The sequence below is a fragment of the Microbacterium commune genome (genome assembly GCF_014836945.1).
GTDB classification, from domain to species: Bacteria; Actinomycetota; Actinomycetes; order Actinomycetales; family Microbacteriaceae; genus Microbacterium; species Microbacterium commune.
Genome location: NZ_JACSPX010000001.1, coordinates 1,197,181 through 1,422,332, shown reverse-complemented (window position 1 = coordinate 1,422,332; position 225,152 = coordinate 1,197,181). Strand labels below are relative to the sequence as shown.

Genomic DNA, 225,152 nt, shown 5'->3' with positions numbered 1-225,152 from the left:
AAGCTCGTGATCCGGCACGCGTCGGTTCCGATCGACGAGATCTACGCGACGCTGAACGCTCTCGGGCTGTCGGGCTTCGCGTCGACACTGTCGGGTGCGCCGTTCGTCGAGGTGATGGCGCAGGGCGTGACCAAGGCGACCGGACTCGCGCAGGTGTGTCGGCGCCTCGACGTCGAGGCGCACGAGGTGCTGGCCTTCGGCGACGCCCTCAACGACCTCGAGATGCTGCAGTGGGCCGGGCACGGCGTCGCGATGGGCAACGCGATCGACGTCGTGCGGGATGCCGCCGACGAGGTCGCCGGCTCGAATGCCGACGACGGCGTCGCCGCCGTGATCGAGCGGATGCTGGGCGTCTGACCGCCTCAGGAATTCCTGCGGAGGCACAGCCGATAGCCTGATGCCATGGCTGACCGCTCTGAGATCGAATGCTGGCTGACCGACATGGACGGCGTTCTCGTGCACGAGAACGACGCGATCCCCGGCGCATCCGAGCTGCTCGCCGGGTGGGAGCGCGACGGCGTCCCCTACCTCGTGCTCACCAACAACTCCATCTTCACCGCGCGCGACCTCTCGGCCCGGCTGCGCGCCAGCGGCCTGCACGTGCCCGAGGAGCGGATCTGGACCTCCGCGCTCGCGACCGCCGACTTCCTCGCCCAGCAGCTGCCTGGCGGCTCGGCCTTCGTCATCGGCGAGGCGGGCCTGCTCACCGCGTTGCACGAGGCGGGCTTCATCATGACCGAGACCCGGCCCGACTTCGTCGTCGTCGGCGAGACCCGCAACTACTCGTTCGAGGCGATCACCAAGGCGATCCGGCTCATCGGCGCCGGAGCGCGATTCATCGTCACCAACCCCGATGCCACCGGACCCAGTGCCGAGGGCCCGCTGCCCGCCACCGGCGCGATCGCCGCGCTGATCACGAAGGCCACCGGTCGCGAGCCGTACGTGGTGGGCAAGCCGAACCCGATGATGTTCCGCTCGGCGCTGAACAAGATCGGGGCGCACTCCGAGAAGACCGGAATGATCGGCGACCGCATGGACACCGACATCGTCGCCGGCATCGAGGCCGGTCTGCACACGGTGCTGGTCATGACCGGCATCAGCGACCGGGCGGAGATCGAGCGGTACCCGTTCCGCCCCGACGAGATCGTGCAGTCGGTCGCCGACCTGCTTCCCGCCGATCAGAGCGACTGACGGGTTCCGCCTCCGCCTGCGCCATCCGTCGTGGGAGGGATGCCCCGGCATCCCCTCATCCGTAAGTTGGAGAGATGCCCGAGTCCGCCGTCTTCAGCCGCACCCCGACCGACCGCGAGCGGCGCCAGGACCTGCTGCTCGCCGTGATCATGCTGGTCGGCGCGGTCATCAGCGCGGCGCTGTCGAGCATCTCGGGCCTCTACAGCGATGAGCAGGCGCCCCTCTGGGGGGCGCTGCTGGTGGCGGTGGGGCTCTCCGCTCCGCTCATCGTGCGCCGGCGGTATCCGGCTCTGGCAGCTGTCGTCATCGCCCTGGTCATGTTCACCAGCGTCACGCTGCGCGTCCCGGAGGTGTACGCCACCAACATCGCCATGTTCATCGCGCTGTACACCGTGGGTGCATGGATGAACGACCGCCGTCGCGCGTTCTTCGTGCGGGCCGGGATCATCCTCGGCATGTTCGTGTGGCTGATCATCGTGATGTATCGCGATGCGATCGATGAGGCGGACAAGGCCGACGTCGCCGCGGGGCTGTTCTCGCCGTTCGTGGCGTTCATGATGCTGAACCTGCTGATCAACGTGCTCTACTTCGGCGGTGCGTACTACTTCGGCGAGCGCTCGTGGCACGCCGCCGCGCAGCGCTTCGTGCTCGAACAGCGCACCGCCGAGCTCGAGGCCGAGCGCGAGCTCACCGCCGCACAGGCGGTGGCTCTGGATCGGGTGCGCATCGCCCGCGAGCTGCACGACGTCGTCGCGCACCACGTGTCGGTGATGGGCGTACAGGCCGGTGCGGCGCGGCTCATGATCGACCGCGACCCCGACGAGGCGAAGAGGATGCTGTCGAGCGTGGAAGACGCGTCCCGCGAGGCGATCGGCGACTTCCGGCAGCTGCTCGAGACCCTCCGCGACCCCGGCGACGGCGGGTCGGATGAGCCGTCTGCCGTCGGTCTCGCCGACCTCGAGCGGCTTGCGCAGGCATCGACGGATGCCGGTCTGCCGACCGCTTTCACCGAGATCGGCGACCCTGCTGCTGTGCCGACGACGGTCGGCGTGAACCTGTACCGGATCGCCCAGGAGGCGCTGACCAACGCCCGACGGCACGCGGGATCGGGCGCCACGGCGGATGTGCGGCTGCGCTGGAACCACGGTGCCGTGGAGCTGGAGATCGTGAACAGCGGCCGCACGGTCGGCGTGCTGCGCCCGGGGCTCGGCCAGTTGGGCATGCGCGAGCGCGCCCTGGCATCCGGCGGCGAGATCGACCTGCAGCCGCGCCCGCAGGGGGGCTTCCGCGTGCGGGTCACCGTGCCGATCGCGGCGCCCCCTGCTTTCGAATCGCTCACTTGGCGGCATCCGGGCCCGGGGAGCGACAAGGTGAGCGATTCGAAAGCAGGAAGAGGGGGTGTCGGATGATCCGGGTGCTGCTCGTCGACGACCACGCCATGCTGCGCGCCGGGTTCCGCGCGATTCTCTGCACCCAGCCCGATATCGAGGTCGTCGGCGAGGCCGCGACCGGGGCCGAGGGTGTCGAGCTGGCCGCCCGGCTGCAGCCCGACGTCATCACGATGGACGTGCAGATGCCCGACATGGACGGCATCGAGGCGACCCGGCGCATCGTCGCCGACCCTGCTGTCACCGCCGCGGTCGCCATCGTCACGACGTTCGATCGCGACGAGTACCTCTTCCACGCGCTGGATGCCGGCGCCGGGGGCTTCCTGCTGAAGAACGCCGGCCCGGAGGAGCTGATCACAGCGGTCCGAGCGCTCGCTGCGGGCGATGGGATCCTCGCCCCCGAGGTGACCCGCCGCGTGCTGTCGCGGTTCTGCGCGACGCCCGTCGCCGAAGCGCAGGAACGCACCACCCCGGCCCGGGCGCATGTCCTCGCCGAACCGCTCACGGACCGCGAGTCGGAGGTGCTCGCGCTGATGGCCGACGCCCGCAGCAACGCGGAGATCGCCCGCGGGCTGTTCATCGGCGAGGCGACCGTGAAGACCCACGTGTCCCGCGTGCTGCAGAAGCTCGGCGCCCGCGACCGCGTGCAGGCGATCGTGCTGGCCCACCGCCACGGACTCACCCGATGAGCACCGCATCGACGTCCGTGGAGAGGCCCTGGCGGATCCGTCCGATCACTGCGGGGATCGTCACCGCCCTGGTCGGCTTCACCAGCTCCTTCGCCGTCGTGCTCACCGGGCTCGACGCCGTCGGCGCGACCCCTGCTCAAGCCGCCAGCGGTCTGCTGGCGCTCAGTCTCACGATGGGCGCCGCGTGCATCATCCTCGCCTGGCGCTGCCGCATGCCGATCACGTCGGCCTGGTCGACTCCCGGCGCTGCTCTGCTCGCCGCGGTCAGCGTCGTCGACGGCGGCTGGCCCGCGGCCGTGGGGGCGTTCCTCGTCGTCGCCGCGCTCATCCTGCTCACCGCCCTCGTGCCGCGCCTCGGCGCTCTGGTCGCGGCGATCCCGCCGTCGATCGCACAGGCGATGCTCGCCGGTGTCCTGCTGCCGCTCTGTCTCGCCCCGATCAGCGGGATGGTCACGAACCCGTGGGGCGTCGTGCCGGTCGTGCTCACATGGCTGGTCGTCACGCGGCTGGCTCCGCGCTGGGCGGTGCCGGCGGCCTTCATGACCGCGACGGTCGTCGTGGTGGCCGGCATCGCGGCATCCGGAACCGATGTCGACCCGGGGGCGCTGCTGCCCGCCCTCGTCTTCACGGCTCCCACCTTCACCCTCGGATCGATCGTCGGCATCGCCTTGCCGCTGTTCATCGTGACGATGGCGTCGCAGAACGTACCGGGCATCGCTGTGATGCGCAGCTTCGGGTACGAGGTGCCGTGGCGACCGGCGATGCTCGTCACCGGCATCGGCACCGCGCTCGGGGCGCCGGCCGGGGGTCACGCGATCAACCTGGCGGCGATCAGCGCCGCCCTCGCCGCAGCCCCCGAGGCGGAGCCGGATCCCGCGCGCCGGTGGATCGCGGGGGTCTCGACGGGGGTGTCGTACATCGTGCTCGGTGGGCTGTCGGCCGTCTTCGCCGCGCTCGTGCTGCTGGCCCCCGCCGCCGTCATCCCCGCCGTGGCGGGCCTGGCGCTGTTCGGGGCGTTCGGCTCGGCGGTGCAGCAGGCGATCGACGACCCCGGCGAGCGGATGCCCGCTGTCGTGACCTTCCTCGTCGCGGCGTCGGGTGTCGCGCTGCTCGGCATCAGCGCCGCGTTCTGGGCGCTCGTCGCCGGCCTCGTCGTGCGTGCCGCCCTGCACCTCGGCCGGTAGGCGGATACCCCGAATCCGTCGCAGGGGGGATGCCGGGCGCCACCGGCCTTCCCTAGCGTGAAGTCATGAGCTTCCTCAGACTCGACGGCATCACCAAGAGCTACGGCTCGCGCAGGGTGCTCGACGGCATCCGGTTCGACGTCGCCCCCGGGCGACTGACCGGATTCGTCGGCGGCAACGGCGCGGGCAAGACGACCACCATGCGGATCATCCTCGGCGTGCTCGCCGCCGACGGCGGCACCGTGACGCTGGACGGGCACCCGGCGACGGCCGACGACCGGCAGAGCTTCGGGTACATGCCGGAGGAGCGCGGCCTGTACCCGAAGATGAAGGTGCTCGAGCAGGTCGTCTACCTCGCTCGCCTGCACGGCTTCAGCAAGGCCGACGCCACCGCGCGCGGCACCGCGCTGCTCGAGGAGCTCGGGCTCGGCGAACGCCTCGACGAGAAGATCGAGGCCCTCTCCCTGGGCAACCAGCAGCGAGCACAGATCGCTGCGGCTCTCGTGCACGATCCGCAGGTGCTCATCCTCGACGAGCCGTTCTCGGGCCTCGACCCGCTCGCGGTCGACGTGGTCGCCGAGGTGCTGCAGCGCCGCGCCGCGGCGGGAGCCGCCATCCTGTTCTCGTCGCACCAGCTCGATGTCGTCGAGCGGCTGTGCGACGACCTCATCATCATCGCCGGAGGCACGATCCGCGCCGCCGGCTCGCGAGACGAGCTGCGCTCGGCCCACTCGACGCTGCGCTACCAGCTGCACTCCGGCGGAGATGCCGGCTGGCTGCGCGGCGAGCCGGGCGTCTCCGTGATCGACTTCGAGGGCGGATCCGCGCTGTTCGACGTCGACACCCCCGACACCGCACAGCGCGTGCTGCGCGAGGCCATGGACCGCGCGGCCGTGTCGAGCTTCGCCCCGCAGCATCCCTCCCTCGCCCAGATCTTCAAGGAGGTCATCGCATGAACAGTGCTGTCTGGCTCGTCGCCGAGCGCGAGATCACCGCGAAGCTGCGCAGTCGCGCGTTCGTCATCGCCACGGGCATCCTGCTGCTGATCGCCCTCGCCGGGGTGCTCCTCGGCGGGTTCATGAGCAAGAGCCCGACCGCGGATGCCGTCGCCGTCACGTCCGAGACCGCGCCGGTGCTCGACGGGATGCCCGGGCTGGAGCCGCGCGAGGTGGCCGATCGTGCGGCCGCCGAAGACCTCGTCACGAGCGGCGAGGTGGAGGCCGCCCTCGTACCGGGCGATCCGACCGGCTTCGGGTACGTGGTGCTCACGAAGGAGGGCGCGCCGACCGGGCTCATGATGATGCTGTCGCAGTCGCCCACCGTCGAGGTGCTGCAGCCGGCCGACACCGACCCGCTGCTGCGCTACCTGGTGGCGCTCGGGTTCGGCCTCGTGTTCCTGATCGCCGCGTCGACCTTCGGCGGCACGATCGCGCAGAGCGTGGTCGAGGAGAAGCAGACCCGGGTGGTCGAGCTGCTGATCTCGGCGATCCCGACGCGCACGCTGCTCGCCGGCAAGGTGCTCGGCAACACCGTGCTCGCGATGGGCCAGATCATCGCGCTGGCCGTGATCGCGATCGTCGGGCTGATCGTGACCGGCCAGGAGGACGTGCTCAGCGGCGTCGGCGCCCCGATCCTGTGGTTCGCGGTGTTCTTCCTGTTCGGGTTCGTGCTGCTCGCGTCGCTGTACGCGGCCGCGGCGGCGATGGTGTCACGGCAGGAGGACATCGGCTCGACGACCATGCCGCTGATGATGCTGGTGATGGCGCCGTACTTCCTGGTGATCTTCTTCAACGACAACCCGCTGGTGCTGACGATCATGTCGTACGTGCCGTTCTCGGCCCCGGTGGCGATGCCGGTGCGGATGTTCGTCGGCGAGGCGCAGTGGTGGGAGGGCGCTCTGTCGCTGGTGATCCTGCTCGCGACGTGCGCCGCAGCGATCGTCGTCGCGGCGAAGATCTACGAGAACTCGCTGCTTCGGATGGGCGCCCGGGTGCGGCTCGCCGAGGCCCTGCGCGGCTGACCCGCGGACCCACTCGCGAAACGGCCCCGGATGCCGAGGAATATGCGAGTGCATGAAAGGGTTGTGTCGGATGGACGATGAGGTCCGCCCGAACCAGCCGCATAACGAAAGGCCTCATCTGATGAGCACCCCCGTGATCGATCGCACCGCACCCACGGAGCATCCCGTCCTCGATGTGCTCGCCGACCGGTGGAGCCCGCGCGCCTACGACTCCGAGACGCCGATCGACGAGGCCAAGCTCTCCTCCGCCCTCGAGGCCGCCCGCTGGAGCCCGAGCGCCAACAACTCGCAGCCGTGGCGCTTCATCGTCGCCCGCCGCGGCACCGAGCTGCACCGGGGCATCCACTCCGCGCTGATGGGCTTCAACCAGGCGTGGGCCGGCAACGCCGCGGCACTCATCGTCGCCGTCGCGGAGACCACGAACGAAGAGGGCGCTCCCATCTCGCACGCCGTCTACGACCTCGGTCAGTCGGTCGCGCACCTGTCGGTGCAGGCCCACCACGACGGCCTCGTCGTGCACCAGATGAGCGGGTTCGACCCCGCCGCCATCAGCGAGCTGACCGACCTCGGCGAGCGCTTCACCCCGATCACCGTCATCGCCCTGGGCGAGCTCGGCGATGCCGGGGAGCTGCCCGAGGCACTGCAGGAGCGCGAGTCGGCGCCGCGCGTGCGTCGGCCGATCGACGAGACGCTGCTCGCCAACGCCTGACCCGAGCACTTTCGACGAGAGCGCCGTCCCCGATCCGGGGACGGCGCTCTCCGCGTCAGCGGGGCATGCTCTCGCTGACGGTCAGCGCGTCGGCGGCGCGAACCAGAGCGAGGTGCGAGAACGCCTGCGGCGTGTTGCCCAGCTGCCGCCCGGCGATCGGGTCGTACTCCTCGGCGAGCATCCCGACGTCGTTGGTCAGCGAGCAGAGCCGGTCCATCAGCTGCGCGGCCTCGTCGCGTCGTCCCGTGCTCGCGTACTGCTCGACGAGCCAGAACGAGCACGCGAGGAACGGGCTCTCCTCCCCCGCCAGCCCGTCCACGCCACTCGACGTGCGGTACCGGTACAGCAGGCCGTCGTGCATGAGCGTCTTCTCGATGCGGTCGACCGTCGCCAGCATCCGCTCGTCATCGGGTCGACAATAGCCGACCTCCGGAAGCAGCAGCAGCGACGCGTCCACCTCGTCCGTGCCGTAATGCTGGGTGAAATGTCCGTTTCGCACTCCCCGGGAATCGATCTCTTCTCGCAGCCGGTCGCGCAGCGTGCGCCAGGTCTTGACCGCGCCGGGCAGACCGTAGTCCTCCACCGCACGCACACCGCGGTCGAACGCCGCCCACATCATCACCCGCGAATGGGTGAACATGCGCGCCGGCCCACGGATCTCCCAGAGACCGTGATCCGGCTGATCGATCTGATCCGCGGCGAACCGCAGCAGGCTGCGCTCGAGCGGCCACGAGAACGCGCTCTCGGCAAGACCGGCCTTGCGGGCGGCCGAGAGGGTCACGAGCACCTCGCCGACGACATCCGCCTGATACTGCCCCCACGCCCCGTTCCCCACCCGCACCGGCGACGATCCGGCGTAGCCGGGCAGCGCGGTCAACTCGCGCTCGGTCAGATCGCGCTCGCCTGCCAGGCCGTACATGATCTGCAGATCGGCTGGATCACCCGCCACTGCGCGCAGCAGCCACTCGCGCCAGCTGTCGGCGAGGCCGAGGAAGCCGTGGTCGAGCAGTGCCTCGAGTGTGAGCGCGGCGTCACGCAGCCATACGTAGCGGTAGTCCCAGTTGCGCTCGCCGCCGATCTCCTCGGGCAGCGCCATGGTGGCCGCCGCGGCGATCCCCCCGGTCTCGTGATTCGTCAGAGCACGCAGAATGAGCAGCGACCGCACGACCTTCTCGTGGTGCGGTCCGGAGTGCTCGATCCTGTCGGCCCAGCTCTGCCACCACGTCTTCGTCGCCTCGAGAACGTCATCGACATCGAGCGGGTCGGGTGCGGGGCGGTGCGACGGGAACCACGCCAGCTGCAGATCGCGCGCCTCGCCGGCGGCGACGCGCACCTCGCCGCGGTGCTCGTGGTCGATCGCCGTGAGACGTGCCCCGCGCACGACCACCGCATCGGGCCCGGCCATGGCGACCAGCTGAGGCTCGTCGTCGGTGCCCGTCTGCCGCACCCACGGCATCGCTCGGGAGTAATCGAACCGGATGCGCAGGCTCTGCGTGAACGTCATCTCGCCGCTCAGCCCGACGACGCGGCGCACGACATCCGTCCGCCGGATCTGCACACCCGGGTCCGGGTCGATGGGCATGAAGTCGTGCACCTCGGCGACGGCATCGCCGCTCTGCCATCGGGTGATGAGCACGAACGTGTCACGGTCGTAGTGACGGGTCGCCACGGCATCCGGATCGTCGGGACGCACCATCCACCGTCCGTGCGATTCGTCGCCCAGCAGCGCGGCGAAGGTGCTGGGCGAGTCCAGTCGCGGCAGACACAGCCAGTCGATGCTCCCCTCCATCGACACGAGCGCCGCCGTACGGCAGTTGCTGAGCAGGGCGTAGTCCTCGATTCGCGTCACCACGAGCGCAGTCTGTCACCGCCGTCGAACCCGCTCCACCCCCCTTGCGCTCGATCCGGCGGCGACTACCCTCGGTGCCATGTCGACGACCACAACGCTTTTCATCCTCGGTGCGACCGGCGATCTCACCTCTCGCCTACTGCTGCCCTCGCTCGCGACGCTGCTCGGCAAGGAGCGCAAGCACCGCGTCGCCCTGCGGGGGTCGGGGACCGAGGACTGGGATGCCGAGACGTGGCACGCCACGGTCGAGAAGGCGTTCTCCGACTCCCCGGGGGCGCTGGACCGGGTCGGCGTCGCCGACTACGTGCAGGCCGATGTGACGGATGCCTCGGCCGTGGCATCCCTCGTCGACACGCTCGACCCGAACACCGTGCTCTACTTCGCGCTGCCGCCGGCAGTCACCGCCGCCGCGATCGATGCGATGACCGGGCTGACGCTGCCCGAGGGCACCGTGCTGGCGATGGAGAAGCCGTTCGGGCAGGACGAGGCGAGCGCCCGCGCGCTCAACGACAAGCTGCTGGCGCTGGTGCCCGAGAACCAGATCTTCCGCGTCGACCACTTCCTCGGTCGGTCGACCCTGCTCAACCTGCTCGGCGTGCGCCTGGCCAACCGCATCTGGGAGCCGGTGTGGTCGGCTGAGCACATCCAGGAGGTGCTGATCCGCTTCGACGAGTCCGTCGCCCTCGAAGGTCGAGCCCGCTACTACGACAGGGCCGGAGCCATGATCGACATGATCCAGAGCCACCTGCTGCAGGTGCTCGCCCTGCTCGCCATGGATCCCCCGGCGACGCTGGGCGAACGCGATCTGCGCGACGCGAAAGCGGAGGTGCTGCGTGCCACGCACGTGATGGGCGACGACCCCGCGCGCTTCTCGCGCCGGGCGCAGTACACCGCGGGCACGCAGCATCTCGCCGACGGCGGCACCCGTGAGCTTCCCTCGTACCGCGACGAGGACGGCGTCGACGTCTCACGGCAGACCGAGACGCTCGCCGAGGTCGTCTTCGAGGTGTCCAGCGACCGCTGGGCCGGCGTGCCGTTCACCCTGCGCTCCGGCAAGGGGCTCGATCGCAAGCGCTCCGAGATCGTGGTGACCTTCAAGCCCGTGCGGCACGTGCCGCCGGGGCTGAACGGCACCCCCGCCGACGGCGGCCGCCTCACCTTCTCGCTCGGCCCCGACGAGATGCACCTGCGGCTGCACGTGACGGGAGGCGATGACCCGTTCGCGCTGCGCGACGAGGAGCTCGTCGCGCAGCTCGGCGTCGGGCAGCAGCGGTCGTACGAGGAGGTGCTCGACGAGCTGCTCGACGGCGATGTCGCGCTGTCGGTGCGCGCGGATGAGGCCGAGCAGTGCTGGCGGATCATCCAGCCGGTTCGGGATGCCTGGGCTCGCGGCGAGACGCCGCTCGACGAGTACCCCGCCGGTTCCACCGGCCCGGCATCGTGGCAGACCTCGCACAGCGACTGACCCCCGCCACACGACTGCAGCGGGGGTCAGAGCGGTGTGAGGTCAGTGCTCGCTGACGCGCACCGGCACTTCCTGACCCTCACGGTCGACGATCTTGCCGTCGACGACCGAGTCGCCGTCCTCGAGTGCGTCGAGGAACTGCACCGGGATGCTGCGCGTGGGCGCCGCGACGAAGCTGTTCGCGTTCTTCGAGCGGCGGGCGCCGACGTGGTTGAACAGCAGGTTGAGGAAGATGGCCGCGACGGCGGCCGAGCTGATGCCGGAGTGGAAGATCGTGTTGAACCAGTCGGGCATCTGGTCGTAGATCGTGGGAGCTGCGATCGGGAGCATGCCGATGCCGATCGACGCCGCCACGATGATGAGGTTCATGTTGCCGCGGTAGTCGACCTTGGCCAGGGTGCGGACGCCGGATGCCGCGACCGAGCCGAACAGCACGATGCCCGCACCGCCCAGGACCGGCGAGGGGATCTCGCCGACGACGCGGCCGAGCACGGGCAGCAGGCCCAGGATGACGAGCACCACACCACCGGCGGTGACCACGAAGCGGCTCTTCACACCCGTGATGGCGACAAGACCCACGTTCTGCGCGAACGCCGACTGGGTGAAGGTGCCGAACACGGGCGAGACGGCGCTGGAGAGCATGTCGGCGCGCAGGCCGTCGGCGATGCGCTTCTTGTCGACCTTGGTGCCCACGATCTCACCGACGGCGAGGATGTCGGCGGTGGTCTCGGTGAGCGTCACCAGGATCACGATGAACATCGAGATGATCGCGGCGATCTCGAACGTCGGCCAGCCGAACGCGAACGGCGTCGGGAAGGCGAAGATGGCGCCCTCGCCGACCTGCGAGAAGTCGACGCGGCCGAGGAACGCGGCGAAGATCGTGCCCGCGACGATGGCGAGCAGGATCGACAGGCGCGAGACCGCTCCGATCGGCACCTTGCTGAGGATCAGCACGAACAGCAGGGTGACGAAGGCGAGCAGCAGATTCTGCGGAGAGCCGAAGTCGTCTGCGGCGGCGTTGCCGCCCATCGCCCAACGTGCCGCGACGGGCAGCAGGGTCAGACCGATCGTCGTGATGACGACACCGGTGACGACGGGCGGGAAGAACCGGATCACCATGGCGAAGATCGGTGCGATCAGCAGACCGATGACGGATGCCGCTATCACCGATCCGAACACGGCCGGCAGTCCCCCGCCGTTCGTCACGATCGCTCCCATGGTGGCGACGCCGGCGAACGACACGCCCTGCACGAGCGGCAGCTGCGAGCCGAAGAACGGCACACCCACGGTCTGCAGGATGGTCGCGAGGCCGCCCATGAAGAGGCACGACGCGATGAGCACGCCGATCTCCGCGGGGCTCAGGCCGGCGAGCTGACCGACGATCAGCGGCGGGGCGATGATGCCGCCGTACATCGTCAGCACGTGCTGGAGTCCGTACCCGAAGGTCGCGCCGATGGACAGGCGTTCGTCTTCGGGGCGGGCAGTGCTCTGCGTCTTCTGTTTCGTCATGTCGACCTCTTCGTCGTGTCGGGTGATCGGTTATCAGGTGAATGTCGGGTCAGCGCCGGCGCGAGCAGGGCGCGAGCGGCTTCGCCGTGGTGTCGATCGTCTCGTGGGCCGGACCCGGTCGGTCCGGTCGGTGTGTCGCCGAGCAGGATGTCTGCCATCACGCGGTCGTCCTCGATGACGAGGCCGCCCCGGATGTCGACGCCGTCCCCGGCGTGGCTGCTGAAGTAGTCCAGAGTCAACCACGCGTCCGCGCCGAGGTCAATGGTTTTTTCCAAAAGCCGAACTAACTATTCCGCATCTTGAAACTGAGCAGAACGGCAGGAAGCCCCGCGAGTCTCACTCGCGGGGCTCCCGCAGCACGTCACACGCTGTCAGCCGTGAGCGCCAGCCCGCTGCCGTCGGCCGCGACATCGACGCGCACCGTGTCGCCGTCGCGCGCGCCGCCCGACAGCAGCGCCGTCGCGAGGCGGTTCTGCACCTCGGTCTGGATGAGCCGGCGCAGCGGCCGGGCACCGAACACGGGGTCGTATCCGCGCTCGGCCAGCCAGGCCCTGGCATCCGGTGTCACCGCCAGGGTCAGCCGACGATCGGCGAGCCGACGCTGCAGGCCGTCGACCGCCAGCTCGACGATCTGGGCGAGGTCGTCGTGCGAGAGCGACGAGAACATCACGATGTCGTCGAGGCGGTTCAGGAACTCGGGCCGGAACGACTGCCGCACCAGCGTCATCACCGCCTCGCGCTTCTCGTGGGGCGACATGACCGGGTCGATGAGGATGGGCGAGCCGATGTTGGAGGTGAGGATCAGGATCACGTTCGAGAAGTCGACCGTGCGGCCCTGCCCGTCGGTCAGGCGACCGTCGTCGAGCACCTGCAGCAGCACGTCGAACACCTCGGGATGCGCCTTCTCGACCTCGTCGAGCAGCACCACCGAGTACGGGCGGCGCCGCACGGCCTCGGTCAGCTGACCGCCCTGCTCGTACCCGACGTATCCCGGAGGGGCTCCGACGAGACGCGACACGGAGTGCTTCTCGCCGTATTCGCTCATGTCGATGCGCACCATCGCGTGCTCGTCATCGAAGAGGAATGCGGCGAGGGCCTTGGCCAGCTCCGTCTTGCCGACGCCGGTCGGGCCGAGGAAGAGGAACGATCCGGTCGGGCGGCCGGGGTCGCTGATGCCGGCACGTGAGCGCCGCACCGCATCCGACACGGCCTTCACCGCCTCCTTCTGACCGATCAGGCGACGACCGAGCTCGCTCTCGAGATGCAGCAGCTTCTCGCTCTCGCCCTGCAGCAGTCGACCGACCGGGATGCCGGTCCACGCGGCGATCACGGCGGCGATGTCCTCTTCGGTGACCTGCTCGTTGACCATGCGCCCCTCGTCCGAGACCGCGGCCTCGGCCTGCTCGGCCTCGGCGATCTCGGCGTTCAGGCGCCGGATGGTCTCGTACTCGAGCCGCGACGCCTTCGTGTAGTCGCCCTCGCGCATCGCGAGGTCGCGCTGCGTGGTGGCCTCGTCGAGCTGCTTCTTCAGCTCGCCGACCCGGTTCAGCCCCTGGCGCTCGCGAGCCCAGCGCTCTTCGAGCCCGCGCAGCTCGCTCTCGAGTCCCGCCATCTGCTCGCGCAGCGCCGCGAGGCGCTCCTTCGAGGCGGCATCCTTCTCCTTCTTCAGCGCGAGCTCTTCGAGCTTCATCCGGTCGACCTGGCGCTTGAGCTCGTCGATCTCGACGGGCGACGAGTCGATCTCCATCTTCAGCCGCGACATGGCCTCGTCGATCAGGTCGATCGCCTTGTCGGGCAGCTGCCGGCTGGGCAGGTAGCGGTTCGACAGGGCGGCGGATGCCACGAGCGCGGTGTCGGAGATGGTCACCCCGTGGTGCGCCTCGTACCGACCCTTGAGGCCGCGCAGGATCGCGACCGTGTCCTCCACGCTCGGCTCGCCGACGTACACCTGCTGGAAGCGCCTCTCGAGCGCGGCGTCCTTCTCGATGAACTCGCGGTACTCGTTGAGCGTGGTGGCGCCGATCATGCGCAGCTCGCCGCGGGCGAGCATGGGCTTGAGCATGTTGGATGCCGCGACCGACCCCTCGCCGCCGCCTGCGCCCATGAGCACGTGCAGCTCGTCGATGAACGTGATGACCTTGCCGTCGGACTCGGTGATCTCCTTGAGCACGCTCTTCAGGCGCTCCTCGAACTGACCGCGGTACATCGCACCGGCCACGAGCGCCGAGATGTCGAGCGAGACGAGCTCTTTGTCCTTGAGGGACTCCGCGACGTCTCCCGCGACGATGCGCTGGGCGAGCCCTTCGACGACGGCGGTCTTGCCGACGCCGGGCTCGCCGATGAGCACGGGGTTGTTCTTCGTGCGCCGGGTGAGCACCTGGCTCACGCGGCGGATCTCGCTGTCGCGTCCGATCACCGGATCGAGCTTGCCCTGGCGGGCGCGATCGGTGAGATTGATGCCGAACTGCTCGAGCGCGCTCTGCTGCTCTTCAGACTGTGGCGGGTTGGTCATTCGTTCCTCCTGGAGGGAGACTCCTTCAAACTTGAGTTGCCTTGACTCAAGTTTAGATGTCGAACGGGCGAAGGGCAACCCGCTCGCCTTGACCGAACCCGAGCGGGCCGATTACACTGACCGACACCATGAGGATTCTCCTCAGCTCAGCGCAGAGAGGGGCCGCGATGCTGCAGCACGTTCACGTTCACGCCACCGCCCCCGTCGAGAGCTCCACCGCCTGGGGAAACTGGTACGCCCACGGCGCCTGAGCAGCCGCCCCCGGAATCGCCCTTCCCGACGATTCCGAGGCCTCGCCGTCGGTTCGCCTGAGATCAGCGCGTCCGCGCGCGACGTCGACGTGATCGCCCCGCGATCGCCGCGGCGCTCACCCTCGGAATCCCCGCCGGCACGCGAGAAGCGTGCACCAGACGCCGCCGCGTCGTACCCGAGGAGAGACAATGACTGACACCACGGTCACCGTGAACGGGCGGAGCCGCCCACTCGACGGTGTGGCCACCCACACGACCGCTCTGGACTGGCTGCGCGACGGCGGACTGCCCGGCAGCAAGGAGGGCTGCGCCGAGGGCGAGTGCGGCGCGTGCGCCATGATGATCGCCACCCCCGACGACGACGGCACCACCCGCTGGACGCCCGTCAACGCGTGCCTCGTGCCCGTCTACGCGCTCGACGGACAGGAGATCGTGACGGCCGAGGGGCTCGGTGGGGTCGAGGACCTGCATCCGGTGCAGCAGAAGCTGGCCGAGGCCGGCGGCTCGCAGTGCGGGTACTGCACCCCTGGTTTCGCGTGCAGCATGGCTGCCGAGTACTACCGGCCCGAGCGCGGCACCGGCTGCCCGGCGCACGACGGCGAGCAGCAGCACGGCGAGGGACCCGACGACGACGGCATGGAGGCCGGACCGAACGGATTCGACCTGCACGCGCTCAGCGGCAACCTGTGCCGCTGCACCGGCTACCGCCCCATCCGCGACGCCGCCTACTCGCTCGGCTCGCCCGAGCAGGACGACCCGCTGCAGCAGCGCCTGTCGCAGCCCGCGCCGACGGCCGTCGCGACGGATGCCCAGGTCGCGGGATCGCGCTTCGTCCGCCCCGCCGCTCTCACAGACGCCCTGCGTCTGCTTCGCGATGAGCCGGATGCGCTGATCGTCGCCGGCTCGACGGACTGGGGCGTGGAGGTCAACCTCCGCGGCCGTCGCGCGCCCTTCGTCGTCGCGATCGACCAGCTCGAAGAGCTGCGTGCACTCACCGTCACCGACGAGATGATCGAGATCGGCGCGGCGCTGCCGATCTCCGACGTCGAGCGCCGCCTCGCCGGCCGCGTGCCGCTGCTCGCCAAGCTGTTCCCGCAGTTCGCCTCCCGCCTCATCCGCAACCGCGGGACCATCGGCGGCAACCTCGGCACCGGCTCGCCGATCGGCGACACCCCGCCCGCGCTGCTGGCGCTGGACGCGAGGCTGGTGCTGGCATCCGTCGACGGCGAGCGGGAGGTGCCGCTGGCCGAGTACTTCACCGGCTACCGGCAGACCGTGCGCGCGAAGGACGAGCTGATCACCGCCGTGCGCATCCCGCTGCCCCTGGCCGAGTACACCGCGTTCCACAAGATCTCGAAGCGCCGCTTCGACGACATCTCCTCCGTCGCGCTCGGCTTCGCCTTCGACATCACCGGGGGCACCGTCGCCTCCGCCCGCATCGGCCTGGGCGGTGTCGCGGCCACTCCGCTGCGCGCCCTCGCCACCGAGGAGGCGCTCATCGGCAAGCCGTGGAGCATCGCCACGGTGAAGGCGGCATCCGCCGTGCTGCAGTCCGAGGGCACCCCGATGTCAGACCACCGCGCCAGCGGCGACTACCGCGCGCACATGCTGGGCTCCGCCCTGCTGAAGTTCTACAGCCAGACCGTCATCCAGTCGAAGGAGGTGTCGAAGTGAGCTCTCTCGCCGACCGACCCGAGAACGCCGTCGTCGGACACCGCGCCGTGCACGAGAGTGCAGCGCTGCACGTGACCGGCGCGGCGATGTACACCGACGACATCGCCGCGCAGACCGCCGGCGTGCTGACCGCCTGGCCGGTGCAGTCCACCAGCGCCCACGCCCGCGTCAGCATCGACGTCTCTGGCGCCTACGAGGTGCCTGGCGTCGTGCGCGTGCTCACCGCCGACGACGTGCCCGGCCTGAATGACGCCGGGATCCGCAACGACGAGCCGCTGTTCCCGCGCGAGGCCATGTTCTACGGACATGCACTCGTGTGGGTGCTCGCCGAGACGACCGAGGCCGCGCGTCTCGGGGCCGAGCGGGTGAAGGTCGAGTACGACGAGCTCCCGTCGCTGATCACCGTGCACGACGCCATCGAGGCAGGATCGTTCATGGGAACGCCGCGCACGGTCGCCCGCGGCGACGCGGCCGCCGGCCTCGCGTCCTCGGCGCACGTCTTCGAGGGCGTCACCGAGTTCGCAGGTCAAGAGCACTTCTACCTCGAGACGCACGCGTCGTTCGCGGTGCGCGACTCGGAGGGGCAGTACTTCATCCAGTGCTCCACCCAGCACCCGACCGAGACGCAGGACCTGGTCTCGCACGTGCTGGGCATCCCCGCCAACGAGGTCACCGTGCAGTGCCTGCGCATGGGCGGCGGGTTCGGCGGCAAGGAGATGCAGCCGCACGGCTTCGCCGCCATCGCGGCTCTCGGCGCCAAGCTCACCGGCCGCCCGGTGCGGGTGCGCCTGAACCGCACGCAGGATCTCACGATGACCGGCAAGCGGCATCCCTTCCACATCAGCTGGAAGGTCGGCCTGGACGAGAGCGGGATGCTGCAGGCGCTCGACGCCGTGCTCACGGCCGACGGCGGCTGGTCGATCGACCTGTCCGAGCCCGTGCTCGGCCGCGCGCTCTGCCACATCGACAACGCCTACTGGATCCCGAACGTGCACGCGTACGGACGGATCGCGAAGACCAACAAGCAGTCGAACACCGCGTACCGCGGCTTCGGCGGTCCGCAGGGCGTGTTCCTCATCGAGGACATCCTCGGCCGGATCGCCCCGACGCTCGGCATCGATCCCCTCGAGCTGCGTCGCCGCAACTTCTACCAGCCCGGTCAGCACACCCCGTACGGTCAGCTGGTGAAGGATGCCGAGCGGATGCCGACCATCTGGGATCAGCTCGCCGACGAGGCGTCGATCGCGCAGCGCCGAGCCGAGATCGACGCATTCAACGCCGCGAGCCCCGACGTGAAGCGCGCGATCTCGATGACGCCGATCAAGTTCGGCATCTCGTTCAACTTCGCCGCCTTCAACCAGGCCGGAGCCCTCGTGCACGTCTACAAGGACGGCTCGGTGCTGGTCAACCACGGCGGCACAGAGATGGGCCAGGGCCTGCACACGAAGATGCTGCAGATCGCGGCCACCGCGCTGGGGCTCGAGCTGCACCAGGTGCGCCTCGCCCCCACCCGCACCGACAAGGTGCCCAACACGTCGGCCACGGCCGCGTCGTCGGGAGCCGACCTCAACGGCGGCGCGGTGAAGAACGCGTGCGATCAGATCCGCGACCGGATGGCCGCCGTCGCCGGCCGCCTGCTGGGCGTCGACGAGCGCGACGTGCGCTTCGGCGGCGGCTACGTCACGGCACTGGGCACACCGGGGCGTCTGACCTTCGCCGAGGTCACGAAGGCGGCGTATTTCCAGCGCGTGCAGCTGTTCGCCGCCGGGTACTACCGCACCTCGGGTCTGCACTGGAACCCCGAGACCATGCAGGGCTCGCCGTTCAAGTACTTCGCCTACGGCGCGGCGGCCACCGAGGTCGAGATCGACCGCTTCACCGGGGCGTATCGCATCCTCCGCGTCGACATCGTGCACGACGTGGGCGACTCGCTCTCGCCGATGCTCGACATCGGCCAGATCGAGGGCGCCTACGTGCAGGGCATGGGCTGGCTCACGCTCGAGGACCTGCGGTGGGATGACACCGACGGACCGCACCGCGGACGCCTGCAGACCCAGTCGGCGTCGACCTACAAGCTGCCGAGCTTCTCTGAGATGCCCGAGGAGTTCACCGTGCGCCTGTTCCAGAACGCTCGCGAGGACGGCGCGGTGTACGGCTCGAAGGCCGTCGGCGAGCCGCCGTTCATGCTCGCGTTCAGTGCCCGCGAGGCGCTGCGCCAGGCCGTCGCCGCCTTCGGCCCGGCCGGCCATTCGGTCGATCTCGCGTCGCCGGCGACACCGGAGTCGGTGTACTGGGCGGTCGAGACAGCGCGCGCGGCGCAGGACGCGGCTGAGCCCGCACCCGCCCTCAGCACGGTCTGACATGGTCGACTGGCTGGATGCCCTGCGCGCGCTGCGCGAGAGCCGCACCCCCGCGGTGATCGTGACGCTGGCGATGGTGCGCGGTCACGCGCCCCGCAACGGCGGCGCGAAGATGGTCATCTCGCCAGGCGGTCAGTTCGGCACGATCGGTGGCGGCAACCTCGAGGCGACCGCCACCGATCGCGCCCGCGAGATGCTGGCCTCGGGCACCGCCGAGCCCCAGCTGCTGACCCTGACCCTCAGCGACAAGGCGACGACCGAGTACGGGGTGCAGTGCTGCGGAGGAGAGGTCACGATCATGCTCGAGCCCGTTCGGGTGGTGCCGTCGGTGGCCGTGTTCGGGATGGGCCACGTCGGCCTCGAACTGGCGCGCATCCTGTCGCGCCACGAGCTGTCGCTGCATCTCGTCGACTCCCGCGCCGAGATGCTCGATCCCGCGCGCCTCGCGCCGGTCACGACAGACGCTGTGGCGCGCATCCATCCGCATCACGCGCCGGTGCCGGAGGCGGCCCTGCTGAGCATTCCCGCCGGCGCCCACGTGCTGGTGATGACCCACGACCACGTCGAGGACCTTGCGGTCGTCGACCAGTCGCTGCGCACACCCGCGCTCGGGTCGATCGGTCTGATCGGCTCGGCCTCGAAATGGGCGCGGTTCCGCAGGAAGCTGCAGGAGCTCGGCCACACCGACGCGGAGCTCGCCCGCGTGACGACGCCGATCGGCGTCCCGGAGGTGTCGGGCAAGCAGCCGGCGGTCATCGCGGTGAGCGTCGCCGCGCGCATCCTGCAGCTCATCGAGGAGGCCGCGCCACTGGCATCCGAATGACATTCTTCGACATCATCGGAATGCATCGAATGCATTCCGATGATGTCGCAATTGCATGAATGCGCGCATTCTGTCACCCGCGAGAATACGTCGCGGCATGTCCGCATTCCACGGCAAACGAATTCTCGCGTAGAACGCGAAAAGCCCCGTTTCCGCAGCGCGGGAACCGGGGCTTTCTGCGTGCGGTGCTCAGCCGGCGAGCATCGCCTCGATCGGCCCGCGCACGAAATACAGCGCGAAACCGGCGGCGACGATCCACATCAGCCAGTGCACCTTGCGCGCCCGACCGGAGAACGCGTTCACGAGCGCCCACGAGATGAAGCCCACCCCGATGCCGTTCGCGATCGAGTAGGTCAGCGGCATGGTGACGATGGTGAGGAACGCGGGCAGGGCCACGGCGAACTTCGTGAACTTGATCTCGCGGATCTGCGACATCATCATCGCGCCGACGACCACCAGCGCCGCGGAGCCGACCTCGATCGGCACGACGAGGGTGAGCGGGGTGACGAACATCGACAGCAGGAACAGCACGCCGACGACGAGCGAGGCAAGACCCGTTCGGGCGCCCTCGCCGATGCCGGAGGCGCTGTCGACGTACACGGTGTTCGACGACGTGGAGGTCACGCCGCCCGCCACGGCGCCGAAGCCCTCGACCACGAACGCCGAGCGCAGCCGCGGGAAGGTGCCGTCCTTGTAGGCGAGGCCGGCGTTCTTGGCGAGACCGGTCATCGTTCCCATCGCGTCGAAGAAGTTCGAGAAGACGAGCGTGAACACGAGCATGGTGGCCGAGAGGATGCCCACGCGCTCGAAGGCGCCGAACAGGTCGAACTGGCCGATCAGACCGAAGTCGGGGACCGTGATCCACGCTGCGGGCAGTTCGGGGATGGTCATGTGCCAGCCGTTCGGATCCTCGAACGACGGTCCGAGCTTCAGCACCGACTGCGCGATCAGCGCCACGACCGTGCTGACCACGATGCCGATCAGGATGCCGCCGGGCACCTTGCGCGCCACGAGGATGCCGATCAGCACCAGCCCGAGCAGGAAGATCAGCGTGGGCACCGAGGTGATCGACCCGTTGTCGCCGAGCTGCACGGGCGGGCCGCCGGCGGTGCGGGTGACGAAGCCCGAGTCGACGAAGCCGATGAAGGCGATGAACAGGCCGATGCCCACGGTGATCGCGGCCTTGAGAGCCTGCGGCACCGCCTTGAAGATAGCGGTGCGGATGCCGGTGGCACCGAAGAGCACGATCAGCAGACCGTTGATCACGACGAGCCCCATCGCCTCCGGCCAGGTGACCTGCCCGACGACGGAGACGGCGAGGAAGGAGTTGATGCCGAGCCCCGCCGCGAGCGCGAACGGCAGCCGGGCCACCACGCCGAACAGGATCGTCATCACGCCCGCCGTGAGGCCCGTCGCGGCGCCGATCTGCGCGGCATCCAGCGCCCCGTCGGCCACGTCGGTGACGCCGCCGAGGATCAATGGATTCAAGATGACGATGTACGCCATCGTCACGAACGTGACCACCCCGCCGCGGATCTCGCGGGCGATCGTCGACCCTCGTCGGGTGATCTCGAAGAACCGGTCGAAGCCGTTCTTGGGTGTGGCGTCGACCGTGGTCGTCGCGCCCGTCGCCAGGGGCGGCAGGTTCTCGTCGCCGCGGGCGAAGTGCCCGGCGGCGTCGTTGCCGACCACCTCGGTGGTGGATGTGTCGGCCTCGGATGGGCGTGCGGAAGGAGGGACAGGTGAAGACATCATCGGCTCCGGAGAAGGGTGTAGGGGGTCAGTAATCGATGCGGGTGGGGGTGCTGGCCCACTCCGCGAACGGCGCGACGCGCTGCTCGGGCGGCAGGGCGATGTCGCTCACGGGCATGACGGCCCGATCGGCGTCGCTGCCCTCGAAGTAGCGGTAGAACGCCGCATCGTCGAAGCCGGCGTCGGCGGCGTCGTTGCGGTCGGCGGCGAAGTAGACCCGATCGATCCGCGCCCACAGCGACGTCGCCAGGCACATCGGGCAGGGCTCGCAGCTCGTGTAGAGCGTCGCTCCCGACAGATCGAAGGTGCCCAGTGCGCGGCAGGCGTTGCGGATCGCGGTGACCTCGGCGTGCGCCGAGGGATCGAGATCTGCGGTGACCCGGTTGACGCCCTCGAAGACCCGCCCGTCTGCCGTGACGACCAGGGCGCCGAAGGGTCCGCCCTCGTTGCGGACGTTCTCGACGGCGATCCGCACCGCCTCGGCCAGGTACTCGGCTGGGTCGCGGGAGGTCATCGGCTCGGTCGGCGATTCGGGTCGGGGCATAGCGCTGCTGTTCATACGAGAGCTTCCTTGCTGTCGTAGCAGTGATACGGCTTATCGAGTCGGATCCGGATGGGATCGTTCTGCGAGATATACGTCGAACCGCTGACTGTTCAATTGAGCCGCATCTCGGATATGCGGCTGTCCAAGAATAGCAACATCATTTCCCGGCGTCCAGAGAATTCCGGCGCGCATTTCCGCACTCGACCGGAAAGACGCGCGAGAGGGAATTGTCACGGGCATCCGCGGGTCCGCACCCGGCAATCCGGTGCTAGCGTTTCAACGCGGGAGGACGTGATCATGGCGAGCAGGCGCATAGACGGCGACGGCCGGCCGGCGACTGCGACGACCGCGCTCACCGACCGGCTCGATCGTCCGCTGCGCGATCTTCGGATCTCGGTGACCGACCGCTGCAACTTCCGCTGCGTCTACTGCATGCCCAAGGAGATCTTCGGGCGGGACTACGCGTTCCTCGACCGCGACGAGCTGCTGAGCTTCGAGGAGATCACGCGCATCGCCACCGTCGCCGCCGCGCACGGGGTGCACAAGCTGCGCCTCACCGGCGGCGAACCCCTGCTGCGCCGCGGCATCGAGCAGCTCATCGAGCAGCTCGCGGCGATCCGCACGCCGGAGGGCCGGCCGCTCGACCTGGCCCTGACCACCAACGGCTCGGCCCTCGCGATGAAGGCCGGGGCGCTCAAGGCTGCCGGGCTGAATCGGGTGACCGTGTCGGTCGACTCGCTCGATGACGAGCTCTTCCAGCGGATGAACGACGTGCGCTTCCCGGTGAGCCGGGTGCTCGACGGCATCGACGCCGCGCAGGCGGCGGGGCTCGGGCCGATCCGGCTCAACATGGTCGTGAAGCGCGGGGTCAACGACGGCGAGATCCTCAGCATGGCCCGTCACTTCAAGGGCACCCCCTACACGCTGCGCTTCATCGAGTACATGGACGTGGGCAACACCAACGGCTGGTCGCTCGATGAGGTCGTGCCCTCTGCCGAGATCATCGAGCGCATCGGCGCGGTGTTCCCGCTCGAGCCGGTCGCCCCGACCGTGCACGGCGAGACCGCGAAGCGCTGGCGCTACACCGACGGCAGCGGCGAGATCGGCGTGATCTCCAGCGTCACCAACGCGTTCTGCGGCACCTGCACGCGCGCCCGCATCTCAACCGAGGGCAGGCTGTTCACGTGCTTGTTCGCCTCCCAGGGTCACGATCTGCGGGCGCTCATGCGCGGCGGCGCAGACGACATCGAGCTGGCGGCGGCCATGGCATCCATCTGGGGCGGACGCGACGACCGCTACTCCGAGATCCGCGCCGGCCTCACCCCCGCCCTGCGCACGCAGCGCAAGCGCATCGAGATGTCGTACATCGGCGGCTGAGCCGCCGCGGCTCACCCCAGGACGTCGGCGACGACATCCCACACGTCGTCGGCGACCGCGCGCTTGGTTCCGGATGCCAGGGCGAGCACCGCGCCGCCGTCGCCGATCACGTGCACGGTGTTCTCGCCCGCCTCGAATCCGCGGTCCCAGCCGACCTCGTTCACCACGAGCAGGTCGACGCCCTTGCGCTCGCGCTTGCGTCGCGCGCGCTCGAGCAGCTCGCCGTCGTGATCCGGGGTCTCGGCCGCGAATGCGATGATCACCTGACCCGGATGCCGTCGCGCAGCCAGATGCGCCACGATGTCCTCGTTCTGCACCAGCTCGATGCTCTCGAGCGGACCCGCCTCCTTCGTGAGCTTGCGGTCGGACACGTCGGCCGGCCGGTAGTCGGCGACGGCCGCGGCCATCACGATCACCGCGGCCTCCTCCGCGGCGCGGCGCATCGCGTCGCCGAGTTCGGCCGCGGTGCCGACGTGCTCGATCCGGATGAGCGGATGCCGTTCGGCATCCGCCAGCACCGCACCGTCGACGTGCGCGGCCACGAGCACGACGTCCGCGCCCCGGTCGGCCGCGGCGAGCGCGAGGGCGACCCCCTGCCGCCCGCTGGAGCGGTTGCCCAGGAAGCGCACCGGGTCGAGGGGCTCGCGGGTGCCGCCGGCCGAGACCGCGACGCGCAGGCCGTCGAGGTCGTGCGGCTCGTGCGCTCCCCGGTGCCCCGCGTCGATCAGGGTGAGCGCCTCGGCCATGATCTGCTCGGGCTCGAGCATCCGTCCGGCTCCCGAGTCTCCCCCGGTCAGCTCGCCCTCGCCGGGACCGAGGACGGCGACGCCGCGGTCGCGCAGCGTCGCGATGTTCGCCTGCGTCGCCTGGTGGCGCCACATCTCGGTGTGCATCGCAGGAGCGATCGCGACCGGGGCGGTGGTGGCGAGCAGAGTGGTGCCGAGCAGATCGTCGGCGAGGCCGGCGGCCATCTTCGCGATGGTGTTCGCGGTCGCGGGCGCGACGATCACGAGCTCGGCCGCCTGACCGAGGGCGACGTGGCGCACCTGGGCGACGTCCTCGTGCACGCTTGTGGTCACGGGACGGCGGCTGATCGCCTCCCACGTGGGCAGGCCGACGAAGCGCAGCGCGTCTTCGGTGGGCACGACGGTGACCTCGTGTCCGGCCTTGATCAGCAGGCGCACCAGGTGCACGCTCTTGTAGGCGGCGATCCCGCCGGTGACGGCGACGACGATGTTCACGCGTCCGATTCTGCCCCAGGCTGCCGGCGCAGACAGCTCCGGCGCGCCCCGGTCCCCCGCCTAGACTCGTGCTCGTGTGCACCGTCGTGATCGATGTCGCCCCCTCTCCCGGCGAAGGCGCCCGGCTGCTGGCCGTGCGGGACGAGGATCCCGATCGCCCCTGGGACGACCTCGGACAGTGGTGGCCCGACACCCATCCCGGGGTGGTCGGCATCCGCGATCGTCGGGCCGGCGGGGCGTGGCTCGCCGCCGATGCCGCCGTCGGACGCCTCGCCGTGCTGCTGAATCGCGCGGACGTGCTCGGCCTCCCGGAGAGCGACGTGCGCTCGCGCGGCTCGCTGGCCCTGGAGTCGGTCGCGGGCCGCTCACCGGAGGGTCCGCTGCCGATGCACGGCTTCAACCTGCTCGAGGTGACTGCGCAGGCATCCCGCGTGCTGTCGTGGGACGGCGTCGAGCTGCGCGAGACGGCGGTGCCCGCGGGAGTGCACATGATCGCCCACGACGACCTGGACGATCCGGGCACGGCGCGCATCGATGCGTGGCTGCCGCGATTCGCCGCGTCTGCAGGCGACGGGACGCCCGCCGGCGGGTGGGACGAGCGCTGGGTCGCGGTGCTCGCGGAGAGCGCGAGCCTCTCGCCCGAGGACGACCGGGCGATCGTGCGCGACAACCGCGTGCACGGATATCCGACGATGTCGCTGCTGTTCTGCACGGCAGAGGTGGCGCCGGGATCGCTGCAGGTGAGCTCTCGGGTGCTCGCCGATCCGGGGCACTGGGGCTGACGACTCGCCGGCACCGCAGCGCAATCCGGCGTCACAGCTGCCGAGAGGGTATTGACTCTCCGGCGCACCTGTGCGTACTCTTTTCATACAGCAAGATGATTATTTCGCTTTATGGAAATAGAAACGGAGAGGGACATGAGCGCACATCCGACCGAGGCGAGCGGGCACGTCCCGTCCGCTGAGAACCCGTCGGTCAACATCGACCCGGACTTCCACCTGCCCGCAGGCCAGGGCAACGGCTTCATCCGCGCGTTCCGCGTCCTCTTCCCGAAGGCGGCCTGAGGACCCACGCGCGACAGAGGGGATCGGCTCCGCCCACCGGCGGTCCGGTCCCCTTCGGCATGCGTGCGAAGCCGAGCCCTTCGCGCATCTCCCCCGCGTCGAGTGGGCCCGAATGGCCGCATCACGCGCGGCGAGGCGACCACATGGGACCACCCGGCACGCCGCCGGGATCCACGCTGGGATCGACGCCCGAGTGCCCGCCGTACGCAGTGGGCCCGAACGGCCGCATCCCCCGCCGCGAGGCGACAACATGGGACCACCCAACTCGACGCGGGAACCCACCCCCGGCGCACCCACGCCTCGAGTGGGCCCGAACGGTCGCATCCCCCGCCGCGAGGCGACCACACGGGCCCACCCCGCACGCCGATGCAGCGCAGCCCCGACTCAGCGGGCGGTCAGGGCACCCACGTCGGCGGCGATCGTGCGGCCCACCTCGCGCAGCAGGGGCACCGCGTTCGCCATGCTCTTCGCGGGCTCGGGCTCGATGTCGCTCAGCGCGTAGACCTGGGCGAAGCCCGCGGACGCCGCCTGCGCGGCATCCAGAGTCGTGCGACCGCACACCGCGACGACGGGCTTGCCCGCCCTGGCCGCGGCGGCCGAGACGCCCAGGGGCGTCTTGCCACCCAGACTCTGATCGTCGAGGCTGCCCTCGCCGGTGATGACGAGGTCGGCGTCGGCGATGCGCGCCTCGAGACCGATGAGGCGCTGGATGACGTCGATGCCGGGCTCGCGCACGGCGCCGAGCACCGCGAGGGCGGCGTAGCCGACGCCACCGGCCGCGCCTGCTCCGGGCGCGGATGCCGAGGCGCGCACCCCGGGCAGCGCGTCGACGAGCTCTGCCAGACGCGAGAGGCCCGCCTCGAGGACGGCGACATCGTCGGCGCTCGCCCCCTTCTGCGGCGCGAAGACCGCGGCGGCCCCCCGCTCTCCGAGGAGGGGATTGTCGACGTCGGCGGCCAGCACGACGCTGACCGCGGCGAGTCGAGGGTCGAGGCCCGTGATGTCGGCCGAGACGAGATCGACCAAGCCCCCGCCACCGGGGCGGACGGGCCGATCCTCGGTCCGCAGCGCGACACCCAGGGCCTGCAGCATGCCCGCGCCGCCGTCGGTGCAGGCGCTGCCGCCCACGCCGAGCACGATCGAGGTCGCTCGTCGGTCCAGTGCCGCGGCGATCAGCTCGCCCGTACCGCGGCTGGTCGCACCGAGGGCATCCTTCTCGCCGTCCGGCAGCACGTCCAGACCGCTGGCCGCCGCCATCTCGATGATGGCCTGACCATCGCGCAGGGCGAAGGTGGCATCCACAGGTCGCCCGGTGGGACCGGTCACCGAGACCGTCACCGGCGTGAATCCGCTCGCGACGGCCGCGTCGACCGTGCCCTCGCCGCCGTCGGCGACCGGAGCCGCGTCGACGACGGCATCCGGGATGATCTCCCGGATGCCGTCGGCGAGCGCCGCCGCCACCTCGGAGCCCGTCGCCGAGCCCTTGAACTTGTCAGAGGCGATGAGGATGCGCATGTCGTACTCGGAACCGATCAGTCGAGCAGGGCGTAGATCGCCTCAGGAGCGTCGGCCGGCGATGCCGCGAGGTCCTCGAACTCATTCATGGTGTCGAGGTCGGCACCCATCGCGATGTTCGTCACGCGCTCGAGGATGACCTCGACCACCACGGGCACCTGGAACTCGTCGCGCAGGCGCGCGGCCTCGGCGAACCCGGCGGCGAGCTCTTCGGGGCGCTCCACGCGGATCGCCTTGCAGCCCAGGCCCTCGGCGACCTTGACGTGGTCGACGCCGTACCCGGTGGCGACGCTGTCGGGGTCGTACGGGGTGTTGACGTTGTCGAACGCGAGCGAGACCTCGTAGTCCATCTCGAAGCCGCGCTGGGACTGACGGATCAGACCGAGGTAGCTGTTGTTGACCACGACGTGGATGTACGGCAGCTTGTGCTGCGCGCCCACGGCGAGCTCTTCGATCATGAACTGGAAGTCGTAGTCGCCCGACAGGGCGACGACCTGCTCACCCGGCTTGCCGCGCACGACGCCGAGAGCGGCGGGACCGGTCCAGCCGAGGGGGCCGGCCTGGCCCGCGTTGATCCACTTGCGGGGACCGTAGACGTGCAGCAGCTGGGCTCCGGCGATCTGCGACAGGCCGATCGTGGTGACGAAGGTGGTGTCGCGGTCGAACGCCGTGAGCATCTCCTGGTAGACGCGGTGCGGCTTCATGGGCACGTTGTCGAAGTTGGTCTTGCGCTGCAGACGCGCCTTGCGGTCGCGGCACTCCTCGGCCCAGCCGTTGTAGTCGGGCAGCTCGGCCACCCGGTCGCGTGCGGCCTCGAGCAGCACGTCGATGAACGCGCCGGCGTCGGAGACCACGCCGTAGTCGGGTGCGAACACCCGGCCGATCTGGGTCGGCTCGATGTCGACGTGCACGAAGGTGCGGCCCTTGCGGTACGTGTCGAGCCCACCGGTGTGGCGGTTGGCCCATCGGTTGCCGATGCCGAGCACGAAGTCGCTCTCGAGGAAGCTCGCGTTGCCGTAGCGCTGCGAGGTCTGGATGCCGACGAGGCCGGCTGCCAGCGGGTGGTCGTCGGCGATCGCGCCCCAGCCCATCAGGGTCGGCACGACCGGCACGCCGAGGGTCTCGGCCAGCTCGACGAGCTTGTCGGACGCGCCGGAGTTGACGATGCCGCCGCCCGCGACGATGACGGGGTGCTTCGACGCGGTGAGCATGTCGAGCACCTTCTCGGCCTGCGCACGGGTGGCGACGGGCTTGGCGACCGGCAGCGGCTCGTACGTGTCGATGTCGAACTCGATCTCGGTCATCTGCACGTCGAACGGCAGATCGATCAGCACGGGACCGGGGCGGCCCGAGCGCATGATCTGGAAGGCGCTCTGGAACACGCCGGGAACCTGCGCACCCTCGAGCACCGTCTTGGCGAACTTGGTCACCGGCTTCGCGATGGACGCGATGTCGACGGCCTGGAAGTCCTCCTTGTCGAGCTTCGCCACCGGCGCCTGTCCGGTGATGCACAGCATCGGGATGCTGTCGGCGATCGCCGCGTACAGGCCGGTGATCATGTCGGTGCCGGCGGGGCCCGACGTGCCGAGGCAGACGCCGATGCGTCCGTCGCCCGTGCGGCTGTAGCCGTCGGCCATGTGCGAGGCGCCCTCGACGTGGCGCGCGAGGGTGTGCCGGATGCCGCCGCCGGCGCGCATCGCGGAGTACAGGGGGTTGATGGCGGCTCCGGGCAGGCCGAACGCCTCGTCGGCGCCCTCCTTGATCAGGATCTGGACGATGGCGTCCACTGCGCGCATGCGGGTCATGATGTTCTGTCCTTAATTCTTATTCGCGGCCGGAGAGCTCTGCGGTGAGCTTGAGGAGGCCGGAGTGGTCGAGGCCGCCGTCGCCGCGGGCGACGAGCGAGGTGACGAGCTGGGCGACAGCCGAGCCGAGGGGCACGCTCACGCCGGCGCCGCGGGCCGCGGCGGTGACGATGCCGAGGTCCTTGTTGTGCAGGGCCAGGCGGAAGCCGGGGGCGAAGTCGCGGTCGAGCATCTTCTGCCCCTTCTGGTCGAGGACCTTCGAGCCGGCGAGACCGCCGCCGAGGACCTTGAGGGCGGCGTCGGTGTCGACGCCGTAGGCCTCGAGGAAGACGATCGCCTCACTGAGAGCCTGGATGTTGACGGCGACGATGAGCTGGTTGGCCGCTTTCACGGTCTGACCGGCACCCGCGGGGCCGACGTGCACGATGGTCTTGCCGATGGCCTGCAGGATGGGCTCCGCTTTGGCGAAGTCCTCCGGCGAGCCGCCGGTCATGATCGAGAGGACGCCGTCGATGGCACCCTGCTCGCCACCCGAGACGGGCGCGTCGACGACGCCGAGACCGGCGGCGACGGCCTCCTCGGCCAGCTCCTTGGCGACGTCGGGGCGGATCGAGGAGTTGTCGATCCAGAGAGCGCCCTTCTTCGCGTTGGCGAAGACGCCCTCGGGGCCCTGCACGACGTCGGCGACATCAGGGGAGTCGGGGACCATCGTGATGATCACGTCGGCGTCCTTGACACCCTCGGCGACGCTGGCGGCGCCGTTGCCACCCGCATCGACGAGTTTCTGGACGGCCTCGGGGCTGCGGTTCACGCCGGTGACCGTGTAGCCCGCCTTGACGAGGTTCTTCGCCATGGGCAGGCCCATGATGCCGAGACCGATGATGGTGATGTTGGTCATGTCGTCGCTCCTTCGCGGAAGTGGGATGTCAGTTCCTGGTCCAGGCGAACGGGTCGTCCTGGGTGGCCTTGTACTCGAGACCGATGACGCCGTCGTATCCGCCGGCGCGCGCTGCCTCGATCCATTCGGTCAGCGGCAGCTCTCCCGTGCCGGGCTCGCCGCGACCGGGGGCGTCGGCGATCTGGATGTGACCGAACTCGCCGGCGTGCTCGGCGATGACGGCGGCCACGTCGTCGCCGTTGACGGCGAGGTGGTAGAAGTCGGCGAGCAGGCGGATGTTGTCGACGCCGTGCTCGTCCTTGACGCGGGCGATGATCGCGAGCGCGTCGGCGGCGGTCTTCAGCGGATACGCGTCTGCGCCGGAGACCGGCTCCAGCAGCACGATGCCCCCGATGCGGGAGACGGCCTTGCCGGCGATCGCGAGGTTCTCGACAGCGAGGTCGTCCTGCGTCTTCTCGTCGACGCCGTCCTGGCGCAGGCCGTAGAGGGCGTTGAACGCCGTGGTGCCGGTGCGCTCGCCGATGCCGACGACGACGTCGACGTTGGCGCGGAACTCGCCCTCGCGGCCCACCCACGAGACGAGCCCGCGGTCGCCCGCCGGCATGTCGCCGGCGAAGAAGTTGAGTCCGGTGAGCCGCACCCCTGCGTCGTCGATGGCGGCGACGAACGCGTCGACCTCCTGCTGCTCGGGAACGGCCGACGAGAACGGCCACCAGAACTCGACGGCGTCGAACCCGGCGGCCTTGGCCGCGGCGGGACGCTCGTTCACGGGGAGGTCGGTCAGCAGGATCGACGCGTTGACGGTGTAGCTCATGATCGTCCTTGATTTCGTATTGCGGAAGAAAAGTTCCTAGTAATGAAAGGTTAGGCGGGGGCCGAGGTGGTGTCAACGAAGACGGCGCGACATTCCAGCATCCGGAACCGGCAGGAAGAGCGAACCCACCCCCCGGGGCCCGACGGGTGCGTTCGCTCGGCACCGGCGCTGCCGGCGTGACCGGCTCAGGTCAGCTTGATCTGGCGATTCATGTCTTTGTACAGCAGGTAGCGGAAGTCGCCAGGGCCCCCGGCGTAGCAGGCCTGCGGGCAGAACGCGCGCAGCAGCATGTAGTCACCGGCCTCGACCTCGACCCAGTCGCCGTTGAGGTGGTAGACGGCCTTGCCCTCGAGCACGAACAGACCGTGCTCCATGACGTGCGTCTCGGCGAACGGGATCGAGCCACCCGGCTTGAAGGTGACGATGTTCACCTGCATGTCGTGCGCCATGTCGCTCGAATCGGCGAAGCGGGTGGTGAGCCACGCGTCGGTGCCCACCATCGGGGTGGGCTCGATGTCCTGGTCGCGGGTGACGAAGGATGCCGGTGCGTCGACGCCCTCGAGCCACTCGTACGCCTTGCGGATCCAGTGGAAGCTGGTGATCTCGTCGCCCTCGTTCTTCAGCGACCAGTCCGCACCGGGCGCGAGGAAGGCGTAGCCGCCCTCTTCCAGGATGTGCGTCTCGCCGTCGAGGGTGAGGGTGAGCTTTCCGGTGGTGACGAAGATGACGCCCTCGACACCGGCCTCGGGCTCGGGCTTCGCGGCCTCCCCACCGGGGGAGATCTCGACGATCAGCTGCGAGAAGGTCTGCGCCGAGCTCGGGGTGGGCTTGGCGATGATCCAGGCGCGGGTGTTGCTGAACCCGGGCAGGCTGCTGGTGACGATGTCGCGCAGCACGCCCTTCGGGATCACCGTGTACGCGAGCTTGACGATCGCGCGGTCGGTGAGCAGGTCGGTCTGCGGCGGCAGACCGCCGGTCGGGGTGTAGTAGGACATCAGGCCTCCTTGGTGACGAGTTTCGGGTGTGCGAGCCTGGTCAGCTCTGCGGGCGAGGCGCCGGTCGACGAGCGCACCTCGTCTTCGGTGAGCGCGCCGCACTCCAGGCCGCGAACGACGAAGCGGGCGAGAGCGCGCGCGGTGGCGGGCTCGTCCATGATCGTCGCATCGCTGCCGTGCAGGTAGTTGTCGAGCCGGCGCGCGGCCGCCTCGAATCCCTCGCGGTAGAACGCGTAGGTCGCGAGGTACCGGGTGGGCAGCTGGTTGGCGTGCAGATCCCAGCCCTGGTAGTAGCCGCGCTCGAGCGAGCGCCGCACCAGGCGTGCGTGCAGCCGCCAGGCATCCGCCGCCTTCTCGCCGACCGGGATGACGTTGGTCGACCCGTCCGAGAGCCGCACGCCGGTCTCGGCGACCGCGACCTGCATGACCTGCTTGGCGTAGTCGGCGGCCGGATGCTCCATCGACTGGTACGCGGCGGCGATCTGCAGCGAGGCGCTGTAGTCGTAGGTGCCGTAGTGCAGCGCCGAGATGCGTCCCGCACCGTGATGCAGCAGCGTGGCGACGGGGATCGTCCCGTCGGCGGCGACGATGAGCTGCGGCGTCTCCATCTGCACCTCGAAGCGCAGGCGACCGGATGCCAGGCCCAGGCGCTCCTCGAAGCGCTCGCAGAGCGCGACCGTCGCCTCGACCTGCGCGACGGTGGTCACCTTCGGCAGGGTGAGGATCAGTCCGTCCGGCAGGGGGCCGGCGGCGGCGAGGGTGGTGACGAAGCGGTCGAGCGTGCGGATGCCGCGGCGCCTGGTCGGCGCCTCGAAGCACTTGAACCGGATGCCGATGAACGGCGTCGCGGTGCCTGCGGCGACGGCCTCGGCCACGCGCTCGGCGGCGAGGATGGCGTCTGCGTCCTCCTCGTCGTCGTCGCGGGTGCCGTAGCCGTCCTCGAAGTCGAGACGGAGGTCTTCGACGGGCTCGCGGCGCAGCTTGGCATCCACCAGCGGAGCCAGCTGGTCGGCGAGGTGACCCAGCCCGACCGACGCGGCGAGCGCGGCCGTGCCGCCGGCCGCCTCGACGGCCGCGATCGCGTCCGCTCCGAGGCGGGCCGGCAGGTCCCGGTCGAAGCGGTCGGCCGGCACGTACAGCGTGTGCACGGGCTGACGGCTGCCGTCATCGCCGGGGTAGGAGCCCGAGAGGAGTGCGTCGGTCTGCGCGAGGCGCGCGTCGATGTCTGCGAAGTCGTCTTCGCGCAGCGATGTGTTGGCTGACACCCGGCTCACTCCTTGTCTGCGGCGGCCGACTCGACGACCCGGACGATGGCGTCGGCGACGGCGCCGGCGACCAGCGGGTCGAACACGCTCGGGATGATGAAGCTCGCGTTGAGCTCATCCTCTTCGACGCGCGACGCGATGGCGTATGCCGATGCGACCAGCATAGGTGCGGTGATGTCGGACACGCCCGCGTCGAGCAGCCCGCGGAAGACGCCGGGGAAGGCGAGCACGTTGTTGATCTGGTTGGGGAAGTCGCTGCGACCGGTGGCCACGATGGCGGCGTGCTTGGACGCCACGACGGGGTCGACCTCGGGGGTCGGGTTGGCCATCGCGAACACGATCGCGTCATCCGCCATCGCGGCGATGTCGGCCTCGTCGAGCACGTTCGGAGCACTCACGCCGATGAACACGTCTGCGCCGACCATGGCCTCCTTCAGGGTGCCCTGGAAGCCGCGCGGGTTGGTGGTCGCGGCGATCTCGCGGCGGTGCGCGTCGGCGTACTCGACACCGGCGACGATCGCGCCGTCGCGCCCGCAGGCCACGATGTCCTTCGCGCCCTCGGCGAGCAGCAGCTGGATGATCGCGTTGCCCGCGGCTCCGACGCCGGAGACGACGATGCGGATGTCCTCGATCGTCTTGTTCACGACCTTGAGGGCGTTGACGAGGGCGGCGAGGGTGACGATCGCGGTGCCGTGCTGGTCGTCGTGGAAGACGGGGATGTCGAGCTCTTCGCGCAGCCTTGCCTCGATCTCGAAGCAGCGGGGAGCGGCGATGTCCTCGAGGTTCACGCCGCCGTAGACGGGGGCGATCGCCTTGACGATGCTGATGATCTCCTCGGTGTCCTTGGTGTCGAGGCAGACCGGCCACGCGTCGACGTTCGCGAACTGCTTGAACAGGGCGGCCTTGCCCTCCATGACGGGCAGTGCGGCCTCGGGACCGATGTCGCCCAGGCCGAGTACGGCGGTGCCGTCGGTGACCACGGCGATCGTGTTGCGCTTGATGGTGAGGTTGCGGGCCTTGCTCTTGTCCTCGGCGATGGCCATGCAGACCCGGGCGACGCCGGGGGTGTAGGCGCGCGAGAGGTCGTCGCGGTTGCGCAGCGGCACGCTGGGCACGACCTCGAGCTTGCCGCCGAGGTGCATGAGGAAGGTGCGGTCGCTGACCTGGCGCACGTGCACGCCGTCGAGCGCCTCCACGGCGTCGCGGATGCGGGTGGCGTGCTCGTCGTCGATCGTGTTGCAGGTGAGGTCGACGACGATGGAGGTCGGGTGCGACTCGACGACGTCGAGAGCGGTGATGGCGGCACCGGCGGATGCCGCGGCGGCGGCGAGCTCGCTGGTGACGCTGAAGTTCGAGGGAGCGTCGATACGCAGTGTGATCGAGTTACCGGGACCGGGGTTGGCCATGTTTCCTCTTCCCTGAGGTGCGCCGCGCGCATCCGCGCCGACTCACATTTGCTTGTGGACTTCTTCGTGCTTTCGCATCGTGGATACTATTATCTATCTTACGAAAGTACGATGCAATCAACGATGAGGGATCACGCAGGATTTTCGCTCGCTCTTCTCGCATGATGGAATCGTCGGGTACCTAGGAGGACCTCATGGCCGAAAGCAAGACGCCGCGCAGCAGCGGATCCGGAGTCCAGTCCGTCGAGCGGGTGTTCGAGCTGCTCGAGCTGGTCACCGACGCCGGCGGCGACGTCACCCTCAGCGAGCTGGCATCGTCGACCGATCTGCCGCTGCCCACCATCCACCGCCTGCTGCGCACCCTGGTCTCGCTGGGGTACGCGCGTCAGCTGCCCAACCGCCGCTACGCGCTCGGGCCCCGGCTGATCCGCATCGGCGAGGGCGCGTCGCGCCAGTTCGGCGCCCTGGCGCGCCCGCAGCTGAAGACCCTCGTCGACGAGCTGGGCGAGAGCGCGAACATGGCGGTGCTCGACGGCAACATGATCGTGTACGTCGCCCAGGTGCCCTCGTTGCACTCGATGCGCATGTTCACGGAGGTCGGCCGGCGCGCCCACATGCACGACACCGGTGTCGGCAAGGCGATCCTCGCCCAGCTGCCCGACGACACCGTGCGCGGCATCGTCGCCCGCGCGGGCATGCCGACCCCGACGGAGTTCAGCATCGGCGACGTCGACGAGCTCATCGCCGAGCTCGACCGCATCCGCGAGCGCGGGTACGCGATCGACGACCAGGAGCAGGAGATCGGCGTGCGCTGCTTCTCGATGGCCGTCCCCGACGCACCGACCCCCACGGCCGTGTCGGTCTCCGGTCCGATCTCGCGCGTCGACGAGGCGTTCGGCGAGCGCGCCGTGCCCAAGCTGCGCATCGCCGCACAGGCGATCAGCGCCGAGCTGGCATCCTGACGGCGGATCGGGGAGCGATCTGATGACGAACGGACGCGTCGCCGTGGTCACCGGTGCGGGGTCGGGCATCGGCCGCGCCGTGGCAGCGGCCATGCTCGAGGCCGGGTTCCGGGTGGCTCTCGCCGGTCGGAGGGCGGATGCCCTGCAGCAGAGCGCCGACGGGCATCCGAACGCTCTCGTCGTGCCCACCGACATCACCGTGCCCGCCGAGGTGGACGCGCTGTTCGCCCGCGTCGTGGCCGAGTGGGGCCGCGTGGATGTGCTGTTCAACAATGCGGGGATCTTCGGCCCTGTGGCATCCGCCGCCGACGTCGACCCCGTCGAGTGGCAGCGGACGATCGATGTGAACGTGACCGGCGCTCTGCTGTGCGCAGGAGCCGCGATGCGCACGATGATCGCGCAGCGGCCGTCGGGCGGCCGCATCATCAACAACGGATCGATCTCGGCCCAGGTCCCGCGACCGCTCTCGGTCGCGTACGCGGTGAGCAAGCACGCCATCACCGGCCTCACCCGCTCCGTCGACCTCGACGGCCGAGCGCACGGTATCAGCTGCGGCCAGATCGACATCGGCAACGCCGCGACGCGGATCATGTCCGAGATCGGCGTCGGCTCCGGTGCATTGCAGGCCGACGGCTCGCGTCTGGTCGAGCCGGCCTTCGACGTGGCCGACGCCGCGCGGGCTGTGCTTTTCATGGCGCAGCTGCCGCCCGAGGCGAACATCTCGGCGCTGACGGTCACCGCTGCGGGGATGCCGTTCGGCGGTCGCGGCTGAGCTGTACCGTCTCGTCTGTGCGGGCGTTGTGATCACGCGTCGAGGTCCGCCCCCACGAGGTGCGGACCTCGACGTGGACCGAGCTCAGTGCGCTGATCCGCCCGGCTCGTCGTCGACGATCTGCACGACCTTGCCGTCGGCGCCGACGAGCTTGCCGTCGACGTAGCGGTCGCCCTCTTTGAGCACCCGGATCACGTCGGTGCGGATGACCCGTACCGGGCTCGCGGCGAACACGGACGGATCGTCGGAGTTGCCTCGGGTGAAGTGGTTGAAGACGAGGTTCAGCACGATGGCGGTGACGGCGGCGGAGCTGATGCCCGAGTTGAAGATGACCTGGAACCAGCTCGGGAAGTTGGAGTAGATCGCGGGGATCAGCTCGGGGAGGATGCCGATCGAGATCGCCGTCGCGACGATGATCAGGTTCATGTTGTTCTCGTACTTCACCTTCGCGAGCGTCCGGATGCCGGACGCGGTGACGGTGCCGAAGAGCACGATGCCGGCGCCGCCGAGCACGGCCGTGGGCATCGCCGCGACCACGCGACCGAGGAACGGGCACAGGCCGAGGATGATCAGCACGACACCGCCCGCGGCCACCGCGTAGCGACTCTTGATCTTCGTGACCGCGACGAGTCCGACGTTCTGAGCGAACGCACTCTGCGTGAACGAGTTGAAGATCGGCGACACGGCGCTGGAGAGCATGTCGGCGCGCAGGCCGGCGGCGATGCGCTTGCGGTCGACCTTCGACCCGACGATCTCGCCGACGGCGAGGATGTCGGCGGTCGTCTCGGTGAGGATCACCAGCACCACGATGAGCATCGAGAGGATGGCCGCCAGATCGAACGTCGGCGCTCCGAAGGCGAGCGGCGTCGGGAAGGCGAAGAAGTCGCCCTGGAACACCTTCGAGAAGTCGGCCCGGCCGATCAGTGCCGCGAAGATCGTGCCGACGATCAGGGCGAGCAGGATCGACAGGCGCGAGACGAACGCGTTGCCGACCTTGCTGAGCAGGATGATGACGAGCAGCGTGAAGCCCGCGATGCCGATGTTGACGGGGTCGGCGAACGACTCCGCCGTGGGGTCGTTGCCCACGATCCAGCGTCCGGCGACGGGCATCAGCGACAGGCCGATCGAGGTGATCACCACGCCGGTGACCACCGGCGGGAAGAACCGCACGATCTGCGCGAAGAACGGCGCGATCACCAGACCGATCAGCGAGGCGATGATCACCGCGCCGAAGACATTGGTCAGGCCGTCCCGGCCGTTGCCGTTCACGATCGCCAGCATCGTGGCGACACCGGCGAACGACACCCCCTGCACGAGGGGCAGCTGAGATCCGAAGAACGGGAAGCCGATGGTCTGCAGCAGCGTGGCGAGACCGCCGACGAAGAGGCAGGCGGCGATCAGCAGGCCGATCTCGGCCGGGCTGACCCCGGCGGCGGAGCCGATGATCAACGGCGGTGCGATGATGCCGCCGTACATGGTCAGTACGTGCTGGAGCCCGTAGGCGATGGAGGGGCCGATGCCGAGACGCTCGTCCTCAGGACGGCCGGATGGGCGCTGGTTCGTGGTGCTGCTGCGTGCCGCAGTCATGAGGGGACCTCCTTGTCCGGGACCCGCTGTTCGGGGTGGGCATATGTCGAATGGGCGTGACGAACGGTGCTTCCGCTCTCAATGGGGCCGGGGGCCCGTCGGTGCGACCGACGAGCCCCCGGAATGTGTTCCGTGCCGACTCGCGTCGGATCAGCAGAAGCCGGCGATGCCGTCCCACGACCAGTGGTCGGTGTCGGCGCCCTCGCGAAGGAACGACGCCTCGATCAGGCCGTACGGGCGGTCGGCGGCGTAGAACACCTCGTTGGGGTTCTCCAGGCCGAACGGCGACAGGTCGACCACGAAGTGGTGGCTGTTCGGGGTCGAGAAGCGGATCTCGTCGATCTCGGGGTGCGCTTCGAGGACGGCCTCGGCCATCTCCTTCAGCGTGTGCTGCAGGGCGTACGAGTAGTTGCGCGAGAACCCGGCGAGCAGCAGGCGGCGCACGTCCGCGAAGACCTCGTTGAAGTCGATGTCGGTGCGGTTGTAGCGCCACTTGGCGGTGACGGAGGTGGCGAGGATGCGGTCCTCGGTCTCGGCCAGGGTCGTGTACTTGTCCTTCGGGTACCCGACGAAGCCGCTCTGCGTCGACTTCAGGACCTTGAGGTCCTGCAGGCCGGCGATGACCACCGTGTCGTCGCCGTCGATCTGCACCACCGAGGTGCGGGTCTCGGTGCCGCCGCGGACGAACGAGTGGTCGTGCTCGCCGGCGTCGCCCTGGATGCGCTGCCAGGTGTACTGCTCGGCCTCCCAGCGACCGCCGGTGATCCAGTCGAACTCGCCCGTGAAGTGCCGTCCCAGGCGGAGCAGGAACTCCTCCGGGCTGCCGACGCCGTCCTTGGCGAACGCGTAGACGGTGTTCTTCTGCGTGTCCGTCGGGACGACGTGCTCGTTGTTGCCCTCGAAGTGGGCGCTGTCGAGGTCTCCGCGCAGCTGCGAGGTGACGTTGAGATCCTCGATCTCGTGACGGTCGGTGTCGCGCGTGACCCGCACGACGCGGACCTCGGCCTTGCCGTACTGGTTCTTGCCCAGAATGATCTTGGTCATGATTTCAACTCAGCTTCCTCGGTAAGTGGAATAGGCGAACGGGCTGAGCAGCAGCGGCACGTGATAGTGCGCCTGCTCAGCGTCGACCTGGAAGGTCAACACCACCTCCGGGAAGAAGGTGTCCGTGTCGATGCCGGCGAAGTAGGCCGCCGTGTCGAACCGGAGACGGTATGCGCCGCTCTCCAACAGCGAAGGGCCCAGTTCTTTCACCCGCCCGTCAGCATCTGTGGATCCTGAACCGATCCCGACCCACTCGTCGCCCTGACGGGCTTCGAGTGCGACGGCGACGTCGGGCGCCGGGCGTCCGATCGAGGTGTCCAGGATGTGGGTGGTCACATGGGAAACGCTCATCGCGCGCTCCTTCAGCTCTCGAGGGCTCCGGCCAGACGCAGCGCTGCGATCTCACGCAGCTGCTGGTCGACGACGGCGAGCTCCTGTTCGGGGGTGTTGCCCAGCCGCTGCTGCAGCAGGGCGAGGATCTCCTCGGCGGATCGTCCGGCTGCGCGCACGAGGTACACGCGGTCGAACCTCTCCTCGTAGGTCTTGTTGCCCGCGGCCAGCGCGGCGGCGGCATCCGCATCGACACCCGGCTGCTCCTTGCGCGACAGCGCGGCTTCGGCGCTCTCGCCCTGCGGACGCTCGCCGATGCGCGGGTGGTGCGCCAGAGCGCCGTCGATCTCCCCCTCGGAGAGCGGGGCGGCGACCGTGGCGGCGGCGGCGGCGACCTCGTCGACGCTCCGGTACGGCCGGCCGTCGACGATCGCGTCGATCCAGCGGGCGATGTCCAGTGCCGGCTTCACGACGGCGACGGCTGCTTCGCGGGGAGCCGTATTGAAGTTCTCGAGTAACATCTTCGATCCTCAAGCAGATGCTGGCATCCGGCGCGAAGGCTATACGGAAACCCCTGACGGAGTCTTCACGAGAAGGTTACTTCCGTATGCCGGAACTGTTATTTCAGCATGTGTAAGTATTCTGCGGGCCGCCGGTTGGGTTTGTCAACACCACCGGCGGCCCCTTTCACATCGTGGAGTCAGGCGCCGAGCTCGGCCCGCAGCCGCGCCACGTGCCCCTCTGCATCCACACCGTACTCCGCACGCTGCACGACGCCGTCCCCGTCGAGCACGAAGGTCGAGCGGATCACGCCGTCGAAGGTGCGATCGCCCACGGTCTTCTCCCCCCACACACCCCACGCCTTCGCGACGGCGGCGTCGGTGTCGGCGAGCAGCGGGAAGGTGAGGCCCTCGGCCTCGGCGAAGGCGCGGATCTCGTCGATCGAGTCGGGCGAGATGCCGATGACGGCGTAGCCGGCGGCATCCAGCGCCGAGAGGCTGTCGCGGAAATCGCACGCCTCGGTCGTGCATCCGGGCGTCGCGGCCTTCGGATAGAAGTAGACCACCACGTTGCGGCCGCGGTAGTCGGCGAGCGCGACGGTGCGGCCCTCGGCATCGGCGAGGGCGAAGTCGGGCGCGGTCACGCCGGGGGTGAGCTTGTCGGTCATGATGACTCCGTTCTGTTGCAGGGATGGATGCCGCGCCTCGGCGCGGTGCGGGGGCGGCGTCGTCAGCGGACGACGGGCAGCACGTCGAAGGCCTCGGCGAGCTGCATGATCTTTCGAGCCCGACCCAGCCGGGGCAGGTCGCTGCCGTCGCGGACGATGCGGCCGCGGGCGTCGAAGTCGGCGAGGAACTCGTGCGCCCACTCGACGTCGGTGCGGGTGGGGCTGATGACCTCGTTGACCACAGGGGTCTGCTCCGCCTGCAGGCAGAGCTTGCCGGTCATGCCCATCGACACCGTGATCGCGGACTGCTCGCGCAGGATGGGGTGGCTCGAGCCGACGGTCGGACCGTCGATCGGGCCGGGCAGGCCGCCCACGCGGCTGGAGACCACGAGACGGGCGCGCGGATAGGCCATCGCCTCGCGGTCGGCCGACATCCCGGTGTCGCGGCGGAAGTCGCCGCTGCCGAACGCGAGCCGGAAGACGCCCTTCGCGCGGGCGATCTCGCTCGCGTTCTCGATGCCGACGGCGGATTCGACGAGGGCGACGATGGGCACGCGCGCCCCCAGGCGGTTGAAGGTGTCCATGACCTGTCCCCCGACCTCGGTCTTCGCGAGCATCACGCCCTGCAGGCCCGGGGCGCTGCGGAGCTCCTCGATGTCGTCAGCCCAGTACTCGCTGCCGGCGTCGTTGATGCGAACCCAGGCGCGCCCGCCCTCGCTGAGCCAGCGCACCACGTCGGCGCGCGCCGATTCCTTCCTGCTGGCGTCGACGGCATCCTCGATGTCGAGGACCACCGCGTCGGCGTGCGAGGCGGCTGCGTCGTCGAAGGTCTCGGGGCGAGTGGCGGCGACGAGCAGCCAGGAGCGGGCGAGTTCGGGAGCGATCTCGCGGCGCGTGGCGGAGGAGCGGGGAGCGTTCATCTGAGTTCCGATCAATGAAATCCGGTTTCTGCGATACGAAAAGTCTAGCGCGGCCGGATTCCCTCCACCAACAGGCCCGCCACCCGCTCAGCCTATGCCGGGACTACACTCGCTCGGTGTTGACAGCGTTTCGTCGGCGTGGTGAAATCCCTTAGTGCGAAAGGTTGTTCTCGCATCATGAAAGCGTAAGGAAGGGCGGTTGGGATGTCGCAGGACGCCGAGCACCAGGAATCAGCACACACCTCGCTCGATCCCACAGGCCAGCAGTACGACCTCGTGATCCGCGGTGAGCGCGTGCTCACCAGCTCCGGCATCCGCCCCCGCGAGGTCGGTGTGCGCGGCGGCGTGATCGTCGCGATGCAGCCGCTCGGCAACAACCTCGACGGCGAGGAGGTCATCGAGCTCGCCGAGGACGAGACCCTCATCCCCGGCCTGGTCGACACTCACGTGCACGTCAACGAGCCCGGCCGCACCGAATGGGAGGGCTTCGCCTCCGCGACCCGCGCCGCGGCCGCCGGTGGGGTCACCACCATCGTCGACATGCCGCTGAACAGCATCCCGCCGACCGTCTCCGTCGAGGCACTCGAGGTCAAGCGACGCGCCGCGCACGGTCAGACCCACGTCGACGTGGGCTTCTGGGGCGGCGCCGTGCCCGGCAACACCGCCGACCTGCGCCCCCTGCACGACGCCGGCGTGTTCGGCTTCAAGAGCTTCCTGCTGCACTCCGGTGTGGACGAGTTCCCCCCGCTCGACCCCGACGAGCTCGAGAAGGACATGCGCGAGCTCGCCACCTTCGACTCCGTGATGATCGTGCACGCCGAGGACTCCAGGGCCATCGACCGCGCCCCGCAGCCGGACGGCGACGACTACGCCAAGTTCCTGGCATCCCGCCCCCGAGGGGCCGAGAACCTCGCGATCGCCGAGGTCATCGAGCGGGCTCGCTGGACCGACGCCAGGGCGCACATCCTGCACCTGTCGTCGTCCGATGCGCTGGCGATGCTGCGCACGGCGAAGAACGACGGCCTCAAGATCACCGTCGAGACCTGCCCGCACTACCTCACGCTGGTGAGCGAGGAGATCCCGCTCGGGGCGACCGCGTTCAAGTGCTGCCCGCCGATCCGCGAGGCCGGCAACCGCGAGCTGCTGTGGCAGGGCCTGGAAGACGGCACGATCGACTTCATCGTGTCGGACCACTCCCCCTCGACGCTCGATCTGAAGGACCTCGAGAACGGCGACTTCGGCGTGGCGTGGGGCGGCGTCGCGTCGCTGCAGCTGGGGCTGTCGCTGATCTGGACCGAGGCGCGCCAACGCGGTCTGTCGCTCGAGCAGGTCGTGGCATGGATGAGCGAGCGTCCGGCGCAGTTCGCCGGCCTGGCCGGCAAGGGACGCATCGCTCCGGGCTACGACGCGGACTTCTCGATCTTCGCCGCCGACGACGCGTACGTGGTCGACGTCAAGAAGCTGCACCACAAGAACCCGATCACGCCGTACCAGGGCAAGGCGCTTGCGGGTGTCGTGCGACGCACGTGGCTGCACGGCGAGGTCATCGACTTCGAGAACCCGCGCGGACGTCTGCTGCGCCGCGGCATGACCGACGCCTGAGCGTTCCCCTGCCCCACGCCCGGTTGTCGAGCAGCCGGTCAGGCGGGCAGCGGCTCGTCGCGGTAGAGCGCCTCGAAGGTGTCGAGCGTGCGGTTGATGTCGTGCACGGCCACGCCGTCGAGCGAGGCGCGCTGCATCCGCTCGTACTCCGCCGGCGACGCGGTCAGCACCTGCGTCAGCTTGGCGGCGAGGTCGTCGACGTCGCCCGGCTCGAAGAGGTGGCCGTTCTCGCCGTCGTGCACGAGGTGCGGCAGCGCGACGGCGTTCGCTCCGACGATCGGCAGGGCGGATGCCATGGCCTCCATCGTCACGATCGACTGCAGCTCGGCGATCGACGCGATCGCGAACACCGATGAGCGCGAGTACAGCTCGCGCAGCTGCTCGTCGGTCACCCGGCCGTGGAAGGTCACCCGATCCTCGATGCCCAGCTGGACGGTGAGGGCCTCCAGAGCCTTGCGCTGATCACCGCCGCCGGCGATGTCGAAGTGCACGTCGAGGGCCGGATCGAGGGCCGCGACCGCGCGCAGCACGACGTCGACCTGCTTCTCGCCCGTGAGGCGTCCGACGAACAGGATGCGGTTGCGCTCCCGCGGGGCGATCACGGGGTCGTAGTTGCGTCGGTCGATCCCGCAGCTGATCGGCACGACGCCCCGGATGTCGATCGTGCGCTCGAGGAAGTCGGCCGCCCGGCGCGTGGGCGTGGTCACCGCGCGCGTCATCTCGAAGGTGCGCTTGGCGTCGGTCCACGCGAAGCGCAGCACGACGTCGTCGATGAACTTCGGGAACGTGGTGTGATCGAGGATGTTCTCGGCCATCACATGATTCGTCGCGACGACGGGGATGCCCCGCTGATGGGCGATGCGGGTGAGTCCGCGTCCGATGATGATGTGCGACTGGATGTGCACGATGTCGGGCTGCACCTCGTCGAGCACCGTGCGCGCCCAGTGCTTCGAGCGCCACGGCCAGACGAAGCGCACCCAGTCGTGCGGCAGCCAGCGCAGGGCCGGCAGGCGGTGCATCGTCATGGGCTCGCCCTCGATCACCTCGGTGTGCGCGGGCGAGCGACGGTACGCGGTGTTCGGCGCGACGACGTGCACGTCGTGGCCGCGCTGCACGAGGCCGGCGGCGAGGCGCTCGGCGAAGCGCGCGGCTCCGTTGATGTCGGGCGCGAACGTGTCGCAGCCGATGAGGATCTTAAGGGGGCGTCCGGAGGTCACGGGAAGTCTGCTGCCTATCTCTAGCTCTGGGCGCCCGTCACTCTACCCGAGGGCACTGTGCCATCCGGGGAGGCGGGCCGCGTAGCGTGGGGTCATGCGCCTGATCTCCTCCGCCGACCGCGCCCTGTGGATCCCCGTCACCGGCTCGCTGGGATTCCGCGGCCGCCGGCATCGCAAGGCCGCCATCCGGATGCTGATGGCGCAGGCGGGCACGGGACTGGGGCGCGAGACGCTGCCCGGCGCCCGTCTCGGCAGCTGGCTGGCGAGCCAGGCGATCCCCTTCGCCATGCGCAAGGCCGATGGCCGCGTGCTCGCGTGGACATGGAAGGCCGAGCCCGAGCTGGTGGTCGCGATGGCGACCGTGCAGGCACTCACCCCGCAGCTGCGCACCGCGCGCGCCATGATGCCCATGGAGTACGACGACACCGAGGACTTCCGCACCGCGCTCGGCCAGGGCGAGAAGCTGCTGATGCCGTTTCCGGCGAAGCCCGGCGCGCCCGCGTCGGCGACGTACACGTGGGACACCGGCTCCCACCTCGTCACCCTGACGGCGGTGTGCAGCGACCGCGAGCGCTTCGGCACTCTCGAGACCGCGCTGGACGACCTCGCCCGCAGCATCCGGATCGCGGGCGACATCACCGGCGGCGACGCCGACGTGCTTCGTCTGCCGCCCGCATGAGTCCGCGACTCTCCTCGGAGGCAGCCGGCGACGCCCCCTGTGGGGGGGCGCCGCCTGCCCGGGCCGAGGGTCAGATGCGAACGTCGCCGACGAGGTTGACCTTGATGCCGATGCCGTCGAGCATCGCGGCCTTCGCGATCAGCGCCTTGTCCGCCGTCTCGGCGTCGGGTGCGTAGACGAGCTGCGCGTGGTTGGCCTTGTGCCTGGCCATGAACTGGTCGCGGCTCTGCCCGTGCAGCACGACGTGCGCGATCGGCCACTCGGGGTTCGTCGCATCCTTGCGGCGTTGCGTCTCGGCATCCGGCAGCTCGATGACCGAGGCGCGGAAGATGTCGGCCTGCAGGATGCCGTCGGCGATGAACACCCGGCTGAGCACCACCTCGCCGGGCTTCGAGACGCCGTTGATCGTCGCCCCGCCGGCGGGGAAGAACACGTGACCCTGACGCCATCCCTCGGCCTGGTCCCAGCCGCCGAGGTGCGATGCGGGCACCGAGCCCGAGATCTCGTACGCCCACACGAAGTCGCCGTCGTAATCGTCGCCCCAGCGCACGTCGTGCAGGGTGTTGTCGGGCACCAGACCCATCGCGCGCCACACCCGGTCGGTGATCAGCGCGTCGACCGCGACCCCCTCGTCGGCCTCGTTGAAGTGCGGGAACGCACGCCCCTCGTGCAGCACGCGCGAGCCGTCGCGGCTGGTGACGGGAGGACGCTCGGTGGAGTTCAGGATGCCCTCGGCGAGGTCGGAGGCCGGAACCAGGTCCTTCAGCCCCTGCTGGTACTGGATGCCGACGGCGTCGAGCCCGAAGTCGTCGGCGATCCGCAGTGCGGCGATGTACATCTTGAGCTGCCACTGCACCTGCTCGCGGGTGAGCTCGGTGGCGGCGTCCTGACCGAAGTGGAAGGTCATGCCGTGCTCGACGAGCCAGTCGAACGCCGCGTCGGCCTCGGCGTCCTTCACCTGCAGCATCTCGGCGTACAGGGCCGACTGCGACAGACGCTCCTTGTAGATGCCGGTGGCGTTGAGCAGCTCGTCGTCGAAGATCGCGTTGTACATGCCCATGCAGCCCTCGTCGAACACGCCGATGATGGCCTTGTCGGCGAGCAGCTGCGCGGCGAGCGCCTCGCCGAGCTGCCTCTCGGGGCTCTCGGGCAGTGCCGGCAGCGGACGCACGTGCGACGCGTCGTGCGTGATCGCGCCGGTCTCGGTCCACTCCCGGATGCCCGCGGTGAACCAGTCGTCGGTGAAGTCGACCGACCACGTGGTCGCGTACGGCTTGCCCATCTTCGTCAGGCCGGCGTTGAGACCGAGCAGTCCCACCAGGCCGGGCCAGTCACCGGCGAAGTTGGCGACGGTGAGGATCGGCCCCTGGTGGGTGCGGAGCCCTGCGAGAACGTGGTGGGAGTACTGCCAGTTGGCGATCGCGACGATCAGCGGGGCGTCGACGGGGATGCCCTTGAACACCTCCAAGCCCATGCGCTGGCTGGAGATGAAGCCGTGACCGGTGGCCGGGTCGACGTCGAAGGCGCGGATGACCGTCCAGCCCAGGCCGTCGAACACGCGGGTCACCCCCTCCTCGAGGGCGACCTGGGTGGGCCAGCCGCCGACGTTGGCGGACTCGCGCAGGTCGCCTGAGGTGATCAGGTACGCGGTCTTCGGCGCGGACCGAGGACGCTCGACGGGGGCGGGGAGGGTGTAGCTCATGATGTTCTCCGATGCGTGGATGGGGTCAGGCGCCGCGGTGCACGGCGGCGAGTTCGTGGACGACCTGCTTCGAGCCCTCGTAGAGGCGCACGTAGCGGTCGAAGAGGGCGTCGTAGAGATCGCGCAGCACGGGATCCGGGGTGATCCGCTCGGCGATCGGGTTCCAGTCGCCGATCGCCGGCTGGGCGCCGGGAGCGCCCACCGCGTCGGCGGCGAGGAAGGCCGCGCCGTAGCTGGCGCCGATGGTGGTGGCCGGCACCTCCTGCACGAGACCGGTGACGTCCGAGACGATCTGCAGCCAGAGCCGGCCCTGAGTGCCGCCTCCGACGGCGACGATGCGGCGGATGTCCGCCCCGGCGGCGCGCATCGTCTCGACGTTGTGGCGCACGCCGAGGGCGGTGGCCTCGAGTGCCGCGCGGTAGAGGTCGCCCCGGGTGTGCTCCAGGGTGAGCCCGGCGATCACCCCGCGCGCGTCGGGGTCCTGGATCGGTGTGCGCTCACCGGCGAAGTACGGCAGCATCAGCAGGCCGCGGGCGCCGGGTCCCGATGCCTCGGCCTCGGCGAGGAGCTGCGGGTAGTCGGCATCCGTGAGGTCCTTGAGCCAGGCCGTGAGCGCGCCCGAGGTCGACAGCCCGCCGGCGAGGTTGCGGGTGCCGGCGAAGGCTCCGGCCGTGGTCCACATCGAGGGCGTGCGCAGCGTCTGCTCACCGGTGGCGATGAGGAACATCGTCGTGCCGTACATGAGCATGAGGTCGCCGCTCTCGTGCGCGCCGACGCTGACCGCCTCCGTCCAGGCGTCGATGGTGCCGGTGATGACGGGCGTTCCGGGCGGGATGCCCGTGGCCGCGGCAGCTTCGGCGGTGACCTCGCCGGCGATGTCACCGGCCCAGGTGAGGCGGGGCGGCTCGAGGCGCTCGGCGTAGCGCTGCCACCACGGCGCGTGCCAGCGCTCGTTCTCGATGTCGTACAGCGGCGAGGTCTGGCTGGCGGACTGGTGATCGAGCACGTACGCGCCGGTCAGCCGGTGGGCCAGCCACGACGCCGGCATGAACAGGCGCGTCGCGCGCGCCCAGGCCTCGGGCTCCTCCTCGGCGACCCACGCGATCTTCGCGCCGGCGGCCTGCGAGGTGAGCACCGAGCCTCCGACACGGGTGATCTCGTCGACGCCGAGCTCGGCTGTCATCCGGGCGATCTGTGCGGTGGAGCGGGTGTCGACGCCGTACAGGATCGCGGGGCGCACCGGCAGGTCGTCGGCGTCGGTCAGCAGCACGCACGGACCCATGCCGCTGACGCCGACGGCGACGATCTCGGTATCCGGCACGGTGGCGATCAGCTCCTGCGCGATGCTCCGGAACTCGTCCCACCAGATGCCGGCGTCCATCTCCACCCACCCAGGGCGGGGCCGGTCCACCGTGTGCGCCCGCGTCGTCGACGCGAGGATCGTGCCGTCCTCGGCGACGAGGACGCCCTTGGTGCTCGACGTTCCCACGTCGACTCCAAGCGTGCCGCGCATGGCATCCTCCTCGATCGCTGGGTTCGTCGCTCAGTCTATGCGAAATCGATTTCATCCAACAGATCACGAGTCGTCTGCCGCCGTTCACGGGGGCGGTCCGCGGTTCGCGGGGCGGTCCGGCGCTCAGGGGGCGGGCTCAGCCGACAGCAGCTCGCCGCCCAGCACCACCGTGCGCGCCTGCTGGCGGTCACCGTCGATCCGCGCGAGCAGCATCCGCGCGGCCGTGACGCCCATCTCCCTGGCGGGCAGGCGCACGACGCTCACCACCGAGGGCGAGAGCGTCGTGAAGGGCAGCGACCCGATCACCGCGACGCCCAGGCGCGGCGGGGTCAGCCCGTGCTCGGTGAGCACCTGGATCGCACCGACGCCGATGAGGTTGTTGCCGGCGACCACGGCATCCGGCGGCTCGGGCAGCCGAAGCAGCTCCTCCATCGCCGCGCGCCCGCCGTCGACGCGGAACGTCGAGAACCGCAGCAGCTCGTCCGGCGCCGCCCGCCCCGCGTCGCGGTGCGCCTGGCGCCACCCCTGTGCACGCTCGGCGGCGGTCTCGATGTTCTCGGGTCCGCCGATGTAGGCGACCCGGTCGTGCAGCTGCAGCATGTGAGCGGCGGCGATCCGGCCCGCCTCGCGGTTCGCCATCATCACCCCGTCGATCTCGCGCCCGGTGCGGCGATCGACCGCCACGACGGGACGTCCGGTCGCGAGCACCTCGTCGATGTCAGGGTCATCCGACGCCGCGGCGAGGATCACTCCCGACATGTTCTCGGCCATCGCGATGCGCAGGTAGGTCGACTCCTTCTCGGTCTGGGAGTCGGAGTTGCACAGCACGACCGAGTACCCGGCCGTGCTGGCCACGTCCTCCACGCCGCGCGCCATCTCGGTGAAGTACGGGTTCTCGATGTCGGGGATGATCAGGGCGATGACCTCGGAGCTCTGCCGACGCAGCGTGCGGGCGGCCCGGTTCGGCGTGAACCTCAGCTCGGCGGCGGCTCGGCGCACGGCCTCCGTCTTCTGCGGCGACACGCTCGTGCCGTTGAAGACGCGCGAGACGGTCGCCGGCGAGACGCCGGCGAGCCGCGCGACGTCGTAGATCGTGGCCACGTCTCCCCCTACGGCTGGATACGCACACCCTACCGCGTGGCTGAAACCGATTGCAGTCTGCGTCAGGCGTGCGCGCCCACGACTCGGGCGACCGCGGCCCTGGCTGCGGCGTCCGGCTCGTCCAGCGCCATCCGGCAATGCGCATCGGCGACCCCGAGCACCCGGTAGCCCTCTTTCATGCGCGCCATGTCGCCGCCGATCCAGGAGACGACCTCGTCGACAGCGGCCTGCGCCGCGGTGATGGCTGCGGGGTCCCCCGCGCGGCCGGCGTCGGCGAGCGCACGGAACGGCTTGGGCGTCACCGACGACACCCCTGACACGACCCCCTGCGCGCCGGCCTCGACAGCGGCGATGAGATCGCGGTCGGCGCCGGTGTAAAGCTCGAACCCGTCCGGCACCACGGCGCGGTAGGCGGCCAGCTCGTCGAGCGAGAGCTCACTGACCTTGGCCCCGACGACGTTCGGCAGCTGCGCCAGGCGCACCAGCAGGTCCGGAGAGACGGGGTTGCCGCTGCGCGCGGGATAGATGTAGACATACAGGCGGCCGTCGCCGACGGCATCCGACACCTGACGGAAGTACTCCACGACGGCGTCGTCCGACGCGCGCAGGTAGTACGGCGTCAGGGCGGCGAACTCGGTCGCGCCGCGGGAGCGGGCGATGCCCACCAGCCGCACGGCCTCGAACGCGCTCGGTCGGCCGACGTGCACGACCACCCGCATCCGCCCCGCGAGCTCGGCCAGCGCGGCGTCGACCAGAGCGGTGAACTCCTCGACGTCGACCGCCGGGAACTCCCCCGTCGTGCCGAGCACGAAGGCGCCCTCGTTGCCCGACCCCGCCACGTAACGGAAGATGGCCCGCGACCCCTCGAGGTCGAGCGATCCGTCGCGGTGGAACGCGGTGGGGATCGCGGTGAGGATGTCGTAGCGGGTCACTTCTTCTCCTTGGAGTTCTTCTTCTTGGTGATGCTTCGCACGGTCGAGGTCAGCAGCCCCGGATCGGCCGAGAGCTCCTCGCGAGCGTGACTGATCTGCTGCACGCTCTCGGTGTCGAGCACCGAGTCCGCGAATGCGGCGCGCTGCGTGCGGGGCTTGCGGGCCGCCCTGATCGCCGGCATGACGATCGACAGCACGGCCAGCGCGAGCAGGGCGATCGCGATGGGGCTCACCACCTCGAAGAACGGCTTGGTGGGCAGGATCGCGAGCGTGCGGGCGAGGTTCTCCTCGGCGAGCGGACCGAGCAGCAGGCCGAGCACCACCGGCCCCGCGGGCACCTGCATGCGCTTGAGCAGCACTCCCACGACGCCGAACACGAGCATGGTGACGACGGTCGACAGGCTGTTCGAGGTGGCGTACGTGCCGATGACGCAGAACAGCAGGATGCCGCTCCACAGGTACGGCTGCGGCACATCCAGCAGCTTGACCATGCCCCGCATGCGCACGAGGCTGAGCGCGAGCGAGAGCAGCGTGGCGATCAGCATGATGCCGACGATCGAGACGACGAGGTCGGGACGGTTGGTGAACAGTGTCGGGCCGGGCGTGATGCCCCAGATGATCATCGAGCCGATCATCACGGCCATCACGGAGTCGCCCGGGATGCCGAGCGCCATCGTGGTCGTGAGCGATCCGCCGAGCGTCGCGCTGGAGGCGGTGTCGGATGCCGCGACGCCCTCGATCGAGCCCTTGCCGAACATCTCGGGATGCTTCGAGGCCTTGCGCGCCCGCTCCCATCCGATGAGGCCCGCGATGTCGCCACCGGCGGCCGGGATGAGCCCGACGCCGAGCCCCACGGCGCCGCCGACCGCGGTCGCCCGGCCGGACTGCGCGAGCTCCGACCGGTTGGGCCACCAGCGGCCGAGGCTCGAGATCGGTCGCACATGCGACTTGCGGTGCGTGAGCAGCTGGTCGAACAGCTCGGCGATGCCGAAGAGGCCGATGATCACGGCGATGAAGTTGACACCCTCGACGAGCTCGAGCACGCCGAAAGTGAAGCGCTGGTCGGCGGTGGCGGCGTAGGTGCCGACGGTGCCCAGCATGAGTCCGAACAGACCGGCGAGGATGCCCTTGAGCATCGACTTCGAGGAGATGCCGATCATGATCGCGATGCCGAACACCACGAGCGCAAACAGCTCGGGCGATCTGAAGTAGTCGCGGGCGAAGCTCGCGACGGGCACGGCCGCCACCGAGAAGAGCACGAGGGAGGCGAGGATGCCGACCGCCGAGACGATGGCCGAGATGGTGAGGGCCAGACCCGCCCGGCCCTGCTTGGCCATCGGGTACCCGTCGAGCGTGGTCGCGATGGATGCCGGGGTGCCGGGCGTGTTGATGAGGATGGACGGCACCCGGTCGCCGAAGTTGGCGGCGACGTAGATGGTCAGCAGCACCGCCAGGCCCTGCACGGGCTCGAGCGTCATCGTGAACCCGGCAGCGAGGGCGACGGCCATCGTCGCGGTGATGCCGGGGAATGCGCCGACCATGAAGCCGAGCACGAGGCCGACGCCGACGTACAGCACCATCGAGATGTCCAGCAGGGAGCTCACTCCCTCGACGAAGAAGTTCACAGCGGGATCCTCAGGAGCATGCCGAACACGACGTAGACGAACGCCGTGACCGTGACGGAGTAGATGATCAGGCTCACGGGGCGGCGGTGGCCGTAGGCGAGCATGAGGGCGGCCATGAGCAGGCCGGCCGCGATCGGGAACACCTCGACTCGGTAGCCGAAGAGCACCACCGCGCTCAGCGACCATGCGGCGATGAACGCGCCCACGATCGCGAGGGTGAGGATCACCCGGCGCACACCGCCGGGCTGGATGCGCTCGACGTCCTCGCGGGTCGGCGCCGGCCGGGTGAGCGCGATGACGAGCAGGAGGACGGCGACGGCGACGGCGCACGTCCCGAGCACCGTGGGCCAGAACCGGGCATCGATCTGACCGGCGGCCGCCGCCCGGCGCAGCGGCGTCTGCAGCGCGAGGGCGAGGTAGCCGGCGGCGACGGCCAGGGCGACCCCGGCGAACAGCACCTCGATACGGCGCGACGGCGCCGCGCCCTGGTACTCGTCCGCTGCGGTGGCGTCCGCTGCGGGGGTGTCGGTACTCGACATCAGTGCATCCTCTCGAGGGCGCAGGGACCGGGTCGATGACCCGGCCCCTGGGTGCCGCTCAGCCCAGCAGGTCCTTGAACAGGTCGAACTGGTCGTTCACGAACGAGGTCCACTCCGCCGAGTCGCGGTAGACGACGAGGTTGCCGGCGTCCTTCTGGAACTTCTGGTACTCCTCGGAGTCGACGGCCTTCTTGACCGCGTCCTCGAGGGTCTTCTTGACGTCGTCCGGCAGGCCCTTCGGAGCGTAGATGCCGCCCCAGCCGCCGAACTCGACGTCTTCGCCGATCGCCTCGGCGACGGTGGGAACGTCCTCAGCGTCGGGGTGGCGCTCGTCGTTCATGACCGCGAGGATCTTCACGGCGTCACCCTGCGCAAGCGCTTCGCCGAGGCCGGAGACCGCAGCGACGGTCTCGCCCGAGGCGGCGGCACCGACGGCGGTCGCGCCGCCGTCATACGGCACCGGCGAGAAGTCGGCGTTGGCGGCCTTGCCGAGTCCGAGGGTCGCAGCCTCCCAGATCGAGCCGGCACCCGAGTTGGCGACCGTCACCGCGCCCGCCTGAGCCTTCTCGACGAGCGCCTCGAGCGAGTCGATGCCGCTGTCGGCGCCGACCGTGACGACACCGGGCGCCAGCATGATCTGCCCGAGCAGGTCGTACTCCTCGGGCAGCACGGCAGCACCCTGGGTGGTGTTGAGCATCGCGATCTCGACGGGCGCGAAGCCGATCACGTAGCCGTCGGCCTTCTGATTGCCGACGTACTCCATGGCCAGGGCTCCGGCGGCGCCGGGCATGTTCTCGGGGATGACGCTGACGTCGAGGATCTTCTCGAGCTCGGTCGCCAGGGCGCGCGAGGACAGATCGGAGCCGCCGCCTGGGTTGGCCTGGATGATCAAGCGGATGTCCTTCTCGGGGAAGGCCGATTCGGCACCTCCTTCATCGACCTTGGTGCAGCCGGCCAGGACGAGCGCGGTTGCGGCGACGGCGGCGATGGCTGCGGCCGCTCGGGACATGCGGATGCGGGGCATCTTTGCTCCTCGGTGCTGGTCGACCGTGTTGTCGACGTGGCGACAGTAGCATCGTTGACTGTTAACAGTCAACATCTAGCGTCGTCAGCACGCTTCCGATCCGTCGGCGACCCTTTCAGCAGGCGGGCCGATCAGCCGTTCTGCTGGGTCAGCTCGCTGAGCATCCGATCCCGCGCACCGTCGAGATGCGCCGTCAGCACGTCAGCGGCGCGGTCGGCGTCACCGCTGCGCATCACGTCCATCAGCGTGACGTGGTCGGCGGCGGAATCGTGCAGGTCGTCGTCGTGATTGATCGTCACCTCGAGCAGGGCCGTGAAGGTCGGCAGGTACTGCCGCCAGGCCCCCTCCAGCCGGGGATGATCGGCGAGCGCGTAGATCTGCGAGTGGAAGTCGAGGTCGGCCTCCACGAACGCGGCGTGATCGGCGGCATCCGCGGCGTCGGCCATCCGGTGCACCGCGTCGGCCATCCCCCGCCACCGCGCGTCGTCCTCGACGCGGATCGCCCTCGACAGCGCGAGCTGCTCGAGCGCGCCGCGCAGGCTGTACAGCTGATCGACGTCGTCGTGACTCAGGCCGACGACGAACACGCCGCGGGGACGCTGGATGCGCACGAGCTTCTCGAAGCTGAGCTGCGTGAGCGCATCGCGCACAGGGCCGCGGCTCACCGCGAACTCCTCGGCGAGCGCCTCTTCGGTGATTCGCTCCCCGGGCGCGAGCACACCACGCACGATGCGCTGCCGCAGCAGGTTGGCGATCTGCGTACCCAGCGATTCACCTCGATTGACGGTGTCCGGCACAGTGCCCCCCTTGTCGACTGTTGACAGGTTACATCGTGCCGGGCACCGGGTACGATCGGTGGGTACGTCCCCCGAGCACCAGGAAGCGAGGTGGTTCACCATGTCGAGTGACAGTCATAGTCGCAGACACGTCACCCCCTCCGCTTCCGCACCGCTCGGCTGAGCGGCGGCGTCTGCTGCGACGCACGCCCCGCGTTCTCCGCGACGCGCTCAGTGCGGTGCCTTCCCCCAAGGCTCGCCATGACCCCCTTCCAGCTCCAGTCCGTCTCCGAGGCCGCCGACGACATCCGCCGTCTCATCTCGGAGCAGGATCTCGCCGGCGCATCCGCCCGGCTGACGCCGCTGTCCGTGCCCGAGGTCGTCGAGCTCGTCGATCGACTCAGCATCGAGGATGCGGCCATCGTCTACCGACTGCTCGCGAAGGCGCGGGCACTCGACGTGTTCGAAGCCCTCTCCCCCGGCACCCGGGGCGACCTGGTCGGTGCCCTGCGCCGCGCCGAGGTGACCTCGCTGTTCGCCGAGATCGACCCCGACGACCGGGTCTGGCTGCTCGACGAGCTGCCGGCGTCCGTCGCCCCGCAGCTGCTGCGCGGCCTCACCAGGCAGGAGCGCGACCTGACCGCGGGGATGCTCGGCTATCCGCACCACTCAGTCGGCCGGCGCATGAGCCCGGAGTTCGTCACCACGCACCCGCAGCTCACCGTGCGCGAGACGTTCGCGCGCATCCGGGCTGCGCTGGACAGCGCCGAGACCGTCTACACGCTGCCGGTGACCGACGCGCGACGGGTGGTCGGGATCGTGAGCCTGCGGGATCTGATGTCGGCAGACGAGGAGGCCCTCATCGTCGACGTCATGAGCGACCCGCACGTCGCCGAGGTGACGGAGGACGCGGAGGTCGTCGCACGCCGCACCACCGACTACGGCCTGCTGGCCCTGCCCGTGGTGGACGGCGAGCAGCGGCTCGTCGGCATCCTCACGATCGATGATGCCGCACGCATCCTGAAGCAGGAGGAGAGCGAGGATGCTGCCCGGCAGGGCGGTGTCGAGCCGCTGCGCCGCTCGTACCTGTCGACGCCGATCCGTCGCCTGGTGCGCTCGCGCGTGGTGTGGCTGCTCGTGCTCGCGGTGGGCGCCACCCTCACCGTGCAGGTGCTCGACGCGTTCGAGGCGACCCTCGCGCAGATGACCGTGCTGGCGCTGTTCGTGCCGCTGCTGATCGGCACCGGGGGCAACACCGGCAATCAGGCCGCGACGACCGTGACCCGCTCGCTGGCGCTGGGCGAGATCGTCCCGCGCGATGTGCGCAAGGTGCTCTCGCGCGAGATCAGGGTAGGGCTGTGCCTGGGGCTGCTGCTGGGCACGCTCGGATTCGCGATCGCCGGGCTGGTGTACGAGTGGCACATCGGCCTGGTGGTGGGTCTGACCCTCGTCGCCGTGTGCACGGTGGCCGCGTCGATCGGCGGGATCATGCCGCTCGCCGCTCGGGCCATCAAGGTCGACCCGGCGGTCTTCTCGAACCCGTTCATCACGACGTTCGTCGATGCGACGGGGCTGATCATCTACTTCCTGATCGCCAGGGCCGTGCTCGGGATCTGACCGGCCGCTCTACGCGTCGGGTGCGTCGGCCGCGGCTGCCTGGGGCGCATCGACGGCGGCGTGGCGCGGATGCCACAGCACGACCTCGGTCGACCGGCGGATGCGCCGCCCGGACGGCAGGGTGACGACCTGCCCGGATGCCCCGGCGGCGAACACGCGCACACCGGGGCGGTTCTCGCGCTCGGCGCGCAGGGCGCCCTCGAGCTCGTTCACACGGCGACGCAGCATCCGCACCTCGTCCTCCAGATCGAGCAGCCGGGCGATGGCCGGCAGGCTCATCCCCTCGCTCGAGAGCTGGGCGACCTCGCGGAGCTGCTCGATGTCGCGCATCGAGTAGCGCCGCGAGCCGCCGCGGGTGCGGCCGGGCACCACCAGGCCGATGCGGTCGTACTGCCGCAGGGTCTGGGGGTGCATTCCGGCCAGCTCCGCGGCGACCGCGATCGCGAAGACGGGCGAATCGGCATCCATGATCAGGCCTTCGCCCTCGCCATCATCTCGGCCCGCGGGTTCTCCTTCGGACCGAGCTCCTGGAAGCGCTGCAGAGCCTCCTTGGCGGCGTCGTCGAGGTGCGAGGGCACGGCGATCTGCAGCTCGGCGAGCAGGTCACCGGCGCCCTTCGCCGTCGTCACACCGCGCCCCTTGACCCGCAGCACGCGCCCGGAGGGCGTGCCGGGGGCGACCCGCAGCTTCACCGTCTCGCCGCCGAGGGTGGGCACCTCGATGGTCGCGCCGAGGGTCGCCTCGGCGAACGTCACCGGCACCGTGAGGCGCAGGTTGAGTCCGTCGCGGGTGAACACCGGATGCGGGCGCACCTTCACCTGCACGACGATGTCGCCGGCCTCGCCGCCGTCGGGCGACGGTCGCCCTCGGCCGCGCAGACGGATCTTCTGTCCGTCCTTCACGCCTGCGGGCACCTTCACCTTGAATGGCTTGCCGTCGCCGGCCTGCAGGGTGATGGTGTCGCCCTGCACCGCCGTGGCGAAGTCGAGGGTCGTCGTGGCGGTGAGGTCGGCGCCCTTCTGCGGGCCGCCGAAGCCGCGGTACCCGCCGGTGGGCTGGCCGAAGCGGCCGGACCCGAACGAGCCGCCGCCCTGCGAGAACATCGAGAAGATGTCCTCGAAGTCGGCCTGGCTCGCGCGTCCGCCCTGCCCGAACCGGCTGAAGACGTCGTCGAAGCCGCCTGTCCCGCCCGCTCCGGGCGCGGTGAAGCGCGCACCCGAGCCCATGGCGCGGATCTCGTCGTACTCGCGACGCTGCTCGGCGTCGCTGAGCACGCTGTACGCCTCGCTGATCTCCTTGAACTTCGCCTCGGCCGCGGCATCACCCTGATTCGAATCGGGGTGGTACGTGCGGGCCAGCTTGCGATACGTCTTCTTGAGATCGGCGTCCGAGACGTCCTTCGAGACGCCCAGCGTCTTGTAGAAGTCCTTGTCGAACCAGTCCTGGCTAGCCATCGATCACCTGTTCCTACTCGGCGGGAACAGCGACGACGACCTTCGCCGGCCGCAGCTCGACGTCACCGAGACGGTAGCCGACCTCGACGACCTCGAGGATCGTGGAGGTGGTCGCACCGGGGGTCGGCTGCTGGAAGATCGCCTCGTGCTGCTGCGGGTCGAACTCGTCGCCCGCCGCGCCGTAGGCGACGACGCCGAGGCGCTCGACCACGGCACGCAGCTTGCCGGCGATCACGGCGAACGCGGAGCCCTCGACGAGGTCACCGTGCTGCTGAGCCCGGTCGAGGTCGTCGAGCACGGGCAGCAGGCCCTTCGCGGCCTCGCCCTTGGCGCGGTCGACCTCGACGTGGCGTTGCTCCTCGGTGCGGCGGCGATAGTTGGCGTACTCCGCGGTCAGACGCTTGAGGTCGACGAGCAGCGCGTGCTCGGCGTCGGCGATGCCCGCGTCGGAGCCGTCTTCGGATGCCGCCTCGTCGATCTGCTCGGCGTTCAGGATGTCGTCGACGGTGAGGTCGTCGTCGGATCCCTCGGCCGCAGCGGCCTCGGCGGAGTCAGGGCTCTGGGGAGCGTCGCTGTTCTGGGGAACGTCGTGGTTCTGCGACGCGGGGCCGGATGCCTGAGCATCCGACCCCTCGCCGGGAACCTCGGCGCTGTTGTCGTCGAAGTTCTTGTCCGTCATGATTACTTCTTCTCGTCCTCGTCGTCCACGACCTCGGCGTCGACGACATCCTCATCGGAGGAGGCGTCGGCCGGAGCCTCGTCATCTGCGGGGGCGCCGGCGGCGGCATCCGCCTGAGACTGGGCGTAGATCGCCTCGCCCAGCTTCGTCTGCGACTCGTTCAGCTTGTCGAACGCCGTCTTCACGGCGTCGTCGTCCTCGCCGGCGAGAGCCGTCTTGAGCGCGTCGACATCGCCCTGAACCGAGGTCTTGACGTCCTCGGGGAGCTTGTCCTCGTTCTCCTTGATGAGCTTCTCGATCGAGTAGGAGAGGGTCTCGGCCTGGTTGCGGACCTCGGCGGCCTCACGGCGCTTCTTGTCTTCGGAGGCGTGCTCCTCGGCCTCGCGCACCATGCGGTCGATGTCCTCCTTCGACAGCGACGAACCGCCGGTGATCGTCATCGACTGCTCCTTGCCGGTGCCCTTGTCCTTGGCGGACACGTGCACGATGCCGTTGGCGTCGATGTCGAAGGTGACCTCGATCTGCGGGATGCCGCGGGGGGCAGGGGCGATGCCGGTGAGCTCGAAGGTGCCGAGCGGCTTGTTGTCGCGGGTGAACTCGCGCTCACCCTGGAAGACCTGGATCGCGACCGACGGCTGGTTGTCGTCGGCGGTGGTGAAGGTTTCGCTGCGCTTGGTCGGGATCGCGGTGTTGCGGTCGATGAGCTTGGTCATCATGCCGCCCTTGGTCTCGATTCCGAGGCTCAGCGGGGTGACGTCGATGAGCAGCACGTCCTTGCGCTCACCCTTGAGGACACCGGCCTGGAGCGCCGCGCCGACGGCGACGACCTCGTCGGGGTTGACACCCTTGTTGGCGTCCTTGCCGGTCTCGCGCTTGACGAGCTCGGCGACCGCGGGCATGCGGGTCGACCCACCCACGAGCACGATGTGGTCGATGTCGGACACCTTGATGTTCGCCTCGCGGATGACGTCCTCGAAGGGCTTCTTGGTGCGGTCGAGGAGATCCTTGGTGAGATCCTCGAACTTCGCGCGGGTGAGGCTCTCGCTCAGCGAGACCGGGCCCGAGTCGGTCAGCGACAGGTAGGGCAGGTTGATCGAGGCGCTCGTCGACGACGAGAGCTCCTTCTTGGCCTGCTCGGCGGCCTCCTTGAGGCGCTGCAGGGCGATCTTGTCGCTCGAGACGTCGACGCCGGTGGTCTCCTTGAACTGCTTGATCAGGTAGTCCACGACGCGCTGGTCCCAGTCGTCGCCGCCGAGGCGGTTGTCACCGGCGGTCGAGCGCACCTGGATGGTCGAGAAGTCGTCGTCCTTGCCCACCTCGAGCAGCGAGACGTCGAAGGTTCCGCCACCGAGGTCGAAGACCAGGATGAGCTCGTCCTCCTTGCCCTTGTCGAGGCCGTAGGCGAGCGCGGCCGCGGTGGGCTCGTTGATGATGCGCAGCACGTTGAGGCCCGCGATCTCACCGGCCTCCTTGGTGGCCTGACGCTCGGCGTCGTTGAAGTAGGCGGGAACGGTGATGACGGCGTCGGTCACGGTGTCGCCCAGGTACGACTCCGCGTCGCGCTTGAGCTTCTGCAGGATGCGCGCCGAGATCTCCTGCGGCGTCCACTTCTTGCCGTCGACGTCGAACGACCAGTCGGTGCCCATGTGGCGCTTGACCGACGCGATCGTGCGGTCGACGTTGGTGACGGCCTGGCGCTTGGCGGTCTCGCCGACCAGCACCTCGCCATCCTTGGTGAACGCGACCACCGACGGGGTGGTGCGGAAGCCCTCGGCGTTGGCGATGACCTTGGGCTCGCCACCCTCGAGGACGCTGACGACGGAGTTGGTGGTTCCGAGGTCGATACCGACAGCACGTGCCATGTGTTTCTCCTTTGTATTGGTGAAAGTCTGCGGACGGCTCAGATGTCGAACCTGAGTCGTGATGACTCAAGTGTAAACCCGCAGTCGAATGCTGTCAAAAAGAAGTTGACATGACTCGACTCAGGTTTACGTGGAAGACGCGGCATTTCGCTCTTTGACGCCGCGCGCGACGCATCCCGACCGCCCGCTCTAGAGTCACCCGCATGACCCGTCCCACCCTGCTCGCCGTCTCGCACGGCACGGACGACCCCGACGGGGCGCGTTCGATCGCCGCTCTCGTCGCACGCGTGGCCGAGCGCCTGCCCGACGTCGACGTGCGCGCGGCCTTCGTCGACGTGCAACAGCCCGATGCGGCGAGCGCGCTGGCGGCGATCGACGGGCCGGTGGTGATCGTGCCGCTGCTGCTCTCGCAGGGCTTCCACGTGCATCACGATCTGCACGGGATCGCCGTGCACAGGGCGGACGCCGTCGTCACCGACGCGCTGGGGCCCGATGCTCTGCTCGCGGAGGTCCTCGCGATGCGGCTCGCCGGCATCGCCCGCCCGGAATCCCCGCTCGTGCTCGCCGTCGCGGGGTCGCGCGACGAGCGCTCGGTCGCCGACGCCGAGGGGATGGCCGCGCTGCTGCGCGCCCGCACGGGCCGCCGTGTGGATCTCGCGTACCTCGCCGCCCGGCATCCGGATCTGCCGACGGCGCTGAGCGCCGCCCCGGATGCCGTCGTCGCGACCTACCTGCTCGGACGCGGGTTCTTCTTCGATCTCGCGGTGCGGAAGGCGGGCGCGCACCCGATCACGCCGCCGCTGCTCGACGATCTGCAGTCTGATCAGGGCATCCCGGACGCGCTCGTCGATCTCGTCATCCAGCGCTACGAGACAGCTCCCCCGGCCTGACCCGGCGGAGGCAGGCGAACACGCAAGCGCAGGACGGCCCTGCCCGATGCGGACCGACCTCCGGCGGATCGCCTGCGCTCGCGCGATCCCGCGCACGCGACAGCACACTCGAGCCGATCACGCCACCCCTCTGGCGTCATGTTTCGCGTCACATGACGCTGTGTTTCGCTCCTGGTCTTTCCGTGTCATGGAAGGTTTCCGCCTCGGATCGCAGTCCGTACGTTGATCCCCAGCCATTCATCCGAGGGGGGCTCGATGTCGATCCAGCAGCCGACGACCATCCGCGGTGCGCGCACCCGCACCAGTCGCACGCCGACCAAGCCGCACGGCCAGTGGGCCGTCGACGGACGCGAGCCGCTGAACACGAACGAGGAGATCAAGCTCGCCGACGACGGACTCAACGTGCGCGAGCGCATCGAGACGATCTACGCCCAGGGCGGGTTCGCGAGCATCGATCCGTCCGACCTGCACGGGCGTTTCCGCTGGTGGGGGCTGTACACCCAGCGCAAGCCCGGCATCGACGGGGGCCGCACCGCTCAGCTCGAGCCGCACGAACTCGAAGACGAATACTTCATGATGCGGGTGCGCATCGACGGCGGACAGCTCACCACCCAGCAGCTGCGCGTGATCGGCGAGATCTCGACGGAGTTCGGCCGCGACATCGCCGACATCACCGACCGGCAGAACGTGCAGCTGCACTGGGTGCGCATCGAGGACGTGCCCGAGACCTGGCGTCGCCTCGAAGCGGTCGGGCTGAACACCACCGAGGCCTGCGGCGACGTGCCGCGCACCTTCCTCGCCTCGGCCGTGGCCGGCATCGCCGAGGACGAGCTCATCGATCCGACACCGCAGCTGCGCGAGATCGTCGACCGCTACCTCGGCGACCCGAGCTTCTCGAACCTGCCGCGCAAGTACAAGACGGCGATCACCGGGCATCCGAGTCAGGACGTCGTGCACGAGATCAACGACTGCTCGTTCGTCGCCGTCGAGCACCCGGATCTCGGTGTCGGCTACGACCTGTGGGTCGGCGGCGCCCTCGCCGCGGTGCCCCGCCTCGGCGAGCGGCTCGGCACCTTCGTGCCGCCGGAGCGGGTGGCCGAGGTGTGGTACGGCGTCACCAGCATCTTCCGCGACTACGGCTACCGCCGGCTGCGCAACAAGGCGCGGATGAAGTTCCTGCTCGCCGACTGGGGCACCGCGAAGATGCGCGACGTGCTCGAGAGCGAGTACCTGGCCTCCCCGCTGCCCGACGGTCCGGCCCCCGCCGAGCCGGTCGGCGCACCCGACCACGTCGGCGTGCACCGGCAGAAGGACGGCCGGTTCTACATCGGCGCCGCGACCACGGTCGGCCGTCTCTCCGGCACCACTCTGACGCGTCTCGCCGACCTCGCCGAGGCGAACGGATCGCAGCGCGTGCGCCCGACGGTCTTCCAGAAGATCCTCGTGCTCGATGTGCCGGAGGACCGCGTGCCGCACGTCGTCGCCGGGCTCGACGAGCTCGGTCTGCCATCGCGCCCGAGCCTGTTCCGCCGCGGGACGATCGCCTGCACGGGCATCGAATTCTGCAAGCTCGCGATCGTCGAGACGAAGGCGAACGCCGCGCAGGCGATCGACCAGCTGGAGCAGCGCCTGGCCGAGCTCGAACCCGAGATCGGCCAGACCATCACGCTGCACGTGAACGGGTGCCCCAACTCGTGCGCGCGCATCCAGACGGCCGACATCGGGCTGAAGGGCCAGCTCGTCATGATCGACGGCCAGCAGGTTCCCGGCTATCAGGTGCATCTCGGGGGTGGCCTGGCCACCGAGGGGCGCGCCGAGGCAGGCCTCGGGCGCACCGTGCGCGGGCTGAAGGTTCCGGCCGACGGCATCGCCGACTACGCGGAGCGGGTGATCCGCCGCTACCTCGCCGACCGATCCGAGGGCGAGAGCTTCGCCACGTGGGCGCACCGCGCCGACGACGAGGCGCTGCAGTGAGCACCGCACGACGAGGGTCGCTGAGCCTGCCGCAGGGGCGCCGCCCTGCGTCCGAGCTGCGCGCGCTCGCCGAGCGCGGCAACGCCGAGCTGCGCAGCCGACAGCCTGACGAGGCGAGCCCGGCCGAGGTGGTCGCGTGGGTCGCGGCCAACATCGCCGTCTCGCAGGTCGCCGTCGCGTGCTCGATGGCGGACGCCGCCCTCCCCCACCTCGTCTCGCAGAGCCTGCCCGGGGTCGACGTGCTGTTCCTCGACACCGGCTACCACTTCCTCGAGACGAGGTTCACGCGGGACGAGGTCGCGTCGCGCCTCGACGTGATCGTCGTCGACGTGAAACCCGCGCAGAGCGTGCGGGAGCAGGATGCCGAGTTCGGCACCGACCTGTTCGCCCGCGACCCGGGCCTGTGCTGCGCGCGCCGGAAGGTCGAGCCACTGCACCGGGCCCTCGGCGGCTACGAGGCGTGGTTCACGGGCGTGCGCCGCGACGAGGCGCCCACGCGCGCTGAGACGGAGCTGGTCGTGTGGGACGAGCGCAACGGACTCGTGAAGGTGAACCCGGTCGCGGCGTGGAGCTTCGACGACCTCACCGCGTACAGCGCCGCGCACGATGTGCCGGTGAACCCCCTGATCGCGAACGGGTACCCGTCGATCGGCTGCGCGCCGTGCACGAGGCCCGTCGCCCCCGGCGAAGACCCTCGATCCGGCCGCTGGGCCGGGCTGACGAAGACAGAATGCGGGCTGCACGTATGAACGCCACGAATCCGGAGACCACCACGCGTTTCGCCTCGCTCCGCTCGCTCAACGACCGGGAGGTCGAGCCCACCCGAACCCTGAGCACCCTCGACCTGCTCGAGGCGGAGGGCATCCACATCATCCGCGAGGTGGTCGCCGAGTTCGAGCGACCCGTGCTGCTCTTCTCGGGCGGCAAGGACTCGGTGGTCGTGCTGCACCTCGCAGCCAGGGCGTTCGCGCCAGGGCGGGTGCCGTTCCCCGTGCTGCACGTCGACACCGGTCACAACTTCCCCGAGGTCATCCGCTTCCGCGATGAGACGATCGCCCGTCTCGGCATCGACCTCGAGGTCGCGCGCGTGCAGGATTATATCGACGACGGCCGGCTTCTCGAGCGCCCCGACGGCACGCGCAACCCGCTGCAGACGCAGCCGCTGCTCGACGCGATCGCCGCCGGTCGCCACGACGCGGTCTTCGGCGGCGCACGCCGCGACGAGGACAAGGCGCGCGCGAAGGAGCGCATCATCTCGCTGCGCGACGAGTTCGGGCAGTGGGATCCGCGCAACCAGCGTCCCGAGCTGTGGAGCCTGTACAACGGCCGGCACCTGCCCGGCCAGCACGTGCGGGCCTTCCCGATCTCGAACTGGACCGAGCTCGACATCTGGCGCTACATCGAGCGCGAGGGCATCGCGCTGCCGCCGCTGTACTACGCGCACGAGAGGGAGGTGTTCCAGCGCTCGGGCATGTGGTGGGCGGTGGGCGAGTTCTCGCAGCCCCGCCCCGACGAGCAGGTCGAGCGTCGCACGGTGCGCTACCGCACGGTCGGCGACATGAGCTGCACCGGTGCGGTGGAGTCGGATGCCGCCGACACGGCGTCGATCGTCGACGAGGTCGCCCGCACGACGCTCACCGAACGGGGCGCCACCCGCGCCGACGACCGCATCAGCGAGGCCGCCATGGAGGACCGCAAGAAGGACGGGTATTTCTGATGAGCACGACTCTCTTCCGGTTCGCGACCGCGGGCTCGGTCGACGACGGCAAGTCCACCCTGGTCGGCCGGCTGCTGCACGACGCGAAGGCGATCCTCGCCGACCAGCTCGACCAGGTCGCCGCGACCTCGCGGGCGCGCGGTTTCGCGCACGGGGCCTTCGACTTCGCGCTGCTCACCGACGGCCTGCGCGCCGAACGCGAGCAGGGCATCACGATCGACGTCGCGTACCGCTACTTCGCCACCGACCGGCGCAGCTTCATCCTCGCCGACTGCCCAGGGCACGTGCAGTACACCCGCAACATGGTCACCGGAGCGGCCACCGCCGACGCGGTGATCGTGCTGGTGGATGCCCGCAAGGGCGTGGTCGAGCAGACTCGGCGCCACCTCGCCGTGGCGTCGCTGCTGCGGGTGGCGCACGTGATCGTCGCGGTGAACAAGATCGACCTCGTCGGCTTCGATGAGCAGACCTACGTCGACATCGAGCTCGAGGCGCTGCGCGTGGCGGATGAGCTGGGCATCTCCGCCGTGCGCGTGCTGCCCGTCTCCGCCCTCGAGGGCGACAACATCGTCGACCGGTCAGAGCGCACCCCGTGGTACCGCGGCGAGACGCTGTTCGAGCTGCTCGAGACGCTGCCGGTGCGCACCGACGCCGATGCCCCGCTGCGGCTGCCGGTGCAGCTCGTGCTGCGACCGCAGGGCGGGCTGTCGCCCGAGATCGACGCCGACGACGCGGAACGGCTGCGGGACTTCCGCGGCTTCGCCGGGCGGATCGCCGCCGGCGCCGTCTCGGTCGGCGACCGCGTGCAGGTGCTGCCTTCCGGGCGGGTCACCGAGGTCACCGGCGTGCACGTCGCCGGAGCCGACACCGGCGCCGCCGGCGTGCGGCAGTCGGTGACGGTGACCCTCGCCGACGAGATCGACGCCGCCCGCGGTGCCGTGATCGTCGCCGCGGGCTCGGCTCCCGCGCTGCGACGGGACGCCGTGGTCGAGCTGTTCCAGCTGGATCCGCGCGCGACCGCCCCCGGCGCGCGCGTGCTCGTCAAGCACGGCACCGCGACCGTGCAGGCGATCGTCGCCGAGGTGCTCACCCGGCGCGACCTCGAGACACTCGCGCACGCCGACCTGACCACGGCGCCGGATGCCGCGCTCGCCGAGAACGAGATCGGTCGGGTGCGGCTGCGCCTGGCATCCGACCTGCCGCTGGAGCCGTACGCGCAGAGCCGCGAGGGCGGCTCGCTGCTGCTGATCCATCCCGCCGACGGCGCCACACTGGCCGCCGGCACCGTCATCGACTGACCGACCGCACGTCCGCACAGCACCACGAGCCTAAGGAGGCGAAACCGTGAACATCACCCGCAGCAACAGGACCTTCACCGCACTGGGAGCCCTGGCGATGGGCCTCACCGCATTGGCGCTCGCGGGCTGCGCCCCCGCATCCGGCTCCGCGGCCGAAGGCGAGGTGGCGACCGAGCTGCGCCTGGGCTACTTCGCCAACGTCACCCACGCGCCCGCGCTGGTCGGTCTGTCGGAGGAGCTGTTCGCCGACGCGCTCGGCGACATCGACCTGACCACCGAGGTCTTCAACGCCGGCCCGGCCGCGATCGAGGCCCTCTCGGCGGGCGCGATCGACGCCACCTACATCGGGCCCAACCCGGCGATCAACACGTTCATCCAGTCCGGCGGGGCCTCGGCCCACATCATCGCCGGGGCCACGTCGGGGGGCGCGGCGCTGGTCGTGCGCGAGGGGATCGACTCGCCGGCCGATCTGAACGGCGCGACCCTCGCCAGCCCTCAGCTCGGCAACACGCAGGACGTGGCGCTGCGCAGCTGGCTCGCCGACGAAGGGTACGAGACCTCGATCTCGGGCGCCGGCGACGTGGCGATCACGCCGACCGAGAACGCGCAGACGCTGACGCTCTTCCAGGACGGCCAGCTCGACGGCGCCTGGCTGCCCGAGCCGTGGGTGTCGCGCCTGGTCGTCGAGGCCGACGCGCACGTGCTCGTCGACGAGGCCGATCTGTGGGATGACGGGGCGTTCCCGACCACGGTGCTGCTCGTGCGCGCGGACTTCGCCGACGAGCATCCCGACGTCGTCGACAAGCTGCTCGCCGGCCACGTCGCATCGGTGCGCTGGCTCGACGAGAACGCGTCCGAGGCCGACGCCGTCATCAACGCACAGCTCGAGGAGGCGACCGGCAAGCGCCTGCCCGATGACGTGCTGGCCCGTGCGCTCGAGCATGTCGACTTCACCGTCGATCCGCACGCCGAGACGTTCGAGGCCCTCGTCGCGAACGGACTGGCCGCCGGAACCCAGAAGAAGGGCTCGATCGACGGGCTGTTCGACCTGCGAGCGCTCAACGCGCAGCTCTCGGATGCCGGCGTCGACACGGTGTCGGCGGCCGGGCTCGGGGCGCAGTGATGACGACCCGCGACACCCTCGCGCCCCCGGCGGTCGCGCAGGCGCCCCTCGCGCCCAGCTTCGACGGCGTCAGCCCGCTGCCCGGCGGACGCCCGGCCGCAGCCCCGGCGGTGCGCATCTCGCACGTCACCAAGCGCTACGCCGCGGGGCCGGTCGTGCTCGACGACATCTCGCTCGATATCGCCCCCGGCGAGTTCGTGTGCCTGCTCGGGGCATCCGGTTGCGGCAAATCGACACTGCTCAACCTCATCGCGGGCCTCGAGCCGGTCACCTCCGGAGCGATCCAGACGCCCGACGGCGGATCCGCGGTGATGTTCCAGGAGTCGGCGCTGATGCCGTGGCTCACCGCTCGCCGCAACATCGAGCTGGCCCTGCGGCTGCGCGGCGTGCCGCGCGGTGAGCGCCGCACGGAGGCCGACCGGCTGCTGGCGACCGTCAATCTCGCCGAAGCCGGAGACCGGCGACCGCACGAGCTCTCGGGAGGTATGCGACAGCGCGTCGCCCTCGCGCGGGCACTGGCCCAGGATCGTCCGGTGCTGCTCATGGACGAGCCGTTCGCGGCCCTCGACGCCATCACCCGCGATCTGCTGCACGAGGAGCTCGAGCGGGTGTGGCGTGCGACCGGCCGCACGATCGTGTTCGTCACGCACAACGTGCGGGAGGCCGCTCGTCTCGGTCAGCGGGTCGTGCTGCTCTCGAGCAGGCCGGGCCGGATCGCCGGCGAATGGCGCATCCGCAACACCATCGGACGCCGCATCGAGTCGCCCGAGGTCACCGCTCTCGCCGGCGAGATCACCGCCGAGCTGCGGAAGGAGCTGGCTCGCAATGCCTCTTGAGACATCGGCCCCGTCGTCGAGCGCCGCCTCCAGCGAGCATGACGATCTGCGCACCCTCTCGACCGGCCTCGACCGACTGCAGTCCACGTCGGCGCAGGATGCGCCGCGCTGGCGCGGGATGCTCGCCAAGGCGCTGCCGCCGATCGTGCTGCTGCTCGTGCTGCTGGTCGTGTGGCAGCTCTACATCAGCGTGGCCGGCCCCCGCCCCGATAAGGCGCCGAGCCCCGCCGCCGTGCTGGCCGCCCTCGGCGACGCGTGGGGATCCGGTCGGCTGCAGCAGGCCGTGCTCACCAGCCTCGAACGCGGCGGGCTCGGCTTTCTGATCGCGATCGCGATCGGCACCCCGCTCGGCCTCGCGCTCGCGGAGTGGAAGCTGCTGCGTCGCGCGGCCGGCCCGCTGATCTCGGGCTTGACCGTGCTGCCCTCGGTGGCGTGGGTGCCCGCCGCGATCATCTGGTTCGGTCTGACCGACGCGACGGCGTACTTCGTCATCCTGATGGGTGCGATCCCGTCCATCGTGAACGGGCTGCTCTCGGGCATCGACCAGGTGCCGCCGCAGCTGCGCAGGGTGGGCACCGTGCTCGGCGCCAGCCGCTGGCAGCTCGCCACCGCCGTCGTGCTCCCCGCGTCGCTGCCCGGCTACGTCGCCGGACTCAAGCAGGGCTGGGCGTTCTCGTGGCGATCGCTGATGGCCGCCGAGATCATCACCATGGGCGGCTCGATGGGATTCGGCCTGGGAACCCTGCTCAACCAGTCGCGCGAGCTGGCGGATCTGGCCAGCGTGCTCGGCACCATCATCCTCATCCTCACGATCGGCATCGTCATCGAGCTGGTGGTCTTCGGGCCGCTCGAGCGCCGGATGCTGCGCAATCGCGGCCTGCTGCTGGGAGGCACCTCATGACCGGAACAGCGACCCCTGCCGGAACCGTGACCCTCGTCGGCGCGGGTCCGGGTGATGCCGGCCTGCTCACCCTGCGCGGCCTGCGCGCTCTGGAGAAGGCCGACGTGATCGTCGCCGACCGGCTCGGCGCACGCAGCGTGCTCGCCCAGCTGCACGCGGAGGGCGCGGTCATCGCCGCCGAGGTGATCGACGTCGGCAAGCTGCCCGGCCACCACCCGGTGCCGCAGGACGGCATCAACGAGCTGCTCGTCGAGCTGGCGCGGGCCGGCCGCGAGGTCGTGCGTCTGAAGGGCGGGGATCCGTTCGTCTTCGGCCGCGGCCGTGAGGAGCAGCTGTTCTGCGAGGCCGCGGGCATCCGAGTCGATGTGGTGCCCGGCGTGACCAGCGCCGTCTCGGTGCCGGCGATCGCCGGCATCCCGCTCACGCACCGCGGCGTCGCCGCCTCGTTCAGCGTCATCAGCGCGCACGACCAGATCCAGCCCGGCGGGTCGGTGAGCACCTCGGGCGCCGACCACACGCTGGTGCTGCTGATGGGCGTCAGCACGCTCGGGCACTCGGCGCACGTGCTGGCCGCCGGCGCGCGCGGCGCCGACTGCCCGGTCGCGATCATCGAGGACGGCTACGGCAGCGCAGAGCGCGTGACCGTCGGGACGCTGAGCACCATCGCGCAGCTCGCCGCCGCCGCGCAGGTGCGCTCGCCCGCTGTGGTGGTGATCGGCGAGGTCGTGCGGCTGAGTCCGCTCGCCGCGTCGCTCGCGCCCGCGGCGGCCGATGTCGAAGACGCCGACCCGCCGGCATCCGGATCACCGCGCCGGCGGGGGCGCTCGCGTCTGGCCGCCGCACTCGACGCCGGACTCGCGGTCGACACCGGCCTCGTGCGGGCGATCGACACGAGCATCCGCTCCCCCCATTCCACCCCATCTCGAAAGGTCTCCCTGTCATGACCCTCTCCACGCTGCGCGTCGCGATCGTCGGCGCCGGACCGGCCGGCATCTATGCGGGCAACCTGCTGGCTCAGTCCGTCGACGCCCTTCGGCGGGCCGAGGGACCCGCGTCGATCGACGCGGTCGAGATCGACCTGTTCGAGTCGCTTCCCGCCCCGTACGGGCTGATCCGCTACGGCGTCGCGCCCGACCATCCCCGCATCAAGGGCATCGTCACCTCGCTGCACGAGATGCTCGACGCGTTCCCCGAGCCCGGCGCCGCACGCCGCACCATCCGCTTCATCGGCAACGTCGAGGTGGGGCGCGACATCGCTCTCGACGAGCTGCGCGAGCGCTACCACGGCGTGATCCTCGCCACCGGTGCGCTGCGCGACGCGACCCTCGACATCCCCGGTGTCGACCTGCCGGGCTCCTACGGGGCGGCCGACTTCGTCGCCTGGTACGACGGGCATCCCGACGTGCCGCGCACGTGGCCGCTCGAGGCGGCGTCGGTCGCGGTGATCGGCAACGGCAACGTCGCACTCGACGTGGCGCGGGTGCTCGCCAAGCACGCGGTCGACCTGCGCACCACCGAGGTGCCCGACAACGTGCTCGCCGGTCTCGAGTCGTCCGCCGTCACCGACGTGCACGTGTTCGGTCGCCGCGGGCCGGCCGATATCAAGTTCACCCCGATCGAGCTGCGCGAGCTCGGCGAGGTGCGCGACGTCGACATCGTGCTCTACGACGAGGACTTCGAGGGCGTCGATCCGACCGCCGCGCCGAACAACCAGCTGAAGGTCATGCTGCGCACCCTGAACTCGTGGCGCGGACGGCCGTCGACGGGTGCGTCGCGGCGGCTGCACCTGCACTTCTGGCACGCGCCGATCGAGATCACCGGCGACGACCGCGTCGACGGCGTCCGATTCGCGCGCACGGCCCCCGACGCAACCGGCACCCCGGTGCCGACCGGGGAGGTGCGCGACTACGACGTGCAGGCCGTGTACCGCGCGATCGGCTACTACGGCACGCGGGTGGAGGGCGCGGATTTCGACGAGCGCCGCGGCGTCGTGCCGAACGTCGAGGGCCGGGTGATCGGCCAGCCCGGGCTGTACGCGACCGGCTGGATCAAGCGCGGCCCGGTCGGGCTGATCGGACACACGAAGTCGGACGCCCTGGAGACCGTCGGGCACCTCCTCGCTGACGCGCAGTCGGGGGTGCTCACCGATGCCGCCGCACCTGGGTCCCTGGGCGGCTCGCAGGGCGACGTGCTCGACCTGCTCGACGACCGCGAGACGGCGTACACCACGTGGGACGGCTGGCAGGCGCTGGATGCCCACGAGCGCGCGCTCGGCGAGAACCACGAGCATGTCCGCGAGCGCGTGAAGGTCGTGGCGCGCGATGAGCAGGTCGAGATCTCACGGCCGGGGGTGCTGACCCGATGACCTACGTGATCGCGCTGCCGTGCGTGGACGTGAAGGACCGCGCGTGCATCGACGAGTGCCCGGTGGACTGCATCTACGAGGGCGAGCGCTCGCTGTACATCCATCCGGACGAGTGCGTGGACTGCGGCGCCTGCGAGCCGGTCTGCCCGGTCGAGGCGATCTACTACGAAGACGACCTGCCCGAGGAGTGGGCCGACTACTACAAGGCCAACGTCGAGTTCTTCGACGAGATCGGCTCCCCGGGCGGCGCATCGAAGGTCGGCGTCTACGACGTCGACCACCCCCTCGTGGCCGCGCTCGCGCCGCAGGGCGCGTCGACGAGCTCGGGGGGCGCGGATGACTGACTACGACGTGCTCATCGTCGGCGGCGGGCCCGCGGGGCTGTCGGCCGCGCTGAACCTCGGGCGATCCCTGGCCCGCGTGCTCGTGGTCGACGCCGACCGGCCGCGCAACGCCGCGACGCTCAACTCGCACGGCTTCCTCACCCGCGACGGGGTGCCGCCGTTCGAGCTGCGGCGCATCGCCCGCGAAGAGCTGGCCGCGTACCCGAACGTCGAGATCCGCTCCCGAGTGCGGGTGGGCGCGCTGACCAGGACGGATGCCGGATTCGCTGCCGGCATCGGGCGGCGCGACCCGTCGGAGCAGGTGACGGCCCGGTCGGTGCTGCTCGCGACCGGGCTGCGCGAGACGCTGCCCGACGTGCCCGATCTGCGCGGCTTCTACGGGATGAGCCTGTTCAGCTGCGCGGCGTGCGATGCGTGGGAGCTGCGCGGGCGCAGCCTGGCCCTGATCGGCGAATCCGCCGACCTCGCCGACCGCGCGAGGCTGGTCGCGCACTGGACGCCGCAGCTGACCGTGTTCACGAACGGCTCCGCCGCGGTGAGCACCGCCGAGGAGGCGGAGCTCGCGACGGCGGGCGTGCCGGTCGTCCGCTCGCCGATCGTCGAGCTGACCGGTGAGCGGGGCCGCATCGCGGCCGTGCGCACCGCCGACGGCGAGGAGCGAGCGATCGACGGCGGGTTCGTGCGTCCGGAGTGGGAGGCGGATCTGTCGTTCCTCGACGGGATGCTGCCCGAACGCGACGACGACGGGCATCTGGTCACCGACCGGTCGGGGCGCACGAGCATCCGCGGTCTGTATGCGGCGGGCGATGTCGCGGCCCCCGGGCCGCAGCAGCTGATCGTCGCGGCCGGCGCCGGTGCGCGGGTCGCGGCGGTGATCACGCACGACGCGATCGGCGTCGCCACCGCGCACTGACCGCGGGCCGCTCTCACCGCCCGGCGATGCGCTCCAGCGCGACCAGCGGGATGACCACCCACGACGGACGGTTGCGCTTCTCGTAGACGGCCTCGTACACCGCCTTGTCGGCCTCGTAGGCGTCGAGCAGGGTTCGCAGCGGCGGACTCAGCTCGGCCCCCGCGTCCGCGTCCGCCGGATCGAGATCCAGAGCCGCCGTGTACGCGTGCAGGAAGTGCTCGCGCGCGATGTCCGACCACTCCTTGGCGCGTTCGCCGCGCAGGTCCACCCCGTCGTCGTCGCCAGGACGACCCGCCAGCGACATCTCCACGACGCCGGGAGCGTAGCTGAACGAGCGGAGCATGCCCGCGACATCGCGCCACGGCGAATCGGGCAGGGCGCGCTCGGCGAACGGCCGACCCGGTTCACCTTCGAAGTCGACGATCCGCCAGCCGTGCGAGGTGCGCAGCGTCTGCCCGAGGTGCAGGTCGCCGTGTACGCGCTGCACGTCGATCCCGTCCAGCTGCGCGACGGCGTCGTACAGGGCGCGCAGGCGATCGGCGTACGGCCCGATCTCGGGGACGACGGGCAGCGCCCGATCGAGCCGTTCGATCATCGCGCGAGCCAGCTGCGAGGTGGCCTCGTGATCTCGCCGCGCGGTCGGGAACCGCGTGCGCAGCGCGGCGTGCACCTCGGCGAGCGCCTCGCCGAGCCGGGCAGCCTCGCCGCCGAAATCTCCGCCGGATTCGGGCACCGTCAGCTCGGGGTCGGCCAGAGCAGTGCGGACGCTCCCCGTGGCCAGCTCGAATCCGTCGGCGGCCGTGCTCAGCAGCTCCTGCAGCATCGCCAGCTGCAGGACCTCGCCGTCGAGCTCGATCTCGGCCCATCCGTAGAGCTCGGCGATGTGCTCCGAGCCGGCGCTGGTGAGCACGTCGTGGATCTCGATGTCGGGGTTCACCCCGGGGCTGACCTTGCGGAACAGCTTCATGATCGCCGTGTCGTCGAAACGCAGCGACGAGTTCGACTGCTCGCCGGTGAGGGGCGAGGGGCGCAGCCCCGCATCCAGCGCGGGACTGGCCGAGACGCGGCGGAAGCGCAGCCCGCCGACGTCGGCCCTGCCGTCCGGCTCGGCGGCGATGAAGCCGCGCAGCCACAGCGCCATGGCGTCGCGGTCGTGAACCGCGTCGTACAGGTGGCGCTCACGTCCCTCGAACTCGATCGCGCCGACGTAGGCGTGGCTGTGCCGATCGTCGAACTCGTCGTAGGCCGACAGCGGCACCTGGTAGAGATCGCGGCCGCCCTCCTCGTCGGCGTATTCGACGGTGACCAGGAGCACGCGCACGGCGGGGTCGCGGCCGGCGTCGGTCAGCTCGCCGAGCTGTCGCACCGCGGTGACGTGGAACGGGCGGCCCTTGCCGCCGAACCACCGCGTGCGCACCAGGTAGCCCTCCAGAAGGGCATGATCGATCAGGCTCACAGCAGCCCCACCTCCTCAGAATCCTCCGCCGGCGCGTGCAGCTGGAACCAGTAGAAGCCGTGCCCGCCCAGCGTCAGCAGATACGGCCATTCGCCGATGCGCGGGAACGGCACCCCGCCGACCAGCTCGACCGGGATCATCCCCTCGAAGCGCCGCAGATCCAGCTCGACCGGCTGGGGGAACTGCGACAGGTTGTTCACGCACAGGATGACGTCGGACGTGCCGTCGTCGTTGGTGTGCTCGCGCGTGTACGACAGCACCGACGGGTTCGAGCCGCCGAGGTCGTTGAAGCCGCCCAGGCCGAAGGCGGGATGCCGTTTGCGCGCCTGGATCATCTGCCTCGTCCAGTGCAGCAGCGACGAGCGGTCCTCCTGCTGCGCCTCGACGTTCACGGCGAGGTACCCGTACACGGGGTCCTGCACGACCGGCTTGCTGAGCTTGCCCGGGTTCGCGCTCGAGAATCCGGCGTTGCGGTCGCTGGTCCACTGCATCGGCGTGCGCACACCGTCGCGGTCGCCGAGCCAGATGTTGTCGCCCATGCCGATCTCGTCGCCGTAGTACAGCACCGGCGAGCCAGGCAGCGACAGCAGCAGGGCGGTGAACAGCTCGATGCGGTCGATGTCGTTCTCGAGCAGCGGGGCGAGGCGGCGCCGGATGCCGATGTTGGCCTTCATCCGCGGGTCCTGCGCGTACTCGTTCCACATGTAGTCACGGTCTTCGTCGGTGACCATCTCGAGCGTGAGCTCGTCGTGGTTGCGCAGGAAGATGCCCCACTGGCATCCGGCGGGGATGGTGGGGGTGTCGGCCAGGATCTCGCTGATCGGGTACCGCGATTCGCGGCGCACCGCCATGAAGATGCGCGGCATCACCGGGAAGTGGAAGCACATGTGGCACTCGTCGCCGCCGACCTCGGGGTCGCCGAAGTAGTCCACCACGTCGGCCGGCCACTGGTTCGCCTCGGCCAGCAGCACGCGGCCCGGGTAGTTCTCGTCGACGAACCGGCGCACCTTCCTGAGGAACTCGTGCGTTTCGGGCAGGTTCTCGCCGTTCGTGCCAGGGCGCTCGTAGAGGTACGGGACCGCGTCGAGGCGGAACCCGTCCAGACCCATGTCGAGCCAGAAGCGCATGGCGTCGAGCATCGCCTCGTGCACCTTCGGGTTGTCGAAGTTCAGGTCGGGCTGGTGGCTGAAGAAGCGGTGCCAGAAGTACTGCTTGCGCACCGGGTCCCACGTCCAGTTGCTCGGCTCGGTGTCGACGAAGATGATCCGCGCGTCCTGGTAGAGCCCATCGGTGTCACTCCAGACGTAGAAGTCGCCGTACGGCCCGTCCGGGTCGGTGCGGCTCGCCTGGAACCACGGATGCTCGTCGCTGGTGTGGTTCATGACGAAGTCGATGATCACCTTGATGCCGCGCTCGTGCGCGGCGTCGAGGAACTCCTGGAAGTCGTCGGTCGTGCCGAGGTCGGACTGCACTCCCGTGTAGTCGGCGACGTCGTACCCGCCGTCTCGCAGCGGGGAGGGGAAGAACGGCGGGATCCACAGGCAGTCGACACCCAGCCACTGCAGATAGTCGAGCTTGTCGATGAGGCCGCGGAAGTCTCCCACGCCGTCGCCGTCGCCGTCCTTGAACGAGCGCACGAGGACCTCGTAGAACACTGCCGTCTTGAACCACTCCGGCGCGGGGCTCCCCGGGGTGTCCGGGAACGGATCCTGCGTGAGCACCGGGATCGACGCGGTGTACGGGGCGGGCTCATCGGTCATACGGGCTCCCTCACCATCGGATTTCGTCCGAGGCCCAACCTGTCACACGAGACGGGCGCTGGCTAGGGGCTTGTGCACCTCTTGACCTGCGCCGGTCGGAGTGCAAGGGGAGCCGGAAGCTCAGCGACCGCCGGGAGGGCCGATCAGCAGCAGGATGCTGAAGATCGCCACGATGGCGACCAGGATCAGCACGGCCAGCACCCAGGGGCGGTGCAGGAACCAGCGCATCGTGCGGTCGTACCAGGTGCGGTCGCGCGGGTCGTCGGTCTCGGTGAGACGCCACTGCCCCTCGAGTCGCCCGCTGCGGTGCAGCCAGATCTCCGCCGGGATGGTGGCGTACGGCACGATCGCGCTGGCGATCGCGGTCGCGGCCACGCCGGCGTGCCAGCGCTGGTTGAACGCGAGCAGCACCGCCGTGGCGCCGTAGGCGAGGAAGACGAACCCGTGGATGCCGCCGCCGATCGTGACGAGCACCGACGGCTGCCCGACGGCGCGCAGGATGAGGGCGCTGATGAGCAGGGTCCAGGTGATCGCCTCGGCGATCGCGAGCACGCGGAACAGGCGGGCGGGAGTGGTGAACACGGTTCTCCTCGGGTGGGTGTGCTTCCACGGTAGGTGAGCGCGGCTATGCGGATGCCCGAGACGCAGACCATCGCGGGCGTGAACCGCGAAAGATCATTCGAAAGGCTGACACGCCCGGGCTCCGGCACGACGGTCGGGCTGCGGCGTCACTCTCAGAAGGGCGGCTCGATGAAGGTGACGGTGTTCGGAGGCGGCGGCCGGTCGACGTACGTGCGACCGGTGGGGCTCGTCCACTCCAGCAACCCGTCGCCGTGCTGCACGACGTGCCACGGCGTCTGATGCTTCAGCACATGATGTCGCCGACACAGAGCGGCGAGGTTGTCTTCGCTGGTCTCCCCGCCGAAGGCGGCATCGCGGGTGTGGTCGAGATCGCTGTCGCGGGCCGGCATCCCGCATCCGGGGAAGCGACATCGCTCGTCGCGAGATCGCAGCCGACGGCGCAGCGATTCCGGAGGGCGGTACCGGTCGACGCACAGCACCCCGCCGTTCACGGGATGGGTGAGCACGCGATCCCGCCCTGACGCGGCCCCGGCCAGCGCCTGGGCGGAGGCGAGATCCATCGGCGCACGGCCGGAGAGCTCGGCAGCGGGACCGTCCGCACCCATCAGCGTGGTGACCGGCACGGTGACGGCGACGTGCGCGCTGATCGACCCGAGCAGTCGGTCGGCGGTGTCGTGACCCGCCGGAGCGCCGGTGAGCAGCAGATCCATGGCCAGGTCGAACCGACGCTGCGCGAGCGTACGCGGGTCGTCAGCCTGAGTCGGCTCGTCTTCGCCGCGCTCGGCGATCGCCTTCGCCATCTGCGTCAACCGGTCCTGCGCACCGTGGATCAGCACCGAGGGGCCGTAGACGTGCAGCTCGGACATGGCATCCGGACCATCGATCACCCACACGCCTCGATGCGCGCGGGCGTCCTCGTGTCGCTCGTCGAGCGTGCGCGACTGGTACTGCTGGGCGATGCGCTCGGCGATCACCCGCACCCGGCTCGGCGACTCGTGCTGCGCGAACTCCAGCACCCGCGCGGCGTAGGCGGCGCGCGCGTCGCCGTCGTCGATGTGCGCACCCGCGTCGACGATCACCCGCGCATGCCCGGCGGTGATCAGCCCCGCACCCTGCGCATGCCACACCTGCGGAAACCGCTCGACCATCACCTCGGCCGCGACCATGCGCCGCTGCACGGTGCGGTCGCTCACGCGCAGCGCCGTCGCGAGTTCGGCCGCCACCGTGCGCAGGGCGAGATCCGAGTCCTCGATCCCGTCGCCCTGCTCAGCGATCGACATCGCCAGCCGATTCGCCACGGCCAGCAGCCCGTCGCGTGCGGCGAGCACGCCCTGCAGGGTCTTCTCGACGGCCTGCAGCGACGACACGATCGCGTCGAGATTCGCGATGTCCTCACTGGTCGCCGTCGACATTTCGTTCATGTTTCGAGTATCGGACAGGCCACCGACATTCGTACTTCTCATCGCCCTCTCGAGCAGAGCGACGAGGCGACACGAGGTCGTCATTCGTTCGTCGTGGCGGCGTGGTCGGCACGACACGGGCATCCTGTAGCGTGTCGGCCATGACCGGTCGTGATGCCGCCTCCGTACCCCCGCCGACCGCCAGGACGGGGGCCGTCGCGGCGTTCGGCCGAGAGCGCGGGAGCTCAGCTCCGGCGGCCACGAAGAAGCAGGTCATCTCGTGGGCGATGTGGGACTGGGCGATGCAGCCGTTCAACACGGTCATCCTCACGTTCGTCTGGATCGCGCTGTACCTGACCTCGCGGATGTTCCTCGAGCCTTCGGTGCGCGAGTCCGGTCTGCTGGCCGACGGCTCGTACATGAACTGCAACAGCTCCCCGTACGCCGCATCCGAGTACTGCCAGGGCCTCACCGACCTGTCGGAGTGGTGGGGCTGGGCGAACTTCGCCGCGGGCATCCTGATCCTGCTTCTCGCGCCGGTGCTCGGCCAGCAGGCCGACGCTCGCGGCAACAAGAAGAAGTGGGTCATCGGCGCCACCATCGGGATCGCGCTCGTGCAGTTCTCGCTGCTGTTCGTCGAAGCCGACCCGAAGTTCTTCTGGTTCGGCGCGTTCGCCGTCGCGGTCGCCGCGGTCGTCAGCGAGATCGGCAACGTCAGCTACTACGCGATGCTCTCCGAGGTGTCGACGCCGAAGAACGTCGGCCGCGTGTCCGGCCTCGGCTGGGGACTCGGGTACATCGGGGGCGTCGTCGCGCTGATCGTGTGCATCCCGGTGCTGTTCCTCGTCGGGCAGGACAACGCGCTCTCGTTCAAGCTCGTCGCCGTCATCTGCGCCGTGTGGACGATCGTCTTCTCGATCCCGATGTTCCGCAACGTGCCCGAGTCGCCGTCGTACGACACGGCCGAGAAGGTCGGCTTCCTCCGGTCGTACGTCGTGCTCGCCCGCAGCATCGCGGAACTGTTCCGCACCAACCGCCCGACGTTCTGGTTCATGCTCGCCGCAGCCGTCTACCGCGACGGCCTGGCCGGGGTGTTCGCGTTCGGTGCCGTGCTCGCCGCACAAGGCTTCGGCTTCTCGTTCCTCGAGGTGATCATCTTCGGGCTCGCGGCCAACCTCGTCGCCGGCGTCTCGACGCTGCTCGCCGGGCGCATCGACGACGCCATCGGTCCGCGCCGACTCATCATCTTCGCCCTGTCCGGGCTCGTCCTGATGGCGTTCGTGGTCTACGCGCTGCGCGACTACGGCACCATCGTGTTCTGGATCTGCGGCCTGCTGCTGTGCGCGTTCGTCGGCCCGACCCAGGCATCCAGCCGCAGCCTGCTCACCCGCCTCACCCCGCCCAGCCAGCAGGGCACCATCTTCGGCCTGTACGCGACGACCGGCCGGGTGGCGTCGTTCCTGTCGCCGCTGGCATGGTCGCTGTTCCTCGCCTGGTTCGGCGGCATCGTCTACGGCGTGCTCGGCATCGCCGTGGTGCTGCTGATCGGCCTCGTGCTGCTGCTGTGCGTGCGCTTCCCGAAGGACGTCGGGGCCTGAGCCCAGACTCGCCACCCCCAACCGGATGCCGGCCTGCGGCGCATACCGGGATGTGCGCCTGCGGCGCAAGGGCTGCGCGGGCGCAGGTCGTCCCGTCGCAGAATGATCCTCCCGGCCCGCACCAGACAGGAGCGATATGACCACCCACCGCTTCGACGTGCACCCCTGGGGCGTCGGCTGGTCGTGCATGCGGAACGTCGGCTGGGAGGAGCGCGGACAGTCCCACCGGGAGTCGGTCTTCTCCCTGTCGAACGGGCACATCGGATGGCGCGGCACTCTCGACGAAGGAGATCCGAGCGCGGCCGCCGGCAGCTACCTGAACGGGGTCTTCGAAGAGCACCCGATGCCCTACGCCGAAGACGGCTACGGATACCCCGAGCACGGTCAGACGGTCATGCACGTGCCCGACGGCAAGGTCATCCGCCTGATCGTCGACGACGAGCCGTTCGACATCCGCACCGGAGCACTCGTCGAGCACCGGCAGCATCTCGATCTGCGCACCGGGATCCTGCACCGCGCGGCCACCTGGACGTCGCCCGCCGGCCGCACCGTGACCATCGCATCGCAGCGCCTGGTGTCGTTCACCCATCGCTCGATCGCGGCGGTGAAGTACGAGGTCACCGCGGGCGACGCGGCGGTCGATGTGACGCTGCTCTCCGAGATCCTCGCAGATGAGCCGCTACCCGAGGTGCACTCCGACCCGACGGTGATGGATGCCCTGCGCGACCCCTTCGAGCCGGTGGCCCATCGCGGAGCCGGCGGTCGCGCCACCCTTGTGCAGCGCACCAGGCGCAGCCGGATCGCCGTCGCCGTCGCGGCCGACCACCTCATAACCTCCTCGTCGCAGGCGGTAGCGCCCGAGCCGCGCACCGACGTCGCCGCCGACCTCGCCCGCACCACCGTGCGCACCCGGCTGGAGCCGGGGGCGCGCATCGCACTGGTGAAGTGCGTGGGCCACGAGTGGTCGCCTGCGCTCGATGACGTCGCGCTGCGGGACCGCGCCGAGGCGGCCGTCGAGACCGCCATCGAGATCGGCTGGGACGGACTGGTCGACGAGCAGCGGCAGTACCTCGACGCGTTCTGGGACCGAGCCGATGTGCTCATCGACGGCGATGAGCGGCTGCAGCAGAGCGCACGTTTCTCGCTCTTCCAGGTGCTGCAGTCGGCGGCGCGCGCCGAAGTGCGCTCGATCCCCGGCAAGGGGCTCACGGGCGTCGGGTACGAGGGCCACACCTTCTGGGACGCCGAGACCTTCGTGCTGCCCGTGCTCACCTACACCGCGCCGTCCGCCGCGCGAGACGCGCTGCTCTGGCGGCATTCCACTCTCGACCAGGCGCGCAGCCGAGCCGAGCAGCTGCACCTCGCCGGTGCGGCCTTCCCGTGGCGCACCATCGACGGCCGGGAGTGCTCGGGGTACTGGCCGGCGGGCACCGTCGCCTTCCACGTCAACGCCGACATCGCGGCCGCGGTCGTGCGGTACGTTCGGGCGACCGGCGACGTGGACTTCGAACGGGAGAAGGGTGCGGAGATCCTCGTCGAGACCGCACGGCTGTGGTGCACCCTCGGCCGCTGGGACGACGCGGGCGCATTCCACATCGACGGCGTCACCGGGCCCGATGAGTACTCCGCCCTGGTCGACGACAACTTCTTCACCAACCTCATGGCGCAGCGAAATCTCCGGGCGGCTGCGGATGTCTGCAGGCGGCACCGCGACCGGGCATCCGGTCTCGGCGTCTCGCCGGAGGAGATCGCGCTGTGGACGACCACCGCCGACGCGATGGCCTTCCCGTACGACGCCGCTCGGGGCATCCCGGAGCAGTCGGCCGGGTTCAACGAGAAGGAGCGGTGGGACTTCGAGGGCACCCGCGACGACCAGTACCCGCTGCAGAAGCACTTCCCGTACTTCGATCTGTACCGCAAGCAGGTCGTGAAGCAGGCCGACCTCGTGCTCGCGCTGCAGGCCGCGCCCGACGCGTTCACACCGGATGAGACGGCCCGCGCATTCGCGTACTACGACGGGCTGACCGTGCGCGACTCGTCGCTGTCGGCGTCGGTGCAGGCCACGGTCGCCGCCCGCGTGGGGCAGCTCGATCTGGCGATGGACTACTTCGCCGAGGCGGGCACCATCGACCTCGACGATCTGCAGGAGGACGTCGACGAGGGCCTGCACATCGCCGCGCACGCCGGTGTGTGGAACGCCCTGGTGTGCGGTTTCGGCGGCATGCGCGACGACGGCGAGATGCTCCAGTTCGCGCCGCGGGTCGCACCGCCGATGACCGCATTCTCGTTCGGGATGCTGGTGCGCGGCCACACCCTGCGGGTGGACGTGCAGCGCGACGGGGCCACCTACCGGCTCGAGGACGGCCCCGCGATCGACATCCGGCACTTCGGCGAGGACGTCACCCTCGAGGCCGGCGAGCCTCGCCGCCTGAGCATCCCTCCCCTGCCCGATCCGGGGCCTCGCCCGTCGCAGCCGCGCGGTCGTGAGCCGCGGCGAGCGGGAGCCGAGACCTGACCCGCCTCAGGCGCGACCCTGCAGGATCATGCGCCAGTAGACCTGCGGGAAGATCTGCCGGTCGATGATCCAGTTCATCCGGCTCTCGCGATACGAGCTGCGCCACAGCGTGGGCTTCAGGCGGAGCCGGTCGTCGAATTCGGCGAACACCGCGGTCGAGCGTGAGACGGTGAACGGGCAGACGCCGTAGCCGTCGTAGGCGGATGCCGGATCGCGCCCCTCGAGAACCGCGCGGACGTTCTCGGCCAGCACCTTCGTCTGCGTGCGCAGCGCTCCGCCCGACTTGGAGTTGGTCGTGCCCGCCGCGTCTCCCAGTGCCCAGATCTCGGGATGCCGGGTGGAGCGCAGGGTGCGCGGGTCGACGGCGACGAATCCGTCGTCGTCGGCGAGGCCGCTGGCGCGGATCCACTCCGGCGCCTTCTGCGGCGGCTCGGCGATGAGCAGGTCGTAGTGCAGACTCTGCCGGTCGGCGCCGGCAGCGTCGAACACGACGGTGCCGTCGTCTGCGTCGACCTGGCGCAGCTGCGCGCGGTAGCGCACGTCGATGTCGTACTCGTCGATGCTGCGCTGCAGCTCGGCGTCGATCTCGGGGATGCCGAAGATCGTCGGCGTCGGCACGAGCAGCACCACATGGATGTCGTGCAGCACGTTCGTCGCCCGCCAGTACGCGCACGCCTGGTACATCGGCTTCTGAGCCGCGCCCGCGCAGGACGCGGGTCCGGGCGCCTGCACGAACACCACGGTGCCGGAGCGCACCGAGCGCAGCAGCTTCGACGCCTTCTGCGCCAGCGCGAAGTCGTAGTTCGAGGCCCCGTGCGGCGATCCCATCGCGTCGTCGAGACCGGGGACGGCATCCCAGTCGTTCCGGATGCCCGGCGCGAGGATCAGCTGGTCGTACCGGACGGTGTCACCGGATGCCAGATGCGCCCGCCGATTCTCGGGGTCGACCGCGGTGACGGCATCCGGGATCCACTCCACGCCGTGGGGGAAGACGTCGGCCTGCGGGCGCACCGCCTCGCTCGCCCGGGCGGTGCCGCCGGCGATGTGCGAGAAGAGGGGCTTGTAGTAGTGCGTCTGCGACGGCTCGACGACCGCGATCTCGGTGACTCCGGCACGGCGCAATCGGCCCGCGACCGACAGCCCGCCGTTGCCTCCGCCGACGACGAGAACCCGGTGTGCCCGCTCGTGACCCTCGACTGTGGATGTGTTCTCGGCGCTCATGGAAGCCGACCGTAGGCGGCGGTGGCGTGCCCGGCGACGCCCTTGACAGCGCCGGCCGGGGTGGTCGGTCGCGCGCGCGGGGCGGCCACCTGCCGGATGCGAGGTCACTTGTGTGCACGCCAGCGCGGATCTTCGTGCACAACTGACCCCGCATACCGCGCGGGATGGAAAACGCTGGTCGCGGCTGCGGCTCACCGGCGTCTTCCATCTCCGGCGACGGCCGGTCAGCTGAGCAGCACGCCGATCGTGACGACGGCGCCGGTCAGCAGTAGCGCCAGGAAGCTGTAGATCGCGATCGTCCAGCCGCGGTAGCTGTCGGGCGTCGCCCCCTCCGGCGGCGGCACGACGGTCGGGTCGGGCGGCGGCGCGGTCAGACGGGGGTCGGATGCCGGTGCCGGCACGGCTGCGACCTTCTCGGCCGTCGTGGTGCGTCGAGCCGCCCGCGTCGGTGCCTCTTCGGGCGGGGCGGGAGGGATCACCGGCTCGGCGAGCGCCGCCTCGGGGATCGCCGCATCGGGGATCGTCGGCTCGGGCACGTCGAGCTCGGGAACCACGGCCTCCGACGCGTCGGGTTCCGCGACCGCGGGCTCCGGTACGACCGCGGGATCGGGCGCAGCGGCCTCGGGCGCTGCGTCATCGGCATCCCCCAACCGGTCGCTCACGTCAGCCTCCGACCGCACCCGCGTCGCTCGTGCCGACGTCGGTGCGGTGGAAGTTCTGGAACGAGCGGGATGCCGTGGGCCCGCGCTGCCCCTGATAGCGATTGCCGTAGGGGCCGGAGCCGTACGCATTCTCGGTGGCCGAGGTGAGGCGGAAGAAGCAGAACTGACCGATCTTCATGCCCGGCCACAGCTTGATCGGAAGGGTCGCGACGTTCGCCAGCTCGAGCGTGACGTGCCCGCTGAACCCCGGATCGATGAACCCGGCGGTCGAGTGCGTGATGAGCCCCAGGCGTCCGAGCGACGACTTGCCCTCCAGCCGCGCCGCGACGTCGTCGGGCAGCGAGACCTGCTCGAAGGTCGCGCCGAGGGCGAACTCGCCGGGATGCAGGATGAACGGCTCGTCGGGGGCGACCTCGATCAGCCGGGTCAGCTCGGGCTGATCCTCGGCGGGATCGATGAACGGGTACTTGTGGTTGTCGAACAGCCGGAAGTACCGGTCGAGTCGCACGTCGACGCTCGACGGCTGCACCATCTGCTCGTCGTAGGGAGCCAGCCCGATGCGGCCCGTTGCGAGTTCTGCCTTGATGTCGCGGTCGCTGAGAAGCACGTCTTCAGCGTAACGGTGCCCTCTGGCGGCAGCCGCACTATTCTCACCTCATGACACGGGCGCCGGTGATCTCGATCGAGCTGCTGCTCGACGAGGTCAGCGAGGCAGCCGTGCGCGCGGAGTGGCAGGCCCTCGCCGCCGCCGGCCTGTCGAGCATGGCCGCGCACACCGCGCCGAGCAACAGGCCGCACGTGACCCTGCTCGTGCGCAGCGCGCTGGAGCACGTCGAGACCGCCCTGCTCACCGCCCGGCCGGCCTTCGCGGTGCGCCTGGGCGGGCCGCTGCTGTTCGGCGACGGCGACCGGCGGGTGCTCGTGCGCAGCGTCATCGCGTCGGCCGCACTGCTCGCCCTGCATGACGACGTGCACCGGGCGGCCGGGCCGGGCGACGACGCCCCGCACACCGCTCCGGGCGCATGGACGCCGCACGTGACCCTTGCCCGGCGGGTGCGGCTGCAGGATCTCGAGCGTGCGCTCCCGCTCGTCGGCGGCGAGATCACGGGCACGGCGAAGGCGCTGCGCCGCTGGGATGCCTCCACCCGCACCGTCACCGAGCTCGCCCGACTGGGCTGAGTCCGAGGCGAAGCACTCTGTGGTCGAACGCTGGCAGAGGCGTTGCCGCGCTGTGGCACGCATGTAACCGGCGCCTCCGTAGCGTCGAATCACAAGCTTCCCCACAGTCCACAGCCGCATCGGCCCACCAGAACGGAAACACCATGACCGAGATCACCACCACCACCACCGCACCCACCAAGTCGCGCAAGCGCCTGATCCTGCTGCCGCTGGCGGGCCTGCTGGTCGCTGCGACCGTGGCCGTCGGCTCGGGTGCGGACTTCGTCGCCAACTCGGTCAACTCCGCCAACGCCTTCAGCAGCGGCACGCTCGCCCAGCAGAACTCCAAGTCGGGCAACGCGATCTTCAACGCCTCGAACCTCAAGCCGGGCGACACCCTGAACGGCAAGGTGACCATCACCAACTCCGGCACCCTGCCCGCCGCGTTCACGCTCACCGAGAACGCCACCAACGGCTTCGTCAAGACGGAGAACCTCAAGCTCGTCATCACCCGTGCCGGCAGCGGCACCCCGGTGTGGTCCGGCACCTTCGGCGACCTGACGAAGGCCGGCGCGCTCGACCTCGGCGAATTCGCCGCCGGCGAGTCGCGCGACTACACCTTCAGCACCACGCTGGCGCAGACCGCCGACAACACCGAGCAGGGCAAGAACGCCTCCGCCGTCTACACGTGGGACTCCAAGCAGGCGGCCGCCACGGCCGTCAGCCAGTGACCACCCACCCCTGACCCGGAGCATCCGGCATCCGTCCGCCGGGTGCCCCACCCCCGCTGATCACCCGAGATCGGCACTGATCACCCGAGATCAGAGGAGAAGAGCATGAGCCCCACGAAGACGACTCGCGCGATCGGCAGCACCCTGATCACCGTCGCCGTCGCCTGCGCCATAGCGCTGGTGGGGCTCATGCTCGTCCCATCGCTGTTCGGCCTCGACCGCTACGTCATCACCGGCGGCTCGATGTCGGGCACCTTCGAGAAGGGCACCGTCGTCTACGAGCGCCAGGTGCCCGTCGCGGATCTGCAGGTCGGCGACATCATCACCTACGTCCCGCCCCAGGAGTCCGGAATCGACGAGCCGGTCACGCACCGCATCGTCTCGATCGACGACAGGACGGATGCCGAGGGCGGTCGCGTGCTGCGCACGAAGGGCGACGCCAACGACAGCATCGACCCGTGGACGTTCACGCTGGCATCCGCCGTGCAGCCGCGCGTCGAGGGCTGGGTGCCGGCGGTGGGCTGGGTGTTCATCCTGCTGTCGATGTCGGGAGTGCGGATGCTGAGCATCGGCCTTCCCGCCGCGCTCATCGGACTGATGTTCCTGCGCGACCTCGTGCGTGCGCTGCGCAGCTGACGCATCCGCACCCGACCGGTCCTGACGAGGCCGCGGCTGACCGCCGCGGCCTCTTCTGCGTCCCCGCGGGGCGCGCCGGCGCCGATCGTGTCCCTGCTGAGGCTCGGCTGTTGCCGGGCTGTAACCGGCTGCTCCGTAACGTCGAAGCATGACCAGAACGAAGGGCACGCCGGTGACCGGCGCGGCGCTGCGCAACGTCGCGCTCGCCGCTCTGGCCGCCCTCCTGCTGGCCGTCTTCGCCCTGAACGGACTGCAGACCTCCTCCGCAGCCTTCATGTCGCAGTCCGCGAACGCGACGAACACGGCATCCGCCGCCGTCGACTGGACCCCGCCCACCGTCGGCATCGTCACGCCCGGTGCACCGCTGCGGGGGTCCGCGACCATCGCCGCCGACGCGGCCGACGCCGAGACCGGCATCGCGAGTGTCGTGGTGCAGTGGCAGAGCGTCGGCGCCGCGAGCTGGACGACGCTGTGCAGCACGGCATCCGCGCCCTACCGCTGCAGTTGGGACACGCTTTCCGCAGCCGACGGCGCGTACGACGTGCGCGCCATCGCCACCGACAAGGCGGGGTACGCCACCACCTCGGCGCCGGTGCGTGTCACCGTCGCGAACGCCTTCACCGTGGTGCTCGCCGACCTCGACGAGGCGGTGCGCGGCACGACACCGCTGACCGCGACGCTGACGGATGCCGATCCGCGGGCAACCTACGGGGTGCGCTTCGAGTACTCGGTCGCCGACGCGAACAGCTGGAAGAGCGTCGCCGGCTGCGCGAGCATCGCCGGCTCCGCGTCCTGCACCGTGAACTGGGCGACGACGTCACTGGCCAGCGGCGACTACGACGTGCGGGTCGTGGCGTGGCCGACGGCTCGTCCGACCGTGGTCATGATCTCGGAACTCTCGTCCGTCACGATCGACAACGTCGCACCCACCGCCACCATGACCGACCCGGGCAGCGTGCTCACCGGCACGGTCACCCTCGCCGCGACGCCGGCCGATGCGCACTCCGGTGTGGCATCCGTCGCCATCCAGTACCAGCCGAGTGCGGGTGGCGCGTGGACGACCGCCTGCACCATCGTCGATGAGCCGTGGTCGTGCCGCTTCAACACCGTGCCGCTGCCGTACGGCCGCTACTCGTTCCGCGCCATCGCGACCGACCTGGCCGGCAACAGCACCACGTCGGCCACGATCACCGGCCGCCTGGTCGACAACACCGTCTCGTCGATCTCGCTCGACGACCCGGGCGCGTTCCTCACCGGGACCGTGCAGCTGACGGCCACCGCGAACGCCTCGGCCGGAATCTCGTCGGTCGCGATCCAGTACTCCCCCGCGGGCAGCGGCAAGTGGTCGCCCGTGTGCACCCTCGCCGCGGCGCCCTACGGCTGCGCGTGGGACACCAAGACCGTCGCGGACGGCTCGTACGACCTGCGCGCCGTGCTCACCGACAGCCACGGCAAGCAGACCACCTCGGCCGTGCTCGCCGCCCGACGCGTCGACAACGCGCCGCTGCGCGGCGCCGACGTGCAGGCCGTGAACGGCGGCAAGGCCGGGGTGATCGACGCCGGCGACATGCTGGTGCTCACCTACAGCGGACGCGTCAACCCGGCGAGCATCGCGAGTGGATGGGACGGCTCGGCCCGCGCCATCACAGCCCGGGTGCGCGACGGAGGCATCACGAGTGGGTCCAACGACCTGTTCGACGTGCCGAACACCAACCTCGGCTCTGTCAACCTGCGCGGCAACCACGTCGGCCTGTGGACGACGGCACAGTTCTCGGCCACCATGACCGCCACCACCGAGACCATCAACGGCGTGCCCTCCACCGTCGTCCGCGTCGCCCTCGGCGGCCTGACCTCGGGCTCGGTGCGGACGGTCACCACGACCGCCGCGATGATCTGGACCCCCTCCGCCAACGCGACCGACCTCGTCGGCCAGCGCTGCGCGGCGACCCCGGTCACCGAGAGCGGCCCTCTCGACAAGGACTTCTGATGACAACGCCCGACCGTCCTGAAGAGCCTCTCGATGACGTTGATAGCCTCGAGCATGTGGGACGACACATCCTCGTGGTGGAAGACGATGACGGCATCGCGGTGCCGCTGCTGCGCACCCTCGACCGCGAGGGGTACGACGTCGAGCGCGTCGCCGACGGCGCGTCGGCGCTCGCCCGTGCGGGAGCAGACATCGATCTGGTCGTGCTCGACCTGGGCCTGCCCGACATGGACGGGCTCGACGTGTGCCGCCGACTGCGCGAGCAGGACTTCGCGGGCGGGATCGTCATCCTCACCGCGCGCGACGGCGAACTCGACCGCGTCGTCGGCCTCGACGTCGGTGCCGACGACTACATCGCCAAGCCCTTCGCTCTGGCCGAGCTGCTGGCGCGGCTTCGCGCCCTGCTGCGACGCAGCCCTGCCGCTGCGGCGCCGCCCTCCGCGGAGCGCGCGGCCGCGGCATCCGCCTCTCCCGCCGCACTCGTCATCGATGTCGCCGCCCGTCGGGCGCTCGCCGGCGACCGCGAGCTGCCGTTGAGCACCAAGGAGTTCGATCTGCTGGCCCAGCTCGACATGCAGCGCGGCACCGTGGTGACGCGCGAGCGGCTGATGGACGAGGTGTGGGACGCGAACTGGTTCGGCTCCACCAAGACCCTCGACGTCACCGTCGCCCGCCTGCGCCAGAAGCTGGACGCGTCGGGCGCCGACGTGCGCATCACCACCCTGCGCGGCGTGGGCTTCCGCCTCGACGAGGGCGCGCTCGATGCATAGACGACTCATCGTCGCCTTCCTCACTCTCGCCGTCGCCATCATCGCGCTGTACGGCGTGCCGCGGGTGCTGATGGTCGCCGACCTCGTGCACGCCTCCGAGCAGCAGTACGCGAAGCGCATGGCGAGCATGGTGGGCACCGTGATCGACGCCGGAGGCGACGCCGCCGCCGTCGACGAGAAGCTGCTGGCCAGAATGATCATCTACGGGGAGAGGGTGGCGTACACCGCTCCCGACGGCACCACCGTGACCACCGGCGCCGACGCCGAACCCGACGACATCACCGGCACATCCGTTGTTCGCGGCGGCGGCACGGTCACCTTCACGCGGTCAGGCGAGATCGTGAACGAACGCGTCTCGAAGGCCGTGACACCGGTCATCATGATCGGCGTGGGCCTGCTGATCGTCGCGACCGTCGCCGCGATCCAGCTCGCCCGTTCGCTGTCGCGACCGTTCCTGCGGCTGCTCGACACCGTGCGCGAGATCGGCAGAGGAAACCTGCGGCCGCCGAAGCAGAGCCTCGGCGTGCCGGAGGCGCGCGCGATCGACGCCGCTCTGCGCGAGAGCGCGCAGGCCCTCGAAGACCGGCTGCGCCGCGAGCACGAGTTCGCCTCGAACGCCTCGCATCAGCTGCGCACCCCGATCACCGCGCTGCGCCTCGAGCTCGAGGATCTGTCGCTGTGGCCCGAGACTCCGCCCGTCGTGCGCGATCAGCTCGACCACGCGGTGCGTGAGATCGACCGACTGTCGGATGCCATCGCGCAGCTTCTCGCGCTCGCCCGGGGCGACACGCCCGGAGCGACCACCTTCGAGCCGCTCGCTGAGTCGCTGCACGAGTCGGCCGCGCGCTGGCAGGCACAGGCGGATGCCGCCGGGCGCGCCATCCGCGTGGCGCGGATGCCCGACGGCCTCGGCGAGGCCCCGGCTGCGGCGTCGCAGATCATCGACGTGCTGCTGCACAACGCGCTCCGGCACGGCCGCGGCGACATCACGATCGACGCCGAGCGGCGAGCCGAGTACGTCACCGTGCAGGTCGGGGATGAGGGCAGACGCCCGCGCGGCAACTCGATCTTCCAGCGGCGAGCGCATCGGCGCAGCGACAGTGCCGGCGAGGGGATCGGCCTGGCCCTCTCGGTCGAACTCGCGGAGAGCCTGGGCGGGCATCTGCTGCTCGACGGATCCTCCACGACGACGTTCTCGCTGATGCTGCCCGCCCGCGGGTAGCGAGCGGATGGCCCGCGGGTTCTCCGGTGATCCGGCGCTCGGATGTCCGGCCATCCCGAGACGCCCGCTATGATGGCAGACGCGCCGCCAGGCGTGCGGGGCTGTAGTTCAATGGTAGAACTTCTGCTTCCCAAGCAGACAGCGCGGGTTCGATTCCCGTCAGCCCCTCCATCTGTAGAGTCTTCCTGAATGAGCCATCGGCCAAGGGGAGAGATGAGCACTGCGGGCACGATCGCAGCGATCGACCTGGGCAAGACCCGATGCCGTCTTCTGATCAGCGGCGATTCTCACCAGGTCACTCGCACCGGTGACGGAACCCCGGGCCTCGCCGCTCCGGGCGGAGTCGAGTCGGCCGCTGCCGCGATCCTCGCACTGCTCGAACCCGGGCCGATGCCGCGCGCCCTCGGTGTCGGTGCGGCCGGCGCGTGGACGGCCCCGACCGCCGCACTCGCGCTCGCCGAGACACTGGCCGCGGCGACAGGCGCGAACGTCGCTGTGGCGTCCGACGTGGTCACGGCGCACATCGGCGCCCTCGGCGGCGCTCCCGGCGTGCTGCTGCTCGCGGGCACCGGAGCCGTCGCGCTCGGCGTCGACGCCGACGGCGTCCGCCTCGTCGACGGGTGGGGGCCCGACATCGGCGACTTCGGCAGCGGTTCGTGGCTCGGGCGGGAAGCCGTCCGCGCGGTGCAGCGCGCCGCTGTCGGACTGGGGCCTGCGACCACCCTGCAGCAGGCCGTCGCCGCCCACATCTCCCCCGCCCCCGATGCGCTGTCGTGGACGCTCACCCAGCAGCCGCTCGCTCGAGCGCTCGGCACCGTGGCGCCGCTGGTGCTCGACTGCGCCGAGCACGGTGACTCCGTCGCCCTCGAGATCGCGACCGAAGCCGTCCGGCTGCTCACGGCATCCGCCCTCGCCGCCTCCGCCTCGGCGCGCGAGGTGGCGCTGCACGGCGGGCTCACCGAGCACCTCTGGTTCGGCGCGAGACTCGAAGACTCCCTCTCGAACGGCGGGCGACGCGTCGCCCCGACCGTCGGGGATGCCCTGACCGGCGCTCAGCTCATGATGACCCGCCGCGACCTCCCCCACGAAAGGTTCGTGCACCGTGCCGAATGACGACAGCTCCCTCTCCGCCCTGCTCGGAGTGCTCTCGAGCCTCGACACCGAGGCCTCGACGCCCGAACGCGGCGACCTCGACATGCTCGGCACCGAAGAGCTGGTGCGCAGCATGAACGCCGAGGATCGGCGGGTGCCCGAGGCGGTCGCCGCGAAGACTACCGAGATCGCCGCAGCCGTCGACGACATCGTCGATCGCTTCCGGCGAGGCGGACGACTCATCTACATCGGCGCGGGAACCGCGGGGCGCGTCGGCGTGCTCGACGCCAGCGAATGCCCGCCCACCTTCGGCACCGACCCGTCGATGGTCGTCGGACTCATCGCGGGAGGGGAGACGGCCATCCGCTCGGCCGTGGAGAACGCCGAAGACGACGATCAGGCCGCAGAGGCGTCGCTGCGCCAGCTCGGGCTCACGGCCGACGACACCGTCGTGGGCATATCGGCATCCGGTCGCACACCGTATGTCGTCGGGGGCCTCACCTTCGCACGAGCCGCCGGGGCGCTCACCGTGGCGGTCGCCTCGAACGCCGGCTCGGCGGTCGGCGCCGCGGCCGAGATCGCGATCGAGGTCGTCACCGGACCGGAGTTCATCTCGGGATCCACTCGCCTGAAGGCGGGCACGGCGCAGAAGCTCGTCGTCAACATGCTCAGCACCCTCTCGATGATCAAGCTGGGCAAGACCTACCGAGGTGTCATGGTCGACCTCGTCGCGACGAACGAGAAGCTGCGTGCCCGATCGATCAGCACGGTCTCGCGCCTCGCCGGGGTCGACATCGACGAGGCCGTGGCCGCGCTCGCCGCGGCCGACGGCTCGGTGAAGCTGGCGCTGCTCATGCTGATGACGGGCGCTGCGGCGGACGCTGCGGCGGACGCGCTGCGGCGCACCGACGGCATCCTGCGCGACGCCATCACCGCGCTCAGCTGAGCAATCAGCCGAGCGACCGGCCGCGCGCTATTCGCCGACGCGCAGCACGCTCAGCCGCATCTCGAGTTCCTCGAGGCGATCCGCATCGTTCCGCTCCAGTGCGAGGCGACGCAGGTGCTGAAGCTTGACGATCTCGTCGGCTCGGGTCGCGGTGCCGTCGTGCAGCCGCTCGATCAGCGCCTCGTCGAGGCCGCTCAGGTCATCTGCGTTCTGCTCGCTCATGAGCGCACTCTACCGACCGCCTCGGCCGAATCCGAGGGCAGAGCTGCACTCTTGCGGCAGCGTTAAATTCAGGCGATCTTCAACATCGGATCGGTCGAAGGTTCGCCTGTTTCTCCACTTAGAGTCGCCTCATGGCCGAGACGACCTCCTCCGACACGACGACGCGCACGGTGCGCGCCGCCTATTTCGTGTCGGACAGCACGGGCATCACCGCCGAGACCCTCGGCAACGCCCTGCTGGCGAACTTTCCCGGTCTGGTGTTCGTGAAGCACACGGTGCCGTTCGTCGACGCCGTGGACACAGCCACGACGGTCGCCGGTCAGATCGCGCAGGACGCGGCGAACGGACTCGAGCCCCTGGTGTTCACCACGGCGAAGAATCCCGCCGTCCGCACCGTGCTCACCTCCGCACCCGCGACGCACATCGATCTGCTGAGCGGCCATCTCAGCGAACTCGCCGAGGCTCTCGGCACCCCACCTTCCGAGCAGCTCGGTCAGTTCCACACCCTGGGAGACGCGACCGAGTACTTCGCCCGCATGCGGGCCGTCGAGTACGCGATCGAGCACGATGACGGTCAGAGCAGTCGCGCCCTCGACCTCGCCGACGTGATCATCGTCGCCCCGAGCCGCTGCGGCAAGACGCCGACCACCATGTACCTCGCCCTGCAGTACGGCCTGCTGGTCGCCAACTACCCACTCACCGACGACGACTTCCCCACCGACGAGCTGCCACCGCTGATCAGGCCGTACGCGGCTCGCTGCTTCGGCCTCACCACGACGCCGCTGCGCCTCAGCCAGGTTCGGCACGAGCGCCGCCCCGATTCGCGCTACTCGAGCCTCGCGCAGTGCACCACCGAGCTGCGTCGTGCCGAGAGGCTGTACGCCCGCAACGCCATCCCGTTCCTCAACTCCTCGACGAAGAGCGTCGAGGAGATGTCCGCCGTGATCCTGCACTCCCTCGGCCTTCGCCGCTGACCACCCTCAGACGAAAGAGCTCCTCGTGACCAACATCCTCTGGTTCGATCAGATCGGAATGACCGACCTCCCCCAGGTGGGCGGCAAGAACGCCTCGCTCGGGGAGATGATCTCGAATCTCGCCGATCTGGGCGTGCGCGTGCCGGGCGGCTTCGCGACGACCGCGGATGCCTATCGGCGCTTCCTCGCGCACGACGGGCTGCGCGAGCGCATCCGCGGCGCGATTGCGGGCCTCGACACCGACGACGTCACGCGGCTCGCCCTGGTCGGCACCGAGATCCGCACCTGGATCATCGAACACCCTCTGCCGGCCGACCTCGAGCGCGACATCCGCGACGCGTACGACCGGCTCGTGGCGACGGATGCCGATCCCGACGGCGTCACGTGGGCGGTCCGCTCGTCCGCCACGGCCGAGGATCTTCCGGATGCCTCGTTCGCCGGCCAGCAGGAGACGTTCCTCAACGTGGGCGGCGTCGAGAACGTCCTCACCGCGATCCGCGCCGTGTACGCCTCGCTGTACAACGACCGGGCGATCGCCTACCGCGTGCACCACGGCTTCGATCACGACGACGTCGCCCTGTCGGCGGGCGTTCAGCGGATGGTGCGCTCGGACGTCGGCTCGTCGGGTGTGATGTTCACCGTCGACACGGAGTCGGGCTTCGATCAGGCGGTGTTCGTCACCAGCTCGTACGGACTCGGCGAGGCCGTCGTGCAGGGCGCGGTGAATCCCGACGAGTTCTACGTGTCGAAACCGGCGCTGCGCGCCGGTCGTCCGGCGATCCTCAAGCGCTCGGTGGGCGAGAAGGCGATCGCCATGCGCTACACCGACAGCACGGAGGTCGGCGCCAGCACCGCCTTCGTCGACGTTCCGGCCGAGGACCGCCCCCTGCTGTCGATCAGCGACGCCGAGCTCACCGAACTCGCGCAGCACGCGCTCGTGATCGAGGCGCACTACGGCCGACCGATGGACATCGAGTGGGGCAAGGACGGTGTCGACGGTCAGCTGTACATCCTGCAGGCGCGCCCCGAGACGGTCGTGTCGCGCGCATCGGCGAACGTCATGCGGCGCTTCCGTCTGCAGGAGACGGGCCCCGTCGCCGTCGAGGGTCGTGCGATCGGGCAGCGGATCGGCGCGGGTCCCGTGCGCGTGCTGCGCGATGCCACGCAGATGAGCGAGTTCCAGACCGGGGACGTGCTCGTGGCCGACATGACCGATCCCGACTGGGAGCCGATCATGAAGCGCGCATCCGCGATCGTCACCAACCGCGGCGGCCGCACCTGCCACGCCGCGATCATCGCCCGCGAGCTCGGCATCCCCGCCGTCGTCGGCACGGGCGACGCGACGCGCGTGCTGGCCGACGGCCAGCCGGTCACCGTGTCCTGTGCCGACGGAGACACGGGCGTCGTGTACAAGGGCATCCTGGCCTTCGCCGAAGAGGAGACGGCGCTCGACAGCATGCCGGAACCGCCGGTGAAGATCATGATGAACGTCGGAACGCCCGATCAGGCGTTCTCGTTCTCCCGCCTTCCGCACCGCGGGGTCGGTCTGGCCCGGCTGGAGTTCATCATCAACCGGCAGATCGGCATCCATCCCCGCGCCCTGCTCGAGCACGACACCCTGCCCGACGACCTCCGCCGACAGGTGGATGCCAGGATCGCCGCCTACCCGTCGCCGCGCGAGTACTTCGTGCAGCGGGTGGCCGAGGGCGTCTCGATGCTCGCCGCCGCGTTCGCCCCGGAGCCGGTGATCGTGCGGCTGAGCGATTTCAAGTCGAACGAGTACGCCAACCTCCTGGGCGGGGATCGTTACGAGCCGCACGAGGAGAACCCGATGATCGGATACCGCGGGGCCTCGCGCTACATCTCCCCGGAGTTCCGCGAGTGCTTCGAGATGGAGTGCGAGGCGCTGAAGTTCGTGCGCGACGAGATGGGCTTCACCAACGTGCAAGTGATGGTTCCGTTCGTCCGCACCGTGGCCGAGGGGCAGGCCGTCGTCGAGCTGCTGGGCGAGAACGGCCTGCGCCGGGGCGAGAACGGCCTGAAGGTCATCATGATGTGCGAGGTCCCGACGAACGCGCTGCTCGCCGACGACTACCTCCAGCACTTCGACGGCTTCTCGATCGGCTCGAACGACATGACGCAGCTCACGCTCGGTCTCGACCGCGACAGCGCACTGGTGGCGGACACCTTCGACGAGCGCGACCCGGCCGTGCTCAAGCTGCTCTCGATGGCGATCGAGGCATGCCGTCGTCAGGGCAAGTACGTCGGCATCTGCGGCCAGGGCCCGAGCGATCACCCCGAGCTCGCGGAGTGGCTCGTCGAACAGGGCATCGAATCGGTGTCCCTGAACCCCGACACCGTCATCGAGACGTGGCTGCGACTGGCGCGAATGGCGCCGATGCAGGTGTGAGTCCGGCGCTCGGCAGGTGACATGGAGCGAAACAACGATGCGCGATATGTCTTGCCGGGCGGGCCGCGGCCCCTCACCCCGCACAGTCGGCTACGGTTCAGAGTGAGCGTATGTGCGCTCATCGAACGAATGCAGGTGCCCCATGCCATATCGCGACCGGACCACAGTGGAGCGCTGGGTCAACGAGTACATCGAGTCGCACAGCGCGGACTCGCTGGGCGTCGCGGTGCTCGACAAAAACTTCGAGGCCGGACCGAACTCCGGAATAGTGGTCGTCACGCTGCGTTCCGCCAGCACGATCACGTTCCTGCACCCCGAGATCCGTCAGGGGCTGCCCAACTGGGTGGTCACGTTCGAGGAGCGAAATGAGACGCTCGACCTCGACGACGCGGCCCTTCGTCAGCTCGCGGAAGACCTCATGTCTCTCGCGGAGCTCCGTTCATTCCTGCAGCAGAAGACCGACGCGGTCGTCCTCACGCACTGACCGCACGTCTACGCGCGTTCACGCACGGACCGCGCGGCTGAGGCCGGCGCTCAGGCGGGGAACACCGTGAGCAGTGCGCCGAACGCGGCGGTGACGCCGGCCACGAGGCCGGCGGACGCGGCGATGGGATGCACGATCCGACCGACGTGGCGATCGCGCATGCGGGCGCGCTCCGGCTTCCATGACAGCACGGCCGTCTTGGCTTCGGAAAGATCCGCGTAACGGCCGATCGGCGCGCTCGTCGCGTCGAAGGCGACGAAGTGACCGTCGGGGGTCGTGTCGACCGAGCCGACGTACTCGCCGGCCTTCGAGGCGACGTGGAAGCCGGTGTCGACCTTGCTCCACGTCACCGCACGCGGCACGATGCCGGCCGTGGGAGCGACCGGGTCGGTCGCCGAGACGGCGCCGGGGACGTAAAGGCGGCCTGCGGGGTGCTCTGCGATGGTCATGCCACACGCGCCAGTGCCGGGGTGCGGACATCGAGCTCGGTGATCTCGCGCTCGGCGACCTGGTCGCAGAGATCGATGACGACGCCCGCCGACGAGTTCGCCTGATCGGCGAGCTGCTGCAGGTAGCTCCGGTCGAGCTGCTTGGCGGCCTCGGCGTCCATCTTGAACTGCAGCGGGATCGAGCAGTGCAGCCAGATGCTGGAGCGCTCGACGCCTCCGTCGACCAGACGGTCCCACGAGAGCGAGAAGCTCTCGTTCCGGCGCAGCTTGGTCGACACGAGAACCTTCAGGTGAGCGAGGATGCGGTCCGGCATCTCGATTGCTTCGCCGGTCGCTCCGTAGTGCAGCGTGCCCATTTCAACTCCTCAGGTCGGTGTATCCGATGTGAGAAAACTTACTCAGATCAAAAGTAGTTTGTCAAACTACATATCTGCCACGCTTCACGTCTTGCTATAGTGGGAGCAGGAGGTGGCCATGAGCGTTCAGCTTGACGCCGCGGAGGTGATCATCGATGCCCTTCGGCAGTACCAGGAAGCCGATAGCGCGATGCATGCGCGTGCCCGGCAGGTGTCCTCGATGTCCGACAACGAGATCCGCATCATCCAGTACCTCCTCGGTGCCGCCATGAACGGCGACACCGTGACCCCGACCGCGCTGTCTAAGCACCTCGGCGTCACCTCGGCATCCATGACCGCTCTGCTCGATCGCCTCGAGCGCGCCGGCGCCATCGAGCGCGTGCGGCACCCCTCCGACCGTCGCAGCCTGGTGATCACGGCCACGCCGCTCGCGGAGCAGACCGTGGGCGCGCCCGTCGTCGCCTTTCAGCAGGCGACGCAGGAGATCGCCGCAGACCTCACGGAAGCGGAGCAGGCTGCCGTCGTCGGATTCCTCCGTCGGCTCACTGCCGCCGCAGACCAGGCCAGCCGTTCGACCGGCGCCTGACGCCGACCACCGCCTGACGCCGACCGGGCAGCGCGTCAGCTGCTGAGCGCCGCCGCGATCCGCCGCACGGCCTCGCCGATGAGCGGTCTTGGAGTGGCGAACACGAACCGCGTGCACCCGATCGCGGCCTGACCGCACAGCGCGCCGTCGGTCATCGACACCGCGGCGTTCTCGCGGAACCAGGCGCCGAGATCGGCATCCGCACCGAGCTCGGACCACAGCCGCGTGCCGCGGAAATCGAGCAGGGCGATGTAGGTCCCTTCCGGCACGGTGACCCGCACCCCGGGAAGGTGCTCCGCCACCAGCTCAGCGAGCAGTCGCCGGTTGCCGTCGAGGTACTCGATCACCTCCGCCAGCCACTCGGCGCCCCCGGTGTAGGCCGCGAGCTGCGCGATCACGCCGATCGTCGCGGTGCCGTGACCGGCCCACCCGCCGTCGGCATCCCACGCGTCCCTGGTCTCGGCGTTCGACAGGATCAGCTGCGCGCACTTGAAGCCGGCGAGGTTCCATGCCTTCGACGCCGACGTCGCCGTCAGCGTGTGCGCGGCCGCACCATCCGACACGGATGCGTACGGGATGTGCCGGGCGGGCTCGTACACGAGCGGAGCGTGGATCTCGTCGGAGAAGACCCGCCCACCGGCAGCCGACACGGTCTCCGCGATCGCCAGCAGCTCTTCCCGAGTCGCGACTGTGCCCAGCGGATTGTGCGGGTTGCAGAGCACGAGCAGCTCGCCGCCGTCGGCGAACGCGGATGCGACGGCCGTGAGGTCCATGACCCAGCGCCCGTCGACCTCGAGGCTGGGCACCTCGATCACTCGACGTCCGTGTCTCAGCGGCACATCGAGGAACGGCATGTAGGCGGGCGTCGGCACGATCACCGCCGCGCCGGGCTGGGTGTAGGTGGTGATCGCGAACTCGTACGCGGCGATCACGTCGGCGACGAGCCGCACGTCCGCACTCGGCACGGTCCAGCCGTATCGATCGGCATACCAATCGGCGACCGCCTGCTGCAGCGCGCGAGCGGTCGGCACGGGCAGGTAGCCGGTGAATCCGGCGCGCAGCGCGTCGCCGACGGCATCCGAGATCGCGGGCGCGACGCCGAAGTCCATCTCGGCGATGAACGTGCCGATCGTGTCGGGGAAACGCGTCCACTTGACGCTGCCCGCCCGCCGCAGGTCGGCCTCGGTGATCGCGTCGTACGGGTGCGGTGCGGCGAGGTCGGCGAGGCTCATGCATCCATTCTGCCGTGCCCGCCCCGGCATCCGGGATGACCGGCGCCGCGCAGCGTCACACGCCGCTACAGCCAGCCCTTGCGCTTGAACGCGAGGTAGAGACCGCCGCCGAGCGCGACCATCGCGGCGATCGAGAGCGGGTACCCGTACGGCCAGTTCAGCTCGGGCATGTCGAGGAAGTTCATGCCATAGATCGATCCGATCAGCGTCGGCGCGAACAGGATCGCCGCCCACGCCGAGATCCGCTTCATCTGGTCGCCCTGACGGATGCTCTCCTGGGTCATCCGCCGCATCTCCTCGTTCTGCCGGCGTGCGACGATCGTCGACTCGACGGTGAGCGCGTTCTCGAGCACAGCGCGGAACGTGGCGGCCCGGTCGGCGACCCGGATGGCGTGATCGTGCACGTCACGCAGTCGACGCTGCAGCTCGGCATCCGCGTCGCGCCTCTCCCCCTCGCGCAGCAGCCCGCCGACGATGTCCGTCAGCGGCTGCGCCGCGCGCTGGAACTCGAGCACCTCGCGCGAGAGCTCGTAGATGCGCTGCGTGGCGTCGACGTCATCGACGAACAGCTGGTTCTCGATCTCGTCGATGTCGTTCTCGAGCCCGGCCAGCACCGGCGCGTACCGGTCGACCACCTCGTCGAGGATCGCGTACAGCACGGCCTCCGGCCCGTGGGCGAGCAGGATGGGATCGCTCTCGAGGCGGCGGCGCACCTGCCCGAGGTCCGGCTCCTCGGCGTGGCGCACCGTGACGACGAAGTCGCGCCCGACGAACACGTGCACCTCGCCGAACTCCACCTCCTCCTCCGCGTCGAGGTAGCGCGCGGGTCGCAGCACGACGAAGAGATGATCTTCGTAGTGCTCGAGCTTGGGGCGCTGATGCCCGCGCAGGGCGTCTTCGACGGCGAGCTCGTGCAGCCGGAATTCGGCGGCGACCGTCTGCAGCTCTTCGGCATCCGGTCGATACAGACCGATCCAGCCCATTCCGCCGCGCTCGCGCATCAGCTCGAAGGTCTCGTCGATGCTGTCGGGATTCGCCGTGCGCGCACCGCCCACGTAGATGCCGTTGTCGACGATCGCCATGCCGTGCCTCCTGACTGCGCCGTTCGCGCTGTCGCGAACGTACCACCGGGAACGGGCCCCGCCGATGCGCGGCGGGGCCCGTTCGATTCGATCCGGGTCAGCGCCGGCGTCGCGCGACGATCACGATGGCGGTGATGACGGCGGCGAGCAGCACCACTCCGAGGCCGATCAGCAGCGGCCACGGCATCGGGTCGGATTGCTCGGTCGGCTGTGCGGCGTCGGATGGCTGGGCCGTCGCGTCTGCCGCAGCCGTCTCGCTCGGGGTGGCGCTGGGCGTCGCCGTGGGCTCGGGCACGGTCAGCGAGAACGCGTACTCCCCCGACGTCGGGTGCCCGTCGCTCGAGACGACCTGCCAGGTCACCGTGTAGGCGCCGTCGGGCATCCCCTCCGACAGCGGAACCGTGACCGTATCGGCCTCGATCGAGGGCGGCCCGGCCACCCAGTCCTGACCGGACTCGTCGACGACGGTCATGGCCGTGCCGCTGTTCTCGTCGATGGAGAGCAGCGTGTTCGAGAAGGTCAGCACGACCTCGGTGGGCGCGGCGGTCAGCTGCGAATCGGCGGCAGGGGTGCTCGAGACGATCGTGTCGTGAGCGGACGCCGGAGCGGCGACGGCGAGCGCGGCGACGGTCGCCACGGCGACGGCGGCGATGGTGGTGCGGATGCGGAACATGGGAGACCTCTTTCTGGGTGCCGCGACGCGGCGAATCATCTGGAAGGGGCGCGGGGCGCCCGACGCGGCCATACGGCGGCGATGGATCAGACGACGTTCAGAGGCGGCCCGCGCCGATGCAGCGCGGCCAGGCGCGGCTCGGCGCGCGGCGATGCCGGCAGCAGTGCCCAGCGCGGCCGGGTCGGAACGGCGGGCACAGCCGGTGCGACGGCGACCGAGCGCGTCAGCCAGCGCACGACGGAGGATGCCAGGGCCGTGAGCGCCTGGATCAGACGCTCACCACGATGCAGCGCGACGACGGTGACGAGCGCGGCGATGCCGTGCGCGAGCCACATGCCCGCATCCTCGGGGACGACCGCCGTGCCGGCGGTGGGCAGCGTGAGCGGCCCGTGCACGTGCGGTGCGATGCCGCCTCGCGGTGCGATCGCGCCGAGCACGAACAGCACGTGGAACAGCGCCTGCGACACCATCACCGAGAACGTCAGCCTGATCGCCGACAGGCGGATGCCCGAGAGCAGCGTGCAGAGCATGAACGACAGCAGCCAGGGAACCGCGACACCGAGCATCCCCGGCATCTGACCGCCGACCCAGACGTGGGAGGCGAGGGCGACGAACGTCGAGATCGAGGCGCCCGCGAAGCCGCGGAGGAGCCGAGATCTACCAGACGAGCGCACCCGTCCATCCTTTCATGGCGTGGGAGGCACGTCGGAGGCGACGCCATGGGGCTGCCCCTGGCGCCCCGCCCAGACCGCGCCGGCGCTGGCGAGCAGGTCGCCTCGGATGCTCGCGCGGCTCACTCCGCGGCAGGCGGTGCGCAGATGGCCGCGTCAGCGATGCTCTGCGCGTACTGCTCAGCCGTGAACGGCAGTCCGAACTCCGGCGCCGTCTGCCCCTCGGCAGCAGGAGCCTTCGACGCGATCGCCGCGAGCTCCCAGGCGAGGTACGCGGCCATCGCGCCACCCGCGGACGAGCCGTTGAGCGTGACCGCCACGGTGAAGCCGGTGGCCGGGTCGGAGTACGCCGCGGTCGCGTAGCCGGGAACCCAGCCGTGCTGTCCGACCATCGAGCCCACGAGGTACCCGCCGCCGGTCGCCTGGTACCAGCTCGGCGCGCCGGGGCTGACGGGGAGCGGGGCGCCAAAGCGAGCGGGCTCGGCGTTCTTCGCGCGCAGCGCCTGACGGGCCTCCGCCTGGGCGTAGCGCCCGAGGTCGGTGATGGTCGAGACGACGCCCGAGTCGGTGAACCCGATGCTCGACGAGCTCTTCGTGATGTCGACGGGGGCCGCGCAGTCGTACCCGCCGCCCTCGGCCGGGGGAAGGAAGGTGCCCTTGAGCGCCGGCGACGGGCTGGGTGCAGCCGACTCGCGCGGCGGCAGCGAGGTGGACGCCAGCTCGAGCGGCCCCGTGACGTACTTCGCGATCAGCTCGGACGCGCTGCGACCGGACACGCGCTCCAGCGCCATGCCCAGCATGAGGTACCCGGCGTCCGACTCGCGGTACTCGGTGTGCGCCGGTGTGCGGGCGGTGCCCAGCCCGAAGCTGGCCAGCTGCAGGGGAGCCCACTCGCGCCCCGGCGTGTTCAGCCAGTACGGCTTGACCACGGCCTCGGAGGAGCCGACGCCGCTCGTGCCGTTGCAGAGGTCGAGCAGCGTGATGTCGGAGAGGTCGGCGACGCCCGAGACGTACTTCGGCACGGGGGTGTCCAGTTCGACCGTGCCGTCGTCGGCCATGCCGTAGAGGACATCGCACGTCATCAGCCGGGTGACGTCGGCGATGCGGAACGACATGTCGGTGGTCACCTCGGCGCCGTCCGGGCCCTGCGTGCCCACGCCGGTGACCCACTCGCCGCTCCAGGGCACCCAGACGCCGACGATGGCGCCCGAGGATCCGCTGGCGACGATCGCCCGCTCGACGGCGGCCTGCAGCTGCCCGGTCACATCGTCGGGCAGCTTCGCGTCGACCTGCTTCGGGGGCGTGTAGCTGAACTCGGAATCCGATCCGGTGCAGCCGGTCAGTGCGAGGGCCAGGGCGAGCACGCCGCCAACGGCTGCGCGCACACGGCGCGACGAACGAAGATGCATGAAACACTCCCGGGGGATGGACTCTCCGAGTCTAGGGCGACGAGGCTGAAAGGCCGCCCGTCACGGCATCCGGATGCCCTTTTCCTTCTTCCCGTCTGCTGCGGCGCTCTCGGCTCGCCGGGCCTGACGCGCTTCCCACGCCTCGCGCATGAATCGACGCACGTCCTCGTCGACGCGGATGTCGCTCGGCCGCAGCGGGCGCGAGAGGTACAGCCCGTCGAGCGAGGTGAGCCGCGACAGCGCGACATACGTCTGCCCCGGCGCGAACGCACCCGATCCGAGGTCGACGACCGCGCGATCGTAGGTCTTGCCCTGCGACTTGTGGATCGTGACCGCCCAGGCCAGGCGCAGCGGGAACTGGGTGAACTCCGCGGCGACTTCGCGGCTCAGGGTCTTCGTGCCCGGGTTGTACGCGTAGCGGAACCTCTCCCACACGGCCGGCTCGACATCGAACTCGTCGCCGTCCACCTCGACGCGCACGGTGTCGCCGAGGATGCGGGTGACCGTCCCGATCGACCCGTTCACCCAGCGCGGGGGCTCGCCCTGCATGGCGATGTCGTTGCGCAGGAACATCACCTGCGCGCCCACCTTCAGCTTCAGTTCGGCGTCGGCGGGGTAGTTCGCCTCGCCCCGCCCGAAGTCGCCCGACACCTCGGCGTGCGCGGTCTGCTCGCGCCCCGGCAGGGCCGCGAGGTGGCGCCGGTTGATGCTGTTCACGATGTCGTTGCGGGTCGCGAGGGTGATGATCGGCACCTCGCCCGGCTCGGGCTCGGGCGGAGTGCGCGCGCCCTTCTCGTTCAGCGCACCCGCGATGTCGGCGGTGACGCGCCCGTACCGCACGGCGTTCAGCATCGCCTTGAAGCCGTCGTCGGACTGGCGGTGGATGTGCACCAGCTCGTGCACGTGCAGCTTCGCGCCGTAGCTGCCGATGTCGAGCATGCCGCCGGCGTCGTCCCTGCCTCCGGTCCACACCTTGGCGTCGAAGAACCAGAACGAGCGGTAGTGATCCTGCACGTACCGCAGCTCGTCGCCGCGCGGCGGCACCGGCGCGAGCTGGTACGGGTCGCCGAACATGACCACCTGCACTCCCCCGAACGGGATGCCGCGCTTGCCGCGCGCCTGACGGAGAGATCGGTCGATGGCATCCATCAGATCGGCGTTCACCATCGAGATCTCGTCGATGACGAGGGTCTCGATCGCGTTGAGGATGCGGCGGGTCGCGTCGGACTGCTCGATCTCGCTCTCGGCGATGAGTCCGACCGGCAGCCGGAAGAGCGAATGGATCGTCTGCCCCTCGACGTTCAGGGCGGCGACACCGGTGGGCGCGCAGATCGCGATCTGCTTCTTCGTGTTCCAGGCGAAGTGCTGCAGGAGGGTCGACTTGCCCGTTCCGGCACGACCGGTGATGAAGACGTGCTCATCGGTGTCCTCGATGAGTCGGAACAGCGCGTGCTGTTCTTCGGAGAGGGCGACGGACACGACCCTATGTTAAGTCCCCGACGGGTGCGTACGGCATCGTCCCAGCGCCGACTGCCTAGACTTGCGCCATGATGCAGGGGCGGGTGTCACCGGGGCGGACGCGCCCGCGCGGGCGCTCCAGCCTGCGGTCCGACCTCACCCTGCTGGCCGTCATCGGCGTGCTGCTGTTCGCCGCGATCGCCGCGGGCGGGATGTCGCTGTACCAGTCGTTCTACAGCCCCTCCGCCTTCGTGCAGCGGTACCTGGATCTGCTCTCCAGCGGGCGCGCCGCCGAGGCGCTGCAGGTTCCGGGCGTCTCGCTCGACCTCGCCGTGCTGCAGGATGCCGGGATCGACGCCTCCGCCTCCGAAGCGCTGCTGCGCCGGGCCGCCCTCGCCCCGCTCACCGACGTGACCGTCACCGAGAAGGGCTCGAAGGACGGCGTGCACGAGATCGTCGTCGACTACGTCGCCGGCGGTGTCGACGGCACCTCGATCTTCACCGTCGCGCAGGACGGCTGGGTGGGAGTCGCCCCGAACTGGCGCTTCACGGTGAGCCCGCTGGCCGAGATCCAGCTCACCGTGCGCGGCGCCGACGTCTTCGCGGTGAACGGCTTCGCGATCGATCGGCGTCAGGTGTCCGTCGACGGCGCGGATGCCGCCCCGCTCGACCCCCTGCACCTGCTGGTGTTCACCCCTGGCAGGTACTCGGTCACCGTCGACACGGCCATCTCGTCCACCCCGGGGGTGAGCGTGCTCGCCGACACCGCGCTCGCTCGCACGCCCGTCGATGTGCAGGCCCAGCCGACCGAGAGGTTCGTCGAGGTCGTGCAGCAGCAGGTCGAGCAGTTCCTCACCGAGTGCGCGACGCAGGAGGTGCTGCAGCCCACCCGCTGCCCGTTCGGTCTGCAGCTGCACAACCGGCTCGCCCCGGACACCGTGCCGAAGTGGTCGATCACCGCACAGCCCGTCGTGACCCTCGAGCCCGACGGCGGCGCCTGGGCGCTGCCTCCCACCGACGCGATGGCGCACATCGAGGTGCGGATCCAGTCGCTGTTCGACGGCACCGTCCGCGACGTCTCGCAGGACGTGCCGTTCCGGGTGAACGGCACCGCGACCGTGCTCCCGGACGGATCGGTGTCGATCCGCGTCGGCTCGCCGGACGGCGATCAGCCGACGCTCGAGGACTGAGCCCTCAGCGCACGCTGTCCCGCTCGGCCATCCGTGCCAGCCGAGCGTTGTACTCCTCCAGCTCGGCGTCCCCGGTGCGATCGGCATGTCGATCACGGCGACGCTGCAGCCTGGCATCCGATCGCGACCACTGGATCGCGACGGTGACCGCCAGGATCAGCGTCGGGATCTCGCCGACCGACCACGCGATGCCACCGCCGATGTACTGATCCTCCATCGGCGTCGGTCCCCAGGTGCGGCCCATCGAGCCGAACCACTCGGCGACGAACAGGCCCGACTGCATCATGATCGCCATGCCGAAGAACGCGTGCGTGGCCATCACGGCGATCAGCGTGATGAGCCGGCCCGCGTACGGCAGACGGTACGGGATCGGATCGACGCCGATCAGCGTCATCGCGAACAGGTAGCCCGAGATGAGGAAGTGGATGATCATCCACTCGTGTCCCAGGTGGTCGTACATCGCCCAGCGCACGAAATCGGTGAAGTAGAACGCCCACAGCGACACGGCGAAGATGCCGGCGGCGACGAACGGATGCGTGATGAACCGCGAGTACGGCGAGTGCACCGCCCACAGGATCCACTCGCGCCCGCCGCGCGTGCCGTCGTCGCGCTTGTGGATGCTGCGCAGCGCCAGCGTGATCGGAGCGCCCGCGACGAGGAGCACGGGGATCGCCATGCTGAGCAGCATGTGTCCTGCCATGTGCACGCTGAACAGGTAGTCCTGGTACGCGTTGATCGGACCGCTCGTGACCCACAGCAGCAGGGCCATGCCGAGCATCCAGAAGATCGTGCGATGCACCGGCCAGGCATCCCCGCGCCGGCGCAGCCGGACGATCCCCACGATGTAGAGGAAGACGCCGAAGCCGGCGGCCGCGATCCACAGCACGTCGAGGTCGAACGACGTGAACCAGCGGTCGAGGGTCAGCTCGGGCGGCAGCGGCTCCCGGGTGAGCCGTTGCGCGGGCGTCTGCACGGCCGGCGCCTGCTCGCCGAGCGGCGGGGGCGTGCGGGCGAGCGCGGCGGCGGCGCCGGAGGCGATGCCCATCAGGGCGAGCTCGCCGAGGATCAGCGACCAGAACGCGCGCTTCTCGCGGGCACCGTCGAGGTGCGGGATGAGTCGGCGTCGGTACCAGGCGCCGAACAGGCCGAGCCCGACGAGGGCGACGGCCTTGGCGATGACGATCAGGCCGTACGGCGAGAGCAGCTCGCTCCACTCCCCCAGCGCGACGACGGTGCGCGCGACGCCCGAGAACGCCACGACCACGAACGCGGCGAGCGCCAGCGACGAGTAGCGTGCGACGAGCACGGGCAGGTCGATGCGGGCATCCGTCTTCGCCGTCTTCCCCGTCTTCGGCTGAGCGCCGACGCGTCCGTCGACGTGACGGAGGATGACGAGCAGCAGCACCCCGCCCACCCACACGGCGGCGCCGATCGTGTGCAGCAGGATCGCGTTCACCGCGACGGTGTGACCGGCGACGTCACCCGAGTGGCCCTGCGTGGCCATCGGCAGGAAGGCCGCCGCGGCGAGCACCGCGGTGAACGCCGTGCCCGTCCAGCTGCGCCAGCCGAACAGCAGCAGCGTGATCACCGCGCCCATCAGCGTGGTGATCAGCCAGGCCTGACCCAGCGGCAGCTCGAGCAGATACCGGCCGAACTGATCGCCGAAGCCGCGGTCGGCGGTGAGCTTCGGGTTGAACGCCGCCATGAACGTGAGGAATGCGGTGATGCCCGAGCCGATGGTGAAGACGGCCGCCCCCGCGGATGCCGTGTCGATCGCCCGCTCGAACGGTCGGGTCCCGACGCGCAGGGCGAACAGCGCCAGCACCAGCGAGCCGAGCATCGCCGCGGCGCCGAGGTTGGCGACGAGCTTCACGGCGGGAAGACCCCACATGACGATGGGGCCGGGGTCGAGCAGCTTCGGAGGCACCGCGCCGCCGCCCACGATGAGGGCGGCGATGAGTCCGGCGGCCCCGCTGATGACGAGGATCGCCAGGCCAGCGAGACGGTACGGGTTCACGCTTCCAGCCTACGGCCGATACGACGGAAGGCCGCCCCCGAGGGGACGGCCTTCCGTACGGCGAGCGGTCTTACTTGACGGCTGCCTTCAGCTTCGAGCCAGCGGTGACCTTGACGCGCTTGCCGGCCGGGATCTTGATCTCGGCGCCGGTCTGCGGGTTGCGGCCGGTGCGGGCGGCGGTGTCGACCTGCTCGAACGCGATCCAGCCCGGGATCGAGACCTTGCTGCCCTTGGCAACGGCGTCCGAGACGGTGGTGAACAGCGAGTCGAGCACGCGCGAGACGGTGGCCTGGCTCTCGCCGGTGGCGGAAGCGATGCTCGCGACGAGCTCGGTCTTGGTGATGGACTTGTCAGCCATGTCACTCCTCCAGCGACGAAGGTCCGTCGCATCGTGTTGATTTCGAGGGAGAGCCCCCGTCGGTCGTTCGACCGCCTTGAATGTACCAACCGCGGGATGTGATTCCGCGTCATTTCGCGGGTTTTGGCCGGATTTCCCGGCGAGTTGCGTCACTTTGGCCACTTCGGTCACAGATTCGACCGGTTGACGGATCGGGGGGAATGCAAAAGGGGCGAGGATCCGAAGATCCTCGCCCCCTGTGCAGCCCTTCGACGAGCTCGGGGAATGCTTACCAGCTCGACTTGGTGATGCCGGGCAGCTCGCCACGGTGAGCCATGTCACGGAAGCGGACACGCGAGATGCCGAACTTCGTGAGCACGCCACGGGGGCGGCCGTCGATGGCGTCGCGCGAACGCACGCGGCTCGGCGACGCGTTGCGCGGAAGCTTCTGCAGGCCGACGCGTGCGGCCTCGCGGGCCTCGTCGGTGGCGTTCGGGTCGACCAGGGTCTTCTTCAGCTCGGCGCGACGCTCGGCGTAGCGCTCGACGATGACCTTGCGCTGCTCGTTGCGAGCGATCTTGCTCTTCTTCGCCATGATTAACGCTCCTCGCGGAATTCGACGTGCTTGCGAACGACCGGGTCGTACTTCTTCAGCACGAGGCGGTCCGGGGTGTTGCGGCGGTTCTTCTTGGTCACGTACGTGTAACCGGTGCCCGCCGTCGAGCGCAGCTTGATGATCGGACGGATGTCCTGAGCCTTCTTGGCCATTAGAGCTTCACACCCTTCGCCTTGAGGTCCGCGACGACCTTCTCGATACCGCGAGCGTCGATCACCTTGATGCCCTTGGCGGACACGTTCAGGGTGACCTTACGACCGAGCGACGGCACGTAGTAGGTCTTCTTCTGCACGTTCGGGTCGAAGCGGCGCTTCGTCCGGCGGTGCGAGTGCGAGATGTTGTGACCGAAGCCGGGAACAGCACCGGTCACCTGGCACACTGCTGCCATGTTGTGACTCCTTCATTACCGTGAGGCCGGACGGCCCCACCCAAGATCCCTTGTCTGCATCCCACCCGCAGGCACAGCACAAGGCCGGGAGAGAGGTGTGGGATACGAACTGCGCACAGGAGTGTGCACAGACAAGGAGTCAGTCTAGCACGGCGTCGTCGTTCAGCCGTGCCGCACCGGATTCCGATATCAGAGTGGTGCGAACATTCTCGAATCGTGCTACTCTACCCGCGTAGATCACTGGGGACCGAGGGGTCCCGGAACCGTTCTGAGGGGCACGGTTCCGGGGCCCCTTCCCTTTGTTGACACCTGTTGACGGCGGATGGAAGACTGCGGCACATGGCGTTCACCATGGGGCTCGTCGGCGCGGGCCAGTTCGCAGGTCAGTTCGCCACCCTCTTCCATCATCATCCGGGCATCTCGGCCGTGCATGTCACGGACGTCGTCCGCTCTCGGGCGACCGAGCTGGTGACCTCCGCCGGCCTCGCCGGGACGTTCGACAGCTTCGACGAGATGATCGCGTCGCCTGCGATCGACTCGATCGCGATCTTCACGCAGCGCTGGACCCACGGTCCGCTCGTCGTCAAGGCGCTGCGCGCCGGCAAGCACGTGTACTCCGCCGTGCCCATGGCGATCACCGTCGACGAGATCGGCGCCATCATCGACGCCGTCCGCGACACGGGCCTCACCTACATGATGGGCGAGACGAGCTTCTACAACCCCGCCACGGTCTACGCGAGGCAGAAGCTCGCCGCCGGCGAGTTCGGCCGCCTGTTCTACGGCGAGGGCGACTACATCCACGACATGGACCTCGGCTTCTACGAGGCGTACCAGTACTCGGGTGGCGCGGAGTGGAAGAGCACCGCCAGCTACCCGCCGCTGCTGTACCCGACGCACTCGATCGGCGGCGTGCTCGGCGCCTGGCCCACCCATGCCGTCGCCGTGTCGGCGATCGGCGTGACCGACGAGCGCGGCGACGGGGTGTTCGAGCGTCAGCTCAGCCAGTTCGACAACGACTTCTCCAACGCCACCGCCCTGTTCGAGGTCGCGGGCGGGGGCTCGATGCGGATCAACGAGTTCCGCCGGGTGGGCTATCCCACCCACCTGCGCGAGTCGCGCTTCCGCTGGTTCGGCACGGAGGGCTCGTTCGAGCAGCTCGCCGGCACCACGGTGTGGCAGACCCGCCAGGGCGTGGAGGACATCTCGCACCTCGTCGACACCGACCCCTCGGCATCCGTCGACGACCCCGCCCTGTCGGGGATCGCACCGGCGCTGCGTGACGCGTTCGTCTCGGGGTACGCGGCGATCCACGAGCAGGAGCGCACCCGCATCCCCGCCGAGCTGCAGAAGCTGCCCAACGGTCACGAGGGCAGCCACCACTTCCTCGTCGACGATTTCGTGCGCGCCGTGACCGATCAGACGCTGCCGCCGGTGAACGCCTGGCAGGCGGCTCGGTTCACGCTGCCCGGCGTTATGGCGCACGAGTCGGCGCGTCGAGGCGGCGAGCGGCTTATGATTCCCGATATGGGACAACCGAATGCACGCTGACCGTCGACCGCGGTCGGTGACCCGGGCCGACGTCGCCCGTTATGCCGGCGTGAGCACCGCCGTCGTCAGCTATGTGCTCAACGACGGGCCGAAGGCGGTCGCCCCGCTCACCCGGGAACGGGTGCTCGACGCGGTGCGCGTGCTCGGCTACCGCCCGAACGCGGCCGCACGGGCGCTGTCGATGGGCTCGGCCGACATGTTCGGCCTGCTCGTCCACGACAACCGCAGCCCGTTCTTCGCCGAGCTCTGCCACGCCCTCGATCAGGCCAGCGCCGACAACGGCCGCTCGCTGCTGATCGTGAACTCCGACCGCGAGCAGGTGGCGACCTCCGAGCAGATCCGCGACCTCGTCTCACGCCAGATCGGGGGTCTGATCATCGCCGACGTGCTGACCGCGCGCGAGCAGTCGCTGGTCGAGGCCCTCGGCATCCCCGCGGTGGTGATCGGACAGTTCGGCGAGACGGACGGTCTGCACAGCGTCGGCGTCGACTTCGCGGTGGGCGCGCGCGGCGCGACGGAGCACCTCATCTCCCACGGCTACCGGGACATCGGATTCGCGGGAAGCGCGGCCAGGTACGACGAACGCGAGCGAGGCTGGCGCGATGCCCTGAGCGCGGCCGGGCTGCCCCTCGGGCCGCTCGTGCATGTGCCGTTCACCCACCAGGGCGGCTACGACGCGGCGATGCAGCTGATGCGGGCGCCCCGCCGGCCTCGGGCGGTACTGGCAGCGTCCGACCAGATCGCGATCGGCATGCTCGCCGCGTTCGGCCAGCACGGTCTGCGAGTGCCGGACGACATCGCCATCGCGTCGTTCGACGGCACCGTGGCGGCCGAGTTCGTGTGGCCTCGCCTGACGACGGCGGTACAGCCGCTGGAGCAGATGGCGCACGCCACCGTGCGGATTCTGCTCGCGTCCGGCGACGACCGCCGCCACCACGAGTTCGCCACCGAGCTGCGGGTGCGCGAGTCGTGCGGATGCACGGTCGCCTGACGCGACGTTCGCCCGCGTGCACCTGACCGCGCTGGCGCGGCGACTCGACCGGGCTGACCCGGGGACTCGACCGGGCTGACCCGGGCGCTCGGGCATCCCGGGATTCAGCGTCCCTCCGCCGCCTCCCGGGCGCCGCGCCCCCACCGGAAGGGCGACACCGTCGGGTCGCCGGTGATCCAGAACCGCCAGGGGAACGCCATGGTGCCCGCGACACCCGCGACACCCACGCGCGGTCCGGCGGAGACGTCGGCCACGGGCGCACCCCAGGTCAGCCGTGCAACCGCGCCGTTGTGCTCTTCGCCCGAGACGATGTCGATGCCGTCGTGCAGCGGGTGGCGCAGACCGAGAGCCTGCCCCAGCCGGCCGGGCCCGCGGGCGAGGTCGCGCCGCGCGATGCGCGAGAGCGGGCCCCTGACGCCGCGACGGTGCGCCGCGGCATCCACTCCCTCCACCATCTCGCCGGCGCGCAGCAGCACTCCCCCGGCCGTCCCCTCGGGTCCGCAGACGACGTTGATGCAGGAATGGATGCCGTGGCTGAGGTACACGTACAGGTGCCCCGGCTCGCCCCACATCGTGGCGTTGCGCGCGGTCGGGCCCATCCTCGCGTGGGATCCGGGGTCGGCCACGTCACCGGTGCCACGGCCGTGATAGGCCTCGACCTCGGTGATGCGCAGGGCGGTGGCGACGCCGTCGACGATCGTGCGCAGCTCGGCGCCGAGCAGACGGGGTGCCACGTCGATCGGCAGCGCGAGCAGGTCCTGACGGTCGAGCGTCATGGCAGCGGAGCCGTGCGGCACCACGAGATGTCGAAGCCGCTCAGGGTCGGCAGCTCGCGGTCGCCGAGCAGGTCGATGAGACGGGTGTGCACCGTGACGGGCAGCGGCAGCAGCAGGTCGTCGTACTCGTTGTTCGCGAGATCGGGGGCGATGGTGACGGCGGCGTACTGGCCGCTGGGCGAGACGCAGGTCTGCAGGATCGAGTCCTCGCCGCTCACCTCGGCCACCATGGTCGCCGCGCCCTCCTCGTCGACGCGCACGACGGCCTGGCCGGTCGGCATGCCCAGCTCGTCGCGCTGCACGATGTGTCGCAGGGTGCCGCCGGGGAACGCCTCGATGCCCACCGCGTCGCCGTAGTCGGGGTCGGAGGCCGGCAGGGGCTGCTCGGTGCCGTCGGTGAGGTCGAGCACGACGAAGCTGCCGTCTGCGCGCTCGATGAGCGCGGTGTACGTGCCGCGGTTGACCCCGAGGATGCTCGCCGCGACGCCCATCGGCTGCGCGCCCGCGTCGCCGGTGGGATCCTCGACCGTCAGGGAGCCGTCGAAGTCGATGAACAGCAGCGCTGACGAGTCGGGCACGAAACGCCACTCGGCGACGTTCGCCTCCTCGCCGTCGATCTGCACGATGCGCGGCTCGTCCGCGCCGCTGAGCGCCTGGGTCACGAGCACGCTGGCGCGACCGGTCGCCTCGGTGAGCTCGCGGTCCGAGTAGCTGTAGCCGACCAGACCCCCACGATCGGAGACCTGCACCGACGAGACGTACCCCTCGCCCGGCAGCGGCAGCTCGCGCTGCTCGGACCCGTCGCGGTTCATCACGAGCAGACGCGAGCCGTCGTCCTCCTCGACGGCCACGACGATGACGTCGGTCGTGGCACGGAAGTCGCTGATGCGGGGATGCTCGAAGACGGGGGCCGCCTTCTCGCCGCTCAGGTCGGAGAGGAAGATCTTGTCGGCGCCGTCGGCCGAGCGCTGCAGCAGCATGATGCTCGACGCGGGCGTGCGGAAGCTCGTCTCGAGGTCGGCTTCGGTGCCTCCGCCCGCGGCGGTGACGCCGGCCACGGCGACCCGGTAGGTCGTGTCGTCGTGCAGCGGGACGGTGAACCGGATGCCGACGCTGCGCCCGCCCGCGTCGACCGTGAACGGCACGGCGGGCTCGACCGTGACCTGGTCGGGGTCGATCGCATCGAGACTCTGGTTGGCGGTGAGGATGAGCCTGCTGCCGGATGCCTCGATCGCCTGTGCCGGATCGACCTGCACCTGGCTCAGACGCGGCCCCTGCACGAGGCTGACGACGGCGAGCACCCCGGCGACCACCGTCAGGATGCCGAGGACAGACAGCAGCGCGAGCGTGAAGCGCCGGTCGCGCGGGGCCGCGGGCGTCTCCGGAGGCGGCGATCCATCCGCGGCCGGCCGGTCAGGGGCGACGGGGCCCTCCGCGGGCGGCGCCGATCCGGGGGCCGACACGCCAGATGTCGGACGAATCCCCGCGATCGGTCCGACATCTGGAGTGTCGGCCCCCGTTTCGTCACGCGCGGGACGGGGGGTGGGGGCCGGTTCGTCGCGGGCGGGACGGGGGGTGGGGGCCGGTTCGTCGCGGGCGGGACGGGGGGTGGGGGCCGGTTCGTCGCGGCTGGACGGGGGTGGGGGGATGCCTCGGGCGGGGCCGCCGGTTCGTCACGGTTGTCCGCGGCACGCAGTGCGCGCAGCTGCGCGCGGGTGAGCGGCTGCTCGCCGGTGCCACCGGCATCCGGACCGTCAGTACTCATACGGGTCCTTCGGCTCGTCGATCCTCTTCACGGTCGCCGACTCGATGCTCAGCGTGCCGTCGTCGCCGGCACGGACGGTGCCGGTCACCTCGACCCACTGCCCGGTCTCGTAGTCGCCGTCGAGCCCTCCGCCGCTCACGGGCACGGATGCCGGCTGCGCGTCGATCACGCAGTGCGAGATCACCATGCGGGTGAGGTTGACGTCGCCGTCTTCGGCGGGGGTGACGAATCCGGTGAGCGTGACCGCCGCACCGTCGTACTTCTCGGGTCGGGTGGAGTTGGCGAACGCGATCGACCAGTCGCCGACCCCGAAGCTGGTGGTGTCGGCGACGCCGAGTGCGACATCGTCGGCGCCGGCGAACAGCGTCGGCGTCTCGCCGGCGCGCGACAGCGCGAGCTGGGCCGAGAGCGATGCGGGCGGCAGCACCAGGCCCGCGAGCACGACAGCGGAGGCGATCACTCCCCCGGTCACCACGGCGATCGTCTGCATCCGCCGTCGACGCCGGGTCCCGGCATCCGGGGCCGCGTGGTCGTGGTCGTGCTCACCCTCCGCGCCGAGCGGGAGGGTGCACGACCAGACGGCCAGGATGAGCGTGACCGCGGCCGCCGCGGCCGCGAACCACACCGTCTCGGGGCTGCTGTACAGGGTGAGGCGCCCCGTCACGGCGAGCACCAGCGTGACCACCGAGATGACGACGGCGAGGCCGACACCCAGCCAGCGGGTGACGACAGCGCGCCAGAGCTCGCGTCGCGCGTTCTCGGTCTCAGCCAAGGACGTTCACCCCGATCCCGATCACGCAGGCCGACAGCACGACGACCCCGACGACGGCGGCCAGCACGCGGGCGGTGAAGGTGGTGCGCAGCAGCGCGAGCATCTTCACGTCGACCAGCGGCCCGACGATGAGGAAGGCGATGATCGCACCCGACGAGAAGGTCGAGGCGAACGACAGGGCGAAGAAGGCGTCGACGTTCGAGCAGATCGCGACGGTCATCGCGAGCGCGACCATGGCGAGGATCGACAGCACGGGATTCGAGCCGATCGCCAGCAGCACGTCACGCGGGACGAGCACCTGCACGGCTCCGGCGAGCGCCGAACCGATCACGAGGGCGGGCATCACGGCGCGCAGCTCGATGAGGAACTGCACGAGGCTGCGGCGGGCGGGGCTGCCGGGCTCGTGCGCGACGTGCGCACAGGTGTCGACGAACCGCTCGGTGAGCAGGGCCTGCTGATCGCGGCGGAGGCTGAAGAGCCACCCGATGAGGTTCGCGATGACGAAGCCGCCGACCAGACGCGCGACGAGGATGCCGCCGTCCCAGCCGAACGCGGCGTGGGTGGTGAGGATCACGATGGGGTTCACGATGGGCGCCGCGATGAGGAAGGTCATCGCCTCGGCCGGGGCGAGTCCGCGCATCATCAGCCCGCGAGCGAACGGCACGTTTCCGCACTCGCAGACGGGGATGAACATGCCCAGCAGCGACAGCACGCCGCGTCGCGCCCACGCATTGCGCGGCAGCCAGCGCTGCACGGCATCCGAGGGCAGCCACACCTGCACGACGATCGACAGCACGACGCCGAGGATCACCCACGGCAGCGCCTCGATCAGCACACTGAGGGCGAGGGTCAGGCCATCCTGAGCACGGGCGGGCAGGGCGTCGGCGAAGAGCGTGGGCGCGAACAGGTCGATGAGCACGAGCACCGCGACGATGCCGGCACCCGCTGCGATCGCCTGCCCGGTCGGCACCCGGCGAGGCGGGTGCCGGTGCGCGTGCGGCACGGGCGGCGATGCCGTGGATGTCACTGCGCGGCCCCGGACGCGGCATCCTGCCGGTTGGCGCAGGTGGCGCAGAGGCCGAAGATGTCGACGACGTGCTCGGCGTCGCGGAAGCCGTGCAGGGATGCCGTGCGCTGAGCCCACTGCTCGACATCCTTCGCCTCGATCTCGACGGTCAGCCCGCACGACCGGCAGATGAGGTGGTGGTGGTGCCCCTCCGTCGAGCAGGCGCGGTACAGCGCCTCACCCTCGGGGCTCTGCAGCGAGTCCGCCTCGCCCGAGGCGGCGAGCCCGGCGAGGGCCCGGTACACGGTGGCGAGTCCGATGCCGGTGTTCGCCTGACGCAGCTCGGCGTGCAGCGACTGCGCGCTCACGAAGCCGCGCGCGTCGGCGAGCGCATCGCGCACGCGTTCGCGCTGCCAGGTGTTCCGCTGAGCCATGCCTCGAGTCTAGGCCGGGCGCCTGTGCGGGCGGTCAGCGCTGATCACGGTCAGCGACCGACCGGCCGCACCCGCGACCGCACCCGCTGCGTGATCCAGCAGCCCGCATAGATCAGGAACGAGATGGTGGTGATGTACGGGCTCACCGGGAGGGTTCCGGCGAGCGCCAGCAGGATGCCTCCGACCGCGGCCGTGAACCCGAAGAGCGATGCCAGCAGCGGCACCGCGACCGGGCCGCTCGACAGGCGCATCGCCGCCGCCGCCGGGGTCACCAGCAGCGCCATCACCAGCAGCGCGCCGATGATGTGCACGCTGACCGCGACGATCAGCCCCAGCAGCACCATGAAGGTGAGACTCACCGCGCGCACCGGCACACCGCGCGCTGCCGCGGATTCGGCGTCGAGCGAGTCGAAGCGCAGCGGATGCCACATCAGCAGCAGTCCGACCAGAACGACCGCGGAGATGCCGATCAGCCAGCCGAGATCGGGGCTCGACACCGACACGATCTGGCCGGTCAGCAGCCCGAATCGGTTGGCCGTGCGCCCGTCGACCAGGGAGAGGAACAGGATGCCGAGGCCCAGCCCGAACGGCATCAGCACGCCCACGATCGAGTTGCGGTCCCGCGCCTTCGCGCCCAGCACGCCGATGAGGATCGCGGCGACCAGTGCGCCGCTGAGCGAACCGACGACCACGCTGCCGCCGAACAGCAGCGCGGCCGCGGCCCCGGCGAACGACAGCTCGCTCACACCGTGCACGGCGAAGGCGAGGTCGCGCTGCATGACGAAGACGCCGATCAGCCCGCCGACGACGCCGAGCACGGCGCCCGCGATGAGTGAGTTCGACAGCAGCGCCAGCAGCTCGCCGTAGTCCTGGAACGAGAACACATCGCCCCAGTCGAGCATCGGCCTCATGCGTGGGCTCCCCGGTGTGCGGCGGCGCCGTCGTCGTCGTGCTCGTGCGCGTGCGTGCCCTCGGCATCCGGCGCTCCGACGACCACCAGCCGGTCTCCGGCGCGCAGCACGAACACGGCCGTGCCGTACAGGTCGGTGAGCACGCGGCTCTGCAGCACCTCGTCGGGGGTGCCGAGCACGAAGCGTCCGCCGGCGATGTACAGGATGCGGTCGACGAGCCCGAGGATCGGATTGACGTCGTGGGTGACGAACAGCACGCCGGCGCCCTGCCGGCGCTGACGGTCGATGATTCCGGTGATGCCGCGCTGATTGGCGAGATCGAGGCCGGAGAGGGGTTCGTCGCAGAGCAGCAGCATGGGGTCGTCGGCGAGAGACTGACCGACGCGCAGGCGCTGCTGCTCACCACCCGAGAGCAGTCCGACCGGACGCTCGGCGTAGTGCGCGGCGCCGACCCCCTCGAGCAGCGCGTCGACGCGGGCGCGATCGCCGCGGTGCGGGATCGGCAGCCCGAAGCGGGTGCCGTTCACGCCGAGGGCGACGAGGTCTCGCGCGCGCATGCTCGTGTCGAGCGGCAGCGGGCGCTGCTGGGGCACGTAGCCGATCCGGCGGTCACCGCGTCGGGCGGGCTGCCCTCCGACCCGGACGGTGCCGGCCGAGAGCGGCTGCAGGCCCAGGATGCTGCGCAGCAGCGTCGTCTTGCCCGACCCGGACGGTCCGAGCACGGCGAGGAACTCCCCCGGCGCGACGTCGAGGTCGAGTCCCGACCACAGCTCGCGGCCGGAGCGGTGCAGCGCGGCACCGCGGATCTCGAGCACGCTGGCTGGGGCGCCGCTCATCCGTCGAGTGCGGCGGCGAGGTCGGAGATCGCGGAGCGCATCCACTCAGCGTACGACTGGTCGGCGTCCAGCAGCTCGTGGAACGTGATCACCGGGATGCCGGCGTCCTCGGCGGCGGCTTCGATGCGGCTCGTCTCCGCCCCTCCGGTCTGCGCGTTGGCGAGCACGGCGCGCACGGCACCGTCTTCGACGAGCGACAGCGACTCGAGCAGGATCGCGGGGGCGACCTCGTTGCCCTCCTCCACCGCCGAGGCGAAGCCCTCCGGGGCGACGTCGTCGAGGCCGGCCGCCGCGGCCAGCGCCCCGGGCAGCGGTTCGGTGATGAACACCGGCGTGCCCTCGAGCGTCGTGTGCAGGGCGTCGAGCTCGCCCTCGATCCCTTCGAGTTCACCGGCCAGCTGCTCGGCCGCCGCGGCGTACTGCGCCTTGCCCGCCGGGTCGATCTCGGCGAGGTCGGCGGCGATCTGCTCGGCGACGTGCGAGACGGTGTGCACGTCGAACCAGACGTGCTCGTTGAATCCGTCGATGTGCGCGTGGCCCTCGTGCTCGTCGGCATGCTCGTCATCGTGCTCGTCGGCATGCTCGTCGTCGGCGACGACGGCATCCGGGTAGTCGTGCGAGAACTCCGCGGCCGTGATGACGACGGCATCCGAGCCGGCGATCAGTTCGTCCATGAACGCGTCGTATCCGCCGCCGTTCTCGATGACGAGGTCGGCCTTCTGCACCGCGAGACGATCGCGGGCGGTCGCCTCGTATCCGTGCGGATCCTTCGCCGCGGAGTCGATCAGACTGGTCACCTCGACCCGATCTCCGCCGATCTCCGCCGCGAGCTGACCGTAGACGTTGGTCGAGGCGACGATCTGCAGCGCGCCGCCGTCCGCATCCGCATCGCCGGCGGTGGCCGTGCATCCGGTCAGGGCGAGAGCGGATGCGGTGGCCAGAGCGAGGGGGAACAGACGCGACTTCATGATCGCCAGTCTAAATGTTAATGAGAACCATTCTCAACTCGACGTCGATCCCCGGCTCGATGGTCAGCGAAGAGCGGGTCGGCGAGGTCAGAAACGTACGCGAACACGACGATTCGCGTACGTTTCCGACCACTCACGCCCGTGGCAGAGGGATCAGGCCTTGAGCCAGGCGGTCGCCTCTCCGGGCAGGGCGCGGGCGCGAAGCGGCTGACTGGTGAGCACCAGGGCATCCGCGTCGGCGCCGAGGTCGAACGGCTCGGTGCCGAAGTTCGTCACCACCTGCCAGCCGTTCGGGCGCGAGAAGCGCAGCACGTCCGCGCGTCCCGTGTCGTGCCACTCGAGCCGCTCCTCCGTCTGCAGTCGACGGCGCAGGGCCAGGGCCGCGCGGTAGAGCGAGAGGGTGGATGCCGGATCCGCGGCCTCGACATCCACCGCGTACTCGGCGAACCACGACGGCTGCGGCAGGTGCGCGCCGTCGGAGCCGAAGCCGAACGACGAGCCCTCGGCGGTCCAGGGCAGGGGAACGCGGCATCCGTCGCGGCCGAGGCCGTCGAACTCCGCGCCGCGGAAGAAGGCGGGGTCCTGGCGCTGCGCTGACGCGATGTCGGCCACCTCGTGCAGGCCCAGCTCCTCGCCCTGGTAGAGGTAGGTGCTGCCGGGAAGCCCGAGCAGCAGCATCGTGGCCGCCTCGGCGCGCCGACGTCCCTGTTCGCGGTCGAGTTGATCCTCGGGACCGCCGGCGGCCACCCACTCCGTGCCCTGCTTGACGCGCCGTCCGTTCAGCGGTGCGAGCCCGTAGCGGGTCGCGTGCCGGGTGACATCGTGGTTCGAGAGCACCCACGTCGTCGACGAGCCGGTCAGCTCGCTCTGCGCGAGGTTGACGGTGATGAGGCTGCGGAACTGCTCCGCGTCGAAGTCGGCCTCCAGCAGGTCGAAGTTGAACGCCTGTCCGAGCCCTTCCGCCGAGGCGTAGCGGGCCCGTCGCTCGGGCGTCTGCACCCACGCCTCCGCGACGGCGGTGCGCGGCGGATCGTACTCGTTGAACACGCGGCGCCATTCGGCGTAGACCTCGTGCACGTCGTCGCGGTCGGTGATCGGATGCTGTCCGGTGGTGCTGTCGATGGCCTCCAGCTCGGCACGGCTGGGCAGCGGCTCGGTCAGATCCTTCGTGAGCATGTGGGCGACGTCGATGCGGAAGCCGTCGACGCCGCGGTCCGACCAGAACCGCAGGGTCTTCACGAAGTCGGCGCGCACCTCGGGGTGCGACCAGTTCAGATCGGGCTGCTCGACGGCGAAGTGGTGGAAGTACCACTGGCCGTCTTCCACGCGCTCCCACGCGCCGCCCCCGAACACCGACACCCAGTCGGTGGGCGGCTCGCTGCCGTCCGGACCGGTGCCCTCGCGGAAGATGTACCGCTCCCTGGCAGCAGAGCCCCGTCCCGCGGCCAGCGCCTCCTGGAACCATTCGTGCAGGTTCGACGAGTGGTTCGGGACGATGTCGACGATGACGTGGATGCCGCGCTCGTGCAGCGCCTGCACCATCCGGTCGAACTCCTCGAGCGTGCCGATGCGGGGGTCGACGTCGCGGTAGTCGGCCACGTCGTAGCCGCCGTCGGCGAGCGCGGACGGGTAGAAGGGGCTGAGCCAGACGGCATCGATCCCCAGCTCGGCCAGGTAGTCGACGCGGGAGAGGATGCCGGCGATGTCGCCGATGCCGTCGCCGTTCGCGTCAGCGAAGCTGCGCGGGTAGATCTGATAGACGGCGGCCTGGCGCCACCAGCTGGTGGGGTCGGTGGCGTTCTGCTCGGCGAGGGACGGGTCGGTCATGAAGCTCCTTGTCTGGCGGGTGGTCTGGTGGATGGATGGGCCTGGAGGGTCGTCGGGTCGGCCTGGAGGGTTGCGGGTGGCGCCGAGGCGTCAGCCCTTGACGGCGCCCTGGGTGACGCCTTCCATCACCCATCGCTGGGTGAACAGGTAGGCGACGATCGCGGGCGCCATCGCCATCAGGTACGAGGCGAAGGCGACGTTGTAGTTGTTGCTGAACTGGTTCTGGAACAGGTTCTGTCGCACCGGAAGGGTCTGCAGGTTCGGGTCGGAGATGATCAGCGACGGCATCATGAAGTCGTTCCACGCGTACAGGAAGGCGAAGATGCCGACCGTGGCGCTCATCGGAGCGAGCAGGGGGAAGATCAGTCTCCAGAAGGTCTGCCAGGTGGTCGCGCCGTCGATGCGCGCGCTCTCCTCGAGCTCGATCGGGATCGATCGCAGGAACGCGGTGAACAGCAGCACGCTGAAGCTGAGCTGGAACATCGTGGCGAGGATGATCACGCCCATCGGGTTGTCGAGCCCGACCCGGCCGGTCAGCTGGATCTGCGGCAGGGCGACCACCGGGAACGGGATGAACATCGCCGCGAGCAGGTAGAAGAACGAGTACCGGAAGAACCGGCGATCCCAGTTGCGCACGATGGCGTACGAGGCGAAGGCGGCGAGCACGATCGTCGCGATCACGGTTCCGGCGGTGACGGCCATCGAGATCGCCGCGCCGACAGGGAACTTTGTGAGGTTCCACGCCTGCACGAATCCGTCGACGCTGAACGGCGCGGGCAGCGAGAACGCGTTGCCGTCGACGGCCTGGCCGGTGGTCTTGAACGCCATCGAGATCGTGACGTAGAGCGGCAGCAGCACGGTGACCGCGCACAGGAGCAGGATGATGGTGCCCGACCAGTTGACGCGCTCCATCTTCTGACGCTGTCGGCGGCCCTCGGGTCCGAGGACGATGGCGGTGGTGGATGCCGTGGTGAGAGCAGGCTGGGTGGTCATCAGAGCGCATTCCTTCCGCGCGTCAGCGAGAGCTGGAGCAGGGAGATGAGGACGGCGACGATGAAGAAGATCGTCGCGTTCGCCATCTGGTAGGCGTAATCGCCGCCGTTGAAGCCCGCGATGATCGTCATCGCGACGCTGCGGGTGGAGGTGCCGGGTCCGCCGTTGGTGAGACCGACGATGATGTCGTAGGCGTTCAGGAAGCCCTTGAACCCGAGGATGACGTTGATCACCACGTACCCGGCCACCAGCGGCACCGTGATGCGCATCAGCTGCTGGGTCTTGGTTGCGCCGTCGATCGACGCCGCCTCGTACACGTCACCGGGCACCGACAGCAGCCCGGCGATGTAGATGAGCATCGTGCCCGGGATGGCCTGCCACGCCGTGACGATGACGATCGCGACCCACGCGAGGTCGGGGTTGGCCAGCAGGCTCGTCTGCAGCCACCCGATTCCGGTCGCCGCTCCGACCGCCGGGATCGAGTTGGAGAACAGGAAGTTGAAGACGTAGGCGATGATGATGCCCGAGATCACCATCGGGATGACGAAGACGGTGCGCAGGCCGGTCTTGAACCGGATGCGCGAGGTGAGCCCCACCGCGAGCAGGAACGCGACGATGTTCACGACGATCACCGTGGCGATCGAGAACCCGAAGGTGAACAGGTAGCTCTGCAGGATGGCCGGATCGCTGAACATCGCGATGTAGTTCGTCAGCCCGTTGAAGCTCCAGTCGCCGAGCCCGATCGAGTCGGTGAAGCTGAAGAAGATGCCGATCACGCCGGGGACGGTGATCGCCAGGGTGAACAGCACGAGGGTGGGGACGAGGAAGAGATAGTAGATCGGCTCGACGCGGCGACTGCTGCGCCGGCGGGTGCGGTCGCCCTGCGTGATGACCGTGGAGGTGGTGCTCATTCTGCCGACTCCTTCGTCTGGCTGGTGGGCGCCGGGGCGCGGAAGGCGATGCGCGCCCAGTCGGCGTCCATCGTGCGCAGGATGTCGGCGGGGTCGGCCCCGAGCACCATGGCCTGCGCGTAGTTGAAGACGGGGATCGTCTTGGGCACCAGCACCGACGGGCCCTGGTAGATGCGGCCGTCGTCGTAGTACTCGATCATCCCCTCGATGCGCGGATCGTCCGGCGCAGGCGCACCCTCGAGCGGGGTGAATCCAAGCTGCGACGCGTTGTACGCCTCGATGTGCTCGGGCAGGTAGAGGTACTCCAGGAAGTCCCTGGCGGCTTCCTTGTGCCGCGACTCCTCCGGGATCATCGCCGCGAGGTCCATGTTCACCCGCACGGCGAGGTCGTCGGGGTCGTCGGTCATCGGCAGCGGGAAGGTGCCGAGTTCGAGGTCGGGCGCGGTCTTGGCGATCTCGCTGAACGCCCACGGGCCCTGCAGGTACATGGCCGCTTCGCCCCGTGAGAAGGCGAGGTTGCCGTCGCCGTAGCCGCGGCTGGGAGCGTCATCGTTCGTGTACTCGGTCGCGAGGGTCAGCATCCGATCCATCGGCTCGGCGAAGTCCTTCTGAAACGACACCTCCGAATCGGGGCCGACCTCGGTGCCCTCCTTCGCCAGCGCGTCGAAGAAGTCGAGCACGTCGAGCGAACCGCCCACCGAGTAGTCGTACCACCCCTGACCGACGGTCCAGTCGTCTTTGAACGTGCCGTAGAACGGGGTGATGCCCGCCTCTGTCAGCTGGTCGGCGAGCTGCAGCAGCTCGTCCCAGGTGCGCGGCACCTCGAGCCCCTGCTCCTCGAAGATCTGCTTGTTGTAGATGACCGATGCGGCCATCACCGAGTACGGCAGGGCGCTCGTGCGCCCCTCGCACGACCCGTACTGCGCCATGAGCGGCTGCAGGTCGTCGCGCACGTTCTTCGCCGCGTCGGTGCCGCCGAGATCGCTGAGCGCGCAGCGCTGCACGAACCGAGCGACCTCGTAGTTGTAGTTGGCGAGCATGATGTCGGGCGGGTTTCCCCGGACGAAGCTCGCCGAGACGACGTCGACACCCGAGGTGTCGATCTCGACGCGCACGTCGTCCTGCGAGTCGTTGTAGTCGGCGACGACCTTCGTCATGAACTCGATCGCCTCGCGTTTGCTGAACGTGAAGCGGATGGTCTCGCGGCCGTCTGACGAGCAGCCGACGAGCGCGGAGCCGAGCAGCGCGAGCGCCGCAGCGCTCGCCGCCGCGCGCACCGCGCGAGGAGATTTCACAGACACCGTCGTCCTTTCGATCTGAAGATCCAGAGAGTAAATCTAATCACTAGATCTAATCGCTTGCCGGTACTCTCTCAGAGGGGAGGGAAGAGGTCAAGACCTGTGAGCGATATCTCCGCAGATCTCGGCACCGGCAGAGCCAGCGTCGGAGCGGTGCTGGACTACGCCTGGACCGCGGGAGAATTCACGGCGACGGATGCCATGGCATCCATCTCCATCACCCGATCCACCGCGATCGAAGCGCTCGCCACCCTGGTCGGCGCGAAGATCCTGACGGAGCTGCCGAATGCCAGAGCGGCTGGAGCGTATCGCGCCGGCCGCCCGGCCCGGCGCTTCACGCTCTCCCCCGACCTCGGTGTGGTGGCGGGCATCGACGCGGGCGACACGCATCTCGCGGTCACGATCGCCGATCTGCTCGACACCACGCTCGCGCATCGTCGTGTCGAACTCGACCCCCAGCAGACCCCGGCGCAACGACGAGCCACGATCCTGCAGCACCTCGATCGATCTCTGGCCGAAGCCGGCCACACCCCCGAGTCGCTGCTGGCGATCTGCGTGGGCGTCGCCGCTCCGGTCGACCGCGATGGCGCCTCTCCGCCGCATCCGCAGGGATTCTGGGAGCGCACCAACCCTGGCCTCGCGGCAGCGCTCGCCGACCGGGCGCCTGTCATCGAGGTCAAGAACGACGCGCTCGTCGCCGCCGTCGCGGAGGGCTCGCTGGGCGAGGCGGTCGGATGCCGCGACTACGTGGCGCTGCTGGCCGGTGAGCGCTTCGGCGGCGGGGTCGTCGTCGACGGTCACCTGCTGCACGGCGCGCACGGCGGCGTCGGCGAGGGCATCGTGTTCGATCACATCATCGGCGTGGGCTCGGCCTTCGGCCTGAGCTACGCGGTGCAGGACGAGGTGCGCGCCGCCGTGACCCTCGGCGAGATCGACGGCCGGGGGCCGGTCGGCGGGCTCTCGGACGCCGCCCGCATCGATCCGCGCACGGTGCTCGCGGCAGCCGCCGCCGGCGATCCGGACGCGGTGCTCGTCTGCTCGCGGGTCGGAGAGAAACTCGCGCGCATCGTGGGCGTGCTCGGCAGCATGTACGACCCCGCGCGCGTGATCGTGTGCGGGGCGATCGCCGAGAGCATCGAGCCCGTGGTCGCCGCGGCGCGCGCCGTGCTGCCCGATCAGCTGCACCTTCCAGCACCCGAGCTGCTCGCGTCGTCGCTGGGCGCGGAGGTCGTCTCGCTCGGCGCCGTGGCGACCGCGCGACGCGCAGCGCGCGAGCGCGCCGTGCCCCTGCTCGCCGAGCGCCGCCTCGCGCGCGCCTGACCCCCTTCTCCCCCACCCCAACCGCTACTCGCTCCGGTATGAGTTCGTGCCGCTTCTTGCGCCGGGAAGCGGCACAAACTCATACCGGAGCGAGAGGGCGGGCGTCAGTCGACGAGGAGGGCGGGCTCCTCGAGGATCGACGCGACGTCGGCGATGAAGCGGCTCATGCCGTCGCCGTCGATCACGCGGTGATCGAACGAGCCCGACACCGTCGTGACCCAGCGCGGGCGCACCTCGCCGTCGACCACCCACGGCTTCTGCGCGATCGTGCCCATGGCGACGATGCCGGCCTCGCCGGGGTTGATGATCGGCGTGCCCGCGTCCATGCCGAAGACGCCGATGTTCGTGATCGTGATCGTGCCGCCCTGCTGGTCGGCGGGGCTCGTCTTGCCCTCGCGGGCGGTGAGCGTCAGACGGTTCAGCGCGCGGGCGAGCTCCTTCATGCTGAGGTCCTGCGCGTCCTTGATGTTCGGCACCAGCAGGCCACGCGGGGTCGCGGCGGCGATGCCGAGATTCACGTAGTGGCGCACGGCGATCTCGGCACCTGCGTCGGTGTCGACCCAGGCCGCGTTGACCATCGGGGTGCGACGGGCGGCCCAGATCACGGCGCGGGCCATGACCAGCAGCGGCGACACGCGGATGTCGGCGTAGTCGGGCGAGGCCTTCAGCCGCTTCACCAGCTCCATCGTGCGCGTCGCGTCGATCTCCTTCCACACCGTCACATGCGGGGCGGAGTACGCGCTCTGCACCATCGCCGACGAGGTCGCCTTGCGCACGCCCTTGACGGGGATGGACTCGGAGCGCCCGTCGTCGACCCGCGGCGTGACGGGCAGCTTCTCCTCGCGCACAGCGCCCCACGCGGGAGTCTCGATGTTGCGGAACACGCTCGCCTGCTCGGCGTGCTTCACGACGTCGTCGCGCGTGACCTCGCCGTCGGCACCGGACGGCGTGACCTCGGTGAGGTCGACGTTCAGATCGCGCGCGAGCTTGCGGATCGGCGGCTTCGCGATCACTCCCACCGACGAGCGCACCGGGCCACGCCCACTGGGCCCCTGCGCCTGTCGCGGGGTGCGGCGCCGCGAGGTCGCCCCTCCCCCGGTGCCGTAGCCGACGAGCACCGAGCCGCCGCCCTCGTCGGTCGCCGGCGGTGCGGCGGGATCCTTCGGGTTCGCCGCGATACCGGCATCCGCAGCCTCGGCCTCCGACACGAAGGTGATGATCGGCGATCCGACCTCCACCGTGACGCCCTCGGCGACCAGCAGCTCGCCGACGACGCCGGCGTGCGGAGACGGCAGCTCGACCAGCGACTTCGCGGTCTCGATCTCGCAGATGACGTCGTTGACCGCGACGGCGTCGCCGGGGGCGACCTTCCAGGCGACGAGCTCGGCCTCGGTGAGACCCTCGCCGACGTCGGGCAGGGTGAAGGTTTCGGTGGTCATGACAGATGCCCTCCGGGGGATCAGTAGGCGAGCGAGCGGTCGACGGCTTCGAGGATGCGGTCGGCATCCGGCAGGTAGGTGCCCTCGAGCTTGGCCGGCGGGAACGGAGCGTCGAAGCCCGACACCCGCAGCACCGGCGCCTCGAGCGCGTAGAACGCGCGCTCCATCACGGTCGCGGCGATCTCGCTGCCGACGCTCGTGTGACCCGGCGCCTCCTGCGCATAGATCATGCGGCCGGTGGAGCGCACCGAGTCGAGGATCGGACCGTAGTCGACCGGGGAGAGCGAGCGCACGTCGACGACCTCGCAGCTCGTGCCCTCGGCCTCGGCGAGTGCGGCCGCCTGCAGCAGGGTGGTCACCATGGCACCGTGGCCGACGAGAGTCACGTCGGTGCCGCGGCGCACCACGCGGGATGCGTGCAGGGGCAGGGCGGATGCCTCGAGCTCGACCTCGCCCTTCTGCCAGTAGCGGCTCTTCGGCTCGAGGAAGATCACCGGATCGTTCGACCGGATCGCCTCCTGGATCATCCAGTAGGCGTCGTTCGACGTCGACGGCGCGACCACCCGCAGACCCGGTGTGTGCGCGAAGTACGCCTCGGGGCTCTCCTGGTGGTGCTCGACGGCTCCGATGTGCCCGCCGTAGGGGATGCGGATCACGACGGGCATCGACAGAGCACCCTCGTGCCGGTTGGTGAGCTTCGCGAGCTGCGAGGTGATCTGGTCGAAGGCGGGGAACACGAAGCCGTCGAACTGGATCTCGACCACCGGGCGGAAGCCGGCCATCGCGAGGCCGATCGCGGTGCCCACGATGCCGGATTCGGCGAGCGGGGTGTCGAGCACGCGGTGGTCGCCGAAGTCACGCTGCAGGTGCTCGGTGATGCGGAAGACGCCGCCCAGGCGGCCGATGTCCTCGCCCATCAGCAGCACGCGCGGGTCGTCCTCCATCGCCTTGCGAAGGCCGGCGTTCAGCGCCCTCGACATGGGCATCGACTCGATGGTCACGATGCACTCCCCTCGAACGAGGCCTCGTAGTCGTCCAGCCAGGCCTTCTGCTCGGCCATCAGCGGGTGCGGGTCGCTGTAGACGTGATCGAAGATCAGCGATCGCTCCGGCGAGGCGAGGGTGACGGCGCGGCGGCGGAGGTCTTCGGCGGCGTCCGCCGCCTCGGCATCCGTCTCGTCGAACAGGGATGCCGGCGCGCCCCGCCCCTCGAGGAACGCGCGCATCCGCGCGATCGGGTCGCGCTGCGCCCAGCGCTGCTCCTCATCCGAGCCGCGGTACTTGGTGGGGTCGTCGCTCGTGGTGTGCGCGCCCATGCGGTAGGTGACCGCCTCGATCGCGCGCGGGCCGAGGCCGCTGCGGGTCTCGTCGAGCAGCGCGCGCGAGACGGCGTAGCTGGCGAGCACGTCGTTGCCGTCGACGCGCACCGACGGGATGCCGTACCCCGCGCCACGGCCGACCAGCGGCACCTTCGACTGCGTCTGGACGGGAACCGAGATCGCCCAGTGGTTGTTCTGCAGGAAGAACAGCACGGGAGCGTCGTAGCTGGCGGCGAAGACCATGGCCTCGTGCACGTCGCCCTGGCTGGATGCGCCATCGCCGTAGTAGGCGACGACGGCCTCGTCGCGGTCGACGTCACCCGTGCCGGTGCGCCCGTCGAAGCTGAGCCCCATCGCGTAGCCGGCGGCGTGCAGCGTCTGCGACCCGAGCACCAGCGTGTAGATCCGGGTGTTGCCGTTCTTCGCATCGAGGGGGTTCCAGCCGCCGTGCGAGGTGCCGCGCATCACCTTGAGGATGTCGACCGGATCGACGCCGCGGATGCGGGTGACCGCGTGCTCGCGGTACGAGGGGAACAGGGTGTCCTGCGTGCGGGCCGCCCGCGCGGACCCGACCTGCGCGGCCTCCTGACCGCGACTCGGCGGCCACAGCGCGAGCTGGCCCTGACGCTGCAGGTTGGTCGCCTGGGTGTCGATCGCGCGGATGACGACCATGTCTCGGTAGAACTGCTCGAGCTCGGCGTCGGTCAGCGCGTCGATGAGGGGCAGGTAGCGCTCGGCGTCAGCCGAGGGTGCGTAGCTGCCGTCGTCGGCGAGGACGCGAACGAGGGGTGCTTCGATCGGGGTCACCCGACCACGCTACCCACGTCGGCATGCCAGGTCACGCATACCTAGGGGTTCCTCGTAAGTGCCCGGCATCTGGACTTCTCGTGTCAGAGCAGCGACTTCGCGACGGCCAGCACGCGATCGATCGACTCCTCTTCGCCGACCGAGATGCGGATGCCGTCACCCGAGAACGGGCGCACGATCAGGTCGGCGGCGTCGAAGGCTGCGGCGACCTCGTCGGTGCGCTCACCGGCGGGCAGCCAGACGAAGTTCGCCTGCGAGTCGGGGACCTGCCAGCCCTGCGCCCGCAGGCCGCCGATCAGGCGGGTGCGCCGTTCGACGATGACCGAGATCCGCTCGCGAAGCTCGGCCTCGGCGTCGAGACTGGCGATCGCCGCGCGCTCTGCCGCGCTTGTCACCGAGAGCGGGATGCCCGTGGTGCGCGCGGCGTCGAGCACGCGCGGATGCCCGATCGCGTAGCCCACGCGCAGACCGGCCAGGCCGTACGCCTTGGAGAAGGTGCGCAGCACGACCACGTTCGGATGACGCTCGAAGACACGCTCGCCGAGACCGTCGACGGCGTCGGGCGCGGTGACGAACTCGGCGTACGCCTCGTCGAGGATGATCAGCACGTCCTGCGGCACACGGGCGACGAAGGCGGCGAACTCGGCGCTGCTGACGACCGGACCGGTCGGGTTGTTCGGGGTGCACACGATCACCACGCGGGTGCGGTCGGTGACGGCATCCGCCATCGCGTCGAGGTCGTGCCTGGCGCCGGACGTGAGGGGCACCTGCACGCCGGTCGCGCCGGCGACGAGCGGAAGGCTCGGATACGCCTCGAACGAGCGCCAGGCGTAGACGACCTCATCGCCGACCGACGCGGTGCCGAGTACGAGCTGGTGCAGGATCGACACCGACCCCGCGGCGACATGCACCGCGTCGGGCTCGACGCCGTACTTCTCGCCGAGGCGGGCGCGCAGGGCCGCTGCGGATGCGTCGGGGTAGCGGTTGATCGGAGTAGTCGTCTGCAGGGCCTCGAGCACCGACGGGAGCGGCTCGAAGGGGTTCTCGTTGCTCGAGAGCTTGAAGGCGTCCGGCCCCGCCTGCTTGCCCTGGCGGTACGGCGGCAGGGCGGCGATCTCAGGACGGATGCGGGGCAGGGTCGGCTCGGTCACGGGATCAGTCTAAGAGCGGCCGTCGCCGTGCAACGCCGCCGTCCCGTCCCTTCGCGCAAGAGCGGATGCGTGACAGGATCAGCACATGCGATTCCTCATCCGCGTCGTCATCAACGCCTTCGCCATCTGGGTCGTCACGCTGATCCCGGTTCTCGGAGTCGGCATCCGGCCGTTCGCCCCTGGCGGCGACCTGCAGGTCGCGCTGACCCTGCTCGCCGTCGGTGCGGTCTTCGCGCTGGTCAACTCGATCATCGGCACGGTGATCCGCATCGTGGCGTTCCCGCTGTACATCCTCACGCTCGGCCTGATCTCGTTCGTCATCAACGGCCTGCTGCTCTGGATCACCGCGTGGATCACCAGCGCGTTCAGCTGGGGGCTGACCGTCGAATCGTTCTGGTGGGGTGTGGTCGCGGCTTTCCTGATCTCGGTCATCAACGCGATCCTCGGCGGCATCCTGCGACCGCAGGAGAAGAAGAAGCGCCGCTGATCGGCGCGCGCGCCCTGGGCTCACGGCCGGGTCGCCTGGAACTCCATGCGCTCGACCGAGACGATGTCACCGGCCTCCGCCCGCAGACTCGCGTGCAGACTCTTCACGCGCGCGTCACCCGAGGCGTCCGCCCGGGAGATCGTCTCGTCGTAGGCATCGCGGAAGTGCGAGGGAACCGAGCTGAGCTCGTTCTTCGTCGCGTATTCGCGCGAGACGGTGATGCTCTGCGGCGATCCGGTCGCATGTGCCGGGCCGCCCGCGGTCAAGCCGGCGCCGACCGGGTCGTCGGTGTGGAAGATGCGGATGAGGGTCTGATCCGCGCCCAGTGACGGCACGGCAGGGCTCCCGACGATCATCACCCGGGGCGTCCGGTACATGCCGCTCATCGCCACGGCCCCGGCGATCGCCGCACCCTGCGAGTATCCCACCAGGTCCACACGCGCCCCCTCCTCCGCACCAGACAGCCGGAGCGCCTCGACGGTCGCCGCGTACGCCGCGCTCTGCTCGCGGTCGACGTAGAGGTCCCAGTTCGATCCCATGTCCCACGGGTCGCTGCCGCCGCTGGTCATCCGGCGGGTGCCGTCGATGTACGCGACGAATGAGACCGCACCACCGGCGTGGGTGCGCTTCTCGACGGCGACCTGTGCTGCGCCTCCGGGCAGGCGCGTGACCAGCTGCGTGAGCGTCACGGCCGATCCCGTGACGGATGACGTCGACACCCGCCGGACGGCGACGGGCGGTGCGGCCCCCGTGATGACGGTGCCGCGCGGGACCGTTCCGGCCGCCGTCGTGCCGTCGCGGAGCATGCCGACGAGCATCCGCATCGGAAGCGCGGCGTGCATGCTGTAGGCGCCCCACGCGATCGAATCCAGCGACTGGTCGAAGAGGCCCGTCGTGGATGATGCCTGCCACGTCGAGGTGAGGGTGAGTGCCATGGTGTCCAGCTGCTCGTTCGAGGCGAGCAGCTCATCGATGCGGGTCTGCAGGCGGTCGGCTTCTGTCGGCCGCCTGATCGAGAGCATCTCCTGCTCGGCGCGCAGATCGGCCAGTTCGAAGGCATCCGCCATGATCGCCGTGCCCGCGGCATCGGAGGCGAGATCCGCACTCTCGTCTGCGAGCCTCTGCGCCGTCACCCACAGCGCCGACAGATCGATGCACGTCGGCGCGCTGCGCGTCGCGGCGAGCACCCGGTGCGCGCGGCGGACGCTCTCCCCGGCGTCGGCCAGCCGCGCGGCCACCGCGGCCATCCGATCGGACACCGCCCGCATCTGGTCGGGGTCGACGGCGATCGCTCCCCCGCCGGTGATCTGCAGGTCGCCGCTCATGTGATCCCCCGGAGGCAGTCATCGCGATGCGCGACGACCTCCGCGCTGTGCGCGTCGGCCTCGCGGCGTCGTTCGATGAGCGAGGCGCGCAGGATCTCGACGGCATCCGCTCGCCAGTGGGAGTCGGCGATCAGCCGCGACAGCTCGATGCGCACCTGCGTGAGCGTGTCGAACGCATCGTCGAGCAGGCGCACGCCGCCGAGGAGGGCGGCCATCTCGTCAGCCGACGATGCGCTGGGAGGGGTGATCGCGAACATGTCTCCAGGGTGCGCGGCTCTGCGCGCCCTGACCCCCGCGAATCCCGGCAGCTGTGCACAAGTCGACAGGATCCGCGATTGGGGACGGAGGTGGTTGCGGGCACAATGGTGTGATGACCGACCCGGATCCCTTCCGCGTCATCTTCGTCTGCACAGGCAACATCTGTCGCTCCCCGATGGCCGAAGTGGTGCTTCGTGCGCTCTCCGCGCAGAACGGGCTCGGCGCGCGCGTCATCTCGCGCAGCGCCGGCACCGGCGACTGGCACGTCGGCGAGCGCGCGGACGGTCGCACGCTCGACGCCCTCAGTCGGCGCGGACTCGACGGGTCGCACCATCGCGCCAGGCAGTTCAGCGCGGCAGCCTTCTCGGAGAACGATCTGATCGTCGCGCTCGATCGCACCCACGAGCGAATCCTGCGGGCCTGGGCCCACAACGAGGACGATGAGGGCAAGGTCACTCTGCTGCGCGCGTTCGACCCGCACGCGTCGAGCATGGACGTGCCGGATCCTTACTACGCCGGCCCTGCGATGTTCGATTCGGTGCTCGGTATGATTGAGACCGCCACCCGCGGCCTCTTCGCCCAGCTCGAACCGGCTGTGCGGGCATCCCATCGCCGTCTCGCGTGACGCGGGACCCTGAGCAGGAGGACCTGCCCTGACTTCTCTGCCTTCGCTCCCGACCCAGCCGCTCAGCCCGCTCGACGGTCGCTATCAGGCCGCCGTCTCCGGCCTCGCCGACTACCTGTCCGAGGCAGGGCTCAACCGCGCCCGCGTCGAGGTCGAGGTGGAGTGGCTGATCGCGCTGACCGACCGGTCGCTGTTCGAGACGTCGCCGCTGGCGGATGCCGATAAGGAGCGACTGCGCGCGCTGTACCGCGACTTCGGTCAGGCCGAGATCGACTGGCTGGCCGAGAAGGAGGCCGTCACGCAGCACGATGTGAAGGCCATCGAGTACCTCGTGCGCGATCGCCTGCAGACGCTGGGCCTGGATGCCATCGCCGAGCTCACCCACTTCGCGTGCACCAGTGAGGACATCAACTCCGCCTCCTACGCCCTCACCGTCAAGCGCGCCGTCGAGCAGGTGTGGCTGCCCGCCCTCGACCTCGTGATCGCGAAGCTGCGCGAGCTGGCCGTCGAGCACGCCGACGCGGCCATGCTGTCGCGCACGCACGGACAGCCCGCGACCCCGTCGACCATGGGCAAGGAGCTCGCCGTCTTCGCATGGCGCCTCGAGCGCGTGCGCGGCCAGATCGCGGCATCCGACTACCTGGCGAAGTTCTCCGGCGCGACCGGCACGTGGTCGGCGCACCTGTCGGCCGATCCGGATGCCGACTGGCCCACGATCGCCCGCGAGTACATCGAGGGCATGGGCCTGGGGTTCAACGTGCTCACCACGCAGATCGAGTCGCACGACTGGCAGGTCGAGCTGTACGACCGGGTGCGCCACGCCGGCGGCATCCTGCACAACCTCGCCACCGACATCTGGACGTACATCTCGCTGGGCTACTTCGCGCAGATCCCCGTCGCCGGCGCGACCGGTTCGTCGACGATGCCGCACAAGATCAACCCGATCCGGTTCGAGAACGCCGAGGCCAACCTCGAGCTGTCGGGCGCGCTGCTGAACTCCCTCTCTCAGACCCTCGTCACGAGCCGTCTGCAGCGCGACCTCACCGACTCCACCACGCAGCGCAACATCGGCGTCGCGTTCGGGCACTCGCTGCTCGCGCTCGACAACCTGCGCCGCGGGCTGAACGCGATCTCGCTGCGCCGCGAGGTGCTGCTCGACGACCTCGACCACAACTGGGAGGTGCTCGCCGAGGCCATCCAGACCGTCATCCGCGCCGAGGTGGTCGCCGGCCGCTCGACGATCAGCGACCCGTACGCGTTGCTCAAAGAGCTCACCCGTGGTCACCGCGTGGGTGCGGCGGAGCTGGCGGAGTTCGTCGGGAAGCTCGAGATCGGGGATGCCGCGAAGCAGCGCCTGCTCGCGCTGACTCCGGCCACCTACACGGGTATCGCCGAGCGTCTGGCTCGCTGAGCCCGGTCACACCGCATCGGGGTCGGGCACGCCGTCGCGGGGCATGAGCACCGCCGCGAGCAGGGTCAGCGCCGCGAAGACGGCAGCGCCGACGAACACCCACGTCGACGCCCAGACGACCGTGGCGGCGTCGCCCGCACCCTCGCCCGCGTCGAGCAGCGAGTTGGAGATGGCGCCGAGCACGGCCACGCCGACCGCGCTTCCGGCCGACCGGGCGAAGCCGTTCATTCCCGTGACGGCCGCCCGCTCTCCCCAGCCGACCGCGGCCTGAGCGCCGATCAGCGTCGGGGCGGCCGTCCACCCCAGCCCGAATCCGAGCACGAAGGCGACGACCGCGAACAGCAGCGGGTTCGGCCACGGCGCGATGAGCACCAGGCCGGCCGCCGCGACGGTTGTGATGGACATGCCGATCAGCACCGTGCGCCGGAATCCGATGCGCAGATACAGCCTGCCGACGAGGGATGCCGCAAGCGGCCAGCCCATGCTCAGTGCAGCGACCGCGAGGCCGGAGACCAGGGGGATGGCCCCGCCGGCGCCCTCGAGGTACGCGGGCCCGAAGGTCGTCACGCCGACGGTGAGCGCACCGACCCCGAAGGCGACCGCCGTGCAGGTGAGGATGAGCCGCCGGGTGATGAGCGCGAAGTCGATGATCGGCTCGGCTGCGCGCTTCTCGACGAAGGCGAAGACGACGAGCAGCAGCCCGCCCCCGATGAAGCAGATCGCACTCTGCCACGACAGCCATGCCCAGGCGCTGTCGCCCTCGAGCAGTCCGAGGATGATCCCCGTGAGGCCGAGCGTCAACAGCACCGCGCCGAGGTAGTCGATGCGGTGCCGGTGCCGTTCCACCTGCTCGTGATACCTCGTCACCAGCATCCATCCGGCCAGCAGGCACAGCGGCACGTTGATGAAGAAGATCCACCGCCAGGCATCCAGCTGGGCGAAGATGCCGCCGAGCGACGGGCCCACGACCGACGAGATCGCCCAGACACTGGCCATGTAGCCCTGCACCTTGGCCCGCTCGCCGACCGTGTAGATGTCACCCACGATCGTCATGGCCATCGGGCCCACGGCCCCGGCGCCGAGACCCTGCACGACACGGAACAGGATGAGCGTGACCATGCTCCACGCGAACCCGCAGAGCACCGATCCCGCCAGGAACAGGCCGATCCCGATCAGGATGATGGGCTTGCGACCGACGGTGTCGGCGAAGCGCGAGTAGATCGGCACGCTCACCGCCTGCGCGAGGAGGTAGACCGAGAACAGCCACGGGAACAGCTGGTAGTCGCCGAGATCTCGCACGACCGTGGGCACCGCGGTGGCCAGGATCGTGGTGTCGATCGCGATGAGCCCCGTGGCGAGCATGAGGGCGCCGAGAACGGGCCCGCGCTCCGATCGCAGACCGACGGACGCGCGATCGACGGAGACGGTCATGACAGGGCCAAGCCGCCGCGCGACGGATGTATTCCCGCCGAGGGTGGATCGACGGCGCGAAGTGACGGATGCTGGAGGGCACACGCGTGAGAGGAGCGGCCGATGAGACGACGCGTCGCACCGGCGCTGGTGCTCGGCGCTCTCGTTCTCGCGGGGTGCTCGGCCCCCGGCATACCGACCCCGCCCGCCGTCGACCCGACCGACACGGCAAACACCGAGCCGATCACGCTCGCGTCCGGGCTGGCGGCGCCGTGGTCGGTGGTGCGCCTCGACCGCGCCGGGGCGCTGATCTCGCAGCGCGACGGCGGCGAGGTGCTCGAGCTGACGGCATCCGGAGACCTGCGCGAGGCCGGGATCGTGCCCGGTGTCGTGTCGGGTGGCGAGTCGGGCCTGCACGGCCTCGCGCTGCTCGTCGATGGCGAGACGCGCTGGCTGTATGCCTATCACGGTGCGGCGGACGACAACCGGGTCGTGCGGATGCCGCTGACCGGCGAGCCCGGCTCGCTGACGCTGGACGTCGACGCGGCCGAGGTGGTGGTCGCCGACATCCCGCGGGCATCGAATCACGACGGCGGGCGGATCGCCTTCGGACCGGACGGGATGCTGTACATCGCCACCGGCGACGCGGGGCAGCGTGATCGTGCTCGGGATCGGGACTTCCTCGGCGGAAAGATCCTGCGGGTGACGCCGGAGGGCGAGCCGGCGCGCGGCAACCCGTTCGGCACAGCGGTGTACAGCCTCGGCCACCGCAACGTGCAGGGACTCGCGTGGGGTGATGACGGCACCCTGTGGGGGAGCGAGTTCGGGCAGGACACGTGGGACGAGCTGAACCGCATCGAGGCGGGCGGCGACTACGGCTGGCCCGACCACGAGGGGTTCGGGCGCGCCGACGACGCGATCGATCCGGTCGCCGTGTGGGCGCCAGACGAAGCGAGCCCCAGCGGCATCGCCGTGATCGACGACGTCGTGTACGTCGCTGGTCTGCGCGGTGCGCGGCTCTGGCTGTACGACACGACGACACCGAGCATCGAACCCTGGGCGGTCTACACCGGCCGATTCGGCCGGCTCCGCGACGTGGTCGCCGGTCCCGGCGGCACCTTCTGGGTGCTGACGAACAACACCGACGGTCGGGGATCACCGGGGCGCGACGACGATCGGCTGCTGCAGCTCACGCTGCCGGAGGGATGAGGCGGGTCAGGATGCCGTGGCCGGACCGTCGCCGCCATCACGACGCTCGCCGCTCCGCGGTGCGCCGGTCTGGCCGCTCTCGGGGGCGGACGACGACGGGTCGTGGTCGAGGAGCACCGGGCGATCGATGGTCCTGGTGACGTCTGCGGGGTCGACCGCGAGCATGAGCATGGCGAGCCCGAGGAGGGTGACGATGAACGAGGCGCCGCCGATGACCAGTCCGAGGCCCAGCGGGGTGAGGCCTTCGTATGTGCCCTTGGCGATGGAGAGGTTCACGCGCTCGGTGAACGCTCCGGTCGAGACGAGGGTCACGACGGTCGCGAAGACGCCGGCGGCGAGGGCGATGCCCACGAGGTGCAGCGGGCGCAGGATCTCTTTGCGCGTCGGCTTGTGGTCGGTCATGCCTCTCCTCCGTGGTCGGCCAGGCGGTCGGCCCCGGCAGTCGTCTCGCTCGTCGTCGCGGTGCTCGTCGCGGCGGGTGCGAGCCCCGCAATGCCGAGGAACACCGCCACGATCGCGGCGTAGCCGCCGAACAGCCCCACGCCGATGATGATGCCGGTGAGCGACATGGCGTGCCCCTCGACGGCGTAGTTCTGCACGAATCCGACGGGCACGATCAGCAGCAGCGCGGCGAGCAGAAGCCCCAGCCCGCCGACCGTGATCGCGTCGCGAGAGCCCTCCTGGCCCCGCGACCGGATGCCCGAGATCAGCTCGACGAGACCGGTCAGCGCCGCCCAGGTGATCACGAGCACGAAGAACAGCGCGTCCGTGCGCCAGGTCGGGATGCTCGCGGCCATGCCGAGGACGAGGGTGATCGCGCCCATCAGCACCGAGGGCCAGCGCTGGCCCGGGCCCTGGACGATGATCGCGGCGACGATCAGCACGAGGGAGGTGACGATCGCGAAACCGCCGAACACCGCCAGGCCGACGGCGGCGGAGTGATCGGGAGAGAACGTGATCATGAGGGCGGCGACGGCCGCCATCAGTGCGCGAGCGAGCTGCACGGTGCGCGCGGTGAACGGGCGCACCGCAGCGGGGCGCGCGGTGCGCGAGCGGGAAGCGGCGGGCATGACAGTCCTCAGATCGGTGACCCGACCAGTCTACGTCGCGCGACCTCTGCACCGCCTCGACGGTGGTGGGGCCGCCGCGCGGGCCGCGCCGCGGGCATCCGCCATGGCATCCGGGGTCACTTCGGTACGGCGACGCGTGCGAAACCGTGCCTGATCGACCTCGCAGCGCCGAGTCGCCTCGGCGTCGACCGGGCCCGGATCAGGAGGCGACGCGGACGGTCTCGGCGCCCGTCCGTGCCGGTGCGCTGCGCCCCGTGATGCGCGCCGCGGCCGGCTTGGCCGTCCCCGGCACGGCATCTGCTGGAGAGGCTGCGGCGGCCGACGCGGCGCGCGGCCTGCGCGCAGCCCGCAGCAGCACTCGCCCGAGCACCCCGACGACGAAGGCGGCGGCGAGCGCGCTCAGCGAGACGACCACCGGGGTCCACACCGTGGCGAACGATGCGCAGAGGCTCAGCAGCGCACCCAGGATCCAGACGCCGGCGGCGCCGCCCGCGAGCCCAGCCGACCCCCGTGCGAAGGCGAGAGCGAAGATGAGTGCGCAGACCACCGCCAGAACCGCGCCGGCGTTGCCGATGGGCACGAGCACGGATGCCAACATGTTGGCCACTGCAAGACTGGACATTCCCCGACCCCCCGGTCATCCGCACGCCGCATCGCGACGTGCTCGTGTCAGCCAGGTTACGCGCGGAGATCCGGCTTGTGCGTCAGCCAGGGGAACGATTCGGCATCATCCTGAGGGATGACGCGTGAACGGCTCGTGACGGCCCGATTCCGCGCCGTACGCGCCTCTCGGCGCGCGCTCAGCGCAGGCGGCGCCCCCTCCGGGGCAGACGCAGCGAGCTCAACCGGCCCGAGACCACAGGCACGGGGGCGGTGAACACGGCATCCACCGTCCGCGACCCCTCCGACGGGCCGATCACCGGCATGGGCGTGGTCAGCGTGGTCTCGACCGGTTCGACGGGCAGCCTGCCGAACCCGCGATGGGCGGAGACGTACGCCGGCACGAGGATCACGACGGCACCGATCCAGGCGAGCGGATTGCTGAGGGCGACGCCCACGAAGTCCCACACCGCGCCCAGCGCGACCGCGGCGATCACACGCGCGACCAGCTCGACCACGCCGGTGATGGTGGGAATGGCGACCCGGCCGACACCCTGCAGCACGCCGCGCAGCACGAACAGCACACCGAGGGCGGCGTAGCTGACGCCGTTGATGATCAGCATCTGATGGGCGAGGTCGACGACCCGATCGGATCCGTCGCCGACGAACAGGCGCACCACCGACGCACCGAACGCGATCATGATCACGCCGAGCAGCACCGAGGTGATGATGGCCATCCACAGCGCCTGGACCGTGCCCCGGCGGATGCGGTCGGGGCGGCGGGCGCCCAGGTTCTGCGCGGCGTACATCGACGAGGCCAGTCCCAGCGAGGCGAGAAGGGCGACGGCGAGGCCGTCGATGCGGGATGCGGCGGTGTACGCGGCGACGGCGTCGGCGCCGAGCGTGTTCAGCGCCACCTGCACCGCGAGGGCGCCGATCGCGATGATGGATGCCTGGAATCCCATCGGCAGGCCGAGTCGCAGGTGCTCGAGCGCGTCGGCGCGGCGCACCTTCCAGTCATCGCGGTGCACGTGCAGCACGGGCAGCTTCCGCCACAGGTATCCGAGGCAGAGCAGAACCGAGACGGCCTGCGCGATCACCGTGGCCAGGGCCGCGCCGGCGACGCCCCAGCCCAGCGGGCCGACCATGAGGATCACGAGACCGACGTTCAATCCGCACGAGATGGTGAGGAACACCAGCGGCGTGGTCGAGTCGCCGATAGCGCGGATGATGGCCGCCAGGTAGTTGAAGAACATGATCGTGCTGCCGCCGATGAACGTCACCTGGGTGAAGGTCGTGGCCTCGGCGAGCAGCTCGGACGGCGTCTGCAGCAGCTCGAGGAACGGGCGCGCGATGAGCGGCCCGAGCACCGTGAGGATCAGGCTGGTGACAGCGGTGAGCAGGGTTCCCGTGGCGACTGAGCGGCTCACCCCGCGGGCATCCCCGGCGCCGAACGCCTGCGCGGTCGGGATCGCGAACCCGCTGGCGAGACCCCACGCGAAGCCGATGATGAGGAAGATCAGGCTGCCGGTCGCACCGACCGCAGCGAGCGAGTCGACGCCGAGCTGTCGCCCGACGACGATTGTGTCGACGAACTGGTAGAGCTGCTGCACGACGTTGCCGATGAGCAGGGGCACGGAGAAGAGCAGGATGACGCGCCAAGGGCGCCCCGTGATGAGGGTGGTGGCCATGATGATCCGGGGGGACGAGGGATGCCGGCAAAAAGACGGCGGCACCGTGGATCGTCACGGCGCCGCTCGGACAGTCTATCGAATCGTTTCGAAACGGTCGAGCCGCGGCCGCATATTTCTTTCCCTCCGTCCACGCCAGGGGCTTGCCTGCGATCGGGCCGGTTGGGTAGTCCGGATGCATGACACGCCTGCGTCGAAGCGACCCGCACGCCCCGGGCATCCGGCGGATGCGTCACGGTCGCGGCTACCGGTTCCTGACGGCGGACGGCACCCCGGTCGACGATCCGGCGATGCTCGAACGTCTGCGCGCCCTCGTCGTGCCGCCCGCGTGGACCGACGTGTGGATGTGCCCCCATGCCAACGGGCACATCCTGGCGACGGGAATCGATGCCGCGGGCCGACGGCAGTACATCTACCACCCCGCGTGGCATGAGCGGATGGCGCGCGAGAAGTTCGATCGCATGCTGCAGCTCGCCGAGGTGCTGCCGGGCGCCCGCCGTGGGGTGACCCGCGATCTGCGCACCGACGGCTTCGGCCGGCCGCGACTGCTCGCGGGTGCGTTCCGGATGCTCGACTCGGCCCTGCTGCGAGTGGGATCGGAGCAGTACGCCAAGGCGCACGGCAGCATCGGGCTGGTCACCCTGCGCGGATCGCACGCCCGGGTGCGCGGCGGCCGGGTCGTCGAGCTGCGCTTTCCCGGCAAGAGCGGCCAGCCCTGGGAATCCGAGGTCGATGACGCCGACCTCGCGATGCTCATCTCCGGGCTGAAACGCCGCGGCAGTCGCTCGCTGCTGCTCAGCTGGCAGGACGACACGGCCCGTGCCGCCGCGTGGCACCCGCTCCGCGCCACCGAGATCAACGACGACGTCCGGCGGCGCACCGGCGGCGATTTCACGGCGAAGGACTTCCGCACGCTGCACGGCACCATCTCGGCTGCCGTCGCCCTGGCGCAGATCGGCCTGAAGCCCACCGCGACTGCGCGCTCGCGCGCCGCCGCCCAGGCCGTGCGCGTGGCAGCATCCGCCCTGGGCAACACTCCCGCCGTGGCCCGTGCCAGCTACATCGACCCGCGCGTGTTCGACCTGTACGACGAGGGCGTCGTCGTCGACCCGGCGCGACGGGTCGAGGGCCAGCTGGTGACGCTGTTCGGCTGACGCTCAGGCGCCGGCGTCGGTGCTGCAGGAGCATGATGGTGGTGTGGTCGACATCCTCTCCGCACTCACCGAAATGCCCGAGCCCCAGTACGTCGAGGTCGGCGACGGCGTCGCTCTCGCGACGTACTCGTGGGGTGACGCGAGCGGGCCCACGGTCGTGCTCGTGCACGGGTTCGCATCGAGCACGGCCGACACCTGGGTGCACACCGGCTGGGTGCGGATGCTCGAGCGCGAGGGCTTCCGGATCCTCGGCATCGACCAGCGCGGTCACGGCGCGAGCCAGAAACCGCACGACTCGGCCGGTTACACGGTGCGCAGCCTCGCGCGCGACGTCGAGTCGGTGCTCGACACGTTCCTCATCGACGAGGCCCTGTACGTGGGCTATTCCCTCGGTGCGCGGGTCGGCTGGCAGGTCGCGCTGGACCTCGGCGACCGCGTTCCGCGCGCGGTGCTGGGCGGAGTGCCCGACGGCATCCCGCTGGATCGGCTCGACACCGACCAGGTGCGCCGATATGCCACGGACGGCACGCCCGTCGCCGATCCGGTGACGCAGAGCTACATCACGCTGGCCGAGCGGGTGGCGGGCAACGACATGCACGCCCTGCTCGCCCTGGCCGAGGGCATGCGCGATTCGCGGTCGATCGACCCGGATCCCGCGCACGCCCCGCAGCAGCCGGTGCTGTTCGCGACCGGAGCGCTGGACGGGGTGCTCGAGGGCTCGCGGCGGCTCGCCGAGGCGGCCCCGCAGGCCACGTTCTTCGAGATCCCCGGCAGACATCATTTCAACGCCCCGGGGGCGAAGGCGTTCCGCGTCGCGGCGCTGGAATTCCTGCGGGGCTGAGGCTCAGCGCCGCTCGCCGCGGGAGCGGGCCATGAGCGTGCGGATGACGACGAAGACGATCACCGCGACGACGGCGACGATCGCCAGCTTCGCGATGAACCAGATCAGCGAGAACAGCACGTTCACGATCCAGAACGCGATGACGACCGAGACGACGACGGCGACGATGGTCCACAGGGTGCTCTTGGTCATGCCTCCAGCCTAGAAGAAGCGTCTAACGTGTGATGGTGACCTTCGACGGCCCGCTCTCGGCATCCGCGTACGAGGTTCTCGGTGTCACGCCCCAGGTGAGCGACGACGACCTGCGCCGCGCCTACCGGCTGCGGCTGCGCCAGACGCACCCCGACACCGGGGGCGATGCGGCCGTCTTCGTGCGCGTGCAGCGGGCCTGGGAGCTGGTCGGCACCTCGGCCGCGCGCGCCGCCTACGACCGCGGGAGGGGGACGACGTCCTGGGCTGCGCGTCCGTCGACTCCGGGCGCGACGGGCACCCGCCCGCGCGGGCGCTCGCATGGGCAGGCGGGCGCGTGGCGCCGTCGCCGCTACCGTGAGCTGCTCGCCGAGCAGCTCGGTCACGACGCGACGGATGCCGAGGCCTACGACCCGCTCGTCGTGCGCGCGGCATCGTGGCAGGCGCGTCGGATGCTGGCCGACGCGCTGGCGGAGGAGGCCACGGCCACGGCGATCGACGAGCTCGGCATCGGGTTCACGGCGTGGCATGACGTCGCCACCGGCGAGGACGACGAGGGGAAGCTCGATCACGTCGTGCTCAGCCCGACCGGGTTGTACGGCCTCCGGTCGGAGGACTTCGGCGGACCGGTGCGGTTCCGTCAGGGCGAGGTCATCGGCAGCCACGTCGGCGGCGCCGCCCCCACCGGCGACCTGCTCGCCCGCATGCGGATCGTGGCGCGCGCTGCACGCGTGCGGTTCGGCGGGGCGATCCTCATCCTTCCCGATGACGACCTCGACGACGCGATCACGCCGCTGGGCTCCGTCAGGGGTGTGCCGGTCGTGGTCGTGCGTCGCAGCGCGCTGCGCTCGGTGCTGCGCGCCGGAGTGCCGGGAGCGCGCGTGCTCGGCGGCAACGAGGCGTTCGACGTGCGAAGCCGATTGACGCACACGGTCCGCGTGCTCTCGCCGTGAGGCGCGTGAGAAGCCGCGCGCGCCCGCGCCCGGGGCTGCAGCGAGGGTTACGGTGAGAGCGTGGATGCCACCGACCCGCTGCCCGATCGACCCGCGCCCGACGCCCCTCGGGGCAAGCTCGTGCTGCTGCGCCACGGCGAGACCGAATGGTCGCGCACCGGCAGGCACACGGGTCTGACCGACATCCCGTTGACCGCCCACGGTGAGGATCTCGCCCGTGCGGCCGGTGAGCTGGTGCAGGGGTACGACTTCCGCCTCGTGCTCAGCTCGCCGCTGCGGCGGGCGCGCCGCACGGCCGAGCTCGCGGGGCTGGATGCCGGCATCGACCCCCTGCTGGTCGAGTGGGACTACGGCGGGTACGAGGGGCGCACGACGAAGGAGATCCGGGCGGAGCTCGGCTACAGCTGGACGACGTTCACCCATGGTGTGATCCGCGGCGAGACGCCGGGCGAGACCGTCGAGGAGGTCGCCGCACGCGCGTCGCGTGTGCTGACCCGCGTGCTGCCGGCGATGGCATCCGGAGATGTCGCCCTCGTCGCGCACGGCCACTATCTGCGTATCCTCACGGCGGTGTTCCTGCGCCAGGCACCACGATTCGCCGCGTCGATCTCGCTCGACGCGGGCTCGGTGTCGGTGCTCGGATTCGCGCGCGAATCCCCCGCGATCCTGGCCTGGAACCACGGGCCGCACCTGCCCATGGAGCCGGCGGAATCCTGATGCGAGAGCGGATGCCAGGAGCAGACCACGATGTCATCGTCGTAGGCGCGGGCCTCGCCGGCCTGCGGGCCGCGACGGTGCTGGCCGAGGCGGGTCTGGACGTGCTGGTGCTCGATGCCTCCGACGCCGTCGGCGGTCGGCAGCGCACCGACCGCGTCGATGGCTTCCTCCTCGATCGAGGGTTCCAGGTGCTGAACCCCGCCTATCCGTCGGTGCGGCGCTGGGCCGACGCGACGGCCCTGCGACTGCAGGCATTCCCGGTGGGGGTGCGGGTACGCCGCGACAGCGCAGCCGGAGTGGGCGGGTCGACGCTGGTGACCCTGGCCGATCCTCGCAGGCATCCGCTGTCGATCGGCGAGACTCTTCGCAGCGGACTGGTCCGCCCCGCGGACGTGATCGCGCTCGCACGCTGGGCGGCCCCGGCCCTGCTCGCACCGACGCGGCTGCGTCGCCGCGCGGCGGCCGGGCACGACACGTCTGCGCGCCAGAGCTGGGACAGTGCGGGGCTGCGCGGCCCGCTGCGCACAGAGGTGGTGGAGCCGTTCCTCAGCGGGGTCCTCGCCGACGCACGCTTCGACACCTCGAACGCCTTCACCCGGTGGCTGGTGCGCATGTTCCTGCTGGGCACGCCCGGACTGCCCGCCGAGGGTATCCAGGCGCTGCCGGAGCAGCTGGCGCGGAAGGCCCGCGCGGCGGGCGCCGAGATACGCCTCGGGCATCGCGTCGATCGCGTCCGCCCCGCATCGGATCACGTCGAGGTCGATGCGGCGGGCGCGGATGTCATGAGGGCCGCCGCCGTCATCGTCGCAGTGGGCCCCGAGCGCCTGACCGCCCTCACGGGCGTCGACGCGCCGCCCACCCGCGGGCTGCAGACCTGGTGGTTCGCGCCCGAGGCCGCGCCGGCGGCATCGGGCATGATCGCCGTCGATGGACGCCGATCAGGGCCCATCGTCAACACCGCGGTGATCTCGCACGCCGCCCCGAGCTACGCGCCCGCCGGCAGGCATCTGGTCCAAGCCACATGCCTCCTCGGCCCGCAGGTCCTGGCCGGGGAGGTCGAGGTGCGCCGACAGCTGGGCGAGATCTGGGGCACGGATGCGACGCGCTGGCCGCTGCTGCGACGCGACGACATCCACCACGCGCTGCCTGCCCAGCACCCGCCGTTGCGGGCCGAGCCCACGCGGGTGGTCGATCGGCTGTACGTCGCCGGCGATCACCGGCAGAGCCCCTCCATCGACGGGGCGCTGGTGTCGGGTGATCGCGCGGCTCGCGTCCTGCTGGCCGACCGTGCTGCGGGCGGACTCTGACCGCGGGCGGCTGACGCCGTCAGCGGGCTGCCTCCGACAGCGGGACGACCCGGGGGGCCAGTCCTGCACCCGCGACGACGAGGGCTCGCGTCGCGGTGAGCGCGTGCAGCCGCCGCACGATCTCGTCGGCATCCGCCTCCGTGGCGGGAGTGCGATCGTCGGATGCCTCCCACAGCGTCACCCGCACGCCGCCCAGCTCACGGATGCGCTGGGCGAGCGGCTCGGATCCGCGAGCGGCGACCAGCACCACGCGCTCGATGCCCGGTGCCCTGCTGGTGGGCGGCGCGATCGCTCGATCGCGTCGCCAGACGACGAAGTGGTAGATGAAGACGAGCACGGTCGCGCTGAGCAGCCCGAGCGGAGCGCGGATGCGCTCGATGAGTCCGCCCTGCATGCGGGAGGCGCCACCGGCCGCGAGCAGCACCTCGAACAGCCGGAAGCCGATGAGCAGCAGGGTCACCAGCGCGACCACGGCACTGGCGCCGAAGACGACCACCAGGTAGACGCGGCGCGCGATGTCTCCGGACTGCTCTTCGGTCACCGCGCGACCAGGACGCCAGGTGCCCCACCACGCCGCCGTGCCCACCACGAGCGCACTGAGACCGCCCAGCAGCAGGGTGCGCGTGTCGTCGGCGAGCAGCGTCGCGTCGAGCTCGGCGAGGAGAGCGTTGACCACGACTCCGAAGCCGCTGGCCGCGCCGATGAGAGCCACCCCGGACACGGCCAGCCGCGCGGCGCCGCGAACCCGCGGACCGCGCGCAGACAGCATTCGCGCATGCGCGTCGCAGATGATCGCGCCCACCAGGGCGGCGCCGGCGGCCGCACCGAGCGGCGACAGGATCTCCGCCGCGGGATCGTCGTCGAACAGCAGCCGCAGCAGGGTGAGGAGCACGGTGCCGATCCCGAAGAGCGCGGCCCCGGCGGAGCCCGCCACCACGATCACCAGCAGCACGCGGGCGAGAGCATCGGGCGTGCCGGATGCCTGCTCCCGCGTCCAGTGCCACCACCACACCACCGCGCCGACGGCCGCCCAGACCAGCGGCTGCAGCACCGCGGTGTACCACGGTCGCGAATCGAGCAGCACCGGCGCGACCGGCGCGAGCGCCTGTGAGATCAGCGCGGCCAGCGCGGAACCGGCACCGACCGCCGCCACGACGAGACCGAACAGCGCCGACAGCTCGACGCCGAGCGCCGGCAGGCGCGTCGGCGCGGTGACCGGACTGCGACGCATCCGTCGATGCCACACCCACACACCTGCCCAGACGACTGCCCCGGCCGCCTCGCTCGGCCGCCACTCCCCCTCGATGCCCGCGGCGATGGCGGATGCCGCGAGCGCGACGGCGAAGATGAGCGATGTCAGCGTCATCGCCGCCAGGTACACGGACCACACGAGCGAGGAGCGCTCCAGCGGCTCGGCCAGTCGGCGGCGCTCCCAGCGCCAGACGAGCACCGCGAGCGGGGCACCGATCAGGACGAAGGCGAGTGCCCTGGCGAGCCCGGCGGTGTCGGTGACGAGCACGGAGCCGAGCCCGATCACCCGCTCGAGCAGACCCGCCACGCCGACCGCGGCGATCGAGACGAGCGCGAAGAGCAAGGCGAAGACGATGAGCCTCCGCACCACCGCGACGGTCATGGCTGCACCTTCTCGGCGCAGATCCGGAACTGCCAGGGCGTCGTCACGAGCTTCCAGTCGCCATCGACGCGTTCGAGGTCGAACACCTCCTGGTTCTGGTACTCGTCGGGCCCGAAGGGTCCGCCGCCGACGACCTCGGAGACGATCACCTCGACCCGTGCCGTCGTGTCGCGCTCCGTGCTGCGCAGCAGCGTGATGCGGTAGTCGGCCGCGCCGGTGTCCCACCGCTCGCACTCCTCGGCTGACTCGGGGACCAGATACGCCAGTGCGGCGGCGGAGTCGCCATCGACGATCGCCTGCGCGTACCGCTGCACGACGCCCTCCGGGGAGTCGGCGGGGTACACGCTGTCGCCGTCGCGGGTGAAGATCGCGACGAGCGCCACGGCGACCACGACGACCACGACCGCGATCAGGCCGAGCATCACCGGACTCCATCGCCTTGACTGAGATCGCGGGCTCGCCGCATCGACTTCGTTCATGTGCCCATGGTGGCGCATACGACCTCGGCGGTACAGGGACCTTAGGCTCATGGCATGAGCCTGTTCCGCAGAGAGCGATCGGCGCACGTCCAGCTCGATCAGCCGACGATCGAACCCCGCGCGACGCGTCCCCCCTGGAGCCTGTGGGCAGACGGGTTCGGTCGCCTCGGCATCCGCTCGATCCAGATCCTGCTGGTGGTCGCCGTCGCCGCAGGCATCGTGTTCGTCATCCGGTACCTGACGCTGGTGACCATCCCCCTGGCGATCGCGCTGATCCTTGCGTGCGCCTTCGCCCCGGCGATGAACTGGCTGCGCCGCCACCGAGTACCCGACCTCGCCGCGACCATGATCACGCTCTTCTCGATCGTCGCGGTGCTGACGGGCCTGAGCTGGATGATCGTCTGGGCCGTGCGGGATCAGTGGGACGACCTGTACTCGCAGGCGCAGCAGGGCATCGACCATGTGATCGAGTGGACGGACACGCTGCCGTTCCAGCTGTTCACCCCGCAGCAGATCGAGGAGTGGACGAAGACGCTCACCGACTTCGTCACGAGCGCGCAGTTCGGCTCCGGCGCGCTCGCCGGTGTCAGCGCGGTCGCGAGCTTCGTCACCGGTTTCGTGCTGCTCGTCACCATCCTCTTCTTCTTCCTCAAGGACGGCCCGCAGATGTGGGAGTTCCTGCTGCGTCCGTTCCACGGCGAGGGCGAGCGCCGCGCGCGCCGGATCGGGCACAAGACCGTGGGCGTGCTCGGCTCCTACGTGCGGGGTACCGCGACGGTCGCCCTGGTCGACGCCGTCGGCATCCTGATCGGCCTGCTCATCCTGCAGGTGCCGCTCGCCGTGCCACTCGCCGTCCTCGTCTTCCTCCTCGCGTTCATCCCGATCGTCGGCGCGACGCTCGCCGGCGTGCTGGCGGCGCTCGTCGCCCTCGTCGCGAACGGCTGGGTGAGTGCCCTGCTCGTCGTCGCCGTCGTCGTGCTGGTCAATCAGCTCGAGGGCAACCTGCTGCAGCCGGTGCTGATGGGACGCACGATGAAGCTGCACGCGTTTGTCATCCTGGTGGCCCTGGCGGTGGGAACCGCCCTCAGCGGACTGATCGGCGCGGTGCTCGCCGTGCCGGTGACGGCCGCGGTGTGGGGCATCATCCAGGTGTGGGACGGTGAGAACCTGCCCGCGAAGTGGGCGCGGCGGAAGCCGCGAGAGCCCCGCGCCGCGCAGAGCACCGCGGTCGAGGTCGCCTGAGGGCGGTCCCGCGCCACCGGGATCCGACGGCGAGCGCGGGTCACCGCCGGTCGGGTGCGACGCGGATCGTCGAACCCGCCGCGAAGCGGGCATCCACTCCGGGGCTGAACAGCACGGACTCGGGCGGGGCGTCGACGATGCCGGGAAGGCCGGCGGCCGCGCACAGCTCGTCTTCCAGATGGCGCACGCGGGCGGGATGCAGCGTCCAGGGTTCGTGCGTGTTCGGCAGCCACAGCGTGCGCCCGAACCGGGTCTGGAACAGTCCCCAGCGCGCGGTGAGGAAGGTCGACAGGTCGTCGCGCACCGCGCGGGAGGTGTCGACGTCGACCGTGAGGTCGAAGCCCGGGCCGCGCCCGCCGAGGCGCGCGGTGTGGCGCTGCGATGTGTATCGCAGGCTGAGACCGGAGCCCTCGAGACGCCGTTTGCCGGTATGCGCGAACATGTACGGCAGGGAGAACAGGGCACGCGCGCCGATGACGGCGGGCAGGCTGGCGGCCTCCAGGGAAGCGAACACCACGCCGTGACGGCCCTCGTCGTCTATGCCGTACAGGCGCACGTTGATCTCGGTGAAGGTGCCCCAGCGCCGCGCCGGCGGCAGCGGTCCGATGCGAGCGGCGCCGAGCTCGAAGGCGACCAGTCCCACCCAGGACGACCCGTCGAAGACATCCGGTCGCACGCCGCGGGGCATGAGCGGGCGCACGACCTCGGGGTCGACCCGCCAGTGCACGAAGGCGACGTCGCGCCATGCCTGAGCCGCAACGGTGCGTCCGCGGAGCGGCGGGGGCGTGGCAGAGAGGTCCATGACGTCCATTCGCACGGTCGAGAGCGGGGGCTGCCATTCTCGCACTCGGCGGGTCCGACGGCGCCTCGCCGCGGGTATCCTCGCGGTATGCGAAGGCCCGAGCCCGAACCCGTCCGCGCCGGCGAGGAGTCGGCGTGGGACTATCCGCGGCCACCGCGCGTCGAGCCGGTGTCGCAGCGGATCACGATCCGCCTGGGCGGTGTGCTGATCGCCGACACCGTCGACGCGGTCCGCGTACTCGAGACCAGCCACCCGCCGGTCTACTACCTGCCCGCCGATTCGTTCCTCGAGGGTGCGCTCGTGCCGACGGAGGGGTCGTCGTTCTGCGAGTTCAAGGGCGGGGCGGCGTACTTCGACGTGCACGGTGGATCACGGATCGTCAGCCGGGCCGCGTGGACGTACCCGCAGCCTGCGCGCGGCTTCGAGTCGCTGCGTGGGCGGGTCGCGGTCTACGCAGGCGAGATGGATGCCTGCACCGTCGGCGACGAGCAGGTCACTCCGCAGCCGGGCCGGTTCTACGGCGGCTGGATCACCTCCCGCATCCGCGGCCCGTTCAAGGGGGAACCCGGGTCGATGGGGTGGTGACCCGGCGGGTCAGGCGGTGAGCCCGGGTTCGCCGTCGTCGCGGCCGCCGTCGAACGTCGCGGTGAGGATCTGCTCGGCCTCGAGCGTGAGATCGATGAGGCGGGCGAGCAGACCGGCGAGGGAGCTCGAGCGCAGCAGCTCGAGCTGATCGATGGGCCCCAACGGCGCGATCGCGGCGAGCTGCCATGACGACTCCAGCGGATCGTCGGAGATCTCGATGTTCGGATCCCATCGACTGCCCGAGCTGAGCGCAGCGCGCGTGAGCACACGACGGACATGCTTCTCGGCTTCGGCGCGCAGCGGGGCGAGTGCCGGATCCCAGGTCAGTTCGGCGATCGTGTGCACCTCGGCGGTCGGGTACGCCTCGTCGTTCCACCACGCGCCCACTTCGATGCGCTCTCCCCCCACGACGAGCAGCTCGATGTCACGCTCGGTGGCCGCGACCTCGACGATCCGCGCCATCGTGCCGGTGTGGAACCGGGTGTCCCCTCCCCCGGCTTCTGACCCGCGCTCGATGAGCACCACCCCGAACGAGGGCTGGTGGGATTCGAGAGCTGCACCGAGCATCTTCAGATACCGCTCTTCGAAGACGCGCAGGGCGAGAGGTGTGTACGGGAACAGCACCGTCTCGAGCGGAAACATCGCCGTGGCTGCCATCGCGCCAGTAAACCACTCCGACGGGGCTGCGTCACCCGGCTGCGACGCTCAGTTGAAGTCGCCGCCCCCGCCACCGCCGAAGTCACCGGGCGCCATGTCCTTGAACCGCGAGTAGTGCCCCTGGAAGGCGACGGTGATCGTCGCGGTGGGGCCGTTGCGGTGCTTGGCGACGATCAGGTCGGCCTCGCCGGGACGGATGTCCTTGTCGTACGCGGCCTCGCGGTGCAGCAGGATCACCATGTCGGCGTCCTGCTCGATCGAGCCGGACTCGCGCAGGTCGCTGATCGCGGGCTTCTTGTCGGAGCGCTGCTCGGCGCCACGGTTCAGCTGCGACAGCGCGATCACCGGCACCTGCAGCTCTTTCGCGAGCAGCTTGAGCGCACGCGAGAACTCCGAGACCTCCTGCTGACGCGACTCGACGCGCTTGCCGCTCGTCATCAGCTGGAGGTAGTCGATGACCACCAGTCGCAGGCCTTCGCGCTGCTTGAGCCGACGGCACTTGGCACGGATCTCGACGAGGGTCATGTTCGGGCTGTCGTCGATGTACAGCGGGGCGTCGTTGATCCGTCCGCGGGTGGCCGCGACGGTCGTCCAGTCCCGCGGGTCGAGGGTTCCCTTGCGCATGTTCTGCAGCGGGATGGCGCCCTCGGCGCTGAGCAGGCGCATCGCGATCTCGCTCTTGCCCATCTCGAGCGAGAAGAAGATCGACGGCTCGTTGTGGCCGATGGCCGCAGCCCGGGCGAAATCCAGAGCCAGCGTTGATTTACCCATAGCGGGCCTCGCGGCGACGACGATCATCTGTCCGCCGTGCAGGCCGTTGGTCAGCTCGTCCAGCTCGCGGAACCCCGTCGGGATGCCGGTCATCGTGCCGTCACGGCCGTTGGCCGCCTCGATCTCCTCGACGGCCGCGTCGACGGCGACGGTGAGCGGCACGTAGTCCTCGGCCGTCTCGGAGCCGGTCACCGAGTAGATCTCGGCCTGGGCGTTGTTGACGATGTCGGCGGCGTCGCCCTCGCCCGCGTAGCCGAGCTGCACGATGCGGGTGCCCGCGTCGACCAGGCGCCGCAGGATGGCTCGCTCCGCGACGATGCCCGCGTAATAGCCGGCGTTCGCCGCGGTCGGCACGATCGAGGTGAGGGTGTGCAGGTAGTCGGCCCCGCCGGCGCGCCCCAGCTCGCCCGTCTTGATCAGCTCGTCGGTGACGGCGACGACGTCGGTGGGCTCGCCGTGCGAGTACAGCGACAGGATCGCCTCGAAGATGAGCTCGTGCTTGGGCACGTAGAAGTCGGCGCCCTTGAGCATCTCGATCACATCGGCGACGGCATCCTTCGACAGCAGCATGCCGCCCAGTGCGCTCTGCTCTGCCAGGAGATCATGCGGCGGGGTGCGCTCGGGGCTGCGAGAGCCACCCAGACGCTCGTTCGAGATATCTGCGATCGACACCGTGCTCCTCCCGGCCGGCACGACTGGACACACGTCACCGGCGCTTGCGACCGGCGGGCAGTCGGCCTCGGGCACAAGAAGAACATGCACCACCGACATCCGGTCTCCCCCAAGGTAGAAGCCGGGTTATCCCCATGCAACCGGGGCTGTGGATAACTCTGTGGAGAGTGTGCGAAGAACTCTGGAGTGTCTGTGCAGAACGGGTGTGGACAACTCGGTGGAGAGATTTGATATCTCGGACTTTTCTCCAGTCTGATCAGGTTTTCTTCTATTCCCCAGCCTGTGGAGGAAATCCCGCTTCAACGTGAGATTGAAGGTTCCGGCGCGTCGCTCCTGATGTGCAGAACCTGGGGAAAGTCAAGCTCGATCCCGCCCGGGCGCGCCGCGCCCGTCAACAGCCTGTGGACTCGCGGACCACGAGGTCGAGCGGCAGCGCCGCCTCGGCATCCAGCTGCTCCCCGCGGATCAGCCGCACGACCGTCGCCATCATCGCCGCACCCTTCGCGGCGGTGTGCAGATCGACCGTCGTGAGCTGCGGAGACGCGCTCGTCGAGAAGACGTTGTTGTCGACGGTGGCGACGGCGACGTCGTCCGGAACCCGGATGCCGCGCTCCTTGAGCACACCCAGCGCGCCGGCAGCCATCTGTGCCGACGCGACGAACAGGGCATCCATCTGCACCCCCGCGTCGAGCAGCCGACGCGCGGCCGCCGCTCCCCCGCTCGGGGTGTAATCGCCCTCTTCACTGCCGAGCTCCTCGAGACCCGCCGCCGAGAGCGCGTCGCGCCACCCCTGCAGGCGCTCCTGCCCGGCCGTCGTGTCGAGCGGTCCGCTGATCGTGGCGATCCGCCGCCGACCGCGATCGATGAGGTGCTGGGTCGCGAGTGCACCGACCGCGGTGTTGTCGACGTCGACGACGTGGATCTCCTCGCCCGTCTCCCCCGGCGGGCGCACCCCGAAGACGACGGGCAGCGTGCGCGCCAGCTCGCGATACGACGAGGAGGCACTGTGGTGCGAGAGGATCAGCGCACCGTCGACGTTGCCGCGCCGAAGAAGCTGGTGCGTCTTCTCCGGGTCGTTCTCCGACTCGATCAGCAGGGTGAGGGAGTACTCGGTCGACGACGCGTACATCGCGGCGCCCTGGATCACTTCTGCGAAGTACGGGTCGGCGAAGAACTCCGCCGTGCGCTCGGGGATCATCATCGCGACGGTCTGCGTGCTGCGGCGCGCGAGGCTGCGCGCCGCGCGATTCGGCACGTATCCGACCTTCGCGATCGCCGCGTTCACGCGCGCGACGGTGCTCTCGGTGACCCGGGGCGATCCGTTGATGACCCGCGATGCGGTCGAACTCGACACTCCGGCGAGTGCCGCGACCTCCTCGAGGGTCGGCACCCAGGGCTGCGCGCTGCGAGACGCGTTCATCGTCACTCTTCGTCTCCTGCTGCGCATCCGGCGCGATCGTGGGCACCTCGCTGTCGAGGGTGGATGTCTTCACCGTACGCCACGCCGGCGCGGCGTCTCACTCCGGGATCCGGCGCTCCTCGATGAGCCGTGCCAGCCACAGACCGCTGTCCTTCACGGTGCGCTCCTGCGTCTCGTAGTCGACGTGCACGATGCCGAAGCGCTTGCTGTAGCCGTAGCCCCACTCGAAGTTGTCGAACAGCGACCAGACCATGTACCCGCGCAGGTCGACGCCCTGCTGCAGAGCACGATGAGCCGCCGTGAAATGACGGCGCAGGTAGTCGAGCCTGGCGTCGTCGTGCACGCGATCGCCGCTGAGCTCGTCGTCGAAAGCCGCACCGTTCTCTGTGATGACGAGCGGAAGTCCCGGATGCTCGCGGCTGAGCCTCAGCAGCAGCTCCTCGAGTCCGTCGGGAGCGATGTTCCATCCCATCGCCGTGTACGGGCCGTCCTGCGTGAGGAACTCCACGTCGTCGCTGCCCGGCCAGGCCGAGCCGCCGACGTCCTTGTGCCCGTCCGCTCGCTGCCGCGGGGCGATGCCGTCCCACATCCGCACCCGCGTCGTGGAGTAGTAGTTCACGCCGAGGAAGTCGATCGGCTGCCGGATGATCTCGGTGTCGCCGGGCCGCACGAACAGCCAGTCGGTGACCGCCGCGGTGTCGTCGATGAGATCGTCGGGATAGCCGCCGACGAGCATGGGATGCGTGAACGACCGGTTGGCGAGGGCGTCGATACGGCGCACGGCCTCGGAGTCCGGGCCGTCTGCTCCGCGGATCACGTGGAAGTTGAGCGTCACCGACACCTGCGCGCGCGGCGCCACCTCTCGCAGCACCTGAACGGCGAGGCCGTGGGCGAGATTCAGGTGGTGCACGGCCCGCAGTGCGGCGACGCCGTCGGTGCGGCCGGGAGCGTGCGCGCCCGACCCATATCCGAGGAACGCACTGCACCACGGCTCATTCAAGGTCGTCCAGACATGCACGCGCTCACCGAGCGCCTCCGCGACGTGACGGGTGTACTCGGCGAACCGGTAGGCGGTCTCGCGGTTGGTCCATCCACCGGCATCCTCGAGCGCCTGCGGCAGATCCCAGTGATAGAGAGTGGCGATCGGACGGATGCCGCGGGCGATCAGACCGTCGACGAGACGTTCATAGAACGCCAGGCCCGCCTCGTTCACCGGACCGGACCCCGTCGGTTGGATGCGCGGCCAGGAGATCGAGAACCGATACGCCTCGATCCCCAGGTCGGCCATGAGATCGAGATCGGCGTCGAGCCGGTTGTAGTGGTCGACGGCCACATCTCCCGTGTCGCCGTCGACGACCCTGCCCGGTGTCGCGCTGAAGGTGTCCCAGATCGACGGGCCTCGCCCGTCTGCGGTGGCCGCGCCCTCGATCTGGTACGCGGCGGTGGCCGCACCGATCAGGAACCCGGCGGGGAACTCCAGCCCGACATCCCGGTAATCGGGGCTGTCTCTGGTGTGCGCCTGCATCTCGATGGTCATGTCAGCCTTTCACTGCGCCTTGCATGATTCCGGTCACGAGCTGGCGGCCCGCGACGAAGAAGAGGATGAGGAGGGGGATCACCGAGAGCACGGCCCCGGCGAGCACGAGGGCGTTGTCCGGGTTCTGTCCCCCGGCTGCGCTCAGCGCCGCCAGCGCGGTCTGCACCGTGGGATTTCGCGGTGTGAGGGCGAGCAGCGGCCACAGGTAGTCCGTCCACGCGGCCATGAAGCTGAACAGACCGAGCACCGCCATGGCGGGACGCGCCGCGGGCAGCGCCACGTGCCAGAAGGTGCCCCACATGCTCGCACCGTCCATCCGCGCGGCTTCGATCAGCTCGTCCGGGATCACGTCGACGAGATACTGCCGCATGAAGAACACCCCGAAGGCGGTGACCATGCCGGGAACGATGACCGCCTGCAGCGAGCCCACCCAGCGCCACTCCGCCATCAGCATGAACAGCGGGATGATGCCCAGCTGGGTGGGAATCGCCATGGTGGCGATCACTGCGACGAGCAGTCCGCTGCGGCCGCGGAAGCGCAGCTTCGCGAAGGCGTACCCGGCGAGAGTCGAGAAGAACACCACCGACAGGGTGATCGCGGCCGATATCACCGCGCTGTTGATCAGCGACAGCAGGAACGGAACCGTCTCGAACACCTCGGCGGCGTGGGACAGGAAGTTCGGCCCCGGCAGGACCGCCGGCGGCACGAGGTTGGTGTCGGACGACTGGCGGGACGAGATGACGAACGACCACCACAGCGGGAACGCCGAGCCGGCGAAGTACGCGATGAGCAGGGCGTACGTGAGCATCCCCGGGCGCTCGTAGGCGCGCACGCGGCGAGCGCGGCGCTCGGATGCCGTCGTGCGGCGCTCTGCCCCGGCATCCGTCTCCGACGCCGGTGCGGGGGTGAGGAGGGCGGTCATGATGCTCCCTGCTGGGTGTGAGCCGGAACCGGCGTCTGCTTTCGGGACGGGACTCGCGTCTTGCGCACCGTGGAGGTCTTCTCGTCGGCGGTGCGGATCGCTCGGGTGATCATGAAGCTGAGCAGCCCGACGAGCATGATGACGAGGAACAGGATCCACGCCGTCGCGGACGCGCGGCCGAAGTCGCGCATGGGGAAGCCGAGCTGGTACAGGTAGAGCACGATCGTCTGGAACTGCCGGTCGCTGCCGCCGTAGGTGCGGCCGTCGAAGAGCTTCGGCTCGGTGAAGATCTGCAGCCCGCCGATGGTCGCCGTGATGACGACGAAGATCAGCGTCGGACGGATCAGCGGGAGGGTGATCGACCAGAACTGACGCAGCCTGCTGGCTCCGTCGATGGTGGCCGACTCGTACATGTCTCGCGGCACGGCCTGCATGGCCGCGAGCAGGAGCAGGGCGTTGTATCCGGTCCAGCGCCAGTTCACCATGGTGGCGATCGCGACGTGCGACGGGAAGACGTCGAACGACCAGCGGATCGGATCGAGACCGAGCAGTTCGAGCAGACCGGCGACAGGCCCGTGGTACTGGTTGAAGACCTGCAGGAAGATCACCGTCACCGCGACCGGTGCGACGATGTAGGGCAGCAGGATGCTCATCCGCCAGAACGTGCGACCGCGGATCGCCTGGTTCAGCAGCGCAGCGACGACCGTGGCGATGACGAGCTGCGGTATGGCCGAGAGCAGGAAGATGCTGAACGTGTTGCCGAACGCGTTCCAGAAGAACGGGTCGTTGAGGACGTCGACGTAGTTCTGCAGCCCCACGAAGTCGCCCTGGCCCTTCAGCAGATGCCAGTCGTAGAGCGACACGTTGAACGTGTAGACGATGGGGAAGACGCCGATCAGCGCGAACAGGATGAAGAACGGCGCGATGTACAGGTACGGGGAGAAGGTGTGGTCGAGACGACTGACCTTCTGACGGAACGTGAGTTCCGTGCGGGCGGCTCTGCCGGTTGTGCTGCTCATCGTTGAACCAATCGCGGGATCGAGTGCGGGGTGGATGCTCGGGCGGCTCGGCGACGTGCGTCGAGCCGCCCGTGCGGTCAGCTGGGGATCTGGTCGAGCAGTTCCATGGCGGCGTCCCAGGCCTTGTCGGGATCGGTGACCTCGCCCTGGCTGACGCGGTCGAAGATCGGCCCGAAGACGTTGTCCTGGATGTTGGAGTCCTCCGGTCCCTTGACCTGAGCGACGACACCCTTCGAGCGCTCGGCGAAGATCTGGCCGATCGGCGCGTCGTTGAAGAAGGGGCTGGTGGTGTCGGCGACGAGCTTCTGACCCTCGGTCGTGCTCGGGTACGGCCCCGCCTTCTCGAAGGCCGATGCCTGCTGCTCGGGCGATGCGAGCCAGAGCGCGAGCTTGGCGGCCTCCTCCTTGTGCTCCGACGAGGATGCGACGCCGAGGAACGCACCGCCCCAGTTGGCGGCGCCGCCGGGAAGCACGTTCGCGAAGTCCCAGCCGCTGTCGGTGGTGCCCTCGTCGTAGTAGCCCTGCACGATGCCGAGCATCCAGCTCGGGCACATGTAGACCGCGAAGTCGCCGGCCTTGGCCTCGGGCCCGACCTCCCAGCCGGGAAGGCCTGCGCCGAGCCCGGCCTTCTCAGCCTCGACGATCTTGGCGAAATGCTCCTTCAGCACATCGTTGTCCTCGATGTTGAGCGTCTCGCCGTCCTTCTTGTAGTAGCCCTCTTCCTGCTGGTTGACGAACGAGTTCCAGAAGAACCGCGGGCTGTGGTAGAAAGCCTTGCCTGTCTTGTCGACATACTCCTCGCCGACCTCGAAGAAGCGATCCCACGTGGCGTCCTCACCACCGAAGTAGGCGGCCACCTCTTCCCGTTCGCTGGGCAGGCCGGCGGCCTCGAACAGATCGCCGCGGTAGCACAGGCCCTGCGGCCCGATGTCGAGGCCGGCGCCGATGACCTGACCGTCGGCCGTGGTGCCCTGCTCGTACTTCCAGTCGAGCCAGGAGTCCTTGACGTCTTCGATGCCGTAGTCGCGCAGGTCGACGAACGCGTCGGACACCTCGGCGATCGTGCCGAGCCAGCCCTCCTCGATCGCGACGATGTCGCTGAGCCCGGTGCCTGCGGCGATCTTCGCGTAGGCGTCGTCGCGGGCTGCGCCGCCCCCCTCGAGGTTGGTCGCCTCGATCTTGATGTTCGGATTCTGCTTCATGTACTCGGCGTACTTCGCATCGACGCCCATGGTGCCGAAGGTCGTGATCGACAGGGTGATCTGGTCGTCACTCGCTTCGGCGCCACCCCCCGTCGAGCATCCGGTGGCGATGAGGGCCACGGCGGCGACGCCGGCGACGGACGCGGCGATCTTGCTTCGTGCTGATTTCACGGTCACTCCCTTGTGTGCGCTTCGGGCGAAGCATGCAAGCGCTCCCATGATTTGTGTGGGAGCGCTCCCAGCGGCTTCGGCGTTCACGATACGCCGGGCTTTTGCGACCTGTCAAGAGGTTCATGGGCGCGCTCCCACGGAAGACCCGCAACCGCACGCCGGAACGCCGGGGCCTAGCCGGTGTGCGCGCGGGAGACCTCGCAGGCCTCGTCAGGCTGTGATCGCCAGCTGGCGACGTGCCTCGTCGATGGTCGCCAGCACGTCGATCGAGGTCCGCAGCGGGTGCAGCGGAGACTCGCGAAGCCCGTCATCGATGTGCTGCGCGACGGCCGCGGCCTGCCAGGCCATCCCGTCGCGGTGGGTCAGACCGGAGACGTCGACGAAGCGGCCGCGTGCGTCGCCGTGCTCTGCCGAGAATCCCCCGGGGAAGACGAACGACGGATCGACCTGCAGTCCGCCCTGCGATCCCGAGACGGATGCCGAGCCGGGCGACGTCACCCGGATGCTCGCGCTCAGCAGCGCCTGAGCGCCCGACGCGTAGTCGAGAACGAGCGCGCTCTGCTGATCGACGCCCGAGGCGGTGAGGGTGCCGCGGGCCGTGATCGCGGTGGGCGCCCCCAGCCACAGGTGGCTGAGCCAGACGGGGTAGACGCCGAGGTCGAGCAGTGCGCCCCCGCCCAGCGCCGGATCGAAGAGACGTCCGCCGGCACGCGGGTCGGCGGCGAACCCGAGATCGGCGATGACCAGTCGCGGATCGCCGATGACGCCGTCCTCGTGCAGGTGCAGCATGACATCCGTCTGCGGAAGGAAGCGGGTCCACATCGCCTCCATCGCGAAGACACCGGCCGCGCGGGCAGCGGCGGCGATGTCGCGCGCCTCGTCGGCGGAGACGGCGATCGGCTTCTCGATGAGCACGTGCCTGCCGGCGGCGATCGCATCGAGCGCGAGGCGACGGTGCTCACTGTGCGGCGCCGCGATGTAGACGATCTGCACCTGCTCGTCGTCGTACAGCGCGGCGTAGTCCTCGTGCACGCGGGCGATGCTGTGCCGCCGGGCGAACTCGTGGGCGCGATCGACCGATCGTGAGGCGACGGCGATCACCCGCTGGTCGGTGTGCGTGTGCAGGGCATGCACGAAGTCGGTGGCGATGCCGCCGGGCGCGGTGACACCCCAGTTCAGAACCGGTCCGCCCCGAAGCGGTGCCGTTCGCGGAGTGGGCATGGTGAGCAGCGGCGCGGTCATGAGTCCTGAACCTAGTGCACGACGACGAGCGGGCTTCCCGGCCGACTCGAGGGGTGGACGGTTTCGAGGTGGTCGGGTATCGTCCTGGGCACGATCGGAGAATTCTCGGATTGCACGGGGGCTGAGCATGAACGTCGAGACGACAGGGGTCCGCAGAACTGCGGTGTACCTCTGGGGCGCGTTCTTCGTGCTCGCGTGGGCGCTTCTCAGCGCGGTGCTCTCCGGCAGCGAGGCTCGAGCGGATGACGAGACCCCGGCGCCCCTGTCAGGACTCACGTCGCTGGTGGGCGACACGCTGGGCGGTGTGGTCGCCCCGGTCGCGAAGGCGGCGACCTCGACCGTCGAGCAGGTGGCCGCTCCGGTCACTTCGACCGTCCAGCAGGTCGTGGAGAAGACGACGACGACCGTGGCCTCGGTTCCGGTCGTCGGCGCGCCCGCGGCGCAGGTGATCGCGCAGACCGGCGACACCGTGTCGACCGTGACGAAGACCGTCGAGGACGTCGCGGCGTCCGCTCCGGTCAGCGCGATCGTCACCCCGGTGACGGATGCTGTCGGCAGCGTCCCCGTGGTGGGTTCGGTCGTCGACGGACTGGGCGCGACCGACCTCGTGGACGAGGTGGCGACGGGCGTCGACAGCGTTCTCGAGATCGTTCCGCCTGTGATCGGCACCACGGTCGACCCCGTCGTCGGCGGGCTTCAGCCGGGCATCCCGAGCACCGACGATGCCGTGGTTCCCGACCTCGAGGTCCCGCTCGATGCCGACGGCTCCCCGGCGGATCCCGGCGCGGACAGCGGGGCGGGGTGGGCTGTCGAGCCTGCGTCGGTCGTCGCCGTGACGCCTGTGGCGCAGCCGTCGGCATCCGCCCTGCCCGCCGTGATGCGGGATGCCGGTGCGATACTCCCTCGCGATTCTCACGCTCAGCCGACCGTTCCGTCGGGAGAGCAGCCCGGCGCGCCCTCGAGCTCTCCCGGCGTCGCCGCTCCGACCTCCGCCGCCGGCGGCAGCGGGCCTGCGCCCGGTACGAGTTCCGACCGCCCTCCCTCCGCACGTCTCGATCTCGGGGCGTCTTCCCGGACGGGCATCCCCGTGGATGCTGCTCTGCCGGATTCTCCGGCGGGCAGCACCGACGTCTCTCCTGACTGACGAGAGGGCAGCCGATTCTGCATCGGCACGCCCGGATCACACGACCGTGTGATCTTCCTCTCGCACAGATCAGGAGTAATTCTCATGCGCACTATCGTCAAGCACGCCTTGTGGGGCGCGCTCATCGCCGGCGGCGTCTCGCTGCTCGGCGCCACGGCCGCGAACGCGGCCGAAACGAATGGGGAGGACGGTCTTCTCTCGGGGACGCAGATCCTCGCACCGGTCACCGCGCCGGTCGACGTGGTCGGGAACGCCGTATCGCTGCTCGGCGACGCGGCCGCCGGCTCGATGCCGGAAGCCGCGCCCGCGGCTCAGGCACCGGCTCCCGCTGCGGCTCCCGCTGCGGCTCCCGCGGCTCCCGCTGAGACCAGCGGCGACAACGGCGTGGTCTCTGGCACTCAGGCGCTCATCGACGTGGTCGCACCGGTGGCCGTGTCGGGGAACGCCGTGAGCGTCCTGGGCTCGTCCTCCGCTCAGTCGGATGCCGCAGCGCCCGCGCCCGCACCTGCACCTGCACCTGCGGCGGTCAGCACGTCGGGGTCGGACGGGATCCTGTCGGGCACGCAGGGCCTCATCTCGGTGACGGCACCCATCACGGTGACCGGCAACGGCCTCTCCGTGCTCGGGGACGCCACCGGCGCCCAGGGATCGGACACCGCCTCGGAGCCCGCTTCGGCGCCGGTGACCGATGCCACCACGAGCGGAGACGACGGGATCGTCAGCGGCACGCAGGTGGTCGCACCCATCACCGCACCCATCACGATCGGCGGCAACGGCATCTCCCTGATCGGCGACGCCACGGCTGCAGACGGAACCACGGGCACATCGGCACCCACCGAGGCACCCGCGACCGACGCCACCACGAGCGGAAACGACGGGATCCTCGGCGGCACGCAGGTGCTCGCACCCATCACCGCACCGATCACGGTGACCGGCAACGGCATCTCCGTCCTCGGCGACGCCACGGCAGCCCAGGGATCGGACAGCATTCCGACGACCGGTGCGCCCGCAGCCGACCCCACCACGGATGGAAGCGGTGGGATCCTCGGCGGCACGCAGGTGCTGCTTCCGATCACCGCGCCCATCACGATCGGCGGCAACGGCATCTCCCTGATCGGCGACAGCACGGTGGAGGTCCCGGGAACCACTCCCGGAGACACCGATGCCGGTACCGACCCCGGTACTGATCCCGGGACTGACCCGGGAACCGATCCGGGGGCCGAGCCAGGCACCGATCCCGGCACCGACACGGGCACTGACCCGGGGACCGTCCCCGGCACCGACCAGGGAAGCGAGCCCGGCGCCGACCAGGCGACGGATGCCGGCATCGACCCCGCGGCCCTCGTGACGTCGCCGCGCGCTGCGTCCGTGATCCCCGCCGCGAGCGGCACCCGGGCGCTGGCCATGACCGGTGGTGGTGAGATGGCCCCGGCCCTTGCCCTGCTGGCCGGTCTGATGCTGTTCATCGGTGGCGCGCTGGTCCGACGCGCCCGCGCAGCGGCCTGACCACAGCCGGTGCGGCGGATGCGACATGACAGCGCATCCGCCGCACCGGCATGCCCACCGGCATCCGTCGACAGGCATCCGACGCTCCGACGCTCCGACGCTCCGACGCTCCGACGGTGCGGGGTCGAAAACGCACGCGAGCGCCCGCGGAAGCGTACGTATTCGACCTCGCACCACCCGACAGGGGCGAACTCATCGGGCGCGCATGCAGAAGGCCCCCGGCATCCGGAGATGGCGGGGGCCTGCTGGTTCAGCGAGATTACTTCGCGGCGGTGACCTGAAGGGTGATCACGGCGGTGACGTCGTCGTGCAGACGAACCGTCGCCTCGTGCTCGCCCGTCGTCTTGATCGGCGAGGTGAAGTGCACCTTGCGCTTGTCGATCGAGCCGAGGCCCTCAGCCGCGACGGCGTCGGCCACGTCGGCCGTCTTCACCGAGCCGAACAGGCGACCCTCGGCGCCGGCCTTGACGGCCAGACGCACCTTGGTGCCCTCGAGCTTGTTCTTGAGTGCGGTCGCCTCGTCGAGGTCGTGGATCTGGCGGGCCTTGCGGGCTGCCTGGATCGACTCGACCTGCTTCTGGCCACCACGGGTCCACGCCACGGCGTAGCCCTTGGGGACGAGGTAGTTGCGGGCGTACCCGTTCTTGACCTCGATGACGTCTCCGGCGCTACCCAGCCCGGCGACCTCGTTCGTGAGAATCAGCTTTGCCATGTCCGTACCCCTCAGCGGCCAGCGCCGGCGTAGGGCAGGAGAGCCATCTCGCGAGCGTTCTTGATCGCCTTGGCGATCAGACGCTGCTCCTGCACGGAGACACCGGTGATACGACGGGCACGGATCTTGCCGCGCTCCGAGATGAACTTGCGAAGCGTCGCGACATCCTTGTAGTCGATGACGCCAACGCGGATGGACTTCGCGGGAGCGGTGGGCTTGCCACCCTTCCGCGGCTTGCGGCGATCGCCGCTCGACTTTCCAGCCATGTTTCTTCCTTAAGAGATGATCGGATGCCCGAGCCCTTCGACAGGCTCAGGGACCCGGAATTCAGAACGGGGTGTCGTCGCCGAAGCTGCCCGGAGTGCTCCAGGCGTCAGCGCTCGAGGAACCGGGGGTCGACCACGGCTCGTCCGAGACCTGCTGCTGCTGCTGCGGACGCGACTGTCCACCGCCACCGTTGGATGCGGCCCGCGTGACCTGTGCCGTCGCGTATCGCAGCGACGGACCGATCTCGTCAACCTCCAGCTCGATCGAGGTGCGCTGGTTGCCTTCGCGGTCCTGGTAGGAGCGCTGACGCAGACGGCCCTGCGCGATGACGCGCATGCCCTTCGTCAGGGAACCTGCCACGTGCTCGGCGAACTCGCGCCACACCGACGCGCGGAGGAACAGCGCTTCGCCGTCCTTCCACTCGTTGGCCTGACGGTCGAACGTGCGCGGGGTCGAGGCGATGGTGAAGTTCGCCACCGGCAGTCCGTTCTGCGTGTAACGCAGCTCGGGGTCTGCGGTGAGGTTGCCCACCACGGTGATGACGGTTTCGCCGGCCATGAGCGTCAGGCCTTGGCTTCGGCAGGCTCAGCCCGGCGCGCGGCCGTCTTGGGCTTGCGAGCAGCCTTGTCGGCGGCGCGCTTGGCCTCGGCGGCGACCATGGCCTGTGCCTCTTCGGCACGCAGAACCTTGGTGCGGAACACGAGCTCGCTCAGCTTCAGCTGACGGTCGAGCTCGACCGTGGCCTCGCTGGTGGCGGTGAAGTTGACGACGGCGTAGATGCCCTCGTTCTTCTTGTTGATCTCGTAGGCGAAACGACGCTTGCCCCAGATGTCGACCTTGTCAATCGAGCCACCATCGTTGGTGATGACCTTCAGGAACTTGTCGAGGTTGGGGGCAACCTGGCGCTCGTCCAGCTCGGGGGTCAGAATGACCATGAGCTCGTACTGGTGCGTCACTTACCCACCTCCTTCGGACTAGAACGGCTCCCGGGACTTTCCCGGAAGCAGGAGGGTGTGTAGCACGTCGTCTGTCGCGGCTTCCCGAATGGATGCCGACGGGCAGACAACCACAACAGTCTACCGGATCGATGACGATGCCCCGGACCGGTCGCCGATCGGCTGCTTCAGCGCCTGCTTCAGCACCTGCTTCAGCACCTGCTTCAGCACCTGCTTCAGCACCTGCTTCGTCGCCGGCTTCATCGACGGCGACCAGGGGACGGGTAGCGTTCAGGTATGGAGTGGATCGCCGAGCGAGCGGAGGGTCGATGACGGCTCCTGCACCACAGCAGCACCCGTTCGAGACCAGGCCGCTGACAGAACCCGTCCACCCCCGAGCGGTAAACGAGTTCTGGCGCGCGGTCAAAGTACAGAACCCGACATCCGGGACGCAGATCGTCATCGGTGTGATCTTCGCGGTGGTCTTCGGCCTGGTGTTCCTGCCGGTCATCGGCTTCGCGCTGTTCGGAATGATCTCGGGCCTGGCGTCGGGAGACCCCGGCGTCGGCGCGCTGTTCTCACTGCCGGCGCTGATCCCTGTGGTGCTCGCCGCGGTGGGCATCCCGCTGTTCATCGTCTCCCGTCGCCGCACGCGCGAGAGCACCTACCGGATCGCCCGGTTCGCCGAAGCCAACGCGATGACCTTCCGCCCGTTCGTGGCCGACCCGCCGCTTCCCGGCATGATCTTCCATCGAGGCGACGCACGGATGGCCTCGCAGCTCGTGCGCGGCCAGCATCCGCGCTTCGTCGAATTCGGCAACTACACGTACACGACCGGCTCCGGGAAGAACAAGACCACGCACAGCTGGGGCTACGTCGCGGTGAAGCTCGACGTGCCGCTGCCCAACATCGTGCTCGACGCGCTGGGCAACAACTCCCTCGGCTCGAACCTGCCGTCCACCTTCTCGAAAGACCAGAGGCTCTCGCTCGAGGGAGACTTCGACCAGCACTTCACGCTGTACTGCCCGAGCGGATACGAAGCCGACGCCCTCTACCTCTTCACCCCCGACATCATGGCCAGGTTCATCGATCACGCGGCGCAGCTCGACGTGGAGATCGTCGACGACTGGATGTTCCTGTACATGCGCCGACCCGCCTCGACCACGGACGTGAGCACCTGGGCATGGCTGTTCGGCACGGTCGGTGCGCTGATGACGAAGTTCGACCAGTGGGCCCGCTGGCGCGATGACCGTCTGCGGTTCGCGCAGGGGGCGCCGGCGCAGCATCCGTCTGCCCAGACACCCGCGGCCGCGGGGCCGCACCACCCGCCAATGCCCCCGACGGCGCTGCCCTTCGCGCCGCCGGCCGGCATGCTGCGGCCACCACCCGGTGTCGCCCCTCAGGGTCGACGCCTGCGCACCGGCTTCTCGTGGGTGACGGTGGTGGTCATCGTCCTCATCGTCGGCGTCGCGATGCTGCCGCAGCTGTTCGGGCTGCTGTCGCTCCTCTTCATCCGCTGAGTCCGGGGCGCGCTGCCCGGGGTGGTCCCGTATGGCCGCCTCCATACGCCCGACGCGGCCATATGGGCCCACCCGCGGGCCGGATGCTATGCCGGCGCCAACCCGAAGTACTCGAGCTCGGCGGTGTTCAGCATCCGGGATCTGATCAGGAACCGCATGCCGGTGGGGCCCTCGACACTGAACCCCGCACCGCGGCCAGGCACGACGTCGATCGTGAGGTGCGTGTATTTCCAGTACTCGAACTGCGACTCCGACATGAACACCTCGATCGGGTCGAGCCCGTCGACCTCGAGCCGGCCCAGCAGCACGTCGCTGGGGCCGGTGATGAACATGCCGACCGGGTAGCACATGGGTGACGAGCCGTCGCAGCATCCGCCCGACTGATGGAACATCAGGGGTCCGTGCTGCGTCGTCAGCTCACGCAGCAGCTCGGCGGCGGCATCCGATACATCCACCCGTTGGTATCTGCCGATACTCACCATCATCCGCTCCTCTCGAATCCGTCGGTCTCGGGCGGACGTCACGCGACGCCCGCCCGAGACCGTGGATGCCGATCAGAAGAAGCCCATCGGCCCTTCCGCGTACGACACGAGCAGATTCTTGGTCTGCTGGTAGTGATCGAGCATCATCTTGTGGTTCTCGCGACCGACGCCCGACTGCTTGTACCCGCCGAACGCGGCGTGCGCCGGGTACTGGTGGTACGTGTTCGTCCACACGCGACCCGCCTCGATGGCGCGTCCGGCGCGGTACGCGGTGTCTCCGCTGCGGCTCCAGACACCGGCGCCCAGGCCGTACAGCGTGTCGTTGGCGATCGAGATCGCGTCGTCGAAGTCGCTGAAGCTCGTGACCGACAGCACCGGACCGAAGATCTCCTCCTGGAAGATGCGCATGTCGTTCGTTCCCTCGAAGACCGTCGGTGCGACGTAGAAGCCCTCGCTGAGGTCGCCCCCGAGGTCGACTCGCTCGCCACCGGTGAGCAGCTTCGCGCCGCCCTGCTTTCCGATGTCGATGTAGCTGAGGATCTTCTCGAGCTGGTCGTTCGACGCCTGGGCGCCGATCATCGTGGCGGGGTCGAGCGGGTTGCCCTGCACGACCTTGCCGACGCGCTCCAGTCCGTCGGCGAGGAACCCGTCGTAGATCGAACGCTGGATGAGGGCGCGCGACGGGCACGTGCAGACCTCGCCCTGATTGAGCGCGAACATCGTGAATCCCTCGAGCGCCTTGTCGTAGTACGGGTCTTCGGCGCGGGCGACATCCTCGAAGAAGACGTTCGGCGACTTGCCGCCGAGCTCGAGGGTGACGGGGATGAGGTTCTGCGACGCGTACTGCATGATCAGCCGGCCCGTCGTGGTCTCACCGGTGAACGCGACCTTGCGGATGCGCTTGTGCTGAGCGAGCGGTGCGCCGGCCTCGATGCCGAACCCGTTGACGATGTTCACGACACCTGCGGGCAGCAGATCGCCGATGATCTCGAACAGGAACAGCAGCGACGCCGGAGTCTGCTCGGCCGGCTTGATGACCACGCAGTTGCCGGCGGCGAGAGCGGGGGCGAGCTTCCACGTGGCCATAAGGATCGGGAAGTTCCACGGGATGATCTGGCCGACGACTCCCAGCGGCTCGTGGAAGTGGTACGCGACGGTGTTCTCGTCGAGCTGGCTGATGCCGCCCTCCTGCCCGCGCAGCACGCCCGCGAAGTAGCGGAAGTGGTCGATCGCGAGCGGGATGTCGGCGGCGAGCGTCTCACGCACCGGCTTGCCGTTCTCCCATGTCTCGGCGACGGCGATCATCTCGAGGTTCTCCTCGATGCGGTCGGCAATCCTGTTGAGGATCACGGAGCGCTCGGCGGGCGAGGTGCGCCTCCACGACTCGAACGCCTTCCAGGCGACATCCACCGCGCGGTCGACGTCTTCCGCCGTGCCGCGGGCGACCTCGGTGAACGGCTTGCCGTTGACGGGGCTGATGTTCTCGAAGTACTGGCCCTTGGCCGGTTCGACGAACTCGCCGCCGATGTAGTGGCCGTAGCGGGCACGGTAGTTCGCGACCGCGCCGGGCTGGCCGGGGGCGGCGTAGGCGGTGGACACGTCTTCTTCGACGATGGTCATCGGTGACTCCTTCGACGGGCCGCGGCCTCGATGCTGCGCGGCTGTTGGATACGAAGGTAGGTCGCCGGACGTTGCACCCGGGTGCGCAACGTTGCAGTCGGTTGCGGCGGACCCTTCCGGCTTTCGAATCGCTCAAATGGCCGGAACGGGCGACCGGCAGCGACAAGGTGAGCGATTCGAACGGATGTGGGTCACCCGGCGTCGAGACGCTCGATCCGCGCGACCAGGCCTGCACGTCGCGGCGAGCGGGCCGGCAGCATCTCGAGGCACAGCCGCAGCGCCTCGGCGTCGTTCTGCCCCTCGGGGATCTCCCCGTAGGCGAGGAGCACGTCGAGGCTGGCCTCGGTGACCATCGCCTCGTGCAGCGCCGCGCGCACGGTGTCGCGGAACTCCTCGACGCCGGGAGCCGTCGATTCGGGCAGCACCGCGCCGGTGTAGGCGCTCAGGGCCACCCGGTGCGCCCCTCGGTCGAGGAGCGAGAGCACGTTCTGCGCGTCGGTCTCGAGCGGTGCCGTGAGCCGGTAGGGGCGTGACTGGGGCACGAGATCGGGTGAGACGCGCTCGAGGATCTTGCGCAGCCGCACCATCTCCGGCCGCAGCGTGTCGGCCGTCGCGGAGTCGCCGTAGACGAGCTCGGTGAGCCGTTCAGCCGAGAGCCCGTGGCGGTGCACGGCCAGCATGAGCAGGATCTCGGCGTGCCGCGCACTGAGCTCCACGACCGTCTCGCCGTCATCGGCCATCAGCTCGAGCCGCGCGCGATCGCGGGCCAGCACCTGCAGCCGGGCGCGCCCGGTGGAGCGCCGCACTCGCCCGGACGATCGCGCGGCGCTGCGCCCCGCCCCGCTGCGCCCCGCCCCGCTGCGCGCCGACTCGCTGCGCGCCCGCAGCCGGGCGACGAGCAGTTCGGATTCGACGGCTCGAGCCGTGGCATCCACCAGCATCCGCGCCTGCGGCGTGACCGCCTCCGCCCCACCCGTGACGTCGATCACACCGAGGACGCGCCGCGTCTCGGGGTCGAACACGGGCGCGGCCGTGCACGACCAGGGCTGCACGAGGCGGTTGTAGTGCTCGGCGTGGTGGATCTGCACCGACTCGCCGAGGGCGAGGGCGGTGCCAGGGGCCGAGGTGCCGACCATCTGCTCCGACCAGTTGGCGCCCTCGACGAATCCCATCTCGCCCGACAGCAGCCGCTGGCGCAGATCTCCCTCCACCCACAGCAGGCGCCCGGCGTGATCGCCGACGGCGACGACGACGCCGGAGTCCTCCGCGCTGCCTGGCAGCAGCAGCGAGCGGATGAGATCCATCACCGAGGCGAGCGGATGCCCGGAACGATACGCCTCCAGCGTCTCCTGACCGAGTTCCAGGGGCGGCCGGCCCTCGGCGCCCACGCGGCTCTGCCAGGCGCGCTCCCATGAGGCGCGCACCAGCGGTCGCACCTGCTGCAGGCGGGTGTCATCGAGGTTGCCGGCGACGAGCTCCTCGTGCGCGCGCTCGATCAGAAGTCGCGAGACCTCAGGGAAGGCATCGCGCGATGACGACCACGGTGACGGCATGGACGCTCCGATCAGCGCTGACGGGTCTGCCCAGTGTAGATCGGATGCCCGGCGATCACACCCCTCGGTTGGCCCCGCGCGTGCACCATCGGACCCGGCTCGCGCACAGCGATATTCCCGGCCGGCCGGGGTTCCGGCGGGCCCGCCGATAGGGGATGCTGAAGACGCACACGGTCGCGATCGCCGCCGTGGTCTCACGCGAAGGGGTAGCACGATGAAGGCCATCCAGTACCGCACGATCGGACAGGGACCAGAGCTGGTCGAGATCGAGACTCCCGAGCCCGGTCCGGGTCAGATACGCATCAAGGTCACGGCCGCGGGCCTCTGCCATTCCGACTGGTTCGTGATGGGCCTGCCGGCCGAGCAGTACATCTACGGTCTGCCGCTCACGCTGGGGCACGAGGGGGTCGGCATCGCGGACAAGCTCGGCGACGGCGTGGAGGGCATCGAGCTCGGCGCCTCCTATGCCATCTACGGACCGTGGGGATGCGGGCAGTGTCACGCCTGCGCGCGCGGCGCAGAGAACTACTGCACGCGAGCTGCGGAGCTCGGCATCCAGCCTCCCGGGCTCGGCTCCCCTGGCGCGATGGCCGAGTACGTGATCATCGACGATGCCCGCCATCTCGTCCCGATCGGCGACATGGACCCGGTCGAGACCGTGTCGCTGACCGACGCGGGACTCACCCCGTACCACGCGATCATGTCGTCGAAGGACAAGCTCGTCGCCGGCACGACCGCCGTGGTCATCGGCACCGGCGGTCTGGGACACGTGGGCATCCAGGTGCTGCGCGCGGTCACCTCGGCGACCGTCATCGCCCTCGACATCGCCGACGAGAAGCTGGCGCTGGCTCGCGACGTCGGAGCCCATCACGCCCTGATGTCCGACGACTCGGCCGTCGACGAGATCCGGCGGCTCACGAACGGGCGAGGCGCCGAGGCGGTGTTCGACTTCACCGGCGTGCAGCCGACTCTCGACATCGCACGCCAGGTCGTCGCCGTCGACGGCGACATCCAGATCGTCGGGATCGGTGGCGGGCTGCTGCCCACCGGGTTCTTCTCCACCCCCTTCGGCGCGTCGGTGCGGGCCCCGTACTGGGGCACGCGCAGCGAGCTGATGGAGGTGCTGTCCCTCGCGCAGACCGGTTCGGTGGGCGTGCACGTCGAGCGCTACTCGATGGAGCAGGCCGTGGACGCGTACACGCGACTGCACGACGGCAAGGTGCAGGGTCGCGCGGTGGTCGTGCCCTGACACCCGTGCGGTCCGGATGCCGCGCAGCTCAGCCGCGCGCGGCCCACCATTCGCGCAGACGCTGCTCCGCGGCATCCGGGCCGATCACACCTTCATCCAGCCGCACCTCGAGCAGGAAGCGGTACGCCTCGCCGACCTCGCGCCCCGGGGTGATGCCCAGGATCTGCTGGATCTGGTTGCCGTCGAGCTCGGGACGGATGCTGTCGAGCTCCTCCTGCTCGCGCAGCTCGACGATGCGCCGCTCGATGTCGTCGTAGGCGGAGGCCAGGCGAGCGGCCTTGCGCCGGTTGCGGGTGGTCACGTCGGCGCGCACGAGGATGTGCAGGCGCTCGACGACGTCGCCGGCGTCGCGGACGTATCGCCGCACGGCGGAATCGGTCCAGGCGCCCTCGGCGTAGCCGAAGAAGCGCAGGTGCAGCTCGATCAGCTTGGCGACCGCATCGGTCGTGGCGCTGTCGAAGCGCAGGGCCTGCAGGCGCTTTCGCGCCATGCGCGCACCGACCACGTCGTGATGGTGGAAGGTGACCCCTCCGCCGTTCTCGAGCTTGCGGGTGCGCGGCTTGCCGATGTCGTGCAGCAGAGCGGCCAGGCGCAGCGGCACGTCGGCAGCGGCGCCCGGGTTGCGAGACTTCTCGAGCTCGATCGCCTGACGCACCACGGTCAGCGAGTGCTCGTAGACGTCCTTGTGGTGGTGGTGCTCGTCGACCTCGAGTCGCAGCGCACTCACCTCGGGCAGGAACTCCTCGATCAGTCCGCTCTCGACCAGCACCCGGATGCCGCGGACCGGGTCGTCGGTCTGCATGAGCCGCACGAGTTCGCCCTGCACGCGCTCGGGGCTGACGATCGTCAGCGTCTCGCGCAGCTTCTCGACGGCGGCGAAGGTGGCATCCTCGATCGAGAAGCCGAGCTGGGCGCTGAAGCGCGCCGCCCGCAGCATCCGCAGCGGGTCGTCGCCGAAGCTGATCGCCGGGTCGATCGGCGTGCGCAGGATGCCAGAGACGAGGTCCTCGACACCGCTCGTCGGATCGATCAGCTTGACCGCCGGAACCTGCAGCGCCATGGCGTTGACGGTGAAGTCGCGCCGCAGCAGGTCTCCGTCGATGGTGTCGCCGAACTCGACGACCGGCTTGCGGGTGACGCCGTCGTAGCTGTCGGCACGGTACGTGGTGATCTCGACCTGCTCGCCCTGTACCCGCGCGCCGATGGTGCCGAAGGCGCGGCCGATGTCCCACTGGGTGCTGGAGATCGGGGTGACGATCCGGAGGATGTCGTCGGGGCGTGCGTTCGTCGTGAAGTCGAGGTCGTGCGTCTCGCGGCCGAGCAGCGCGTCGCGCACCGGACCGCCGACGACGGCGAGGTCGAAGCCCGCATCCGCGAAGGCGGTCGCGAGGGTGCTGACGACGGGGTTCGCGGCGAGCGCGCCGAGTCGGGACAGGCCCTCGGCCATATTGAGCATGGATTCAAGGGTACCGGCGCCGCGCGCGCTCACCGGTTCCGCACGCGCCCGAGACGCAGACGGCGGTCAGCGAATCGGGTCGCCCTGCACCGGCCCCTCGGTGTTCGGCTTCCAGCCCAGCGCGGGGGCGACGTGCTCGGCGAAGGCCTGCAGCACGTGCAGGTTGTACTCCGGGCCGAGCTGATTCGGGATGGTGAGCATGAGCGTGTCCGCCGCCATCACGGCCTCGTCGGCCTTCAGCTGCTCGATCAGCTCGTCGGGCTCGGCCGCGTACGTCTTGCCGAACGTGGAGCGGTAGCCGTCGATGATGCCGACCTGGTCGCTGTTCTCGCGGGAGCGCAGACCGAAGTACGCCCGGTCGCGGTCGCTGACCAGCGGGAACACGCTGCGGCTCACCGACACCCGTGGTGCGCCGGTGTGGCCGGCATCCCGGTATGCGGCACGGAACAGGTCGATCTGCTCGCGCTGCAGCTCGTGGAACGGCTGGCCGGTCGCCTCGGTGAGCAGGGTCGAGCTCATCATGTTCAGGCCCATCCGCCCGGTGGCCTCGGCCGTCGCCCGCGAGCCGGCGCCCCACCAGATGTGCTCCCGCAGGGTGGGCGACTGCGGCTCGATGGCGAGGTAGTGACCTGCTCCGACCATGCGCGGGTCGCCCGGAGCGATGCGCTCGCCGTCGATCACCTTGAGGAAGAGGTCGAACTTCTCCCGCGCCAGCACGCTGCCGCGCTCGGTGTCCTCCTCATCGCGGAAGCCGAAGGTCTCGTAACCGCGCAGTGCCGTCTCGGGTGACCCGCGGCTCACACCGAGGGCGATGCGGCCGTCGGCGATGAGGTCGAGCGCGGCAGCCTCCTCGGCGAACTGGAACGGGTTCTCGTAGCGCATGTCGATCACGCCGGTGCCGACCTCGATGCGCTTGGTGCGCGCGGCCATGGCCGACAGCAGCGGCATGGGCGAGGCCGCCTGGCGCGCCCAGTGGTGCACGCGCACGTAGGCGCCGTTGACGCCGATCTCATCGGCGCCCTCGGCGATCTCGATCGTCTGGCGCAGCATGTCGCCGGCGGTGCGGGTCAGGGAGCCGGGCACGTCTGCGTAGTGCCCGAAGGAGAGGAAGCCGAATGCCTTCATGTCGTATGCAAACGCATGAAAGACGGCGGCTATTCCCCCGCGGGAAGCAGCAGCCCGTCGATCACCAGGCGGCGGATGCGCGGCTCGATGTCGGCCCAGAGATCGGCGAGCGGCACGTCGAACAGATCGGCGAGCGCGGCCACGATCTGCCCCACGGTCAGCTCGCCGTCGCACGCTCCGACGAAACCGGCGAGCGCGCTGTCGACGCCGATCGTGCGCGCGAATCCGCCGCCCTGGCGCAGCTCGATGACGCTCGGGTCGTCCTCCCCTGGCATGAGGTGCCGCGCCTCGGTCACGTCGGGCGCGACGATCAGGCGGTCCGGGATGCCGTCGGCCAGCGCATCGTGTGCGGCGAGACCCGCCCCGAGCGCGCGGCCCAGGTTCGACACGGGCTGCGAGATGCTCTCGAAGCGGCGGAGCACGGCGGCACCCGGCGCCGGACGGCGCAGCAGGATGTACCCGAAGCCGACCGCCGTCACGCCGCGGTCGGCGAAGTCGTCGAGCCAGGCGGTGAGCAGGCGGGTGAAGTCGGCATCGCGCGGCAGCGCGCCCCCATCGCGGATCCACAGTTCGGCGTATCCGAGCGGCGTGAGCTCTTCGCGCTGGATCACCCACGCATCGAGATCGTCGTCGACCCACGAGCGCACACGGTCCAGCCCCCGCGCACCGGCGCGGGACTCCCAGTTGCCGAGCAGCTGCGCGATGCCGCCGGGGGCGAGATGCGCGGGCGCGCGGCGCAGGAACTCCTCGACGAGGGCATCCCCGACCAGGCCGCCGTCACGGTACTCGTACTCGGGCACCCCGGTCGCGCGCGGCGTGATCACGAACGGCGGATTCGACACGACCAGGTCGAACCTGTCCCCCGCCACCGGCTCGAAGAGACTGCCGAGGCGGAACTCGATGTTGTGCACGCCGTTGAGCTGCGCGTTCAGCTCGGCGTAGGCGAGAGCGCGTGCCGAGATGTCGGTGGCCACCACCCGCACCGCGTGCCGCGACACCAGCAGAGCCTGGATGCCGCATCCGGTGCCCAGGTCGAGCGCCCGCTCGACGGGCACGGGGATGATCAGCTCGCCCAGCGTGCGCGACGCACCGCCGACGCCGAGCACGTGATCGGCGGGCAGTGCCGTGCCGAGGGCGATCTCGTCGAGGTCGCTGGCGATCCACCACTCGCCCACCCCGTCGGCATCGACGAACGACTGGGGGCGGATGAGGGCCTCGGGGTGCACGCTCTCACCGTCGACGCGGACGAGGCCCAACGCGACCGCTCCTGCCACGCCCACCCCGGGCAGCGCGCGCTCGACGGCGTGCTGCGGCTGCGGCATCCCGAGCACCCACAGTCGGCCCAGCGTGGGAAGCACGTCGTCGCGGGAGCCCAGTGCGCGCAGGATCGGCTCCCGCAGCCCGCGGCCGAGCGCGTCGTCGGCTTCCTCGCCCCACAGCGACCGCAGCGGCTCGGAGCGGAAGTCGGCTGCGTCCAGGTCCGCGGCGAGCGCCCGTGACAGAGAGGAGTCGGGGCGGGGCTGGGCGCGTTCGGGCACGGCGGTCACTCTACGCGCCTTCAGGGTTCCCATGCCGGTGCGGCCTAGAATCGGGGGCGTCGTCGGTGCTGGCATCCGGCGACCCGCAATCATGATCTCGACACTCCATCGCGAAGGCAGACGCCCGCGCGCGCGGCGGCTGCTGGGCCGCCTCGCCGCGGCACTCGTCGTCGGCTCCCTCGGCCTCTCCGTCGCACCCGCCCCGGCCGCCGCCGAGGATGCCGAGCAGCCGGCCGAGTCGGCCGTGGAGATGTTCCTCTCGGTCGGCGACACCGGCCAGGTCGCGCCCGGCACGCCCCTGCTCGGCAGCGTGACGATCGAGAACCCCACCGACGGCGACCTCACCGCGGGCAGCGTCAGCGTCGAGCTGAACACCACGGCCCTCGCCGACGGCGCCGCGCTCGATGCCTGGCTCGACGGCGACGCCGTCGGCGGCGCCTTCCGCACCGTCGCGGTCGAGAGCTCACCCGCGGTCGGCGACGGATCTGCCGAGACGATCGACCTGACCGTCGAGCCCACCGCGCTGGGCGAGCTGGCCCCCGGTGTCTATCCGCTCAAGGCTCGACTCACGGGCACGATCACCACTGATGCGGGCGCGAAGAGCATGCCGTTGAGCGTCACGGCCGGATCGGTGCTGGTCGTCCCGGCGCCCTCCGACGCGCGCACGGCCGTGATCGTGCCGGTCACGGCGACACCCGAGAACGGCGCCCTGCTCACCGCCGACGAGCTGACGACGCTCACCTCCGACGGCGGATCGCTCGCCGAACTGATCGACGCCGTCTCGGGCACCAGCGCGATCCTCGCGATCGACCCGGCGATCCCCGCATCGATCCGCGTGCTCGGCGACCGCGCTCCCGCGAGCTCCACCCAGTGGCTGGACCGGTTCGAGGCGCTGCCGAACGACATGTTCACCCTGCAGTTCGGCGACGCGGATGCCACGGTCCAGGCCCAGGCCGGTCGCTCAGAGCTGCTGGGGACCCCGGACCTGACCCCGCTTCTCGACCCCGCGGACTTCCCCGCCGTGGATCCGAAGCTGGAGCCGACATCGGAGCCCACCCCCACTCCCCTCCCGACGGCGGAGCCCGACCTGCCCGAGAGCGGCGAGCTGACGGCCGTGCGCGGTGCCCAGGGCAGCATCCTCTGGCCGCGTCCGTCGGTGACCGGGCAGGATCTCACCGCGTTCGCCACGTACCTCGGCGACAAGATGACGACGATCCTGCCCTCCACGTCCGTGCAGAACGATGCGGCCGTGCACAGCGCGGTCGACGCACACGACCTGCTGATCACCGATGCGGCGGCATCCGCTCGGCTGTCCGCCGCCGTCGAGCGCACCGATTCCGCCTCCGCGGACGCCGAGATGGCCGCGGCCGCCGGGCACCTCTTCTTCGCCGAGCAGCGCAGCGCGCTCACGGCTGTCGCGCTGGAGCGATCCGAGACCCGCTCCGCCGAGGCGCTGCGCACGGCCCTCGTCTCGTTCGCCACCCCGGGTGCGACGCTGAGCACGCTGCGCGCGGGGGAACCGGCATCCGTCTCGCTCGCCGACACGACGCCGGGCGCACGCGTCGGCGAGCTGAACAGCATGATGGCCGCCGCAGACCGGCTCACCGCGTTCGCGACGATCCTCGAGGAGCCGGCCGTCCTGCTCGTGCCGGACCGCATCCGCATGCTCAGAGTGATCGGGGCCGGCCTCGACGACGAGGAGTTCACCGAGCGTGCGGCCGCCCACGCCGCGCGCGTGACGACGACCCTCACGTCGGTGAACGTCGTGCAGCCGAAACCCGTGCAGCTGTTCACCTCGGCGGCACCGCTGCCCGTCTGGGTGCGCAACGACCTGCCGTGGCCGGTCTCGGTCACCCTGTACAGCACGCCGTCCGACAACCGTCTCGACATCCAGCCGGCGACCGAGGTGACCGCGCTCGCCTCGAGCTCGACGCGCGTCGACGTGCCGATCGAGGCGCGCGTCGCAAGTGGCCGCGTCGACGTGAGCTTCTGGCTCGAGAGCCCGACGGGCGTGCCCATCGGGCAGCCGGAGGTCGCCGACGTCACGCTGCGCGCCGACTGGGAGGGCATCGGCCTCGGCATCCTCGGCGGCGTGATCGTCGTGCTGCTGATCCTCGGGAGCGTGCGGATGGTGCGTCGGCGCAGAGCGGATGCCCGGCACCGAACCCAGGGGCCGAACGGGTCCGCAGAAGGAGAGCAGTGACAAGTCTCGGCCGCGCCAGCGCCATTCTCGGTGCAGGGACGCTGATCTCGCGCATCACCGGTCTCGTCCGCACGATCGTGCTCGTCGCCGCGATCGGCACGATCGGTCAGGCGGGCGATGCCTTCGGGGTCGCGAACCAGCTGCCCAACAACGTGTTCACGATCATCCAGACGGGCATCCTCACCGCGGTGATCATCCCGCAGATCGTGAAGTCCGCCAGCCACGCCGACGGCGGTGAGGGCTACATATCCAAGTTGTTCACCCTCGGCACGGTCGTCTTCCTCGGCGCGACGGCCGCGGCGATGCTCGCCGCCCCCTGGCTCGTCGGGCTGTACGCCTCGAACGGATTCAGCCCCGACCAGCTGGCCCTCGGCACCGCCTTCGCGTACTGGTGCCTGCCGCAGATCTTCTTCTACGGCCTGTACGCCCTGATCGGCGAGACTCTCAACGCCAAGCGCGTCTTCGGGCCGTACACGTGGACCCCCGTCGCGAACAACATCATCTCCATCGCGGGCTTCCTCGTCTTCATCGCGCTGTTCGGCGGCAATCAGAGCCGCGTCGACGTCTGGGATCCGACCATGATCGCCGTGCTCGGCGGCACCGCGACGCTCGGCATCACGGTGCAGGCCCTGCTGCTGCTCTTCGCCTGGCGACGCACCGGGCTGCGCCTGCGCCCCGACTTCCGGTGGAAGGGCGTCGGCCTCGGGCAGGTCGGCACGCTCGCCGGGTGGACCTTCCTCATGGTGATCGCCGGCCAGATCGCCGGACTCATCCAGACGCGCGTGGTCACCGACTCGTCGGGCGACCACCCGTCGGTGTTCATGATGCAGGCCGCCTGGCTGGTGTTCATGCTGCCGTACTCGATCTTCGCGATCTCGATCGGCACCCCGTACTTCACGCAGATCGCCGAGCACGCGCACGCGAACCGGCGCGACGAGGTGCGCAGCGACGTCGCCCGGTGCATCCGGGTCGTGTCGCTGTTCATCATCGGCTCGGGCATCGCCCTCGCCGTCGCCGCGGTGCCGGCCACGCGCATCTTCACCGAGAGCCCCGCGGATGCCGTCGCCGCGGCGCCCGTGCTGGTCTGCTACCTCATCGGACTTCTGCCGCTGTCGGTGCTGTTCATCGTGCAGCGCGCGTTCTACGCCTTCGGCGACACCCGCACACCGTTCGTGTTCACCCTCGTGCAGGTGAGCCTGATCATCGGCTTCTCGTACCTCGCCGCCGCGGTGGCCCCGCTCAGCCAGCTCGCCGCGGCCGTCGCGCTCGGACAGTCGATCGCCGGCCTCGTGCAGACGGTGATCGCGGTGCTCATCCTGCGCCACCGCCTCGGCGGTCTCGAGCTGCCGCAGACGCTGCTCTCTCTCGGTCGTTTCGCGATCGCCGCGGTGCCCGCCGGACTCGCCGGGTGGGGGACGTACCTGCTGCTCGGCGCAGACGCGGGCTGGACGGCGGGGCAGACCGGCTCCACGTTCGTCGACAAGCTGCTCGGCGCGGTCGGAACGGGTGTCATCGGGCTCGTCGCCGTGATCGTCTACGCTCTCGTCCTGCTCGTGCTGCGGGCACCGGAGATGAGCGCGGCCCGCGGACTGATCAGACGGATCCTGCCCGGACGCTGACCCCCTCCGGGTCGTCCCGACCGGGCATCCGGATTCGTCGTTCCACCGAGCACACCCGCCCCGCGCAGGGGAATGCCGCGCGGCTACCATGGGTTGAAGCAGACGACGCGGATCATCCCGCGCCTGCCGGACATCCGCAGCCTTAGGAGAGCACATGCGTCAGGTCATCATCATCGGCTCCGGACCAGCCGGATTCACGGCCGCGATCTATGCGGCGCGCGCCAACCTCACGCCGCTGCTGGTCGCCAGCTCCGTCGAGGTCGGCGGCGAGCTGATGAACACGACCGACGTCGAGAACTTCCCCGGATTCCCCGAGGGGATCCAGGGTCCGGATCTGATGGCCAAGATGCAGGCGCAGGCCGAGAAGTTCGGCACCGAGGTGCTCTACGACGACGTCACCGAGCTTCAGCTCGACGGACCGGTCAAGAAGGTCACCCTGGGCAGCGGCGCCGTTCATGAGGCGGCCACGATCATCTACGCCACCGGCTCTGCCTACCGCAAGCTCGGCATCGAGGGCGAGGAGCGCCTCTCCGGCTACGGCGTCTCGTGGTGTGCGACATGCGACGGCTTCTTCTTCCGCGAGAAGGAGATCGCGGTCGTCGGCGGCGGCGACTCGGCCATGGAGGAGGCGACCTTCCTCACCCGCTTCGCATCGAAGGTGTACGTCATCCACCGCAAGGACTCCCTGCGCGCATCGAAGATCATGCAGGAGAGGGCGTTCGCCAACGAGAAGATCGAGTTCGTCTGGAACAGCACCGTCGACGAGATCCTCGGCGGCGACTCGGTGACCGGCGTACGGCTGCGCTCGACTGTCGACGACTCGACCCGTGAGCTCGCCGTCGACGGCGTCTTCGTCGCGATCGGCAACGACCCGCGCACGCACCTCGTGCACGACAAGCTGCAGCTCACCGATGCCGGAACGATCTGGGTCGACGGTCGCTCGTCGCGCACCTCGGTCCCCGGTGTGTTCGCCGCCGGTGACGTGATCGACCCGACATACCGTCAGGCTGCCACTGCCGCGGGATCGGGTGTCGTCGCCGCGCTCGATGCCGAGCACTTCATCGCCGACCTCGAAGACGCCTCGGTCGAAGAGCCGGCCGCCGTGGCCGCCGAGATCATCGTCGGCTGAGACCGAACCCCGCCGCCGCTCTGCGCGGTCGCGGGAACAGAAACCGGCCATCTGACGTTTGACCAGATGGACACCGAACAAGGAGACAATCCATGACTGCCAAGGCAACCACTCAGGCCACCTGGGAGCAGGACGTTCTGCAGGCCGACGGACCCGTGCTGGTCGACTTCTGGGCCGCGTGGTGCGGGCCGTGTCGCATGGTCGCGCCCGTGCTCGACGAGATCCAGGCCGAGAACCCCGACAAGATCACTATCCTCAAGCTCAACGTTGACGAGAACCCCGATCTGGCCATGAAATACCAGATCACCTCGATTCCGGCGATGAAGGTGTTCCAGGGCGGTGAGGTCAAGACGACCATCATCGGCGCCAAGCCGAAGTTCGCGCTCGAGCAGGAGCTCGCCCCGTTCATCGGCTGATCCCCCGGTCTTCAGAAGAGCCCGTCACCTCACGGTGGCGGGCTCTTCTGCATCCCTGCGGTCGAACGCACCCACGGCAGCGCTACGCCGCCAGCATCCGCCAGACCGTCGTACTCAGTTCCGGGTACTCGTGCGCGATGCTGCGCAGCACGCTGTCGTTCCAGCGAGGATCGCGCGGATTGCCGCCCCGATCCTCGTACACGTCGGTGCGCAGCAGAAGCACGACGAGCTCATCGACCGACGGCAGCTCCGACATGAAGTCCCAGGGATCCTCTCCGCTGCGCAGACGCTCGTGCACCAGCACCGAGCGCTCGTCGCCCGCCTCCGCGCGCAGCACTTCGAGGCTTGCTCGGCGGGGGAACGAGGGGATCACCAGACAAGTCTACGAGCGTGGCGCACGGGTGCGGCGCTCGACCTTGCCATCCTCCGTCATCGATTCGAGCTCCTTGCCCTTCGTCTCGGCGACCTTGAAGTACACGAAGAAGAACGACAGCAGGGCGAAGAACGCGTAGAAGCCGTACGCGAAGGTGAGGCCGATCTCGGCGAACGCCGGGAAGGTCGTCGAGATGAAGAAGTTCGCCGCCCACTGCGCGGCCGCGGCGACGGCGAGAGCGCCGGCGCGGATCGAGTTGGGGAACATCTCGCCCAGCAGCACCCACACCAGCGGCCCCCAGGTGGCGCCGAAGAACACCACGAACGCGTTCGCGCTGATCAGAGCGACCGTCGACCACGGGTCGGGCAGTGAGACCGCGCCCTCGGCATCCAGAGTTCCGAACGAGAAGGCGACCGCCATCAGTCCCAGCGTCACCGCCATGCCGATCGATCCCACCATGAGCATCAGACGGCGACCGACGCGGTCGACCAGCAGGATGGCGATGATCGTCACGACGATGTTCGTCACCGAGGTGATGACCGTGATCGTCAGGGCATCCGACTCGTCGAAGCCGACCGACCGCCACAGCGTCGTGGAGTAGTAGAAGATCACGTTGATGCCGACGAACTGCTGGAAGATGCTCAGCAGGATGCCGACCCAGACGATCGGCTTGAGGCCGAAGCGGTTCCCGCGCAGATCGCTGAGCGACTCGGTGCGCTCGGTGTTGATCGTGCCGGAGATCTCGGTGATCTTCGCCTTCACGTCGATCGTGCCGGTGACCAGGGTCAGCACCTCGGCTGCCTTGTCGACGTTGCCGCGGGCGACGAGGTACCGGGGCGACTCCGGCAGTCGCATCGCCATGATCCCGTAGACGACGGCGGGGATCGCCTCGGCGATGAACATCCAGCGCCAGGCGTCGAGCCCCCACAGCGGCTCGGCAGCCCCACCTGCGACGCCCGCCAACAAGGCATCCGAGAGCAGCGCGACGAAGATTCCGGTCACGATCGCGAGCTGCTGCAGCGACCCGAGCCGTCCTCGCACATGCGCGGGCGAGACTTCGGCGATGTACGCCGGGGCGATCACCGAGGCGGCGCCGACACCCAGACCGCCGACGACGCGCCAGATGATGAGATCGATCACGCCGAAGGCGAGTCCCGACCCGATGGCGGAGACGAGGAAGAGCACGGCGGCGATGAGCATCGTGGGGATGCGACCGAACCGGTTGGCCAGGGGACCAGCGAACCACGCGCCGACCGCGCAGCCGATGAGCGCTGATGAGACGGCGAAGCCCTTGAGGCCCACGCCCAGATCGAATGCCCCCGCGAGGGCGTCCACCGCGCCGTTGATCACCGCGGTGTCGAAGCCGAACAGGAATCCTCCCAGCGCGGCGGCGATGCTCACCCCGATGACGCGTCCGCGGATGCCGTTCGCTGTGCCTGAGCCTGTTGTGCCTGAGCCTGATGTGCCCGAGCCGGATGTGCCCGAGCTGTTTGCCTGTGCCATGATGCCCCTCCTCTGCCAGTGTTCCGGATGCTACCGAAGCAGGTCGGGTGCAGAAAGGGGCGTGCGAAGGCGATCGAAAAGCGGTACAGAACGGTGTGCGCCCTGAACCGCCGGCGGGCCTGCGCGCTCAAGAACAGGTGAGCACCGGGTCACCCCGGTGCTCACCTGTCTTGAGCGCGGACGCCGATTCGGGTCAGCGCGTTCCGAACTCCTCTTCGCCGAGCTCGGCGAGGATGCGGTTGAGATCCTGGATCGATGCGAATTCGATCTTGAGCTGGCCTTTTCGTGCACCGAGAGCGATCTGGACACGTGTGTTCAGACGGTCGCCGAGCTTGTGCGAGACCTCGTCGAGGTACGCGCGGCGCGCACCGGCGGTGGGCTTGCTCGTCGACGCACCCGTGGCCGATACGGTCTTCGCGGCGGCTTCCGTGGCTCGCACCGAGAGGTCTTCGTTCACGACCTTGTCGGCGAGGCGCTGCATCTGCTCGGGCGTCTCGGCCGAGAGGATCGCACGAGCGTGACCGGCCGAGAGAACGCCGGCCGCGACGCGCTGCTGCACGGGCAACGGCAGACGCAGAAGCCGAATGGTGTTGCTGATCTGCGGACGCGAGCGTCCGATACGCGCGGCGAGCTCTTCCTGCGTGATCCCGAAATCCTCCAGCAGCTGCTGATAGGCGGATGCCTCCTCGAGCGGGTTCAGCTGCGATCGGTGCAGGTTCTCGAGGAGCGCGTCGCGCAGCAGGTCCTCATCTGCCGTTTCCCGCACGATCGCAGGGATCGTGGTCAGGCTGGCCTCACGGGCGGCGCGGGTGCGCCGCTCCCCCATGATCAGCTCATACTCGCCGTCGGCGTTCTGCCGGACGATGACCGGCTGCAGGACCCCGAATTCGCGCACGCTGTGCACGAGTTCGGCGAGGTGGTCCTCGTCGAAGTGCGTACGAGGCTGGCGGGGGTTGGGGACGATGCTGTTCGGGTCGATCTGGATCAGACGGATGCCGGGGACCTGCGACAGCTCCGCATCTTCAGCGGCGGGGCCCCCCTGCTCCAACGCTGCGGGCACAGCATCCGTCTTCACCTTCGACGCGCCGGGGAAGAAGACGTCGACCGGCCGCTCAGCCTGATCCGTCGTCGGGATGAGTGCGCCGATTCCCCGACCGAGTCCAGTGCGCTTGGCCATCATGCTCCCTTGTTCTGCGCGGCGGATTCCTTGCGCTGCGCGATCTCGACTGCTGCTTCCCGGTAGGCCACGGCTCCCGCCGACGTGCCGTCATACGAGATGACGGTCTGTCCGAAGCTGGGAGCCTCAGACACCCGCACGGAACGTGGGATGACGGCGTTGAGCACCTGCTGCGGGAAGTGTGTGCGCACCTCTTCGGCGACCTGCTGGGCGAGGCGCGTGCGCGCGTCATACATCGTGAGCAGGATGGTCGACAGGTGAAGCTCTGGATTGAGGTGCTTCTGGATCATCTGGATGCTGCCGAGCAGCTGGCTCAGACCCTCGAGAGCGTAGTACTCGCACTGGATGGGGATGAGCACTTCGGATGCCGCCGTGAAAGCGTTGATGGTGAGCAGCCCGAGAGAGGGCGGGCAGTCGATGATGACGAAATCAACCGGATCGTCGCGCAGGAACTCCTCCAGTGCGCGACGCAGACGGAATTCTCGCGCGACCTGCGATACCAGCTCGATCTCCGCGCCCGCGAGGTGAATCGTGCTCGGCGCACAGCGAAGGTTCTCGGATTCCGGGCTGTCTTGAACGATCTCACTGAACGGGAGATCGTTGATGAGGACGTCGTAGATGCTCTTGGTGTCAGCCGAGTGCTTCACTCCGAGGGCCGTCGATGCATTTCCCTGCGGATCGAGGTCGATCACCAGTACTTTCGCGCCGAGATCGGCGAGGGCGGATGCCAGATTGACGGCCGTCGTGGTCTTCCCGACACCGCCCTTCTGGTTCGACACCGTGAAGACGCGGGTCTCGCCGCTGAACTGAACCTCGATCGTCTTGAGGGCCTTACGTCTCGTGGAGAGGTCTGCCAGTTCCCGAGCAAGCGGGGTATCCATCCCGAAATCGTTGTTCGGCGATGCGTTGTCGGATGGTTTCACGTGAAACATCGACTCCTTTCGGGACCGTCCTCCACTCTACGTGATCCCTCCGACTCCCCCACTCGCCGCGCCATCAGCCACCATCCCCGCGCCCCCCGCTCATTGAGCAAGGAGCGCAGCGACGAGTCAAAATGCCCGGCGTTCCACGTGAAACACTCGCTCTGCCAAGTCCCGCGCGCTCACCGCCCACCCGATACGCAACTGGCAACCACCGGTCATTGAGCGAGGAGCGCAGCGACGAGTCAAAATGCCCTCGTCCACGCGAAACACTCCCCCGCCAAGTCCCGCGCGCTCACCGCCCACCCGACACACAACTGGCGACCACCGGCCATTGAGCGAGGAGCGTAGCGACGAGTCGAAATGCCCGGCGTTGCACGTGAAACACACCTCTGCGGATGCCGGTATCGCCGCTCACCCGCTATGCACCGGGTGGGAACCACTTCCGCCATGTCCGGTCATTGAGCGAGAAGCGCAGCGACGAGTCGAAATGCCCTCGTTCCACGTGAAACACACCTCGGGGATCCCGGCATCACCGCTCACCCGATATGCAACTGGCGACCACCGGCCATTGAGCGAGGAGCGTAGCGACGAGTCGAAATGCCCTCGTTCCACGTGAAACACTCGCTCCGCGGTCCCCCGCGGTCAGCACCCGCCCTATGTGCACCCGTAGCTGCGCCCGTCCGCTTACTGGGCAATAGGCGCAACGGTGGTCCGAGTTTCCCTCCGCGTCGGCCACCACCGAATTGAGCGAGGACCCCACCGACGAGATCATGTCGCCGCATTGGCCACCACCGGTCATTGAGCGAGGAGCGTAGCGACGAGCCGAAATGCAGCACAAGGCCACAGGGTTGACCTTGACCTGGTCCCGCCGGCCAGACGAATCTGTCAGTTGCGGCCGCCCGAACGCATCCTCACTCCCTTGACATCTGTCGACCAGCGCGACCGACCACGGCTCATATGAAACACGTCGGCCAATTAGATAGCCCTGCGTCGCGAAGACACATCGGATACCGTCGCCCACGGGCATCCTGCGCGGTACGTCGCGGCTTCCCCGCAGCCGGTGTCCGCGGGTCGTGCCAGCAACTAGATGTTCAAGCGTACAGACGCGCGAGGTTCACCCGGCGATCATCGGCATGCTATCCACCGGAACCCGGGCACCCTGCATCGATGTTTCGCGGCCCCGGGACATCGGTAGATGAGACGCGTCGCGCTCCGGTAATGCATCCATCGACTGAATGACCTCAACCGCCTGTCCGGTCCTGTTTCACGTGAAACATCGCTCGTTGATCACTCACGCGAACGCACAGCTCGCTCGCGCGAGCTCCAACCTCTGATCGCGTCAAAACCGCCCTCGATGAACGCCCGTCGTTTTGTGTGGCTCCATCCCTGGATCTGCTTCTCGAGGGCGAAGGCTTCGTCGATGCGATCCAACTCGCACCACCACACCAGTTCTACCGGGCGGCGGTTCGATGTGTAGTCGCTACCGAGCCCGAGCTGATGGGCAGCAAGTCGGTCGTCAAGGTGCTTGGTACTGCCTGCATAGAAGGTTCCATCAGCGCATCGAAGAATGTACGTGTATCCAGTCATTGAGGAACTGTAGAGGAGCAGGCACCGCCGCTGTACCTGCGTTTACGGCATGTGTGGGCAATACAGCGACCGGCCCACATGTGCAGAGACGGTCAATGATCGCATGCGGGACATCAGATCGGCGCCGATCCAGCAAGGCACATACGCGCGGATGCTGTCTCATGGCGTCGGGAGCGACGGCGCTACTCACGACAGGGCATCCAACAGCCAACGTCTTTGTCAACGTTTCACGTGAAACACGTCTGGCTACGGGCGCTGGGACCGTCAAACCGGCCGTGACACTGCAATGCAGAGCAACGCTACACGCCGGTGTCGTGCAAGCTGCCTGCCATCCGTGCTCGCCAACATCGCGTTCGATCTCGGGGGCTACCCGCGTGCCGGGACAGCGTTTCGACTCGCTTCGCTCGCTCAACGACCGGGAGCAGAGCCCCTACCGGTGCTGGCCGGCATCGGAGGGATCCTGTCGACGGGCAACGTTTCACGTGAAACCTATCTTCAGGAGGCGCACCGGATGCGCGCCTGCCCGCGCGTGAGGTGCGCGATCCGCTAGATCCGGCATCCTCCCGCGGCCTGCCGGGTGTTCATTCCGAATCGCCTCGCTCGCTCGACGACCGGGAGCCGAGCCCCTACCGGCGCTCGCCGGCATTGGGGGGATCCTGTTTACGGGCACCGTTTCACGTGAAACCAATCTTGAGGGCACTATGCGGGCGCCTCCCCGCGCGTGAGATGCGTGATCCACAGAATCCGACGTCGTCCCGAGCGGGCCGGGAGAGCGTTTCCACTCGCTGCGCTCGCTCAACGACCGGGCCGGCGTTGTAGGGATCCTATGACGGGCAACGTTTCACGTGAAACCTATCTTCAGGAAGGCGCACCGGATGCGCACCTCCCGCTCGTGAGATGCGTGATCCACAGAATCCGACGTCGTCCCGAGCGGGCCGGGAGTGCGTTTCGACTCGCTGCGCTCGCTCAACGACCGGGAGCCGAGACCCTGCCGGAGCTGGCCGACACCGAAGGATCCTGTTGATGGGCCACGTTTCACGTGAAACCTATCTCCAGGAAGGTGCCCCGGGTGCGCGCCTCCGCGCGCGTGAAGTGCGCGATCCGCGAGATCCGGCAGGTTCCCGAGGCGTACTGGGAGTGCGTTTCGACCCGCTGCGCTCGCTCAACGACCGGCAGCCGAGCCCCGGGCGGCGCTGGCAGGCACCGGAGGATCCTGGTTACGGGCCACGTTTCACGTGAACCAATCTTGAGTTAGGGGGCGCCGGGTGCGCGCCTCCCCGCGCGTGAGGTGCGGGATCGACTGAATCCGGCATGTTCCCGAGCGTGCGGCGAGCGCGTTTCGACCGGCTGCGATCGCTCAACGAGCGGGGGTGCGGGGGTGTTTCACGTGAAACAATGGCCCTCTCGCGGGAGTCAGGCGCGGACGCGGGCGCGGACGACGCGCGTCGGCTCGGACAGCAGGTCCTCCCCCAGCACCTGCACAGTCACGTCGGTCACCCTGTGCTTCTTGAGCACCTTCTGCGCGGAGTCGATCTCTGCGGGCACGTTGTGTCCTTTGAGCAGGATGAGCTCACCGCCGTCTTTGACCAGCGGGGCCGTGATCGGGATGAGCGTGCGCATCGCACTCACCGCGCGAGCCGTGACCACGTCGAACTCGAGACCTACGTCCTCAGCACGTGCGCGCATCACGGTCACGTTGTCGAGACCAAGAGCGTCGACCTGCTCGTTGAGCCAGGTGACCCGCCGCTCCATCGGCTCGATGAGCGTCCAGCGCACATCGGGCCGACTGATCGCCAAGACGAGACCGGGCAGTCCCGCACCCGAACCGACGTCCGCGACCGAGCCCGAGAAGAGAGGCGCGGCGATCGCGGAGTTCAGAATGTGACGGGTCCAGATTCGGGGCAACTCGAGCGGGCCGATCAATCCGCGCAGCTCACCCTCAGCGACGAGCGCCGCAGTGAACCGTCGAGCCAGCTCGATGCGGTCACCGAACAGCTCTGCTGCGACCGCAGGCTCGGACTCGACGATGGGAGTGCTCATGACGCCGCCGCTCGTTTCACGTGAACCGTCAGCCGCGAGAGATCACGGTGTGACGATCGGCACCGTCGCCATACGACTCGGAGGTGAGGCCGCGCTCCGACACGATGTCATGCACGAGCTTGCGCTCGTAGCTGGACATCGCAGGCAGGGATGCCTGGGTGGCACCTGCATCGAGCTTGGCGACCGCAGCATCCACCAACTGCTCCAGCTGGCGCCGACGAGTGTCGCGGGAGCCGCCGACGTCGAGGATCAGTCGTGAGAACGCACCCGTCTTGCTCTGCACCGCCAGACGGGTCAGCTCCTGCAGGGCCTGAACGGTGTCGGGCTGCGACAGCACCGCGAGTCCGTCTCCTTCCGCCTCCACCGAGACGTACGCGCGCCCCTGGCGGACATCGAGATTCAGATCGCCGTCGATGTCAGCGATGTCGAGTAGCTCCTCGATGAAGTCCGCGGCGACATCGCCCTCATGCTCGAGCTCTTCGACCGACGGAGCGGTCTTCACATCATCGGTCATCAGTTCGAGCCCTTCTTCTTCGCTCGCTTCTTGCCCATCGGCTGCTCACGCTTGGGTGCGACCGCCTTCGCCTTCTCGATCTCCTCGAGCTTGCGCTGCTGCTCTGCCTCGTACACTGCGATCGGGACGACCTTTCCCTGGGCGTTGATCGCCTTGCCCTTGCGCGCCAGGCGCTCTTCGCGCGCCTTCGCCGCCTCGGAGCCCGGAGTCGGCATCTCGCGGATGACGAGGAACTGCTGGCCCATGGTCCACAGGTTGGAGATGAACCAGTAGACGACGACACCGAGCGGGAAGAAGACACCCGAGAAGATGAAGCCCAGGGGCAGGATGTAGAGCATGATCTTCTGCATCTGGTACGCCTGGCCGGTCTTGGCCTCCGGCGACAGGTTCTTCGAGATGATCTGCAGCTGGGTGTAGAACTGCGAGCCGATCATCAGCACGACGAGCGTCGCGAGCAGCACGATAGCCGTGACGTTCTGGGCGTCTACTGCGGCTCCGAGCGTGTCGTGCAGCGACACCGTGCCGAACAGCTTCGCGTCGTAGAACTCCTGAGTGAGCTCGTTGTTCAGCAGCCCGACACCGCTGAAATCGGGGTTGACGCGGATCTTCTGCACGTCGTTGAGCACGCTGAACAGTGCGAAGAAGATCGGCATCTGGACGAGCAGCGGGAGGCAGCTCGACATCGGCGTCGTTCCGTGCCTCTTGTACAGCGCCATCGTCTCGCGGCTCATCGCCTCGCGAGAGAGCTGATCCTTCTTGCCGCGGTACTTCTCCTGGACTTTCCGCAGCTCAGGCGCGATTTCCATCATCTTGCGCTGGCTCTTGATCTGCTTCACGAACAGCGGGAAGACGGCAGCGCGCACGACGATGACCAGGCCGATGATGGACAGAACCCACGTCAGGCCTTCCGCCGGCGCCATTCCTATCGCCGTGAACAGCCAGTGCCAGGCGACGAGGATGAGCTCAACAGCCCATTTCAGCGGCCACAGGATGATTCCCAGGAAGTCCACTGTTCAGTCCTTTCGAGCAGGTACGACGAACCCTCGCGGGGTCAGGTCGTATCGGAAGTGAGCGTGGGGCTTGACGTCGTCGACGCCACCCGCGCTCCACGGATTGCAACGCAGCACGCGCCACGCCGAGAGCACTGCTCCCCACAGGGCGCCGTTCTGCTGAACCGCTCCTACAGCGTACGCGGAACAGGACGGGTAATACCTGCACACGTCCCCGTAGAGCGGGGAGATCACCGCGCGGTAGAGGGAGAGCAGCGCGAGAACGAGGTTGCGCGGAACGAGAAGCACGCCCCGGACCAGATCGGATGCCCGAAACCGCGCCGTTCCGAATGCATAGGACGGCAGCGCGCTCATGTCCGTGCCGATCCGACCAGCACGCGGCGCAGGCAGCGCTCGACGTCGGCGCGGAGGGAGGCGAAATCCGCGTCAGCGGATGCAGGAAGGGCACGGATGACGACATCCGTGCCCTCAGGAACCATGTCGACGAACTCCGCGCACACCGCCTTCAGGCGTCGGCGAACGGTATTTCGAACCACAGCGGTTCCTACCTGCCTGCTGATGATGAACCCGAACCGGGGAGCCCGATCGTCCGCGCCGCGAAGCACGGACGTGATCAGGCGCGACCCGCCGCATCGCGTTCCCCGGCGGACCACCTGTCGGTAGTCGACGCCGCGGGTGAGTCGATTCGGCCGGGCGAGCACTGAGCTGTCAGGCCGAGAGCTCGGTGCGGCCCTTCGCGCGGCGGGCCGCCAGGATGGCGCGGCCGGCGCGGGTGCGCATGCGGGCACGGAAGCCGTGCTTCTTGGCGCGACGACGGTTGTTGGGCTGGAAAGTGCGCTTGCTCATGGAATCACTCCGGGAATGGTGTCACCGGGTCTCAGCAACCGGGGACGGGGGGTACTGCCTAAATGGCATAAGTCAACCGATTAAGGGTACGACCTGCCGCGACGCAGGGCAAATCCGCCCACGGATGCGACAGGAGAGCACCCCGGGTGATCAGGCAGTCGACGGTGAGTTGCGCACACCCATTATCCACAACTGTGGACATCTCGCCCGCACGCGACACACCCGCGTCTTTCCGGGGACGGCTTGCTGTTAACCGCACCGGTGACTACCGTGGCATCCGACGTTATCCACAGGGGAAGATCACGCTTGACGGCGCGTTTTCCACAACTTCGCCCGGAGCACCATGACCTCTGCCGCCCATCCCGATGTGCCGATCTGGTCGACCCTGCTCGAGCGTCTCGCTGACGACGATCGCGTCAGCCCGCAGCTGCACGGGTTTCTGAGTCTCGTCGTGCCTGCCGGGGTCATGGGCGGAGTGCTGTACCTCGACGTCCCCAACGACCTCACCGCGGCGCAGATCAACAAGCGGCTGCGGGTGCCCATGATGGAGGCGCTCGCGGCGATCGGCGACGAGGTCGCCTCGTATCGGACGGTCGTGAACCACGAGCTCGTCGACCAGCCGACCGCCCCGATCGCCGTCTCCGACTTCCCGATCGCCGAGCCGGCTCGGGTTGAGTCGCCGATCGAGCAGCAGCCGGCCCCTCTCCGCCACGAATCGCGGCTGAACCCGAAGTACACCTTCGACAATTTCGTGATCGGGCAGTCCAACCGCTTCGCGCACGCTGCGGCGGTCGCTGTCGCGGAGGCCCCGGCCAAGGCGTACAACCCGCTGTTCATCTACGGCGACTCGGGCCTGGGCAAGACGCACCTGCTGCACGCGATCGGCGATTACGCCCAGTCGCTCTACGCCGGGGTGAAGGTGCGGTACGTCTCGAGCGAGGAGTTCACCAACGACTTCATCAACTCGATCGCCAACAACCGGGGTGCGGCTTTCCAGAGCCGCTACCGCGAGGTCGACATCCTGCTCATCGACGACATCCAGTTCCTGCAGGGTCGCGCCGAGACGCAGGAGGCGTTCTTCCACACCTTCAACCAGCTGCACGATCACAACAAGCAGGTCGTGATCACCAGCGACGTGGCTCCGAAGCTGCTCACCGGCTTCGAAGACCGCATGCGCAGCCGCTTCGAGTGGGGCCTGATCACCGATGTGCAGGCGCCCGATCTCGAGACGCGCATCGCGATCCTCCGCAAGAAGGCGCAGAGCGAGTCGCTGCACATCCCCGACGAGGTGCTCGAGTACATCGCCACCGTCGTGTCGTCGAACATCCGCGAACTCGAGGGGGCCCTCATCCGGGTCTCGGCGTTCGCGAGCCTGAACCGCTCGATGCTCGACATCTCCCTGGCACAGACCGTCCTGCGCGACATCGTCGACACCACTGAAGACAACATCATCTCGCCGACCGACATCATCACGGCCACGGCGGCGTACTTCAAGCTCACGGTCGATGACCTGTACGGATCCAGCCGCTCGCAGCAGATCGCGACCGCCCGGCAGATCGCCATGTACCTGTGCCGGGAGCGCACGAGTCTGTCTCTTCCGAAGATCGGCCAGCTCTTCGGCAACCGCGATCACACGACGGTGATGTACGCGTGCAAGAAGATCAGCGAGCTGATGAAGCAGCGTCGATCGCTGTACAACCAGGTCACCGAGATCACCACTCAGATCAGTCGCCGCTGAGGCTGCGACACGCCTGATCGCGAGGCAAATCGCGACGGTTCTCCGCAGGCCCTGTGGATAACTTGTGGAAACTTCGGCCTTCGGATGCCTTCGCCATCCCCTGCCTGTGGATAACCGACATTGTCGACCGAATGCCCCACACCCCGGTATCCCGCGGATTCCTCAGGGATTCCACATGTGACACGCATGTAGTTTCCTACTCTCGGCTGATATCCACCGAGTTATCCACAGAATCCACAGTTGTTAACACCGTTAAGAGAAATCCATCAGGACAGGGCTCATCCGATGACCAGACGGATGTGGACGAACGGACGTCGTCGACCCGATCCCGGTGGTGGAGGGCTCGCCACCTGCGGCTAGCATGGGATCGCCTGCAGTGCGTCCACTGCAGCGAGCCGAGGCAACGAGGGAGCGCCCGTGAGGTTCCAGGTCAACCGCGATGTGTTCAGCGAGGCTGTGTCCTTCGTCGTCAAGCTGCTTCCGCAGCGCAATCCGCAGCCGATCCTCGCCGGCGTGCTCATCGAGGCCTCCGGTGACGGACTGACCCTGTCGGCATTCGACTACGAGGCATCCGCCCGCACGACGATCGAGGCGACCGTCGACGAACCCGGCACGATCCTCGTGCACGGCCGGCTGCTCTCGGACATCGCCAGCCGCCTGCCCAACGCCCCGATCGAGATCGCCGTCGAGGAAGACGGCGGTGTGGCCGTCACGTGCGGATCCGCCCGCTTCACCCTCGCTTCCATGCCTGTCGAGGAATATCCCTCGATCCCCGAGGTCACGGGTTCCACCGGTGTCGTTCCCGCCGAGGAGTTCGCGACCGCGATCGCGCAGGTCGCGTTCGCCGCGTCCCGCGACGATGTCACCCCGGTGCTCACGGGTGTGCAGCTCGAGGTCGCGGATCACAACCTCAGCCTGGTCGCCACCGACCGCTACCGGGTGTCGCTGCGCGACGTGCCCTGGGACGGTGAGGTCGCCGAGCAGTCCGCTCTGGTTCCGGCGCGCACGCTGACCGAGGTCGGCAAGACGTTCGCGCACGCCGGCACCATCTCGGTCGCCTTCTCGGGAGCCGGAGACCGCGAGATCATCGCCTTCACCGCCGGCAACAAGACCGTCACGTCGCTGCTGATCAAGGGCAATTTCCCGCCCGTGCGCCGGCTGTTCCCCGAGCAGACGGATCACTACGCGGTCGTCAACACGGCGGAGCTGATCGAGGCCGTCCGACGTGTCGCGCTGGTGCTCGACCGCTCGGCGCCCCTGCGATTCACCTTCGGTCCCGACGGCGTGACGATGGATGCCTCGGGCAGCGAGCAGGCGCGGGCATCCGAGTCGGTCGATGCGCACCTCAACGGGGGCGACGAGGTGACCCTCGGTCTGAACCCGCAGTACCTGCTCGAGGCGCTCGGCGCGGTCAAGAGCGAGTTCACCCGCGTGACCTTCACCTCGAGCGACAACGCGAACAAGCTCAGCCCGGTGCTGATCACCAGCCAGACGTCGGTGGATCAGGCCGGACTGGACTCGTTCAAGTACCTGCTGCAGCCGAACCTGCTGCTGCGGTGATCGCGGGCATCGGCTCTCCGGGGTCGATGTCGGGGCCCGAAGGTAGGCTGAAGCGGTGATTGTGGAGCACCTGAACCTGGTCGATTTCCGCAACTACGCGACCGCCGAGCTGGCCCTCCACCGCGGTCCGAACGTGCTGGTGGGCAGCAACGGCCAGGGAAAGACGAATCTCGCCGAGGCGATCGTCTTCCTCGCCACGCTGGGCTCGCACCGGGTGTCCTCGGACGCGCCCCTGGTGAGGGACACGAAGGACTTCGCCGTCATCCGGGCACGTCTGGCGCATGGTGAGCGCAATGTGCTCGTCGAGGTGCAGCTGAACCGGCAGGGATCGAACAGGGCGCGCATCAACGGCTCCCCCTCGAAGATCAACGAGCTCCCCCGCTATGCGCACGTGGTCCTCTTCGCTCCGGAAGACCTCCAGATCGTCAGAGGCGACCCGTCGTCGCGCCGCAGATTCGCCGATCAGATGCTCATCCAGCGCACGCCTCGCATGGCAGGTGTGATCGCCGACTACGAACGGGTGCTCCGTCAGCGCACGGCGCTGCTGAAGTCGGCGCGCGCCCGAGGAGTGCGCGGAGAGGGACTGTCGACCCTCGACGTGTGGGACGACAAGCTCGTGGCCCTGGGGTCGGAGATCATCCATGCCCGGCTGCAGCTCGCCGCCGACCTGCAGGGGCCGGTGACCGACGCCTACACGGCGATCGCGGGCGCCGACCATCGACCGCAGCTCGACTGGGCGCTGTCGGTGCGCGGCGCGGATCCGGAGGAGGGATCCGATGACGCGGGCGATGCGGACGTCGATCCCCGCGGCGAGATCGCCGAGCAGTTCCGGTCGGCGCTGCAGGCCAAGCGGGCCAAGGAGATCGAACGCGGTCTGACCCTCGTCGGTCCGCACCGTGACGACCTGATCCTGCGGGTGCGCGACCTGCCGGTGAAGGGGTACGCGTCGCACGGTGAATCCTGGTCGGTCGCGCTGGCCCTGCGACTGGCATCCGCCGAGCTGCTGCGCACCGAGTCGCCGGCCGGCGACCCGGTGCTCATCCTCGACGACGTGTTCGCCGAGCTCGACGCCGACCGGCGACAGCGTCTGGCGATGCTGACGGCCGGATACGAGCAGGTCATCGTCACCGCGGCGGTCGAGGCGGACATCCCCGAGCCGCTGCACCGCCATGTCGTGCGGATCAGCGCCGGCACGATCAGCGACGATCGGGGGGATCCGGATGCCTGATCCGCAGCCTCCCGAGACGATCGCGACCTACCTGCGTCTGCGCGGACTCAAGCCGAGCGCGAAGAACTGGAAGCGCAAGAAGCGCATCGAGGTCGACGACGACAACGCCCCGTTCACCAAGGGGCGCGATCCCGGCACCCTCGGTGATGTGCTGGCGAAGCTGACGAAGGATTCGGGGTGGGAGAAGACCCTCGCCGCCGAGGACCTGGTCAGACAGTGGGCCGAGCTCGCCGGCGCCGACACGGCGAAGCACTCCGAACCTGTTTCGCTCGAGCGCGGGGTGCTCACCGTGAAGTGCGATTCGACGGCGTGGGCGAAGAACCTGCAGTTCATGCGGGCGGTCATCATGACCGAGATCGGAAATCGGTATCCGGACGCCGGCGTGCAGAACATCCGGTTCATCGGTCCGGACGTCCCGTCGTGGAAGTGGGGTCCGCGGGTTGTGCCCGGACGGGGTCCACGCGACACCTACGGGTAGGACACCACGCCCGCACCTTCACGCGCTCAGAAGCGATCACACGGCGTTTGAGGCGCATTCCGACCTGCGGAACCCGTTAGAATGGGTGAGTACTTTCGATGTGGAGAACCATTTCTGATGACGCCTGAAGACAACGCCGACGACGCTTCGACGAGCGCACCGATCGAGAACAGTTCCGCGAAGGTCTCCGGCGACTACGGGGCCGACCAGATCCAGATCCTCGAGGGGCTCGAGGCCGTCCGCAAACGCCCTGGCATGTACATCGGCTCCACCGGCCCGCGCGGTCTCCATCACCTGGTGTACGAGATCGTCGACAACTCGGTCGACGAGGCTCTGGCCGGCCATGCCGACAACATCGAGGTCACCATCCTCGAAGACGGCGCGGTGCGCGTGGTCGACAACGGCCGAGGCATCCCGGTCGATCCGCACTCCTCCGATCCCGACAAGTCGACGGTCGAGGTCGTGCTCACGATCCTGCACGCCGGTGGAAAGTTCGGCGGCGGCGCGTACGCCGTCTCGGGTGGTCTGCACGGCGTGGGTTCGTCGGTGGTCAACGCGCTCTCCACGCGATTCGATGTCGAGGTCAGACAGAAGGGCTTCGTCTGGCGGCACCGTTTCGCCGAGGGCGGGGTTCCGCAGCAGAAGCTGGAGAAGGGCGAGGCGACCGACGAGACCGGCACGACCATCACCTTCTGGCCGGACCCCGCGATCTTCACCGAGACGGTCGACTTCGACTATGACACGCTGCGCACCCGGTTCCAGCAGATGGCGTTCCTGAACAAGGGACTGCGGATCGCTCTGCGCGACGAGCGTCCGGCATCTGCCGTCGAAGACGAGGTCGACGGCACCGTGGTCACCCGTCAGCCCGGCGAGGTGTTCCTGTACGAGCGCGGCCTGGTCGACTACGTCGAGTACCTCAACAAGGTGCGCAAGGCCGAGGTCGTCAACGAGGAGATCATCGCCTTCGAGTCCGAGGACACCGAGCGCAAGATCTCGCTCGAGCTCGCGATGCAGTGGACCACGTCGTACACCGAGAACGTGTTCACCTACGCCAACACGATCAACACCCACGAGGGCGGCACGCACGAGGAGGGCTTCCGCGCCGCGCTGACCAGCCTCGTCAACCGCTACGCCCGTGCGAACAACCTGCTCAAGGAGAAGGACGAGAACCTCTCCGGAGACGACGTCCGCGAGGGCCTCACCGCGGTGATCTCGATCAAGCTGGGCGAGCCGCAGTTCGAGGGCCAGACCAAGACCAAGCTCGGCAACACCGAGGCGAAGGCGTTCACGCAGAAGATCGTGAACGACCAGCTCGGCGACTGGTTCGACCGCAACCCGCAGCAGGCGAAGAACGTCATCCGCAAGGCGATCGATGCCGCGACCGCGCGTCTGGCCGCACGCAAGGCCCGCGAGACCGCTCGCCGGAAGAGCGTGTTCGAGTCGGCCGCGATGCCCGACAAGCTGAAGGACTGCACGAGCAAGGACCCCTCGATCAGCGAGATCTTCCTCGTCGAGGGCGACTCGGCAGGCGGCTCGGCTGTGCAGGGACGCGATCCGCACACCCAGGCGATCCTGGCGCTGCGCGGCAAGATCCTCAACGTCGAGCGCGCGCGGCTCGACAAGGCGCTCGGCAACCGCGAGGTCCAGGCGATGATCCAGGCCTTCGGCACCGGGATCGGCGAGGACTTCGACATCGAGAAGGCCCGCTATCACAAGATCGTGCTGATGGCGGATGCCGATGTCGACGGTCAGCACATCACGACCCTGCTGCTCACGCTGCTGTTCCGCTACATGCGCGGACTCATCGAAGCCGGTTTCGTGTATCTCGCGATGCCCCCCCTGTACCGCCTGAAGTGGTCGAACGCTCCGCACGAGTACGTGTACTCCGATGCCGAGCGCGATGCGCTGCTCGCGCACGGCGCCGAGAACGGCAAGCGCCTGCCGAAGGATGCCGGTGTGCAGCGCTACAAGGGTCTGGGCGAGATGAACGCCAAGGAGCTGTGGGAGACGACGATGGATCACACCACGCGCACCCTCCGCCAGATCACCATCGACGACGCCGCCGCGGCGGACGAGATCTTCAGCGTGCTGATGGGCGAGGACGTCGAGTCGCGGCGCACCTTCATCCAGCGCAACGCCAAGGACGTCCGCTTCCTCGACATCTGATAGCGCGTTTCGTCTCGCTGCGCTCGCTCAACGACCGGTATTGAAAGAACACACATGACTGACGAAGAACGCCCCGACATCACCGCGAGCCACGAGCACGGCCGCATCAACCAGGTCGACCTGCAGTCCGAGATGCAGCGGTCGTACCTCGACTACGCGATGGCGGTCATCGTCGGTCGTGCGCTGCCCGACGTGCGCGACGGCCTCAAGCCCGTGCACCGCCGCGTGCTGTACGGCATGTACGACGGCGGATTCCGCCCCGACAAGTCGTTCTCGAAGTGCGCGCGCGTCGTCGGCGAGGTCATGGGTCAGTACCACCCGCACGGTGACACGGCGATCTACGACACCCTCGTGCGTCTCGTGCAGCCGTGGTCGCTGCGCTACCCGCTCGCGCTCGGTCAGGGCAACTTCGGCTCCCCCGGCAACATGGGCGCCGCCGCTCCGCGCTACACCGAGACGAAGATGGCCCCCCTCGCGCTCGAGATGGTGCGCGACATCGAAGAGGACACGGTCGACTTCTCGCCGAACTACGACGGCCAGACCCAGGAGCCCGACGTCCTGCCGGCGCGGTTCCCGAACCTGCTCGTCAACGGCTCGATCGGCATCGCGGTCGGCATGGCGACGAACATCCCGCCGCACAACCTGCGCGAGGTGGCGGCTGCCGCGCTGTGGGCGCTCGAGAACCCGCAGCTCCCCCGCGAGGAGCTGCTCGAGGGGCTCATCCAGCGCGTCCCCGGCCCCGACTTCCCGACGGGCGCGCAGATCCTCGGCACCAAGGGTATCCACGAGGCGTACCGCACCGGCCGCGGCTCGATCACCATGCGCGCGATCGTCGAGGTCGAGGAGATCCAGGGCCGCACCTGCCTCGTCATCACCGAGCTGCCGTACCAGGTCAACCCCGACAACCTCGCGGTGAAGATCGGCGACCTGGCCCGTGACGGCAAGATCACCGGCATCGCCGACATCCGCGACGAGTCCTCCGACCGCACGGGTCAGCGCCTCGTCATCGTGCTCAAGCGCGACGCGGTCGCGAAGGTCGTGCTGAACAACCTCTACAAGCACACCCAGCTGCAGGAGAACTTCGGCGCGAACATGCTCGCGATCGTCGACGGCGTGCCGCGCACGCTCGGTCTCGACGGGTTCATCACGCACTGGCTCGACCACCAGCTCGACGTCATCGTCCGCCGCACGGCCTTCCGGCTTCGCAAGGCGCAGGCGCGCATGCACATCCTGCAGGGCTACCTCAAGGCGCTCGATGCGCTCGACGAGGTCATCGCCCTGATCCGCCGCTCCCCCACCGTCGACGAAGCGCGCGAGGGCCTGAAGAGGCTGCTCGACATCGACGACGACCAGGCCGAGGCGATCCTGCAGATGCAGCTGCGCCGCCTCGCCGCCCTCGAGCGCCAGAAGATCATCGACGAGGCCACCGAGCTCGAGGCGAAGATCGCCGACTACAAGGAGATCATCGCGACCGAATCTCGTCAGCGCGACATCGTGCGCCGCGAGCTCACCGAGATCGTCGACCGCTTCGGCGACGAGCGCCGCACGCACATCCTGCACGGGTTCGACGGCGACATGTCGATGGAGGACCTCATCCCCGTCGAGGAGATGGTCGTCACCGTCACCCGCGAGGGATACATCAAGCGCACGCGCAGCGACAACTACCGCTCGCAGCATCGCGGTGGCAAGGGCGTGAAGGGCGCGCAGCTGCGCGCCGACGACCTCGTCGAGCACTTCTTCGTCACCACGACCCACCACTGGCTGCTGTTCTTCACCGACAAGGGTCGCGTCTACCGCACCAAGACCTACGAGGTGCCCGAGGCCGGCCGTGACGCGAAGGGGCAGCACGTCGCGAACCTGCTCGCCCTGCAGCCCGACGAGAAGATCGCGCAAGTGCTCGCCATCAGCGACTACCAGGCGAAGGACTACCTGGTGCTCGCCACTCGCAGCGGTCTGGTGAAGAAGACCCGCCTCGGCGACTACGACACCAACCGGCAGGGCGGCGTCATCGCCATCCGGCTGCGCGAGACCGACGAGCTGGTCAGCGCCGAGCTGGTCAACTCCGATGACGACATCCTGCTCATCAGCGCGAAGGGCATGTCGGTGCGCTTCCACGCCACCGACGAGGCGCTGCGTCCGATGGGCCGTGCCACCGAGGGCGTGCGCGGCATGAAGTTCAAGGACGACCACGACAGCCTGCTCTCGGCATCCGTCGTCCACGACGACTCGTTCGTGTTCACCGTCACCGACGGGGGGTACGCGAAGCGCACGTCGGTCTCCGAGTACAAGGTGCAGAAGCGCGGCGGAACGGGCATCAAGGTCGCGAAGCTGAGCGACGAACGAGGTGTTCTCGCGGGTGGGCTCATCGTCTCGGAGGACGACGAGGTCTTGGTGGTTCTCTCCAGCGGCAAGGTGGTACGCTCTGCCGTGGCCGAGGTGCCGGCGAAGGGTCGGGACACGATGGGAGTCGTGTTCGCCCGCATGACCGGTGACGATCGCATCCTCGCCGTGGCCCGCAACAGCGAGCGCGGTATAGAGGAAGACGACGAGTCTCTCGGCGAGATCGAGGTCTCCGAGCCCGCCACGTCACCCGCTGACACCCCCGAAGCCTGATCCGAAGAGAGCACCGATAGATGAGTACAGTCGCTGACAAGCTGGCGAAGAAGTCCACGCGCAAGACCGGGGGCAAGCAGGTGCGCCTGCGTCTGGTCTACGTCGACTTCTGGTCGGCCGTGAAGCTGTCGTTCCTCGGAGCGGTGGCGCTGGCGATCGTGACCATGGTGTCGTTCTTCCTCGTCTACCTCGTGCTGCAGGCGACGAACGTCATCGCGCAGGTCGGCAAGATCCTCGACACCCTCACCGACGGAGCCATCGATCTGTCCAGCCTGATCGGGCTCCCGCAGATCATGGCCTTCGGCGCGGTCGTCTCGATCCTGAACCTCATCGTGTTCACCGTGCTCGGCGCGGTCGTCGCGGGAATCTACAACCTGGCGGTGAAGGTCACCGGCGGACTGCTCGTCGGGTTCATGTCGAACTGATCTTTCCGCAAAGAGGACCCCCGGCCCGTCGTGGCCGGGGGTCTTTTTCCATCTAGGGCTCTCCCCTCCCGAGCGGTCGCACTCGCGCGATCACACCACGCCGGTGGTCCCGAGCAGGGTGCCGATCAGCCAGGTGACGAGCAGGGCGACCGCGCCGCCGATGACGAGTCGCACGGATGCCCGCGTCGCCGACGCACCGCCCACCCGCGCGGAGATCAGGCCGGTGGCGGCCAGGGCGAGAAGCACGGCCGCGAAGGTGACGGGCACCCGCCACGCGGGCGGCGGCAGCAGGATGGCCAGGAGCGGAAGCAGCGCTCCGATCGTGAACGAGATCGCCGATGAGAGCGCCGCGTGCCACGGGTTCACCAGATCGTGCTGGTCGATGCCGAGCTCGACTTCGAGGTGAGCGGAGAGGGCGTCGTGCTCGGTGAGCTCGATCGCCACCTGCTGCGCGGTCTGCTCGCTGAGCCCGCGCTGCCGATACAGCCCGGCGAGCTCGGCCAGCTCCTCCTCCGGCATGGTGCGCAATTCCTCGCGCTCCTTCTCGATCAGCGCGCGCTCGGTGTCGCGCTGGCTGCTCACCGACACGTACTCCCCCAGCGCCATCGAGATGGCACCGCCCACCAGGCCGGCGAGTCCTGCGACGAGCAGCGCCGAATTGTCGGTGGTCGCGCCGGCGACGCCGACGACGAGTGAGGCGACCGACACGATCCCGTCGTTGGCGCCGAGCACCCCGGCGCGCAGCCAGTTCAGTCGCTGACCTGTTCCACCCGTGTGCGGTTCGTCGCCGTGCGTTGCTTCAGTTGCGCTCATGCAGTCAGTGAACCACGTCGCGTCCGGATGGCGGGTAGGGAAAACCCGAACCCGGATCTCCGGCTGGCTCCGTGTCGGGATGCTCAGGGGAACCGTAGCTTTGAGTCATGACCACGAACCCGACTCCCCCGGTGCCGCCCCGCCCTGAGTCCGCGCACATCGCGCCCCCACCGGCGCCAGTTCCGGCGGCTCCTCCGAGAGCGGATGCCCCGCGGCCCCCGCTGCGCGTCGTCCTGACCGTGCTCGAGCTCGCGGCGCTGGGCGCCATCGGCTCGGCAGCACTCGCCGCGCTGAGCGCGGTGCTCGGAGTCGGACTGGCGCTGCTGTTCGTCTTCGGCGTCGGCCTGCTCTTCCTCGTCGGTGTCGTCTACGCGCTCTACGGCGTGGCATGGTTCGAGATCCGGCGCGTCGGAAGCCTCTACAGCGCCGACGTTCCCGACCTGCGATGGCGCGAGCGCGCGAGGCCCGGCTTCGGCGGCTGGCTGCGCACCCTCGCCCGGCAGTCGGTGGACGGGCGCATGTGGCGCACGATTCTCCACTTCCTTCTCGCGTGCATCCTCGGCACGATCGTGCTTCGGGTGTTCTGGGGCATGGTGTGGTCGGTCTTCTTCGCCTTCGCACCGCTGTCATCCGAGGGCAGCGTCGCCGGGCCGTTCGGCAGCTACCTCGCGGTCGAATGGGCCCCGCTGATCGGGATCGTCGGAGTCATCGTCGGCGGCGCGGGGATCATCGCCCTGGCTCTGCTGCATCGTGTGCTGAGTCGCGCGCTCGTCATCCCCAGTCGCGAGGCCGAGCTCACCGCCCAGGTGCGCACCACCACGGCCCAGCGCGCCGGCGCGGTGCGGGCGGCCGAGCTCGAGCGCACCCGCATCGAACGCGACCTGCACGACGGCGTCCAGCCGCGACTGGTGTCGGTGGGCATGACGCTGGGGCTCGCCAAGCAGAAGATCGAGGCCGATCCGGCAGCGGCGAAGGAGCTGATCGACGAGGCGCACACCTCGACCAAGGCGGCGATCACCGAACTGCGACAGCTCGCCAGGGGCATCCACACCTCCGTGCTCGACGATCGCGGCCTCGACGCCGCGCTCTCGGCCCTGGCCGGCCGATCCCACATCCCGGTGCACCTCGATGTGCGCATCGACCCGTCGGCGACGGGTGCGGGCGCCGCATGCCGCGACGCCGAGGCCGCCGTGTACTTCGCGATCGCCGAATCGCTGACCAATGCGGCGAAGCACTCCAGGGCCAGCGAATGCCGCGTCGTGGTGCGCAGCCGCGACGGCGGACTGTGGGCCCGGGTCGAGGACAACGGCATGGGAGGCGCGCAGGTGCAGCCCGGTGGGGGGCTCGACGGCATCACCAACCGGGTGCTCGCCGCCGGCGGCACCTTCCGTCTCGACAGCCCGACCGGCGGTCCGACCAGCCTGGAGGTGAGCGTGCCATGCGCATCCTGATCTGTGAGGACTCGGTTCTTCTTCGCGAAGGGCTCGTCCGCCTGCTCGACGATGCCGGACACGAGGTGGTCGCGGCGCTGCCCGACACGACCGGGCTGATGGATGCCGTGACCGCATCCGCGCCCGACCTGGCGATCCTCGACGTCCGCTTGCCGCCCACGTTCTCCGATGAGGGGATCTGCGCAGCGCTCGCCATCCGAGCCGCTCAGCCCGCGCTGCCCATCCTCGTGCTGTCGCAGTACGTCGAGGAGCGCTACGCCAGCGATCTCATCGCCGCCCAGAGCGGGCAGACGCACGGCGGCGCCCTCGGCTATCTGCTCAAGGATCGGGTGGCGGACGTCGCCGAGTTCGTCGAGTCGGTCGAGAGGATCGCGGCCGGCGGCACGGTGCTCGACCCTGAGGTGGTCGCGCAGCTGCTCAGTCGGCGCAACCGCGACGAGCGGATGCTGCGACTGACCGAGCGGGAGCGCACGGTGCTCGCGCTGATCGCCGAGGGCAGATCGAACAGCACGATCGCCGGGATGCTGTTCCTCAGCGAAGCGAGTGTCGAGAAGCACATCACCGCGATCTTCCAGAAACTCGGGTTGGAGCCCGAAGACGGCAACCGGCGAGTGCTGGCCGCACTCGCCCACATCGAGAACCACGGCTCGGCAGACGCCGGCCGCAACGACCAGGGAGGGCTGCGATGAGCGGCACGAAGAAGAGCATCGGCGCGATCACGGTGGTGATCGCCGCAGTCGGCGGAGTCGTGCTGCTCGGCTCAGCGGCATCCGCAGCCGTGACCGGCTTGCAGCAGATGGGCCCGCAGTCGGGGCAGCTGACCGCGGATGTCGGCGGCGTGAGCTCGATGGACGTCGAGGTGGGCGGGGCGGACATGCGCATCGTGTTCGACGACGTCGACGACGCCGAGCTTCGGGTCGAGGGTGCGTCGACCGGCGGGTGGACCCTGCGAGCCGATGACGGCCGGCTCGAGGTCCGCGGCCCCGATCGCGGGTTCGGCTGGTGGAGTCCGGACTGGCTGCGCGGCGATGAGCGGGTGACACTCGTGCTGCCGCTCGATCTGAAGGGCGTGGATGCCGAGCTGACGCTGCACGCCGGGCAGCTCGACGTCACGGGTGAGTTCGCCGATCTCGCGGTCGACGTGAACGCCGGATCGCTCGCGATGACCGGTGATGCTCGCACCATCGACATCGAGCTGAACGCCGGGCGGGCGGACGTGGAGCTGCGGGGCGTGGAGCAGGCCCAGTACCGGATCAGCGCGGGTCGGGTGGTATCGGCACTCACCACCGTGCCCGACAGTGTCGACTTCTCGGTGTCGGCCGGCGCACTCGATCTCACCCTGCCCGATCAGGAGTACGACCTGCGCCGCGAGGTGAGTGCCGGATCGCTGGACAGCAGCCTCGATCAGAGCAGTGACAGCAGGCACCGGATCACGGGCAGCGTCTCGGCCGGGTCCGCCACTCTGCGACCCGGCGGCACCGGGGAGTGAGGTCGAAACGCCCGGCCGGCGCGCTGGCCGGTCTCGATTCGCTTTTGCGCAGGATTATCCGGTAAAGTCTTGGAGGTTGACGGGGCTATAGCTCAGGCGGTTAGAGCGCTTCACTGATAATGAAGAGGTCCCAGGTTCAAGTCCTGGTAGCCCCACCGAAGACGACGAAGAAGGCCCCGCTCCGGCGGGGCCTTCTTCGTTCGTTCACAGGTCAGGACCGCGCACGATGCGGACAGGCCCGCGGGCATCGGCGATGCGCACCGGCTCACCCTTCTGGGTGACGATGACCTGCCCTTCGTCCGCGAGCCGAGCGGTGACGCGCCGCACGTCATCCATGATCGATCGCCACGAGTGCGCACCGACCGTGCGAGCGACATCACTCGGGCAGATCGAGGACCCCTGCCGCTTGCGCACGAGCGCGCGCACGGCCGCGGCGATCCGCTCGTCGAAGTCGGCTCCGGATCGCTCGTCCCACCATGGCGCCCCCCTCTCACCGAGCGCGGTCTTCGCGTCGTGTACGCGCCGCCGAGCGTCGCTCTCCCCCGTCTTCACGGCGCGCCGAGCGGACATGAGCTCCTCGACCAGCTCCTGACGGAAGGACTCGGGTATCGCGGGGTCCGTCGCCCGCCACCGTCTCCCGTCGATGATGACGTGGTGGCCATCGTCTGTTCTGTGCGGATCCATGTCGCCACCATCCGCCTCGTCGGCGGCGAACGCGAGGGACTTGACCCCGACCCGCTGTCTCCTCCGACACGCGCGGACACTGCGAGCGCGCCCGACGATTACGGCGCCCGCCCCGACGGCATGTATGATTGACGGCGGTGCTCGCACCGGTGAGGGGCCTTAGCTCAGTTGGTAGAGCGCTTGCTTTGCAAGCAAGATGTCAGGAGTTCGAATCTCCTAGGCTCCACAGATCGAAAGCCCCGACGTCGTCGGGGCTTTCTTCCGCTTCACGGAAGTCCTGGCTCTCCCCCAGCAGACAGTGCCAGGCTGGACCCATGACTCTGCCGCACGCTGACATCGATCCGGACGGACTGCTCGAGTACTCGGTGGTGTTCACCGACCGGTCACTCAATCACATGTCGAAACGGTTCGTCGGGATCATGCAGCAGACCATCGACATCCTCTGCGAGGCATACCGCGCCGACAGCGTCGCACTCGTCAACGGCGGTGGCAGCTTCGCGATGGAATCCGTCGCCAGGCATCTGGCCACGGGCAGACGCGCCCTCATCGTGCGCAACGGCCTCTTCTCGTACCGCTGGTCGCAGATCCTCGAGATGGGCGGCATCGCGTCCGATGTCACCGTGTGCCTGGCCCGCCCCGACGGCGACGACGTGCAGGCCGCGTGGAGCCCCGCGCCGATCGACGAGGTGGTCGCCGCCATTCGCGCCAAGCGTCCGGAGGTCGTCTTCGCCCCGCACGTCGAGACGGCAGCCGGGATCATCCTGACCGACGACTACGTGCGCGCGCTCGCGGACGCCACGCACGAGGTGGGCGGGGTGCTCGTGCTCGACTGCATCGCCTCCGGCGCGATGTGGGTCGACATGAGCGATCTCGGCGTCGACGTGCTTCTCTCCGCTCCGCAGAAGGGCTGGAGCGGTTCTCCCGGAGTCGGGTACGTGATGCTCAGCGGCACGGGTCGGGATGCCGTGGCAGCGGGCACCGCGACGAGCTTCGCGCTCGACCTGAACCGCTGGCTGAGCATCTCCGACGGCTATCGGGACGGCTCGGCCGGCTACCACTCGACCATGCCCACCGACACCATCGCACGCAACCTGCAGCAGATGATCGCGACCCGTGAGCGCGGCTTCGACGCGCTGCGCCGCGCACAGATCGAGTTGGGCACGCGTGTTCGTGCGCTTCTGGCGGAGCACGGGCTGCGGTCAGTCGCCGCATCCGGCTTCGCCTCTCCGAGCGTGGTCGTGGTACACACCACCGAACCCGACCTGCGCAGTGCCGCCGCATTCAAGGATCACGGCGTGCAGGTCGCCGCCGGCGTGCCGCTGCACTGCGACGAGCCGGACGGCTTCTCCACCTTCCGGGTCGGGCTGTTCGGCCTCGACAAGCTCGACGACGTGGATGCGGCGGTCGCCCGTCTCGAGAGAGCGCTCGTCGCTCTCCGCGACTGAGCGACGACGGCACACACAGGAGGATTCTGTGGCGGAGATTCTGCGGATGGATTCCGACGACGTCGCCGACGTGGAGGAGATCTGGAAGACATTCGTGCCGTCCGCGTCGCTGCTGCGCATCGACCCGGCGGACTTCGCCTTCCGATGGCGGTCGGCGACACTGGGCGACCTCGCGATCGTGCGGTACTCGCTCACCGCGGAGGTGCACTCCCGCGTGCAGCCCGAGGACCAGCTCTTCGCATGCCGGCTGGTCGCCGCCGACGGTGTGCTGCGCACCCGTCGATCGATCATCGACGCCGGGGCCCCGTGGGCGACCGACAGCGCGCTGGTCGAAGCGGAATGGAACGGCACGGCAGAGGTGTCGGCCCTCCTCTTCGATCGTGGCCGCGCTCAGGAGCTCGCACGGCGGATCACCGGGGATGAGCTTCTTTCGCTGCGGCTGACGTCGGTGCATCCCCGCTCCGACCTGGCGGCGCGCCAGTGGGTCCGTGCGTTCGACTACCTGCTCACCTCGGCGCTGTCGCTCGACGACGCGGGTGATGAGCTGATCGAGGCGGGTCTCGCTCGACACGCGCTCACGACGATCCTCGGCTGCTTCCCCTCGACCTTCTCCTCGGCGATCACCCGTGATGGTGGCGGTGAGAGAGCGGCGACCGTGCGCCGAGCTCTGACCTACATCGATGAGAACGCCCACCTGCCGATCACGGTGGACGAGGTCGCGGAGGCCGTGCACATGTCGACTCGCGGACTGCAGTACGCCTTCCGCCGTGGCATCGACATGACCCCGACCGAGTACCTGCGTCGGGTGCGACTCGACGGCGCGCACCGTGATCTGCGCAACGGCGGCGTCGACGAGTCGGTCACCCGCATCGCGCGGCGCTGGGGGTTCGCCAACAGCTCGCGGTTCAGCGCGCTGTACCGGCAGACCTACGGCCGTTCGGCCAAGGAGACCCTGCAGGAGCACTGAGCGGCGGCATCCTCCTCGCCGAGGGGGTCATCGAGCCGGTCGGGACCACCTGTCCCGCCGGCGCCGGCGCCGCGACTACTGTGAGTGCATGGACCTGCGCGTCGCCGCCTACGGGATCGTCACCGACGACGAAGGCCGGGTGCTGCTGGCCCGGTGGATCGAAGGGCGTCGGGTGGCGTGGACGCTTCCCGGGGGCGGGCTGGAAGAGGGCGAGGATCCCGAGACGGCCGTGCGTCGCGAGCTCCGTGAGGAGACGGGCTTCCGGATCGAGACGACGGGGCTGCTCGGCATCCACTCCCGGGTGATCCCGGCATCGCGCCGCGTGCGCCGCGACGAGAGGAAGGTGCCGCTGCACACTCTGCGGATCGTCTACCGGGCAGAGGTCACCGGCGGTGAGCTGCGGTTCGAGAGGAACGGATCGACCGACATGGCCGCCTGGTTCACCCTCGACGAGGCCGCCGCGCTGCAGCGCGTGAAGCTCGTCGACATCGGGCTGCGGATGGCGGGCCTGCTGCCGGAGTGAGCGGCGCTAGTCGCGGACCGCTTCAGGCTGGGAGATGCCGGCGACCGTCGCGCCGTAGGCACGGATCAGGTGGTCGGCCTCGACGAAGAGGCTGTGGCCGTGCACACCGGCACCCATCGCGATGCGGCGTCCGACGATGCTCTCGTCCGCGTACACCGGCCAGTCGGTGGTGCTGCCGATCGGCACGATCGTGCCGCGCTCGTAACCGGTGGCGGCCAGCGCCAGCTCGGGCTCGGGCAGACGCAGCCTGTTCACGCCGACGATCGCGCGCAGCTTCGGCCACGAGATGGAACGCCCACCGGGCACCAGGGCGAAGAGGTACGAAGGCTCGGTCCCTGAGCCGGTCGCCTGTACGGAGCTGACGTCAGCGGGTCGTCGTGACGACGTCTTCACGACGAGGGTCTTCACGATGTCGGACGGCTGCAGACCGAGCAGAGCGGCTGCCTCCGTCAGACTGTGCGCCTGCGGCCGCTCGCGGATCTCGATGTCGAGTCCGCGTGCGGCCGCAGCAGCACGCACCCGCTGATGCGGGTCGGCTTCAGTCACGCGTTGGGCGGCGACAGCGGGTCGTCGGCGACCCACAGCTCGTCATCTGCACGCAGGGCCTGCCATGCGGCGGCGACGACGCCGACGGCGGCGGCCACACCGAGCACGATCGCGACGACCGAGCCGAAGCCCATGCTCTTCTTGGCCGGCGCGACGTGGCGCGGACCCCATCCGAGGTCGTGTCGCTTCTTGTTCGCGACATCCCAGGCCGACAGGGCGGTTCCGACGACGCCACCCACGACGGGAACGACCCGCTCATCGACGACGTGCTTGCCGAACTTCACGCTGCGATCGACGGCCGGGGCGAGGTGGCGCTCGTACGAGTCGTGCACGGACGGCATGACCTGCTCGCGATTGAAGTTGCCGAGCTGACGTCCGGCCTCACGGGCGACGTCGGCAGCGTGGCCGACGAGCACCTGCTGCGACTCCCAGAGTCGTCCGGCCTCCTGCTGAAGTCGACGCAGTTCCTTCTTGCGCTTGCGGCTGAGATTCACGTTGCTCTCCCGTCGGTCGGTCGATGTCCGTTCCGCTGATCATCCAACCACAACACGCTGAATACGAGCAGAGTCTGGCGGTCGGGGCCCGGAAAGGAGACAATACGCCGCGCCCGCACAGGACTGCTCTGCGACAATGGAGCCATGCCTCACGCATCTCACGTCGCAACCATGCACACCAACCACGGTGACATCGTCATCAACCTGTTCGGAGACCACGCTCCGAACACGGTCGCCAACTTCGTCGGCCTCGCCGACGGATCGAAGGCGTGGACGCACCCCGCCACCGGCAAGCCGGGCGAGGGCCCGCTCTACAAGGACGTCATCTTCCACCGCATCATCCCCAACTTCATGATCCAGGGCGGCGACCCGCTCGGTCAGGGCATCGGCGGACCCGGCTACAACTTCAACGACGAGATCCACCCTGAGCTGAACTTCAACGACCCGTACGTGCTCGCCATGGCCAACGCCGGTCTGCGCCGCAACGCCATCACCGGCCAGGCCGAGGGCACCAACGGCTCGCAGTTCTTCATTACGACCGACCCGACCCCGTGGCTGCAGGGCAAGCACACGATCTTCGGCGTCGTCGCCGATGATGCGTCCAAGGCCGTCGTCGACGAGATCGCCGCGGTGCGCACCGGCGCGCAGGATCGTCCCGTCGAGGACGTCGTGCTGCACTCGGTCGACATCGTCGCCAACTGACACACGACCGCTCGAGCCGATCCGGATGACCTCTCCTGATTTCACGCGCAACCGCGAGAACTTCTGCTACCGGCATCCGGATCGGCAGAGCTTCGTGCTCTGCCAGCGCTGCACGCGCACCGTCTGCGCCGACTGCCAGACCCAGGCGCCCGTCGGCGTCATCTGCCCGGAGTGCATGAAAGCCGACCGCAAGGCGCAGACTCCCGCGCAGCGCCGCGCCCACCGCGCCTGGCGCACCACGAGCGGCTCATCGCAGCCGATCGCGACCTACGCGATCATCGCCGTCACCTCGGTCGTGGGCCTGCTGCAGCTGCTGCTCGGGCCGATCGTCGATCGCACCCTGCTGTTCGCGACGCCGTTCCTCTTGCCCGACATGTTCGGCGGCGACTTCTCCTTCCAGCCGTGGCGGATGCTGACGTCGATGCTCGTGCACTCCGGCATCACGCACTTCCTGCTGAACATGCTGGCGCTGTGGATGATCGGTCGCAGTCTCGAGCCCCTGCTGGGGCGAGGGAGGTTCGTCGCTCTCTATCTCATCGGCGGACTCGGCGGCTCGGTGGCGATGGCTGTGCTCGACCCTGTCGTCGCCACGGTGGGCGCCTCCGGCGGCATCTTCGCGCTGATGGGCGCGCTCCTCGTGATCGGGCGGCACATCGGCGCGAACATCCGCGGAATCCTGGTGATCCTCGCCATCAACCTCGCGATCGGGTTCATCCAGACTCTGAACATCGCATGGCAGGCGCACATCGGCGGGGCGGCTGTCGGGGCGCTGGTGGGTCTGATCTTCGCCCGCACCCGGAAGCGCTCGCAGCGCACGGCTCAGATCCTGCTGCTCGTCGCGCTCACGGTCGTTCTTCTGGCGATCGCGTTCCTGGTGACGCCGATCGTGCTGCGCAGCCTGTTCTGACGCTGCGGCTCCGGCCCGACCCGAGTTCTGCACACTCTCTGCACACCCTGTCCACAGGGCTCTGCACATGATGTCCCCGGGTTATCCACAGAGTTGTCCACACCTGGGGAGAATTACACCGGTGTTATTCACAGGTGGAGAGGGTTGTTAACAACCCTCTGGGGAAAGCGAGACGCCCCCTCACCGGACGGTGAGAGGGCGTGTCGACGAGCGGGAGCGGCGCGGAGGTCAGCGCCAGCGGGTCGTCATCAGGAAGCCGATGAGCGCGATGCCCAAGCCGATGCCGAGGTTCCACGAGTCCAGACCCGGGATGGGGAAGCGGGAGCCGGAGATGTAGTAGACGAGGATCCACGCCAGACCCAGCAGCATGAAGCCGACCATGACGGGCTTGAACCACACGGCGTTCGGAGCGGCATCGCCCTCGGGACGCTCGACGGCGGGCTCTTCGGGGTTGCGGTCACGTGCCATGAGCATCATTGTAGCCGGGCGAATAGACTTCCCCCTATGCATGCGGTCGCGTCGTCCCGGGCCTCGCTGCGGGGTTCGAAGCCGGCGCGCAGGCGCTCCCGCGCGACCTTCGCCAGCGTGCTCGGCGAACTGCTGCTCACCGCCGGCGTGCTCGTGCTGCTGTTCGTCTCCTGGCAGATGTGGATCGGCGACCTCATCATCGGCGCCGAGAACAATGTCAGAGGCGCCGAGCTCTCGGCCCAGTGGGCCGAGGCATCGCCCCCCGCACCTCCGCCCGTGCTCGAGCAGGGCGACCAGAAGGTCTACGAGCCGCCCGTGCTCCCGCATCCGGCCGACGCCGAGGTGTTCGCGAACATGCGCATCCCGAGGTTCGGCGACGACTACAACGTGCACATCGCCGGCGGGACCTCACGCGAGCGGACCCTCGACAGGATCGGCATCGGCCTCTACGAGCAGTCGAAGATGCCGGGAGAGGTGGGCAACTTCTCGCTCGCCGGCCACCGCACGACCTGGGGCAAGCCGTTCAACCGCATCGACAAGCTGCGTCTCGACGACGCGATCGTCGTCGAGACCGAAGTCGGCTGGTACACGTACCGGTTCCGCAATCTGCAGTACGTGAAGCCGTCCGCGGGGGATGTGCTGCTCGACGTGCCGCAGATGCCGCAGGTCGCCCCGTCTGATCGGTTCATCACCCTCACGGCCTGCTCTCCGCTGTACTCGCTCGCGGAGCGCATCGTCGCGTACGGGGTGTTCGAGAGCTTCCAGCCGCGCGCGGAGGGGCCGCCCGCGTCGCTCGCGTCGGTCGATGAGGCCAGTCCGTCCGCCGAAGGAGTCCGCTGATGTACGCAGCCCTGTGGCACCTGCTGCCCGGACCGTGGTGGGTGCGCCTGTTCATCCTGCTGCTGCTGGTGGCGGCTGTGCTCTACGCGCTGTTCTTCCACGTCTTCCCCTGGATCAGTCCGCTGATCACGCCCGGCGAGGTGGACCTGCAGTGACAGCACGGGTGCTCGTGGTCGACAACCACGACAGCTTCGTGCACACCCTGATCGGCTACCTCCGCGAGCTGGGCGCGGAGGTGGTGATGGTGGAGGCGGATGCCGCCGGACCCGCTCCGGATGCCGAGGTGCGCCACCACTGGCGCGAGCTCCTGCTCGGTTTCGACGCCGTGATGATCTCTCCCGGACCCGGTTCGCCCGCGGATGCCGGTGCGTCGATCGAGGTCGTGCGCCTGGCGGCGGAGATCGGGATGCCGCTGCTCGGCGTCTGCCTCGGCCACCAGACGATCGGCGAGGCCTTCGGCGGCGCGGTCGGCGCGGCGCCGGAGCTGATGCACGGCATGGTCTCGCAGGTGAGCCACGACGCATCATCGCTGTTCGACGGCATCCCCTCGCCGTTCGCGGCGGGACGCTACCACTCGCTCGCCCTCGACGATGCGTCGCTGCCGCCGATGCTGCGTGTCAGCGCGCGAGCCGAGCACGGCACGATCATGGCGGTCGAGCATGACGCCCTGCCGATCATCGGAGTGCAGTTCCACCCCGAGAGCGTGCTCACCGAGCACGGGCACCGTCTGCTCGGCAACTGGCTCGCGTCCGTGCGCGCGGACGGGGTGGGGTGTCAGCCCGTCGGAGGCACGCAGTAGCGTAGCTCGACGGTGGAGTGGATGGGCACCTCGCCCGGCGACTTCGACATCGAGGCGACGACATTCGGCGTCTGTCCCTCGGCGCACGGTCCGAGCTCGACGGGCTCCGCCTCGAGGCCGAGCTTCTCGAGCTGCCCTTTCGCGGCATCCATCGAGAAGCCGGTCATGTCCTCGAGCGTGACGTTGCCGTTCGCGATGACGAGGTCGACGACCGTCCCCGGGGCGACCTGAGATCCGGCCGCCTCGCTCGCGCTGAGCACTGTTCCCGCCTGAGCGTCCTTGTCGTTCTGGGGCCGCACGGTGCCGAGTTCGAGCCGCGCCGCACCCAGAACCTGCTTCGCGGCATCCTGCGACAGCCCCTCCACCGTGGGCATCTCGACCGTGTCGGCGCCGGTCGAGACGTACACGATCACCGAGGTGCCGGCGGTCAGCTTCGCGCCGGTCGTCGGCGCTGAGCGGATGACGCGTCCTTCGTCGAAGTCGACGCTCGCCTCCTCCCGCATGTCGGGGATCAGCCCTCTCTCCTGCAGGGCGTCCTCGGCATCGTCGGCTGTGAGGTTGACGAGGTTCGGCACGGTCACCGACGACGTGGGCACATCCTTCGGCTGCATGGCCAGGGTGACCACCCAGATGAGCACCGAGATCAGCAGCACCGCCAGCAGGGCCACGCCCGCCCAGATCCAGGCCACCGGCGGGCCGGACTGCGTGCGGGTCATCGTCGTGTCCGTGCTCAGCTGACGCAGCGACCGCGCGGTCTCCTGCGCCTGCCGCGGGTTGGAGCCGTAGAGCTCGCTGGTGAGGGCTCCGATGTCCCTCTTGCTCGGCGCATGGCCGTCGGCGACCGCTTTCAGAGCGAGGCGGAACGATCCGGCGTCGGGGAATCGCTGGTAGGGGTCTTTCGCGAGGGCGCGCAGCACGATGGCATCCATCGACCGCGGCAGCTGCTCATTGACCTCTGTCGGGGGCAGCGGCGTCTCGCTGACGTGCTGGTAGGCGACGGCGACGGGGGAGTCGCCGCGGAACGGCTGGCGACCCGTGAGCATCTCGTACAGCACGACCCCGGCCGAGTAGAGGTCGGTGCGCGCATCGACCGCCTCGCCCTTGGCCTGCTCGGGGGAGAAGTACGCGGCGGTGCCGAGGATCTGCGTCGTCTCGGCGACGGTCGACGACGAGTCGGACACGGCGCGGGCGATGCCGAAGTCCATCACCTTCACGGTGCCCTTGTCGGTGATCATCACGTTGCCCGGCTTGATGTCGCGATGCACGACGCCGGCGCGATGCGAGTACTCGAGCGCCTCGAGGATGCCGTCCTCGTAGCGGATCGCGTCGGCGACCGGAAGCGGACCCTTCGCGATGATGTCCTTGAGCAGGGTGCCCTGCACCAGCTCCATCACGATGTACGGCTCGGTCTGCTCCGCCGCGTCGCCCGGCTGCTGCGTCCGCGACGCCGTCGACGGGTCACCGGCGTCGTAGACACGCACGATCGAGGGGTGCGACATGCGCGATGCCGCCTGCGCTTCGAGACGGAAGCGGGTGCGGAACGCGGTGTCGCGCGCGAGTTCCGGGTCGAGGATCTTGATCGCGACCTCGCGTCCGAGCGTCAGATCGTAGCCGCGGTGCACTCTGGCCATGCCGCCATGACCGATGACCTCATCGACGCGGTAGCGACCGGCGATGATGCGCGGCTCTGGCGACACAGACGACTCCCCTCAGACCTCTCGGACGACCTCTTCCAGATTACTGGGTGGGGGCTGTGCCCCCGGTGTCACCGGCGCCCTCACCGGCGCCCCCGTCGGCGGGCGGGGGCGGGGTGGCGGGGGCCTCGATCTGCTTCTCCATCTGCGGCGAACGCGGGGACGGCATGTCGTTTCCGCAGAACGCGACGTAGCTGGCCGTCACCGTGGCACCGGGAGTGCCCGTGATGGTGATCGGCGCGCTGAGCTGACCGCGGCTGAACGTGCGATCCGCGCTGCCGTCATCGAAGGTCGCGTTGGTGAGCTTGACCTCGTACGCCGAGAGGGCCGGCACACCGGACGGGCATTCGAAGTTCGTCCAGTTCAGGGTGACCGTGGCGCCCGTGGTCGGGGTGTCGCTGAGGCTCGGCGCCGAACCGGGCTCGGGAATGCTGACCGCGGCCTTGTAGGTCGTGAGCGTGATCACGGTGCCCTCTTCGACGTTGCCCGAGGGGCTGACGCTCTGCACCCAGCCCTCGCGGTCGGAGGAGGGGGCGGCGGTGTTGCCTTCGACGCAGTCGCCGTCGAGACCGGCCTCGATGAGGGTCTGCTTCGCGTCCTCGCACGGCCGCTCGACGAGATCGAGGTCGCCGACGTTGACGAGTGCCTTCTCGGGTGCGCTCGGCGTGGCCGAGCTCGGCTTCGGCTTGGGCGACGCCGGGCTCGACGTCGACGCCGCGGGCTTGGCCTCATCCTGATTGCTGAGCATGGCGATCAGCGTGCCGCCGAGCACGAGCACGAGCAGCGCGATCAGGGCGATGAGCGGCCACGTCCACGGGCTGCGCTTGCGCTTCTTCGGCTCCTCCGGCTCGGTGGTCGTCGCGGCGACGGCTGCTCCGGAGGGAAGCTGGGCGGTCGTCGGCAGGATGCGCGTGGCCTCATCGCCGCCCATCCCGGTGAGGATGCGCGTCGCATCATCGGCATCCGCCACACCCGCACCCGCGATGGCGGGCACGGCGATCGCGGCCGAGTTCAGGTCGCCGCGGCGCAGGGCCTGCGCGGCGCGCGAGACCGTCGCCGCCGACGACGGCCGATCGGCCGGCTTCTTCGCGATCATCGCCATGACGAGGTTGCGCACGGGCGCCGGCACCGAATCGGGCAGCGGCGGAGGCTGCTCGTTGATCTGCGCCATCGCGATGGCCACCTGCGATTCTCCGGTGAACGGCCGCTTGCCCGCGAGGCTCTCGTACGCGACGATGCCGAGCGAGTACACGTCGGTCGCGGGCGACGCCGCATGCCCGGAGGCCTGCTCGGGCGACAGGTACTGCACGGTGCCCATCACCTGTCCGGTGGCGGTCAGCGGCACCTGGTCGGCGATGCGGGCGATGCCGAAGTCGGTGATCTTCACGCGCCCATCGGGCGTGATCAGCAGGTTGCCCGGCTTGATGTCGCGGTGCACGAGACCGGCCGCGTGCGCGGCCTGCAGCGCCGACGCGGTCTGCGCGACGATGTCGAGCGTCTTGTCGGGGCTCAGCGCTCCGTCGCGTTCGAGGATCGTCGACAGCGCCTCGCCTGGCACGAGTTCCATGACAAGGAAGGCGGAGCCGTTCTCCTCGCCGTAGTCGAACACGCTGGCGATGCCCTCGTGGTTGACGAGCGCGGCGTGGCGAGCCTCGGCGCGGAAGCGCTCGAGGAAGCCCGGATCGCCCATGTACTCGTCCTTGAGGATCTTGATGGCGACGGTGCGACCGATCACGTGGTCGGTCGCCTCCCACACCTCGCCCATGCCGCCGATCGCAATCCGCGACAACAGCTCGTAGCGTCCTCCGAAAGACACACCCTGCGTCGGCCTCATCTGCCCAGCACCGCCTCTATGACCTTCTTCGCAATCGGAGCGGCGATCGCGTTGCCGCTGCCCGATGTGCCTCTTCCACCGCCGTCTTCGACGACGACTGCCACCGCGACCTGCGGATCCTCCGCAGGCGCGAAACCTGTGAACCACAGCGTGTACGGCTTGCCGCCGTTCTCCGCCGTGCCCGTCTTTCCGGCGACATCGACGCCGTCTATTCTTGCACCCGTCGCCGCTCCCGACGCGACGCCCTCGACCAGCACAGCGGTCAGGGCATCGGCCGCCTCGGGGTCGAGTGCTTCGGCCAGGACCTCGTCGTCGAACTGCGTGTGCACGGCGAAGTCATCGCCGATCACGGCATCCACCATCCGCGGCTTCATCACCGTGCCGTCATTGGCCAGTCCGGCGGCGACCATCGCGATCGTGAGCGGTGTCGCGGTGACCTTGCCCTGGCCGAACCCGGTGAGGGCGGTCGCGTCGTCGCTGAGCCCGGACGGGTAGCTCGAGGGCGTGACGGCGAGGGGGATCTCGAGGTCGGTGTTGAAGCCGAACTTCTCGGCCATCTCGCGGATGCGCTTGTCGCCGAGCTCGACCGCGAGCTCGGCCATCGGGATGTTGCAGCTGAGCTTCAGCGCCTGCGCCAGCGTCGTGGTCTCGCCGTCGCCGCAGGCGCCGCCCCACGCGTTCGACACGGTCGTGCTCGTGCCGGGCAGTGTGTAGCGGGCCGGGTTCGGGAAGGTCGAGTCGAGGGTCCACTCGCCGGATGCCAGCGCCGCGGCGGCGACGACGACCTTGAAGGTCGACCCTGGCGGGTTCAGGTTGCCCCCGATGGCGCGGTTGTACAGCGGCTTGTCGGGATCGGCCGCCAGACGGTCGTACTCGGCCTCGACGACCGCGGGGTCGTGCGCGGCGAGGGCGTTCGTGTCGAAACCGGGGGTCGAGACCATGGCGAGCACGCGGCCCGTCGCCGGTTCGATGGCGACGACGGCGCCCTTCAGGCCCTGCATGGCGTCATACGCCGCGCGCTGCGCCTGCGGATCCATGGTCAGCTGGACGCTGAGACCCTGCTGCGGCTGACCGGAGAGGATGCGCTCGATCTCGCCGAAGAACGCGTTCGACCCGGTGCCGGAGAGATCGGAATTGAGGGCGCCCTCGATGCCGGTGCGCGAATCGAGCACGGGGTTGTAGTAGCCGGTGATCGGCGCCCACAGCGCGGGGTCGCTGTACATCCGCTGGTACTGGTACCGATCGTCGGCCGGCACGGATGTCGCGATGGCGGTGCCGTCGACGATGATCGACCCGCGCTGGATCTGGTAGCTGTCCAGGCGCGTGCGCGTGTTCGCGGGGTTCTGCGCCAGGCTGTCGGCGTCGACCACCTGGATCCAGCTCGTCGCAGCGAACAGCGACAGGAACATCGCGAGGATGACGAAACTCAGTCGGCGCAGCTCTTTGGTCATCAGCCGATCACCACCCTGGGCTGGCGGCGCACCGCATCGCTGATGCGCAACAGCAGCGCGACGATCAGCCAGTTGGCCACGAGCGACGAGCCGCCGGCGGCGAGGAACGGCGTGGTCAGACCGGTGAGCGGGATCACCCGGGTGACTCCGCCGACCATGATGAACACCTGCAGCGCGATCGTGAACGACAGCCCGGCGGCGAGCAGCTTGCCGAAGTCGTCCTGCCCGGCCATCCCGATGCGCAGACCGCGACTCACGAACACCATGTACAGGCAGAGGATCGCGAACAGCCCGACGATGCCCAGCTCCTCACCGAGGCTCGGAATGATGTAGTCGCTGTGCGCGAGCGGGGTGATCTGCGGGCGGCCCTGGCCCCACCCCGTGCCGATCAGACCGCCGTGCGCCAGGCCGAAGATGCCCTCGACCAGCTGATAGCTGCCGCCGTCGCGGGAGATCACATCGGGGTTGAACGCGTCGAGCCAGTTCCTGAAGCGTCCCTGCACGTAGGCGAGCACACGGGTCGCGAGGAAGACTCCGACCGCGACGCCGGCGAGACCGATGAGCACCCAGCTCGTCTTCCCCGTGGCGACGTAGAGCATCGCGATGAACATGCCGAAGATCAGCACACCGGTGCCGAGGTCGCGCTGCGTCACGATGATCAGCAGCGACAGCAGCCAGACCACGAGCACCGGGCCCAGTTCGCGCATGCGGGGCCACGTGATCCCGAGAACCCGTCGGCCCACCGAGCTGAGGCTCTCCCGCGTGCGCACCAGGTAGCCGGCGAAGAAGATCGCCAGGCAGATCTTGGCCAGCTCGCCGGGCTGGAACGACACGACACCGCCGAGCGACACCCACACGTCTGCGTTCACGCCGCGCGCGCGCAGCCCGGGAATGAACGGCAGGATCAGCAGCACGATGCCGGCGAGGCCCGAGACATAGGTGAACCGGTAGAGCACGCGGTAGTTGCGCAGCGCGATCACGATCGCGATCGCGCCGGCGAGGGAGAGCGCCGTCCATGCGAGCTGCTTGCTCGAGAACGCGTCCCACCCGGTGAGCTTCGTCGCGATGTCGATGCGGTGGATCATGGCGATGCCGAGACCCGTGAGCACCGTCGCGATGGGCAGCACGAAGGGGTCGGCGTCGGATGCCACGATGCGCAGCACCACGTGCAGCGCGAAGACCAGCACGCCGAGACCTCCGGCGAAGAGCAGGATCGTGGGGTTGATGGCCTGCTGGGCGCCCAGCTGCACGAGGGTCAGCGCCGCCCCGGAGATGAGCAGCGCGAACAGCAGCAGCCAGAACTCCCGGTTGCGCTGCTTCTGCGGCATCCGGATCTTCTTCAGCGCCTTCAGCACGCTGGTGTCGGCCGAGACGGCGGTCATGGCGTCGGCACCTCCGTGGTCGCGGTGGGTGAGGGCTGGGGCAGCGGCGGCTCGACGGGCAGCACCATCTTCGCGAGGCGATCGGTGATCGCCTCCGCGTCGGCGAGCGAGCGGGCGTTGATCGTCCGCTCGACCGACGAGCGCTGGTACGACTGCAGATCGGCGAGCAGGATGCCGGTGTCCTTGACCTCTGTCGACAGGGAGAGGGGGCCGATGCTCTGCTGCACGCCGCGGTAGATGACGACGCTGTCGTCGTCCGCCCCGACGAAGTAGCGGGTCTGCGTCCAGTTGTACGCGAGGAATCCGGCGCCGACCAGGGCGAGGACGGCGAGGAACAGCGCGAACAGCCAGGCGAAGCGTCGCCGGCGGGCACGACGCCGATCCTCCTCGATGATCTCCTCGAAGAAGTCGTCGGAGTCCGGTTCGAAGTGGCTGGGCTCGTTCGCGGCCTGCAGCACGGGATGCAGCCACCCGGTGAGCGAGGGTCGCGGCGCCGGCACCGGCAGCTCCGACGGGTTGGACGCGGCGCCGACGATGGTCGGGGTGCCGGAGGAGAGGGGATGCGCCCCGCCGACGTCGACGAGCACGATCGTGACGTTGTCGGGCGCGCCGCCGTCGAGGGCCTGCTTCAGCAGATTGTCGGCCGTGCGACCCGGGGCGAGGCCGAGGCGCATCGCCTTCGCGATGTGCTCGTCGTCGACGACGCCGGACAGTCCGTCCGAGCACAGCAGCCAGCGATCGCCGGGCCGCGCCGGCATGACGAACATGTCGAGGTCAGGAGCGATGTCCATGTCGCTGAGCACGCGCATGAGCACCGAGCGGCGGGGGTGGTAGCGGGCCTCTTCGAGCGTGATGCGGCCCGAGTCGACCAGGCGCTGCACGAACGTGTGGTCGGTGGTGATCTGGGTGAGCGCGTCATCGCGGTACAGATAGATGCGCGAGTCGCCGATGTGGCCGATGACCGCGTGGTCGTCGACCATCACGACGGCGCAGAGCGTGGTGCCGAGGCCTGCGAGCTCCGGACGCTCCTTCGACGCCTGCACCAGGTCGCCGGCAGCGGTCGTGGCCGCCGCCTGCAGCTCGGCCTGCGCGTCGTCGGTGGACGCGTAGGCGTGGTCGAGCGCCTCCATGCGTGCGATGGCCAGGGTCGAGGCGACGTCTCCGCCGGCGTGACCGCCCATGCCGTCGGCGACGACGAACAGGTTCGCACCGGAGTATCCGGAGTCCTGATTGTTGGAGCGGACCTTCCCGGTGTGGGAGATCGCTGCGCTCGAGCCCTCGAAGACCATCTGGATGCGGGACCTTAGGATCGCAGCTCGAAGGTCGTGGCGCCCACCTTGATGGGGGTTCCGATCGCGACCTGGAGGGGCTTGTCGCCCAGGCGTCGCCCGTCGAGATAGGTGCCGTTGGTGGAGTCCAGATCCTGGATGGTCCAGATGTCGCCGCGCTTGGACAGTCGCGCATGGTGGCTGGAGGTGTAGTCGTCGCGGATCACGAGGCCCGACTCGCTGGATCGGCCGATCGACAGCGAGTCCGCCGAGCCCAGCGGCACCTCGAGCCCGGCCTTGGGGCCGGAGGTGATGATCAGGTGGGTGGGAGCCCGGCCGTTCGACGGCTCACGCGCCGGCGTGGGGGCGGGGGAGGCCGGGGGAGCAGCGGCCGCTTCACCGGCCGGCATCTTGCGCACCCGGACGCCGAACAGGTCGGCGCGGAGTGAGTAGACGACACCGAACACGAAGAACCACAGCAGCACCAGGAAGCCGATGCGCAGCAGCAGGAGCACGAGTTCACTCATCGGGCGGTCCCTTCGGATCGGAAGGCCGCGACCACAGCCGGTTCCTGAGCGAGCGCAGCGAGTCGAAGGGCACTCATCGGGCGGTCCCTTCGGAGTTCACCGGGACGACGTCGAAGGTGAGCTCGGTGCGGCCGATCGTGAACGATGTGCCCGGCGTGAGCGCGGTCTCGCGGATCTTCTGCCCATCGACCTTGGTGCCGTTCGTCGAACCCAGGTCGCGCAGCATCCCGCGCTCGCCGTCCCAGAGGATCTCGGCGTGACGACGGCTGGAGCCCGCATCGGAGATGGTGATGTCGGCGTCGCCGCCGCGGCCGATCACCGTGCGGGCGCTGGTGAGCGGATGCCGGCGGCCGTCGATCTCGACGACACCCTGCCAGTCGACGGTGCTCTCGACGGAGGAGCAGTTCACCCGCACGATGCCGGTGGCCAGGCTCTCGTCGGCCTCCATCGAGATGTGCAGCGGGCCGGCGAAGCTGTAGCCCTGCGCGCGGGCGTGCGTGGTCATCAGCGCGAAGAGCTCTTCGTGCAGCGCGCGGCCGAGCGTGCGCATCCGCTCGTGATCGTCCGGGCTGAGCCGCACGAGGTAGTCGCTGGGGGTGATGATGCGGTCGCGGCTCACCACAGCCGCGTTCGTGTCGGCCTCGCGCCGCAGCGCCGAGGCGATCTCCACCGGCTGGATGCCGCTGCGGAAGGTCTTGGCGAACGCGCTGTTCACAGCGCGTTCCAGACCTTTCTCAAAGCTGTCAAGTAGTCCCACGAGGTTCCTCTGGCATGCCGACCGGTAGGGCCATCGTAGTCAGGCGGGCTGGATAACCGCTTCTCGAGGTCGGAGCGGTTCGAAGCACGCCGTCCATCGTGATAGCCTTTCGAGGTTGAGTTCTCCGGAACGAGACGATGCGCGAGTGGCGGAATAGGTAGACGCGCTGGCTTCAGGTGCCAGTGCTCGCAAGGGCGTGGGGGTTCAAGTCCCCCCTCGCGCACAGAACGGCGAAGGCCCCGGATCATCCGGGGCCTTCGCCGTTTCCATCCGGCGTGACGACCGGCGCGTCGTCACGCCGGTTCGGCCGCAGCGTGGATGTACTCGTCCAGCACGAGCTCGCCGGTGGCGTTCAGCGCCGTCATGATCGTCGTGATGCGATCCGGCGCGACGGGCGGGAGCACCGCGGAGTCGAACCCGAACTGCATCGGGATCGCCGGGTGCACCCAGATCGTGGTGCGGGCGTCCTCGGCGTCGTCACCGCGCAGCCAGGTCAGCAGGAAGCTCTCGTTGCGTCGCAGCTTGGTGCCGATGACGATCTTCAGATGCACGAGCGTCTCGTCGTCGATCGTGATCGGCGGCGCGCTGCTGTCGTACTTCAGTCTTCCCATACTGGATGATAAGCCGCCGGACGCCCCGGGCGTGTCCATTCCGCGCGTGGGGCCGTCGGCGGGCGGAATGACGAGCGCCGCCGACCCGAAGGTCGACGGCGCTCAATCAGGCACGCGGGCCGTGAAGGTCACTTGTTGAAGGCGTCCTTGACGTCATCGCCGATCTTCTTGGCATCGGCCTTGACCTGATCGGTCTTGCCCTCTGCCTCGAGGCGCTCGTTGTCGGTGGCGTCACCGATGCCTTCCTTGGCCTTGCCCACGAGCTTCTCGGTGTTGTGCTTGGCGTCGTCCATGGCTCCCATGGTGTCTCCCTCCGTTCGGGGCGGGATCACCGCCCGGTCTGACGTGGAGATGCCAGCGTGTCATCCGGCTGTCGGATCGGGCCAAGGGATTGACAGGTGGAACGGGTCGCGTTACAGCTCGACGCCTGCCGCGGCTGCGCGAACGGGCAGACCGACATGCAGCGGCTCGGAGAGGTGATCGGCTTCGCTGTGCCGACAATTCCTCTCCGAGCCTGCAATCCCCATCTCATCCCCCAGGTCGTATCCTGGAGTGCACGCGGTGGGATCTGATCGCTTGTTCTCCGATTCCCCTTCGGTGACGGCTACTCCCCAGTTTCCGACGATCTCCGCATGCGATTGGCTCCCTGCCTGCATCTCCCCAGAAGCTGAGGCGAGGGGGCCGCTCTCATCATGACACTGATTCTCCGTTTTGTCCCCCATATGGGGGACAAATTTCTCGAGAAGTGTGTATGCTGAACCCCGACGCACCCTCCGGTCGTCTTCGGCCCCCACCGCTCCCCCCGCGGTGGGGGCCATCCATTTTTTCGTGCAACATTTGGGTCACCTTCCGATTCGGCCTGTTGACGGAAGGGTCCGCTGGGATAGCGTTAGCGCAGTCGGAGCATCCTGCGTCGACATGGCAATGAGCAGAACGGCAGTAAATGAGCACCCAGGGCACGGTCAAGTGGTTCAACTCGGAGAAGGGCTTCGGCTTCATCTCCCCCGATGACGGAGGCGCCGACGTGTTCGCGCACTACTCCGCCATCGCATCCAGCGGCTACCGGTCACTCGACGAGAACCAGCGCGTCGAGTTCGATGTGGCACAGGGCCCCAAGGGCCTTCAGGCCGAGAACATCCGCCCTCTCTGAGGCGGGTTTCGAACTCCCCGGTGCTGATCGGCGCCGGGGAGTTCTGCGTCTGCGGGCGTGCACTCCGGGGGCCGACACTCCAGATGTCGGACGGATCCCGCGAGAACGTCCGACATCTGGAGTGTCGGCCCCGGAATCGGATCGGATCGGATCGGATCGACCCGCGGGGCGCTCAGCCCAGCAGCAGGGCGTGCAGCTCGCCGGCATCCGCCGCGCGCGCCTTCGCGCCCTCGGCTTCGTCGGGGTGGCCGAAGCCCCATTCCGAGAAGATGACCGGGATGCCGTGCTCGGCCGCGCCGTCGACGTCGTGGTGACGGTCGCCGATCAGCACCGGGCGTGAGACGTCGACACCTGCCGAGCGCAGCCGGTCGAGTGCCTGGCCGACCACGAACGACTTGCCGTCGTGGTTGCCGACGGTTCCGACCCTGGCGCCCGAGACCGCGGTGAACAGCGGCGTCAGCTCGTAGTGGTCGAGGATCGCCTGCACCTGGTTCTCGGGTTTGGTGCTCGCCGTCGCCTGGGGGATGCCGGCGGCGTGCACCGCGCGCAGCACCTCGGCGACACCGGGGTAGAGGTCGACCGAGGCCGCGTACCCGTCTGCCGCGGCGAGTGCGCGGTACCGCTGCACCGCCTCCTCGGCCTGAGCGGCGTCCATGCCGGCGCGCACCTGGAACGACTCGAGCATCGGCGGGCCGATCCAGAGCGACAGCGCCTCGGCATCCGGTTCGGGCAGATCGTACGACGCGAACACCTGCTGCAGACGGGGCAGGATGCCGGCGGACGCGTCGGCGATGGTGCCGTCGACGTCCCAGAGGATGCAGGTGTATGGCGAAACGGGCATGCATCCAGCCTAGGCGGAGCGGAGGATGCTCAGAACAGGCGGGGGATGCCCGACTCGATGCCCTTCATGCCCTCGTAGTCGAGTACGACGCACCGGATGCCGCGGTCCTCGGCGAGCACGCGGGCCTGCGGCTTGATCTCCTGGGCCGCGAAGACGCCGGTGACCGGGGCGAGATGCGGGTCTCGCCCGAGCAGCTCGAGGTATCGGGTGAGCTGCTCGACCCCGTCGATGTCGCCGCGGCGCTTCACCTCTACCGCGATGGCGGCGCCGTGGGCATCCCGGACCATCAGGTCGACAGGACCGATCGCCGTCGGATACTCGCGACGCACCAGCGTCGCGCCTTCGCTGATCAGATCGACCTGCTCGGCGAGCAGCCGCTGCAGGTCGGCCTCGACGCCGTCCTTCTGCAGCCCGGGGTCGATCCCGAGCTCGTGCTGCGAATCGTGGATGATCTCGTAGATCTGCACGCGAAGCGCGTCACCGGTCTTCTTGTGGGTCACCCGCCACACCTCGATGACACCGGCGCCGGCCTCCTCCTCACCGGGGACCTCCGGCGAGAGGGAGCACGGCGGGCTCATCCAGTTCAGCGGCTTGTAGCTGCCGCCGTCGGAGTGCACGAGCAGGCTGCCGTCGCCCTTGTGCACCAGCAGGCGCGTGGCGAGGGGCAGGTGGGCGTTGAGTCGACCGGTGTAGTCGACCGCGCAGCGGGCGATGACGAGACGCACCCGACGAGCCTACTTCGTCAGGGCGGGCTCGTCGGCGCGCAGCGGCTTGGCGGCCGACGAGAACAGCCCGGACATGACCACGAGCGCGACGAGGATGAACAGCGTGTTCAGCAGTCCGATGTGCTCGCTGATCAGGCCGAGCACGGGCGGCCCGCCGAGGAACGCGACGTATCCGATGGTGGCGGCGGCGCTCACCCGCGCGGCGGCCTTCGCCGGGTCGTCGGCGGCGGCCGACATGCCGAGCGGGAATCCGAGCGATGCGCCGACGCCCCAGAGCGCGGCTCCCAGAAGCACCAGGGGGAGGTTCGGGGCGAGGATGAAGAGCAGGATGCCGGATGCCGCGGTCGCGGCGAGCACGCGCAGCACGGCCACGCGACCGAAGCGATCCACCAGCGGACCGCCGAGGAGGCGCACGACGGTCATGCCCACCGAGAACACGGTGAGCGCGAGCGCGCCCATGCCGACTTCCTGGTCATGGCCCTCGACGACGCCGAGGGCGATCCAGTCATTGGCGCCGCCCTCGGCGAACGACATGCCGAGCATGACGATGCCCAGCGCGTAGGTGCGCGGTTCGCGCCAGGCCTCGAGGGCGGTGTGCAGGCGCTGGCGGAACGGGGGCCTCTCGTCCGGGATCGGGTCGAGAGCGGCCTCGCGCACGGGCACCTGGAAGAAGCAGACGACGGCGGCGACGAGGATGACCGCGCCGATGATGGCGGCGTGGGCTGCGACGTTCATCGACAGCAGGGCGGCGCCGGCGCCGGCACCGGCGCCGATGACCGTGCCGAAGCTGAAGAAGGCGTGGAACACGGGCAGGATCGTCTTGCCCATCTGCTGCTCGATGGCGGTGGCCTCGACGTTCATCATCACGTCGACGGATCCGTTGCCGAAGCCGAACAGCACCATGCCCACCACCACGACGGGAACAGCACCGAACACGTCGGTGCCGAGGCCGATGAGGATGACGCCCGAGCCGAAGAGCACCATTCCGATCAGCATGCCGAGGCGTGCGCCGGTTCGGGCCATCAGGATCGGGCCGGTCGAGATGCCGACGATGGATGAGATCCCCATTCCGAGCAGCAGCAGTCCGATCTGCGCCTTGTCGATCTGCAGCGCGGCGGCGATGCTGGGCACCCGCGAGGCCCACGTGGCGATCGAGAGGCCGCTGGCGAGGAAGATCGCGAAGATCGCGAGCCGCCAGCGGACGAACTGTGAGCGGGTGAGGGCGGTGTCCATCCGACGATGATATCGAAACGATTCGATCGCGGAGAACCGCCGTGGGCGCTGCGAGATATCCTCGGAGCATGGGCACCGGCACGCGACGAGCGACCATCGCCGACGTCGCCCGCGAGGCGGGGGTGTCGACGTCGACTGCATCCGTCGTGTTCAGCGGCAAGGTGAACG

At 69.4% G+C, this 225,152-nt stretch carries 217 protein-coding genes and 4 tRNA genes (2 of these 221 only partly in view); 93 read left to right on the top strand and 128 right to left on the bottom strand.

Annotated elements, in window-relative coordinates:
* From H9633_RS06575 to H9633_RS06540, 8 genes are all read left to right on the top strand, one after another.
* Positions 1-357, top strand: partial view of a Cof-type HAD-IIB family hydrolase gene (locus H9633_RS06575; RefSeq protein ID WP_318247213.1) — the end only. Its footprint begins 468 nt before the window's first position; 357 of the gene's 825 nt are visible here — the last part of the coding sequence; its start codon lies beyond the left edge, outside the window; its stop codon occupies positions 355-357.
* 45 nt (positions 358-402) lie between these two features.
* Positions 403-1,191 carry an HAD-IIA family hydrolase gene (locus H9633_RS06570; protein WP_071642026.1) on the top strand — a complete coding sequence of 263 codons (789 nt, stop codon included), beginning with the start codon at positions 403-405 and terminating at the stop codon, positions 1,189-1,191.
* A 74-nt stretch (positions 1,192-1,265) separates the two neighbouring features.
* On the top strand, positions 1,266-2,600 hold the full coding sequence (locus H9633_RS06565; RefSeq protein ID WP_191712519.1) for a sensor histidine kinase: 1,335 nt from the start codon (positions 1,266-1,268) through the stop codon (positions 2,598-2,600).
* Positions 2,597-3,268 carry a response regulator gene (locus H9633_RS06560; RefSeq protein WP_191712518.1) on the top strand — a complete coding sequence of 224 codons (672 nt, stop codon included), beginning with the start codon at positions 2,597-2,599 and terminating at the stop codon, positions 3,266-3,268. The genes H9633_RS06565 and H9633_RS06560 overlap by 4 nt, the downstream gene beginning before the upstream one ends.
* On the top strand, positions 3,265-4,452 hold the full coding sequence (locus H9633_RS06555; protein ID WP_191712517.1) for a benzoate/H(+) symporter BenE family transporter: 1,188 nt from the start codon (positions 3,265-3,267) through the stop codon (positions 4,450-4,452). Before H9633_RS06560 ends, H9633_RS06555 begins: the two co-directional genes overlap by 4 nt.
* Positions 4,453-4,517: 65 nt before the next feature.
* Positions 4,518-5,408: an ABC transporter ATP-binding protein gene (locus H9633_RS06550; RefSeq protein WP_191712516.1), complete on the top strand. Its 891-nt coding sequence runs from the start codon at positions 4,518-4,520 to the stop codon at positions 5,406-5,408.
* Positions 5,405-6,472, top strand: a complete 1,068-nt coding sequence (locus H9633_RS06545; protein ID WP_191712515.1) for an ABC transporter permease — start codon at positions 5,405-5,407, stop codon at positions 6,470-6,472. The genes H9633_RS06550 and H9633_RS06545 overlap by 4 nt, the downstream gene beginning before the upstream one ends.
* Positions 6,473-6,593: 121 nt before the next feature.
* On the top strand, positions 6,594-7,181 hold the full coding sequence (locus tag H9633_RS06540) for a nitroreductase family protein (RefSeq protein WP_191712514.1): 588 nt from the start codon (positions 6,594-6,596) through the stop codon (positions 7,179-7,181).
* Positions 7,182-7,236: 55 nt separating this feature from the next.
* Here H9633_RS06540 and H9633_RS06535 read toward each other — a convergent pair whose 3' ends face one another.
* Complete coding sequence (locus tag H9633_RS06535; protein WP_318247212.1) at positions 7,237-9,033, bottom strand: glycoside hydrolase family 15 protein; 1,797 nt, start codon at positions 9,031-9,033, stop codon at positions 7,237-7,239.
* A gap of 76 nt (positions 9,034-9,109) precedes the next feature.
* Between H9633_RS06535 and H9633_RS06530 the strand changes: the two genes are divergently transcribed.
* Positions 9,110-10,495: a glucose-6-phosphate dehydrogenase gene (locus tag H9633_RS06530; RefSeq protein WP_191712513.1), complete on the top strand. Its 1,386-nt coding sequence runs from the start codon at positions 9,110-9,112 to the stop codon at positions 10,493-10,495.
* A 42-nt stretch (positions 10,496-10,537) separates the two neighbouring features.
* Here the strand turns inward: H9633_RS06530 and H9633_RS06525 are convergent, their stop codons facing one another.
* Both H9633_RS06525 and H9633_RS06520 read right to left on the bottom strand, forming a co-directional pair.
* The gene (locus tag H9633_RS06525; protein ID WP_191712512.1) at positions 10,538-12,004 is read right to left on the bottom strand and encodes a nucleobase:cation symporter-2 family protein; all 1,467 of its coding nucleotides are present in this window, start codon (positions 12,002-12,004) and stop codon (positions 10,538-10,540) included.
* Between the two features lie 361 nt (positions 12,005-12,365).
* Positions 12,366-14,516 carry an ATP-dependent Clp protease ATP-binding subunit gene (locus tag H9633_RS06520; protein WP_191712511.1) on the bottom strand — a complete coding sequence of 717 codons (2,151 nt, stop codon included), beginning with the start codon at positions 14,514-14,516 and terminating at the stop codon, positions 12,366-12,368.
* A gap of 440 nt (positions 14,517-14,956) precedes the next feature.
* On the opposite strand from H9633_RS06520, the gene H9633_RS06515 reads away from it, so the two are divergent.
* Genes H9633_RS06515 through xdhC form a run of 3 tightly spaced genes read left to right on the top strand, consistent with a single transcriptional unit; the run spans position 14,957 to position 19,624 of the window.
* On the top strand, positions 14,957-16,441 hold the full coding sequence (locus H9633_RS06515) for a xanthine dehydrogenase small subunit (RefSeq protein ID WP_191712510.1): 1,485 nt from the start codon (positions 14,957-14,959) through the stop codon (positions 16,439-16,441).
* Complete coding sequence (xdhB, locus tag H9633_RS06510; protein ID WP_191712509.1) at positions 16,438-18,801, top strand: xanthine dehydrogenase molybdopterin binding subunit; 2,364 nt, start codon at positions 16,438-16,440, stop codon at positions 18,799-18,801. Before H9633_RS06515 ends, xdhB begins: the two co-directional genes overlap by 4 nt.
* 1 nt (position 18,802) lies before the next feature.
* A complete protein-coding gene (gene xdhC, locus H9633_RS06505; RefSeq protein WP_191712508.1) occupies positions 18,803-19,624 on the top strand; it encodes a xanthine dehydrogenase accessory protein XdhC in 822 nt (273 codons plus the stop codon).
* 189 nt (positions 19,625-19,813) lie between these two features.
* Here xdhC and H9633_RS06500 read toward each other — a convergent pair whose 3' ends face one another.
* Positions 19,814-21,376, bottom strand: coding sequence for an NCS2 family permease (locus H9633_RS06500; protein ID WP_083428642.1), 1,563 nt, complete (start codon positions 21,374-21,376; stop codon positions 19,814-19,816).
* 28 nt (positions 21,377-21,404) lie between these two features.
* Entirely contained in the window at positions 21,405-21,890 is a 486-nt protein-coding gene (locus H9633_RS06495) for a nucleoside deaminase (RefSeq protein ID WP_191712955.1), read from the bottom strand.
* A 327-nt stretch (positions 21,891-22,217) separates the two neighbouring features.
* Here H9633_RS06495 and moaA point away from each other — a divergent pair, with 327 nt between their 5' ends.
* Positions 22,218-23,297: a GTP 3',8-cyclase MoaA gene (gene moaA, locus H9633_RS06490; protein WP_191712507.1), complete on the top strand. Its 1,080-nt coding sequence runs from the start codon at positions 22,218-22,220 to the stop codon at positions 23,295-23,297.
* Between the two features lie 11 nt (positions 23,298-23,308).
* On the opposite strand, the gene coaBC is transcribed toward moaA, so the two are convergent.
* Positions 23,309-24,538: a bifunctional phosphopantothenoylcysteine decarboxylase/phosphopantothenate--cysteine ligase CoaBC gene (gene coaBC, locus H9633_RS06485; protein WP_191712506.1), complete on the bottom strand. Its 1,230-nt coding sequence runs from the start codon at positions 24,536-24,538 to the stop codon at positions 23,309-23,311.
* Between the two features lie 74 nt (positions 24,539-24,612).
* On the opposite strand from coaBC, the gene H9633_RS06480 reads away from it, so the two are divergent.
* A complete protein-coding gene (locus tag H9633_RS06480; RefSeq protein ID WP_191712505.1) occupies positions 24,613-25,320 on the top strand; it encodes an NRDE family protein in 708 nt (235 codons plus the stop codon).
* 135 nt (positions 25,321-25,455) lie between these two features.
* Complete coding sequence (locus tag H9633_RS06475) at positions 25,456-25,602, top strand: hypothetical protein (RefSeq protein ID WP_191712504.1); 147 nt, start codon at positions 25,456-25,458, stop codon at positions 25,600-25,602.
* A 384-nt stretch (positions 25,603-25,986) separates the two neighbouring features.
* Here H9633_RS06475 and H9633_RS06470 read toward each other — a convergent pair whose 3' ends face one another.
* The 7 genes from H9633_RS06470 to H9633_RS06440 form a co-directional block, all read right to left on the bottom strand.
* Positions 25,987-27,117: a glycerate kinase gene (locus H9633_RS06470; RefSeq protein WP_191712503.1), complete on the bottom strand. Its 1,131-nt coding sequence runs from the start codon at positions 27,115-27,117 to the stop codon at positions 25,987-25,989.
* A 17-nt stretch (positions 27,118-27,134) separates the two neighbouring features.
* On the bottom strand, positions 27,135-28,922 hold the full coding sequence (gene gcl, locus H9633_RS06465; protein WP_191712502.1) for a glyoxylate carboligase: 1,788 nt from the start codon (positions 28,920-28,922) through the stop codon (positions 27,135-27,137).
* Between the two features lie 19 nt (positions 28,923-28,941).
* Positions 28,942-29,820, bottom strand: a complete 879-nt coding sequence (locus H9633_RS06460) for a 2-hydroxy-3-oxopropionate reductase (protein WP_191712501.1) — start codon at positions 29,818-29,820, stop codon at positions 28,942-28,944.
* A gap of 28 nt (positions 29,821-29,848) precedes the next feature.
* Positions 29,849-30,634, bottom strand: a complete 786-nt coding sequence (locus tag H9633_RS06455) for a hydroxypyruvate isomerase family protein (protein WP_191712500.1) — start codon at positions 30,632-30,634, stop codon at positions 29,849-29,851.
* 185 nt (positions 30,635-30,819) lie between these two features.
* Positions 30,820-31,632, bottom strand: coding sequence for a bifunctional allantoicase/(S)-ureidoglycine aminohydrolase (locus H9633_RS06450; protein ID WP_191712954.1), 813 nt, complete (start codon positions 31,630-31,632; stop codon positions 30,820-30,822).
* The gene (locus tag H9633_RS06445; protein ID WP_318247211.1) at positions 31,629-32,894 is read right to left on the bottom strand and encodes a DUF6986 family protein; all 1,266 of its coding nucleotides are present in this window, start codon (positions 32,892-32,894) and stop codon (positions 31,629-31,631) included. The genes H9633_RS06450 and H9633_RS06445 overlap by 4 nt, the downstream gene beginning before the upstream one ends.
* Positions 32,895-32,899: 5 nt before the next feature.
* On the bottom strand, positions 32,900-34,300 hold the full coding sequence (locus H9633_RS06440) for an NAD-dependent malic enzyme (RefSeq protein ID WP_191712499.1): 1,401 nt from the start codon (positions 34,298-34,300) through the stop codon (positions 32,900-32,902).
* Positions 34,301-34,494: 194 nt separating this feature from the next.
* Between H9633_RS06440 and H9633_RS06435 the strand changes: the two genes are divergently transcribed.
* Positions 34,495-35,262 carry an IclR family transcriptional regulator gene (locus H9633_RS06435; RefSeq protein WP_071641979.1) on the top strand — a complete coding sequence of 256 codons (768 nt, stop codon included), beginning with the start codon at positions 34,495-34,497 and terminating at the stop codon, positions 35,260-35,262.
* Positions 35,263-35,284: 22 nt separating this feature from the next.
* Positions 35,285-36,034: an SDR family oxidoreductase gene (locus H9633_RS06430; RefSeq protein ID WP_191712498.1), complete on the top strand. Its 750-nt coding sequence runs from the start codon at positions 35,285-35,287 to the stop codon at positions 36,032-36,034.
* An 84-nt stretch (positions 36,035-36,118) separates the two neighbouring features.
* Here H9633_RS06430 and H9633_RS06425 read toward each other — a convergent pair whose 3' ends face one another.
* The 6 genes from H9633_RS06425 to H9633_RS06400 form a co-directional block, all read right to left on the bottom strand.
* Positions 36,119-37,621, bottom strand: coding sequence for a nucleobase:cation symporter-2 family protein (locus H9633_RS06425; protein WP_191712497.1), 1,503 nt, complete (start codon positions 37,619-37,621; stop codon positions 36,119-36,121).
* 150 nt (positions 37,622-37,771) lie between these two features.
* A complete protein-coding gene (gene pucL / locus H9633_RS06420; RefSeq protein WP_191712496.1) occupies positions 37,772-38,665 on the bottom strand; it encodes a factor-independent urate hydroxylase in 894 nt (297 codons plus the stop codon).
* 9 nt (positions 38,666-38,674) lie between these two features.
* Positions 38,675-39,016, bottom strand: a complete 342-nt coding sequence (gene uraH / locus H9633_RS06415) for a hydroxyisourate hydrolase (protein ID WP_071641973.1) — start codon at positions 39,014-39,016, stop codon at positions 38,675-38,677.
* A gap of 11 nt (positions 39,017-39,027) precedes the next feature.
* Positions 39,028-39,516, bottom strand: a complete 489-nt coding sequence (gene uraD / locus H9633_RS06410) for a 2-oxo-4-hydroxy-4-carboxy-5-ureidoimidazoline decarboxylase (RefSeq protein ID WP_191712495.1) — start codon at positions 39,514-39,516, stop codon at positions 39,028-39,030.
* A gap of 179 nt (positions 39,517-39,695) precedes the next feature.
* On the bottom strand, positions 39,696-40,163 hold the full coding sequence (gene bcp, locus H9633_RS06405) for a thioredoxin-dependent thiol peroxidase (RefSeq protein ID WP_191712494.1): 468 nt from the start codon (positions 40,161-40,163) through the stop codon (positions 39,696-39,698).
* 62 nt (positions 40,164-40,225) lie between these two features.
* Positions 40,226-41,083, bottom strand: coding sequence for an HpcH/HpaI aldolase/citrate lyase family protein (locus H9633_RS06400; RefSeq protein WP_191712493.1), 858 nt, complete (start codon positions 41,081-41,083; stop codon positions 40,226-40,228).
* A gap of 204 nt (positions 41,084-41,287) precedes the next feature.
* Here H9633_RS06400 and allB point away from each other — a divergent pair, with 204 nt between their 5' ends.
* A complete protein-coding gene (gene allB, locus H9633_RS06395; RefSeq protein WP_191712492.1) occupies positions 41,288-42,685 on the top strand; it encodes an allantoinase AllB in 1,398 nt (465 codons plus the stop codon).
* Positions 42,686-42,723: 38 nt separating this feature from the next.
* Here the strand turns inward: allB and H9633_RS06390 are convergent, their stop codons facing one another.
* Positions 42,724-43,902 carry a glycosyltransferase gene (locus H9633_RS06390; protein ID WP_318247210.1) on the bottom strand — a complete coding sequence of 393 codons (1,179 nt, stop codon included), beginning with the start codon at positions 43,900-43,902 and terminating at the stop codon, positions 42,724-42,726.
* 94 nt (positions 43,903-43,996) lie between these two features.
* Here H9633_RS06390 and H9633_RS06385 point away from each other — a divergent pair, with 94 nt between their 5' ends.
* A complete protein-coding gene (locus H9633_RS06385) occupies positions 43,997-44,581 on the top strand; it encodes a hypothetical protein (protein WP_191712491.1) in 585 nt (194 codons plus the stop codon).
* A gap of 70 nt (positions 44,582-44,651) precedes the next feature.
* Here H9633_RS06385 and H9633_RS06380 read toward each other — a convergent pair whose 3' ends face one another.
* The 8 genes from H9633_RS06380 to H9633_RS06345 all read right to left on the bottom strand — a co-directional run bounded on the left by H9633_RS06380 (position 44,652) and on the right by H9633_RS06345 (position 53,814).
* Complete coding sequence (locus tag H9633_RS06380; RefSeq protein ID WP_225211055.1) at positions 44,652-46,283, bottom strand: fucose isomerase; 1,632 nt, start codon at positions 46,281-46,283, stop codon at positions 44,652-44,654.
* A 25-nt stretch (positions 46,284-46,308) separates the two neighbouring features.
* On the bottom strand, positions 46,309-47,796 hold the full coding sequence (locus H9633_RS06375) for an FGGY-family carbohydrate kinase (protein WP_191712490.1): 1,488 nt from the start codon (positions 47,794-47,796) through the stop codon (positions 46,309-46,311).
* Positions 47,797-47,919: 123 nt separating this feature from the next.
* On the bottom strand, positions 47,920-48,897 hold the full coding sequence (locus H9633_RS06370) for a LacI family DNA-binding transcriptional regulator (protein WP_191712489.1): 978 nt from the start codon (positions 48,895-48,897) through the stop codon (positions 47,920-47,922).
* Between the two features lie 62 nt (positions 48,898-48,959).
* On the bottom strand, positions 48,960-49,829 hold the full coding sequence (locus tag H9633_RS06365) for a dihydrodipicolinate synthase family protein (protein ID WP_071641945.1): 870 nt from the start codon (positions 49,827-49,829) through the stop codon (positions 48,960-48,962).
* Positions 49,826-51,454, bottom strand: a complete 1,629-nt coding sequence (locus tag H9633_RS06360) for a tripartite tricarboxylate transporter permease (protein WP_191712488.1) — start codon at positions 51,452-51,454, stop codon at positions 49,826-49,828. Before H9633_RS06360 ends, H9633_RS06365 begins: the two co-directional genes overlap by 4 nt.
* Positions 51,451-51,993 carry a tripartite tricarboxylate transporter TctB family protein gene (locus tag H9633_RS06355; RefSeq protein ID WP_071641941.1) on the bottom strand — a complete coding sequence of 181 codons (543 nt, stop codon included), beginning with the start codon at positions 51,991-51,993 and terminating at the stop codon, positions 51,451-51,453. The genes H9633_RS06360 and H9633_RS06355 overlap by 4 nt, the downstream gene beginning before the upstream one ends.
* Before the next feature lie 58 nt (positions 51,994-52,051).
* Positions 52,052-53,017 (bottom strand): tripartite tricarboxylate transporter substrate binding protein, encoded by a 966-nt coding sequence (locus tag H9633_RS06350; RefSeq protein WP_191712487.1) that lies wholly within the window; start codon positions 53,015-53,017, stop codon positions 52,052-52,054.
* Positions 53,018-53,148: 131 nt separating this feature from the next.
* On the bottom strand, positions 53,149-53,814 hold the full coding sequence (locus tag H9633_RS06345) for a GntR family transcriptional regulator (protein ID WP_071641937.1): 666 nt from the start codon (positions 53,812-53,814) through the stop codon (positions 53,149-53,151).
* 240 nt (positions 53,815-54,054) lie between these two features.
* On the opposite strand from H9633_RS06345, the gene mgtE reads away from it, so the two are divergent.
* Positions 54,055-55,410, top strand: a complete 1,356-nt coding sequence (gene mgtE / locus H9633_RS06340; protein WP_191712486.1) for a magnesium transporter — start codon at positions 54,055-54,057, stop codon at positions 55,408-55,410.
* Positions 55,411-55,419: 9 nt separating this feature from the next.
* On the opposite strand, the gene H9633_RS06335 is transcribed toward mgtE, so the two are convergent.
* The 4 genes from H9633_RS06335 to dnaK are packed head-to-tail and all read right to left on the bottom strand — an operon-like array spanning position 55,420 to position 59,405.
* Complete coding sequence (locus tag H9633_RS06335; protein ID WP_191712485.1) at positions 55,420-55,878, bottom strand: heat shock protein transcriptional repressor HspR; 459 nt, start codon at positions 55,876-55,878, stop codon at positions 55,420-55,422.
* Between the two features lie 2 nt (positions 55,879-55,880).
* Positions 55,881-56,864 (bottom strand): DnaJ C-terminal domain-containing protein, encoded by a 984-nt coding sequence (locus tag H9633_RS06330; RefSeq protein WP_071641933.1) that lies wholly within the window; start codon positions 56,862-56,864, stop codon positions 55,881-55,883.
* A 13-nt stretch (positions 56,865-56,877) separates the two neighbouring features.
* Positions 56,878-57,543 carry a nucleotide exchange factor GrpE gene (locus H9633_RS06325; protein WP_191712484.1) on the bottom strand — a complete coding sequence of 222 codons (666 nt, stop codon included), beginning with the start codon at positions 57,541-57,543 and terminating at the stop codon, positions 56,878-56,880.
* Positions 57,544-57,545: 2 nt separating this feature from the next.
* Positions 57,546-59,405, bottom strand: coding sequence for a molecular chaperone DnaK (gene dnaK, locus H9633_RS06320; RefSeq protein ID WP_071641916.1), 1,860 nt, complete (start codon positions 59,403-59,405; stop codon positions 57,546-57,548).
* A gap of 203 nt (positions 59,406-59,608) precedes the next feature.
* Between dnaK and H9633_RS06315 the strand changes: the two genes are divergently transcribed.
* The 12 genes from H9633_RS06315 to H9633_RS06265 all read left to right on the top strand — a co-directional run bounded on the left by H9633_RS06315 (position 59,609) and on the right by H9633_RS06265 (position 71,766).
* Entirely contained in the window at positions 59,609-60,295 is a 687-nt protein-coding gene (locus tag H9633_RS06315; protein ID WP_191712483.1) for a sirohydrochlorin chelatase, read from the top strand.
* Between the two features lie 255 nt (positions 60,296-60,550).
* A complete protein-coding gene (locus tag H9633_RS13015) occupies positions 60,551-62,269 on the top strand; it encodes a nitrite/sulfite reductase (RefSeq protein WP_225211053.1) in 1,719 nt (572 codons plus the stop codon).
* On the top strand, positions 62,266-63,018 hold the full coding sequence (locus H9633_RS13010; RefSeq protein WP_318247209.1) for a phosphoadenylyl-sulfate reductase: 753 nt from the start codon (positions 62,266-62,268) through the stop codon (positions 63,016-63,018). Before H9633_RS13015 ends, H9633_RS13010 begins: the two co-directional genes overlap by 4 nt.
* On the top strand, positions 63,015-63,986 hold the full coding sequence (gene cysD, locus H9633_RS06305; protein WP_083428839.1) for a sulfate adenylyltransferase subunit CysD: 972 nt from the start codon (positions 63,015-63,017) through the stop codon (positions 63,984-63,986). Before H9633_RS13010 ends, cysD begins: the two co-directional genes overlap by 4 nt.
* Complete coding sequence (locus tag H9633_RS06300) at positions 63,986-65,284, top strand: sulfate adenylyltransferase subunit 1 (protein ID WP_071644996.1); 1,299 nt, start codon at positions 63,986-63,988, stop codon at positions 65,282-65,284. Before cysD ends, H9633_RS06300 begins: the two co-directional genes overlap by 1 nt.
* Before the next feature lie 97 nt (positions 65,285-65,381).
* Positions 65,382-66,407 (top strand): ABC transporter substrate-binding protein, encoded by a 1,026-nt coding sequence (locus H9633_RS06295; protein ID WP_083428842.1) that lies wholly within the window; start codon positions 65,382-65,384, stop codon positions 66,405-66,407.
* On the top strand, positions 66,407-67,243 hold the full coding sequence (locus H9633_RS06290; RefSeq protein WP_083428840.1) for an ABC transporter ATP-binding protein: 837 nt from the start codon (positions 66,407-66,409) through the stop codon (positions 67,241-67,243). The genes H9633_RS06295 and H9633_RS06290 overlap by 1 nt, the downstream gene beginning before the upstream one ends.
* Complete coding sequence (locus tag H9633_RS06285; protein ID WP_191712482.1) at positions 67,233-68,144, top strand: ABC transporter permease; 912 nt, start codon at positions 67,233-67,235, stop codon at positions 68,142-68,144. The genes H9633_RS06290 and H9633_RS06285 overlap by 11 nt, the downstream gene beginning before the upstream one ends.
* Positions 68,141-69,088 carry a uroporphyrinogen-III C-methyltransferase gene (gene cobA, locus H9633_RS06280; protein ID WP_083428841.1) on the top strand — a complete coding sequence of 316 codons (948 nt, stop codon included), beginning with the start codon at positions 68,141-68,143 and terminating at the stop codon, positions 69,086-69,088. The genes H9633_RS06285 and cobA overlap by 4 nt, the downstream gene beginning before the upstream one ends.
* On the top strand, positions 69,085-70,509 hold the full coding sequence (locus H9633_RS06275; RefSeq protein WP_191712481.1) for an FAD-dependent oxidoreductase: 1,425 nt from the start codon (positions 69,085-69,087) through the stop codon (positions 70,507-70,509). Before cobA ends, H9633_RS06275 begins: the two co-directional genes overlap by 4 nt.
* Complete coding sequence (fdxA, locus tag H9633_RS06270; RefSeq protein ID WP_071644999.1) at positions 70,506-70,853, top strand: ferredoxin; 348 nt, start codon at positions 70,506-70,508, stop codon at positions 70,851-70,853. The genes H9633_RS06275 and fdxA overlap by 4 nt, the downstream gene beginning before the upstream one ends.
* A complete protein-coding gene (locus tag H9633_RS06265; protein WP_191712480.1) occupies positions 70,846-71,766 on the top strand; it encodes an NAD(P)/FAD-dependent oxidoreductase in 921 nt (306 codons plus the stop codon). The genes fdxA and H9633_RS06265 overlap by 8 nt, the downstream gene beginning before the upstream one ends.
* Before the next feature lie 13 nt (positions 71,767-71,779).
* On the opposite strand, the gene H9633_RS06260 is transcribed toward H9633_RS06265, so the two are convergent.
* The 4 genes from H9633_RS06260 to H9633_RS06245 all read right to left on the bottom strand — a co-directional run bounded on the left by H9633_RS06260 (position 71,780) and on the right by H9633_RS06245 (position 76,985).
* Positions 71,780-73,222: a maltokinase N-terminal cap-like domain-containing protein gene (locus tag H9633_RS06260; protein WP_191712479.1), complete on the bottom strand. Its 1,443-nt coding sequence runs from the start codon at positions 73,220-73,222 to the stop codon at positions 71,780-71,782.
* Positions 73,219-74,982 carry a maltose alpha-D-glucosyltransferase gene (gene treS / locus H9633_RS06255; RefSeq protein ID WP_191712478.1) on the bottom strand — a complete coding sequence of 588 codons (1,764 nt, stop codon included), beginning with the start codon at positions 74,980-74,982 and terminating at the stop codon, positions 73,219-73,221. The genes H9633_RS06260 and treS overlap by 4 nt, the downstream gene beginning before the upstream one ends.
* 120 nt (positions 74,983-75,102) lie before the next feature.
* Positions 75,103-75,564, bottom strand: a complete 462-nt coding sequence (locus tag H9633_RS06250; RefSeq protein ID WP_071642984.1) for a DUF3817 domain-containing protein — start codon at positions 75,562-75,564, stop codon at positions 75,103-75,105.
* Positions 75,565-75,716: 152 nt separating this feature from the next.
* Entirely contained in the window at positions 75,717-76,985 is a 1,269-nt protein-coding gene (locus H9633_RS06245) for an HNH endonuclease signature motif containing protein (protein WP_191712477.1), read from the bottom strand.
* A 140-nt stretch (positions 76,986-77,125) separates the two neighbouring features.
* On the opposite strand from H9633_RS06245, the gene H9633_RS06240 reads away from it, so the two are divergent.
* Positions 77,126-78,562 (top strand): MFS transporter, encoded by a 1,437-nt coding sequence (locus H9633_RS06240; protein WP_191712476.1) that lies wholly within the window; start codon positions 77,126-77,128, stop codon positions 78,560-78,562.
* A 136-nt stretch (positions 78,563-78,698) separates the two neighbouring features.
* Positions 78,699-81,077: a glycoside hydrolase family 65 protein gene (locus H9633_RS06235; RefSeq protein WP_191712475.1), complete on the top strand. Its 2,379-nt coding sequence runs from the start codon at positions 78,699-78,701 to the stop codon at positions 81,075-81,077.
* 6 nt (positions 81,078-81,083) lie between these two features.
* On the opposite strand, the gene H9633_RS06230 is transcribed toward H9633_RS06235, so the two are convergent.
* The 3 genes from H9633_RS06230 to dcd all read right to left on the bottom strand — a co-directional run bounded on the left by H9633_RS06230 (position 81,084) and on the right by dcd (position 83,567).
* Positions 81,084-82,298, bottom strand: a complete 1,215-nt coding sequence (locus H9633_RS06230) for an NAD(P)/FAD-dependent oxidoreductase (RefSeq protein ID WP_191712474.1) — start codon at positions 82,296-82,298, stop codon at positions 81,084-81,086.
* Between the two features lie 224 nt (positions 82,299-82,522).
* Entirely contained in the window at positions 82,523-82,960 is a 438-nt protein-coding gene (locus H9633_RS06225) for a hypothetical protein (RefSeq protein ID WP_191712473.1), read from the bottom strand.
* A 1-nt stretch (position 82,961) separates the two neighbouring features.
* A complete protein-coding gene (gene dcd, locus H9633_RS06220) occupies positions 82,962-83,567 on the bottom strand; it encodes a dCTP deaminase (RefSeq protein ID WP_071642972.1) in 606 nt (201 codons plus the stop codon).
* Between the two features lie 50 nt (positions 83,568-83,617).
* Here dcd and H9633_RS06215 point away from each other — a divergent pair, with 50 nt between their 5' ends.
* From H9633_RS06215 to murQ, 9 genes are all read left to right on the top strand, one after another.
* Positions 83,618-84,139 carry a 2'-5' RNA ligase family protein gene (locus tag H9633_RS06215; protein ID WP_191712472.1) on the top strand — a complete coding sequence of 174 codons (522 nt, stop codon included), beginning with the start codon at positions 83,618-83,620 and terminating at the stop codon, positions 84,137-84,139.
* A 143-nt stretch (positions 84,140-84,282) separates the two neighbouring features.
* Complete coding sequence (locus H9633_RS06210; protein ID WP_191712471.1) at positions 84,283-84,849, top strand: TasA family protein; 567 nt, start codon at positions 84,283-84,285, stop codon at positions 84,847-84,849.
* A gap of 105 nt (positions 84,850-84,954) precedes the next feature.
* Entirely contained in the window at positions 84,955-85,485 is a 531-nt protein-coding gene (locus H9633_RS06205) for a signal peptidase I (RefSeq protein WP_191712470.1), read from the top strand.
* Between the two features lie 148 nt (positions 85,486-85,633).
* The gene (locus H9633_RS06200; protein WP_191712469.1) at positions 85,634-87,472 is read left to right on the top strand and encodes an Ig-like domain-containing protein; all 1,839 of its coding nucleotides are present in this window, start codon (positions 85,634-85,636) and stop codon (positions 87,470-87,472) included.
* 56 nt (positions 87,473-87,528) lie between these two features.
* Entirely contained in the window at positions 87,529-88,242 is a 714-nt protein-coding gene (locus tag H9633_RS06195) for a response regulator transcription factor (RefSeq protein WP_256221059.1), read from the top strand.
* Positions 88,235-89,464 carry a sensor histidine kinase gene (locus tag H9633_RS06190; protein WP_191712468.1) on the top strand — a complete coding sequence of 410 codons (1,230 nt, stop codon included), beginning with the start codon at positions 88,235-88,237 and terminating at the stop codon, positions 89,462-89,464. The genes H9633_RS06195 and H9633_RS06190 overlap by 8 nt, the downstream gene beginning before the upstream one ends.
* 97 nt (positions 89,465-89,561) lie before the next feature.
* Positions 89,562-89,635, top strand: a tRNA-Gly gene (locus H9633_RS06185).
* A gap of 42 nt (positions 89,636-89,677) precedes the next feature.
* On the top strand, positions 89,678-90,577 hold the full coding sequence (locus H9633_RS06180; RefSeq protein ID WP_191712467.1) for an N-acetylglucosamine kinase: 900 nt from the start codon (positions 89,678-89,680) through the stop codon (positions 90,575-90,577).
* The gene (gene murQ, locus H9633_RS06175) at positions 90,567-91,502 is read left to right on the top strand and encodes an N-acetylmuramic acid 6-phosphate etherase (protein WP_191712466.1); all 936 of its coding nucleotides are present in this window, start codon (positions 90,567-90,569) and stop codon (positions 91,500-91,502) included. Before H9633_RS06180 ends, murQ begins: the two co-directional genes overlap by 11 nt.
* 27 nt (positions 91,503-91,529) lie before the next feature.
* Here murQ and H9633_RS06170 read toward each other — a convergent pair whose 3' ends face one another.
* Positions 91,530-91,724, bottom strand: coding sequence for a hypothetical protein (locus tag H9633_RS06170; protein WP_071642944.1), 195 nt, complete (start codon positions 91,722-91,724; stop codon positions 91,530-91,532).
* Positions 91,725-91,855: 131 nt separating this feature from the next.
* Here H9633_RS06170 and H9633_RS06165 point away from each other — a divergent pair, with 131 nt between their 5' ends.
* The 3 genes from H9633_RS06165 to H9633_RS06155 all read left to right on the top strand — a co-directional run bounded on the left by H9633_RS06165 (position 91,856) and on the right by H9633_RS06155 (position 95,592).
* Positions 91,856-92,698: a pyruvate, water dikinase regulatory protein gene (locus H9633_RS06165; protein ID WP_071642942.1), complete on the top strand. Its 843-nt coding sequence runs from the start codon at positions 91,856-91,858 to the stop codon at positions 92,696-92,698.
* Between the two features lie 25 nt (positions 92,699-92,723).
* Positions 92,724-95,108 (top strand): phosphoenolpyruvate synthase, encoded by a 2,385-nt coding sequence (gene ppsA, locus H9633_RS06160; protein WP_191712465.1) that lies wholly within the window; start codon positions 92,724-92,726, stop codon positions 95,106-95,108.
* A 142-nt stretch (positions 95,109-95,250) separates the two neighbouring features.
* Positions 95,251-95,592 carry a protein-L-isoaspartate carboxylmethyltransferase gene (locus tag H9633_RS06155; RefSeq protein ID WP_191712464.1) on the top strand — a complete coding sequence of 114 codons (342 nt, stop codon included), beginning with the start codon at positions 95,251-95,253 and terminating at the stop codon, positions 95,590-95,592.
* Between the two features lie 50 nt (positions 95,593-95,642).
* Here the strand turns inward: H9633_RS06155 and H9633_RS06150 are convergent, their stop codons facing one another.
* Positions 95,643-96,041, bottom strand: a complete 399-nt coding sequence (locus H9633_RS06150; protein ID WP_191712463.1) for a peptide ABC transporter permease — start codon at positions 96,039-96,041, stop codon at positions 95,643-95,645.
* Complete coding sequence (locus tag H9633_RS06145) at positions 96,038-96,397, bottom strand: DUF7882 family protein (protein WP_191712462.1); 360 nt, start codon at positions 96,395-96,397, stop codon at positions 96,038-96,040. The genes H9633_RS06150 and H9633_RS06145 overlap by 4 nt, the downstream gene beginning before the upstream one ends.
* Before the next feature lie 118 nt (positions 96,398-96,515).
* On the opposite strand from H9633_RS06145, the gene H9633_RS06140 reads away from it, so the two are divergent.
* Positions 96,516-96,983, top strand: a complete 468-nt coding sequence (locus tag H9633_RS06140) for a MarR family winged helix-turn-helix transcriptional regulator (RefSeq protein WP_191712461.1) — start codon at positions 96,516-96,518, stop codon at positions 96,981-96,983.
* Positions 96,984-97,018: 35 nt separating this feature from the next.
* Here the strand turns inward: H9633_RS06140 and H9633_RS06135 are convergent, their stop codons facing one another.
* From H9633_RS06135 to H9633_RS13250, 6 genes are all read right to left on the bottom strand, one after another.
* The gene (locus H9633_RS06135) at positions 97,019-98,215 is read right to left on the bottom strand and encodes a MalY/PatB family protein (protein WP_191712460.1); all 1,197 of its coding nucleotides are present in this window, start codon (positions 98,213-98,215) and stop codon (positions 97,019-97,021) included.
* Between the two features lie 65 nt (positions 98,216-98,280).
* Complete coding sequence (gene corA, locus H9633_RS06130) at positions 98,281-99,297, bottom strand: magnesium/cobalt transporter CorA (RefSeq protein ID WP_191712459.1); 1,017 nt, start codon at positions 99,295-99,297, stop codon at positions 98,281-98,283.
* Between the two features lie 97 nt (positions 99,298-99,394).
* Positions 99,395-99,970: a copper resistance CopC family protein gene (locus tag H9633_RS06125; RefSeq protein WP_191712458.1), complete on the bottom strand. Its 576-nt coding sequence runs from the start codon at positions 99,968-99,970 to the stop codon at positions 99,395-99,397.
* An 86-nt stretch (positions 99,971-100,056) separates the two neighbouring features.
* Positions 100,057-100,644 (bottom strand): hypothetical protein, encoded by a 588-nt coding sequence (locus H9633_RS06120; RefSeq protein ID WP_191712457.1) that lies wholly within the window; start codon positions 100,642-100,644, stop codon positions 100,057-100,059.
* Positions 100,645-100,763: 119 nt separating this feature from the next.
* A complete protein-coding gene (locus H9633_RS06115; RefSeq protein ID WP_071645074.1) occupies positions 100,764-102,050 on the bottom strand; it encodes a serine hydrolase domain-containing protein in 1,287 nt (428 codons plus the stop codon).
* A gap of 60 nt (positions 102,051-102,110) precedes the next feature.
* Positions 102,111-103,529, bottom strand: coding sequence for an ATP-dependent DNA helicase (locus H9633_RS13250; RefSeq protein ID WP_083428855.1), 1,419 nt, complete (start codon positions 103,527-103,529; stop codon positions 102,111-102,113).
* A 68-nt stretch (positions 103,530-103,597) separates the two neighbouring features.
* Between H9633_RS13250 and H9633_RS06105 the strand changes: the two genes are divergently transcribed.
* Positions 103,598-104,698, top strand: a complete 1,101-nt coding sequence (locus H9633_RS06105) for a hypothetical protein (RefSeq protein WP_071645075.1) — start codon at positions 103,598-103,600, stop codon at positions 104,696-104,698.
* 4 nt (positions 104,699-104,702) lie between these two features.
* Here H9633_RS06105 and H9633_RS06100 read toward each other — a convergent pair whose 3' ends face one another.
* The 6 genes from H9633_RS06100 to H9633_RS13290 all read right to left on the bottom strand — a co-directional run bounded on the left by H9633_RS06100 (position 104,703) and on the right by H9633_RS13290 (position 108,397).
* The gene (locus H9633_RS06100; RefSeq protein ID WP_318247208.1) at positions 104,703-106,715 is read right to left on the bottom strand and encodes a cytochrome c oxidase assembly protein; all 2,013 of its coding nucleotides are present in this window, start codon (positions 106,713-106,715) and stop codon (positions 104,703-104,705) included.
* Positions 106,716-106,785: 70 nt separating this feature from the next.
* Complete coding sequence (locus tag H9633_RS06095) at positions 106,786-107,073, bottom strand: HU family DNA-binding protein (protein ID WP_071645077.1); 288 nt, start codon at positions 107,071-107,073, stop codon at positions 106,786-106,788.
* A 268-nt stretch (positions 107,074-107,341) separates the two neighbouring features.
* Positions 107,342-107,647, bottom strand: coding sequence for a 30S ribosomal protein S14 (gene rpsN, locus H9633_RS06090; RefSeq protein ID WP_071645078.1), 306 nt, complete (start codon positions 107,645-107,647; stop codon positions 107,342-107,344).
* A gap of 2 nt (positions 107,648-107,649) precedes the next feature.
* Positions 107,650-107,820 carry a 50S ribosomal protein L33 gene (gene rpmG / locus H9633_RS06085; RefSeq protein WP_045250846.1) on the bottom strand — a complete coding sequence of 57 codons (171 nt, stop codon included), beginning with the start codon at positions 107,818-107,820 and terminating at the stop codon, positions 107,650-107,652.
* Positions 107,820-108,056 (bottom strand): 50S ribosomal protein L28, encoded by a 237-nt coding sequence (gene rpmB, locus H9633_RS06080; RefSeq protein ID WP_071645079.1) that lies wholly within the window; start codon positions 108,054-108,056, stop codon positions 107,820-107,822. The genes rpmG and rpmB overlap by 1 nt, the downstream gene beginning before the upstream one ends.
* Before the next feature lie 224 nt (positions 108,057-108,280).
* Entirely contained in the window at positions 108,281-108,397 is a 117-nt protein-coding gene (locus H9633_RS13290) for a hypothetical protein (RefSeq protein ID WP_396654510.1), read from the bottom strand.
* On the opposite strand from H9633_RS13290, the gene H9633_RS06070 reads away from it, so the two are divergent.
* Positions 108,396-109,604 carry a Gfo/Idh/MocA family protein gene (locus H9633_RS06070; RefSeq protein WP_191712455.1) on the top strand — a complete coding sequence of 403 codons (1,209 nt, stop codon included), beginning with the start codon at positions 108,396-108,398 and terminating at the stop codon, positions 109,602-109,604. The genes H9633_RS13290 and H9633_RS06070 overlap by 2 nt on opposite strands.
* The gene (locus H9633_RS06065; protein ID WP_071645081.1) at positions 109,594-110,595 is read left to right on the top strand and encodes a LacI family DNA-binding transcriptional regulator; all 1,002 of its coding nucleotides are present in this window, start codon (positions 109,594-109,596) and stop codon (positions 110,593-110,595) included. The genes H9633_RS06070 and H9633_RS06065 overlap by 11 nt, the downstream gene beginning before the upstream one ends.
* 104 nt (positions 110,596-110,699) lie before the next feature.
* Here H9633_RS06065 and H9633_RS06060 read toward each other — a convergent pair whose 3' ends face one another.
* The 12 genes from H9633_RS06060 to H9633_RS06005 form a co-directional block, all read right to left on the bottom strand.
* Positions 110,700-111,371, bottom strand: a complete 672-nt coding sequence (locus tag H9633_RS06060; protein ID WP_071645083.1) for a DNA-3-methyladenine glycosylase — start codon at positions 111,369-111,371, stop codon at positions 110,700-110,702.
* On the bottom strand, positions 111,368-112,834 hold the full coding sequence (locus tag H9633_RS06055) for a FecR family protein (protein ID WP_083428856.1): 1,467 nt from the start codon (positions 112,832-112,834) through the stop codon (positions 111,368-111,370). Before H9633_RS06055 ends, H9633_RS06060 begins: the two co-directional genes overlap by 4 nt.
* A gap of 291 nt (positions 112,835-113,125) precedes the next feature.
* Positions 113,126-113,908, bottom strand: a complete 783-nt coding sequence (locus H9633_RS06050; protein WP_191712454.1) for a TIGR03943 family putative permease subunit — start codon at positions 113,906-113,908, stop codon at positions 113,126-113,128.
* Positions 113,901-114,878 (bottom strand): permease, encoded by a 978-nt coding sequence (locus tag H9633_RS06045; protein WP_191712453.1) that lies wholly within the window; start codon positions 114,876-114,878, stop codon positions 113,901-113,903. The genes H9633_RS06050 and H9633_RS06045 overlap by 8 nt, the downstream gene beginning before the upstream one ends.
* 53 nt (positions 114,879-114,931) lie before the next feature.
* On the bottom strand, positions 114,932-115,348 hold the full coding sequence (locus tag H9633_RS06040) for a Fur family transcriptional regulator (protein WP_071640591.1): 417 nt from the start codon (positions 115,346-115,348) through the stop codon (positions 114,932-114,934).
* 50 nt (positions 115,349-115,398) lie between these two features.
* Positions 115,399-116,259, bottom strand: a complete 861-nt coding sequence (locus H9633_RS06035; RefSeq protein WP_071640593.1) for a metal ABC transporter permease — start codon at positions 116,257-116,259, stop codon at positions 115,399-115,401.
* On the bottom strand, positions 116,256-117,095 hold the full coding sequence (locus H9633_RS06030; protein ID WP_191712452.1) for a metal ABC transporter ATP-binding protein: 840 nt from the start codon (positions 117,093-117,095) through the stop codon (positions 116,256-116,258). Before H9633_RS06030 ends, H9633_RS06035 begins: the two co-directional genes overlap by 4 nt.
* The gene (locus H9633_RS06025) at positions 117,092-118,063 is read right to left on the bottom strand and encodes a metal ABC transporter solute-binding protein, Zn/Mn family (protein WP_191712451.1); all 972 of its coding nucleotides are present in this window, start codon (positions 118,061-118,063) and stop codon (positions 117,092-117,094) included. Before H9633_RS06025 ends, H9633_RS06030 begins: the two co-directional genes overlap by 4 nt.
* A gap of 153 nt (positions 118,064-118,216) precedes the next feature.
* Entirely contained in the window at positions 118,217-119,890 is a 1,674-nt protein-coding gene (locus H9633_RS06020; RefSeq protein WP_191712450.1) for a glycoside hydrolase family 13 protein, read from the bottom strand.
* A 90-nt stretch (positions 119,891-119,980) separates the two neighbouring features.
* Positions 119,981-120,883, bottom strand: coding sequence for a carbohydrate ABC transporter permease (locus H9633_RS06015; RefSeq protein ID WP_191712449.1), 903 nt, complete (start codon positions 120,881-120,883; stop codon positions 119,981-119,983).
* Positions 120,883-121,794: a carbohydrate ABC transporter permease gene (locus H9633_RS06010; RefSeq protein ID WP_071644561.1), complete on the bottom strand. Its 912-nt coding sequence runs from the start codon at positions 121,792-121,794 to the stop codon at positions 120,883-120,885. The genes H9633_RS06015 and H9633_RS06010 overlap by 1 nt, the downstream gene beginning before the upstream one ends.
* Complete coding sequence (locus tag H9633_RS06005; RefSeq protein ID WP_191712448.1) at positions 121,791-123,095, bottom strand: ABC transporter substrate-binding protein; 1,305 nt, start codon at positions 123,093-123,095, stop codon at positions 121,791-121,793. Before H9633_RS06005 ends, H9633_RS06010 begins: the two co-directional genes overlap by 4 nt.
* Before the next feature lie 99 nt (positions 123,096-123,194).
* Between H9633_RS06005 and H9633_RS06000 the strand changes: the two genes are divergently transcribed.
* Positions 123,195-124,412: an ROK family protein gene (locus H9633_RS06000; RefSeq protein ID WP_191712447.1), complete on the top strand. Its 1,218-nt coding sequence runs from the start codon at positions 123,195-123,197 to the stop codon at positions 124,410-124,412.
* Positions 124,413-124,516: 104 nt separating this feature from the next.
* Here the strand turns inward: H9633_RS06000 and H9633_RS05995 are convergent, their stop codons facing one another.
* The 4 genes from H9633_RS05995 to H9633_RS05980 all read right to left on the bottom strand — a co-directional run bounded on the left by H9633_RS05995 (position 124,517) and on the right by H9633_RS05980 (position 129,127).
* Complete coding sequence (locus H9633_RS05995; protein WP_191712446.1) at positions 124,517-125,851, bottom strand: dihydrolipoamide acetyltransferase family protein; 1,335 nt, start codon at positions 125,849-125,851, stop codon at positions 124,517-124,519.
* Positions 125,852-125,871: 20 nt separating this feature from the next.
* Complete coding sequence (locus H9633_RS05990) at positions 125,872-126,837, bottom strand: alpha-ketoacid dehydrogenase subunit beta (protein ID WP_191712949.1); 966 nt, start codon at positions 126,835-126,837, stop codon at positions 125,872-125,874.
* Positions 126,838-126,848: 11 nt separating this feature from the next.
* Positions 126,849-127,976: a thiamine pyrophosphate-dependent enzyme gene (locus H9633_RS05985; protein WP_191712445.1), complete on the bottom strand. Its 1,128-nt coding sequence runs from the start codon at positions 127,974-127,976 to the stop codon at positions 126,849-126,851.
* An 83-nt stretch (positions 127,977-128,059) separates the two neighbouring features.
* Entirely contained in the window at positions 128,060-129,127 is a 1,068-nt protein-coding gene (locus H9633_RS05980; protein WP_191712444.1) for a histidinol-phosphate transaminase, read from the bottom strand.
* A gap of 85 nt (positions 129,128-129,212) precedes the next feature.
* On the opposite strand from H9633_RS05980, the gene H9633_RS05975 reads away from it, so the two are divergent.
* Positions 129,213-129,614, top strand: a complete 402-nt coding sequence (locus tag H9633_RS05975) for a phage holin family protein (RefSeq protein WP_191712443.1) — start codon at positions 129,213-129,215, stop codon at positions 129,612-129,614.
* 20 nt (positions 129,615-129,634) lie between these two features.
* Here the strand turns inward: H9633_RS05975 and H9633_RS05970 are convergent, their stop codons facing one another.
* The gene (locus H9633_RS05970; RefSeq protein ID WP_191712442.1) at positions 129,635-130,939 is read right to left on the bottom strand and encodes a hypothetical protein; all 1,305 of its coding nucleotides are present in this window, start codon (positions 130,937-130,939) and stop codon (positions 129,635-129,637) included.
* Positions 130,936-131,196 (bottom strand): hypothetical protein, encoded by a 261-nt coding sequence (locus H9633_RS05965; RefSeq protein ID WP_191712441.1) that lies wholly within the window; start codon positions 131,194-131,196, stop codon positions 130,936-130,938. The genes H9633_RS05970 and H9633_RS05965 overlap by 4 nt, the downstream gene beginning before the upstream one ends.
* A gap of 113 nt (positions 131,197-131,309) precedes the next feature.
* Here H9633_RS05965 and H9633_RS05960 point away from each other — a divergent pair, with 113 nt between their 5' ends.
* Both H9633_RS05960 and purB read left to right on the top strand, forming a co-directional pair.
* Positions 131,310-131,822 (top strand): low molecular weight protein-tyrosine-phosphatase, encoded by a 513-nt coding sequence (locus H9633_RS05960; RefSeq protein WP_071641175.1) that lies wholly within the window; start codon positions 131,310-131,312, stop codon positions 131,820-131,822.
* 37 nt (positions 131,823-131,859) lie between these two features.
* Complete coding sequence (gene purB, locus H9633_RS05955) at positions 131,860-133,233, top strand: adenylosuccinate lyase (protein WP_071641177.1); 1,374 nt, start codon at positions 131,860-131,862, stop codon at positions 133,231-133,233.
* A 6-nt stretch (positions 133,234-133,239) separates the two neighbouring features.
* Here the strand turns inward: purB and H9633_RS05950 are convergent, their stop codons facing one another.
* Complete coding sequence (locus H9633_RS05950; protein WP_191712440.1) at positions 133,240-134,664, bottom strand: MFS transporter; 1,425 nt, start codon at positions 134,662-134,664, stop codon at positions 133,240-133,242.
* A 102-nt stretch (positions 134,665-134,766) separates the two neighbouring features.
* Between H9633_RS05950 and H9633_RS05945 the strand changes: the two genes are divergently transcribed.
* Positions 134,767-135,852: a PQQ-dependent sugar dehydrogenase gene (locus H9633_RS05945; RefSeq protein ID WP_191712439.1), complete on the top strand. Its 1,086-nt coding sequence runs from the start codon at positions 134,767-134,769 to the stop codon at positions 135,850-135,852.
* A gap of 6 nt (positions 135,853-135,858) precedes the next feature.
* On the opposite strand, the gene H9633_RS05940 is transcribed toward H9633_RS05945, so the two are convergent.
* The 4 genes from H9633_RS05940 to H9633_RS05925 form a co-directional block, all read right to left on the bottom strand.
* On the bottom strand, positions 135,859-136,254 hold the full coding sequence (locus H9633_RS05940) for a hypothetical protein (RefSeq protein ID WP_071641183.1): 396 nt from the start codon (positions 136,252-136,254) through the stop codon (positions 135,859-135,861).
* A complete protein-coding gene (locus H9633_RS05935; protein WP_191712438.1) occupies positions 136,251-136,922 on the bottom strand; it encodes an acyl-CoA synthetase in 672 nt (223 codons plus the stop codon). The genes H9633_RS05940 and H9633_RS05935 overlap by 4 nt, the downstream gene beginning before the upstream one ends.
* 199 nt (positions 136,923-137,121) lie before the next feature.
* Positions 137,122-137,529, bottom strand: coding sequence for a hypothetical protein (locus H9633_RS05930; protein WP_191712437.1), 408 nt, complete (start codon positions 137,527-137,529; stop codon positions 137,122-137,124).
* Between the two features lie 193 nt (positions 137,530-137,722).
* Positions 137,723-139,213, bottom strand: a complete 1,491-nt coding sequence (locus tag H9633_RS05925; protein ID WP_191712436.1) for an MATE family efflux transporter — start codon at positions 139,211-139,213, stop codon at positions 137,723-137,725.
* 179 nt (positions 139,214-139,392) lie between these two features.
* On the opposite strand from H9633_RS05925, the gene H9633_RS05920 reads away from it, so the two are divergent.
* Both H9633_RS05920 and H9633_RS05915 read left to right on the top strand, forming a co-directional pair.
* The gene (locus tag H9633_RS05920) at positions 139,393-140,367 is read left to right on the top strand and encodes a DNA topoisomerase IB (RefSeq protein ID WP_191712435.1); all 975 of its coding nucleotides are present in this window, start codon (positions 139,393-139,395) and stop codon (positions 140,365-140,367) included.
* Positions 140,368-140,440: 73 nt separating this feature from the next.
* Complete coding sequence (locus tag H9633_RS05915; RefSeq protein ID WP_191712948.1) at positions 140,441-141,208, top strand: alpha/beta fold hydrolase; 768 nt, start codon at positions 140,441-140,443, stop codon at positions 141,206-141,208.
* A 3-nt stretch (positions 141,209-141,211) separates the two neighbouring features.
* Here H9633_RS05915 and H9633_RS05910 read toward each other — a convergent pair whose 3' ends face one another.
* Positions 141,212-141,400 (bottom strand): hypothetical protein, encoded by a 189-nt coding sequence (locus tag H9633_RS05910; RefSeq protein WP_191712434.1) that lies wholly within the window; start codon positions 141,398-141,400, stop codon positions 141,212-141,214.
* A 32-nt stretch (positions 141,401-141,432) separates the two neighbouring features.
* Between H9633_RS05910 and H9633_RS05905 the strand changes: the two genes are divergently transcribed.
* Genes H9633_RS05905 through H9633_RS05895 form a run of 3 tightly spaced genes read left to right on the top strand, consistent with a single transcriptional unit; the run spans position 141,433 to position 144,374 of the window.
* Complete coding sequence (locus tag H9633_RS05905; protein WP_191712433.1) at positions 141,433-142,350, top strand: J domain-containing protein; 918 nt, start codon at positions 141,433-141,435, stop codon at positions 142,348-142,350.
* A 60-nt stretch (positions 142,351-142,410) separates the two neighbouring features.
* Positions 142,411-143,067 (top strand): histidine phosphatase family protein, encoded by a 657-nt coding sequence (locus H9633_RS05900; RefSeq protein ID WP_318247207.1) that lies wholly within the window; start codon positions 142,411-142,413, stop codon positions 143,065-143,067.
* 11 nt (positions 143,068-143,078) lie between these two features.
* Positions 143,079-144,374, top strand: a complete 1,296-nt coding sequence (locus H9633_RS05895) for an NAD(P)/FAD-dependent oxidoreductase (protein ID WP_191712432.1) — start codon at positions 143,079-143,081, stop codon at positions 144,372-144,374.
* A gap of 19 nt (positions 144,375-144,393) precedes the next feature.
* On the opposite strand, the gene H9633_RS05890 is transcribed toward H9633_RS05895, so the two are convergent.
* Both H9633_RS05890 and H9633_RS05885 read right to left on the bottom strand, forming a co-directional pair.
* Positions 144,394-146,007 (bottom strand): DUF5671 domain-containing protein, encoded by a 1,614-nt coding sequence (locus tag H9633_RS05890; RefSeq protein ID WP_191712431.1) that lies wholly within the window; start codon positions 146,005-146,007, stop codon positions 144,394-144,396.
* Complete coding sequence (locus H9633_RS05885; RefSeq protein ID WP_191712430.1) at positions 146,004-146,429, bottom strand: hypothetical protein; 426 nt, start codon at positions 146,427-146,429, stop codon at positions 146,004-146,006. The genes H9633_RS05890 and H9633_RS05885 overlap by 4 nt, the downstream gene beginning before the upstream one ends.
* Before the next feature lie 111 nt (positions 146,430-146,540).
* Between H9633_RS05885 and H9633_RS05880 the strand changes: the two genes are divergently transcribed.
* Positions 146,541-147,728, top strand: coding sequence for an AI-2E family transporter (locus H9633_RS05880; RefSeq protein ID WP_191712429.1), 1,188 nt, complete (start codon positions 146,541-146,543; stop codon positions 147,726-147,728).
* Positions 147,729-147,768: 40 nt separating this feature from the next.
* Here the strand turns inward: H9633_RS05880 and H9633_RS05875 are convergent, their stop codons facing one another.
* Positions 147,769-148,530 carry a YqjF family protein gene (locus H9633_RS05875; protein WP_225211051.1) on the bottom strand — a complete coding sequence of 254 codons (762 nt, stop codon included), beginning with the start codon at positions 148,528-148,530 and terminating at the stop codon, positions 147,769-147,771.
* Positions 148,531-148,617: 87 nt separating this feature from the next.
* Here H9633_RS05875 and H9633_RS05870 point away from each other — a divergent pair, with 87 nt between their 5' ends.
* Positions 148,618-149,115 carry a DUF427 domain-containing protein gene (locus tag H9633_RS05870; protein ID WP_191712427.1) on the top strand — a complete coding sequence of 166 codons (498 nt, stop codon included), beginning with the start codon at positions 148,618-148,620 and terminating at the stop codon, positions 149,113-149,115.
* Positions 149,116-149,124: 9 nt separating this feature from the next.
* On the opposite strand, the gene H9633_RS05865 is transcribed toward H9633_RS05870, so the two are convergent.
* The 8 genes from H9633_RS05865 to H9633_RS05830 form a co-directional block, all read right to left on the bottom strand.
* Positions 149,125-149,772, bottom strand: coding sequence for an LON peptidase substrate-binding domain-containing protein (locus tag H9633_RS05865; protein WP_191712426.1), 648 nt, complete (start codon positions 149,770-149,772; stop codon positions 149,125-149,127).
* A gap of 48 nt (positions 149,773-149,820) precedes the next feature.
* Positions 149,821-151,215, bottom strand: coding sequence for a replicative DNA helicase (dnaB, locus tag H9633_RS05860; protein ID WP_071641214.1), 1,395 nt, complete (start codon positions 151,213-151,215; stop codon positions 149,821-149,823).
* Positions 151,216-151,606: 391 nt separating this feature from the next.
* Positions 151,607-152,635 carry a LacI family DNA-binding transcriptional regulator gene (locus H9633_RS05855; protein WP_191712425.1) on the bottom strand — a complete coding sequence of 343 codons (1,029 nt, stop codon included), beginning with the start codon at positions 152,633-152,635 and terminating at the stop codon, positions 151,607-151,609.
* A gap of 97 nt (positions 152,636-152,732) precedes the next feature.
* The gene (locus H9633_RS05850; RefSeq protein ID WP_225211050.1) at positions 152,733-154,172 is read right to left on the bottom strand and encodes a GH1 family beta-glucosidase; all 1,440 of its coding nucleotides are present in this window, start codon (positions 154,170-154,172) and stop codon (positions 152,733-152,735) included.
* A gap of 1 nt (position 154,173) precedes the next feature.
* Positions 154,174-155,094: a carbohydrate ABC transporter permease gene (locus H9633_RS05845; RefSeq protein WP_191712424.1), complete on the bottom strand. Its 921-nt coding sequence runs from the start codon at positions 155,092-155,094 to the stop codon at positions 154,174-154,176.
* Positions 155,091-156,113, bottom strand: coding sequence for a carbohydrate ABC transporter permease (locus H9633_RS05840; RefSeq protein WP_071641218.1), 1,023 nt, complete (start codon positions 156,111-156,113; stop codon positions 155,091-155,093). The genes H9633_RS05845 and H9633_RS05840 overlap by 4 nt, the downstream gene beginning before the upstream one ends.
* A 77-nt stretch (positions 156,114-156,190) precedes the next feature.
* Entirely contained in the window at positions 156,191-157,486 is a 1,296-nt protein-coding gene (locus tag H9633_RS05835) for an ABC transporter substrate-binding protein (protein WP_256221006.1), read from the bottom strand.
* Between the two features lie 210 nt (positions 157,487-157,696).
* Positions 157,697-158,728, bottom strand: a complete 1,032-nt coding sequence (locus tag H9633_RS05830) for a Gfo/Idh/MocA family protein (RefSeq protein WP_191712423.1) — start codon at positions 158,726-158,728, stop codon at positions 157,697-157,699.
* A 127-nt stretch (positions 158,729-158,855) separates the two neighbouring features.
* Between H9633_RS05830 and H9633_RS05825 the strand changes: the two genes are divergently transcribed.
* Together H9633_RS05825 and H9633_RS05820 are read left to right on the top strand one after the other, a co-directional pair.
* On the top strand, positions 158,856-159,872 hold the full coding sequence (locus H9633_RS05825; protein WP_191712422.1) for a hypothetical protein: 1,017 nt from the start codon (positions 158,856-158,858) through the stop codon (positions 159,870-159,872).
* An 84-nt stretch (positions 159,873-159,956) separates the two neighbouring features.
* Positions 159,957-161,378, top strand: coding sequence for a chaplin family protein (locus H9633_RS05820; protein WP_191712421.1), 1,422 nt, complete (start codon positions 159,957-159,959; stop codon positions 161,376-161,378).
* Between the two features lie 259 nt (positions 161,379-161,637).
* Here the strand turns inward: H9633_RS05820 and rplI are convergent, their stop codons facing one another.
* The 5 genes from rplI to H9633_RS13135 all read right to left on the bottom strand — a co-directional run bounded on the left by rplI (position 161,638) and on the right by H9633_RS13135 (position 163,556).
* On the bottom strand, positions 161,638-162,090 hold the full coding sequence (gene rplI, locus H9633_RS05815) for a 50S ribosomal protein L9 (RefSeq protein ID WP_071641236.1): 453 nt from the start codon (positions 162,088-162,090) through the stop codon (positions 161,638-161,640).
* Positions 162,091-162,101: 11 nt separating this feature from the next.
* Positions 162,102-162,356, bottom strand: a complete 255-nt coding sequence (rpsR, locus tag H9633_RS05810) for a 30S ribosomal protein S18 (RefSeq protein ID WP_071641238.1) — start codon at positions 162,354-162,356, stop codon at positions 162,102-162,104.
* A 61-nt stretch (positions 162,357-162,417) separates the two neighbouring features.
* Positions 162,418-162,915, bottom strand: a complete 498-nt coding sequence (locus H9633_RS05805; protein WP_191712420.1) for a single-stranded DNA-binding protein — start codon at positions 162,913-162,915, stop codon at positions 162,418-162,420.
* Between the two features lie 5 nt (positions 162,916-162,920).
* Positions 162,921-163,313: a 30S ribosomal protein S6 gene (gene rpsF / locus H9633_RS05800; protein WP_071641240.1), complete on the bottom strand. Its 393-nt coding sequence runs from the start codon at positions 163,311-163,313 to the stop codon at positions 162,921-162,923.
* Between the two features lie 120 nt (positions 163,314-163,433).
* Positions 163,434-163,556, bottom strand: a complete 123-nt coding sequence (locus H9633_RS13135; RefSeq protein ID WP_263598394.1) for a hypothetical protein — start codon at positions 163,554-163,556, stop codon at positions 163,434-163,436.
* Positions 163,557-163,621: 65 nt separating this feature from the next.
* Between H9633_RS13135 and H9633_RS05795 the strand changes: the two genes are divergently transcribed.
* Positions 163,622-164,812, top strand: coding sequence for a hypothetical protein (locus tag H9633_RS05795; protein ID WP_191712419.1), 1,191 nt, complete (start codon positions 163,622-163,624; stop codon positions 164,810-164,812).
* Between the two features lie 86 nt (positions 164,813-164,898).
* Here the strand turns inward: H9633_RS05795 and H9633_RS05790 are convergent, their stop codons facing one another.
* The 3 genes from H9633_RS05790 to H9633_RS05780 all read right to left on the bottom strand — a co-directional run bounded on the left by H9633_RS05790 (position 164,899) and on the right by H9633_RS05780 (position 168,467).
* Positions 164,899-165,294, bottom strand: a complete 396-nt coding sequence (locus H9633_RS05790; RefSeq protein ID WP_191712418.1) for a DUF779 domain-containing protein — start codon at positions 165,292-165,294, stop codon at positions 164,899-164,901.
* Positions 165,295-165,366: 72 nt separating this feature from the next.
* Complete coding sequence (gene exaC / locus H9633_RS05785) at positions 165,367-166,914, bottom strand: acetaldehyde dehydrogenase ExaC (protein WP_191712417.1); 1,548 nt, start codon at positions 166,912-166,914, stop codon at positions 165,367-165,369.
* 191 nt (positions 166,915-167,105) lie between these two features.
* A complete protein-coding gene (locus H9633_RS05780; RefSeq protein ID WP_191712416.1) occupies positions 167,106-168,467 on the bottom strand; it encodes a GAF domain-containing protein in 1,362 nt (453 codons plus the stop codon).
* Between the two features lie 214 nt (positions 168,468-168,681).
* Here H9633_RS05780 and H9633_RS05775 point away from each other — a divergent pair, with 214 nt between their 5' ends.
* Complete coding sequence (locus H9633_RS05775) at positions 168,682-169,716, top strand: NAD(P)-dependent alcohol dehydrogenase (protein WP_191712415.1); 1,035 nt, start codon at positions 168,682-168,684, stop codon at positions 169,714-169,716.
* Positions 169,717-169,744: 28 nt separating this feature from the next.
* Here H9633_RS05775 and H9633_RS05770 read toward each other — a convergent pair whose 3' ends face one another.
* The 3 genes from H9633_RS05770 to H9633_RS05760 all read right to left on the bottom strand — a co-directional run bounded on the left by H9633_RS05770 (position 169,745) and on the right by H9633_RS05760 (position 173,868).
* Complete coding sequence (locus H9633_RS05770; protein ID WP_191712414.1) at positions 169,745-171,172, bottom strand: CCA tRNA nucleotidyltransferase; 1,428 nt, start codon at positions 171,170-171,172, stop codon at positions 169,745-169,747.
* 66 nt (positions 171,173-171,238) lie between these two features.
* A complete protein-coding gene (locus H9633_RS05765; protein WP_191712413.1) occupies positions 171,239-172,297 on the bottom strand; it encodes an LLM class flavin-dependent oxidoreductase in 1,059 nt (352 codons plus the stop codon).
* 29 nt (positions 172,298-172,326) lie between these two features.
* A complete protein-coding gene (locus tag H9633_RS05760; RefSeq protein ID WP_191712412.1) occupies positions 172,327-173,868 on the bottom strand; it encodes a DUF7059 domain-containing protein in 1,542 nt (513 codons plus the stop codon).
* 58 nt (positions 173,869-173,926) lie between these two features.
* Between H9633_RS05760 and H9633_RS05755 the strand changes: the two genes are divergently transcribed.
* The 4 genes from H9633_RS05755 (at position 173,927) to trxA (ending at position 179,202) form a co-directional block, all read left to right on the top strand.
* The gene (locus tag H9633_RS05755) at positions 173,927-176,038 is read left to right on the top strand and encodes a DUF6049 family protein (RefSeq protein ID WP_191712411.1); all 2,112 of its coding nucleotides are present in this window, start codon (positions 173,927-173,929) and stop codon (positions 176,036-176,038) included.
* Positions 176,035-177,657: a murein biosynthesis integral membrane protein MurJ gene (gene murJ / locus H9633_RS05750; protein ID WP_191712410.1), complete on the top strand. Its 1,623-nt coding sequence runs from the start codon at positions 176,035-176,037 to the stop codon at positions 177,655-177,657. The genes H9633_RS05755 and murJ overlap by 4 nt, the downstream gene beginning before the upstream one ends.
* A gap of 154 nt (positions 177,658-177,811) precedes the next feature.
* The gene (gene trxB, locus H9633_RS05745) at positions 177,812-178,786 is read left to right on the top strand and encodes a thioredoxin-disulfide reductase (protein WP_071641266.1); all 975 of its coding nucleotides are present in this window, start codon (positions 177,812-177,814) and stop codon (positions 178,784-178,786) included.
* Between the two features lie 92 nt (positions 178,787-178,878).
* Complete coding sequence (gene trxA / locus H9633_RS05740; protein WP_071641267.1) at positions 178,879-179,202, top strand: thioredoxin; 324 nt, start codon at positions 178,879-178,881, stop codon at positions 179,200-179,202.
* 82 nt (positions 179,203-179,284) lie between these two features.
* Here the strand turns inward: trxA and H9633_RS05735 are convergent, their stop codons facing one another.
* The 11 genes from H9633_RS05735 to rpmH form a co-directional block, all read right to left on the bottom strand.
* The gene (locus tag H9633_RS05735) at positions 179,285-179,575 is read right to left on the bottom strand and encodes a tryptophan synthase subunit alpha (RefSeq protein ID WP_177243789.1); all 291 of its coding nucleotides are present in this window, start codon (positions 179,573-179,575) and stop codon (positions 179,285-179,287) included.
* A gap of 9 nt (positions 179,576-179,584) precedes the next feature.
* Positions 179,585-181,078: a sugar porter family MFS transporter gene (locus H9633_RS05730; protein ID WP_191712409.1), complete on the bottom strand. Its 1,494-nt coding sequence runs from the start codon at positions 181,076-181,078 to the stop codon at positions 179,585-179,587.
* Between the two features lie 193 nt (positions 181,079-181,271).
* Positions 181,272-182,255: a ParB/RepB/Spo0J family partition protein gene (locus H9633_RS05725; protein WP_191712408.1), complete on the bottom strand. Its 984-nt coding sequence runs from the start codon at positions 182,253-182,255 to the stop codon at positions 181,272-181,274.
* Entirely contained in the window at positions 182,255-183,136 is an 882-nt protein-coding gene (locus H9633_RS05720) for a ParA family protein (RefSeq protein WP_305728264.1), read from the bottom strand. The genes H9633_RS05725 and H9633_RS05720 overlap by 1 nt, the downstream gene beginning before the upstream one ends.
* Positions 183,137-184,465: 1,329 nt before the next feature.
* Positions 184,466-184,765, bottom strand: coding sequence for a GIY-YIG nuclease family protein (locus H9633_RS05715; protein WP_191712407.1), 300 nt, complete (start codon positions 184,763-184,765; stop codon positions 184,466-184,468).
* 1,413 nt (positions 184,766-186,178) lie between these two features.
* On the bottom strand, positions 186,179-186,805 hold the full coding sequence (gene rsmG, locus H9633_RS05710) for a 16S rRNA (guanine(527)-N(7))-methyltransferase RsmG (RefSeq protein WP_191712406.1): 627 nt from the start codon (positions 186,803-186,805) through the stop codon (positions 186,179-186,181).
* A gap of 28 nt (positions 186,806-186,833) precedes the next feature.
* Positions 186,834-187,319: a Jag family protein gene (locus H9633_RS05705; protein ID WP_071641276.1), complete on the bottom strand. Its 486-nt coding sequence runs from the start codon at positions 187,317-187,319 to the stop codon at positions 186,834-186,836.
* Positions 187,319-188,329, bottom strand: a complete 1,011-nt coding sequence (gene yidC, locus H9633_RS05700; protein ID WP_071641278.1) for a membrane protein insertase YidC — start codon at positions 188,327-188,329, stop codon at positions 187,319-187,321. Before yidC ends, H9633_RS05705 begins: the two co-directional genes overlap by 1 nt.
* Positions 188,330-188,332: 3 nt before the next feature.
* Complete coding sequence (gene yidD, locus H9633_RS05695; protein WP_071641282.1) at positions 188,333-188,683, bottom strand: membrane protein insertion efficiency factor YidD; 351 nt, start codon at positions 188,681-188,683, stop codon at positions 188,333-188,335.
* Complete coding sequence (rnpA, locus tag H9633_RS05690) at positions 188,680-189,030, bottom strand: ribonuclease P protein component (protein ID WP_191712405.1); 351 nt, start codon at positions 189,028-189,030, stop codon at positions 188,680-188,682. Before rnpA ends, yidD begins: the two co-directional genes overlap by 4 nt.
* Before the next feature lie 7 nt (positions 189,031-189,037).
* Positions 189,038-189,175, bottom strand: a complete 138-nt coding sequence (gene rpmH / locus H9633_RS05685; protein ID WP_058724833.1) for a 50S ribosomal protein L34 — start codon at positions 189,173-189,175, stop codon at positions 189,038-189,040.
* 343 nt (positions 189,176-189,518) lie between these two features.
* Here rpmH and dnaA point away from each other — a divergent pair, with 343 nt between their 5' ends.
* The 7 genes from dnaA to H9633_RS05650 all read left to right on the top strand — a co-directional run bounded on the left by dnaA (position 189,519) and on the right by H9633_RS05650 (position 199,383).
* Positions 189,519-190,913, top strand: coding sequence for a chromosomal replication initiator protein DnaA (dnaA, locus tag H9633_RS05680; protein ID WP_071641286.1), 1,395 nt, complete (start codon positions 189,519-189,521; stop codon positions 190,911-190,913).
* A gap of 417 nt (positions 190,914-191,330) precedes the next feature.
* Entirely contained in the window at positions 191,331-192,473 is a 1,143-nt protein-coding gene (gene dnaN / locus H9633_RS05675) for a DNA polymerase III subunit beta (RefSeq protein WP_071641287.1), read from the top strand.
* A gap of 55 nt (positions 192,474-192,528) precedes the next feature.
* Positions 192,529-193,701: a DNA replication/repair protein RecF gene (recF, locus tag H9633_RS05670; RefSeq protein WP_191712404.1), complete on the top strand. Its 1,173-nt coding sequence runs from the start codon at positions 192,529-192,531 to the stop codon at positions 193,699-193,701.
* On the top strand, positions 193,694-194,179 hold the full coding sequence (locus tag H9633_RS05665) for a DUF721 domain-containing protein (protein ID WP_071641291.1): 486 nt from the start codon (positions 193,694-193,696) through the stop codon (positions 194,177-194,179). The genes recF and H9633_RS05665 overlap by 8 nt, the downstream gene beginning before the upstream one ends.
* Positions 194,180-194,296: 117 nt before the next feature.
* The gene (gyrB, locus tag H9633_RS05660; RefSeq protein WP_071641293.1) at positions 194,297-196,345 is read left to right on the top strand and encodes a DNA topoisomerase (ATP-hydrolyzing) subunit B; all 2,049 of its coding nucleotides are present in this window, start codon (positions 194,297-194,299) and stop codon (positions 196,343-196,345) included.
* A 54-nt stretch (positions 196,346-196,399) separates the two neighbouring features.
* Positions 196,400-198,958, top strand: coding sequence for a DNA gyrase subunit A (gene gyrA, locus H9633_RS05655; protein ID WP_191712403.1), 2,559 nt, complete (start codon positions 196,400-196,402; stop codon positions 198,956-198,958).
* 20 nt (positions 198,959-198,978) lie between these two features.
* On the top strand, positions 198,979-199,383 hold the full coding sequence (locus H9633_RS05650; RefSeq protein ID WP_191712402.1) for a DUF3566 domain-containing protein: 405 nt from the start codon (positions 198,979-198,981) through the stop codon (positions 199,381-199,383).
* A 90-nt stretch (positions 199,384-199,473) separates the two neighbouring features.
* On the opposite strand, the gene H9633_RS05645 is transcribed toward H9633_RS05650, so the two are convergent.
* Positions 199,474-200,196, bottom strand: a complete 723-nt coding sequence (locus H9633_RS05645) for a VIT1/CCC1 transporter family protein (RefSeq protein WP_071641298.1) — start codon at positions 200,194-200,196, stop codon at positions 199,474-199,476.
* A 107-nt stretch (positions 200,197-200,303) separates the two neighbouring features.
* On the opposite strand from H9633_RS05645, the gene H9633_RS05640 reads away from it, so the two are divergent.
* From H9633_RS05640 to H9633_RS05625, 4 genes are all read left to right on the top strand, one after another.
* Positions 200,304-201,647: a sensor histidine kinase gene (locus tag H9633_RS05640; RefSeq protein WP_083428603.1), complete on the top strand. Its 1,344-nt coding sequence runs from the start codon at positions 200,304-200,306 to the stop codon at positions 201,645-201,647.
* A complete protein-coding gene (locus H9633_RS05635) occupies positions 201,635-202,336 on the top strand; it encodes a LuxR C-terminal-related transcriptional regulator (RefSeq protein ID WP_191712401.1) in 702 nt (233 codons plus the stop codon). Before H9633_RS05640 ends, H9633_RS05635 begins: the two co-directional genes overlap by 13 nt.
* Positions 202,333-203,136 carry a DUF4097 family beta strand repeat-containing protein gene (locus H9633_RS05630; protein ID WP_191712400.1) on the top strand — a complete coding sequence of 268 codons (804 nt, stop codon included), beginning with the start codon at positions 202,333-202,335 and terminating at the stop codon, positions 203,134-203,136. The genes H9633_RS05635 and H9633_RS05630 overlap by 4 nt, the downstream gene beginning before the upstream one ends.
* Before the next feature lie 81 nt (positions 203,137-203,217).
* Positions 203,218-203,291 (top strand) — tRNA-Ile (locus tag H9633_RS05625).
* Positions 203,292-203,340: 49 nt separating this feature from the next.
* Here the strand turns inward: H9633_RS05625 and H9633_RS05620 are convergent.
* The gene (locus tag H9633_RS05620; protein WP_191712399.1) at positions 203,341-203,820 is read right to left on the bottom strand and encodes a DUF3253 domain-containing protein; all 480 of its coding nucleotides are present in this window, start codon (positions 203,818-203,820) and stop codon (positions 203,341-203,343) included.
* Between the two features lie 153 nt (positions 203,821-203,973).
* On the opposite strand from H9633_RS05620, the gene H9633_RS05615 reads away from it, so the two are divergent.
* The 4 genes from H9633_RS05615 (at position 203,974) to H9633_RS05600 (ending at position 206,755) form a co-directional block, all read left to right on the top strand.
* Positions 203,974-204,046: transfer RNA gene (locus H9633_RS05615), tRNA-Ala, on the top strand.
* Between the two features lie 88 nt (positions 204,047-204,134).
* Positions 204,135-205,265, top strand: coding sequence for an aminotransferase class V-fold PLP-dependent enzyme (locus H9633_RS05610; RefSeq protein WP_191712398.1), 1,131 nt, complete (start codon positions 204,135-204,137; stop codon positions 205,263-205,265).
* A 28-nt stretch (positions 205,266-205,293) separates the two neighbouring features.
* A complete protein-coding gene (locus tag H9633_RS05605; protein WP_318247206.1) occupies positions 205,294-206,232 on the top strand; it encodes an AraC family transcriptional regulator in 939 nt (312 codons plus the stop codon).
* 88 nt (positions 206,233-206,320) lie between these two features.
* Positions 206,321-206,755 (top strand): NUDIX hydrolase, encoded by a 435-nt coding sequence (locus H9633_RS05600; RefSeq protein ID WP_071642815.1) that lies wholly within the window; start codon positions 206,321-206,323, stop codon positions 206,753-206,755.
* A gap of 6 nt (positions 206,756-206,761) precedes the next feature.
* Here H9633_RS05600 and H9633_RS05595 read toward each other — a convergent pair whose 3' ends face one another.
* Both H9633_RS05595 and H9633_RS05590 read right to left on the bottom strand, forming a co-directional pair.
* Positions 206,762-207,301, bottom strand: a complete 540-nt coding sequence (locus H9633_RS05595; protein ID WP_318247205.1) for an aminoacyl-tRNA deacylase — start codon at positions 207,299-207,301, stop codon at positions 206,762-206,764.
* Positions 207,298-207,795: a DNA helicase gene (locus H9633_RS05590; protein ID WP_071642813.1), complete on the bottom strand. Its 498-nt coding sequence runs from the start codon at positions 207,793-207,795 to the stop codon at positions 207,298-207,300. Before H9633_RS05590 ends, H9633_RS05595 begins: the two co-directional genes overlap by 4 nt.
* Positions 207,796-207,939: 144 nt before the next feature.
* On the opposite strand from H9633_RS05590, the gene H9633_RS05585 reads away from it, so the two are divergent.
* Positions 207,940-208,497 (top strand): peptidylprolyl isomerase, encoded by a 558-nt coding sequence (locus tag H9633_RS05585; protein WP_071642811.1) that lies wholly within the window; start codon positions 207,940-207,942, stop codon positions 208,495-208,497.
* 25 nt (positions 208,498-208,522) lie between these two features.
* Positions 208,523-209,404, top strand: coding sequence for a rhomboid family intramembrane serine protease (locus H9633_RS05580; RefSeq protein WP_071642809.1), 882 nt, complete (start codon positions 208,523-208,525; stop codon positions 209,402-209,404).
* A gap of 228 nt (positions 209,405-209,632) precedes the next feature.
* Here the strand turns inward: H9633_RS05580 and H9633_RS05575 are convergent, their stop codons facing one another.
* Complete coding sequence (locus tag H9633_RS05575) at positions 209,633-209,872, bottom strand: cell division protein CrgA (RefSeq protein ID WP_071642807.1); 240 nt, start codon at positions 209,870-209,872, stop codon at positions 209,633-209,635.
* Positions 209,873-209,908: 36 nt separating this feature from the next.
* Between H9633_RS05575 and H9633_RS05570 the strand changes: the two genes are divergently transcribed.
* The 3 genes from H9633_RS05570 to H9633_RS05560 are packed head-to-tail and all read left to right on the top strand — an operon-like array spanning position 209,909 to position 211,511.
* Positions 209,909-210,712, top strand: a complete 804-nt coding sequence (locus tag H9633_RS05570) for a class E sortase (RefSeq protein WP_071642804.1) — start codon at positions 209,909-209,911, stop codon at positions 210,710-210,712.
* Complete coding sequence (locus H9633_RS05565; protein ID WP_177243819.1) at positions 210,712-210,867, top strand: hypothetical protein; 156 nt, start codon at positions 210,712-210,714, stop codon at positions 210,865-210,867. Before H9633_RS05570 ends, H9633_RS05565 begins: the two co-directional genes overlap by 1 nt.
* Positions 210,864-211,511 (top strand): anthranilate synthase component II, encoded by a 648-nt coding sequence (locus H9633_RS05560; protein ID WP_318247204.1) that lies wholly within the window; start codon positions 210,864-210,866, stop codon positions 211,509-211,511. Before H9633_RS05565 ends, H9633_RS05560 begins: the two co-directional genes overlap by 4 nt.
* Here the strand turns inward: H9633_RS05560 and pknB are convergent.
* The 7 genes from pknB to H9633_RS05525 all read right to left on the bottom strand — a co-directional run bounded on the left by pknB (position 211,487) and on the right by H9633_RS05525 (position 220,424).
* Positions 211,487-213,208 (bottom strand): Stk1 family PASTA domain-containing Ser/Thr kinase, encoded by a 1,722-nt coding sequence (gene pknB, locus H9633_RS05555; protein ID WP_071642800.1) that lies wholly within the window; start codon positions 213,206-213,208, stop codon positions 211,487-211,489. The genes H9633_RS05560 and pknB overlap by 25 nt on opposite strands.
* A gap of 40 nt (positions 213,209-213,248) precedes the next feature.
* Positions 213,249-215,039, bottom strand: coding sequence for a protein kinase domain-containing protein (locus tag H9633_RS05550; protein WP_191712397.1), 1,791 nt, complete (start codon positions 215,037-215,039; stop codon positions 213,249-213,251).
* Positions 215,036-216,490: a peptidoglycan D,D-transpeptidase FtsI family protein gene (locus tag H9633_RS05545; protein ID WP_071642796.1), complete on the bottom strand. Its 1,455-nt coding sequence runs from the start codon at positions 216,488-216,490 to the stop codon at positions 215,036-215,038. Before H9633_RS05545 ends, H9633_RS05550 begins: the two co-directional genes overlap by 4 nt.
* Positions 216,490-217,872, bottom strand: coding sequence for an FtsW/RodA/SpoVE family cell cycle protein (locus H9633_RS05540; protein ID WP_071642794.1), 1,383 nt, complete (start codon positions 217,870-217,872; stop codon positions 216,490-216,492). The genes H9633_RS05545 and H9633_RS05540 overlap by 1 nt, the downstream gene beginning before the upstream one ends.
* Complete coding sequence (locus H9633_RS05535) at positions 217,869-219,161, bottom strand: PP2C family protein-serine/threonine phosphatase (protein WP_191712396.1); 1,293 nt, start codon at positions 219,159-219,161, stop codon at positions 217,869-217,871. The genes H9633_RS05540 and H9633_RS05535 overlap by 4 nt, the downstream gene beginning before the upstream one ends.
* Positions 219,162-219,175: 14 nt before the next feature.
* Positions 219,176-219,667 carry an FHA domain-containing protein FhaB/FipA gene (locus tag H9633_RS05530; protein ID WP_191712395.1) on the bottom strand — a complete coding sequence of 164 codons (492 nt, stop codon included), beginning with the start codon at positions 219,665-219,667 and terminating at the stop codon, positions 219,176-219,178.
* Positions 219,668-219,740: 73 nt separating this feature from the next.
* Positions 219,741-220,424: an FhaA domain-containing protein gene (locus H9633_RS05525; RefSeq protein WP_191712394.1), complete on the bottom strand. Its 684-nt coding sequence runs from the start codon at positions 220,422-220,424 to the stop codon at positions 219,741-219,743.
* A 139-nt stretch (positions 220,425-220,563) separates the two neighbouring features.
* Between H9633_RS05525 and H9633_RS05520 the strand changes: the two genes are divergently transcribed.
* A tRNA-Leu gene (locus tag H9633_RS05520) sits at positions 220,564-220,647 on the top strand.
* Between the two features lie 70 nt (positions 220,648-220,717).
* Here H9633_RS05520 and H9633_RS05515 read toward each other — a convergent pair.
* Together H9633_RS05515 and H9633_RS05510 are read right to left on the bottom strand one after the other, a co-directional pair.
* A complete protein-coding gene (locus H9633_RS05515; protein WP_071641056.1) occupies positions 220,718-221,035 on the bottom strand; it encodes a DUF7882 family protein in 318 nt (105 codons plus the stop codon).
* Between the two features lie 128 nt (positions 221,036-221,163).
* On the bottom strand, positions 221,164-221,328 hold the full coding sequence (locus tag H9633_RS05510; protein ID WP_313480197.1) for a CsbD family protein: 165 nt from the start codon (positions 221,326-221,328) through the stop codon (positions 221,164-221,166).
* Between the two features lie 650 nt (positions 221,329-221,978).
* Here H9633_RS05510 and H9633_RS05505 point away from each other — a divergent pair.
* The gene (locus H9633_RS05505) at positions 221,979-222,185 is read left to right on the top strand and encodes a cold-shock protein (protein ID WP_071641060.1); all 207 of its coding nucleotides are present in this window, start codon (positions 221,979-221,981) and stop codon (positions 222,183-222,185) included.
* 172 nt (positions 222,186-222,357) lie between these two features.
* On the opposite strand, the gene H9633_RS05500 is transcribed toward H9633_RS05505, so the two are convergent.
* From H9633_RS05500 to H9633_RS05490, 3 genes are read right to left on the bottom strand one after another with little or no spacing between them, the layout of a single operon-like run.
* Positions 222,358-223,026, bottom strand: coding sequence for an HAD hydrolase-like protein (locus H9633_RS05500; protein WP_191712393.1), 669 nt, complete (start codon positions 223,024-223,026; stop codon positions 222,358-222,360).
* 29 nt (positions 223,027-223,055) lie between these two features.
* Positions 223,056-223,751 (bottom strand): endonuclease NucS, encoded by a 696-nt coding sequence (gene nucS, locus H9633_RS05495; protein ID WP_191712392.1) that lies wholly within the window; start codon positions 223,749-223,751, stop codon positions 223,056-223,058.
* A gap of 9 nt (positions 223,752-223,760) precedes the next feature.
* Complete coding sequence (locus H9633_RS05490) at positions 223,761-224,984, bottom strand: MFS transporter (RefSeq protein WP_191712391.1); 1,224 nt, start codon at positions 224,982-224,984, stop codon at positions 223,761-223,763.
* A 68-nt stretch (positions 224,985-225,052) separates the two neighbouring features.
* On the opposite strand from H9633_RS05490, the gene H9633_RS05485 reads away from it, so the two are divergent.
* Positions 225,053-225,152, top strand: partial view of a LacI family DNA-binding transcriptional regulator gene (locus tag H9633_RS05485; protein ID WP_071641067.1) — the 5' portion only. The gene runs 974 nt beyond the window's last position; only the first 100 of its 1,074 coding nucleotides appear in the window; it begins with the start codon at positions 225,053-225,055; its stop codon lies off the right edge, out of view.

What these genes read in the sequence shown, in the direction of transcription:
- H9633_RS05885 (WP_191712430.1), bottom strand. Translation starts at nt 146,429, where the DNA reads ATGCTCGGCCTGATCGCGGTCGTGGTCGTCGTGGTCGCCGTGGCGCTC.
- H9633_RS05580 (WP_071642809.1), top strand. Translation starts at nt 208,523, where the DNA reads ATGACCTCTCCTGATTTCACGCGCAACCGCGAGAACTTCTGCTACCGG.
- H9633_RS05995 (WP_191712446.1), bottom strand. Translation starts at nt 125,851, where the DNA reads ATGACCACCGAAACCTTCACCCTGCCCGACGTCGGCGAGGGTCTCACC.
- H9633_RS05530 (WP_191712395.1), bottom strand. Translation starts at nt 219,667, where the DNA reads ATGAGTGAACTCGTGCTCCTGCTGCTGCGCATCGGCTTCCTGGTGCTG.
- H9633_RS13290 (WP_396654510.1), bottom strand. Translation starts at nt 108,397, where the DNA reads ATGTGCCGCAGTCTTCCATCCGCCGTCAACAGGTGTCAACAAAGGGAA.
- H9633_RS06515 (WP_191712510.1), top strand. Translation starts at nt 14,957, where the DNA reads ATGACTGACACCACGGTCACCGTGAACGGGCGGAGCCGCCCACTCGAC.
- H9633_RS06495 (WP_191712955.1), bottom strand. Translation starts at nt 21,890, where the DNA reads ATGACCTCCCGCGACCCAGCCGAGTACCTGGCCGAGGCGGTGCGGATC.
- H9633_RS06565 (WP_191712519.1), top strand. Translation starts at nt 1,266, where the DNA reads ATGCCCGAGTCCGCCGTCTTCAGCCGCACCCCGACCGACCGCGAGCGG.
- rpsR (WP_071641238.1), bottom strand. Translation starts at nt 162,356, where the DNA reads ATGGCTGGAAAGTCGAGCGGCGATCGCCGCAAGCCGCGGAAGGGTGGC.
- H9633_RS05630 (WP_191712400.1), top strand. Translation starts at nt 202,333, where the DNA reads ATGAGCGGCACGAAGAAGAGCATCGGCGCGATCACGGTGGTGATCGCC.
- H9633_RS06040 (WP_071640591.1), bottom strand. Translation starts at nt 115,348, where the DNA reads ATGGCTCAGCGGAACACCTGGCAGCGCGAACGCGTGCGCGATGCGCTC.
- H9633_RS05650 (WP_191712402.1), top strand. Translation starts at nt 198,979, where the DNA reads ATGAGTACAGTCGCTGACAAGCTGGCGAAGAAGTCCACGCGCAAGACC.
- H9633_RS05620 (WP_191712399.1), bottom strand. Translation starts at nt 203,820, where the DNA reads ATGGATCCGCACAGAACAGACGATGGCCACCACGTCATCATCGACGGG.
- H9633_RS05865 (WP_191712426.1), bottom strand. Translation starts at nt 149,772, where the DNA reads ATGGCAGCCACGGCGATGTTTCCGCTCGAGACGGTGCTGTTCCCGTAC.
- H9633_RS06095 (WP_071645077.1), bottom strand. Translation starts at nt 107,073, where the DNA reads ATGGCTGACAAGTCCATCACCAAGACCGAGCTCGTCGCGAGCATCGCT.
- H9633_RS06035 (WP_071640593.1), bottom strand. Translation starts at nt 116,259, where the DNA reads ATGAGGCCGATGCTCGACTGGGGCGATGTGTTCTCGTTCCAGGACTAC.
- H9633_RS05805 (WP_191712420.1), bottom strand. Translation starts at nt 162,915, where the DNA reads ATGGCCGGCGAAACCGTCATCACCGTGGTGGGCAACCTCACCGCAGAC.
- H9633_RS06275 (WP_191712481.1), top strand. Translation starts at nt 69,085, where the DNA reads ATGACCCTCTCCACGCTGCGCGTCGCGATCGTCGGCGCCGGACCGGCC.
- H9633_RS05635 (WP_191712401.1), top strand. Translation starts at nt 201,635, where the DNA reads ATGCGCATCCTGATCTGTGAGGACTCGGTTCTTCTTCGCGAAGGGCTC.
- H9633_RS06560 (WP_191712518.1), top strand. Translation starts at nt 2,597, where the DNA reads ATGATCCGGGTGCTGCTCGTCGACGACCACGCCATGCTGCGCGCCGGG.
- H9633_RS06010 (WP_071644561.1), bottom strand. Translation starts at nt 121,794, where the DNA reads ATGAGCACCACCTCCACGGTCATCACGCAGGGCGACCGCACCCGCCGG.
- dnaA (WP_071641286.1), top strand. Translation starts at nt 189,519, where the DNA reads ATGACCTCTGCCGCCCATCCCGATGTGCCGATCTGGTCGACCCTGCTC.
- H9633_RS05825 (WP_191712422.1), top strand. Translation starts at nt 158,856, where the DNA reads ATGAACGTCGAGACGACAGGGGTCCGCAGAACTGCGGTGTACCTCTGG.
- H9633_RS13135 (WP_263598394.1), bottom strand. Translation starts at nt 163,556, where the DNA reads ATGAAGCCGGCGACGAAGCAGGTGCTGAAGCAGGTGCTGAAGCAGGTG.
- H9633_RS05610 (WP_191712398.1), top strand. Translation starts at nt 204,135, where the DNA reads ATGACTCTGCCGCACGCTGACATCGATCCGGACGGACTGCTCGAGTAC.
- H9633_RS06425 (WP_191712497.1), bottom strand. Translation starts at nt 37,621, where the DNA reads ATGACTGCGGCACGCAGCAGCACCACGAACCAGCGCCCATCCGGCCGT.
- H9633_RS06380 (WP_225211055.1), bottom strand. Translation starts at nt 46,283, where the DNA reads ATGAGCTACACCCTCCCCGCCCCCGTCGAGCGTCCTCGGTCCGCGCCG.
- H9633_RS05725 (WP_191712408.1), bottom strand. Translation starts at nt 182,255, where the DNA reads ATGGCCAAGCGCACTGGACTCGGTCGGGGAATCGGCGCACTCATCCCG.
- H9633_RS06325 (WP_191712484.1), bottom strand. Translation starts at nt 57,543, where the DNA reads ATGACGGACAAGAACTTCGACGACAACAGCGCCGAGGTTCCCGGCGAG.
- H9633_RS06190 (WP_191712468.1), top strand. Translation starts at nt 88,235, where the DNA reads ATGCATAGACGACTCATCGTCGCCTTCCTCACTCTCGCCGTCGCCATC.
- H9633_RS05765 (WP_191712413.1), bottom strand. Translation starts at nt 172,297, where the DNA reads ATGAAGGCATTCGGCTTCCTCTCCTTCGGGCACTACGCAGACGTGCCC.
- bcp (WP_191712494.1), bottom strand. Translation starts at nt 40,163, where the DNA reads ATGACCGACAAGCTCACCCCCGGCGTGACCGCGCCCGACTTCGCCCTC.
- H9633_RS06555 (WP_191712517.1), top strand. Translation starts at nt 3,265, where the DNA reads ATGAGCACCGCATCGACGTCCGTGGAGAGGCCCTGGCGGATCCGTCCG.
- H9633_RS06060 (WP_071645083.1), bottom strand. Translation starts at nt 111,371, where the DNA reads ATGACGCTCGACCGTCAGGACCTGCTCGCGCTGCCGATCGACGTGGCA.
- H9633_RS05600 (WP_071642815.1), top strand. Translation starts at nt 206,321, where the DNA reads ATGGACCTGCGCGTCGCCGCCTACGGGATCGTCACCGACGACGAAGGC.
- treS (WP_191712478.1), bottom strand. Translation starts at nt 74,982, where the DNA reads ATGACCGATGAGCCCGCCCCGTACACCGCGTCGATCCCGGTGCTCACG.
- H9633_RS06400 (WP_191712493.1), bottom strand. Translation starts at nt 41,083, where the DNA reads ATGAACGCTCCCCGCTCCTCCGCCACGCGCCGCGAGATCGCTCCCGAA.
- H9633_RS05770 (WP_191712414.1), bottom strand. Translation starts at nt 171,172, where the DNA reads ATGCTCAATATGGCCGAGGGCCTGTCCCGACTCGGCGCGCTCGCCGCG.
- H9633_RS05895 (WP_191712432.1), top strand. Translation starts at nt 143,079, where the DNA reads ATGCCAGGAGCAGACCACGATGTCATCGTCGTAGGCGCGGGCCTCGCC.
- H9633_RS06440 (WP_191712499.1), bottom strand. Translation starts at nt 34,300, where the DNA reads ATGGCCAACCCCGGTCCCGGTAACTCGATCACACTGCGTATCGACGCT.
- H9633_RS06070 (WP_191712455.1), top strand. Translation starts at nt 108,396, where the DNA reads ATGGCGTTCACCATGGGGCTCGTCGGCGCGGGCCAGTTCGCAGGTCAG.
- H9633_RS05730 (WP_191712409.1), bottom strand. Translation starts at nt 181,078, where the DNA reads ATGGCACAGGCAAACAGCTCGGGCACATCCGGCTCGGGCACATCAGGC.
- H9633_RS05950 (WP_191712440.1), bottom strand. Translation starts at nt 134,664, where the DNA reads ATGACCGTCTCCGTCGATCGCGCGTCCGTCGGTCTGCGATCGGAGCGC.
- pucL (WP_191712496.1), bottom strand. Translation starts at nt 38,665, where the DNA reads ATGACCAAGATCATTCTGGGCAAGAACCAGTACGGCAAGGCCGAGGTC.
- H9633_RS05935 (WP_191712438.1), bottom strand. Translation starts at nt 136,922, where the DNA reads ATGCCCGCCGCTTCCCGCTCGCGCACCGCGCGCCCCGCTGCGGTGCGC.
- H9633_RS05965 (WP_191712441.1), bottom strand. Translation starts at nt 131,196, where the DNA reads ATGTTCGCGATCACCCCTCCCAGCGCATCGTCGGCTGACGAGATGGCC.
- dnaK (WP_071641916.1), bottom strand. Translation starts at nt 59,405, where the DNA reads ATGGCACGTGCTGTCGGTATCGACCTCGGAACCACCAACTCCGTCGTC.
- H9633_RS05880 (WP_191712429.1), top strand. Translation starts at nt 146,541, where the DNA reads ATGAGCCTGTTCCGCAGAGAGCGATCGGCGCACGTCCAGCTCGATCAG.
- H9633_RS06540 (WP_191712514.1), top strand. Translation starts at nt 6,594, where the DNA reads ATGAGCACCCCCGTGATCGATCGCACCGCACCCACGGAGCATCCCGTC.
- allB (WP_191712492.1), top strand. Translation starts at nt 41,288, where the DNA reads ATGTCGCAGGACGCCGAGCACCAGGAATCAGCACACACCTCGCTCGAT.
- H9633_RS06150 (WP_191712463.1), bottom strand. Translation starts at nt 96,041, where the DNA reads ATGACCATCGCAGAGCACCCCGCAGGCCGCCTTTACGTCCCCGGCGCC.
- H9633_RS06335 (WP_191712485.1), bottom strand. Translation starts at nt 55,878, where the DNA reads ATGGATGCCGATTCGCCCGTCTTCGCGATCGCGGTCGCCGCGGAGCTG.
- H9633_RS05775 (WP_191712415.1), top strand. Translation starts at nt 168,682, where the DNA reads ATGAAGGCCATCCAGTACCGCACGATCGGACAGGGACCAGAGCTGGTC.
- H9633_RS06200 (WP_191712469.1), top strand. Translation starts at nt 85,634, where the DNA reads ATGACCAGAACGAAGGGCACGCCGGTGACCGGCGCGGCGCTGCGCAAC.
- H9633_RS06025 (WP_191712451.1), bottom strand. Translation starts at nt 118,063, where the DNA reads ATGAAGTCGCGTCTGTTCCCCCTCGCTCTGGCCACCGCATCCGCTCTC.
- H9633_RS05820 (WP_191712421.1), top strand. Translation starts at nt 159,957, where the DNA reads ATGCGCACTATCGTCAAGCACGCCTTGTGGGGCGCGCTCATCGCCGGC.
- H9633_RS06550 (WP_191712516.1), top strand. Translation starts at nt 4,518, where the DNA reads ATGAGCTTCCTCAGACTCGACGGCATCACCAAGAGCTACGGCTCGCGC.
- H9633_RS06235 (WP_191712475.1), top strand. Translation starts at nt 78,699, where the DNA reads ATGACCACCCACCGCTTCGACGTGCACCCCTGGGGCGTCGGCTGGTCG.
- H9633_RS05755 (WP_191712411.1), top strand. Translation starts at nt 173,927, where the DNA reads ATGATCTCGACACTCCATCGCGAAGGCAGACGCCCGCGCGCGCGGCGG.
- H9633_RS06285 (WP_191712482.1), top strand. Translation starts at nt 67,233, where the DNA reads ATGCCTCTTGAGACATCGGCCCCGTCGTCGAGCGCCGCCTCCAGCGAG.
- H9633_RS05840 (WP_071641218.1), bottom strand. Translation starts at nt 156,113, where the DNA reads ATGAGCAGCACAACCGGCAGAGCCGCCCGCACGGAACTCACGTTCCGT.
- H9633_RS05500 (WP_191712393.1), bottom strand. Translation starts at nt 223,026, where the DNA reads ATGCCCGTTTCGCCATACACCTGCATCCTCTGGGACGTCGACGGCACC.
- H9633_RS06330 (WP_071641933.1), bottom strand. Translation starts at nt 56,864, where the DNA reads ATGGCTAGCCAGGACTGGTTCGACAAGGACTTCTACAAGACGCTGGGC.
- H9633_RS06170 (WP_071642944.1), bottom strand. Translation starts at nt 91,724, where the DNA reads ATGAGCGAGCAGAACGCAGATGACCTGAGCGGCCTCGACGAGGCGCTG.
- H9633_RS06215 (WP_191712472.1), top strand. Translation starts at nt 83,618, where the DNA reads ATGACACGGGCGCCGGTGATCTCGATCGAGCTGCTGCTCGACGAGGTC.
- H9633_RS05720 (WP_305728264.1), bottom strand. Translation starts at nt 183,136, where the DNA reads ATGGATACCCCGCTTGCTCGGGAACTGGCAGACCTCTCCACGAGACGT.
- H9633_RS06355 (WP_071641941.1), bottom strand. Translation starts at nt 51,993, where the DNA reads ATGTCGAGTACCGACACCCCCGCAGCGGACGCCACCGCAGCGGACGAG.
- trxA (WP_071641267.1), top strand. Translation starts at nt 178,879, where the DNA reads ATGACTGCCAAGGCAACCACTCAGGCCACCTGGGAGCAGGACGTTCTG.
- H9633_RS06460 (WP_191712501.1), bottom strand. Translation starts at nt 29,820, where the DNA reads ATGACCAACATCACCATCATCGGTCTCGGCATCATGGGCCTGCCCATG.
- H9633_RS05565 (WP_177243819.1), top strand. Translation starts at nt 210,712, where the DNA reads ATGTACGCAGCCCTGTGGCACCTGCTGCCCGGACCGTGGTGGGTGCGC.
- H9633_RS05535 (WP_191712396.1), bottom strand. Translation starts at nt 219,161, where the DNA reads ATGGTCTTCGAGGGCTCGAGCGCAGCGATCTCCCACACCGGGAAGGTC.
- gyrA (WP_191712403.1), top strand. Translation starts at nt 196,400, where the DNA reads ATGACTGACGAAGAACGCCCCGACATCACCGCGAGCCACGAGCACGGC.
- H9633_RS06140 (WP_191712461.1), top strand. Translation starts at nt 96,516, where the DNA reads ATGAGCGTTCAGCTTGACGCCGCGGAGGTGATCATCGATGCCCTTCGG.
- trxB (WP_071641266.1), top strand. Translation starts at nt 177,812, where the DNA reads ATGCGTCAGGTCATCATCATCGGCTCCGGACCAGCCGGATTCACGGCC.
- H9633_RS06105 (WP_071645075.1), top strand. Translation starts at nt 103,598, where the DNA reads ATGATGCAGGGGCGGGTGTCACCGGGGCGGACGCGCCCGCGCGGGCGC.
- H9633_RS06165 (WP_071642942.1), top strand. Translation starts at nt 91,856, where the DNA reads ATGGCCGAGACGACCTCCTCCGACACGACGACGCGCACGGTGCGCGCC.
- H9633_RS06525 (WP_191712512.1), bottom strand. Translation starts at nt 12,004, where the DNA reads ATGACGAAACAGAAGACGCAGAGCACTGCCCGCCCCGAAGACGAACGC.
- H9633_RS05890 (WP_191712431.1), bottom strand. Translation starts at nt 146,007, where the DNA reads ATGACCGTCGCGGTGGTGCGGAGGCTCATCGTCTTCGCCTTGCTCTTC.
- cysD (WP_083428839.1), top strand. Translation starts at nt 63,015, where the DNA reads ATGAACGCCACGAATCCGGAGACCACCACGCGTTTCGCCTCGCTCCGC.
- rplI (WP_071641236.1), bottom strand. Translation starts at nt 162,090, where the DNA reads ATGGCAAAGCTGATTCTCACGAACGAGGTCGCCGGGCTGGGTAGCGCC.
- H9633_RS06375 (WP_191712490.1), bottom strand. Translation starts at nt 47,796, where the DNA reads ATGCGCGGCACGCTTGGAGTCGACGTGGGAACGTCGAGCACCAAGGGC.
- H9633_RS05830 (WP_191712423.1), bottom strand. Translation starts at nt 158,728, where the DNA reads ATGACCGCGCCGCTGCTCACCATGCCCACTCCGCGAACGGCACCGCTT.
- H9633_RS05510 (WP_313480197.1), bottom strand. Translation starts at nt 221,328, where the DNA reads ATGGACGACGCCAAGCACAACACCGAGAAGCTCGTGGGCAAGGCCAAG.
- H9633_RS06265 (WP_191712480.1), top strand. Translation starts at nt 70,846, where the DNA reads ATGACTGACTACGACGTGCTCATCGTCGGCGGCGGGCCCGCGGGGCTG.
- H9633_RS06290 (WP_083428840.1), top strand. Translation starts at nt 66,407, where the DNA reads ATGACGACCCGCGACACCCTCGCGCCCCCGGCGGTCGCGCAGGCGCCC.
- fdxA (WP_071644999.1), top strand. Translation starts at nt 70,506, where the DNA reads ATGACCTACGTGATCGCGCTGCCGTGCGTGGACGTGAAGGACCGCGCG.
- H9633_RS06015 (WP_191712449.1), bottom strand. Translation starts at nt 120,883, where the DNA reads ATGACCACCCAGCCTGCTCTCACCACGGCATCCACCACCGCCATCGTC.
- H9633_RS06240 (WP_191712476.1), top strand. Translation starts at nt 77,126, where the DNA reads ATGACCGGTCGTGATGCCGCCTCCGTACCCCCGCCGACCGCCAGGACG.
- H9633_RS05915 (WP_191712948.1), top strand. Translation starts at nt 140,441, where the DNA reads ATGCCCGAGCCCCAGTACGTCGAGGTCGGCGACGGCGTCGCTCTCGCG.
- H9633_RS06470 (WP_191712503.1), bottom strand. Translation starts at nt 27,117, where the DNA reads ATGCGCATCCTCATCGCCTCTGACAAGTTCAAGGGCTCGGCGACGGGC.
- H9633_RS06475 (WP_191712504.1), top strand. Translation starts at nt 25,456, where the DNA reads ATGAGCGCACATCCGACCGAGGCGAGCGGGCACGTCCCGTCCGCTGAG.
- H9633_RS05925 (WP_191712436.1), bottom strand. Translation starts at nt 139,213, where the DNA reads ATGGCCACCACCCTCATCACGGGGCGCCCTTGGCGCGTCATCCTGCTC.
- H9633_RS06230 (WP_191712474.1), bottom strand. Translation starts at nt 82,298, where the DNA reads ATGAGCGCCGAGAACACATCCACAGTCGAGGGTCACGAGCGGGCACAC.
- H9633_RS05970 (WP_191712442.1), bottom strand. Translation starts at nt 130,939, where the DNA reads ATGAGCGGCGACCTGCAGATCACCGGCGGGGGAGCGATCGCCGTCGAC.
- H9633_RS05790 (WP_191712418.1), bottom strand. Translation starts at nt 165,294, where the DNA reads ATGGTGAGTATCGGCAGATACCAACGGGTGGATGTATCGGATGCCGCC.
- H9633_RS06125 (WP_191712458.1), bottom strand. Translation starts at nt 99,970, where the DNA reads ATGTTCCGCATCCGCACCACCATCGCCGCCGTCGCCGTGGCGACCGTC.
- H9633_RS06135 (WP_191712460.1), bottom strand. Translation starts at nt 98,215, where the DNA reads ATGAGCCTCGCCGACCTCGCCGCACCGCACCCGTACGACGCGATCACC.
- H9633_RS05715 (WP_191712407.1), bottom strand. Translation starts at nt 184,765, where the DNA reads ATGACTGGATACACGTACATTCTTCGATGCGCTGATGGAACCTTCTAT.
- rsmG (WP_191712406.1), bottom strand. Translation starts at nt 186,805, where the DNA reads ATGAGCACTCCCATCGTCGAGTCCGAGCCTGCGGTCGCAGCAGAGCTG.
- H9633_RS06180 (WP_191712467.1), top strand. Translation starts at nt 89,678, where the DNA reads ATGAGCACTGCGGGCACGATCGCAGCGATCGACCTGGGCAAGACCCGA.
- H9633_RS05905 (WP_191712433.1), top strand. Translation starts at nt 141,433, where the DNA reads ATGGTGACCTTCGACGGCCCGCTCTCGGCATCCGCGTACGAGGTTCTC.
- H9633_RS06435 (WP_071641979.1), top strand. Translation starts at nt 34,495, where the DNA reads ATGGCCGAAAGCAAGACGCCGCGCAGCAGCGGATCCGGAGTCCAGTCC.
- H9633_RS06430 (WP_191712498.1), top strand. Translation starts at nt 35,285, where the DNA reads ATGACGAACGGACGCGTCGCCGTGGTCACCGGTGCGGGGTCGGGCATC.
- uraH (WP_071641973.1), bottom strand. Translation starts at nt 39,016, where the DNA reads ATGAGCGTTTCCCATGTGACCACCCACATCCTGGACACCTCGATCGGA.
- H9633_RS13015 (WP_225211053.1), top strand. Translation starts at nt 60,551, where the DNA reads ATGTCGATCCAGCAGCCGACGACCATCCGCGGTGCGCGCACCCGCACC.
- H9633_RS06455 (WP_191712500.1), bottom strand. Translation starts at nt 30,634, where the DNA reads ATGAGCTACACCGTCAACGCGTCGATCCTGCTGACCGACCTCCCCGTG.
- rpmH (WP_058724833.1), bottom strand. Translation starts at nt 189,175, where the DNA reads ATGAGCAAGCGCACTTTCCAGCCCAACAACCGTCGTCGCGCCAAGAAG.
- H9633_RS05665 (WP_071641291.1), top strand. Translation starts at nt 193,694, where the DNA reads ATGCCTGATCCGCAGCCTCCCGAGACGATCGCGACCTACCTGCGTCTG.
- H9633_RS06530 (WP_191712513.1), top strand. Translation starts at nt 9,110, where the DNA reads ATGTCGACGACCACAACGCTTTTCATCCTCGGTGCGACCGGCGATCTC.
- H9633_RS06145 (WP_191712462.1), bottom strand. Translation starts at nt 96,397, where the DNA reads ATGGGCACGCTGCACTACGGAGCGACCGGCGAAGCAATCGAGATGCCG.
- H9633_RS06300 (WP_071644996.1), top strand. Translation starts at nt 63,986, where the DNA reads ATGAGCACGACTCTCTTCCGGTTCGCGACCGCGGGCTCGGTCGACGAC.
- H9633_RS06385 (WP_191712491.1), top strand. Translation starts at nt 43,997, where the DNA reads ATGCGCCTGATCTCCTCCGCCGACCGCGCCCTGTGGATCCCCGTCACC.
- H9633_RS05550 (WP_191712397.1), bottom strand. Translation starts at nt 215,039, where the DNA reads ATGAGGCCGACGCAGGGTGTGTCTTTCGGAGGACGCTACGAGCTGTTG.
- H9633_RS05910 (WP_191712434.1), bottom strand. Translation starts at nt 141,400, where the DNA reads ATGACCAAGAGCACCCTGTGGACCATCGTCGCCGTCGTCGTCTCGGTC.
- H9633_RS05975 (WP_191712443.1), top strand. Translation starts at nt 129,213, where the DNA reads ATGCGATTCCTCATCCGCGTCGTCATCAACGCCTTCGCCATCTGGGTC.
- H9633_RS05850 (WP_225211050.1), bottom strand. Translation starts at nt 154,172, where the DNA reads ATGACCATCGAGATGCAGGCGCACACCAGAGACAGCCCCGATTACCGG.
- H9633_RS05945 (WP_191712439.1), top strand. Translation starts at nt 134,767, where the DNA reads ATGAGACGACGCGTCGCACCGGCGCTGGTGCTCGGCGCTCTCGTTCTC.
- H9633_RS06545 (WP_191712515.1), top strand. Translation starts at nt 5,405, where the DNA reads ATGAACAGTGCTGTCTGGCTCGTCGCCGAGCGCGAGATCACCGCGAAG.
- H9633_RS05855 (WP_191712425.1), bottom strand. Translation starts at nt 152,635, where the DNA reads ATGAACGCGTCTCGCAGCGCGCAGCCCTGGGTGCCGACCCTCGAGGAG.
- corA (WP_191712459.1), bottom strand. Translation starts at nt 99,297, where the DNA reads ATGGCGATCGTCGACAACGGCATCTACGTGGGCGGTGCGCGCACGGCG.
- H9633_RS05570 (WP_071642804.1), top strand. Translation starts at nt 209,909, where the DNA reads ATGCATGCGGTCGCGTCGTCCCGGGCCTCGCTGCGGGGTTCGAAGCCG.
- H9633_RS05845 (WP_191712424.1), bottom strand. Translation starts at nt 155,094, where the DNA reads ATGACCGCCCTCCTCACCCCCGCACCGGCGTCGGAGACGGATGCCGGG.
- H9633_RS06020 (WP_191712450.1), bottom strand. Translation starts at nt 119,890, where the DNA reads ATGACCGACCCGTCCCTCGCCGAGCAGAACGCCACCGACCCCACCAGC.
- gcl (WP_191712502.1), bottom strand. Translation starts at nt 28,922, where the DNA reads ATGACCCGCATGCGCGCAGTGGACGCCATCGTCCAGATCCTGATCAAG.
- H9633_RS06520 (WP_191712511.1), bottom strand. Translation starts at nt 14,516, where the DNA reads ATGACCAACCCGCCACAGTCTGAAGAGCAGCAGAGCGCGCTCGAGCAG.
- H9633_RS06245 (WP_191712477.1), bottom strand. Translation starts at nt 76,985, where the DNA reads ATGAACGAAATGTCGACGGCGACCAGTGAGGACATCGCGAATCTCGAC.
- H9633_RS05640 (WP_083428603.1), top strand. Translation starts at nt 200,304, where the DNA reads ATGACCACGAACCCGACTCCCCCGGTGCCGCCCCGCCCTGAGTCCGCG.
- H9633_RS05515 (WP_071641056.1), bottom strand. Translation starts at nt 221,035, where the DNA reads ATGGGAAGACTGAAGTACGACAGCAGCGCGCCGCCGATCACGATCGAC.
- yidD (WP_071641282.1), bottom strand. Translation starts at nt 188,683, where the DNA reads ATGAGCGCGCTGCCGTCCTATGCATTCGGAACGGCGCGGTTTCGGGCA.
- H9633_RS05705 (WP_071641276.1), bottom strand. Translation starts at nt 187,319, where the DNA reads ATGACCGATGATGTGAAGACCGCTCCGTCGGTCGAAGAGCTCGAGCAT.
- H9633_RS06295 (WP_083428842.1), top strand. Translation starts at nt 65,382, where the DNA reads ATGGGCCTCACCGCATTGGCGCTCGCGGGCTGCGCCCCCGCATCCGGC.
- H9633_RS06500 (WP_083428642.1), bottom strand. Translation starts at nt 21,376, where the DNA reads ATGTCTTCACCTGTCCCTCCTTCCGCACGCCCATCCGAGGCCGACACA.
- H9633_RS05780 (WP_191712416.1), bottom strand. Translation starts at nt 168,467, where the DNA reads ATGCCGTCACCGTGGTCGTCATCGCGCGATGCCTTCCCTGAGGTCTCG.
- mgtE (WP_191712486.1), top strand. Translation starts at nt 54,055, where the DNA reads ATGACCCCCTTCCAGCTCCAGTCCGTCTCCGAGGCCGCCGACGACATC.
- H9633_RS06210 (WP_191712471.1), top strand. Translation starts at nt 84,283, where the DNA reads ATGACCGAGATCACCACCACCACCACCGCACCCACCAAGTCGCGCAAG.
- H9633_RS06155 (WP_191712464.1), top strand. Translation starts at nt 95,251, where the DNA reads ATGCCATATCGCGACCGGACCACAGTGGAGCGCTGGGTCAACGAGTAC.
- H9633_RS05920 (WP_191712435.1), top strand. Translation starts at nt 139,393, where the DNA reads ATGACACGCCTGCGTCGAAGCGACCCGCACGCCCCGGGCATCCGGCGG.
- H9633_RS05870 (WP_191712427.1), top strand. Translation starts at nt 148,618, where the DNA reads ATGCGAAGGCCCGAGCCCGAACCCGTCCGCGCCGGCGAGGAGTCGGCG.
- H9633_RS05760 (WP_191712412.1), bottom strand. Translation starts at nt 173,868, where the DNA reads ATGGGAACCCTGAAGGCGCGTAGAGTGACCGCCGTGCCCGAACGCGCC.
- H9633_RS06350 (WP_191712487.1), bottom strand. Translation starts at nt 53,017, where the DNA reads ATGCCCCGCATCCGCATGTCCCGAGCGGCCGCAGCCATCGCCGCCGTC.
- xdhC (WP_191712508.1), top strand. Translation starts at nt 18,803, where the DNA reads ATGGTCGACTGGCTGGATGCCCTGCGCGCGCTGCGCGAGAGCCGCACC.
- gyrB (WP_071641293.1), top strand. Translation starts at nt 194,297, where the DNA reads ATGACGCCTGAAGACAACGCCGACGACGCTTCGACGAGCGCACCGATC.
- H9633_RS06315 (WP_191712483.1), top strand. Translation starts at nt 59,609, where the DNA reads ATGACCCGTCCCACCCTGCTCGCCGTCTCGCACGGCACGGACGACCCC.
- H9633_RS05990 (WP_191712949.1), bottom strand. Translation starts at nt 126,837, where the DNA reads ATGCCCATGTCGAGGGCGCTGAACGCCGGCCTTCGCAAGGCGATGGAG.
- H9633_RS06205 (WP_191712470.1), top strand. Translation starts at nt 84,955, where the DNA reads ATGAGCCCCACGAAGACGACTCGCGCGATCGGCAGCACCCTGATCACC.
- rpsN (WP_071645078.1), bottom strand. Translation starts at nt 107,647, where the DNA reads ATGGCGAAGAAGAGCAAGATCGCTCGCAACGAGCAGCGCAAGGTCATC.
- H9633_RS06115 (WP_071645074.1), bottom strand. Translation starts at nt 102,050, where the DNA reads ATGCATCTTCGTTCGTCGCGCCGTGTGCGCGCAGCCGTTGGCGGCGTG.
- cobA (WP_083428841.1), top strand. Translation starts at nt 68,141, where the DNA reads ATGACCGGAACAGCGACCCCTGCCGGAACCGTGACCCTCGTCGGCGCG.
- rpmG (WP_045250846.1), bottom strand. Translation starts at nt 107,820, where the DNA reads ATGGCCAAGAAGGCTCAGGACATCCGTCCGATCATCAAGCTGCGCTCG.
- H9633_RS05940 (WP_071641183.1), bottom strand. Translation starts at nt 136,254, where the DNA reads ATGACCGACCACAAGCCGACGCGCAAAGAGATCCTGCGCCCGCTGCAC.
- uraD (WP_191712495.1), bottom strand. Translation starts at nt 39,516, where the DNA reads ATGTTACTCGAGAACTTCAATACGGCTCCCCGCGAAGCAGCCGTCGCC.
- H9633_RS06030 (WP_191712452.1), bottom strand. Translation starts at nt 117,095, where the DNA reads ATGAGCGGCGCCCCAGCCAGCGTGCTCGAGATCCGCGGTGCCGCGCTG.
- moaA (WP_191712507.1), top strand. Translation starts at nt 22,218, where the DNA reads ATGGCGAGCAGGCGCATAGACGGCGACGGCCGGCCGGCGACTGCGACG.
- H9633_RS05875 (WP_225211051.1), bottom strand. Translation starts at nt 148,530, where the DNA reads ATGGACCTCTCTGCCACGCCCCCGCCGCTCCGCGGACGCACCGTTGCG.
- H9633_RS06570 (WP_071642026.1), top strand. Translation starts at nt 403, where the DNA reads ATGGCTGACCGCTCTGAGATCGAATGCTGGCTGACCGACATGGACGGC.
- H9633_RS05960 (WP_071641175.1), top strand. Translation starts at nt 131,310, where the DNA reads ATGACCGACCCGGATCCCTTCCGCGTCATCTTCGTCTGCACAGGCAAC.
- H9633_RS05490 (WP_191712391.1), bottom strand. Translation starts at nt 224,984, where the DNA reads ATGGACACCGCCCTCACCCGCTCACAGTTCGTCCGCTGGCGGCTCGCG.
- H9633_RS05585 (WP_071642811.1), top strand. Translation starts at nt 207,940, where the DNA reads ATGCCTCACGCATCTCACGTCGCAACCATGCACACCAACCACGGTGAC.
- H9633_RS05545 (WP_071642796.1), bottom strand. Translation starts at nt 216,490, where the DNA reads ATGACCAAAGAGCTGCGCCGACTGAGTTTCGTCATCCTCGCGATGTTC.
- H9633_RS05795 (WP_191712419.1), top strand. Translation starts at nt 163,622, where the DNA reads ATGACGGCTCCTGCACCACAGCAGCACCCGTTCGAGACCAGGCCGCTG.
- H9633_RS05575 (WP_071642807.1), bottom strand. Translation starts at nt 209,872, where the DNA reads ATGGCACGTGACCGCAACCCCGAAGAGCCCGCCGTCGAGCGTCCCGAG.
- rpmB (WP_071645079.1), bottom strand. Translation starts at nt 108,056, where the DNA reads ATGGCAGCAGTGTGCCAGGTGACCGGTGCTGTTCCCGGCTTCGGTCAC.
- H9633_RS05540 (WP_071642794.1), bottom strand. Translation starts at nt 217,872, where the DNA reads ATGACCGCCGTCTCGGCCGACACCAGCGTGCTGAAGGCGCTGAAGAAG.
- exaC (WP_191712417.1), bottom strand. Translation starts at nt 166,914, where the DNA reads ATGACCATCGTCGAAGAAGACGTGTCCACCGCCTACGCCGCCCCCGGC.
- H9633_RS06065 (WP_071645081.1), top strand. Translation starts at nt 109,594, where the DNA reads ATGCACGCTGACCGTCGACCGCGGTCGGTGACCCGGGCCGACGTCGCC.
- H9633_RS05505 (WP_071641060.1), top strand. Translation starts at nt 221,979, where the DNA reads ATGAGCACCCAGGGCACGGTCAAGTGGTTCAACTCGGAGAAGGGCTTC.
- H9633_RS05645 (WP_071641298.1), bottom strand. Translation starts at nt 200,196, where the DNA reads ATGAGCGCAACTGAAGCAACGCACGGCGACGAACCGCACACGGGTGGA.